Annotated in this window: 223 protein-coding genes, 2 tRNA genes, 2 pseudogenes and 1 riboswitch (1 of these 228 cut by a window edge); of the genes and pseudogenes, 86 read left to right on the top strand and 141 right to left on the bottom strand. The window is 60.2% G+C overall.

All coding sequences use genetic code 11. From position 1 onward, the window contains the following. Window positions 1-26: 26 nt before the first annotated feature. On the top strand, window positions 27-1,526 hold the full coding sequence (locus tag CFBP6623_RS03705) for a methyl-accepting chemotaxis protein (protein ID WP_046798751.1): 1,500 nt from the start codon (window positions 27-29) through the stop codon (window positions 1,524-1,526). A 194-nt stretch (window positions 1,527-1,720) separates the two neighbouring features. Here CFBP6623_RS03705 and smpB read toward each other — a convergent pair whose 3' ends face one another. Both smpB and dapA read right to left on the bottom strand, forming a co-directional pair. Further along, the gene (smpB, locus tag CFBP6623_RS03700; protein ID WP_046798750.1) at window positions 1,721-2,203 is read right to left on the bottom strand and encodes an SsrA-binding protein SmpB; all 483 of its coding nucleotides are present in this window, start codon (window positions 2,201-2,203) and stop codon (window positions 1,721-1,723) included. A gap of 161 nt (window positions 2,204-2,364) precedes the next feature. Continuing rightward, window positions 2,365-3,249, bottom strand: a complete 885-nt coding sequence (gene dapA, locus CFBP6623_RS03695) for a 4-hydroxy-tetrahydrodipicolinate synthase (RefSeq protein WP_046798749.1) — start codon at window positions 3,247-3,249, stop codon at window positions 2,365-2,367. 401 nt (window positions 3,250-3,650) lie between these two features. On the opposite strand from dapA, the gene CFBP6623_RS03690 reads away from it, so the two are divergent. Then, window positions 3,651-5,723: a lytic transglycosylase domain-containing protein gene (locus tag CFBP6623_RS03690; protein ID WP_046798748.1), complete on the top strand. Its 2,073-nt coding sequence runs from the start codon at window positions 3,651-3,653 to the stop codon at window positions 5,721-5,723. A 164-nt stretch (window positions 5,724-5,887) separates the two neighbouring features. Here CFBP6623_RS03690 and CFBP6623_RS03685 read toward each other — a convergent pair whose 3' ends face one another. The 4 genes from CFBP6623_RS03685 to CFBP6623_RS03665 form a co-directional block, all read right to left on the bottom strand. Then, entirely contained in the window at window positions 5,888-6,931 is a 1,044-nt protein-coding gene (locus tag CFBP6623_RS03685) for a porin (RefSeq protein ID WP_080842187.1), read from the bottom strand. 534 nt (window positions 6,932-7,465) lie between these two features. Next, the gene (locus CFBP6623_RS03680) at window positions 7,466-8,518 is read right to left on the bottom strand and encodes a porin (protein ID WP_080842188.1); all 1,053 of its coding nucleotides are present in this window, start codon (window positions 8,516-8,518) and stop codon (window positions 7,466-7,468) included. Between the two features lie 668 nt (window positions 8,519-9,186). Further along, window positions 9,187-9,495 (bottom strand): hypothetical protein, encoded by a 309-nt coding sequence (locus CFBP6623_RS03670; RefSeq protein WP_080842189.1) that lies wholly within the window; start codon window positions 9,493-9,495, stop codon window positions 9,187-9,189. Between the two features lie 358 nt (window positions 9,496-9,853). After that, window positions 9,854-9,944 (bottom strand) — tRNA-Ser (locus CFBP6623_RS03665). A gap of 163 nt (window positions 9,945-10,107) precedes the next feature. Between CFBP6623_RS03665 and CFBP6623_RS03660 the strand changes: the two genes are divergently transcribed. Next, on the top strand, window positions 10,108-10,449 hold the full coding sequence (locus tag CFBP6623_RS03660) for a hypothetical protein (protein WP_080842190.1): 342 nt from the start codon (window positions 10,108-10,110) through the stop codon (window positions 10,447-10,449). Between the two features lie 92 nt (window positions 10,450-10,541). Further along, a complete protein-coding gene (locus tag CFBP6623_RS26680; protein ID WP_162854460.1) occupies window positions 10,542-10,718 on the top strand; it encodes a hypothetical protein in 177 nt (58 codons plus the stop codon). A 3-nt stretch (window positions 10,719-10,721) separates the two neighbouring features. Here the strand turns inward: CFBP6623_RS26680 and CFBP6623_RS03655 are convergent, their stop codons facing one another. Together CFBP6623_RS03655 and CFBP6623_RS03650 are read right to left on the bottom strand one after the other, a co-directional pair. Then, window positions 10,722-11,522 carry an aldolase/citrate lyase family protein gene (locus CFBP6623_RS03655; protein ID WP_080842191.1) on the bottom strand — a complete coding sequence of 267 codons (801 nt, stop codon included), beginning with the start codon at window positions 11,520-11,522 and terminating at the stop codon, window positions 10,722-10,724. Between the two features lie 7 nt (window positions 11,523-11,529). Beyond that, a complete protein-coding gene (locus CFBP6623_RS03650) occupies window positions 11,530-12,747 on the bottom strand; it encodes an NAD(P)/FAD-dependent oxidoreductase (RefSeq protein WP_080842683.1) in 1,218 nt (405 codons plus the stop codon). Window positions 12,748-13,075: 328 nt separating this feature from the next. Here CFBP6623_RS03650 and CFBP6623_RS03645 point away from each other — a divergent pair, with 328 nt between their 5' ends. Then, entirely contained in the window at window positions 13,076-13,423 is a 348-nt protein-coding gene (locus tag CFBP6623_RS03645; protein ID WP_046798708.1) for a hypothetical protein, read from the top strand. A 126-nt stretch (window positions 13,424-13,549) separates the two neighbouring features. Next, window positions 13,550-14,662, top strand: coding sequence for a pyridoxal phosphate-dependent aminotransferase (locus CFBP6623_RS03640; RefSeq protein WP_062653689.1), 1,113 nt, complete (start codon window positions 13,550-13,552; stop codon window positions 14,660-14,662). 392 nt (window positions 14,663-15,054) lie between these two features. Here the strand turns inward: CFBP6623_RS03640 and CFBP6623_RS03635 are convergent, their stop codons facing one another. Next, window positions 15,055-15,321 carry a sel1 repeat family protein gene (locus CFBP6623_RS03635; protein ID WP_046798706.1) on the bottom strand — a complete coding sequence of 89 codons (267 nt, stop codon included), beginning with the start codon at window positions 15,319-15,321 and terminating at the stop codon, window positions 15,055-15,057. 588 nt (window positions 15,322-15,909) lie between these two features. On the opposite strand from CFBP6623_RS03635, the gene CFBP6623_RS03630 reads away from it, so the two are divergent. From CFBP6623_RS03630 to CFBP6623_RS03610, 6 genes are all read left to right on the top strand, one after another. Further along, window positions 15,910-16,248: a DUF2147 domain-containing protein gene (locus tag CFBP6623_RS03630; RefSeq protein WP_046798955.1), complete on the top strand. Its 339-nt coding sequence runs from the start codon at window positions 15,910-15,912 to the stop codon at window positions 16,246-16,248. A gap of 153 nt (window positions 16,249-16,401) precedes the next feature. Continuing rightward, on the top strand, window positions 16,402-16,998 hold the full coding sequence (locus CFBP6623_RS03625; RefSeq protein WP_046798705.1) for an AAA family ATPase: 597 nt from the start codon (window positions 16,402-16,404) through the stop codon (window positions 16,996-16,998). A 159-nt stretch (window positions 16,999-17,157) separates the two neighbouring features. Beyond that, entirely contained in the window at window positions 17,158-17,340 is a 183-nt protein-coding gene (locus CFBP6623_RS26675; RefSeq protein WP_046798704.1) for a hypothetical protein, read from the top strand. Window positions 17,341-17,350: 10 nt separating this feature from the next. Further along, complete coding sequence (locus tag CFBP6623_RS26670; protein WP_167379157.1) at window positions 17,351-17,524, top strand: hypothetical protein; 174 nt, start codon at window positions 17,351-17,353, stop codon at window positions 17,522-17,524. Window positions 17,525-17,627: 103 nt separating this feature from the next. Further along, the gene (gene amn, locus CFBP6623_RS03615; RefSeq protein WP_046798703.1) at window positions 17,628-19,133 is read left to right on the top strand and encodes an AMP nucleosidase; all 1,506 of its coding nucleotides are present in this window, start codon (window positions 17,628-17,630) and stop codon (window positions 19,131-19,133) included. 59 nt (window positions 19,134-19,192) lie between these two features. Beyond that, window positions 19,193-19,402: a type II toxin-antitoxin system VapB family antitoxin gene (locus CFBP6623_RS03610; protein ID WP_046798702.1), complete on the top strand. Its 210-nt coding sequence runs from the start codon at window positions 19,193-19,195 to the stop codon at window positions 19,400-19,402. Window positions 19,403-19,971: 569 nt separating this feature from the next. Here the strand turns inward: CFBP6623_RS03610 and CFBP6623_RS03605 are convergent. The 3 genes from CFBP6623_RS03605 to CFBP6623_RS03595 form a co-directional block, all read right to left on the bottom strand. After that, window positions 19,972-20,442, bottom strand: coding sequence for an OsmC family protein (locus CFBP6623_RS03605; protein WP_046798954.1), 471 nt, complete (start codon window positions 20,440-20,442; stop codon window positions 19,972-19,974). Between the two features lie 62 nt (window positions 20,443-20,504). Beyond that, window positions 20,505-21,878 (bottom strand): aspartate aminotransferase family protein, encoded by a 1,374-nt coding sequence (locus tag CFBP6623_RS03600; RefSeq protein ID WP_046798953.1) that lies wholly within the window; start codon window positions 21,876-21,878, stop codon window positions 20,505-20,507. A 288-nt stretch (window positions 21,879-22,166) separates the two neighbouring features. Continuing rightward, window positions 22,167-23,075 carry a diacylglycerol/lipid kinase family protein gene (locus CFBP6623_RS03595; protein ID WP_046798701.1) on the bottom strand — a complete coding sequence of 303 codons (909 nt, stop codon included), beginning with the start codon at window positions 23,073-23,075 and terminating at the stop codon, window positions 22,167-22,169. A 237-nt stretch (window positions 23,076-23,312) separates the two neighbouring features. On the opposite strand from CFBP6623_RS03595, the gene CFBP6623_RS03590 reads away from it, so the two are divergent. Beyond that, window positions 23,313-24,557: an MFS transporter gene (locus CFBP6623_RS03590; protein WP_046798700.1), complete on the top strand. Its 1,245-nt coding sequence runs from the start codon at window positions 23,313-23,315 to the stop codon at window positions 24,555-24,557. A gap of 248 nt (window positions 24,558-24,805) precedes the next feature. Further along, entirely contained in the window at window positions 24,806-26,179 is a 1,374-nt protein-coding gene (gene mgtE / locus CFBP6623_RS03585) for a magnesium transporter (RefSeq protein WP_046798699.1), read from the top strand. Window positions 26,180-26,247: 68 nt separating this feature from the next. Here the strand turns inward: mgtE and CFBP6623_RS03580 are convergent, their stop codons facing one another. After that, window positions 26,248-27,087: an undecaprenyl-diphosphate phosphatase gene (locus CFBP6623_RS03580; RefSeq protein ID WP_046798698.1), complete on the bottom strand. Its 840-nt coding sequence runs from the start codon at window positions 27,085-27,087 to the stop codon at window positions 26,248-26,250. 120 nt (window positions 27,088-27,207) lie between these two features. Further along, window positions 27,208-27,597 carry a winged helix-turn-helix transcriptional regulator gene (locus tag CFBP6623_RS03575; RefSeq protein WP_046798697.1) on the bottom strand — a complete coding sequence of 130 codons (390 nt, stop codon included), beginning with the start codon at window positions 27,595-27,597 and terminating at the stop codon, window positions 27,208-27,210. Window positions 27,598-27,700: 103 nt separating this feature from the next. Between CFBP6623_RS03575 and CFBP6623_RS03570 the strand changes: the two genes are divergently transcribed. Next, window positions 27,701-28,717 carry a zinc-binding alcohol dehydrogenase family protein gene (locus tag CFBP6623_RS03570; protein WP_080842193.1) on the top strand — a complete coding sequence of 339 codons (1,017 nt, stop codon included), beginning with the start codon at window positions 27,701-27,703 and terminating at the stop codon, window positions 28,715-28,717. 90 nt (window positions 28,718-28,807) lie between these two features. Here CFBP6623_RS03570 and CFBP6623_RS03565 read toward each other — a convergent pair whose 3' ends face one another. Both CFBP6623_RS03565 and CFBP6623_RS03560 read right to left on the bottom strand, forming a co-directional pair. After that, complete coding sequence (locus CFBP6623_RS03565; RefSeq protein ID WP_046798695.1) at window positions 28,808-29,548, bottom strand: pentapeptide repeat-containing protein; 741 nt, start codon at window positions 29,546-29,548, stop codon at window positions 28,808-28,810. A 348-nt stretch (window positions 29,549-29,896) separates the two neighbouring features. Then, entirely contained in the window at window positions 29,897-31,561 is a 1,665-nt protein-coding gene (locus CFBP6623_RS03560; RefSeq protein WP_046798694.1) for an electron transfer flavoprotein-ubiquinone oxidoreductase, read from the bottom strand. Between the two features lie 387 nt (window positions 31,562-31,948). Between CFBP6623_RS03560 and CFBP6623_RS03555 the strand changes: the two genes are divergently transcribed. After that, window positions 31,949-32,560, top strand: coding sequence for a 3'-5' exonuclease (locus CFBP6623_RS03555; protein ID WP_046798693.1), 612 nt, complete (start codon window positions 31,949-31,951; stop codon window positions 32,558-32,560). Window positions 32,561-32,596: 36 nt separating this feature from the next. On the opposite strand, the gene CFBP6623_RS03550 is transcribed toward CFBP6623_RS03555, so the two are convergent. The 3 genes from CFBP6623_RS03550 to CFBP6623_RS03535 all read right to left on the bottom strand — a co-directional run bounded on the left by CFBP6623_RS03550 (window position 32,597) and on the right by CFBP6623_RS03535 (window position 35,309). Next, entirely contained in the window at window positions 32,597-33,172 is a 576-nt protein-coding gene (locus CFBP6623_RS03550; protein WP_046798692.1) for a GNAT family N-acetyltransferase, read from the bottom strand. 270 nt (window positions 33,173-33,442) lie between these two features. Next, window positions 33,443-34,207 (bottom strand): isocitrate lyase/PEP mutase family protein, encoded by a 765-nt coding sequence (locus CFBP6623_RS03540; protein ID WP_046798691.1) that lies wholly within the window; start codon window positions 34,205-34,207, stop codon window positions 33,443-33,445. A 181-nt stretch (window positions 34,208-34,388) separates the two neighbouring features. Further along, entirely contained in the window at window positions 34,389-35,309 is a 921-nt protein-coding gene (locus tag CFBP6623_RS03535) for a cation diffusion facilitator family transporter (protein ID WP_046798690.1), read from the bottom strand. 80 nt (window positions 35,310-35,389) lie between these two features. Here CFBP6623_RS03535 and CFBP6623_RS03530 point away from each other — a divergent pair, with 80 nt between their 5' ends. Then, entirely contained in the window at window positions 35,390-36,178 is a 789-nt protein-coding gene (locus CFBP6623_RS03530; RefSeq protein ID WP_080842194.1) for an SDR family oxidoreductase, read from the top strand. A gap of 20 nt (window positions 36,179-36,198) precedes the next feature. Here CFBP6623_RS03530 and CFBP6623_RS03525 read toward each other — a convergent pair whose 3' ends face one another. After that, window positions 36,199-37,176, bottom strand: coding sequence for a GGDEF domain-containing protein (locus CFBP6623_RS03525; RefSeq protein ID WP_080842195.1), 978 nt, complete (start codon window positions 37,174-37,176; stop codon window positions 36,199-36,201). A gap of 301 nt (window positions 37,177-37,477) precedes the next feature. Between CFBP6623_RS03525 and CFBP6623_RS03520 the strand changes: the two genes are divergently transcribed. The 3 genes from CFBP6623_RS03520 (at window position 37,478) to CFBP6623_RS03505 (ending at window position 40,077) form a co-directional block, all read left to right on the top strand. Then, window positions 37,478-38,776 (top strand): Hsp70 family protein, encoded by a 1,299-nt coding sequence (locus tag CFBP6623_RS03520; protein ID WP_046798952.1) that lies wholly within the window; start codon window positions 37,478-37,480, stop codon window positions 38,774-38,776. A 43-nt stretch (window positions 38,777-38,819) separates the two neighbouring features. After that, a complete protein-coding gene (locus tag CFBP6623_RS03515) occupies window positions 38,820-39,734 on the top strand; it encodes a uracil-DNA glycosylase (protein ID WP_046798687.1) in 915 nt (304 codons plus the stop codon). A 151-nt stretch (window positions 39,735-39,885) separates the two neighbouring features. Continuing rightward, window positions 39,886-40,077, top strand: a complete 192-nt coding sequence (locus CFBP6623_RS03505; RefSeq protein WP_003509784.1) for a hypothetical protein — start codon at window positions 39,886-39,888, stop codon at window positions 40,075-40,077. A gap of 295 nt (window positions 40,078-40,372) precedes the next feature. Here CFBP6623_RS03505 and CFBP6623_RS03500 read toward each other — a convergent pair whose 3' ends face one another. Further along, the gene (locus tag CFBP6623_RS03500; RefSeq protein WP_046798686.1) at window positions 40,373-41,311 is read right to left on the bottom strand and encodes a DMT family transporter; all 939 of its coding nucleotides are present in this window, start codon (window positions 41,309-41,311) and stop codon (window positions 40,373-40,375) included. Between the two features lie 683 nt (window positions 41,312-41,994). On the opposite strand from CFBP6623_RS03500, the gene pepN reads away from it, so the two are divergent. From pepN to CFBP6623_RS03480, 3 genes are all read left to right on the top strand, one after another. After that, entirely contained in the window at window positions 41,995-44,643 is a 2,649-nt protein-coding gene (gene pepN / locus CFBP6623_RS03490; protein WP_046798685.1) for an aminopeptidase N, read from the top strand. 135 nt (window positions 44,644-44,778) lie between these two features. Then, entirely contained in the window at window positions 44,779-45,099 is a 321-nt protein-coding gene (locus tag CFBP6623_RS03485; protein WP_046798684.1) for a carboxymuconolactone decarboxylase family protein, read from the top strand. A gap of 238 nt (window positions 45,100-45,337) precedes the next feature. Then, entirely contained in the window at window positions 45,338-47,674 is a 2,337-nt protein-coding gene (locus CFBP6623_RS03480) for a PAS domain-containing sensor histidine kinase (RefSeq protein ID WP_046798683.1), read from the top strand. 191 nt (window positions 47,675-47,865) lie between these two features. Here CFBP6623_RS03480 and CFBP6623_RS03470 read toward each other — a convergent pair whose 3' ends face one another. Beyond that, window positions 47,866-50,835: a bifunctional [glutamine synthetase] adenylyltransferase/[glutamine synthetase]-adenylyl-L-tyrosine phosphorylase gene (locus CFBP6623_RS03470; protein ID WP_046798682.1), complete on the bottom strand. Its 2,970-nt coding sequence runs from the start codon at window positions 50,833-50,835 to the stop codon at window positions 47,866-47,868. 321 nt (window positions 50,836-51,156) lie between these two features. Here CFBP6623_RS03470 and CFBP6623_RS03465 point away from each other — a divergent pair, with 321 nt between their 5' ends. After that, entirely contained in the window at window positions 51,157-52,020 is an 864-nt protein-coding gene (locus tag CFBP6623_RS03465; RefSeq protein ID WP_046798681.1) for a MipA/OmpV family protein, read from the top strand. 94 nt (window positions 52,021-52,114) lie between these two features. On the opposite strand, the gene CFBP6623_RS03460 is transcribed toward CFBP6623_RS03465, so the two are convergent. The 18 genes from CFBP6623_RS03460 to CFBP6623_RS03375 form a co-directional block, all read right to left on the bottom strand. After that, window positions 52,115-52,540: a thiol-disulfide oxidoreductase DCC family protein gene (locus CFBP6623_RS03460; RefSeq protein WP_046798951.1), complete on the bottom strand. Its 426-nt coding sequence runs from the start codon at window positions 52,538-52,540 to the stop codon at window positions 52,115-52,117. Between the two features lie 226 nt (window positions 52,541-52,766). Beyond that, window positions 52,767-54,176: a sensor histidine kinase gene (locus tag CFBP6623_RS03455; RefSeq protein WP_046798680.1), complete on the bottom strand. Its 1,410-nt coding sequence runs from the start codon at window positions 54,174-54,176 to the stop codon at window positions 52,767-52,769. A 9-nt stretch (window positions 54,177-54,185) separates the two neighbouring features. Continuing rightward, a complete protein-coding gene (locus tag CFBP6623_RS03450; protein ID WP_035218197.1) occupies window positions 54,186-54,944 on the bottom strand; it encodes a response regulator transcription factor in 759 nt (252 codons plus the stop codon). Window positions 54,945-55,214: 270 nt separating this feature from the next. Then, window positions 55,215-56,768, bottom strand: a complete 1,554-nt coding sequence (locus CFBP6623_RS03445; protein WP_046798679.1) for a Do family serine endopeptidase — start codon at window positions 56,766-56,768, stop codon at window positions 55,215-55,217. 155 nt (window positions 56,769-56,923) lie between these two features. Beyond that, window positions 56,924-57,391: a cytochrome c-type biogenesis protein gene (locus CFBP6623_RS03440; RefSeq protein WP_046798678.1), complete on the bottom strand. Its 468-nt coding sequence runs from the start codon at window positions 57,389-57,391 to the stop codon at window positions 56,924-56,926. 125 nt (window positions 57,392-57,516) lie between these two features. Continuing rightward, a complete protein-coding gene (locus CFBP6623_RS03435) occupies window positions 57,517-59,508 on the bottom strand; it encodes a heme lyase CcmF/NrfE family subunit (RefSeq protein ID WP_046798677.1) in 1,992 nt (663 codons plus the stop codon). Beyond that, window positions 59,505-60,017: a cytochrome c maturation protein CcmE gene (gene ccmE, locus CFBP6623_RS03430; RefSeq protein WP_046798676.1), complete on the bottom strand. Its 513-nt coding sequence runs from the start codon at window positions 60,015-60,017 to the stop codon at window positions 59,505-59,507. The genes CFBP6623_RS03435 and ccmE overlap by 4 nt, the downstream gene beginning before the upstream one ends. Further along, entirely contained in the window at window positions 60,014-61,177 is a 1,164-nt protein-coding gene (gene ccmI / locus CFBP6623_RS03425) for a c-type cytochrome biogenesis protein CcmI (RefSeq protein WP_046798675.1), read from the bottom strand. The genes ccmE and ccmI overlap by 4 nt, the downstream gene beginning before the upstream one ends. A 160-nt stretch (window positions 61,178-61,337) precedes the next feature. Continuing rightward, window positions 61,338-61,766: a membrane protein gene (locus CFBP6623_RS03420; protein ID WP_046798949.1), complete on the bottom strand. Its 429-nt coding sequence runs from the start codon at window positions 61,764-61,766 to the stop codon at window positions 61,338-61,340. A gap of 163 nt (window positions 61,767-61,929) precedes the next feature. Further along, a complete protein-coding gene (locus CFBP6623_RS03415; protein WP_046798674.1) occupies window positions 61,930-63,330 on the bottom strand; it encodes a sensor histidine kinase in 1,401 nt (466 codons plus the stop codon). Next, window positions 63,320-63,991 (bottom strand): response regulator transcription factor, encoded by a 672-nt coding sequence (locus CFBP6623_RS03410; RefSeq protein WP_003509815.1) that lies wholly within the window; start codon window positions 63,989-63,991, stop codon window positions 63,320-63,322. The genes CFBP6623_RS03415 and CFBP6623_RS03410 overlap by 11 nt, the downstream gene beginning before the upstream one ends. A 91-nt stretch (window positions 63,992-64,082) precedes the next feature. Then, on the bottom strand, window positions 64,083-64,337 hold the full coding sequence (locus CFBP6623_RS03405; protein ID WP_003497070.1) for a hypothetical protein: 255 nt from the start codon (window positions 64,335-64,337) through the stop codon (window positions 64,083-64,085). 136 nt (window positions 64,338-64,473) lie between these two features. Then, window positions 64,474-64,680: a hypothetical protein gene (locus CFBP6623_RS03400; RefSeq protein ID WP_046798673.1), complete on the bottom strand. Its 207-nt coding sequence runs from the start codon at window positions 64,678-64,680 to the stop codon at window positions 64,474-64,476. Window positions 64,681-64,714: 34 nt separating this feature from the next. Then, on the bottom strand, window positions 64,715-68,515 hold the full coding sequence (locus CFBP6623_RS03395) for a baseplate multidomain protein megatron (RefSeq protein WP_080842198.1): 3,801 nt from the start codon (window positions 68,513-68,515) through the stop codon (window positions 64,715-64,717). Between the two features lie 17 nt (window positions 68,516-68,532). Next, window positions 68,533-68,967: an NlpC/P60 family protein gene (locus tag CFBP6623_RS03390; RefSeq protein ID WP_046798671.1), complete on the bottom strand. Its 435-nt coding sequence runs from the start codon at window positions 68,965-68,967 to the stop codon at window positions 68,533-68,535. After that, on the bottom strand, window positions 68,964-69,848 hold the full coding sequence (locus tag CFBP6623_RS03385) for a DUF2163 domain-containing protein (RefSeq protein WP_046798670.1): 885 nt from the start codon (window positions 69,846-69,848) through the stop codon (window positions 68,964-68,966). The genes CFBP6623_RS03390 and CFBP6623_RS03385 overlap by 4 nt, the downstream gene beginning before the upstream one ends. Then, complete coding sequence (locus CFBP6623_RS03380) at window positions 69,845-70,483, bottom strand: TIGR02217 family protein (protein ID WP_046798669.1); 639 nt, start codon at window positions 70,481-70,483, stop codon at window positions 69,845-69,847. The genes CFBP6623_RS03385 and CFBP6623_RS03380 overlap by 4 nt, the downstream gene beginning before the upstream one ends. A gap of 44 nt (window positions 70,484-70,527) precedes the next feature. Next, window positions 70,528-71,109 carry a phage tail tape measure protein gene (locus CFBP6623_RS03375; protein WP_046798668.1) on the bottom strand — a complete coding sequence of 194 codons (582 nt, stop codon included), beginning with the start codon at window positions 71,107-71,109 and terminating at the stop codon, window positions 70,528-70,530. Between the two features lie 112 nt (window positions 71,110-71,221). Here CFBP6623_RS03375 and CFBP6623_RS03370 point away from each other — a divergent pair, with 112 nt between their 5' ends. Both CFBP6623_RS03370 and CFBP6623_RS03365 read left to right on the top strand, forming a co-directional pair. Continuing rightward, window positions 71,222-71,449: a DUF4160 domain-containing protein gene (locus CFBP6623_RS03370; RefSeq protein WP_046798948.1), complete on the top strand. Its 228-nt coding sequence runs from the start codon at window positions 71,222-71,224 to the stop codon at window positions 71,447-71,449. Continuing rightward, complete coding sequence (locus tag CFBP6623_RS03365; RefSeq protein WP_046798667.1) at window positions 71,442-71,846, top strand: DUF2442 domain-containing protein; 405 nt, start codon at window positions 71,442-71,444, stop codon at window positions 71,844-71,846. Before CFBP6623_RS03370 ends, CFBP6623_RS03365 begins: the two co-directional genes overlap by 8 nt. Before the next feature lie 5 nt (window positions 71,847-71,851). Here CFBP6623_RS03365 and CFBP6623_RS27060 read toward each other — a convergent pair whose 3' ends face one another. From CFBP6623_RS27060 to CFBP6623_RS03350, 3 genes and pseudogenes are all read right to left on the bottom strand, one after another. After that, a complete protein-coding gene (locus CFBP6623_RS27060; protein WP_232370431.1) occupies window positions 71,852-72,010 on the bottom strand; it encodes a rcc01693 family protein in 159 nt (52 codons plus the stop codon). Window positions 72,011-72,062: 52 nt separating this feature from the next. Beyond that, a pseudogene (locus tag CFBP6623_RS03355) lies at window positions 72,063-72,419 on the bottom strand (gene transfer agent family protein); the annotation flags it as partial. Beyond that, the gene (locus tag CFBP6623_RS03350) at window positions 72,419-72,826 is read right to left on the bottom strand and encodes a phage major tail protein, TP901-1 family (protein WP_046798664.1); all 408 of its coding nucleotides are present in this window, start codon (window positions 72,824-72,826) and stop codon (window positions 72,419-72,421) included. The pseudogene CFBP6623_RS03355 and the gene CFBP6623_RS03350, both read right to left, overlap by 1 nt. A 94-nt stretch (window positions 72,827-72,920) precedes the next feature. Here CFBP6623_RS03350 and CFBP6623_RS03345 point away from each other — a divergent pair, with 94 nt between their 5' ends. Further along, window positions 72,921-74,120 carry an MFS transporter gene (locus tag CFBP6623_RS03345; RefSeq protein WP_046798663.1) on the top strand — a complete coding sequence of 400 codons (1,200 nt, stop codon included), beginning with the start codon at window positions 72,921-72,923 and terminating at the stop codon, window positions 74,118-74,120. A 7-nt stretch (window positions 74,121-74,127) separates the two neighbouring features. On the opposite strand, the gene CFBP6623_RS03340 is transcribed toward CFBP6623_RS03345, so the two are convergent. The 12 genes from CFBP6623_RS03340 to CFBP6623_RS27250 all read right to left on the bottom strand — a co-directional run bounded on the left by CFBP6623_RS03340 (window position 74,128) and on the right by CFBP6623_RS27250 (window position 82,987). Continuing rightward, window positions 74,128-74,523: a DUF3168 domain-containing protein gene (locus tag CFBP6623_RS03340; RefSeq protein WP_062653682.1), complete on the bottom strand. Its 396-nt coding sequence runs from the start codon at window positions 74,521-74,523 to the stop codon at window positions 74,128-74,130. Then, window positions 74,520-74,855, bottom strand: a complete 336-nt coding sequence (locus tag CFBP6623_RS03335; RefSeq protein ID WP_046798661.1) for a phage head closure protein — start codon at window positions 74,853-74,855, stop codon at window positions 74,520-74,522. The genes CFBP6623_RS03340 and CFBP6623_RS03335 overlap by 4 nt, the downstream gene beginning before the upstream one ends. 3 nt (window positions 74,856-74,858) lie before the next feature. Next, a complete protein-coding gene (locus CFBP6623_RS03330) occupies window positions 74,859-75,428 on the bottom strand; it encodes a head-tail connector protein (RefSeq protein WP_046798660.1) in 570 nt (189 codons plus the stop codon). 197 nt (window positions 75,429-75,625) lie between these two features. Further along, a complete protein-coding gene (locus CFBP6623_RS03325; RefSeq protein WP_046798659.1) occupies window positions 75,626-76,894 on the bottom strand; it encodes a phage major capsid protein in 1,269 nt (422 codons plus the stop codon). A 36-nt stretch (window positions 76,895-76,930) separates the two neighbouring features. Further along, window positions 76,931-77,503 (bottom strand): HK97 family phage prohead protease, encoded by a 573-nt coding sequence (locus CFBP6623_RS03320; protein WP_046798658.1) that lies wholly within the window; start codon window positions 77,501-77,503, stop codon window positions 76,931-76,933. Between the two features lie 46 nt (window positions 77,504-77,549). Continuing rightward, complete coding sequence (locus CFBP6623_RS03315) at window positions 77,550-77,870, bottom strand: DUF6107 family protein (RefSeq protein ID WP_046798657.1); 321 nt, start codon at window positions 77,868-77,870, stop codon at window positions 77,550-77,552. A 195-nt stretch (window positions 77,871-78,065) separates the two neighbouring features. After that, window positions 78,066-79,232, bottom strand: a complete 1,167-nt coding sequence (locus CFBP6623_RS03310; RefSeq protein WP_080842200.1) for a phage portal protein — start codon at window positions 79,230-79,232, stop codon at window positions 78,066-78,068. A 282-nt stretch (window positions 79,233-79,514) separates the two neighbouring features. Next, complete coding sequence (locus CFBP6623_RS03305) at window positions 79,515-79,823, bottom strand: Dabb family protein (protein ID WP_046798947.1); 309 nt, start codon at window positions 79,821-79,823, stop codon at window positions 79,515-79,517. Between the two features lie 57 nt (window positions 79,824-79,880). After that, window positions 79,881-80,177 carry a hypothetical protein gene (locus tag CFBP6623_RS03300; RefSeq protein ID WP_080842201.1) on the bottom strand — a complete coding sequence of 99 codons (297 nt, stop codon included), beginning with the start codon at window positions 80,175-80,177 and terminating at the stop codon, window positions 79,881-79,883. A gap of 553 nt (window positions 80,178-80,730) precedes the next feature. Then, window positions 80,731-81,990 (bottom strand): DNA-packaging protein, encoded by a 1,260-nt coding sequence (locus CFBP6623_RS03295; RefSeq protein WP_167379158.1) that lies wholly within the window; start codon window positions 81,988-81,990, stop codon window positions 80,731-80,733. Beyond that, a complete protein-coding gene (locus CFBP6623_RS03290) occupies window positions 81,987-82,514 on the bottom strand; it encodes a hypothetical protein (RefSeq protein WP_080842688.1) in 528 nt (175 codons plus the stop codon). Before CFBP6623_RS03290 ends, CFBP6623_RS03295 begins: the two co-directional genes overlap by 4 nt. A gap of 254 nt (window positions 82,515-82,768) precedes the next feature. Next, on the bottom strand, window positions 82,769-82,987 hold the full coding sequence (locus tag CFBP6623_RS27250) for a hypothetical protein (protein WP_137002495.1): 219 nt from the start codon (window positions 82,985-82,987) through the stop codon (window positions 82,769-82,771). Between CFBP6623_RS27250 and CFBP6623_RS03275 the strand changes: the two genes are divergently transcribed. Further along, on the top strand, window positions 82,927-84,564 hold the full coding sequence (locus tag CFBP6623_RS03275; RefSeq protein ID WP_167379160.1) for an alpha/beta hydrolase: 1,638 nt from the start codon (window positions 82,927-82,929) through the stop codon (window positions 84,562-84,564). The genes CFBP6623_RS27250 and CFBP6623_RS03275 overlap by 61 nt on opposite strands. A 28-nt stretch (window positions 84,565-84,592) precedes the next feature. Here the strand turns inward: CFBP6623_RS03275 and CFBP6623_RS03270 are convergent, their stop codons facing one another. Further along, window positions 84,593-85,432, bottom strand: a complete 840-nt coding sequence (locus CFBP6623_RS03270; RefSeq protein WP_080842203.1) for an SDR family oxidoreductase — start codon at window positions 85,430-85,432, stop codon at window positions 84,593-84,595. 143 nt (window positions 85,433-85,575) lie between these two features. Here CFBP6623_RS03270 and CFBP6623_RS03265 point away from each other — a divergent pair, with 143 nt between their 5' ends. After that, on the top strand, window positions 85,576-85,944 hold the full coding sequence (locus CFBP6623_RS03265) for a winged helix-turn-helix transcriptional regulator (RefSeq protein WP_046798651.1): 369 nt from the start codon (window positions 85,576-85,578) through the stop codon (window positions 85,942-85,944). A gap of 232 nt (window positions 85,945-86,176) precedes the next feature. Here the strand turns inward: CFBP6623_RS03265 and CFBP6623_RS03260 are convergent, their stop codons facing one another. Beyond that, window positions 86,177-86,608: an Lrp/AsnC family transcriptional regulator gene (locus tag CFBP6623_RS03260; RefSeq protein ID WP_080842204.1), complete on the bottom strand. Its 432-nt coding sequence runs from the start codon at window positions 86,606-86,608 to the stop codon at window positions 86,177-86,179. A 147-nt stretch (window positions 86,609-86,755) separates the two neighbouring features. Here CFBP6623_RS03260 and CFBP6623_RS03255 point away from each other — a divergent pair, with 147 nt between their 5' ends. Continuing rightward, entirely contained in the window at window positions 86,756-87,856 is a 1,101-nt protein-coding gene (locus CFBP6623_RS03255) for a saccharopine dehydrogenase family protein (RefSeq protein WP_080842205.1), read from the top strand. Between the two features lie 108 nt (window positions 87,857-87,964). Here the strand turns inward: CFBP6623_RS03255 and CFBP6623_RS03250 are convergent, their stop codons facing one another. After that, window positions 87,965-89,425 carry a protein adenylyltransferase SelO gene (locus tag CFBP6623_RS03250; RefSeq protein WP_046798945.1) on the bottom strand — a complete coding sequence of 487 codons (1,461 nt, stop codon included), beginning with the start codon at window positions 89,423-89,425 and terminating at the stop codon, window positions 87,965-87,967. A gap of 187 nt (window positions 89,426-89,612) precedes the next feature. Here CFBP6623_RS03250 and CFBP6623_RS03245 point away from each other — a divergent pair, with 187 nt between their 5' ends. Beyond that, on the top strand, window positions 89,613-91,331 hold the full coding sequence (locus CFBP6623_RS03245; protein WP_046798944.1) for a glycoside hydrolase family 32 protein: 1,719 nt from the start codon (window positions 89,613-89,615) through the stop codon (window positions 91,329-91,331). A gap of 72 nt (window positions 91,332-91,403) precedes the next feature. Beyond that, window positions 91,404-91,577 carry a hypothetical protein gene (locus CFBP6623_RS03240; protein WP_020009686.1) on the top strand — a complete coding sequence of 58 codons (174 nt, stop codon included), beginning with the start codon at window positions 91,404-91,406 and terminating at the stop codon, window positions 91,575-91,577. A gap of 27 nt (window positions 91,578-91,604) precedes the next feature. On the opposite strand, the gene CFBP6623_RS03235 is transcribed toward CFBP6623_RS03240, so the two are convergent. Then, the gene (locus CFBP6623_RS03235) at window positions 91,605-92,993 is read right to left on the bottom strand and encodes an MFS transporter (RefSeq protein ID WP_170979830.1); all 1,389 of its coding nucleotides are present in this window, start codon (window positions 92,991-92,993) and stop codon (window positions 91,605-91,607) included. Between the two features lie 176 nt (window positions 92,994-93,169). On the opposite strand from CFBP6623_RS03235, the gene CFBP6623_RS03230 reads away from it, so the two are divergent. Next, complete coding sequence (locus CFBP6623_RS03230) at window positions 93,170-93,418, top strand: hypothetical protein (protein ID WP_046798648.1); 249 nt, start codon at window positions 93,170-93,172, stop codon at window positions 93,416-93,418. Between the two features lie 17 nt (window positions 93,419-93,435). Here the strand turns inward: CFBP6623_RS03230 and CFBP6623_RS03225 are convergent, their stop codons facing one another. The 8 genes from CFBP6623_RS03225 to CFBP6623_RS03190 all read right to left on the bottom strand — a co-directional run bounded on the left by CFBP6623_RS03225 (window position 93,436) and on the right by CFBP6623_RS03190 (window position 99,608). Further along, window positions 93,436-93,777, bottom strand: a complete 342-nt coding sequence (locus CFBP6623_RS03225; RefSeq protein ID WP_046798647.1) for a hypothetical protein — start codon at window positions 93,775-93,777, stop codon at window positions 93,436-93,438. Further along, window positions 93,767-94,036, bottom strand: coding sequence for a ribbon-helix-helix domain-containing protein (locus CFBP6623_RS03220; protein ID WP_046798646.1), 270 nt, complete (start codon window positions 94,034-94,036; stop codon window positions 93,767-93,769). Before CFBP6623_RS03220 ends, CFBP6623_RS03225 begins: the two co-directional genes overlap by 11 nt. Before the next feature lie 76 nt (window positions 94,037-94,112). Further along, on the bottom strand, window positions 94,113-94,313 hold the full coding sequence (locus tag CFBP6623_RS03215; protein WP_046798645.1) for a heavy-metal-associated domain-containing protein: 201 nt from the start codon (window positions 94,311-94,313) through the stop codon (window positions 94,113-94,115). Window positions 94,314-94,366: 53 nt separating this feature from the next. Beyond that, entirely contained in the window at window positions 94,367-94,789 is a 423-nt protein-coding gene (gene cueR / locus CFBP6623_RS03210) for a Cu(I)-responsive transcriptional regulator (protein WP_046798644.1), read from the bottom strand. Further along, a complete protein-coding gene (locus tag CFBP6623_RS03205; RefSeq protein ID WP_046798643.1) occupies window positions 94,786-97,371 on the bottom strand; it encodes a heavy metal translocating P-type ATPase in 2,586 nt (861 codons plus the stop codon). Before CFBP6623_RS03205 ends, cueR begins: the two co-directional genes overlap by 4 nt. Before the next feature lie 163 nt (window positions 97,372-97,534). Beyond that, window positions 97,535-98,143, bottom strand: coding sequence for a class I SAM-dependent DNA methyltransferase (locus tag CFBP6623_RS03200; RefSeq protein WP_046798642.1), 609 nt, complete (start codon window positions 98,141-98,143; stop codon window positions 97,535-97,537). Between the two features lie 48 nt (window positions 98,144-98,191). Then, window positions 98,192-99,016, bottom strand: a complete 825-nt coding sequence (gene blaOXA, locus CFBP6623_RS03195) for a class D beta-lactamase (RefSeq protein WP_046798641.1) — start codon at window positions 99,014-99,016, stop codon at window positions 98,192-98,194. Between the two features lie 112 nt (window positions 99,017-99,128). Further along, a complete protein-coding gene (locus CFBP6623_RS03190) occupies window positions 99,129-99,608 on the bottom strand; it encodes a YcgN family cysteine cluster protein (protein ID WP_046798640.1) in 480 nt (159 codons plus the stop codon). A 266-nt stretch (window positions 99,609-99,874) separates the two neighbouring features. On the opposite strand from CFBP6623_RS03190, the gene CFBP6623_RS03185 reads away from it, so the two are divergent. Next, a complete protein-coding gene (locus CFBP6623_RS03185; protein ID WP_046798639.1) occupies window positions 99,875-102,067 on the top strand; it encodes a transglycosylase domain-containing protein in 2,193 nt (730 codons plus the stop codon). 256 nt (window positions 102,068-102,323) lie between these two features. On the opposite strand, the gene CFBP6623_RS03180 is transcribed toward CFBP6623_RS03185, so the two are convergent. Continuing rightward, complete coding sequence (locus CFBP6623_RS03180) at window positions 102,324-103,223, bottom strand: LysR family transcriptional regulator ArgP (RefSeq protein ID WP_046798638.1); 900 nt, start codon at window positions 103,221-103,223, stop codon at window positions 102,324-102,326. A 371-nt stretch (window positions 103,224-103,594) separates the two neighbouring features. On the opposite strand from CFBP6623_RS03180, the gene CFBP6623_RS03170 reads away from it, so the two are divergent. The 3 genes from CFBP6623_RS03170 to CFBP6623_RS03160 all read left to right on the top strand — a co-directional run bounded on the left by CFBP6623_RS03170 (window position 103,595) and on the right by CFBP6623_RS03160 (window position 105,443). Continuing rightward, entirely contained in the window at window positions 103,595-104,203 is a 609-nt protein-coding gene (locus tag CFBP6623_RS03170; RefSeq protein WP_046798637.1) for a LysE/ArgO family amino acid transporter, read from the top strand. 111 nt (window positions 104,204-104,314) lie between these two features. Continuing rightward, a complete protein-coding gene (locus CFBP6623_RS03165) occupies window positions 104,315-104,902 on the top strand; it encodes a DUF1214 domain-containing protein (RefSeq protein ID WP_046798636.1) in 588 nt (195 codons plus the stop codon). Continuing rightward, entirely contained in the window at window positions 104,895-105,443 is a 549-nt protein-coding gene (locus CFBP6623_RS03160) for a DUF1254 domain-containing protein (protein WP_046798635.1), read from the top strand. Before CFBP6623_RS03165 ends, CFBP6623_RS03160 begins: the two co-directional genes overlap by 8 nt. Window positions 105,444-105,463: 20 nt before the next feature. Here the strand turns inward: CFBP6623_RS03160 and CFBP6623_RS03155 are convergent, their stop codons facing one another. Further along, entirely contained in the window at window positions 105,464-105,652 is a 189-nt protein-coding gene (locus tag CFBP6623_RS03155) for a hypothetical protein (protein ID WP_046798634.1), read from the bottom strand. Between the two features lie 554 nt (window positions 105,653-106,206). Here CFBP6623_RS03155 and CFBP6623_RS03150 point away from each other — a divergent pair. Continuing rightward, window positions 106,207-107,151 (top strand): DUF2336 domain-containing protein, encoded by a 945-nt coding sequence (locus tag CFBP6623_RS03150; RefSeq protein ID WP_232370432.1) that lies wholly within the window; start codon window positions 106,207-106,209, stop codon window positions 107,149-107,151. 22 nt (window positions 107,152-107,173) lie between these two features. Here the strand turns inward: CFBP6623_RS03150 and CFBP6623_RS03145 are convergent, their stop codons facing one another. From CFBP6623_RS03145 to CFBP6623_RS03135, 3 genes are all read right to left on the bottom strand, one after another. Then, entirely contained in the window at window positions 107,174-107,527 is a 354-nt protein-coding gene (locus CFBP6623_RS03145) for a DUF1491 family protein (RefSeq protein WP_046798632.1), read from the bottom strand. Between the two features lie 282 nt (window positions 107,528-107,809). Then, window positions 107,810-108,724 carry a peptidoglycan-binding domain-containing protein gene (locus tag CFBP6623_RS03140; protein WP_046798942.1) on the bottom strand — a complete coding sequence of 305 codons (915 nt, stop codon included), beginning with the start codon at window positions 108,722-108,724 and terminating at the stop codon, window positions 107,810-107,812. Continuing rightward, window positions 108,696-110,225 (bottom strand): sensor histidine kinase, encoded by a 1,530-nt coding sequence (locus CFBP6623_RS03135; RefSeq protein ID WP_046798631.1) that lies wholly within the window; start codon window positions 110,223-110,225, stop codon window positions 108,696-108,698. The genes CFBP6623_RS03140 and CFBP6623_RS03135 overlap by 29 nt, the downstream gene beginning before the upstream one ends. Before the next feature lie 485 nt (window positions 110,226-110,710). On the opposite strand from CFBP6623_RS03135, the gene CFBP6623_RS03130 reads away from it, so the two are divergent. Both CFBP6623_RS03130 and CFBP6623_RS03125 read left to right on the top strand, forming a co-directional pair. After that, window positions 110,711-111,136, top strand: coding sequence for a DUF5330 domain-containing protein (locus CFBP6623_RS03130; protein ID WP_046798630.1), 426 nt, complete (start codon window positions 110,711-110,713; stop codon window positions 111,134-111,136). Window positions 111,137-111,330: 194 nt separating this feature from the next. Continuing rightward, a complete protein-coding gene (locus CFBP6623_RS03125) occupies window positions 111,331-111,747 on the top strand; it encodes a SufE family protein (RefSeq protein ID WP_046798629.1) in 417 nt (138 codons plus the stop codon). Window positions 111,748-111,750: 3 nt separating this feature from the next. Here CFBP6623_RS03125 and CFBP6623_RS03120 read toward each other — a convergent pair whose 3' ends face one another. The 10 genes from CFBP6623_RS03120 to CFBP6623_RS03075 form a co-directional block, all read right to left on the bottom strand. Further along, window positions 111,751-112,584: a DUF6456 domain-containing protein gene (locus CFBP6623_RS03120; protein WP_062653673.1), complete on the bottom strand. Its 834-nt coding sequence runs from the start codon at window positions 112,582-112,584 to the stop codon at window positions 111,751-111,753. Further along, the gene (locus CFBP6623_RS03115; protein ID WP_046798627.1) at window positions 112,577-112,999 is read right to left on the bottom strand and encodes a helix-turn-helix domain-containing protein; all 423 of its coding nucleotides are present in this window, start codon (window positions 112,997-112,999) and stop codon (window positions 112,577-112,579) included. Before CFBP6623_RS03115 ends, CFBP6623_RS03120 begins: the two co-directional genes overlap by 8 nt. 396 nt (window positions 113,000-113,395) lie before the next feature. Further along, a complete protein-coding gene (gene ros / locus CFBP6623_RS03110) occupies window positions 113,396-113,824 on the bottom strand; it encodes a MucR family transcriptional regulator Ros (RefSeq protein WP_003497181.1) in 429 nt (142 codons plus the stop codon). Window positions 113,825-114,257: 433 nt separating this feature from the next. Beyond that, entirely contained in the window at window positions 114,258-114,590 is a 333-nt protein-coding gene (mnhG, locus tag CFBP6623_RS03105; RefSeq protein ID WP_046798626.1) for a monovalent cation/H(+) antiporter subunit G, read from the bottom strand. Beyond that, window positions 114,587-114,973 (bottom strand): cation:proton antiporter, encoded by a 387-nt coding sequence (locus CFBP6623_RS03100; protein ID WP_046798625.1) that lies wholly within the window; start codon window positions 114,971-114,973, stop codon window positions 114,587-114,589. Before CFBP6623_RS03100 ends, mnhG begins: the two co-directional genes overlap by 4 nt. After that, complete coding sequence (locus tag CFBP6623_RS03095; RefSeq protein WP_046798624.1) at window positions 114,970-115,449, bottom strand: Na+/H+ antiporter subunit E; 480 nt, start codon at window positions 115,447-115,449, stop codon at window positions 114,970-114,972. The genes CFBP6623_RS03100 and CFBP6623_RS03095 overlap by 4 nt, the downstream gene beginning before the upstream one ends. Beyond that, a complete protein-coding gene (locus CFBP6623_RS03090) occupies window positions 115,446-117,020 on the bottom strand; it encodes a Na+/H+ antiporter subunit D (RefSeq protein ID WP_080842208.1) in 1,575 nt (524 codons plus the stop codon). The genes CFBP6623_RS03095 and CFBP6623_RS03090 overlap by 4 nt, the downstream gene beginning before the upstream one ends. Window positions 117,021-117,041: 21 nt before the next feature. Continuing rightward, window positions 117,042-117,419, bottom strand: a complete 378-nt coding sequence (locus CFBP6623_RS03085) for a Na+/H+ antiporter subunit C (protein WP_046798622.1) — start codon at window positions 117,417-117,419, stop codon at window positions 117,042-117,044. After that, on the bottom strand, window positions 117,419-117,838 hold the full coding sequence (locus CFBP6623_RS03080; protein WP_046798621.1) for a Na+/H+ antiporter subunit B: 420 nt from the start codon (window positions 117,836-117,838) through the stop codon (window positions 117,419-117,421). Before CFBP6623_RS03080 ends, CFBP6623_RS03085 begins: the two co-directional genes overlap by 1 nt. Continuing rightward, window positions 117,835-120,207 (bottom strand): putative monovalent cation/H+ antiporter subunit A, encoded by a 2,373-nt coding sequence (locus CFBP6623_RS03075; RefSeq protein ID WP_046798620.1) that lies wholly within the window; start codon window positions 120,205-120,207, stop codon window positions 117,835-117,837. Before CFBP6623_RS03075 ends, CFBP6623_RS03080 begins: the two co-directional genes overlap by 4 nt. A gap of 202 nt (window positions 120,208-120,409) precedes the next feature. Between CFBP6623_RS03075 and msrB the strand changes: the two genes are divergently transcribed. Then, window positions 120,410-120,817, top strand: coding sequence for a peptide-methionine (R)-S-oxide reductase MsrB (gene msrB, locus CFBP6623_RS03070; RefSeq protein ID WP_046798941.1), 408 nt, complete (start codon window positions 120,410-120,412; stop codon window positions 120,815-120,817). 216 nt (window positions 120,818-121,033) lie between these two features. On the opposite strand, the gene CFBP6623_RS03065 is transcribed toward msrB, so the two are convergent. The 5 genes from CFBP6623_RS03065 to CFBP6623_RS03045 all read right to left on the bottom strand — a co-directional run bounded on the left by CFBP6623_RS03065 (window position 121,034) and on the right by CFBP6623_RS03045 (window position 123,748). After that, window positions 121,034-121,531: a GNAT family N-acetyltransferase gene (locus tag CFBP6623_RS03065; RefSeq protein ID WP_046798619.1), complete on the bottom strand. Its 498-nt coding sequence runs from the start codon at window positions 121,529-121,531 to the stop codon at window positions 121,034-121,036. A gap of 122 nt (window positions 121,532-121,653) precedes the next feature. Further along, on the bottom strand, window positions 121,654-122,322 hold the full coding sequence (gene trhA, locus CFBP6623_RS03060) for a PAQR family membrane homeostasis protein TrhA (protein ID WP_046798618.1): 669 nt from the start codon (window positions 122,320-122,322) through the stop codon (window positions 121,654-121,656). A gap of 337 nt (window positions 122,323-122,659) precedes the next feature. Further along, window positions 122,660-122,980 carry a TraR/DksA family transcriptional regulator gene (locus CFBP6623_RS03055; RefSeq protein WP_046798617.1) on the bottom strand — a complete coding sequence of 107 codons (321 nt, stop codon included), beginning with the start codon at window positions 122,978-122,980 and terminating at the stop codon, window positions 122,660-122,662. A gap of 60 nt (window positions 122,981-123,040) precedes the next feature. After that, the gene (locus CFBP6623_RS03050; protein ID WP_046798616.1) at window positions 123,041-123,451 is read right to left on the bottom strand and encodes a universal stress protein; all 411 of its coding nucleotides are present in this window, start codon (window positions 123,449-123,451) and stop codon (window positions 123,041-123,043) included. A gap of 48 nt (window positions 123,452-123,499) precedes the next feature. Beyond that, complete coding sequence (locus tag CFBP6623_RS03045) at window positions 123,500-123,748, bottom strand: hypothetical protein (RefSeq protein WP_080842691.1); 249 nt, start codon at window positions 123,746-123,748, stop codon at window positions 123,500-123,502. Here CFBP6623_RS03045 and CFBP6623_RS03040 point away from each other — a divergent pair. Next, complete coding sequence (locus CFBP6623_RS03040) at window positions 123,731-124,591, top strand: VOC family protein (RefSeq protein WP_080842209.1); 861 nt, start codon at window positions 123,731-123,733, stop codon at window positions 124,589-124,591. The two genes, CFBP6623_RS03045 and CFBP6623_RS03040, sit on opposite strands and share 18 nt — an antisense overlap. Before the next feature lie 87 nt (window positions 124,592-124,678). Next, window positions 124,679-125,863, top strand: a complete 1,185-nt coding sequence (locus CFBP6623_RS03035) for an AI-2E family transporter (RefSeq protein WP_046798614.1) — start codon at window positions 124,679-124,681, stop codon at window positions 125,861-125,863. A gap of 343 nt (window positions 125,864-126,206) precedes the next feature. Here CFBP6623_RS03035 and CFBP6623_RS03030 read toward each other — a convergent pair whose 3' ends face one another. The 4 genes from CFBP6623_RS03030 to CFBP6623_RS03015 form a co-directional block, all read right to left on the bottom strand. Beyond that, window positions 126,207-127,292 (bottom strand): bifunctional transcriptional activator/DNA repair enzyme AdaA, encoded by a 1,086-nt coding sequence (locus tag CFBP6623_RS03030; RefSeq protein WP_046798613.1) that lies wholly within the window; start codon window positions 127,290-127,292, stop codon window positions 126,207-126,209. A gap of 254 nt (window positions 127,293-127,546) precedes the next feature. After that, entirely contained in the window at window positions 127,547-128,272 is a 726-nt protein-coding gene (locus CFBP6623_RS03025; protein WP_046798612.1) for a polysaccharide deacetylase family protein, read from the bottom strand. A 62-nt stretch (window positions 128,273-128,334) separates the two neighbouring features. Next, window positions 128,335-129,243 carry a dihydrodipicolinate synthase family protein gene (locus CFBP6623_RS03020; RefSeq protein WP_046798611.1) on the bottom strand — a complete coding sequence of 303 codons (909 nt, stop codon included), beginning with the start codon at window positions 129,241-129,243 and terminating at the stop codon, window positions 128,335-128,337. 105 nt (window positions 129,244-129,348) lie between these two features. Further along, on the bottom strand, window positions 129,349-129,750 hold the full coding sequence (locus CFBP6623_RS03015) for a DUF930 domain-containing protein (protein WP_046798610.1): 402 nt from the start codon (window positions 129,748-129,750) through the stop codon (window positions 129,349-129,351). A gap of 236 nt (window positions 129,751-129,986) precedes the next feature. On the opposite strand from CFBP6623_RS03015, the gene CFBP6623_RS03010 reads away from it, so the two are divergent. The 5 genes from CFBP6623_RS03010 (at window position 129,987) to CFBP6623_RS02985 (ending at window position 136,547) form a co-directional block, all read left to right on the top strand. Continuing rightward, window positions 129,987-132,086, top strand: a complete 2,100-nt coding sequence (locus CFBP6623_RS03010) for a S9 family peptidase (RefSeq protein ID WP_080842211.1) — start codon at window positions 129,987-129,989, stop codon at window positions 132,084-132,086. Between the two features lie 498 nt (window positions 132,087-132,584). Then, a complete protein-coding gene (locus tag CFBP6623_RS03000; RefSeq protein ID WP_046798608.1) occupies window positions 132,585-133,595 on the top strand; it encodes an ABC transporter substrate-binding protein in 1,011 nt (336 codons plus the stop codon). A 243-nt stretch (window positions 133,596-133,838) separates the two neighbouring features. Then, the gene (locus CFBP6623_RS02995) at window positions 133,839-134,747 is read left to right on the top strand and encodes an ABC transporter permease (protein WP_046798607.1); all 909 of its coding nucleotides are present in this window, start codon (window positions 133,839-133,841) and stop codon (window positions 134,745-134,747) included. Continuing rightward, window positions 134,740-135,876, top strand: a complete 1,137-nt coding sequence (locus tag CFBP6623_RS02990; RefSeq protein WP_046798606.1) for a quaternary amine ABC transporter ATP-binding protein — start codon at window positions 134,740-134,742, stop codon at window positions 135,874-135,876. The genes CFBP6623_RS02995 and CFBP6623_RS02990 overlap by 8 nt, the downstream gene beginning before the upstream one ends. Window positions 135,877-136,259: 383 nt before the next feature. Beyond that, window positions 136,260-136,547 (top strand): hypothetical protein, encoded by a 288-nt coding sequence (locus CFBP6623_RS02985; protein WP_046798605.1) that lies wholly within the window; start codon window positions 136,260-136,262, stop codon window positions 136,545-136,547. A 10-nt stretch (window positions 136,548-136,557) separates the two neighbouring features. Here CFBP6623_RS02985 and dmeF read toward each other — a convergent pair whose 3' ends face one another. Together dmeF and dmeR are read right to left on the bottom strand one after the other, a co-directional pair. Beyond that, complete coding sequence (gene dmeF / locus CFBP6623_RS02980; RefSeq protein ID WP_046798604.1) at window positions 136,558-137,556, bottom strand: CDF family Co(II)/Ni(II) efflux transporter DmeF; 999 nt, start codon at window positions 137,554-137,556, stop codon at window positions 136,558-136,560. Between the two features lie 90 nt (window positions 137,557-137,646). Beyond that, a complete protein-coding gene (gene dmeR, locus CFBP6623_RS02975) occupies window positions 137,647-137,919 on the bottom strand; it encodes a Ni(II)/Co(II)-sensing transcriptional repressor DmeR (RefSeq protein WP_003509296.1) in 273 nt (90 codons plus the stop codon). Between the two features lie 127 nt (window positions 137,920-138,046). Between dmeR and CFBP6623_RS02970 the strand changes: the two genes are divergently transcribed. The 5 genes from CFBP6623_RS02970 to CFBP6623_RS02950 all read left to right on the top strand — a co-directional run bounded on the left by CFBP6623_RS02970 (window position 138,047) and on the right by CFBP6623_RS02950 (window position 141,230). Next, a complete protein-coding gene (locus tag CFBP6623_RS02970; protein ID WP_046798603.1) occupies window positions 138,047-138,400 on the top strand; it encodes a hypothetical protein in 354 nt (117 codons plus the stop codon). 110 nt (window positions 138,401-138,510) lie between these two features. Further along, window positions 138,511-138,924 carry a MerR family transcriptional regulator gene (locus CFBP6623_RS02965; RefSeq protein WP_046798602.1) on the top strand — a complete coding sequence of 138 codons (414 nt, stop codon included), beginning with the start codon at window positions 138,511-138,513 and terminating at the stop codon, window positions 138,922-138,924. 79 nt (window positions 138,925-139,003) lie between these two features. Continuing rightward, window positions 139,004-139,969, top strand: coding sequence for a prolyl aminopeptidase (gene pip, locus CFBP6623_RS02960; protein WP_137002494.1), 966 nt, complete (start codon window positions 139,004-139,006; stop codon window positions 139,967-139,969). Window positions 139,970-140,153: 184 nt separating this feature from the next. Further along, window positions 140,154-140,642: a GNAT family N-acetyltransferase gene (locus tag CFBP6623_RS02955; protein ID WP_003509304.1), complete on the top strand. Its 489-nt coding sequence runs from the start codon at window positions 140,154-140,156 to the stop codon at window positions 140,640-140,642. Between the two features lie 21 nt (window positions 140,643-140,663). Continuing rightward, window positions 140,664-141,230, top strand: a complete 567-nt coding sequence (locus CFBP6623_RS02950; protein WP_062653671.1) for a type 1 glutamine amidotransferase family protein — start codon at window positions 140,664-140,666, stop codon at window positions 141,228-141,230. Between the two features lie 174 nt (window positions 141,231-141,404). Here CFBP6623_RS02950 and CFBP6623_RS02945 read toward each other — a convergent pair whose 3' ends face one another. The 6 genes from CFBP6623_RS02945 to CFBP6623_RS02920 form a co-directional block, all read right to left on the bottom strand. Next, a complete protein-coding gene (locus tag CFBP6623_RS02945) occupies window positions 141,405-141,719 on the bottom strand; it encodes a hypothetical protein (RefSeq protein ID WP_046798599.1) in 315 nt (104 codons plus the stop codon). A gap of 4 nt (window positions 141,720-141,723) precedes the next feature. Further along, window positions 141,724-142,437: a CbtA family protein gene (locus tag CFBP6623_RS02940; RefSeq protein WP_046798598.1), complete on the bottom strand. Its 714-nt coding sequence runs from the start codon at window positions 142,435-142,437 to the stop codon at window positions 141,724-141,726. An 11-nt stretch (window positions 142,438-142,448) separates the two neighbouring features. Beyond that, the gene (locus CFBP6623_RS02935) at window positions 142,449-142,631 is read right to left on the bottom strand and encodes a CbtB domain-containing protein (protein ID WP_046798597.1); all 183 of its coding nucleotides are present in this window, start codon (window positions 142,629-142,631) and stop codon (window positions 142,449-142,451) included. A gap of 160 nt (window positions 142,632-142,791) precedes the next feature. Then, a riboswitch (cobalamin riboswitch) is annotated at window positions 142,792-143,020 on the bottom strand. 91 nt (window positions 143,021-143,111) lie between these two features. Further along, window positions 143,112-144,032, bottom strand: a complete 921-nt coding sequence (locus tag CFBP6623_RS02930) for a cytochrome c (RefSeq protein WP_046798596.1) — start codon at window positions 144,030-144,032, stop codon at window positions 143,112-143,114. A gap of 87 nt (window positions 144,033-144,119) precedes the next feature. Next, the gene (locus CFBP6623_RS02925; protein ID WP_046798595.1) at window positions 144,120-144,554 is read right to left on the bottom strand and encodes a c-type cytochrome; all 435 of its coding nucleotides are present in this window, start codon (window positions 144,552-144,554) and stop codon (window positions 144,120-144,122) included. A 245-nt stretch (window positions 144,555-144,799) separates the two neighbouring features. Further along, window positions 144,800-145,444 carry a LysE family translocator gene (locus CFBP6623_RS02920; RefSeq protein WP_046798594.1) on the bottom strand — a complete coding sequence of 215 codons (645 nt, stop codon included), beginning with the start codon at window positions 145,442-145,444 and terminating at the stop codon, window positions 144,800-144,802. Between the two features lie 132 nt (window positions 145,445-145,576). Here CFBP6623_RS02920 and CFBP6623_RS02915 point away from each other — a divergent pair, with 132 nt between their 5' ends. Continuing rightward, window positions 145,577-146,287, top strand: a complete 711-nt coding sequence (locus CFBP6623_RS02915) for a helix-turn-helix transcriptional regulator (RefSeq protein WP_046798593.1) — start codon at window positions 145,577-145,579, stop codon at window positions 146,285-146,287. On the opposite strand, the gene CFBP6623_RS02910 is transcribed toward CFBP6623_RS02915, so the two are convergent. Both CFBP6623_RS02910 and CFBP6623_RS02905 read right to left on the bottom strand, forming a co-directional pair. Beyond that, window positions 146,276-147,121 carry a metallophosphoesterase gene (locus CFBP6623_RS02910; RefSeq protein ID WP_046798592.1) on the bottom strand — a complete coding sequence of 282 codons (846 nt, stop codon included), beginning with the start codon at window positions 147,119-147,121 and terminating at the stop codon, window positions 146,276-146,278. The two genes, CFBP6623_RS02915 and CFBP6623_RS02910, sit on opposite strands and share 12 nt — an antisense overlap. Before the next feature lie 123 nt (window positions 147,122-147,244). After that, window positions 147,245-147,847: a superoxide dismutase gene (locus tag CFBP6623_RS02905; protein WP_046798591.1), complete on the bottom strand. Its 603-nt coding sequence runs from the start codon at window positions 147,845-147,847 to the stop codon at window positions 147,245-147,247. 220 nt (window positions 147,848-148,067) lie between these two features. Here CFBP6623_RS02905 and CFBP6623_RS02900 point away from each other — a divergent pair, with 220 nt between their 5' ends. Next, on the top strand, window positions 148,068-148,412 hold the full coding sequence (locus tag CFBP6623_RS02900; protein WP_046798590.1) for a hypothetical protein: 345 nt from the start codon (window positions 148,068-148,070) through the stop codon (window positions 148,410-148,412). A gap of 67 nt (window positions 148,413-148,479) precedes the next feature. Here the strand turns inward: CFBP6623_RS02900 and CFBP6623_RS02895 are convergent, their stop codons facing one another. After that, window positions 148,480-149,022 (bottom strand): GNAT family N-acetyltransferase, encoded by a 543-nt coding sequence (locus CFBP6623_RS02895; protein WP_046798940.1) that lies wholly within the window; start codon window positions 149,020-149,022, stop codon window positions 148,480-148,482. A 96-nt stretch (window positions 149,023-149,118) separates the two neighbouring features. On the opposite strand from CFBP6623_RS02895, the gene CFBP6623_RS02890 reads away from it, so the two are divergent. Continuing rightward, complete coding sequence (locus tag CFBP6623_RS02890) at window positions 149,119-150,006, top strand: LysR family transcriptional regulator (protein WP_046798589.1); 888 nt, start codon at window positions 149,119-149,121, stop codon at window positions 150,004-150,006. Window positions 150,007-150,190: 184 nt separating this feature from the next. Here the strand turns inward: CFBP6623_RS02890 and CFBP6623_RS02885 are convergent, their stop codons facing one another. Together CFBP6623_RS02885 and CFBP6623_RS02880 are read right to left on the bottom strand one after the other, a co-directional pair. Continuing rightward, window positions 150,191-152,539: a methyl-accepting chemotaxis protein gene (locus tag CFBP6623_RS02885; RefSeq protein ID WP_046798588.1), complete on the bottom strand. Its 2,349-nt coding sequence runs from the start codon at window positions 152,537-152,539 to the stop codon at window positions 150,191-150,193. 166 nt (window positions 152,540-152,705) lie between these two features. Further along, a complete protein-coding gene (locus tag CFBP6623_RS02880; protein ID WP_046798587.1) occupies window positions 152,706-153,587 on the bottom strand; it encodes a branched-chain amino acid aminotransferase in 882 nt (293 codons plus the stop codon). 330 nt (window positions 153,588-153,917) lie between these two features. On the opposite strand from CFBP6623_RS02880, the gene tam reads away from it, so the two are divergent. Then, window positions 153,918-154,688, top strand: a complete 771-nt coding sequence (gene tam / locus CFBP6623_RS02875; RefSeq protein ID WP_046798586.1) for a trans-aconitate 2-methyltransferase — start codon at window positions 153,918-153,920, stop codon at window positions 154,686-154,688. Between the two features lie 2 nt (window positions 154,689-154,690). Here tam and CFBP6623_RS02870 read toward each other — a convergent pair whose 3' ends face one another. Further along, a complete protein-coding gene (locus tag CFBP6623_RS02870) occupies window positions 154,691-155,059 on the bottom strand; it encodes a VOC family protein (RefSeq protein ID WP_046798585.1) in 369 nt (122 codons plus the stop codon). 48 nt (window positions 155,060-155,107) lie between these two features. Beyond that, window positions 155,108-155,818 (bottom strand): helix-turn-helix transcriptional regulator, encoded by a 711-nt coding sequence (locus CFBP6623_RS02865; RefSeq protein WP_046798584.1) that lies wholly within the window; start codon window positions 155,816-155,818, stop codon window positions 155,108-155,110. A 192-nt stretch (window positions 155,819-156,010) separates the two neighbouring features. Between CFBP6623_RS02865 and CFBP6623_RS02860 the strand changes: the two genes are divergently transcribed. Next, window positions 156,011-156,937: a bestrophin family protein gene (locus CFBP6623_RS02860; protein WP_046798583.1), complete on the top strand. Its 927-nt coding sequence runs from the start codon at window positions 156,011-156,013 to the stop codon at window positions 156,935-156,937. A gap of 110 nt (window positions 156,938-157,047) precedes the next feature. Beyond that, entirely contained in the window at window positions 157,048-157,875 is an 828-nt protein-coding gene (locus CFBP6623_RS02855; protein WP_046798582.1) for an aldo/keto reductase, read from the top strand. A 25-nt stretch (window positions 157,876-157,900) separates the two neighbouring features. Here the strand turns inward: CFBP6623_RS02855 and CFBP6623_RS02850 are convergent, their stop codons facing one another. The 3 genes from CFBP6623_RS02850 to CFBP6623_RS02835 all read right to left on the bottom strand — a co-directional run bounded on the left by CFBP6623_RS02850 (window position 157,901) and on the right by CFBP6623_RS02835 (window position 160,414). Further along, window positions 157,901-158,512: a LysE family translocator gene (locus tag CFBP6623_RS02850; RefSeq protein ID WP_046798581.1), complete on the bottom strand. Its 612-nt coding sequence runs from the start codon at window positions 158,510-158,512 to the stop codon at window positions 157,901-157,903. Window positions 158,513-158,778: 266 nt separating this feature from the next. Then, entirely contained in the window at window positions 158,779-159,585 is an 807-nt protein-coding gene (locus tag CFBP6623_RS02840) for an AraC family transcriptional regulator (protein ID WP_046798579.1), read from the bottom strand. Window positions 159,586-159,655: 70 nt separating this feature from the next. Further along, a complete protein-coding gene (locus CFBP6623_RS02835) occupies window positions 159,656-160,414 on the bottom strand; it encodes an SDR family oxidoreductase (RefSeq protein ID WP_046798578.1) in 759 nt (252 codons plus the stop codon). Window positions 160,415-160,517: 103 nt separating this feature from the next. Between CFBP6623_RS02835 and CFBP6623_RS02830 the strand changes: the two genes are divergently transcribed. Then, a complete protein-coding gene (locus tag CFBP6623_RS02830; protein ID WP_046798577.1) occupies window positions 160,518-160,949 on the top strand; it encodes a winged helix-turn-helix transcriptional regulator in 432 nt (143 codons plus the stop codon). 7 nt (window positions 160,950-160,956) lie between these two features. On the opposite strand, the gene CFBP6623_RS02825 is transcribed toward CFBP6623_RS02830, so the two are convergent. Next, the gene (locus tag CFBP6623_RS02825; RefSeq protein WP_046798576.1) at window positions 160,957-161,355 is read right to left on the bottom strand and encodes a DUF937 domain-containing protein; all 399 of its coding nucleotides are present in this window, start codon (window positions 161,353-161,355) and stop codon (window positions 160,957-160,959) included. A gap of 313 nt (window positions 161,356-161,668) precedes the next feature. On the opposite strand from CFBP6623_RS02825, the gene CFBP6623_RS02820 reads away from it, so the two are divergent. Both CFBP6623_RS02820 and CFBP6623_RS02815 read left to right on the top strand, forming a co-directional pair. Next, window positions 161,669-163,240 (top strand): helicase HerA-like C-terminal domain-containing protein, encoded by a 1,572-nt coding sequence (locus CFBP6623_RS02820; RefSeq protein ID WP_046798575.1) that lies wholly within the window; start codon window positions 161,669-161,671, stop codon window positions 163,238-163,240. A 516-nt stretch (window positions 163,241-163,756) separates the two neighbouring features. Continuing rightward, window positions 163,757-165,271: an ABC-F family ATP-binding cassette domain-containing protein gene (locus CFBP6623_RS02815; protein WP_046798574.1), complete on the top strand. Its 1,515-nt coding sequence runs from the start codon at window positions 163,757-163,759 to the stop codon at window positions 165,269-165,271. Between the two features lie 56 nt (window positions 165,272-165,327). Here the strand turns inward: CFBP6623_RS02815 and CFBP6623_RS02810 are convergent, their stop codons facing one another. The 3 genes from CFBP6623_RS02810 to CFBP6623_RS02800 all read right to left on the bottom strand — a co-directional run bounded on the left by CFBP6623_RS02810 (window position 165,328) and on the right by CFBP6623_RS02800 (window position 167,458). Continuing rightward, window positions 165,328-166,107 carry a VOC family protein gene (locus tag CFBP6623_RS02810; protein WP_046798573.1) on the bottom strand — a complete coding sequence of 260 codons (780 nt, stop codon included), beginning with the start codon at window positions 166,105-166,107 and terminating at the stop codon, window positions 165,328-165,330. 101 nt (window positions 166,108-166,208) lie between these two features. Continuing rightward, entirely contained in the window at window positions 166,209-166,703 is a 495-nt protein-coding gene (locus CFBP6623_RS02805) for a DUF1579 domain-containing protein (RefSeq protein ID WP_046798572.1), read from the bottom strand. Between the two features lie 26 nt (window positions 166,704-166,729). Beyond that, window positions 166,730-167,458, bottom strand: coding sequence for a DUF899 domain-containing protein (locus tag CFBP6623_RS02800; RefSeq protein ID WP_046798571.1), 729 nt, complete (start codon window positions 167,456-167,458; stop codon window positions 166,730-166,732). A gap of 150 nt (window positions 167,459-167,608) precedes the next feature. On the opposite strand from CFBP6623_RS02800, the gene CFBP6623_RS02795 reads away from it, so the two are divergent. Together CFBP6623_RS02795 and CFBP6623_RS02790 are read left to right on the top strand one after the other, a co-directional pair. Further along, complete coding sequence (locus CFBP6623_RS02795) at window positions 167,609-168,055, top strand: MarR family winged helix-turn-helix transcriptional regulator (RefSeq protein WP_046798570.1); 447 nt, start codon at window positions 167,609-167,611, stop codon at window positions 168,053-168,055. A 113-nt stretch (window positions 168,056-168,168) separates the two neighbouring features. Next, window positions 168,169-168,591 carry a YciI family protein gene (locus tag CFBP6623_RS02790; protein ID WP_046798569.1) on the top strand — a complete coding sequence of 141 codons (423 nt, stop codon included), beginning with the start codon at window positions 168,169-168,171 and terminating at the stop codon, window positions 168,589-168,591. Window positions 168,592-168,779: 188 nt separating this feature from the next. On the opposite strand, the gene CFBP6623_RS02785 is transcribed toward CFBP6623_RS02790, so the two are convergent. From CFBP6623_RS02785 to CFBP6623_RS02775, 3 genes are all read right to left on the bottom strand, one after another. Beyond that, complete coding sequence (locus CFBP6623_RS02785) at window positions 168,780-169,541, bottom strand: RES family NAD+ phosphorylase (protein ID WP_046798568.1); 762 nt, start codon at window positions 169,539-169,541, stop codon at window positions 168,780-168,782. Next, window positions 169,501-169,884, bottom strand: a complete 384-nt coding sequence (locus tag CFBP6623_RS02780; RefSeq protein WP_046798939.1) for an MbcA/ParS/Xre antitoxin family protein — start codon at window positions 169,882-169,884, stop codon at window positions 169,501-169,503. The genes CFBP6623_RS02785 and CFBP6623_RS02780 overlap by 41 nt, the downstream gene beginning before the upstream one ends. A 95-nt stretch (window positions 169,885-169,979) precedes the next feature. After that, the gene (locus CFBP6623_RS02775) at window positions 169,980-170,402 is read right to left on the bottom strand and encodes an organic hydroperoxide resistance protein (RefSeq protein ID WP_003511906.1); all 423 of its coding nucleotides are present in this window, start codon (window positions 170,400-170,402) and stop codon (window positions 169,980-169,982) included. Window positions 170,403-170,596: 194 nt separating this feature from the next. On the opposite strand from CFBP6623_RS02775, the gene CFBP6623_RS02770 reads away from it, so the two are divergent. Further along, window positions 170,597-171,055, top strand: coding sequence for a MarR family winged helix-turn-helix transcriptional regulator (locus CFBP6623_RS02770; protein WP_046798567.1), 459 nt, complete (start codon window positions 170,597-170,599; stop codon window positions 171,053-171,055). Between the two features lie 177 nt (window positions 171,056-171,232). Further along, a complete protein-coding gene (locus tag CFBP6623_RS02765) occupies window positions 171,233-172,000 on the top strand; it encodes a hypothetical protein (protein ID WP_137002493.1) in 768 nt (255 codons plus the stop codon). A gap of 48 nt (window positions 172,001-172,048) precedes the next feature. On the opposite strand, the gene CFBP6623_RS02760 is transcribed toward CFBP6623_RS02765, so the two are convergent. From CFBP6623_RS02760 to CFBP6623_RS02750, 3 genes are all read right to left on the bottom strand, one after another. Then, window positions 172,049-173,131 carry a calcium-binding protein gene (locus CFBP6623_RS02760; RefSeq protein ID WP_052817486.1) on the bottom strand — a complete coding sequence of 361 codons (1,083 nt, stop codon included), beginning with the start codon at window positions 173,129-173,131 and terminating at the stop codon, window positions 172,049-172,051. A 269-nt stretch (window positions 173,132-173,400) separates the two neighbouring features. Beyond that, window positions 173,401-174,126: a L,D-transpeptidase gene (locus CFBP6623_RS02755; protein ID WP_003494344.1), complete on the bottom strand. Its 726-nt coding sequence runs from the start codon at window positions 174,124-174,126 to the stop codon at window positions 173,401-173,403. Window positions 174,127-174,281: 155 nt separating this feature from the next. Next, window positions 174,282-175,190, bottom strand: coding sequence for a L,D-transpeptidase (locus tag CFBP6623_RS02750; protein WP_046798565.1), 909 nt, complete (start codon window positions 175,188-175,190; stop codon window positions 174,282-174,284). Window positions 175,191-175,357: 167 nt separating this feature from the next. Here CFBP6623_RS02750 and CFBP6623_RS02745 point away from each other — a divergent pair, with 167 nt between their 5' ends. Continuing rightward, complete coding sequence (locus CFBP6623_RS02745) at window positions 175,358-178,015, top strand: heavy metal translocating P-type ATPase (protein WP_046798564.1); 2,658 nt, start codon at window positions 175,358-175,360, stop codon at window positions 178,013-178,015. Between the two features lie 44 nt (window positions 178,016-178,059). Here the strand turns inward: CFBP6623_RS02745 and CFBP6623_RS02740 are convergent, their stop codons facing one another. From CFBP6623_RS02740 to CFBP6623_RS02730, 3 genes are all read right to left on the bottom strand, one after another. After that, a complete protein-coding gene (locus CFBP6623_RS02740; protein ID WP_046798563.1) occupies window positions 178,060-179,025 on the bottom strand; it encodes an alpha/beta hydrolase family protein in 966 nt (321 codons plus the stop codon). A 128-nt stretch (window positions 179,026-179,153) separates the two neighbouring features. After that, window positions 179,154-180,779: a cisplatin damage response ATP-dependent DNA ligase gene (locus tag CFBP6623_RS02735; protein WP_080842218.1), complete on the bottom strand. Its 1,626-nt coding sequence runs from the start codon at window positions 180,777-180,779 to the stop codon at window positions 179,154-179,156. 1 nt (window position 180,780) lies between these two features. After that, window positions 180,781-181,791: a ligase-associated DNA damage response exonuclease gene (locus CFBP6623_RS02730; RefSeq protein WP_046798937.1), complete on the bottom strand. Its 1,011-nt coding sequence runs from the start codon at window positions 181,789-181,791 to the stop codon at window positions 180,781-180,783. A 238-nt stretch (window positions 181,792-182,029) separates the two neighbouring features. On the opposite strand from CFBP6623_RS02730, the gene CFBP6623_RS02725 reads away from it, so the two are divergent. After that, entirely contained in the window at window positions 182,030-182,230 is a 201-nt protein-coding gene (locus CFBP6623_RS02725) for a type II toxin-antitoxin system RelE/ParE family toxin (RefSeq protein ID WP_232370418.1), read from the top strand. Further along, window positions 182,221-182,520: an addiction module antidote protein gene (locus tag CFBP6623_RS02720; protein ID WP_197283291.1), complete on the top strand. Its 300-nt coding sequence runs from the start codon at window positions 182,221-182,223 to the stop codon at window positions 182,518-182,520. The genes CFBP6623_RS02725 and CFBP6623_RS02720 overlap by 10 nt, the downstream gene beginning before the upstream one ends. Before the next feature lie 31 nt (window positions 182,521-182,551). Here CFBP6623_RS02720 and CFBP6623_RS02715 read toward each other — a convergent pair whose 3' ends face one another. Continuing rightward, entirely contained in the window at window positions 182,552-184,081 is a 1,530-nt protein-coding gene (locus tag CFBP6623_RS02715; RefSeq protein WP_046798560.1) for an MDR family MFS transporter, read from the bottom strand. Between the two features lie 141 nt (window positions 184,082-184,222). Between CFBP6623_RS02715 and CFBP6623_RS02710 the strand changes: the two genes are divergently transcribed. Together CFBP6623_RS02710 and CFBP6623_RS02705 are read left to right on the top strand one after the other, a co-directional pair. Beyond that, window positions 184,223-184,738 (top strand): MarR family winged helix-turn-helix transcriptional regulator, encoded by a 516-nt coding sequence (locus tag CFBP6623_RS02710; protein WP_046798935.1) that lies wholly within the window; start codon window positions 184,223-184,225, stop codon window positions 184,736-184,738. An 82-nt stretch (window positions 184,739-184,820) separates the two neighbouring features. Beyond that, entirely contained in the window at window positions 184,821-185,480 is a 660-nt protein-coding gene (locus tag CFBP6623_RS02705; protein ID WP_046798559.1) for a glutathione S-transferase family protein, read from the top strand. A 137-nt stretch (window positions 185,481-185,617) separates the two neighbouring features. Here CFBP6623_RS02705 and CFBP6623_RS02700 read toward each other — a convergent pair whose 3' ends face one another. Beyond that, window positions 185,618-186,241, bottom strand: coding sequence for a glutathione S-transferase family protein (locus CFBP6623_RS02700; protein WP_046798558.1), 624 nt, complete (start codon window positions 186,239-186,241; stop codon window positions 185,618-185,620). Window positions 186,242-186,395: 154 nt separating this feature from the next. Further along, window positions 186,396-187,394, bottom strand: coding sequence for an asparaginase (locus CFBP6623_RS02695; RefSeq protein WP_046798934.1), 999 nt, complete (start codon window positions 187,392-187,394; stop codon window positions 186,396-186,398). Between the two features lie 73 nt (window positions 187,395-187,467). Between CFBP6623_RS02695 and CFBP6623_RS02690 the strand changes: the two are divergent. Next, window positions 187,468-188,220 (top strand): annotated as a pseudogene (locus CFBP6623_RS02690) (DUF3750 domain-containing protein). 5 nt (window positions 188,221-188,225) lie between these two features. On the opposite strand, the gene CFBP6623_RS02685 reads toward CFBP6623_RS02690, so the two are convergent. After that, window positions 188,226-189,569, bottom strand: coding sequence for a chloride channel protein (locus CFBP6623_RS02685; RefSeq protein WP_046798933.1), 1,344 nt, complete (start codon window positions 189,567-189,569; stop codon window positions 188,226-188,228). A 145-nt stretch (window positions 189,570-189,714) separates the two neighbouring features. On the opposite strand from CFBP6623_RS02685, the gene CFBP6623_RS02680 reads away from it, so the two are divergent. Next, window positions 189,715-189,990 (top strand): YlcI/YnfO family protein, encoded by a 276-nt coding sequence (locus tag CFBP6623_RS02680; protein ID WP_046798556.1) that lies wholly within the window; start codon window positions 189,715-189,717, stop codon window positions 189,988-189,990. Continuing rightward, window positions 189,987-190,286 (top strand): type II toxin-antitoxin system RelE/ParE family toxin, encoded by a 300-nt coding sequence (locus CFBP6623_RS02675; protein ID WP_046798555.1) that lies wholly within the window; start codon window positions 189,987-189,989, stop codon window positions 190,284-190,286. The genes CFBP6623_RS02680 and CFBP6623_RS02675 overlap by 4 nt, the downstream gene beginning before the upstream one ends. Window positions 190,287-190,289: 3 nt before the next feature. Here CFBP6623_RS02675 and betA read toward each other — a convergent pair whose 3' ends face one another. The 3 genes from betA to betI all read right to left on the bottom strand — a co-directional run bounded on the left by betA (window position 190,290) and on the right by betI (window position 194,288). Next, window positions 190,290-191,939, bottom strand: a complete 1,650-nt coding sequence (betA, locus tag CFBP6623_RS02670) for a choline dehydrogenase (RefSeq protein WP_046798554.1) — start codon at window positions 191,937-191,939, stop codon at window positions 190,290-190,292. A gap of 234 nt (window positions 191,940-192,173) precedes the next feature. Next, window positions 192,174-193,655, bottom strand: coding sequence for a betaine-aldehyde dehydrogenase (betB, locus tag CFBP6623_RS02660; protein WP_046798553.1), 1,482 nt, complete (start codon window positions 193,653-193,655; stop codon window positions 192,174-192,176). 12 nt (window positions 193,656-193,667) lie between these two features. Beyond that, window positions 193,668-194,288 carry a transcriptional regulator BetI gene (gene betI, locus CFBP6623_RS02655; RefSeq protein ID WP_046798552.1) on the bottom strand — a complete coding sequence of 207 codons (621 nt, stop codon included), beginning with the start codon at window positions 194,286-194,288 and terminating at the stop codon, window positions 193,668-193,670. 393 nt (window positions 194,289-194,681) lie between these two features. Here betI and CFBP6623_RS02650 point away from each other — a divergent pair, with 393 nt between their 5' ends. From CFBP6623_RS02650 to CFBP6623_RS02635, 3 genes are all read left to right on the top strand, one after another. Beyond that, window positions 194,682-194,918 (top strand): ribbon-helix-helix domain-containing protein, encoded by a 237-nt coding sequence (locus CFBP6623_RS02650; protein WP_046798932.1) that lies wholly within the window; start codon window positions 194,682-194,684, stop codon window positions 194,916-194,918. Between the two features lie 179 nt (window positions 194,919-195,097). Then, a complete protein-coding gene (locus CFBP6623_RS02645; RefSeq protein ID WP_046798551.1) occupies window positions 195,098-196,900 on the top strand; it encodes a GGDEF domain-containing protein in 1,803 nt (600 codons plus the stop codon). A gap of 337 nt (window positions 196,901-197,237) precedes the next feature. After that, window positions 197,238-198,251: an NAD(P)H-quinone oxidoreductase gene (locus tag CFBP6623_RS02635; protein ID WP_046798550.1), complete on the top strand. Its 1,014-nt coding sequence runs from the start codon at window positions 197,238-197,240 to the stop codon at window positions 198,249-198,251. A 490-nt stretch (window positions 198,252-198,741) separates the two neighbouring features. On the opposite strand, the gene CFBP6623_RS02630 is transcribed toward CFBP6623_RS02635, so the two are convergent. The 5 genes from CFBP6623_RS02630 to CFBP6623_RS02605 form a co-directional block, all read right to left on the bottom strand. Then, window positions 198,742-199,782: a sulfate/molybdate ABC transporter ATP-binding protein gene (locus CFBP6623_RS02630; protein ID WP_046798549.1), complete on the bottom strand. Its 1,041-nt coding sequence runs from the start codon at window positions 199,780-199,782 to the stop codon at window positions 198,742-198,744. Window positions 199,783-199,793: 11 nt separating this feature from the next. Next, window positions 199,794-200,666 (bottom strand): sulfate ABC transporter permease subunit CysW, encoded by an 873-nt coding sequence (gene cysW, locus CFBP6623_RS02625; RefSeq protein ID WP_046798548.1) that lies wholly within the window; start codon window positions 200,664-200,666, stop codon window positions 199,794-199,796. After that, window positions 200,659-201,516, bottom strand: coding sequence for a sulfate ABC transporter permease subunit CysT (cysT, locus tag CFBP6623_RS02620; RefSeq protein WP_010971172.1), 858 nt, complete (start codon window positions 201,514-201,516; stop codon window positions 200,659-200,661). The genes cysW and cysT overlap by 8 nt, the downstream gene beginning before the upstream one ends. Window positions 201,517-201,712: 196 nt before the next feature. Then, the gene (locus tag CFBP6623_RS02615; RefSeq protein ID WP_046798547.1) at window positions 201,713-202,738 is read right to left on the bottom strand and encodes a sulfate ABC transporter substrate-binding protein; all 1,026 of its coding nucleotides are present in this window, start codon (window positions 202,736-202,738) and stop codon (window positions 201,713-201,715) included. A gap of 459 nt (window positions 202,739-203,197) precedes the next feature. Next, window positions 203,198-203,638, bottom strand: coding sequence for an RrF2 family transcriptional regulator (locus tag CFBP6623_RS02605; protein ID WP_046798546.1), 441 nt, complete (start codon window positions 203,636-203,638; stop codon window positions 203,198-203,200). A gap of 204 nt (window positions 203,639-203,842) precedes the next feature. Between CFBP6623_RS02605 and CFBP6623_RS02600 the strand changes: the two genes are divergently transcribed. The 4 genes from CFBP6623_RS02600 (at window position 203,843) to CFBP6623_RS02585 (ending at window position 207,801) form a co-directional block, all read left to right on the top strand. Beyond that, window positions 203,843-204,625 carry a phosphoadenylyl-sulfate reductase gene (locus CFBP6623_RS02600; RefSeq protein ID WP_162249026.1) on the top strand — a complete coding sequence of 261 codons (783 nt, stop codon included), beginning with the start codon at window positions 203,843-203,845 and terminating at the stop codon, window positions 204,623-204,625. Between the two features lie 28 nt (window positions 204,626-204,653). After that, window positions 204,654-205,607 carry a sulfate adenylyltransferase subunit CysD gene (gene cysD, locus CFBP6623_RS02595; protein ID WP_046798545.1) on the top strand — a complete coding sequence of 318 codons (954 nt, stop codon included), beginning with the start codon at window positions 204,654-204,656 and terminating at the stop codon, window positions 205,605-205,607. Continuing rightward, window positions 205,607-207,088, top strand: coding sequence for a sulfate adenylyltransferase subunit CysN (gene cysN / locus CFBP6623_RS02590; protein WP_046798544.1), 1,482 nt, complete (start codon window positions 205,607-205,609; stop codon window positions 207,086-207,088). Before cysD ends, cysN begins: the two co-directional genes overlap by 1 nt. A gap of 491 nt (window positions 207,089-207,579) precedes the next feature. Further along, a complete protein-coding gene (locus tag CFBP6623_RS02585) occupies window positions 207,580-207,801 on the top strand; it encodes a hypothetical protein (protein ID WP_080842219.1) in 222 nt (73 codons plus the stop codon). A gap of 319 nt (window positions 207,802-208,120) precedes the next feature. Here CFBP6623_RS02585 and CFBP6623_RS02580 read toward each other — a convergent pair. After that, window positions 208,121-208,197 (bottom strand) — tRNA-Pro (locus CFBP6623_RS02580). 264 nt (window positions 208,198-208,461) lie between these two features. Between CFBP6623_RS02580 and CFBP6623_RS02575 the strand changes: the two genes are divergently transcribed. The 3 genes from CFBP6623_RS02575 to CFBP6623_RS02565 all read left to right on the top strand — a co-directional run bounded on the left by CFBP6623_RS02575 (window position 208,462) and on the right by CFBP6623_RS02565 (window position 211,903). Next, entirely contained in the window at window positions 208,462-208,884 is a 423-nt protein-coding gene (locus CFBP6623_RS02575) for a hypothetical protein (RefSeq protein ID WP_046798543.1), read from the top strand. A 388-nt stretch (window positions 208,885-209,272) separates the two neighbouring features. Continuing rightward, window positions 209,273-211,021, top strand: a complete 1,749-nt coding sequence (gene mqo, locus CFBP6623_RS02570; protein WP_046798541.1) for a malate dehydrogenase (quinone) — start codon at window positions 209,273-209,275, stop codon at window positions 211,019-211,021. A 231-nt stretch (window positions 211,022-211,252) separates the two neighbouring features. Then, window positions 211,253-211,903, top strand: a complete 651-nt coding sequence (locus CFBP6623_RS02565; protein WP_046798540.1) for a hypothetical protein — start codon at window positions 211,253-211,255, stop codon at window positions 211,901-211,903. Window positions 211,904-212,150: 247 nt separating this feature from the next. On the opposite strand, the gene CFBP6623_RS27245 is transcribed toward CFBP6623_RS02565, so the two are convergent. Both CFBP6623_RS27245 and CFBP6623_RS02555 read right to left on the bottom strand, forming a co-directional pair. Beyond that, window positions 212,151-212,441 (bottom strand): HNH endonuclease, encoded by a 291-nt coding sequence (locus CFBP6623_RS27245; RefSeq protein WP_080842220.1) that lies wholly within the window; start codon window positions 212,439-212,441, stop codon window positions 212,151-212,153. A gap of 97 nt (window positions 212,442-212,538) precedes the next feature. Next, the gene (locus CFBP6623_RS02555) at window positions 212,539-212,931 is read right to left on the bottom strand and encodes a hypothetical protein (RefSeq protein WP_137002490.1); all 393 of its coding nucleotides are present in this window, start codon (window positions 212,929-212,931) and stop codon (window positions 212,539-212,541) included. A 449-nt stretch (window positions 212,932-213,380) separates the two neighbouring features. On the opposite strand from CFBP6623_RS02555, the gene CFBP6623_RS02550 reads away from it, so the two are divergent. Both CFBP6623_RS02550 and CFBP6623_RS02545 read left to right on the top strand, forming a co-directional pair. Further along, window positions 213,381-214,247 carry a DUF429 domain-containing protein gene (locus CFBP6623_RS02550; protein WP_080842698.1) on the top strand — a complete coding sequence of 289 codons (867 nt, stop codon included), beginning with the start codon at window positions 213,381-213,383 and terminating at the stop codon, window positions 214,245-214,247. Between the two features lie 98 nt (window positions 214,248-214,345). Continuing rightward, entirely contained in the window at window positions 214,346-215,524 is a 1,179-nt protein-coding gene (locus CFBP6623_RS02545) for a hypothetical protein (protein ID WP_137002489.1), read from the top strand. A gap of 43 nt (window positions 215,525-215,567) precedes the next feature. Here CFBP6623_RS02545 and CFBP6623_RS02540 read toward each other — a convergent pair whose 3' ends face one another. The 4 genes in view from CFBP6623_RS02540 to CFBP6623_RS02525 are tightly spaced (at most 19 nt apart) and all read right to left on the bottom strand, a layout consistent with a single transcriptional unit that may run on beyond the window. After that, complete coding sequence (locus tag CFBP6623_RS02540; protein WP_080842224.1) at window positions 215,568-216,356, bottom strand: ASCH domain-containing protein; 789 nt, start codon at window positions 216,354-216,356, stop codon at window positions 215,568-215,570. Window positions 216,357-216,375: 19 nt separating this feature from the next. Next, window positions 216,376-219,474: a DEAD/DEAH box helicase gene (locus CFBP6623_RS02535; RefSeq protein WP_080842225.1), complete on the bottom strand. Its 3,099-nt coding sequence runs from the start codon at window positions 219,472-219,474 to the stop codon at window positions 216,376-216,378. Window positions 219,475-219,482: 8 nt separating this feature from the next. Continuing rightward, on the bottom strand, window positions 219,483-220,790 hold the full coding sequence (locus CFBP6623_RS02530; RefSeq protein ID WP_080842227.1) for an EH signature domain-containing protein: 1,308 nt from the start codon (window positions 220,788-220,790) through the stop codon (window positions 219,483-219,485). Next, on the bottom strand, window positions 220,787-221,749 hold the 3' portion of the coding sequence (locus CFBP6623_RS02525; protein ID WP_080842228.1) for an OmpA family protein. 36 nt of this gene lie beyond the right edge of the window; 963 of the gene's 999 nt are visible here — the last part of the coding sequence; its start codon lies off the right edge, out of view; it ends in the stop codon at window positions 220,787-220,789. The genes CFBP6623_RS02530 and CFBP6623_RS02525 overlap by 4 nt, the downstream gene beginning before the upstream one ends.

Here is a 221,749-nt window from a genome sequence, read left to right as displayed (position 1 = left end):
TGGGTGTCAAAGCAGGATGACTAGACATGCATGGCCAAGCGAAAACCAATCAACAACTCGATGAACGACTGAATTTTCTGGGGCTTGGGCACGAGCAGCGGCAAAATCTTTCGGACATGAAGGGTGTCATCACCGGTTCTCTCGACGCCTCTCTCGACCGGTTTTATGCGAAGGTTCGCTCGGTGCCGGAAACCGCGAAGTTCTTCTCCAGTGACGCGCATATTCACCATGCCAAGAGCATGCAGCTGAAACATTGGGCGAGGATCGCCTCCGGCACGTTCAACGTGGACTATACCGACGCCGTCACTGCCATTGGCCGCACCCATGCGAGGCTTGGCCTGGAGCCGCGCTGGTATATTGGCGGTTATGCGCTGATGCTTGATGGCATCGTCAAGGCGGTGATCGGTTCCGAATTGAAGGGCCTTTTCATGGAGAAGAAGGCCAGGAAGCTGAAGGATGGGCTGTCCGCAACCATCAAGGCCGCCCTTCTGGACATGGATTATTCGATCTCCGTCTATCTCGACGTGCTGGCCGCCGAGCGGCTGAAGGTGGAGGCTGAGCAGGCGCAGATGAAGAAGGAACAGGAGCACGTTCTCGAACTGCTCAACAATGCGCTGAACAAGCTGGCCAATGGCGACCTCACCTCCAGCATCACCGAAAAGACCGCGCCGCAATTTGAAGGGCTGATCGCCAATTTCAACGCTGCGGTCGGCAATCTCTCCGGCGCCTTTGGGCAGATCGTCGAAGAGGCCAACAAGATTTCCGGCAACACCCGCGAGTTGACCTCTGCGACTGACGACATGGCCCGCAGGACCGAACAGCAGGCCGCCGCCCTCGAGGAAACCGCCGCCGCCGTCGAGGAAATCACCACCATTTCCAAACTCTCGGCGCAGCGCTCCGAAGAGGCCAAGGCCATCGTCGAAAGCTCGGCCGTTGAGGCGGCGCGCTCCCGCGATGTGGTGACGGAGGCCGTCAAGGCGATGGGCGCCATCGAGGAATCGTCGCAGAAGATCACCCAGATCATCTCCGTCATCGACGAGATTTCGTTCCAGACCAATCTTCTGGCGCTGAATGCCGGCGTAGAAGCAGCACGCGCCGGTGAGGCCGGCAAGGGTTTTGCCGTCGTCGCCCAGGAAGTGCGGGAACTGGCGCAACGCTCGGCCACCGCCGCCAAGGAAATCAAGACGCTGATCTCCAAATCTTCCGAGGATGTGATGCAGGGTGTCTCGCTGGTCAACAAGACGGGCGAATCCCTGAATACGATCGGCAACAAGGTGGATCACATTCAGGAACATATCGCCTCGCTGACCAAGGCGGCGCAGGAACAGTCCGTCGGCATTCAGGAAATCAGCGCCGCGATCAACAGCATGGACAATCTGACCCAGAAGAATGCGGCCATGGTGGAAGAAACCAATGCGGCCACGCATAATCTGAGCGATGTCAGCGCCAATCTCGCAGCGCTTGTCAGCAGGTTCAGTGTCTCGGCTTCGAAGGCCTATGTAGAGCGGACTTATCGGGCTGCTTGAGAGGCGCCACGGGCAGCAGCACGCTCCCGTCATCCCGGCCTTGAGCCGGGATCCAGCCAGCCCAAGTCCTTGGGCTGAAAGGATCGTTTCCACGGCGCAGACGCGCCGTGGCTGGATGCCGGATCAAGTCCGGCATGACGGAAGAACAAGTGGCGAAAGGTCGCTACCCTCTAGGCCGCGAAATTTCCTGCCGCTCAGGCGTTGTTACCCTTCAGCAGCCGCGACTTCTGCCGGTTCCAGTCGCGTTCCTTTTCCGTCTCGCGCTTGTCGTGCAGCTTCTTGCCCTTGGCGAGCGCCAGTTCCAGCTTCGCGCGGCCCTTTTCGTTGAAATAGACCTTCAGCGGCACCAGCGTCATGCCATCGCGGTTGATGCCGGCCCGCAGGCGGCTGATCTCGCGTTTGCTCAAAAGCAGCTTGCGGCGGCGGCGCGGCTCGTGGTTGAACCGGTTGGCCTGCAGATATTCCGGCAGGTGGGAATTGATCAGCCAGATTTCATCACCCTCATCCGAAGCATAGGATTCGGCAATATTCGCCTTGCCTTCGCGCAGCGACTTGACCTCGGTGCCGGTCAGCACGAGGCCTGCCTCATAGGTGTCGATGATTTCGTAGTTGAAGCGAGCCTTGCGGTTTTCCGCAACGATCTTGTTCACCACGCGCTGGCTGCCTTTGGGGGCCATGATATTTCAATCCCTTGTTTTTCTTATTGCGCCGCAGCCTGCCGGCCGGAGCGGTTTTCGAGCCTCTATTTAGTATCGTCGTCGCAAAAAGAAAAGGCGCGCGGAACCGCTTCTGTCGCGAAGCGGGCCCATTGCGCGCCTTTAAGGCTTTCAGGCGTCTCTCAGTTCATCAGGCCGGCATGTTTCAACGCCGCGTCAATCGCCGCTTCGGTCGCCGGCTCCAGCGTGCTCATCAAAGGCGAGCGGACCCGGCGGTTGCCGCCACGTGTCTTCGACAGCGCATATTTCGTGCCGCAGACGCCGGGCTCCATGAAGATCGCCTTATGCAGCGGCATCAGGCGGTCCTGATACTCGAGAGCCTTGGCGTAATCACCCGCAAGCATTGCCGCCTGGAATTCCGAACAGAGGCGCGGCGCAACATTGGCAGTGACCGAGATGCAGCCGACACCGCCATGGGCGTTGAAGCCGAGCGCCGTACCATCTTCGCCCGAGAGCTGGATGAAATCCTTGCCGCAGGAAATGCGCTGTTCGGAAACGCGGTCGAGCTTGCCCGTCGCATCCTTGACGCCGACGATGTTCTTGTGCGCCTTGACGAGCGCACCCATGGTTTCCGGCGACATATCCACCACCGAGCGCGGCGGGATATTGTAGATGACGATCGGCAATTTCACCGCTTCGGCAACAGCCGAGAAATGGGCGAACAGGCCCTTCTGCGTCGGCTTGTTGTAATAGGGGGTGACCACCAGCAGTGCATCCGCGCCGGCTTCCTGCGCGTGCAGCGCAAGCTCTATCGCTTCATCGGTATTGTTGGAGCCTGCACCCGCAATGACCGGAACCCGTTTCGCCGCAACCTCGATGCACAGTTCAACGACCCGTTTGTGCTCATCGTGGGAAAGCGTCGGGGATTCCCCCGTCGTACCCACGGGCACAAGGCCCTTGCTGCCTTCGGCGATCTGCCATTCCACATGGGCGGCAAAGGCCTGTTCGTCCACGGCACCATTGTCCGTGAACGGAGTAATGAGGGCGGGAATTGATCCCTTGAACATGCAAAGCTCCTGGCGCCGAGCCGGTTCATGCTTCGGCCGCATTCGATGGTTAAAACCGGCACACATTAGTGCCAGCCCTTGGCGCCGACAAGCGCAAAGGCAGCCTATTTTGTCCGAAATTGTCGGAAGTGTGACAGTCCGGAAACGTCACACCACAGTTAAAAAATCGCGGCGGCGAAATTGCGGGCCGCTCGCGGGCCGGTGAATAAAAGTTGATGGGATTGCGCGGGGGGCGGTTAAGGTTTCATTAATCTCAATCTCCGTAGATTCAATGCAGGACACGGGAGCGGAATACGAGGCCAAGCCTTGAGCGATTTACGCAATCCTGCTGCAATAAAACGACAATACAAGAACGACAGTACAAGAAGGTCGATTGTTTCCGTCTGGCGATGAAGAACGGTATGAAAAAAACAGTTTGGGGATTGATGGCGGCGGGCCTCGCCGCAACCGTTTGGAACGCGCTGGCCGGGCCGCTGCCGGAAGGTGCGGTGCCGCTTCCCTATGTGAAGCCGAATGCGCCGACCGTTCCCGCCTTCATGCCCGCCTCGCCCGAGATCACCGGCGCCATACCGCGCCTCAACCGCCCCGATGATGCAAGCCAGCTGAAGGCCGGCCTCGACGCGCTTTCCAGCCGCGATGCGACGCGGGCGATTGCATTGCGCAACGCCATGCCGACCGGCAGCCTGGACCGACATATTCTCAGCTGGGCAATTGCCGTTTCCGGCCAGAAGGATGTGCCTTCGTCCGAAATTGCCGCCGCCCAGCGCGAGCTTGCCGGCTGGCCGGGTGCCGCCACCCTGCGGGCCAATTCTGAAAAAGCGCTTTATCGCGAAGATCCGCCAGTACCGCAGGTGCTTGCCGCCTTCGGCAGCAGCCGGCCGGAAACCGCCGAGGGCACCGTAGTGCTCGCCAAGGCACTCGCCTCCTCCGGCAAGGTCGTGGACTCCCAGCGCCTCATTCGCCAGCTCTGGGTCAGCGAAGGCATGGATAAGGACATGGAAGACCGGGTGCTTGCCGAGTTTCCCGCCTATCTGACGCCCGCCGATCACAAGGCGCGCATGGATTACCTGATGTATCGCAGCCGCATCGGCCAGGCGAAGCGTTTCGGCGATCTGGGCAAGGCGCAGTCGCTTTATAATGCCTGGGCCGCCGTTCTGCAGCGATCCGCCACCGCGGGTGCCCTGCTGGGCAAGGTTGACGCCAATTGGCGCGGCGATCCCGCTTTCCTCTTCGCGCGCATAGAAAACCTGCGCAACCAGCAAAAATATCCTGAAGCGGCCGCCCTTCTGCGCCAGGCCCCGAAAGAGGCATCCAAACTCGTCAATCCCGGCGAGTGGTGGAATGAGCGGCGTATCATCGCGCGTGGCCTTGCCGATCTCGGCGATTTTGCCGAAGCCTATCGCATCGTCGCCAATCATTCCGCCACCTCGGCCGTGGACATCGCCGATGCGGAGTTCCATGCCGGCTGGTATGCGCTGAGAGCGCTGCGCGATCCGGCGGCGGCTTCACGTCACTTCGACACGTTGTTGCAGACCTCGAACCGGCCGCTTTCCGCCTCGCGCGCCTATTATTGGCTCGGGCGGGCGGCGGAAGTGGGCGGACCGGGCAATGCCCGTGACTTCTTCACCAAGGCTGCCGCCCACCCCGGCACGTTTTATGGCCAGCTGGCCGCCGCACGAATCGGCACCACGACGCTGAACGTTACGTATCCCAGCCCAAGCAACGGTGACCGTGAACGCTTCGCCGGCCGTGAGGCCGTGCGCGCCATCGACCGGCTGGAGGCCGCCGGTTATGCTTGGCGCGCCGACAGTCTTTACCGCTCGCTGGCCGACCAGCTGGACAGCCCCGGCGAACTTGCCATTCTGGCCGCCAGGGCGGAAGGCAACGGCAATCATCAGGTTTCGCTGCAGATCGGCAAGACGGCCTTCAGCCGCGGCATCGATGCGGCAGCGCTCGCCTATCCGCTCGGCGTCATTCCCGCCAGCGCCAATATAGCCGGCTCCGGCAAGGCGCTTGCCTATGCCATCGCCCGGCAGGAGAGCGCCTTTAACCCGGCCGCGGTCTCCGCCGCCAATGCCCGTGGGCTGCTGCAATTGTTGCCGGGAACCGCCAAGGGCGTGGCCGGACGTCACGGCCTGCCCTATACGCAGGCGATGCTGACCAGCGACGCGGGTTACAACGCCACGCTCGGCGCTCACTATCTCGGCGAGCAGATCGACAGCTTCGGCGGTTCCTATATCCTCACCTTCATCGCTTATAATGCCGGTCCAAAACGCGTGCCGGAATGGATTGCCCGCTACGGAGATCCGCGCGGCAAGCCTATCGATGAGGTGGTGGACTGGATCGAGCGCATCCCCTTCCCCGAAACGCGCAATTATGTGCAGCGGGTGATGGAGAATTATCAGGTCTACAAGACCCGGCTTGGGCAACAGGCCGATATTGTCGATGACCTGCGCCATGGCCGTGCGGGGTAAGCCAGGCTCATCGGCAGATATCATTACAGAGCATTCGAGCACCGGCTGGCCCGGTGCTTTTTTATTTCCCGGATAAGAATGACCGGCGCTGCAATGTGAAGCATTCAAACAAAAAACCCCGGCATTTCTGCCGGGGTTTCCATCACTGACAATGTCAGATCAGATTAGAACGTGCGCTGAAGGCGGACGAAACCGGTGACTTCGTCGTCACGGCCATCTTCATCGTAGTAGTTCGCGGTGATCTTCGTAGCAAGACCTTCGGTGATCTTGTAGTCAACCGTCAGACCAGCAGTCCAGGCGTCACGGTCGCCAACGAAGTCGCCGTCAGCAGAGTTGACGTCAAGCTTGCCGAGGTATTCGAAGCCGGGGGTAAGCGTCAGGCGGTCGGTAGCCTTGATCGCGTATTCAACGGCAACGGCCCATTCAGACTTCGCATAGTAAGCGTTGTCACCAGAAGCCCAGATACCAGCAAGACCGAAGGTGCCCGGACCGATATCTGCAAACAGCATGCCGCGGATCGCAACATTTTCTGCGTCGAAGTCGTAGCTGGCGATCAGGTTAGCCGTAACAGCACCGAACTTGGCGCCGATCATGCCGCCGAGACCGACGTTGTTGTCTTCGCCGTACTGGAACTGACCGTACTGGCCTTCGAGTTCGTCAACCGAAATCGCAGCCTGGAAAGAACCTGCGTCGTAGGTGTACTTGATCGAGTTGAACAGGGTGTTGGTCGACAGAATGTCGGTTTCGCCATTCAGATCGTCATCCCACCAGCTGTAGAACTTACCGACCTTCAGGCCGCCGAGCTCGATGAAGGCCTGGTCAACGAAGACGCCAGAACCCTTGTCATTGCTGCCATTGCCGAATGCGCTGCCGCTGTCAGCGTTGCCGCGGAAGCCGATGAAGCCACGCAGAGCGCCGAGTTCGGTGTCGGTGCGGGTGTCAACTTCGAACTGAGCGCGCGTGAACGAATCCCAGTCAGACGTCTGAGACTTGTCACGGCCGAAGTCAGTCTGGAAACGGATGTAACCGCCGAACTTCAGGCAGGTTTCGGTGCCGGGGATGTAGAAGAAGCCGGTGCCGAAAGCGTCGCAGACGCGAACGTATTCCAGGGGCTCGGGCTCGGCAGCGACGATAGCGTCAGCGGCCTGTGCGCCGGATACTGCTGCGAGAGCTGCAGCGGAGCCGATCAGAAGGCTCTTGATGTTCATGGTTGACCTCCAGTCAAACGCTTAATCTTCTAAGCAGCGGGTGGGAAACACAAATCAATGCGTGCCGCTTATGAAGATGATTAGAGCCAAAACCGGGCGGGTGGGCAATCGTAATCATGACGAAAGGAAGACAGTAAGGTATCCTTAGTTTTTCATTGTTGCGAAATAGCTACAATTCTAATGGACGACGCCCCATTCATTAACAATTCGTTAAATTCGTATTTGTTTCATACACTTACGCGGCGCCGCCCAAGCCACTCGAAAGACAAAGCAGCCATTCATCAAGATACACGGCGTATCGGAAGCTTGGCGAATTGCCCAGATTTGGTCAGCGACACCGCAGAATCAGGCCTTTTAATGAACCAGATCGCGCCCTCACCCCGCGCCACTATCCTTTAGCCAGGCAAACAGTACAGGCCAACCAGCAGCCCTCCATGGGGCGACCTGATTCTTCGCCCCGCTCCTCCGCGCGCTCAAAACGAAAAAGCCCGGCTCGAGAGCCGGGCTTTCCATCACTGACAATGTCAGATCAGATTAGAACGAACGCTGAAGGCGAACGAAACCCTTAACCTGGTCGTCACGGTTGTCGATGTCAACGTAGTTAACAGCGATCTTCGTGGAGAGGCCCTGGGTGATTTTGTAGTCGAGCGTCAGACCAGCTGTCCAGCCGTCGTCGTTCGAGAAGTCGTCCCAGGAAACCAGGCCGTAGTTGCCGTAGTACTGGAAGCCGGGGGTGATCGTCAGCTTGTCGGTTGCCTTGATTGCGTATTCAGCAGCAACAGCCCACTCGGAGACGTTGTAGTAAGCGTTTGCGCCAGAAGCCCAAACACCGGCCAGACCGAGCGTACCCGGACCAACGTCAGCCGTTGCGATCAGGCGTACAGAGCCGTTTTCGCGATCGGTGTCGTAGCCGCCGATGAGCTGCAGCGAAGCTGCGCCGAGCTTGGCGCCAACGCCGAGAGCAACACCAACATTGTTGTCGGTTTCGTTAAGCGTGCCACCAAGGGTGTTTGCGACGCTAATGCCTTCAAGTTCGTCAACCGAAACGCCTGCCCAGAAGGAACCAGCGTCGTAGGTGTAACGAATGGAGTTGAACAGAGCGTTGGAAGACAGCTCGTCCGTTTCACCAGAGAGACCATCGTCCCACCAGCTGTAGAACTTACCGACCTTCAGGCCGCCGAGTTCGATGAAGGCCTGATCAACGAAAACCGAAGAACCTTTGTCGGTCGTGCCATTGCCGAAAGCGCTGCCGCTGTCAGCGTTGCCGCGGAAGCCGATGAAGCCACGCAGAGCGCCGAGTTCGGTGTCGGTGCGGGTGTCAACTTCGAACTGGGCGCGCGTGAACGAATCCCAGTCAGACCGACCGGACTTGTCGCGACCGAAGTCGGTCTGGAAACGAACGTAGCCCTGGAACTTCAGGCAGGTTTCGGTGCCGGGGATGTAGAAGAAGCCGGTGCCGAAAGCGTCGCAAACGCGAACGTATTCCAGGGGCTCGGGCTCAGCAGCGACGATAGCGTCAGCGGCCTGTGCGCCGGATACTGCTGCGAGAGCCGCAGCGGAGCCGATCAGAAGGCTCTTGATGTTCATGGTTGACCTCCAGTCAAAGTTTTTAAAAGGGTCTGGGTTCTTTCGCTGAAGGACAGCATTCCCTGCCCCATTCCCGTGTTCTTAGAAGCCAAACGATCCACCGCCTCGCTTCTGGTCGTGAAAATACAAAAGGTTTCGCCGCTTGCAATCGCCAACATCCGATAAATAGCATTTACGTATATGCTTCATTTCGGTTTGTTGCGGAAACAACACACAGCGCCATGCCAGCCAATCGAAGCTTTTACGATGCGTTAAGAATTTCCTTGAAAATCCGTTAGTTAGATCGGTTAACAAGGTGTTTCTAAACTATCGGCCTTTTTGGCGTCGCGTTGCCCTGTCGGGCGGAGATGTGGGAAATTTTTGCTTCGACCTATGCCGTGCCGCGGCACTCCACGGAAGCGCATGTCGGGAAACAGCGGAAAAACCGTTTCGGTCTGGACTGATTCACCGGGCAACGATTCGACGGGCCGGGTATAGCGGCGATCTGGCAAACTGATTTGCCTTCGGCGAATGCTGCATGTCGTGGACATGACAGCCGTACAAACGCCCTTGCCTCCCGGTCGCCCTGTCGCATCCGCCATGAGGCGTTACGCCGCCGCGATCCGGATGAACCGGCGCAAAAGGCAGGCCGGCCTTCCGGCGCTCATTATTGCTTGGATGGCAGTGCCTTAAATGCCGTCCACAACCACATCGAGTGAATGTCGATCGATGCGCTCTTGAAGCGCGACCACGACGGCCTGCAGGAACTCGCGGCGCCGGGGCGCGGCAGCTGTTGCCAGCGTCATCGTCAGTCGCCCACAAATCCTGCTCATGAACCCCACATGGTCAAAGCTGTCAGCGGAGATGTTGACCTCGACCTCCTCCATGTAATGCGACAGGTGCGGCCCCAATTCAAGATTCGCGTCCATCTGGTAGCGGGCGGCCATCTGCTCTGCAAGCGTGCCCATCTGCACGTGCGGGCCGTATTCGTCGATCATCAAATCTCCTTCGTGTGCGTGAGAAACTTAGATAGGTGCTCTTTGTCAAAGAACGAGATGTATCCAGGATCATGCGCGCAAAAGAGCCGATCGAATTTCTGAAATAAGCGTGATCGCATGGGCGGCCTGCCCTCGCCGATAGTGCAGTGCCTGCGAGGCTGCAATGAAGCGTGCGCGATTCGATGATGTAAGCGACGGCCCCGGGGACGCGATTTTTTTCCCAATCACCACCGCCGCATGCAGTTCACGCCTGCCGGCAGGGTTTGCAACCATTCAGGCCGCGAGATGGGGATGAAAACGGAAAAACAAATCAGCAGCCCGATTTGCCCGATAATATCAAAGTCCTGGCTGAGTTTGATGGCGGAGAGGATGGGATTCGAACCCACGATACGCTTTTGACGTATACTCCCTTAGCAGGGGAGCGCCTTCGACCACTCGGCCACCTCTCCGGTGCGGCCTGATTATTGCGTAAAAAAAATGAATGCAAGGCTTTTTCGCCAAGAAGCCGAAAAACCTGTTGGCCGGGCGCCAGTCCGTGAAACTTTGCGGGGTGTGCGGGAACTTCTTCAAAGCCGGCACGTTCTCCGCTTCGGTAACAAAAGAGGTGTTCTAATGGCTCAGACCAAACTGAATGTTGTCGAAGACACGATCGAAAATCAGATTGCCGAGTTGCGCTCGCAAATCGCATCCCTCTCCAAATCCGTTTCCGCCCGCGCGGAAGGCGTGAGCGAGGATGCGTCCGAATTTCTGGATGAAGCGCGTGGCCGGGTTCGCAAGGCGGCGCATAATGTGCGCGCCCAGGGCCAGAATGTGGTGGAAGCGGTCAAGGAAAATCCCGGCACCGCCACGTCGCTGCTGACGATCGTCGGCGCACTCGGTTTTGCGATCGGTTATGCGGTTGGCGCCGGCACCCAGCAGAGCTCGTCGAACAGCGGCCTTTATCGCTGGCGCTGATCGCCGCATGTATTAAAGTCGGGGCAAGGCGGGACGTTTCCGCCTTGCCTTTTTTGCATTGATTTCATGACAACAGGAATGGGGGGCCAGAAATGCTATTCAGCGACGACCTTGAAGAGGCATTGTCGGATTTTGCGAGAGACCACGGCGTGGACCGGGATGAGGCCGTTCAGCGCATCGTCCGCGCCGCCCTCATCAACAGCGGCTACCTTGCCTCCGGCGAAGAGGGCATCCCGCCGGAAAAGCTGAATGCCAGCAACGACGACTGAGACTTAATAACCCGATCTGGATGGCGCCGGCGCTGCCCCGCCCTTGTAGCGGCCGGACAGGTTGCGCAGGGCGTTGGCAAATTCCGTGACATCGGCGCCGACGGCGACGAAGGAAGCCCCGAGTTCGAGGTAACGGCGATTATAGGTTTCGTTGAAGGTCAGAATGCCGGCGGCCTTGCCCGCCGCGACGATCTTGACGATGGCCGCCTCGATCACCGCCTGCACCTCCGGCTCGTCGATCCTGCCGAGATAGCCCATATCGGCGGCGAGATCCGCCGGGCCGATGAAGATGCCGTCCACACCTTCCACCGCAAGAATATTGTCGAGATCGTTGATCGCCGCCCGCGTTTCGGCCTGTACCAGCAGGCAAACGCTGTCCGAAGCGCTGTCGGCATAATCGGTGATCGTGTTGAAGGCAGAGGCACGGGCCACGGCGGCCCCCATGCCGCGAATGCCGCGCGGCGGATAATGCATGGCGCTGACCAGATCTCTGGCCTGATCAGCCGAATCGACCATCGGGACAAGAAGCGTGCGTGCACCTGCATCCAGCAGCTGCTTGATCATCCAGCTTTCGCCGACCGGCACGCGCACCACCGGCTCGGCCGGTGACGTGGCAAGCGCGCGCAGCTGGTCGATGATGCTACGCAGATCGTTCGGCCCGTGCTCACCATCGATCACCAGCCAGTCGAAGCCCGCCGTGCCGGCGATTTCCGCGGCAATGGCCTCGCCCATGTCTAGCCAGAGGCCGATCTGCGGCTTGCCGGCGTGGATGGCGGTTTTGAAACGGTTTTCGGGAGCGGGCATGATGTCCTCAGGAGAGCAGCAATTTCAGATCGGCGGAGGTATCCGCCAGGATGGCGCGATCCGGCTCCGCGCCGGTATCGAGCAGTTTCTTGCCAGCGACATAGGCCTTGGCATCATTGACGGCATCGACCGCCACGAAATGCCCGTCGCGGAAATACCAGACGGACCAGCTGCCCTCACGGGCGCCGGGTCTCAGCACCGTCTCGTCGTAACCGAGATTGAAGCCGGCGATCTGCAGCTTTACCTCATATTGATCCGACCAGAACCAGGGTTTCGCGTCATAGGCGGTTTCGGTGCCTGCCAGCACGGCAGCGGCGGCCTCGGCCTGATCGACGGCATTCTGTACCGATTCGAGACGCACATGCTGGCCGCGCCATGGCAATAACGCGCAGTCGCCCACCGCATGAATGTCCCTGTCCGAACTGCGGGTATAACCGTCCACCACGATGCCATTGCCGACATCAAGGCCCGATTCGCGGGCAAGGCGGTCATTCGGCGTCACGCCGATGCCGACAATCACAAAATCCACATCAAGTGTCGAACCGTCGGAGAGTTCGGCGGCGGCCACCCGGCCATCCATGCCGACAAGGCGCACGAGGCCGGTCTTTTCGCGGATGGAAACGCCATGGGCCTGATGGATGCCACGCATGATATCGGCGGTTTCCTTCGCCGCAACGCGCTGCAGAATGCGGTCGGCCATTTCGATCAGCGTCACTTCAAGGCCGAGCTTGCGGGCAACGGCGGCCGCTTCAAGGCCGATATAACCGCCGCCGATCACCAGCAGCCTGCGGCCCGGTTTCATCTCTTCCATGAGACGGTCGGCGTCGCGCTTGTCGCGAACGGTCAAGACCCCTTCCAGGTCGCCGCCGATGCTGGCGGGCAGCGGGCGGGGCGCGGCCCCGGTCGCCAGCACCAGCTTGTCATAGGCAAGCGTGCTGCCATCCTGCATGCGAACCGTTTTGGCCTTACGGTCGATATCTTCCGCCCAGGTGGACAGCCGGATATCGACATTATTTTCCGCGTACCACTCCTCCGGGCGGAACATCAGCCGGTCAAAACTCATCTCGCCGAGAAGGTATTTTTTGGAGAGCGGCGGCCGCTGGTAGGGATAGACATCTTCAGAGCCGATGATGGTGATGGGACGCTCATCCTTTAGCGCCCGGAGCTTTGCCGCCAGCGCGAAAGCGGCCTGCCCCGCCCCGACGATTACCAGCCTTCCCGTCACGTTCCACTCCCAGACACGAATCGCGATCGGCCAACCCTGCCATGATCGCGAAGCCATATTGCCGGATCAGGCGTAACGCCAAGTACGGCCCGCGTCAACAGCGCAGCCACGCCAGCCCGGTGCAAGCATGACACATTATCAGCACAGGCTGCGACACGCCTGCAACCGGACCGAGCCAAGCGCATTCTATCAAGGGAAACATCGGCTTGCGAAACGAAGATTGGCCCATGTCGAGACGGACAACAGACAATTGCGCGGATTTCCTTCATGACCTGGCAAGGAAGCCGCGTTAAAATCAGCATCAGGAGAGGCAATCCGGGAGGTTGTCATGGCTTTGCATATGGATCCCCGTCAGAACGTCCCGCAGGACGAGAAGTACGAGAAATTTCAGATCGACCGGCCCGGCAAGATCACCTTCATCGGGCATCATCTCAGCGCCAAGGACACCATGCGCTGCCTGGTGCGCACCATTTCCCTTTATGGCGCGGAAATCGAAGTCGGTCCGCATCTGGAAATGCCCGCCAATTTCTATCTGGAAATCCTCGGCATCCGCGATGAGATTGGCTGCACGCTGATCCGCCGCGAAGAGGAAAAGGTCACCATCGGTTTCAACATGCTGATCGATGCCGAATTCCTGCACCATGTGCGCCGGCTGAGTTTCGAGACCAGCGCCTGAGCCGGCACGGCGGCGGAAAAAACTGTTCCAAAACAGTCACTGGATAACCCGGCGCGGCTTGCGTCCGGTTTTTTTGCACCTATTGTGAGCCGGGTTTTCAAACACAGCTACCGGAACTTTCAGCCAATGTCCGCTTTCTCACGCCTTACGCCGCTTGCCGTCTCGCTCCCTTCAACCGTTCCTTTCGTTGGCCCGGAAGCCATCGAACGGAACCGCGGCCTGAAGGTGGAAGCGCGGATCGGCGCCAATGAAAGCGGCTTTGGCCCCGCCCCTTCAGTGCTTCTGGCCCTGCGTGACGCTGCGGCAGACACCTGGATGTATAGCGACCCGGAAAATTTCGAATTGAAGGAAGCGCTTGCCATCCATCACGGCGTTGCACGCGGCAATATCGCCATCGGCAGCGGCGTGGACGGATTGCTGGGTGAGATCGCCCGGCTGATTATCGAGCCCGACACGCCTGTTGTCACCTCGTTTGGCGGTTATCCCACCTTCAATTACCATGTGAACGGTTTTGGCGGGAAACTCGTGACCACACCCTATGTGGACGATCACGAAGACCTTGATGGCCTTCTCGATCTCGTCATTCGGGAAAATGCGCCGCTCGTCTATTTCGCCAATCCTGACAATCCGATGGGAAGCTGGTGGGAGGCGAGCGAGGTCGTTGCCTTTGCGCGCGCGCTGCCGGAAACCTGCCTGCTCATTCTGGACGAGGCCTATTGCGAAACCGCGCCCGCCAGTGCCGTGCCGGCCATCGATGCGCTGATCGGCCAGCCGAACATTCTGCGCATGCGCACCTTCTCAAAGGCCTATGGGCTCGCCGGCGCACGTGTCGGTTATGCCATTGGCACGCTCGGCAATGTCGAAGCCTTCGACAAGATCCGCAACCATTTCGGCATGGCGCGCATGTCTGTCGCCGGTGCTTTGGCGGCGCTGAAGGATCAGGCCTATCTGCATGAAGTCGTTGGTAAAATTTCCGACGCCCGTGAGCGTGTTTCCGCGATCGCCCGAAATAACGGCCTTTCGCCCCTGCCCTCGGCCACCAATTTCGTCACCATCGATTGCCACCGCGACGGGGCTTACGCCCGGGCCATCGTCGATGGGCTGATGGAACATGGCGTCTTCATCCGCATGCCGGGTGTGGCCCCGCTCAACCGCTGCATTCGCGTGAGCGTGGGGCCGAATGACAAGCTCGATCTTTTCGAGCAGGCATTGCCGAAGGTCCTCAAGGCGATCGGGTAAGCTCCCAACCCACCCTCATTCCTGTGCTCGTCACAGGAATCCAGTCAGCCCAAGTCCTTGGGCTGGAGGGACTCTTTTCGCCGCGCAGACGCGCGTCGGCTGGATTCCTGTGACAAGCACAGGAATGAGGGTTGGAAAGTGCCGCGCGTTGCACGCATCGATTCAACATCCTCCCGCAAGCCCCTGCCCGCGAATCGTTTTCCGGCGAAGAGACATCGCCAAACATAAGAAAACCGCGCCGGCCTTGTTCCTGCCGGTCGCGGTTTGATGTGTCAGCGCAAAAGCTTTTTTTAAAGCCCTCGCCGCGTTCCCCTTCGGGTTTACTTTCGTTTGCACCGGTCATCGGGACTGGAGGGAACCGGACCGGAAATCTCACTGATAGTCTGGATGGATCAGTGCATCGTCATCCAGTCACGGGCAGCACGCAGCGCTTCGGCCAGTTCCGCCTTGGTCATGTTCCGGGCAAGATCTGCGCGCAAAGAAGCGGCTCTTTCCGATCCGCGGATGGCGGCGATGTTGAGCCATTTGTGGGCCGCGACCAGATCCACCGTGCAGCCCCGGCCGGTCGCATAGACCAGGCCGAGATTGCAAAGGGTGTCGGCGCGGGTTTCGCCACCGGCAACTGCCATTTCGATATCGCGAATTTCAAAGCGTGCCATCGTTTTAATCCCTGTCTTCTGCCTGTTTCATCAATTGCCTTCTTGCCGAGGCTAACCTTCAGAACCGCCGTCTTATGCGGCTTTTTTGTTCTTTGGGCCGGCAGGTTTTCCCTGCGCTTTTGATGAGTTCACTATGCCTCAAGCCTTTCAACGGGCGCTTAAAAGGCATGATTAATGGGCCGCAAACAAACTGCAAACGATTGGTAAAATTGGGTTTTTGTTAAATATCATGAGGTGCGGAAATTAAGGACTTTCAGGCGATTTTTACGAAAAGTTTACATCTGGATTTAAACCCTTCGTTCACCACGATAAAAACATCGATTTTCAAATTCGCCCGTTTCAACTCCCTCGACCGTCGCAAATGCCTCTCCATGGCGGCAAATTTCTGTTTCCTTTTACGTTAACGTAAAATAGTATTCGCCTGCCTGTTATGAGGATGAAACAGGTAGAGGATAGCATGGCCAAAAGGGTGATCGCGTCGCAGGACGTCACACCATCGGCAATGCGGAACAGGGTTTAATGCGCATCCATTTCTTCGTGACCAATCCGGCTCAGAAGGGGTCTGCGCAAATTTCGGGAGGAGTTTTTATGAAGCGCGTAATGATGATTGCCGCTGCCCTCATGATGGGCAGCAACCTTGCTTTTGCCGCAGAAACCATTGAGGGCAACTGGAAGACGGCAAGCGGCGAAACCGCGGTGATCGGCCCCTGCGGCGCAGCCTTTTGTGTGACGCTGAAGACCGGCAAACATGCCGGAAAACAGATCGGCAAGCTTTCCGGCAAGGGAAACAACTACTCCGGCGACATCACCGACCCAGCCAACGACAAGACCTATAGCGGCTCCGGCACCGTTTCCGGCAATTCGCTGAACATGAAGGGCTGCGTGCTGAAGATCTTGTGCAAATCGCAGACCTGGACACGGTTGTAACAGCAGGACGGCGGGCGGGCCTTCGGCTCCCCGCCAGCCAACCCGGCGCGGCATCAGGAAACCTGCCTGTGTAACCGCGAATGGATGTCGCGTGGAACACCTGTGCCCGTTGATGTATCGTGGCCACCCAGCGCACCCCAACGAGAGCCACGCATGCCCCTCCCCCTTTTGACGATCCTGATTGCCGGCACCTCGCATGTGGGCAAAAGTACCCTTGCCGGTCTGTTGAGTGAAAAGCTCGGCTGCGAAGCGATATCGACCGATAGCCTCGCCCGCCACCCCGGCCGGCCTTGGCCGGGCATACCGGCACCGGTGGAGGACTATTACACGCAGCTTTCAGCGGAAACGATCCACTGGTTTCTGAAAGTGCATCACCAGAACATCTGGCCGCTGATCCGCTCGCTGATCGACAACACATCCGGCACCGGCAATCCTGCAATTTTCGAGGGCGCGGCCCTGCGCCCGGAATTTATCTCGCCCCTGCTCGGCGGCACTGTCGCCGGGGTGTTTCTGCATGCCGGGAATGACTTTCTTCTCGAGCGGATGCGTTCTCACGCCCAATACGACGATGCAACGGCCAGCCAGCGGCAGATCATGGACGCCTTCATCGAGCGCTCGCTGCGGGAGAATACCGAGATGCTGGCGTCGGCGCAGCAACATCACCTGCCGGTTGTCGACGTCACGAAACCGCAGGCACTCGAAACCCTCGTGGCCGATCTTGCCGCGCGCGCGGCCACCTCTTCTTCGTGATCAAAAGACGGGAGATCGAGGTCTCCAGCGAGACCATTGCGGCATCAATCTGTCCTGTCACCACCCGTTAACATCCCTGAACACCATATGAACCGGGGTCTCAGGGTCCGTTCAGTCCGAGTATGGCAAAACTCTGTCCATCAACTCCAATAAAGGGGAATGGACATGGCAAAGTTGATCAGCCGGTTGGCAATCTTCGCGTTTCTCATGGCGATCTTCGCCATGTCCTTCGCTTCGCTCGTCGTTAATCCCAACCGCAGTTTTCAGCGGGTGAATGCCGGCGCGGCAATTGCCTGCCAGCACAGCCCGGCGCCCGGCGCCAATTGCCCCGTCGTACTTTGAGGACCGGCCGATGACAAACAGCTTCTCCAACGGCCTGTTTTCCGCTCTGCGGCTGGTGCTGATGGCCTCGATCTTTCTCGGCCCGGTGGCGGGACTTGCGGTTTACAAGGCAGATCCTCGCCCGGCATCCAAGGGCGCCGGTTTCGTGCTCTTGATGAGCCTGCAGCGCGGCACGCTCGGCTGATATCTCGCACACCCTTTATCGATCCGGCCGCATTTTCCGTTTCTTTTCAGTTTCTTCGTATTTCTGTCGCTTGCCTGTCGAAATTGCCCCCTTATAATGGGCCATGACAATAGCAAAACGAACGATTCCGCCCTTCACCTTCATCAGCCCCGAGCCTTTCGCACCGCAGTCCTTTACGGACCCGAAAGAAGCAGTCGAGGCTTTGACCGCGCTTTACGAACGCAATACGGCGTTCCTGATCAACTCCTTCACCGACCTTGCCAAGGGCGCGCCGATTGCCGGCCGTTACCGCGCCTGCTATCCGCAGGTCAGCCTTGAGACTGCAACCTTCGGTCATGTCGACTCGCGCCTCTCCTATGGTCACGTCACCGCGCCCGGCGTCTACACGACGACGATCACCCGGCCAGAGCTTTTCCGCCATTATCTCAAGGAACAGCTGGGGCTTCTGATGAAGAACCACGGCGTTCCCGTCACGGTGTCGGAATCGGCCACGCCCATTCCGTTGCATTTCGCTTTTGGCGAAGGCGCTTATGTCGAGGCGGCTGCCGCTTCCTCGCTGTCCGACGTGCCGCTGCGCGATCTGTTCGATACGCCCGATCTCAACAATACCGACGACCTCATCGCCAATGGCGAATATGACCAGGTGCCGGGCGAACCCGCACCGCTTGCGCCGTTTACCGCGCAGCGCATCGATTATTCGCTGGCGCGCCTCAGCCACTATACGGCGACCAGCGCCAGCCATTTCCAGAACTTCGTGCTGTTCACCAACTACCAGTTCTATATCGACGAATTCGCCGCATGGGCGCGCCAGATGATGAAGAATGGCGGCGAGGGTTACACCGCCTTCGTGGAGCCGGGCAACATCATCACCCCCGCCGGCTCCGACAGGCCGGAAACGGACGCCGTGCTTGGCCGCCTGCCACAGATGCCCGCCTATCACCTGAAGAAAAAGGGCCACGCGGGCATTACGCTGGTCAATATCGGCGTCGGCCCTTCCAACGCCAAGACGATCACCGACCATATCGCCGTGCTGCGCCCGCACGCCTGGCTGATGGTCGGTCATTGCGCCGGCCTGCGTAACAGCCAGCGGCTGGGCGATTATGTTCTGGCGCATGCCTATGTGCGTGAGGACCACGTTCTCGATGACGACCTGCCGGTCTGGGTGCCAATCCCGGCTCTCGCCGAAGTGCAGCTGGCGCTGGAAGGCGCGGTGGCGGAAGTCACCGGATACGAGGGCTTCGAGCTGAAGCGCATCATGCGCACCGGCACCGTCGCCACCATAGACAACCGCAACTGGGAGCTTCGCGACCAGGCCGGTCCGGTCAAGCGCCTGTCGCAATCCCGCGCCATAGCACTCGACATGGAATCGGCCACCATCGCCGCCAACGGCTTCCGTTTCCGCGTGCCCTACGGCACGTTGCTCTGTGTCTCCGACAAGCCGCTGCATGGCGAATTGAAGCTGCCGGGCATGGCGACGGAATTCTATCGCACCCAGGTCGCCCAGCATCTGCAAATCGGCATCCGCGCCGTGCAGAAGCTCGCCGCCATGCCGACGGAAACGCTGCATTCGCGCAAGCTTAGAAGCTTTTACGAGACGGCGTTCCAGTAAGATTGCGCATCTTCGCCCTCAAGGTGCTGATGTTGGTTTCTTCATCTTGAGGCATCGCAATGCGAGTAACGATCGATCTGGATGACGCACTGATCGCAGAGATTATGGAAATTACCGGGCTGTCCGATGCTCAAGAGGCGGTTGAAAAGGCCCTGAGAGAATTTGTCCGGATACACCAGCAGAGACCCGCGCTCGATGAACTGCGGGGCATTGGCTGGCAAGGCGATCTAGATGAAATCCGCGATCGCTCGAGCACCGATGAAGCCTAGCGGATGAAGGCATACGAGAGCCGTCATCCTGCAATGTGACACACCGCTGCCCGGTTTAAATCTTGAGACAGGCTGCGTTGTAATGAAGTTGATCGCGAAGTGTGTGCGTCTTCTTGGCGTTACCCCTGGAACGAGCCCAATGCTGTTCGGTTTGAATTTTCGAGCACCATCTATGACATTGATTTTTAATGCTGTTCAGACGTATTCCATCGTTGGGGCACGAATGAAATATTGGGGCCATCCGATGAATGGCATATCCCGCCAAGCACTCTGACGTCATCCTCGGGCCTGTCCAGAGGATCTGCGACGTCCCGATTTTGTTGGCGTGCTTAGATCCTTGGGACAAGCCCAAGGATGACGCCTTAGCTTTTAGCGCGCTTCATCATTCCATATGGTGACGCCGCGTTTCGTCCATATCCGGCGCGTGGCGTCACGTCCGAAACGCAACTAGAATCACAATTACACGTGTCTTCCGGCACGCTACCGCACGGCGGCGAGCAAGCGCGAGAATGATGGCGAGCGTGAAGGAAGCCTCTTAACAGCTCGCCAGGAACGGCTGCCCGCATCTCCTAAACAGTCTTCACCGTCCCCTCCACGCGGATGGGAAAATTTACCGACCGGGCGATAAAGCACTTCTCGTGTGCATCATGGTGCAGCTCATCCGCTCTGGCCGGATCGCCTTTCGAGATGGTGATGACCGGTTTCAGCACCACTTCGCTGAATTGCCCGGCACCGTCCTTTTCCATCACCAGCGTGCCTTCGGCATTGTCGACATAGTCTTCAACGATGATGCCGTTGACCGAGCAGAAATGCAGGTACCAGAGCTTGTGGCAGGCCGAGAGCGAGGCGACCAGCATGTCTTCCGGGTTCCAGCGGGAGGGATCGCCACGGAAGGCCGGGTCGGAGGAACCGGCAATGTCCGCTTTTCCCGCCGCGGAAATCGTGTAGTCGCGTTCATAATCGCGGTAGCCGGATGTGCCCTTGCCGCGATTGCCGGTCCATTTCACCTGCACGGCGTAATGATGTTCCTGTCCTGCCATTGTCATTTCTCCCTTGGAATCTTTTTTCGCATTTCCTGACGGAAAACCGGTGTTCATTTTTCCTAGAAATGCTCGCGCGTATCGCGCAGGTGATCGAGCCCCTTGCGCAACGTCTCGATGATTTGGTCAACTTCCGACCGGCTGATCGTCAGCGCCGGCGAGGCCAGCATTCGGTCGCCAGTCGCGCGCATCACAAGCCCGTTTACCAGGCAATGGTTGCGCACTTCGGTTCCGATGTCGTCCGGTTTGGCGAAACGTCTGCGGGTCGCCTTGTCGGCGGTTATCTGCAGGCCGCCCATCAGGCCGACATTCACCGCCTCACCCACCAGTTCGTGGTCATCGAGGCTTTTCCAGCCTTGCGAAAAATAGGGGCCGATATCGTCGCGCACCCGCTCCACCAAACCCTCATTTTCGATGATGCGAAGGTTTTCAAGCGCTGCGGCAGCGCAGACGGGATGGCCGGAATAGGTGAAGCCGTGGTTGAAGTCACCGACCTCAGACAACATCACCTCCGCCACACGATCTGAGACGATGACGCCGCCGATCGGCAGATAACCGGATGACAGGCCCTTGGCGACAGGCGCAAAATCCGGCTCGACGCCAAAATGCTGATAGCCGAACCAGGAGCCAAGCCGGCCGAAACCGCAAATCACCTCATCCGAGACCAGAAGGATATTACGCGCCTTGCAGATGCGGGCGATTTCCGGCCAGTAGGTCTCCGGCGGCACGATGACGCCGCCTGCCCCCTGAATGGGTTCAGCCACGAAAGCGGCGACATTCTCTTCGCCAAGCTCGTCGATCTTCGCTTCCAGTTCGCGGGCGACTTTCAGGCCGAATTCCGCGGGTGAGAGATCGCCACCCTCGGCATACCAATAGGGCTGGCCGATATGGGCCACGCCCTCAATCGGCAGGTTCCCCTGCTCATGCATCCATTTCATGCCGCCGAGTGAAGCGCCTGCCACCGTCGAGCCGTGATAGCCGTTGCGCCTTGCGATCACCCTGGTCTTCGCCGGATGGCCGAGCGCCTTCCAGTAAACACGCGCCATGCGGAACCAGGTGTCGGTCGCTTCCGAACCGGAATTGGTGAAGAACACATGGTTCATCTTCGGCCCGGCACGAGAGGCGATCTTCTGCGCCAGAAGCGTGGCCGGCGGCGTGGTTGTACCGAAAAAGGCGTTGTAATAGGGCAACTCGTTCATCTGGCGCTGAACGACATCGGCGATCTCGCGGCGTCCATAACCAATATTCACGCACCAGAGGCCGGCAAAGGCGTCGAGATATTTCCTGCCGGTGCTGTCATAGATGAAAACCCCTTCGGCCCGTTCGATGATGCGGGTGCCGGCGGCATTCAGCTTGCCCATGTCGGAAAAGGGATGAAGGTGATGGGCGGCATCGATGGCGGCGAGGTTCGACATCGGCTTGGAGACTTCATTCATGACAGATCGCACTCCCATAAAGGCAGCGGCGCTCACGCCACCGCGCGCACCGAACATGGCCGGGCGGCTTTGATTTGGCAAGGCTGGTGATTTTCAGGGGGTATTGGGTGAGCGGAGGCTGGCTGTTTCTTCTCCCCGAGGGGGAGAAGGTGGCCCGAAGGGTCGGATGAGGGGGCGACGGCAGTGATAGATCGAGAGCTCGCCCCCTCATCCCGCTGCCGCGGACTTCTCCCCGGCGGGGAGAAGAAACAAGCGGCGCGCTCCCAATCCAAACGCACTCCGTTCGCGCTATGCGAAAAACGCCCGGCCCACCAGCACCTTCAATTCGCCGGCGTGAACCTCCAGCGCCACGTCCCGTTCCATCGGCAGCAATTCGCCGTCGATGACGCAGCGCACATCATGGCGCTTCTTCGGGAAATGCAGTTCAACATCCGTCACGGTCATGGCCGTTACGGCGGCGTTTTCCTTCAACTTGCCACGCAGAATGTCGAAAACGAGCTTTGCGACACCAGAGGGAGGCAGCGGATCGGTGAGGTAAAAACCGAGATGGCCGCCGGAGACATTATCCGCCACCAGCAGCGAGTTCTGGCCGAATTCATTGTTGGAGACGGAAATGGCGGAGACCTTGCGGTGCTGGGTTTCACCATTGACGGTATACTCCACCTCGAAGACGGGCGGATTGAGGATGACGCTGATGGCGGCGCGGATGCTTGCCTTGATCTTGCCGAGACGGGAGGCGAAAGCGAGATTGTTGCGATAGCGCACCATGCGTGAATGCAGACCGGCGGAAAACTGGTGAACGAAAAGCCGGCCATTGGCGCTGGCTATATCCACACTGGCAATCTCGCCATTCGCCAGTGTTTCCAGCGCCAGGCGGATGTCGAGCGGCAGTTTCAGCGAGCGGGCAAACAGGTTCATGGTGCCGGCCGGCACGATGCCAAGTGCTATGCCCTGTTTCCAGGCAATGCCGGCGGCGGCCGAAATGGTGCCATCGCCACCACCGGCAATGATGCCTTCAATATCAGGCTCATCGGCAGCGCGCTCCATTTCCTCGACGATGTCCTTTCCGGACACCAGGCGGCAATCGATCTGGTGCCCGGCCCGGGAAAAGACTTGGCGGGCGTGGTCGCAATAGGCATCCATATCAGTGGTGCGAAAGGTGCCGCCGTCACGATTGAAAATTGCAATGAGCTTCATGTCCAACCCGGTCCCGTAACGTTCGCAGCCGCGCGTAAATGCCTGGCTTCATCTAGAGTTCCGAACACCATCGCGTGAAGATGCTCTTTTACCGAGAATCGCTCTACCGCAACGCATCATTTCATGTTAGGGATCACTTAAGGTCATTTTCATGACCGCGCATCTCCAGTCAGGGCAGACCGCTCCCATACGGTCTTGCCCTTTTTTCTGTGGGGTCCTCCCCCTTCTCAGGTCATCATGAGCCAGTCTAAAATTTCCGAAGCCCATCCCGCAGCGGAGAATGAAACCGTTTACACGGGGGCTCCGGCCGTGGCGCTCTCACCGCTTGCCATCGCGCTGATCGAATTGGCGCTGGCCGCCGGCGGCTTCGGCATCGGCACCGGCGAATTCGCCATCATGGGCCTGTTGCCTGACGTCGCCACGACCTATGGCGTGACGGTGCCACAGGCGGGTTATGTGATCACGGCCTATGCGCTCGGCGTCGTCATCGGTGCGCCGATCATCGCCATCCTTGCCGCGCGCATGACGCGGCGCGCTTTGCTCCTCGGCCTGATGGGGCTTTTTGCAGCCGGCAATATCTTAAGCGCCATCGCACCTGACTTCCTGAGCTTTACCGTGCTGCGCTTCATCACCGGCCTGCCGCATGGGGCCTATTTCGGCGTTGCGGCGCTGGTGGCGGCCTCCATGGCGCCGATCCATAAACGCGCCCGCGCCGTCGGCCGCGTCATGCTCGGCCTCACCATCGCCACGCTGCTCGGCACGCCGCTTGCCACCTTCTTCGGCCAGCTGCTGTCCTGGCGCGCCGCCTTCATGCTGGTTGGCGGCATAGCGCTCCTGACCGTTGCCCTGCTGTGGCTGTTCCAGCCGCGTGACCGGGTGGAGGAAGGCGCAAGCGTCTGGCGCGAACTCGGCGCTTTCCGCCGCGTGCAGGTGTGGCTGACGCTTGCCATCGCGTCCGTCGGTTTCGGTGGCATGTTCTCGGTCTTCAGCTATATCGCCAAGACCACTACCGATGTGGCGATGATGCCGGTTTCCACCGTCTCCATGGTGCTGGCGCTGTTCGGCATCGGCATGAATGTCGGCAATGTGGTCGGTTCGCGGCTGGCCGATATCTCGCTCAACGGCACGATTGGCGGCATGCTCGCCTTCAACGTGCTGGTCATGGTCGTGTTCGGCATGACCGCGCATGATCCGTTCATGCTGTGCCTCTGCGTCTTCCTGATCGGCTGCGGTTTTGCCGCCTGTCCGGCGGTACAGACGCGGCTGATGGATGTGGCGCAGGATGCGCAGACGCTGGCCGCCGCCTCCAACCACTCCGCCTTCAACATCGCCAATGCGCTCGGCGCCTGGCTCGGCGGACTGGTCATCGCCATGGGCTACGGCTATGCCTCGACAGGTTATGTCGGCGCGGTTCTGTCCCTTCTCGGTCTTGGGGTTTTCCTTGTTTCCGTCACCGTCGAGCGGCGCGAAAAGGCAGCCTGAGCCGGCCATATCGCAGCTTACGGAAATTTCACAATCGGCCGCTTGACTCTTTTCGGTTTCAGGCGCAACACGACCTTACGCGCATGTCTTGTGGCACGGCGCGGATTTCAACGGAGCATCATTAGATGTCTAGCGACAGTAGCAGTCGATTGCCTTTGCCGAGACCGGCGAACGTGAACTGATCCGACCGCTGTCGGCTCACCACCGCGTTCGCCGTTATCGGCGAATCGACGGAAAGGTGAGCAATCATGAACTTCCACAACCTCTCCCAGAGGGCCAGCAAGGCCGCACGTCTTCTTCGTAGCGGCAATACCGGCTTCACCACCATTGCCGAACGCGTCGAGCACCTCAACACGCTCGATGTCGGCGATGCCGCAACCGCTCTGCTCGCCATGCCGCAGGCAAAGGCCGTCGCCATTCTCGACCGGCCGGAACTGCATGGCGCAGCAGCCATCATCGCCCATATTCCTGTTGAACAGGCCGCCCGCTTCGTCAACCTGATGTCTGACGACCGCGTGGCCGACGTCATGGCGGAAATGGAAGAAGAGCCGCGGGCAAAGCTGTTTTCCCGGCTGGACCGGACGACGGCGCTCTCCATCAAGCACCTGATGGGTTATCCGCCACGCACGGCCGGCTCGATCATGACCACGGAATTCGTTAGCGTGCCTGATGACTGGACGGTGGAACAGACCCTTTCGCACATCCGCGTCGTCGAGCGGTCGCGTGAAACGGTCTATGCCATCTATGTGCTGGCTCAGGACGGAACGCTTTCCACCGTCGTGACGCTGCGCCGCCTGCTGACCGGCGAAGCCGGCGCCTTAATTCTGTCAGTCGCATCGAAGGAAGGCATCGTCTGCGCCAGCCCATTGATGTCGCAGGAGGATGTCGCCCGGCTGATCCGCAAGCACGACCTTCTGGCGCTGCCCGTCGTCGATGACCGTTCGCATATTCTCGGCATCGTCACCGTCGACGACGTGATCGACACCATGATCGCCGATACAACGGAAGACGCCCACAAGTTCGGCGGTATGGAAGCGCTGGGCAGGCCCTATATGACGATCGGCTTTCCGGACATGATCCGCAAGCGCGCCGGCTGGCTCGCAGCGCTGTTCCTCGGTGAAATGCTGACGGCCAGCGCCATGCAGCATTTCGAGGGTGAGCTGGAGAAGGCGGTGGTGCTGACGCTGTTCATTCCGCTCATCATGTCGTCGGGCGGCAATTCCGGTTCGCAGGCAACCTCGCTCATCATCCGGGCGCTGGCTCTCGGCGAACTCAAGCTTTCCGACTGGTGGCGGGTGCTGCTGCGGGAAATCCCGACGGGCCTGACGCTCGGCTGCATTCTTGGCGCCATCGGCTTCCTGCGTCTGACGGTCTGGCAGCAGGCCGGGTTTTATGACTATGGCGAGCACTGGCTGCTGGTCGGCGCAACGGTCTTTGCAGCGCTTGTCGGCATCGTCACCTTCGGCTCGCTCGCCGGCTCCATGCTGCCCTTCGTGCTGCAGCGCCTGCGGCTCGACCCCGCAAGCGCATCGGCCCCCTTCGTCGCCACGCTGGTGGATGTCAGCGGCCTCGTCATCTACTTCTCGGTGGCGCTGGTGATCTTGAGCGGCACACTGCTTTGAAAGACAAAAGGCCCGCTCGGAAGAGCGGGCCTTTTCATTTTCGGAATGCGCTCGCGCGCAACTGCTCCTCAGCCGCCGGCGCTGATGACGCCCGTTCCGAGCAGCCCAAGCAGGATGAAGCCGATGACCACGCGATACCAGACGAAGGGCATGTAGCTCTTGGTGGAGACCAGCTTGAGGAAGACGACAATCACCGCATAACCGACGATGAAGGCGATCAGGGTGGCAAGTCCCGTCTGGCCCCAGCCGACCGGGTTATCCTCACCGATGCTCTTGAAAAGCTGGTAGAAGCCGGAGCCGAAAACGGCGGGAACGGCGAGCAGGAAGGAATAACGCGCCGCCGCCTCGCGGGTATAGCCGAGCAGCAGGCCGGCGCTGATGGTGCCGCCGGAGCGCGAGACGCCGGGGATGAGCGCCATGGCCTGCGCGAAACCGAAAAGGATACCGTCGCGCCAGATCAGCTGGTTCAGTTTGTAACGCTTCTCACCGATCCTGTCGGCGATGCCGAGAACGATGCCGAAGACGATGAGCATGACGGCGGTGATATAGAGGTTGCGCAGCGAATGCTCGATGGCGTCCTTGAAGAACAGGCCGAGAAACACGATCGGCACCGAACCGACGATGATCAGCCAGCCGAGCCGGGCATCGGCCTTGTCATAGGGGCCGCCGAGGCGAAGGTTCTGCCGCAGCCACGCCGTGGCGATCCGCATGATGTCGGACCAGAAATAGACCAGCACCGCCATTTCCGTGCCGATCTGCGTAATCGCGGTGAAGGCAGCCCCGGGATCCGCGCCTGATGGCAGGAACTCCCCGGCTATCCTCAGATGTGCGCTTGAAGAAATCGGAAGAAATTCCGTAAGTCCTTGCAAAAGACCGAGAAATCCGGCCTCCATCCAACCCATGCTCATGTGCTTTGATGTCCCTGCTGCGAATCACGATGGCAGCATTATGCATTAATCGGGGCAAATGCATGTTGCATTGCACCATCCCGAGCATTGAGAGCGTCACGTGGTTTTACCCGTGATTTTTCAGGCCGCCTTCTCCGCGGCCTGCGGCAGCTGGGTGTATTTCGCGCCGTTCTTGCAGACGACATGGGCATCGCCCCAGACTTTCAGCGCCGAAATCACCGGCTTCATGGTGTCGCCAAGCGGTGTCAGCGCGTAGTCCACGCGTGGCGGCACCACCGGGAAGACAGTGCGCGAAATCAGGCCCGCCTCTTCCAGTTCGCGCAGCTGCTTGGTCAGCATGCGCTGGGTGACGCTTGGGATGTGGCGACGCAGCTCGTTGAAGCGCAACGTGCCCTCGTTGATGAGGTGATAAAGGATCACACCCTTCCATTTTCCATCGAGGAAACTTAAGGCCGATTCCACCGGGCAGCCGGGAAAATTGCCGGTGAGCTTGGCGCGCGGTCGCGACATCACAGTATCCTTTTTGTATGTATCATCACAAAATGTGCATTCTTGCGATTGGTGTTCATATGTATCAAGTAAGAGGCACGCAAACAAGCAAAGGAGACTGTTCATGCGCGCCATCGGTTACAGGACAAGCCAGCCCATCACCGCCAAGGATGCGCTTGTCGATATCGACCTGCCGCAGCCGGAGGCGAAGGGGCACGACATTCTGGTGGAGGTGAAGGCCGTTTCGGTCAACCCCGTTGACACCAAGGTGCGCCGCAACCAGTCGCCGGAAAATGGTGCTACCCGCGTGCTCGGCTTCGACGCTTCGGGCGTGGTGAAGGCCGTTGGTGACAAGGTTTCGCTGTTCAAGCCCGGCGACGAGGTGTTTTACGCCGGCGTTATCAACCGTCCGGGTTCCAACAGCGAATTCCACCTGGTCGATGAACGCATTGTTGGTGCAAAGCCGAAATCGCTGAATTTCGAGGAGGCCGCAGCCCTGCCGCTGACGGCGATCACCGCTTACGAGACACTGTTCGACCGGCTGCGGGTGAAGGACCCGGTTCCGGGCGCGGCCAACGCCGTTCTGGTCATCGGTGGCGCCGGTGGCGTCGGCTCCATCGCCATCCAGCTTCTGAGGGCGCTGACGGACCTTACCGTCATCGCCACCGCCTCGCGGCCGGAAACGATGGCCTGGGCGACGGAACTGGGTGCGCATCACGTTGTCGATCACAGCAAGCCGATCGCGCCGCAGGTGGAGGCGCTTGGTCTTGGCGCGCCGGGCTTCGTCTTCTCCACCACCCATAGCGACATCCATGCCGCCGACAGCGTAGCGGCCATTGCGCCACAGGGCCGTTTCGCGCTGATCGACGATCCCGCCGACGGGTTCGACGTCATGGCCTCCAAACGCAAATGCGTATCGATCCATTGGGAAATGATGTTCGCCCGTGCGGTCTTTGAGACGCCAGACATGATCGAACAGCACAAGTTGCTGAACCATGTTGCGAAACTGGTCGATGCCGGCAAGATCAAGACGACGCTGACGGAAGTCTTCGGCACCATCAATGCCGCCAATCTCATCAAGGCGCATGCGCTGATCGAAAGCAACAAGGCCAAGGGCAAGATCGTGCTTTCAGGCTTCTGACCTACGCGACGGCGCGTCCGCATGTGCGGGCGCGCCAATTCCCCCCTATGCCTATGCCACGCGCGAAAAATCTCGCGTGGCTTTTTCTTGTCAATCCTCGTCCGGATCTTCCGGGCACGGCCATGATGCAGGCGTGGTCAGGCCGCTCGGCAATTTTGTTTTGGCATCGCCGCAGGCAATATCGACCTGCCTTTGCTCCAGCCCCGTCGCCGTGGAAAGATCGAGCCCCTCGATGCGCGTCAGGAGCAGGAAGGCACTGGTGAAATCCACCGGCCCGGCGAGCTTTGCACCGCCAAAGCGGGCGCGCGACAGGTTGGTCAGGGAGAATTTCGAGCCGTTCAGCGTCGCACCCTCGAAATCGGCGCGGCCGAGTTCGGCCTTGGTGAAATCCGTGCCATCGAGCTTGGTTTTTTCGAACTTGGTGCGCTGCATTTCTGCGTTGATAAATTTCGCGTTGGTGGCGTCGGCAGCGCTAAAGTCGCTACGATAGGCTTCCACCTTGGTCAGATTGGCGCCCTGCAGGTTCGCCTCCCCCAGCGCCGTGCGGATGAGCTTCGCCTTCTCGAGATTGGCGCCCTTCATCGAAGAGCCGCGCAGGTCGGTATAGGTGAAGTCCGTGCCGTAAAGCATCGCCGAATCGAGATTGCTGCCGCCCAGCATCAGAAGTCGCTTGTTGCATTCGCGCCAGTCTATGCCGGCCATGGCATCCGTGCGGCAGCTGGCAGCCACCAGCGGGCCGCCGCTGAGCGAAACGGCCACAACCACGCCCGCCGCCAAAGCGGCGCCAAACCTTGTCTTCCGCACGATATTCAGCCTTTGAAAGCCGGACATTCTCTTAACTCCCTGTCGTCGGGCGACGACACCTAGGACCATAGGCACGTTCAAGGCGTTACCGCATCGCTGAACCACAATCCACTGGCCACGCGACCATGCAACACCCCAACATCCTATATGTAAGAAATCGAAGAGCAATCCACAAATAGGCAGGGGGCAAAGAACGCTTTCGCCTTCGTCATGCCGGCCTTGAGCCGGCATCCAGCCACGGCGCGTCTGCGCAGTGAAAAGGCCTTCTCGCCGCGCAGACGCGCGTCGGCTGGATTCCGGCTCAAGGTCGGAATGACGGAAACGGGATAGGCCCGAATACAACGACGGAGGGGAATTCACCCCTTTTAGCCACCATCACATATTGGCGTAAACCGGCCCCTCGCCGCCCTGCGGCGGCACCCAGTTGATGTTCTGGTTGGGATCCTTGATGTCGCAGGTCTTGCAGTGCACGCAGTTCTGGGCGTTGATGACGTAGACCTCTTCGCCGTCCTTCTCCACCCATTCGTAGACACCGGCCGGACAATAACGTGTCGAAGGCCCCGCATAGACGTCGTGCTCGGAGCGCTTCTGCAACTCCATGTCCTTCACCTGAAGATGCACCGGCTGGTCTTCTTCATGGTTGGTGGAGGACAGGAACACCGAGGACAGGCGGTCGAAGGTCAGCACGCCATCGGGTTTCGGATAGGCGATCGGCTTGTGCTTCGAAGCCGGTTCGAGGCTTTGCGCATCCGTCTTGCCATGCTTCAGCGTGCCGAAGACCGAGAAGCCGAACAGCTGGTTCGTCCACATGTCGAGACCGCCAAGGCCGACGCCAACAAGCGTGCCGAATTTCGACCAGAGCGGCTTGACGTTCCTGACCCGCTTCAGGTCCTTGCCGATATCGCCGTCGCGCCATTCGGCCTCGATCTCCGCCACCTCGTCATGGGCGCGGCCGGCCGCAATCGCCGCGGCGATCTTGTCCGCTGCCAGCATGCCCGACAGCACCGCATTATGGCTGCCCTTGATGCGCGGCACGTTGACGAAACCGGCGGAACAGCCGATCAGCGCGCCGCCCGGGAAAGTGAGCTTCGGCACCGACTGGTAACCGCCTTCGGTGATGGCGCGCGCGCCATAGGAGATGCGCTTGCCACCTTCGAATGTATCGCGGATGGCCGGATGCGTCTTGAAGCGCTGGAATTCCTCAAAAGGATAAAGATAGGGGTTCTTGTAATTGAGATGCACCACGAAGCCGACGGCGACGAGATTATCCTCGAGGTGATAAAGGAACGAACCGCCGCCGGTCTTGAAGCCAAGCGGCCAGCCGAAGGAATGTTGTACGAGGCCCTGTTTGTGGTGTTCCGGCTTGACCTGCCACAGTTCCTTGATGCCGATGCCGAATTTCTGCGGCTCGCGATCCTTCGACAGATCATATTTCGCGATCAACTGCTTGGCGAGCGAACCACGCACACCCTCTCCAACAAGCACATATTTGCCGTGCAATTCCATGCCGCGGGTAAAGGCGGGGCCGGGTTCGCCGTTCTTTTCAACGCCCATGTCGCCGGTGGCGACACCGATGACCGCGCCTTCGTCATTGTAAAGCACTTCGGTGGCGGCAAAGCCCGGATAGATCTCGACGCCGAGCCCTTCCGCCTTTTCCGCCAGCCAGCGACAGACCAGCCCGAGCGAGACGATGTAATTGCCGTGATTGTTCATCAGCGGCGGCATCATGAAATTCGGCAGGCGGATGGAGCCGGCCGGGCCTAAGAACATGAACTGGTCGTCCTTGACCTCGGCCTTGAAGGGATGCCCCTCCTCTTCGCGCCAGCCGGGCAGAAGACGGTCGATACCGATCGGATCGACCACCGCACCGGAAAGAATATGCGCGCCGACTTCGGCACCCTTTTCCAGAACGACAACCGAAAGCTCCGGCTCCACCTGCTTCAGCCGGATCGCCGCGCTGAGACCCGCAGGACCCGCGCCAACGATCACAACGTCGAATTCCATCGCTTCGCGTTCGGGCAGTTCCATCGCTTCCGTCATCTCATCCTCTCAGATCGCCGGTCCCGTCCGGCTGTTATTATATCCGCTTTCCACCATCGGCAGGGCATTGCCGGTGTAAGGCAAAAAGCCCGTGTGCAACAAGGAGTTCGCCTCCCCCTGTCTTCGCAAAGCAAGACGCCTTTGTCGAGCTTCTATAGCGGCAAAACATGTCGCACGCCACTCAATTGTCAGACAACCTGACGACTATTTTTTTACTTTTACGTTCACGTAATATGAAGAATAGGGGTGACATGTTTAGGCGTCAAGAGCCATTGCCGTTTGGCCAGCGCCAATTACTCCCGGGCAAGGCGCTGGCGGCCGCCATTGCCATTCTGGTGATCGGGACTACCGTAGCAAGACGAGCGATCCGAGTGGGGGGCACGGCACATGAAAACAGCTATCGTCTTCGACTGTGAATTTCTCTGCATTCAGGGGTCGCAAAGCCGGTTCTGGTGTGCGGCAATCGATCCTGATCCCGTTATCGCCCAGATCGGCGCGGTGAGGATCGGCCTTGAAGCCGATTTCCCTGTTCTGGAGACCTTCAAATCCTATGTCACGCCTGTTGACCGGCATGGCGACAGATATGCGCTCGATCCATATTTTACAAACCTCACCGGAATTACCGAAGAACAGATCGACGAGAAGGGCACAAGCCTTCACAAGGCACTGGCGGATGTGGAGACGTTCTCACAAGGAGCGAAATTGTGGTCCTGGGGGAAAGACGAGCTGAATATGATGGCGATCAGTTGCTATATTGCCGGTATAAGCCCGCCAATTCCCGCATCCCGGTTCGATAACGCCGTCAAGCTGCTGCTTGCCGCCGGAATGCCCGTGGAGGACCTTGCCCGAACACCGAGCAACAGACTTGCGGACTATTATGGTGTCGATCACCCAGTTCTCAAAGGACATGATGCGCTGGATGATGCCCTGTCGGTTACCTACACGCTTCAGTATCTTCTGCGGTCCGGGAAACTTCTGCCCTCGGCGTTTGACCGTTAGGGCCCGATAGCTGATACCAACCCTCGCTCCGGGGCGTTATTCTGGCGAGGCCTGCGACAGGGTTTTCCACTCGTCATTCAAAACGGCATAGATGAACTCGTCACCCCACGTGCCATTGAAGCGGTCATTCTGAATGAGATGTGCTTCCCGGCGCATTTTGAGACGTTCGACGATCCCGATCGAGCCGCGGTTCAGGGTGTCCAGCCGGGCAAAAATCCGGTGAAATCCAAATACGTCGAAACCCAGCCCAATCATCGCCCGCACGGCCTCGGTGGCGTAACCCTTTCCAGAGAAGGACGGATTAAAGATATAACCGACTTCAGCCTGCAGCGCTTTCCGGCTGGCGATTTTCAGAAGTACCTCGCCAATCAGCGCGTCATCATCGCGCCGGATCACCGCAAGCCGCAGCGTATCGCCATCCTCTGTGAACGAACCCGCCACTATCTCGGCGAACTGGGCCGCGAGCGCCGTCTTCCCGGGCGGTGAGGCGTATAGAAATCTGTAGACGTCGCTGCGATTGTGATAGTCGGCATAAGACGGGAAATCCTCATCCCGGAACGTGCGGAGGATCAGACGTGCCGTCTGTAGCGACGAAAAACTTGACTTGTCCATGAATACCTATTGCCGATAACCCCGCCTATGTAGGTTTCGAGTGGACAGATGCAAGCCGGCTCAGGGCGAGTTACGCCCTGCCGGGATCGCGCAAATGTGGTCCGGCCGGCCACAGGATGGTTGTTCCCGTGGCCATTTTCACCTTGCCGGACTGTCCATCTCCGAAGTCGTCAGGACCTGTCCAGCGAAAGGGCAAGGTCGGCGATAAGATCGTCGGGATGTTCGATACCGATTGACAGCCGGATTGTTGAGTCAAGCACGCGCCTCTTTTCAGGCAAAAATACGCGCGCTGCTTTCCAGGTCGCGACTGACCCTTGCGTAGGGAGCGGGTCCGAAGCTGATGCGCCCCACCCCGAGCTTCGCCAATGCGCGAACCTCTTCCATGTCCCCCGATGTCATGACGTTGATCGGCAGCGTCGTCTGCCGGCATATTTTTTCGATCAGCTTTTTATCCTTCAGCCCCGGCACGAAGAAGCCATCCGCGCCTGCTGCGGCATAGGCGGCCTCGCGGGCGAATACTTCGTCCAGCAGGGACGCATGATCCACCCCTTCCGCTGCCTTGAGAAAAACATCCGTTCGCGCATTGATGAAAACCGGAATACCGGCATCGATTGCCGCGCTGCGGACCGCCCGAAGCCGATCCGACTGGTGGCCGATGTCATGCAGACCCTTGCCGTGCACCACCTGATCCTCGAAGTTCAATCCGATGACGCCGAGGGCAAACAGGCGGCCTACATTTTGCCTGACAGCGGCGGGATCATCTGCGTAACCGCCTTCAAAATCCACGGTGAGAGGCAGATCCACACATTTCGTTATGCGCGCGACGACCGACAATGCGTCATCCAGCGGCATTTCCTCGCCATCCGAATAACCCTGTGCCGCAGCGACAGACCAGCTTCCGGTCGCAATAGCCTTCGCCCCGCCACGCGCAACGGCCACCGCACTTCCCGCATCCCAGATGTTATAGAGGACGATGGGATCGCCCGGAATGTGCAAGCTCCGGAATATTTCCGCACGTTCGATTTGACTGTTCATCGCGGTCTCTCCTTTGATCGATATTGCTGAGCTTTCGCTCATCCAATCAGTCGTTACGGGCGCCCGAAGCCGCCGCAACAATCCGGAAAACTGCTAACACCGGCCGCGCGTTGCGACCGCCGATTTTCGGGCGTCGATTTCCTTATTTGCAAACATCGCGTGACAGTCTCAGGCGTCTCGCTCAGATCGCCCATTCCTCATCCGTCGTGAAAACAATCGTCAACCAACGATCCGCCCCCTCACCGCCAAGCGCATCGCCGATCTCGTCGCGGATCGCATCCCATTCCTCAAGCCGTCGGGCCGGCCAGTTCTTCGGCACAATGAAGAAAAGCTCGATCTGTCGGCCACGGCCGACGCGGGCGACATAGGAATAATGCGAGGCGAAGCCGAATTTTTCGACAGTCTCCGTCGCCACCCGATCCACATGCTGCTTGAATTCCAGCGGCGTGACCAGAAGGATATCGGCGAGCGCCTGTTTCACATTGCCGAGCGGCATGGGAATGATGACGAGGCAGACCAGCGCCAGCACGGCCGGATCGATATAGGGAGAGAGCCATGCCTGCGATGTTCCGGTCAGCCCGTAACCGATGGCAAAGGCGACGAACAGCGCCATGCTCAAAAGCGCGCTCATCAGCCAGCTTTTGGCGTCCAGCGCCACGAAGGCGGATTTCAGCCTGCGGTTCTGCCTTTTGACGAACCATGCCATGGCGAGAGAGACGGCGAAGCTGAAGAAGGTGACGATGATGGCATAATCGAACTCGATCGAGCGCCCGCCATCCATCAGGCTGTCGATGGCATTGATCAGCGCATAGATCGCCGCGCCCATCAGAAGCGTGCCATTAAGGCCGAGCACCATCGGCTCCAGATGCCAGAAACCCATGGTGAAACGCTCCACCAGCCGGCCACCCGGCCTTGGTGCCGCGGAGGCCGCGATAAGTCGCGCCACGAGCAACGCCAGCACCGTCATGAAAGCATCGGTAAGCGCATAAACGCCATCAAAAACCACGGCGAAGGAGCCGGAGAACAAACCCGCGCTGACGCCGAACAGTGCCAAAAGGACCGTGACGGCGATGGAGAATTTAAGCAGAGATTGTTCTGTCATGACGTGTATTTGACCTTCAAAAGCGGACGCCACCTTCCTATAAACAGCACAGACACTACTCACAAGACAGGACAAACCCCATGGATTTCGGCATTTCCGGCAAACGCGCCCTCGTTCTCGCCTCTTCTCGCGGCCTTGGGCTGGGCATTGCCACGGCGCTCGCCAAGGAAGGCGCAAACGTTCTTCTCGTCGGCAGAAGCGGCGAAAAACTGGACGCGAATTGCAAGGCCATCAACGCGCTCGGCAAAGGCAAGGCCGACTGGGTGTGGGGTGATCTGGCCGATGACAATTTCGTCGACGCCATGGTCGAGGCCGTCAAGGACAAGCTCGGCGGCATCGATATTCTCGTCAACAATACCGGGGGACCGACACCTGGCCTTGCACAGGAGATGACGACCGAGAAGCTCGACACCTTCTTCCAGTCGATGGTGCTGCGCGTCATCGCGCTTACCAACGCGCTATTGCCGCAGATGAAGGAACAGGGTTTTGGCCGCATCCTGACCGTCGCCTCATCAGGCGTGTTCGAACCCATTGCCAATCTGGCGCTCTCCAACACCCTGCGCGGCGCGCTGGTGGGCTGGAGCAAGACGCTGTCCAGTGAAGTGGCCGGTTTCGGCATCACCTCCAACCTGCTTCTGCCCGGCCGCATCCACACCGACCGCATCGACGAGCTGGATGGCGCCAACGCCAAGCGCCTGGGCAAAAGCGTCGAGGAAATCCGCGAAGCTTCCGTCAAGAGCATTCCGGCCGGTCGCCTCGGCACGGTGGAAGAATTTGCCGCCGCCGGCGCTTTCCTCTGCTCGGTGCCGGCAAGCTATATCACCGGCACGATGCTGCGGGTGGATGGCGGCGCGGCGAAGTCGAACTGACAGCCGCCACGCACAAACCGTCAGGAGACCGCTTCGTAGATCACGAAGCAGTTTCGGCCGGTATTCTTGGCTTCATAAAGGGCCGTGTCGGCGCGGCGCAGAACATCGCTGGCGCTCTCGCCGGGATTGGCAAAGGCGATGCCGGCCGAACAGCTATAACGGAAATCCGGCATATCCCCGAGCGGTGACGCATCAGCCAGCGTCGACAGCAGCCGCTGCATGACGGCCTCGGCGATATGCATCCGCGAACCGCTGAGGACGAGCAGGAACTCTTCTCCGCCGATCCGGCCGACGAGATCGTCGCGCCCGACGCTCGCGGAAAGCCGCGCGGCGAAATCCTTGAGAACCAGATCGCCACAGGCATGTCCGAAACGATCATTCACCGACTTGAAGTGATCGATATCCATGATGATGACGGCAAGCGCCTGCGCCTTGCTGGGACCGAGCATGTGATTAAGGCTATCCATGGCGTAGCGGCGGTTGCCGAGACCGGTTAGTTCGTCGCTCAGCGCCGACTTCAGCGCCCTGTCGCGCTGCTGCCGCAGATCGCGCAACTCGATGCCGAGTTCGGAAACATCGGTGACGACACACAACATCCAGCCGCCCGGCAACGTCGTTTCAGTCGTCAGCATCCAGCGCCCGTCATTCAGGCTGGTCTCGATGGTGCGAAAGGGCAGCTTGCCGCGCCTCGTCCTGGTGGAGCGCAGCCACAGTTCAAAATCGGAGGTTTCGATGGCGGTGCCGGTGGAACTGCTGTAACCGCTGCGCATCAACTCCACCCAACTCGGGAAGTCATCCTGCCCCATGCCCAGCGCCTCGCGGAACACGGTGTTGGCAAAACGCAGCTCGTCACCACCGTCGAAAAGGGCATAGCCCTGCTGCGACGCTTCCATAAGTTCCATGAGATGGCGATTGAAGCTTTCCGCATCACCGCGAACAAGGGGCGGCCGCTCTGACGGTGCTTCTTGACGGGCGGAAAGGGCCAGCTTTCGGGACATCGAGGCTTCCGTTTAAAAACGCAACAGATAAAAAATAAATCTACACTTCAGCACTATATTTCTATCTTATACTCTCTGCATGCAAAAAAATATTTAATAAGGGCAGGAAAGTCCAGCCCCGAATGCGACGGTTGCTTCATACAAATGTCACAATAAACGTGGGAGCAACGCTTGCCATTCCGTCGAGCTTATGCAATCAACCGCCCTCCTCTGACATCGGGACGCCAAAGGCATCCCTTATTTTCACGCCGGGCCACCCAAGGGCCGGGCGAATATTTCTTTCGGCGACAAGGATATGGCGATGACGCAAAAGCGGGCACTTGGCCTCGATTTCGGCACGACCAACACGGTCATGGCTCTTTCCAACGGCGATGGCGACAGCCGTTCCATGCGTTTTACCAGCAACGCCGGCACGGATGACAGCATGCGCACGGCGCTCTCCTTCATGAAGGACGCCGGCCTCGGTGCCGCGGCGCTACATGTGGAAGCGGGCCATGCCGCCATCCGGCAATTCATCGACAATGCGGGCGATTGCCGATTCCTGCAGTCGATCAAGACCTTTGCGGCGTCGCCGCTGTTTCAGGGCACGCTGATCTTCGCCAAGCGCCAGAGCTTCGAGGATCTGATGGAGGTGTTCCTGCGCAAACTGAAAACCTATGCGGGTGATGAATGGCCGGGCGACGTCTCAACCGTCATCGCCGGCCGGCCGGTGCGTTTCGCCGGCAGCAATCCGGACGAGGCGCTGGCGCTTGCCCGTTACAACGAGGCGCTGACGCGCGCCGGTTTTCCGGAAATCCACTATGTCTATGAGCCGGTGGCAGCGGCTTATTATTTCGCCCAGAGCCTGAAAAAGGACGCCAACGTGCTGGTGGCGGATTTCGGCGGCGGCACCACCGACTATTCACTGATCCGTTTCGAGACCCATGCCGGCAAGCTTTCCGCCACCCCCATCGGCCATTCCGGCGTCGGCGTGGCGGGTGACCATTTCGACTTCCGGATGATCGACAATCTGGTCTCGCCTGAGATCGGCAAAGGCAGCAAGTTCAAGAGCTTCGACAAGGTGCTGGATGTGCCCTCGGGTTATTACGTGAATTTCGGCCGCTGGAACCAGCTGTCGATCTTCAAGACCTCGAAGGAATTCACCGCGCTCAAATCGCTGGTGCGTTCGGCGCTGGAACCGGAAAAGCTCGAACTCTTCATCGATCTCGTCGACCATGATGAGGGTTACCCGCTCTATCAGGCGATCTCCGCCACCAAGATGGCGCTTTCTTCGGCGGAAGAAGCGGAATTCAACTTCACGCCGCTCGGCAAGGCCGGGCGCAAGATGGTGAAACGCAGCGACTTCAACGGCTGGATCGCCGACGACCTCGCCAAGATCGAAGGCGCACTGGACGAGGTGCTGGAAAAAACGCAAGTGGCGCCTGATGCCATCGACAAGGTGTTCCTGACCGGCGGCACCTCCTTCGTGCCGGCGGTGCGGGAGCTTTTCACCCGCCGTTTCGATGCCGACCGGATCGAAAGCGGCGGCGAACTGCTATCGATTGCCCATGGTCTGGCCATGATCGGCGAAAGCGGTGACATTCAGCGCTGGACAGCGTGATTTACGGGTTCCCCGGGCGGGGAACATGGGATAATTTCCTACCATGATCGCCGCCCACGACCTTTCCCCGGCCGAACTTGCCGCCCTCCTGCATTTCCATGCGGATGCGGGTGTCGACAGGCTGCTGGAAGACCAGCCGCTCGACCGTTTCGCCGAATTTGCCGCCGCCCGTCCTGCCCGGCCGATGCAGGGACAGGAGACCGGCGCAGCCGCGCGCCAGTCCGGCCAGCAGCCGATGGAACGCGCCGGCGACGCCCCCCATCAACAGCCCCCGCAGCAACAGCCGAAACGCCAGACGCCGGCGCGTGCCACGCCAGCAGCCCCCGCGGTTCAGCAGAATGTTGCCATGCCGGACGAACAGGCCGTGGCGGCAGCGCGTTTTGCGGCCGAAAGCGCAAGGTCGCTCGCCGAGCTGAAAACCGCGCTTGAAGGGTTCAGCGGCTGTAATCTCAAGAACAGCGCGCGCAGCACGATCTTCACCGAAGGCGATCCCTCATCCGCCATCATGGTCATCGGCCCCATGCCGGATGCCGATGACGACCGCGAAGGCCTGCCCTTTGCCGGCAAGACCGGGCTTTTGCTTGACCGTATGCTTTCGGCAATCGGCCTTGAACGCGGCACCATCATGCTCGGCAATGTCGTGCCCTGGCGGCCACCCGGCAACCGCCCGCCGACCCAGGCGGAAATGGATATCTGCCGCCCCTTCATCGAGCGTCAGATCGCGCTGGCGGAGCCGAAACACCTGTTGCTTCTTGGCAACTTCACCGCACGTTTCTTCTTCGGCGGCACGGGAACGATCCATACGCTGCGCGGACAGTGGCGTGATGTCGCAGCCGGACATCTTGTTTTGCCGGCGCTGGCCAGCCTGCATCCGCAGGAACTTTTGAACGCTCCGGCCTCCAAGTCATTGGCATGGCAGGATTTATTGGCGTTTCAGGCCAAGGTTACTCAGGGCTGATTGCCTTATTATTGCTCAGTGTAAACGAATTGTGAAAAAAGCCATGCGCAATTCGCATAACAGCGACGCATTTGGCCAGCTTGCCGAATCCATGCTGCGCTGCGATATACCACAGTGTCTTGGGAGGAATTCGGTTTAAGGAACCAAGGCAATGACCACTCGCTTCCGTCCGGTACATTCCGGCTTTGAAACGCTCCGTCTGGCGGGCCTCGGCCCACGCTCCAGTCAGGGCTACCATCGTTTCGGCGCTGCCGCTAACGAACAGATGACCGCACGCGCTGCCATGCAGCAGGTCCGCGTGACGCGTCCTTCGGCTGTCTTTGCGGATTTCCGCGAGCGCTGAGAGCATTCAGGCCAGTATAAAGCTGGTCCACATATATGATTGCGCGCTGGCGTCTTTCTTCGGGAAGGCGCCTTTTGCTTTTGCGTGTTTTGCTGAGAGAGACGGCGAGGTTATGAACCTCGCCAACTACTCTGACGTCATCCTCGGGCCTGTCCCGAGGATCTGCGACGGATCGATTTTCGTGACGTGTTTAGATCCTTGGGACAAGCCCAAGGATGACGCCGGAAAAATAGGTATCCTTCGTCATCAACTTGAATACATTACAACCAAGTATATGGCGGGAGGAAAACACCCCTCACCCCTGCGGCGTCGAAGCCTTGCGCGCCGCCCGTCTCGCCAGCCCCAATTGATGCTCGCGGAAAATGATGAAGATGCCGGCGAGGATAACGATCGCCGTGCCGATCAGCATGGTGAGCGTGGGGATATCTCCGAACAGGACGTAGGAAACCGCGATCCCGAAGACGATGGAGCTGTATTCGAAGGGTGCGATGACCGAGACTTCGGCATGGCGGTAGCTCTCCGTCAGGAAGATCTGCGCAACGCCGCCGCAGATGCCGCTGGTGATCAACAGCATGGCCTGCGTCATGCTCAGCGCGCTCCAGCCGAAGGGCACGCTGACCAGCGACAGCAGGGTGGCGGTGAGCGAAAAATAGAGCACGATGGTCGGCGTTTTTTCGGTATCGACCAATTGCCGCACCTGGATCATCGCCAGGCCGCCCAGCGCCGCGCCGAACAGCACGGCAATCGCCCCCAGCCCTTCACCGGCGGCAAAGCCGCCTTCCCGCAAAAGCGTCATCTTGGGCCATAAAATCACCAGCACGCCCATCATGCCGACAAACACCGCGCTCCAGCGATAAACGCGCACCTTCTCATGCAGGATGAAGGCGGCGAAAACGACGGCCAGAAGCGGCGACGCATAACCGATGGCGATGAATTCCGGCAGCGGCAGCATGGTCAGCCCGTAAAAACCGCATGCCATGGACAGGATGCCGAGAAAACCGCGCTTGAAATGGCCAAGAAGATTATTGGTGTGCAGCGCGCTTGTCAGCGCATGCAGCCAGGCGAGATAAACGACAATCGGGATGATGGCGAAAGCGGAGCGGAAGAAGGTGATCTGACCGGCCGGCACATCCGGACCGGCGGCCTTGATACAGGTCTGCATGACAAGAAAAAAGCCAACCGAAACCAGCTTCATGCTGATCCCGCGGAAGGGATTGGTCGGTTCGGCGTTCATTGGCAGTTACTCATATCGGCTGCGCAAACACGCCATCTGGGGATTTTTCATGCGGGGAGGACGACGCAGGGGAATTGGATTTGCGCAAGGCTAGAACATTCCTCCAGCCCTTTACATCAAAAAATGTTATTCACCCATGAATTCGGTTGATCTCGTTCTGGATTGCTGAGGGCTTTCGCTTCCGCATGCCGGCCCTGAGCCACGGCTGTCCGGTTTAAACCGAGACAGCAACCCGGAGCGCAAAATACACCTCTTCCGTCATTCCGGCCTTGAGCCGGAATCCAGCCGACGCGCGTCTGCGCGGCGAAAGAGTCATTTCGGCCCAAGGACTTGGGCTGGCTGGATGCCGGATCAAGTCCGGCATGACGGACACAGACAACTTGGCGAAGTACTTCAGCGTTGGTGAGCCGGAATGACAGTGGCGGGAATCAGACCAAAAGCGACATGCGCTAAAATTTGAAGAAAATAAAATATAATTTCAGCAATCGTTCAACATTTGCTGCGATGGTCCATGGGTCCGGCAGCGGGGGGAGGATCGTCTGCATGGCCGGTAAAGCCTTTATGGCGGGACAGAATGTCCTCCGATGCGCACATGAACGTGACGAATACTCCACCTATTTTACATCCCGGCCTTATGACGACATGATGGCGGGAAGACCACGCTAAGTTATTCAGGAACAGTCATGCGAACAGACACGGGCCAGATCGTTCACCTGGCAGATTACCGCCCCACCGATTTCGTTCTGGAGCGGGTGGATCTCACCTTCGAACTCGACCCCAAGAATACCAAGGTCGAAGCCCGTCTGATCTTTCACCGACGCGAAGGCGTCGATCCACAGGCACCGCTGGTTCTCGATGGTGACGAGCTGACGCTTTCGGGCCTGCTGCTCGATCAGGTCGAGATCCCCGCCAGCCAATATGACGCTACGCCCGACAGCCTGACCATCCGTGATCTGCCGGCGGAAACGCCCTTCGAGATCTGCGTCACCAATTACATCAATCCGCAGGTCAATACGCAGCTGATGGGGCTTTATCGCACCAATGGCGTTTATTGCACCCAATGCGAGGCGGAAGGTTTCCGCCGCATCACCTATTTCCCCGACCGTCCCGATGTTCTGGCGCCCTATACGGTGACGATCATCGCCGCAAAGGAAGGCAATCCGCTGCTCCTGTCGAACGGCAATTTCCTCGGCGGCGGCAATTACGATGAAGGCCGGCACTTTGCCGCCTGGTTCGATCCGCACCCGAAACCCAGCTATCTCTTCGCGCTCGTCGCCGGTGATCTCGGCGTGGTGGAAGACACGTTTACCACCGTCTCCGGTCGTGAAGTGGCGCTGAAAATCTATGTCGAGCACGGCAAGGAACCGCGTGCGGCCTACGCCATGGACGCGCTGAAGCGTTCAATGAAATGGGACGAAGAGCGTTTCGGCCGCGAATACGACCTCGATATCTTCATGATCGTCGCCGTATCCGATTTCAACATGGGGGCGATGGAGAACAAGGGTCTCAACGTCTTCAACGACAAATTCGTGCTGGCCGACCCGGAAACCGCATCTGACGCTGATTACGCCAATATCGAGCGCATCATCGCGCATGAATATTTCCACAACTGGACCGGCAACCGCATCACCTGCCGCGACTGGTTCCAGCTGTGCCTGAAGGAGGGCCTGACGGTCTATCGCGATCAGGAATTTTCCGCCGACATGCGCTCGCGCCCGGTCAAGCGCATTGCCGATGTACGCCATCTGAAATCGGAGCAGTTTCCGGAGGATTCCGGTCCGCTGGCACATCCGCCGCGCCCCGATACCTATCGTGAAATCAACAATTTCTACACGACGACCGTTTATGAAAAGGGCGCCGAAGTCACCCGCATGATCGCCACGATCCTCGGTGCTGATGATTTCAAGAAGGGCATGGACCTTTATTTCGAACGCCATGACGGCGAAGCGGCGACGGTTGAGGATTTCGTCAAGAGCTTTGCCGATGCCAGCGGCCGCGATCTTTCGCAGTTTTCGCTGTGGTATACCGAGGCGGGCACGCCGCTGGTCTCCGTCTCCTCCGCTTATGATGCCGGCAAGGCCACTTTCAGTTTGACGCTGGAACAGACCGTGGCGCCGACACCCGGCCAGCCGGTAAAACAGCCACGGCACATTCCGCTGTCGCTGGCGCTGATCCTCGACAATGGTCAGATCGCGGAGCCACAGGCAGTCGTCGGCGGCGAATACCGCGATGGCGTGCTGCACCTGACCGAGCGCAACCAGACCTTCTCCTTCTCCGGCATTTCGTCGCGGCCGGTGCTGTCGATCAATCGCAGCTTCTCGGCGCCGGTCAATCTGCATTTCGAGCAGAATGCCGCCGATCTGGTGCAGATCGCCCGGCACGAGACGGATATGTTTGCCCGTTTTCAGGCGCTGACCGATCTTGCCCTGCCGGCACTGATTGCCGCCACCAAAGCCGTGCAGAATGGCGGCGAGGTGCGCACGGACGCCGAACTCATCGCAACGCTTATTGAAATCGTCGGCGATTCTTCGCTCGAGCCTGCTTTCCGCGCACAGGCGCTGGCGCTGCCCAGCGAAACGGATATTGCCCGTGAACTGGGTGGCAATACCGATCCGGACGCCATTCACAAGGCGCGCAACGCCACCATAAAGGCGATAGCAACGGCCGGGCTTGAAACGCTGCGACAGCTTGCCGACGGTACGGGCGGCAGCGAAGCCTACAGCCCGGATGCCGACAGCGCCGGACGCCGCTCGCTCCGCAATGGCGCGTTGACCTTTCTCGCTTTTGCCGAGGGAACCCCGGAACGCGCCGCGAAAGCCTATGCCGACGCCACCAATATGACCGATCTTGCCCATGCACTCAGCGTGCTGACGCAACGTTTCCCTGACAGCGCCGAGACGAAAGAAGCGCTGGCCGCCTTCGAAACGCGCTTTGCCGACAATGCGCTTGTTCTCGACAAGTGGTTTTCGCTGCAGGCCGCCATTCCCGGCGACGGCGCGCTTGATCGCATCAAGGCACTGATGAAATCGAAACATTTCATCGCCACCAATCCGAACCGAGTGCGTTCGCTGGTCGGCACGCTCGCCTTCGCCAATCCCACCGGCTTCCACCGCGCAGACGGCGCAGCCTATCGGTTCCTGGCGGAGCAGATCATCGCCATCGACAAGCGCAACCCGCAGCTTGCCGCGCGCATTCTCACCTCCATGCGTTCTTGGCGGTCTCTGGAGGCAAGCCGCGCCGAACATGCCCGGGCGGCACTGTCGACGATTGCCGACGCCAAGGGCCTGTCCACGGATGTGAGCGACATTGTCGGGCGTATCCTGAAGGGCTGAACCCGCGCTTCCGCTCCGCCAATATTCCAAACATGCCAAAACGCCGTCTTGATATCCATCAAGGCGGCGTATCGCATTGCGCAACATGATGGTCACAAGGGGCCAAACCGGCCCGGCAGCAGGAAGGAATTGCAGATGACCGACATGTCCAAGGCCAGCGCTTCGTTTCAGCGCTTCATGACTGATGCTCCCGCCCACAGTGCGGCATGGCTTCAGGCCGTGCAGAAACTTGGTGTGGCATCCACGCTTGATGTGAAGACCCAGAGCCTGATCTATATCGGCATTCTGGCCGCCCTGCGCCTTGAAAGCGGCATCGCCTTTCATGTCATGGAAGCGAAGGCGCGTGGCGCAAGCCGTGAGGATATCATCAGCGCGGTGCTAGCTGGTCTGCCTGCTGCCGGAAACGGCGTCGTCAACGCGCTCCACCCTGCTCTCGACGCCTTCGACGGCGTCTGAAACACGCTTCCACCCGCGCTCACCGACAACCGGCATTACACTGCCGGCTCACTGATTTCGCTCATTATTCCCGGGTTTGGCAGAGCGGAAACAAACCGTCCCGAAAAAATACGGAGTCGGTTCAAGGGGTTAAAATTCTTTTAACTTTTGCCTCTGGACAGGGCGAATCGCATTTGATTCACTAGCCATATTCGAGCGGCGGCGCTTCGAATCATGGGGACATCACAAAGGCGGGACAATGACGAACGTGCGGCGGGCGACTGCGGGCGATGAGCGGCCGTATGCCAAATTTTCTGATCTTGCGGCCTGGGGCGAGAAGCTCTCCAGCGACCTGATGGGTTTGATGAATGGCTCCGACCGCCCGGCGCCGCAGGTCGAAACCCTGCTGAAGCGGCTCATCCCCATTCTCATCCTCGCCTTTCTGGTCGTCGTTGCGGCCTCGCGCATGCTCGGCATCGTCGCGGAATATAGCCGCATGGAAGAGGCCGCCCGCCATTCCACGGCGCTTACGGCGCTGACCGCCAAGGCAGCACTTATCAACAACGGCACCGTCTTTCCCGCGCAGGACCGTGCCCGCGCGGAAGCAAGCCTCGTTTCGGCACTGCCATCGGGCAGCCTTGCCGATGGCACCATCGTGCTGCTCTCTGGCAGCAATGGCCGGATTTTTGCAGGCGCCGGCAAGGAGGCGATGCTCTATATCGGTACGTCGCTTCCCGCTTTGCTTCCCGAAATCGCCATCGTGCAGCGTTTTCCCGGCGCACCCGGCACTATCGAGACCAATATAGACGGCCAGCAGCATTATGCGACGATGATCCCCTTCGGCGACGACGGCGCGATGGTCATCGCGGCGCGTTCGCTGCAACCGATACGCTCCTTCTGGCGCAGCGAAATCGCCATGAACGTCACGCTGTTTGCCGGCATTTCCTCGATCCTGCTTGTCGTGCTCTACGCCTATTACATGCAGGTGAAGCGCGCCCGCGATGCCGACGACATCTTCGCTGAATCCAATCTGCGGGTGGAAACGGCGCTGTCGCGCGGCCGCTGCGGATTGTGGGATTTCGATCTTTCCTCGCGCCGCATGTTCTGGTCCGGTTCGCTTTATGAAATTCTTGGGCTTCCGCCAAAGGCCGCACCGCTTTCCTTCTCCGACGCGGCCCGGATGATGCATTCCGAAGACGGCAACCTCTATGAATTGGCCCGCGCCGTCGGTTGCGGCAATCTGCGCCAGATCGACCAGATTTTCCGCATGCGCCACGCCAAGGGCCATTATGTCTGGCTGCGCGCCCGCGCCCAGGTCATTCGCACCAATAACGGCCCGCGCGTCATCGGCATCGCCATGGACGTCACCGAACAGCACCGTCTCGCCCAGCGTTACGCCGAGGCCGACCAGCGCCTTGCCGACGCCATCGAATCGACCTCCGAGGCCTTCGTCCTGTGGGACAAGAATGACCGTCTGGTGATGTGCAACACCCACTACCAGAAAGCCTATGGCCTGCCTGACAGCGTGCTGGTGGCCGGCACCGAAAAAAGCACCGTGCATGCGGCCGCAGCCCGCCCCGTGGTGGAGCGTCGTGTTGCCGATGCCGACCAGTCCGGTCTGTCGCGCACCACGGAAGTGCAGCTGGCCGACGAGCGCTGGCTGCAGATCAACGAGCGCCGCACCCATGATGGCGGCCTCGTCTCCGTCGGCACCGATATCACGCTGCTCAAGCGCCATCAGGAACGGCTGCGCGATTCCGAGCGCCGGCTGATGGCGACCATCGGCGATCTCTCCGCCTCACAGCACAAGCTGGAGCGGCAGAAGACGGAACTTTCCGACGCCAATGCCAATTACCTCGCCGAAAAAGAGCGTGCCCAGGCTGCCAACCGGGCGAAATCCGAATTCCTCGCCAATATGAGCCATGAGCTGCGCACGCCGCTCAACGCCATTCTGGGCTTTTCCGAAATCCTGCAAAACGAGATGTTCGGGCCGGTCGGTTCGCCGAAATATTCCGAATATGCCCGCGACATCCATGATAGCGGCAAGCACCTGCTCAACGTCATCAACGATATTCTCGACATGTCGAAGATCGAGGCAGGCCATATGCGCATCAACCGCGAGACCATCGATCTCGCACCGCTGATCGAGGAAACGCTGCGTCTGACCGCCATTCAGGCCGAACAGAAGAACATCACCGTGCAACAGAAGGTCTGCGCCGGGCTGACGATGCAGGGCGACCGCCGCGCCATGAAGCAGATCATGCTCAACCTGCTGTCAAACGCCGTAAAATTCACCGGCGATGGCGGCCGCATCGCGCTGCGCACCCATGTGCATGAGGCCGCCATGATCCTCACCATCGCCGATACCGGCATTGGCATTCCCACCCAGGCCTTGGAAAAGATCGGTCAGCCCTTTGAACAGGTGCAGAGCCAATATGCCAAGAGCCAGGGCGGCTCAGGCCTCGGGCTCGCCATCTCCCGCTCGCTCGTGAAGCTGCATGGGGGGACGATGAAGATACGGTCCTGTGAGGGCCGCGGCACGGTGGTGACGATCATTATTCCGCATACGGCGGGGCATTGCGGGACGGTGCATTGAGTATTGGCAGTCCGGGCTTACCCCCTCTGCCCTGCCGGGCGTCTCCCCCTCAAGGGGGGAGATCGATATGCGGCACTCTTCAACCCATCTCTGACGTTGCGAATGAGCGAGCGCTGTCTCCCAGCCGATCTCCCTCCTTGAGGGGGAGACGCCCGGCAGGGCAGAGGGGGGTAAAGCCACACCCGCCAACCCTAACCCCCATTCTTCACCGTCCCCACAAAAACCTTCCGCACCGCTTTCGCCAGCCGCTTCACCTCGCCCTCAAGCGTTGCAATATCCGGGCAATCCCCCGCCCGGCACACAAGATCGATCAAACCGGCCGGCGCTTCCTTCGGATTGAAGGCGCCGTCGATGCATAACCGCACGATCTGCGAGATTTCGGTATAAAGCCCGATTGCCGCCATGCAGTCATCGAATGCCTGCGGCTCCATGACGGGCGCGGCCAGCACCTGCAGCGCCTCGGCCGTGTTGCGGCCCGGTTCATGCGGGGCAAGGCCCTTTACGGGGCCGACCAGCGCCAGATATTGGGTGATGAATTCCAGATCAACCAGCCCGCCATTGATAAGCTTGAAGTCCCAGATGTTCTCCGGTGGCTTCTCCTGCTCGATGAGGTTTCGCATCTCCAGCACATCGGCGGAAACCTTGGCCACGTCGCGCTTCTGCGAAAGGATGGAGGCGATGATACGGCGCGCATCTTCCATCAGCGAGGCTTCGCCGCAGATCAGCCGGGCGCGGGAAAGCGCCATATGCTCCCAGGTCCAGGCTTCCTCGCGCTGATATTTCTCGAAAGCGGAAATGCGCGTCGCCACCGGCCCCTTGTTGCCGGAGGGACGCAGCCGCATATCCACCTCGTAAAGCACGCCTTCCGCCGTTGGCGCGGAAAGCGCCGCGATCAGCCTCTGGGTGACGCGGGTGAAATACCGCACCACATCGAGCGGTTTTGCGCCGGTGGATTCATGAGCGGTGTCGTCATAATCATAAAGCAGGATGAGATCGACATCCGAACCGGCGGTGAGTTCGAAGGAGCCGAGTTTGCCCATGCCCATGACGGCGACACGCCCGCCGGGATAAGGCCCATGCGCCGCTTCCATTTCCGCCAGAACGGCATTCAGCGCTGCCTCTATCACCAGATCGGCGAGATGGGTGAAAGCGCGGGCGGCGACCTCACCACGGATCGCGCCGGTCAAAAGCCGAACGCCGATCAGGAACCGCTGTTCGGCGGCGAAGATGCGCAGCCGGTCGAGAATATCCTCGTAATGGCGGGCGTTGGAGAGGAAATTGCCCATGCGGTGGGCGAGATATTCGCGCGTCGGCACGTCGCTCATCAGCGCCGGATCCAGCATACCGTCAAAAACATGCGGGCGGGCGGCGATGATTTCAGCCAGACGCGGGGCCGAAGACATGATCGTTACCAGGAGCGACAGAAGCGCCGGGTTGTTGCCGAGCAGTGAAAACAGCTGGATGCCGGCCGGCAGGCCGGAGAGGAAATTGTCGAAGCGCAGCAGCGCCTCGTCCGCCCGCTTGCTTTCACCGAAGGCGCGCAGCAAATCCGGCGTCAGCTCCGTCAGCCGTTCGCGCGCCTCCACCGATTGCGTCGCCCGGTAGCGGCCATTGTGCCAGGTGCGGATGACGCGGGAAATATCCTCCGGCCGCATGAAGCCCAGCGTAGAGAGCGTCTTTAATGTATCAGGATCGTCCTTCTGGCCGGTGAAGACCAGATTGCCGGCCTCGCCCGACAGTTTCACCTCCTGCTCGAACAGCGCCGAATAACGCCGCTCCACCAGTCGCAGCACCTCTTCCAGCTTTTCCGAAAAAGCCTTGGTATCGGCAAAACCCAGCATGAAGGCGATACGCTTCAATTCCGTTTCAGTGTCCGGCAGCACATGGGTCTGCTCGTCGCGCACCATCTGGATGCGATGCTCGACCTCACGCAGGAACCAGTAGGCCTCCGTCAGGCTGTCACGCGTTTCGGCATCGATCCATTTCGCCTCCGTCAGCGCTGCAAGCGCCTCCTCCGTCGCCCGCACCCGCAGCGGTGGCATACGGCCGCCGGCGATGAGCTGCTGCGTCTGCGCGAAAAATTCGATCTCGCGGATACCGCCGCGCCCGAGCTTGACGTTATGGCCCTTCACCGCAATGGCGCCATGGCCCTTATGCGCGTGGATCTGCCGCTTGATGGAATGGATATCGGCAATCGCCGCATAATCGAGGTACTTGCGGAAGATGAAAGGGGTCAGTTCACGCAGGAAGTTCTCACCCGCCTTGATGTCTCCGGCCACCGGTCGCGCCTTGATATAGGCGGCGCGCTCCCAGTTCTGGCCCCTGCCCTCGTAATAAAGCAGCGCGGCTTCCACCGGGATGGCGAGCGGCGTCGAGCCAGGGTCGGGACGCAGCCTGAGATCGGTGCGGAAAACATATCCGTCAGCCGTGCGCTCCTGCATGATGCGCACGAGACGGCGCATCATGCGGCCGAAATTCTCCGTTGCATCATAAGGGTCGTCCATGATGCCCGCCGAGGGTTCGAAGAACACCACGGCATCAATATCGGAGGAATAGTTGAGTTCGCGCGCGCCGAGCTTGCCCATGCCGAGCACGATGAGGCCGGAACCTTCGCTCGGTGCGGCAATGGTCTTCAGCTTCAGCTTGCCGCTCTCATGGGCGGAAAGCAGCAGGTGATCGATGGCGGCGGAAAGCGATGCATCCGCCATCTCGCTCAGCCAGCGCGTCGTATCGCGGGCGGTGAAGATGCGCGCCAGATCGGCAAGCGCCGCAACGAAGGAAAGCCGCCGCTTGGCAACCCTCAGCCGCGACATCACCTCATTTTCGACGGGTACGCCGCCCTCTTGCCCGGGCTTCCAGCAATCGCGCGCGTCACGGACGAGATCGGTGAGCAACGGCGTCAGCGGCTTCGAAATCGCCAGTGTCAGCAGTCCCTCATCCGCCGCCGCCATGTCGCGCAAATAAGGCGACAGGGTGAAAGCCGCGGCGATAAAATCCTTCAACGGGCTTTCGTCCGCCAGCAGCGCGGCCACCGCCGGTTCAACCTTGCCGATGTCCTTCAGCGTCGAAAGAACGGATTTCAGCTCCGTCTGCGTATAGGGGCGGATCACGCCCGGCAGAACCTCGCTCAGCCGCCTTTCGGCGTTTTGGGGTTTCGTCACTGTCTCTCTCCCTCTTGCCGCTTTCGCATCCGCACTCTTCTGCCTGCAGCATTTTCAGGGACGGGCCGCTCCCCGCAAACCGTCCTGCCGCCGTCCTCTGCCGAAGCGTTCGGACGCATAGACTTGGCGTTGTAACAAATGCGCGGCGCTTTGCGATGAGGAAAACCGTTTTTGGCGATGTTTTACGCGGCCGCGTCGCGGTTTTTCACTCCGAAGCGCAAGTACCCACAACACGTAATGTCTCCGCAATTGTGCCCACGTAGCGTCATCCTCAACGAAACCCGACTCCCCGGTTTTCTAACGCTAGATGCTGCAACGGATATGATGATGAGACAGATTTTTACGGTGAAATGGCAAAAGAACCTGCGTGCGATGGCGTTATGCCTGGCAACGCTGCCCTTGGCGCAGGCCGTCTGCACACCGGTTCTTGCCGCCGATATCGGCAAATCGGACAGGCTGGGCGATCCGCAAGGCAATTTCGACAATGCCCGCTACAGCAATTCCAGCGACTGGAAGATCACGCTCGGCGTCGGTGCGGCTTACGCCCCCAAATATGAGGGCTCCGACAAGTTGGAAGCAGGAGCCGTTCCGCTGGTTTCCGTGCAATATGGCGATACGCTGAGCATCGATTTCAGCGGCGCCACCGTCAATCTCCTGAACCAGAACGGTTTCAGACTGGGTATCAAGGGCGGCTGGGAAGCCGGGCGCAAGGAGAAGGACGACAAGAAGAACCTGCGTGGGCTGGGTGACATCAAGGCCGGCGGTGTGGTCGGCGGCGTCATCGCCTACGGCATGGACCCCTTCGAAATCTACGCCAAGGTGGACAAGACCATCGGCGGCAGCGAAGGCCTGACCGCCACCATCGGCGCCAGCGTCTCACACAAGGTCGACCAGTTCATTCTTGGCGCAGACCTCTCCGCCACCTGGGCGGACGACAACCACATGAAATCCTATTTCGGCGTCACCTCGGCCCAGTCCGCCCGCTCCGGTTTGCGTCGCTATGACGCCAAAGCCGGCTTCAAGCGCATCGACGCCAGCGCCTCGGTCTCCTACATGATGACGGAGAACTGGACGATCACCGGAACCGGCGGCGTCGGCTTCCTCTTGGGCGACGCAAAAGACAGCCCGGTGGTGAAAAAGGACATACAGCCGTTTGCGATGGTGGGCGTGGCTTATACGTTCTAAGTTGGGGCGACCCATCTAAGAGGGTGCGCGACCATATCCGCAACATGGTCGCGCATCGGTCCCTACGTCGAGCGCCCACCTGCCCTCAACGCGGTCAAAGGATCCTGTCCCTGTATTCCGGCGGCGCTACCCAGCATTGCTCACGTTTTCCAAACCAACGATAGCGATTACGTGCGACGAAGCGATAAACGGGATCGCGTAAGAATGCGGGGATGACGCGAACTATCGCAACAAGCCGCCACGGCATGCCAAGCGCCTCATAGATGCTCAGCACCGCGTCGCTGTCCTGCCGCACCCTGTCGCCTTCGACGACCAGCATGCTTGCCGGATTGGTGGGGTCCATGCCGTGACGCCGATAGATTTCCGCACCGACATATCCCTGCATCGACGCCAGCCGGAAGTACCCTGCCTTATCATGCCGCAGCACAAATTGCGCATTCACGGAACACAGCACACATTCAGCATCGAACAGAATGATCGGGCCATGCCGGTCGCCGGCTGCGGGAGTGGTGTCTGCCATCTGTGGCCAAGTCCTTTTGTCGATCGCCATCAGACCGACGAATAAAGTGCAGCAATCATCCCTATCAATATTCTTCCGATCATCTTTCAATTCAATCTCGGGCGACAGCTATTTTTCGACCGGGAAAGAATATCTGCGCAAATTTCGGTGACCCGCCGAACCGTTATCCGCGCTGACACAAGGCAACGTCATCGCTTGCAATGACGAGATCGTCCGACGGCTCAGCCTATGGCTTTGAAACGGGAAACACCATCGAAACGGTCAGTCCCGGACAGGCGGCATTCGACGCATCGGTGTCCGATAGCAGCAGCGAACCGCCATGCAGTTCCATCACGGCCTCCACCAGTGAGAGGCCGAGGCCAGTGCCCGGCTTGGAACGGCTTTCATCCAGCCGTACGAAACGTTTCAGCACCTCGCCGCGCTTGTCGGCGGGAATGCCGGGGCCACTATCGGCGACGGAAAGCACGATTGCTTCTTCCTCTCTCGCCAGACGAACGACAAGCTTTTTGTCGCCTTCGCTTTCGCAGGCATATTTCATGGCGTTGTCGATGAGGTTCGACAGCGCCTGGCCGATCAGTTCGCGGTTGCCCTGCACGGTAAGTCCGGGCTCTATCTGGGTTTCCAGCACAAGGCCGGCATCCTCGGCCACCGGCTCGTAAAGCTCGGCGCTGTCTGCGGCGATTGCCGAGACGTCCACATCGGTCATTTCGGCGGCGATCGAACCGGCCTCGACTCGGGAGATCATCAACAGCGCATTGAAGGTGCGGATGAGCTGATCGGACTCAGCGATGATACCCTCAAGTGCTGAACGCCTTTTGGTCTCGTCATCGTCGTCAAGTGCTGCGGCGGCCTTGTTGCGGAGCCGGGTCAGCGGTGTCTTCAGGTCGTGGGCGATATTGTCGGAGACCTGCCGCAAACCCTCGTTCAGCTTTTCGATGCGCCCGAGCATGGCGTTGAGCGAGCCGGACAGCCGGTCGAACTCATCTCCCGAGCGGCCTTGCGGCAGGCGCTGGGAAAGATCGCCGGCCATGATCTTCTTGGTGGCCGCCGACATGCGATCGATGCGTTTCAACGCATTGCGGCCGATGCCAAACCAGATGAGCAGCGCGCCGCCGCTCATGATCGCCAGCGCCACCATCAGCGCATTGCGCACCAGCGCCCGGAACTTGGTCGGCTCGCCAAGGTCGCGGCCGATCAGGATGCGCAGGCCATTGTCCAGCAGGAATATATTGGCGGTGGCGAGATGCTGCACGCTGTCGCCGCTTTCGGAATAACGCTCATAACGGAAGGGGAAACCTGTCCAGCCTTCCTTGTCGAAGACACCGGGCTGCACGGAGGCAACGTTACCGGCAAGGATTTCACCATTCGGACCGGCAATGACATAAAGGCTCGCGCCCGGCTGACGCGCGCGCCGCTCCATCATCCTGAGCAGCGGGTTGATGCCGCCGCGATTATAGATGCGCTGCACATCCGAGACTTCCTGCAACACCGCATCACGCGTCTGCTGGTTCAGCAGTTTTTCGGAAAGTGCTGTGACATAAAAGACCAGAAAGGCGGCGCAGAGCGCGAATAAAAGGATATAAAGCGCCGAGAGGCGCACCGCGGTCGACCGGAACAATATTCTGAGGCGGGCCATTTTCGCCAATCAGCCCTCGTCCTTCATCATGTAACCGGCACCGCGAATGGTCTTCAGCAGCGGCTTCTCGAAGTCCTTCTCAATCTTCGAGCGCAGGCGGGAGACATGCACGTCGATGACATTGGTCTGCGGATCGAAGTGATAATCCCAGACGTTTTCGAGAAGCATGGTGCGGGTGACGACCTGACCGGCATTCTTCATCAGATATTCCAGCAGGCGGAATTCGCGCGGCTGCAGCAGGATTTCCTTGCCGCCGCGACGGACATCATGCGAAAGGCGGTCGAGTTCTAGATCACCGACCCGGTAGACCATGTCCTGCTCGGGCTTGCCCTTGCGGCGGCCCAGCACCTCGATACGGGCGAGCAATTCGGAAAAGGCGTAGGGTTTCGGCAGATAATCGTCACCGCCGGCGCGCAGGCCGGTGACGCGGTCATCCACCTGCCCCAGCGCGGAGAGGATGAGAACCGGCGTCTCGATGCCGCGGCGGCGCAGCTCGCTGATGACGGAAAGCCCGTCACGGCGCGGCAACATGCGGTCGATCACCATGACGTCGTAGGCGTTCTCGCAACCCATGAACAGGCCGCTCTCGCCGTCGCTGGCGTGATCGGCGACGATCCCGGCTTCGCGGAACGCCTTGGTCATATAGGCCGCAGCCTCTAGGTCGTCTTCAATGACAAGAATCTTCATGTGCGGGACAATAGCGCCCTCGCCCTTTTCCGCACAACCGGAAAGAGATGCGACAGACATTTCCTGAACCTTGTTTTCCATGAGATTTCCTCCGCGATACTGCCTGGACCGGCGTTGCGGGTCCTTTCTTCTCCCCGCCGGGGAGAAGGTGGCCCGAAGGGTCGGATGAGGGGGCAACCTCGCGATCTATCGCTGACGTCGCCCCCTCATCCCGCTGCCGCGACCTTCTCCCCCTCGGGGAGAAGAAACAAGCGGCACGCGCTCGCTCCATATTCTTTGTCCCGCCTTGAGGCGAGACACATTCCCTGGCGATGCCGGGTCCCAAAAGAACCGGCATCGTCATTCAAATCATCAGCCCTGGTCGATATCCAGAGCGATGAAGCGGCTGCCGTCGTCCGTCTGGATCTGGAACAGCGCCTTGGAGCGTCCGTCCTTCTTGGCCTGTTCGAGGATCTTCTCGATATCGGCGGCGGAAGCGACCTGCTGGTTGTTGACGGAGGTGATCTTCTCACCCGTCTTCAGGCCACGGGCGGCGGCGTCGCTGTCCGGATCGACATCGGTGATGGCAAGGCCGTTGCCGTCATCGGCGGGCGAAACCGTCAGGCCGAGGCTGGACAGCACCTTCTCGCTGGAAGACTGGCTGCCCTTGTCGTCGTTCTGGGCAGGCGTTGCCTTGGAGGCATCGTCGCTTGCCAGATCGCCAAGCGTCACGGTTACCGACTGCGATTTACCACCGCGCCAGAGCGAGATTTCAACCTTGGCATTGGGGGCCATGCCACCGATGCGGCGCGACAGGTCGCGGGCATCCTTGACCGGCTCACCATTGACGGCGGTGATGATATCACCCTGCTTGATGCCGGCCTTATCGCCCGGCGAACCGGACTGCGGCGAGACAACGAGCGCACCGCTTGCTTCGGAAAGACCGAGAGATTCGGCGATATCCTTGCTGACGGGCTGGATCTGCACGCCGAGCCAGCCGCGTTCGACCTTGCCGTCCTTCTGCAGGTCGGCAATCACGTCCTTGGCGACCGATGCGGGGATGGCGAAGGCGATGCCGACATTGCCGCCGGAGGGCGAGAAGATCGCGGTATTGATGCCGACGACTTCACCGTTGAGGTTGAAGGCGGGGCCACCCGAGTTACCACGGTTCACGGCAGCGTCGATCTGCAGGTAGTCGTCATAGGGGCCGGAGCCGATATCGCGGCCGCGGGCGGAGATGATGCCCGATGTCACCGTGCCGCCGAGACCGAAGGGGTTGCCGACGGCGACGACCCAGTCACCGACGCGGATCTTGCTGTCATCGGCGAACTTCACATAGGTGAACTTGCGGTTCACATCGACCTTCAGCAGCGCCAGATCGGTGCGCGGATCACGGCCGACGAGCTTGGCATCGAGTTCGGTGCCGTCATTCATCACGACCGTATATGCGGAACCGTCATCGACAACGTGATTGTTGGTGACGACGTAACCGTCTTCGGAGATGAAGAAGCCCGACCCCTGAGCGACCGGGCGCAGCGGGCCTTTGCCGTCACGGTGGCGGTTCGGGCCACGCTCTGAACGGTCCTGATTGGGGCCGCCAAATTCCTTGAAGAAGCGCTTCAGCGGATGATCGTCCGGCAGCTGGTCGAGACCACGGCCGCCGAAATTGAAGGAGAAGTTGCTGGAATCATCGGAAGCGGGCTGCACATTCGACTGGACGCGAACGGAGACGACTGCGGGCGAAACCGCATCAACCACATTGGCAAAGCTCGGAACCTGCGGCGCAGTCACTTCGACGGGTGCTGCAAGCGAATGAGCGATCGGTGCGGCGATGCCGGTCGAAAGCATCAGCGCGGCAAGGCCGCCGACGGTCGTGGCCTTCAGAGCCGTTTTCAGCGAGGAGCGTCCGTTTTGAGAGTGAGACATTGGTACCTTCTTTCTTCATTCAGACTGGAGCCCGTTTGACCGGGGGAGAAGCGGTGGATGATGAAGATATAGGAGGCAACACCTTACGGCGAAGTGTCTGACGAATGAAAAATCCGTAATGTTGAAAAAGAACCGGGGGCCGACATGGAAACCGGTTATTTTTCAATGAGATTACGGATTCTCTCTTCTTCGTCCGCGCTCAGTTTTTGCGGCCTCTCCTGCGTTGCCCGGCGGCGCGAAAAGACGAAAACAGCGAAAATGCCCACAAGTGTAAGACCGACGGGCGCGCCCCACAAAAGCACGGTGCGAAGGCTGAGGCGCGGTTTCAAGAGCACGAACTCGCCATAACGCGACACGACATAATCGATGACGGCCTTGTCGCTATCGCCCTGAACCAGCCTCTCACGCACCAGGACGCGCAGGTCACGCGCAAGCTCGGCGTTGCTGTCATCGATAGACTGGTTCTGGCAGACCATGCAGCGCAGCTGAGACGTCAGGTTGCGGGCGCGCTGTTCCAGCACGGGGTCTTTCAGTACCTCGTCGGGGTTGAAGGCGAAGGCCGGCGAGGCTGCAGCGAAGATGAGGGTGAAAAGAAGCCCGAGCGCCACCACACACTCCCTCATTCCTGTGCCCGTCACAGGAATCCAGCGAGCCCAAGTCCTTGGGCTGGAAGGTCTCTCTCGCCGCGCAGACGTGCGTCGGCTGGATTCCTGTGACAAGCACAGGAATGAGGGTAGCAAGGCCACACTCATTCCGCCGCCTCCGGCATCGCAGCCCGTACAGGCTTCGCCTTGCGATTGGGTGCCCCCACCCTCAAACGCCGGTCGGAGAGCGAGATGAAGCCGCCCACCATCATGAACAGCGTGCCGCCCCAGATGCACAGGATGAAGGGTTTCCACCAGATGCGCACCACCATGCCGCCATCGGCCATGGGGTCGCCCAGCGAGACATAAAGCTGGCTGAGGCCGAAGGTCAGGATGCCGGCTTCCGTCGTCGGCATGCGCCGCGCGGTATAGAGCCGCTTGGACGACCAGACGTCACCCACCTCGACCCCCGCCTTGCGCACGGTGAAATGGCCGCGATCCTCGGTGAAGTTGGGGCCGACGGCGTGGCGGATACCATCAAAGGTGAGGCTGTAACCGCCCGCTTCCGCCACCATGCCCTGTTTCATTTCCAGGACGGTTTCGGTCTCGTAGGTGGTGACGATGACGATGCCAAGCACGGTAATGCCGACGCCCATATGCGCAAGCGCGGTACCGAAGGCAGAGCGCGGCAGGCCCTTTAAACGGCGGAATGCAATGCCGAAGGCCAGTTTGCCGAAATTGGCGCGATACCAGAGATCGGCAAACGCACCGAAAATCAGCCAGAAACCGGCGGCGATGCCGAGTGCCGCCAGCACCGGGCCGCCATTTTCCACGTACCAGAGCGCCAGCCCGGCAAAGGCTGCAATGGCGGCGGCCACATAAAGCCGCTGGAATGCACCGAGAAGATCGCCGCGCTTCCACGCCAGCATCGGCCCGAACGGCGTGACGATCAGGATCGGGATCATCAGCAGGCCGAAGGTGAGGTTGAAGAACGGCGCGCCGACCGAGATTTTTTCACCCGTCAGGGTTTCCAGAATGAGCGGATAGAGCGTGCCGATCAGCACCGTGGCGGTCGAGACCGTGAGAATGAGATTGTTGAGGACGAGTGCCCCTTCGCGCGAGATCGGCGCAAACAGGCCGCCGACCTTCAGCGACGGCGCGCGCCATGCAAAGAGCGCGAAAGCCCCACCGATGAAGATCGTCAAAATACCGAGGATGAAGATGCCGCGACTCGGATCGGTGGCGAAGGCATGCACCGAGGTCAAGACGCCGGAGCGGACGAGGAAGGTGCCCAGCAGCGACAGCGAAAAGGTCATGATCGCCAGAAGCACGGTCCAGATTTTCAGCGCCTCGCGCTTTTCCATGACGAGCGCCGAATGCAAAAGCGCCGTTCCGGCAAGCCAGGGCATGAAGGAAGCGTTTTCCACCGGATCCCAGAACCACCAGCCGCCCCAGCCGAGTTCATAATAGGCCCAGTAGGAACCCATGGAGATGCCGGCGGTCAGGAAGGTCCAGGCGGCAAGCGTCCAAGGCCTTACCCAGCGCGCCCAGGCGGCATCGATGCGGCCTTCCAAAAGCGCCGCAACGGCGAAGGAAAAACAGACGGAAAAGCCGACATAACCGAGGTAAAGCAGCGGCGGATGGATGGCGAGACCGAAATCCTGAAGGATGGGGTTCAGGTCCTGCCCCTCGGCCGGCACCGGCGACAGCCTCAGAAACGGATTGGAGGTGAGCAGGATGAACAGCAGGAAGGCGACGGAAATCCAGGCCTGTACGGCCAGAACATTGGCTTTGAGCGTTTCCGGCAGGTTGCGGCCGAAGGCGGCGACGAGCGCGCTGAAAAACACCAGAATGAGCAGCCAGAGAAGCATGGAGCCTTCATGGTTGCCCCACACGCCGGTCAGCTTGTAAAGCATCGGCATCAGCGAATGGGAGTTTTCCCAGACGTTGCGCACGGAAAAATCCGAGACCGCGTAGGCCCGCGTCAGCGCCGCGAAGGAAAAGCCCACCAGCAGGAACATCATGACGGAGCCAAGCGAGGCGACATCCATCAGCGCCCGGTCGTTGCGGCGCGCACCGATAACCGGCAGCGTCGAGACAATCAGCCCCACACCGAGCGCCAGAACCAGAACATAGTGGCCGATCTCGTTGATCATTTTGTCGCTCCGGTCTTCTCAGCAGAGGCGGCGCCGGCTGATGGCGTTGCGGCGGCGGGGTTCTCGCCATCGCCGCCATGCTGCCACAGGCCCTTGTCCTTCAGACGGTCGGCCACTTCCTTCGGCATGTAGTTCTCGTCGTGCTTGGCCAGCACGCTGTCGGCCACGAAGCCACGCGTCGCGACATCGAACACGCCCTCGGTCACAACGCCCTGCCCTTCGCGGAAAAGATCGGGAAGGATGCCGGTGTAGCTGACGGGCACATTGGCCTCGCCATCCGTCACGGTGAAGCTCACCGTGCGGCCCTCGCCGCGCTTGATCGAACCTTCCGCCACCAGACCACCGAGACGGATGCGGGTGCCGGGATTAACGGGTGTCTTTTCCAGATCGGCAGGCATGTAGAAATAGGCGATGGACTGGCCGAAGGCGAACATGACGAGCAACACGGCTGCAACGATGAAGCTCATGCCGCCGCCGATGATTGCCAGACGTTTCTGTTTGCGGGTCATTGCGTCACTCCCTGCGGCGCGGCATCCTGTTGCCCGGTGGTGCGGATCGGTCCGGCGGAAACGCCCAGTTCCTTCGCCAGCGCCAGAAGCTGCCTGCCCTGCTCACCCTCCGGCGGGAAAGCCTTCAGTCCCGCCCGCAGAGCCTCTCCGGCCTTGGCTTCGTTCTTCAGCACCGAATAGGCGCGCACAAGCCGCACCCATCCTTCAAAATCGGCCGGGTTTTCCTTCAGCTTGGCGTCGAGGCTTGCCACCATGCCCTCGATCATCGCCTGCCTGTCGGTGGCCGTCATGTCATTCGCAGCCGCCATATCCTGCGCGGTCGGACCGGGCGTGGCTGGGGCCGTCTCGCCGCCGGTGCGGGCGATATGTTCGCGAACCAGCGGCAGCCAGGGTGCGCCAGCCGGCGCATCGGCCTCCAGCGCCGCAAAGGCCGCACGTGCCTCGTCCGCCTTGCCCGCCTGTTCCAGCGACAGCGCCAGATAGAAGCGGGCACGCGGATTGCCTGACGTCAGCTTCTCGGCCTCAGCAAAGGCGTCACGTGCTGCCTCGATGACGATGCCGTCATTGCCGGCCACCAGCGTTTCGCCAAGGCCCGTCAGCCGTTCGGCGCTGGGTCCCAGAATACGAAGCGCATTTCGATAGGCAAGCTCGGCATCGCCAAGCCGCAGCGTCTTGAAATAGATCGGGGCCAGAATATCCCAGCCGGCGCCGTCATCCGGGTTCTGCGCCAGATGCCTCTCGGCGCGGGCGACCAGCAGGTTCATGTCATTGCCGGGCTTTTCAAGACGTGCCTCGAGCGGCATGTCCGGCACTTCCGGACTGCCGTTCCAGACGTAAAGACAGAGCCCGAGTGCAGGCAAAAGAACGGTGATGAGGCTTGCCGCGAGATTGTGCCGGCGCGGCCGGTCCTGCTTGCCCTGCTGCTCCTCCGTCTCGGCGGCGGCAAGCAGGCGGCGACCGATTTCGGCGCGGGCATAGTCCGCCTCGGTTTCGCCGATAAGACCAGCCGCACGCTCGCGGTCCAGTTCGGCCAGCTGGTCGCGGTAAACGGCAACCTCACCGTCGCGGCGCGTCTCAGGCGCCTCGGTCTTCCGCATCAGCGGGTACATCAGGACGACGGCGACAGCCGCCGTCAATATCGCAACGACAATCCAGAACATAAGGCTCAATTACTCGAATGCGCGGCACATGGAAACATGAAGCACGGGGATGACGTGAATTTGAGACATCACGCCGCACCGCAAGCCCTGTTTCGGCTGTTCCGCCGTGCCTTTTCTTGTCATCGGCAGAGGTCGGTGACCTTGATTTACGTCAAACTCGTCAGGTCAAAGGCGACCAGCTGCCATCGGCATTGCGGCAGGCCGCGCCGCGCACCTTGGTTTCGCGTCCATCCATGGTGAGGGTGTGCGAATATTGCCGGCAGTTCTGATTGCCCACCTGATAGGGCGCATTGGCAACCACCTGGCCCTTGGCATCATCGCCGTTCCAGGCAACGGGCGTGCCGACAGGCGCCGTTTCCAGCGCCTTGTATTCCGCCTCCAGCGCCTTGGTCTGATCGCCCCTGTCGAGCTGCACGCCGCTTCGCCCGACAATGCCGCCCTCAAGATTGGCAAGGAAAGGCGTCGAAGGCTGCGCCGAGCGACCGAACAGGCCGCCGCCCGCCGGGCGGGTGCCCGTGGTGGTGCAGGCGCTCAGCATCGAAACGCACAGGATCGAGAGAAGTGCCGGGCGTGACACCAGCGAACGCATCGTCACGGAGCGACAGCCATCATACACGTCAACCAAACCCTGTCCTCTTTCCTACCGCATTGCACCTAGAGCGTTTTCGCATTTCCGGACGGAAAACCGGGATCCACTTTTCCTGGAAATGCTCTGATATGGCGCCATTGAATTTCTTGCCTTTTTTCTTGCCTCACGCAAGCTCTTTCGAAAGGCCCGGCAAAATCAGATCGGCTTTCAGCCCGCCGATGGCGCTGCGCGACAGCGAAAAGCGGCCATGGTACTCTGACACCACCTCGGAAACGATCGACAAGCCGAGCCCGGTGCCCGGACGGCTCTCATCAAGCCTGCGGCCGCGCTTCATCGCCTCGCTGATCTGTTCCGGCTCCAGCCCCGGCCCGTCATCCTCAACCGTCAGCTCCACCCATGAACGGCGGCCGATTTCGGCATCGGAGGAAGGGTGCGTGCCGGTGGCAAGCGTGACGACCACTCTGGTCTGCGCAAAACGTGCGGCATTTTCCAGAAGGTTGCCGACGACCTCTTCCAGATCCTGCTGTTCCATGCCGAGTACTGCGCCCGGTTGCTCGAAATTCAGCACGAACTGTTTTTCGGGGTTCAGGCGGCGCATCACACGCACCAGCCGTTCCAGCGCCGGCTCCGCTTCCACGCGAGCAAGGATCGAGCCGCGCTGGGCGGCGATGCGGGCGCGGGAAAGATAGGATTGCACCTGCGCCTGCATGGCGTCGGCCTGCGCGCGCACCAGATCGCCATGCTGCGGCTCCAGCGTGCGGGCCTCGTTCAGAAGAACGGCAATCGGTGTTTTCAGCGAATGCGCGAGATTGCCGACCTGCATGCGGGCACGCTCCACAAGCCGGCGGTTGCTGTCGATCAGCGCATTGACTTCATTGGCCAGCGGCTGGATTTCACGCGGGAATTCACCTTCGAGGCTCTCCGCCTCCCCGCCTCTTATCTTGCCGAGCGCGACGCGGGCCTGATCGAGCGGCCGCAGACTGTAGAGAATGGCAAGGCCGTTGACGACGAGACTGCCGACACCAAAGACGGCCAGCGCCAGATAGAGGCTGTTGGAGAAATCGCGCACATCGTCTTCCACGACATTCAGATTGCCGGAAACGCGGAAACGCGCCGCCCGCCCCTCACCGTCAAGCACCACTTCCGTTTCCGCCACGCGCACCTTGTTGCCGGCCTCGTCGGTAACCGCATAAAAGCGCTCGTATCTGTTGTCGAAGGGTGCGTCGAGAATGCTCGGCACCGGCAGCGTCGACACGCCGAGCGAAGAAGAAACCAGCGGCGCGGTCTGGAAATTGCCGAGTGGCTCGACAACCCAGTACCAGCCGGTATCGGGCTGCGAAAACCGGAGATCGCCGAGCTGCGGGCTGCCGGCCAGCGTATTCTCGTTGGAAATCGTCACGGAGTTGATGACGTTATAAAGCTGCGCCCGCAGAAGGTCGGTGAAGCTGCGCTCCACCCCCTGCCGGTAAAGCGTCGAAATCACGACGGCGATCACCACCAGCGCCAGAGCCGACCAGGCAGACGCGAGCAGCAGAACGCGGGCGGTGAGAGAATTACTTCGCATCTGCCGGCGCTTGCATCCGGTAACCGAGACCACGGATCGTCTCGATCAGATCAACCCCGAGCTTCTTGCGCAAACGTCCGACAAACACCTCGATCGTGTTGGAATCGCGGTCGAAATCCTGATCGTACATATGTTCGACCAGTTCCGTGCGCGAGACAACCTCGCCCATGTGATGCATGAGATAGGACAGCAGGCGGAACTCGTGCGAGGTGAGCTTCAGCGTTGTGCCGTTGACGGTCGCCTTGGAGGATTTGGTGTCCAGCCTGACCGGGCCGCAGACCAGTTCGGAGGAAGCGTGGCCGGCGGCGCGGCGGATGAGCGCGCGCACGCGGGCAAGCACTTCTTCCACATGGAAAGGCTTCGTGACGTAATCGTCGGCGCCGGCATCGATGCCTGCGACCTTGTCGCTCCAGCGATCGCGGGCGGTGAGGATGAGGACCGGCATGGCCTTGCCGGCCGCACGCCATTTTTCAACGACAGTGATACCATCCAGCTGCGGCAGGCCGATATCGAGGACGATGGCGTCATAGGGTTCGGTATCGCCGAGATAATGCCCTTCCTCGCCGTCAAATGCCTGATCGACAACATAACCGGCCTCTTTCAGCGCATCGGTCAGCTGACGATTGAGATTGGCATCATCCTCAACCACGAGAATACGCATTGTCCGCCCTTTCCTGTGTCCCGGCCCGCCTGCGTTCCGGTCATGCTAAGTGTCTCGGTTTGTTTTCCGATATTTCGGCGATGCGGGCAAGCTACATCGGCACGCGCATCGTTACCTTGCGCGGTCGCTCACCATTGCCCTGGACGAGAACGGTGACGACACAGGACTGACCGTCACCGGAAGGATAGACCGAAAGAAGCTGGCCACCGGTTTCGCGCACAACACGGGCGACGGCTGCGCCGCAATCGCTGGCGGCCAGAATGTAGTGGCCCTGCAGATCAGCCTCGGGCGCCGTGAAACCGGAAAGCCCGGCTGCAAGCGTCGCGATGATGAGAGGTGATGCCATTCTACAAACTTCCAAAAACCGGGTGCGTCTCGAACCTTATTGTGACCGAATATGTAGCGCAAAGCGTCTGAATGGCAAATGAATGCTACCCCCGCCGCCAGGAGCTGCGGCGGGGGCTCTGCTGCTGCGGTAATCGTCAGCGGATGGCGCGGGTTGCCGAAAGACGGCCATAAAGTGCGATCAGGCCGCCAATTCCGCCCGCAACCGTTACCAGCCCTTCGGCCAGCTCGCCGTGCAGGCCGGCCGGCAGATCGAGGCCGGCAATGCTGAAAAGCGGCGCAAAAACCGCAATCAGCGCCCCCCAGATCGTGCGTGATTGATACCATGCCTTGGTGCTGTCCATTCTCTCATCCTTTTCGTTGTTTTTCAGGCAGTTGTCAGAGCGGGAGAAAGGCTTGCGCCGCCACTCCCAGAGGCACCGCGCGGCCGAGCTGGCGGACACGCACGGAAATGTGATCCCGCAGGACCGGGAAATCTGTGCGTTCGGCCGCGACAGGGTAGAACCAAAGGGGTTCGGAGACCTCCGCCACTCGTTTGACGGCCTCGCCTTCCAGCACCTCGACACGATATCGCTCGAAAGGCTCGTCCAGCGGGATGTCGCTCGCATCCCAGCCATCGGCCTCCATCCGGCTCCGGCGCTTCCATCGGATCAGCACGCCATCCTTTTTCCGTTCGGCGGAAAGATGCACCGGGCAAAGCGGCATCTGCGCCCGCAATCCGCCCTCGAATGCGAAAGGCCCGGCCGAAGCGCCCGCCTTTCCTGCCGCCTCGACGATCCAGTTCAGCCGCCGCCCACGCTCGCTCGCGGCAAGGCCGAGCGGCTGCACCGCCGCGTCCAGCATCACCGCCGGTGCGCCTGCGGGCGCGCCGGCAGCCAACCCATCTTCCGTGCCCGCCAGCCCGCGCAGGAGGACGGAGAGCCGCCAGCGCTTGGGCGCAATTTCTTCGGCCTTTGCGAAAGCGACGATCTCCCAGACGCCGTTTGCGGCCTTGATTGCGATGCGGTTCTCGCCGTTCAGCACCGACAGTTCGTTTGCCGAGCCGAGCCCACCGAAGGGCAGGTCGATCAGGAAGGTATTCGTCCGGTCGAAACGGCCCGGGGGGCCGGGCAAAAGCGGCATCGCCAGTGCCCCGATCATGGCCGGCTGATCGAGCACGGCGCGTTGCCGATAACCTTCCGTGCCCGAGGATGCGGAAACGACGATTGGCCGCCATGGCCTTGCGAAGGCTGCGATCCGCGCCGAACGCTCCGGCGCGACGCCATCATGGTACGGCAGGTCGAGAAACAGCACTTCCGGGGCAAAACCCTCAGCACCGCTTGCACTGCCGGCGCGCCGCTCATCCACCACGCCGGCAAAAGCCGAAACAGCTGCGGAAAAGGCGCGTGCCTCCACCTGCCGCACCGCGCCATCCTCGATCCGGCTGACCAGAAACCGGCCTGGCGGAGCCTGCGGCAAGGCGTCCTCCAGCAGACGGATGCAATCACCGGGTTCGAGGGTTATATCGGCGGGCGGCAGGGCAAAACGCACGGTGCGCCGCGCCTGACGGTTGTCTCGCAGCACCGCTTCGACGGCGGCTTGCGCCGTTTCCGCCGGCAAGGCGGCGTTGAGGTCGAGCCGCATCACCCGGCTGCCGGCATTGTCGATGCGGCGGGAACGCGCGCTCGCCTGTTCGTAGTCCAGCGTCGGATTGAACGAGGTCAGCACGGCTTCAGCGGCGAAATCGCTGTCATGACCGCGATTTTCCGACCAGAGCGGCTCGTCATCGAGATCGGCAAGCACGGAAATATCTCTGGCGGGCAAAACTGCCGTATTGCGTGAACGGAAGCGCAGGGTGCCGCCGTCCTCCGCCACATCCAGCTGAAACGCCGCCATCAGCGGCTCCAGCAGGTTGCGGGCCGAGGTCACGTCGCCCTGCACGTACCCGGTCATGTCGCCGCTGACGGCGGAGACGTCGAAAGCGGAAAAGCCGTGATCGGTGAGGATGGCGGCGATGGTATCGGCAAGCGTCGCCGTTCCAAGCCGGCCATTCAGCCAGTGGCCGGTGCGCCAGTTGCCGCCATCACTCCACACAGCGCCATTCTGCGGAAAGGCGGGAAAGGGTCGCGCATCCCAGGTCCACAGATAGACCCGGTTTTTATCCACCATCGCCGCATCGCCTTGATCCCAATGGTCGAGATGCGCTTCCAGAAACCGCCGCTGCTGGCTGTCTGCCCGGTTCCGGCGGGAGAAATAGGGAAAGGCGTTTTCCGCCGATTTCGGATCGGGAAAGACATTCGGGCGCGCAGCACTCTTGTCCACCGCCGGGCAGCCGAGTTCGGTGAACCAGATCGGCTTCGAGCCGGGCACCCATGCGGTGGGTGTCGATTTCTCCACACCCCGCACCCGGTCGTAATGGAGGTTTTCCCACCAGTTCCCGATGTCCTTGTAGCGAAAGACCCATGGCTTTTTGCTCAGCCCGTCGGTGATGGGCGTGCGTCGCCGCGCTGCGCGGTCGGCATCGCTGGCATAATACCAGTCGAAACCCTCACCCGCCGTGATGGCGCGGCGGAAGGCGCTGGCATCATCAGCACCGGCCATGCCATCCGGATTGCCGTTTGCGACGTCCTCGTCGCGCCAGTCGGAGAGCGGCATGTAGTTGTCGATGCCGATGGCGTCGATATCATGGCTCGCCCAGAGCGGATCGAGATGGAAAAACACATCACCCGAGCCATCCGCCGGCTGATGGCCGAAATATTCGCTCCAGTCCGCCGCATAGGTCAGCTTTACCGCCGGTCCCATGATGGCGCGTACATCACCCGCCAGCCGCACCAGTTCCTCGACAAAGGGGAAGGCATCGTTCTCATCGCGCAGGCGCGTCAGACCACGCAGCTCGGAGCCGATCAGGAAAGCATCCACCCCGCCCGCCTTGGCTGTCAGGGCCGCATAATGCAGCACCATGCGGTGGTAACCCTCTTCGCGGTGGCAAAACCGCTCAACCTCCCTGCGCGCCGCAGCATTGCGGTCGGGAGAGCCGAGCCTGCCGGGTGCCGGAAAACAGGTGATGCGCCCGCGCCAGCCATAAGCGTCCTGTTCGCCCTTGCCATAGGGATCCGGCAGACCATTGCCGGCGGGCACATCCATCATCACAAAGGGATAAAGGCAAACCTTCAATCCACGAGACTTGAGGTCGGCTATCGCCTGCAGCACGCTTTCATCATCAGGCGTGCCGCCATAGGCCGGGCCGCCGCCATGATGGCTGACCGGATGCGCCTCACCGCGCGGAAGGCCGGCAACCGACCATGGCGCCGTTTCGCCATCGCGGGCCGCCACTTCCACGCCGGGCAGAATGCGGCATTTACCCGCCCGCATATCCGTGCCGAACCAGCTCACCACCAGCGCCACGCTTTGCAGATTGGGGCAAAGCGCCTGCAATTCGTCGATGGCCGCCTGCCAGTCCGTGGCTGCGGTCAAGCCGTTGCGGTTCATGATGCGGCTTTGCCCCATGCCGGTGCGCTCGGAAACCGGCACCGTTGCGTAACCATGTTCGGTTGCCCCAGGAATGACGGTGATGGCGCGGATCGATTTTTCCAGCCGGCCAACCGGCCGCACCACCTCGAACTGTATCAGCGGAATACGATTGCCATAGCCGTCGAGCGGCAGGCGCTCGAACACCACATAGGCCAGCCCGCGAAAGGCCGGGGCGTTGCCGCTCCCCTGTTTTGCCTCGATCAGCGGATCGGGCAATTGCGTTTCGCTGCCGGGATAAAAGCGCATCTCGATGCCGGTAAGATCAACTTCGCGTCCATCGGCCCAGATGCGCCGCACCATGGCCGCCTCGCCTTCGCAAAGGCCAATGGCGAGATTGGCGAAATAACGATAGGTCTCAACCTTCGGGCCGCGATTGCCCTTGCTGCCGCGCCGCTCCACCTCGATGCTTTCTTCAAACCGCGTCGCCCAGATCAGCGTGCCGCCGATCCTCGCCGTGCCGTAAAGCCGGTTGACCGCCGCCCCTTCGTCCGCGCCCGGAATACGCGCCGTCGAAAGCCGTGCGCCCGAGACGGTTCGCCCGCTGGACAGCAATGCGCGGTCGACGGCATTGCCCGCCAGTGCACCCGCTGCCTGGCCAATGATGGCGCCCACGGGGCCGAAAATGCCGCCGAGCGCCGCACCCGCCGCCTGAAAAACTATGGTCGCCATGGTCGCCTCGATACGGTTCAGAGATCGGGAAAACGGAAAGTGCCGGCGATGCGCCGTTTCCAGCCCGGCACCAGCGCGGAACACACCACCGCCGCCTGTTCATAGGCATGGATGAAATGCTGAGGCCCGGCGAGGATGCCGAGATGTTTCGCCGGCGCATCGGCCCGCCAGCGAAACAGCAGCAGGTCGCCCGGCTGCGCCTGTTCCATGCCCGGCAGCGGAAGAAAGTGGCGCTTTGCCGCGCCCATCAGCCGGTCTTCACCGGCGCGCTCGGCCCAATCGGGCGCATAGGGCGGCAGCAATTCCGGCTCCGCGCCGTAAAGTTCACGCCAGATGCCACGGACGAGGCCCAAGCAATCGCAGCCGACACCCTTTAACGAGGCCTGATGCCGGTAGGGCGTGCCGATCCAGCCCTGCGCCACCGCCAGCACTTTTCCTCCGGTGTCATTCATGGAAACAGTGCCGTTCCATCATGGGTCTGGCCGCCGCTCGCGTAAGAATAGGCGAAATCCGCCCCCGGCAGGTGCGGAAAGCCCCTGAAATTCAGATGATTGGCGAATTTTGCCCTGCACGTGCCGAAACTCTTGTCGCAGCCGGCGGTGATGGAAAAGCCGTCTCCCGGCAATGGCATCCGTTCCGGCGAAAGCCAGAAGGACAGAAGCGTACCGCCGTCGCGCCGCGCGTGGACGTCGAGATCAAAACCTTTGCCGGCGAGTGTACCGCTTTTAAACCGCAACTTTCCCCGACTGAAAAAACCGTCAGTGAAAGCGTCAAGCCCGAAGACCAGCAGATTGTCCGCCGCATCCACCGCCGCCACGCTGCCATTGCCGGTAAACCGCGAAAGATCGACGCCGCAGCGCCGGTCACCAAGTGCGGCATCGCAACCCCGCCCATAAACCCGGCCCTGCGGCTGGCCGAGGCGATGGGCAAGGCTGCGCAGTTCGGCGCGAAACGCCCCGCCGGCCCGCGTCACTTCGCCGATTTCGCGGATGGACAGCAGCACATGCTCATCCGGCACCTGCCAGTTGACGAGAAAAAGCTCCACTCTCGCGCCATCGAAACGGCCTGTGGCGAGATCATCTTCCGAAATCGCCTCGCTGGAAAAACCGCCGGCCACCTCGCCGGTGCTCGCGCCCAGCCCGGTTTCGCTGTCGCTGTCGCTCGCCCCGAAACCGCTGGCGGCCAGATAGGCCGTTCCGGCAAAGGAGAGCGTCTCATCGTGGTCGGTAAAGCCGATCACGACGCCATCCTTCAGCGTCACCTTCCAGCAATGGCAGGTGGTGGTGGCATCGCCCAGCAGATGCGTGGCAAGGGCGGGAGGAACGGTCTTCATGGCAGGATTTCCATCAATGGAATGGAGGGAATGCGGCCCGCCTCGAAGGCGGTGAGATTGACGTCGATGCGATCGATCGCAAAGCGCACCGGGACGTCGAATTCGAAACCAGCACGGATCGCCGCACCGGCGGATGGAAGCTTGCCGGCGCGAAACGTCACCGTGCCGGTTACATGATCCACCGACACATCTGATGGCGGGACACGCACGCCCTCGACCGAAACGAAGACAGACCCTTCGACCGGCTTTTCCACCCGCCTGATGAAGGCGCCGCCGGCATCGGCATAGGTTTTCACCAGCTGAAACTGCGCCGTTGCGCCGTCACCGGTGCCGATCCTCTGATCTGTGGCGGCGGGTGTCCCGCCTGGCGGGCAGGATTTGCAATCGACGGGATCACGAAAGCGGAAACCATAAAGCTCACCGCGCCGCGCCTCAAAAAAGGCGAGCACCTCGTAAAGATCGGCCACCGAACGGATGCCGGACCCGGCGTCATAAGCGCGCCGCGCATTCTTCCAGCGCTGGTTGCGGCTCTCCCGGCCATTGGAAAGATTGACGATATCGGTCCGCCGCACCGGCCCACCGCTCACACCGAGCGCCAGCCTCAGCGGAAACCGCACTTCATGAAATGCCGCCATGTCGTTGTTCCACGAATCTTTTTGCTGTGTTGAAAGGTCGATGGTCACAAACCGCGCTGGCCGCGCCCGACGCTCCGCGCCAGCATGGCGGCGATCTGGCCTTCGCTTTTTCTAAAACTCACCGCATCGGTGGCCGTCACGTTGAAGACGATCTGCGCACCGCCACCGCCCGCCGGAGCCGCCACACCCAGCGCGCCGTCCGAGCCACGCTTCAGCGGCAGGATCGCCTCCGCTCCCGCCTCACCCATCAGGCCGAGCCCACCGCCCATCGGAAAAAAGGCAGGGCTGGACACCACGCCGCCATCGGCAAAAGGCGTGATGCTGCGCCCCGGCACCCCGCCATCGGCAAAGGCAAACAAGGAGCCGCCACCGTTCAAAAGCCCGCCAACGGCATTGCCGATCAAATTCTCCAGCGGCTTCAAACCGGCCGAAAGCGCCATGCCGGACAGGCGTTCGCCGAGCCCGCGCAACACATCATCCAGCCCCTTGCCACCCATCGTTGCCGCCTGCAGGGCGCTGGTCAAAGCCGCCCCGAACCGCTCGGAGCGCTTTTCTAGATCGCCCATCACATCCGCAAGCGCCTCAGCCTCCTCGCGGTTCTCCGCAATCGATCCTTCGCCTGCCATCGCGCTTGCCTTTCTGATTCAACTGGGGAATGCATGCTGCTGAAACAGCTTTCAAAAAGCAGCTATTCAGCCAAAGCTCTTTAAAAACCCGGCTTGTTGGGTTATGGTTTTCATGGTCACGGTTCTGCGACAGCATGGCATGCGTTTTGTCATCTATACGGCCGATCACGAGCCGCCGCATGCGCATGTCTACGGAGAGGGTGAAGCCCGCATCGACCTCGTCAGCCTCACCGTTCTCACGCAGGGCGGCATGTCGGACCGGGATGTACGACGTGCCGTTACAGTGATCGAGGAGAACCGGATGCTGTTTATGCAAACCTGGAGACGATATCATGGTTGACGTCAGCGATGCCGAACTTGCCGCCGCCAAGGAGCGCTGGCAGCAGGAACGTGTGGAACGCCCTATTCCGGTCTCCGTGCGTTTCGAAGCGGCATCCGCCCGCGTCATCGTCGATTTTACCAATGGCGCCTGCTTCATGTTTCCGGCCCGGGCACTGGAAGGCCTGCAGGATGCCAACATGCAACAGCTGGCTGAAGTCGAGCTTCTCGGCGAGACCGGCCTGCATTGGGAAAGCCTCGATGTCGATTACACAATCAGTGGACTGATGAACGGCATTTTCGGCAGCCGTATATTCATGGAAGCCCAACGCAAGGGCGGCCAATCCCGCTCGCCGGCGAAGGCAGCGGCCAGCCGTGCCAATGGTGCAAAGGGTGGCCGTCCGCGAAAAATACCTTGATACCGTCACCCGTCCGGAAACAGCCGCATCATCGCCTCCATCGCCTGACGATCGGGGCTGCGGGAGATGGCACGCGCGCCCCCCGTCATCGCGAAGAACTCCCTCGGCGTCAGCCGCCAGAAGGTTTCGGAGGAAAGCCGCAGCAGGCAGAAGCCGGCATGGATGACCGCCTCCCAAGGGAAAGGGCGCGGTCTCGCTTCGCCTGCTGCGGCGCCAAGGGTCCGGCTGTGTTTCTCCTTTCGGGCCGCCGAAGGTGGCGGCCAGAAGATCGGCGACCATCGCGGCATGGCCTGCAATGCCACCCTCGGCGGTCGCCATCGCCACGTCCTCATCGGAAAACGTGTTGCCGGCGCCACGCAGGCCCGCACCGATGACCCGGATCATGTCGGCGGCCTTCATGCGCCCGGTCGCGAAGCGTTCAGCGAGTGCGGTGAGATCATCGGCCTGAAAGGCGGTTTCGAGTTCGGCCAGCGCCCCGAGCGTCAGGCAAAGAATGCGCCTTTCGCCGTCGATCAGCGCCTCGATCTCGCCGCGATGGCGGTTCGCCCGCCCATAACGTAAACCCTGCGGCATCACAGCGCTCCGAATGTGAGAGAACCGGCAGATTCCAGCGCGATCTCGAATTGCACCTCGCCATCATGGCGGCCGGAATATTCAAGCGCGACGATCTGGAACGGTCCGGTTACGGTACCAAAATCGGGGATGACGATCTGCCAGCCCGGAATGGCGCCTGTGAAAAATACACTGCGTACCAGCGCGTCACTCCCTCCGTCCTTGAAGATGCCGGAGGCCGTCAGCGACGCCCGCTGCACGCCGGCGCCGCCCAGAAGCTCTCGCCAGCGCCCGGCGCTTTCGCCATCGGTTATGTCCACGGCCTGCGCGTTGAAGGCCAGCCGCTTTGTTCTCAGTCCTGCCACGGTCACATAGGAACCGGCATTGTTGATCTTCAGCAGCAGGTCCTTGCCCTTCTGCGCCACCATGGGTGTTCTCCTTATAGTTTGGATTGATGTTGCCGGGTCGCAATCGGCCTGATACCAATTATTTCCTCCGCATCTCGCACCCGCGATTTTCATCATGTCCGAAGCCGCCCCCTTCCCGTCCCGCGCGCGCCTTATCGGCGTGCTTGCGGTTGGGCAGATCATCAGCTGGGGCAGCGGGTTCGACATGCTGGCCGTGCTCGGCCCACGGATTGGGCGCGATCTCGCCATCGCCAACGAGGCGGTTTTCGCCGGCCTCACCGTGATGATGACAATCAGCGCGCTCTGCGGCCCGCTTCTGGGAAGAACGCTGGTGCGCCACGGCGCGGCACCCGTGCTCGTGGCGGGTTCATTGCTGTTTGCCGCCGGTTTTGCCGTGCTCGCCTTTGCGGGCGGTGTGGCGAGCTATCTGCTCGGCTGGGCCGTGATCGGTTTTGCCGCCACCTGTGGTTTGACGACGGCGGCCCATGCCGCGGTGGTGGAGCGTGTCGGTGCAGAAAGCGGCCGGTTGCTGACGCTGCTGATGCTGTTTACCGGGCTTTCGGCAGCGGTTTTCCTGCCGGTCACCGCGCTTGCCGACCAGCATCTCGGCTGGCGCGGCACGCTTGTCGCCTATGCCTGTCTACAGCTCCTGGTGCTTCTGCCTCTCTACGTCTTCGTTCTTCCCGGGCGGCCGGCCCGCACGGCCACGGGTTCGCGGGAGGTGGCCGGGGCTTTGCCCCCGCCCGTCGATACACGCCGCGCCTTCGTGCTTCTGGCCGCGATGACAACGATCAGCGCGTTTACGACCTTTGGCCTGTCACCGCTCCTGCCATTGCTGCTGGTGCAGGCGGGGGCAACGCAATCGCTGGCCGTGCAGCTGGCATCAGCGCGCAGCGTGCTTGCGATCACCGCGCGCGGACTGGATTTCCTGCTTGGCAAACACGGCAACCCGTTCGTCACCGCCATGATCGGCTTCTGTCTGCTGCTCCTGTCGCTCATGCTGTTGCTGGCCTTTGCGCCGGCCATGCCGGCTTTCATCGGCTTCATCGTATTCTTCGGTTTTGGCGCAGGCGTACTCACCGTCAGCCGGGCCGTGTTGCCGCTGGCGGTGTTCTCGCCGGAAGAATACGGCCTTCAGGCCGCGCGTATCTCCCTGCCGCAAAACCTTGCCATCGCCTTTGCGCCTGTTATCTTCACGCTGGCGCTGGATCGCGGCGGGGTCTCGGCCATGCTGACCATCGCCTCCGTGCTTATCGGCATTTCCTTTGTGCTGCTGGTCGTACTTTGGAAAACCATGCGCCGGCAGGCTTCCTGAAACGGCGCTATTCCGTTACCGCCCGGAAACGCATGTCCGCGACGAAGTTCCGCGACTTCGGTTCGCGCCGCGAGCGGCAGGAGCGCAGTTGCAGGTTGACCAGCGAGACATTGGCGAGCGGAAGGGCGGCATCATCGAGCAGGGTTTTCACCCTTTCAGCGATTTCGCCCGCCTGTTTACGGCCGGTGGCGTCGCTGCAGATTTCCAGCGACAGGAAATGTTCCTCGGCTTTTTCCGTCGCGGTGGAATAATCCCGGCTTTCAAGTTCGCCGATGACGATGCAGGGCATAAGCGCGCGCGGCAAAAGCCGGTCGACGATGCCGCCCGATGTCAGCGCCATGAGCACCGCATCGCCCGTCAACCTTGCAAAAACCGCCTTCAGAAGTGCGTTTGCGGCGCTCACGGGCTTTCCTCCTCGCAGCGGCAGACGATGAAGCGGCGGGTCTCGTCCGGGTCCATCACCGTGCGGATGCCCAAAATGCGCCGGCCCTTGCGAAAGCGCATGCCAGCCGCGATATCGCTGCGCCAGGCCAGCCAGACACGATAGGTGATCGTCACGCCCTCGGCCGAGGCCCGCTCATGGGACGCCTCCGAAACCGGTTCGATCGCCGCCCAGAGCGAGCGCAGGACATCCCAGCTTTCCAGCGCCCCGCCCTGCCCGTCCGGCGTCTCTATTCGCATTTCCAGCTCCAGCCGCGCCGTCAGCTTGCCGGGATCGAGAAAAACGAGGTTCATGGCTCAAAGCCCCATGCGGCAGAAGGGCGACACCAGCCGCTCGTAACCGGCCGGAACCGCTGCCGGCTGATTTTCCAGGGCGACGGCGCCGCGAAAGGCAAACATCTGGGCCACATGCATCAGCATTGCGCGTTTCAGCGTATCCGGCACATCCGTACCGGCCTCGCCGTAGCCGGCGATGAAATCGATCTCGATACCGTTCATCACCCGTCCGGCGGCCGGCGGGTCGCGCAGCCACAGCCTTGCCGGACGGGCTGCGCCATCCAGCAATTTATCAGCGGCGGTGATATTGATCTCGCGCCCGTCGCTGCCAAAAACCAGAATCGTTTCGATGGTTTGCACCGGTCCCTTGCCAATCAGAATCACACCCGTCTGCGGCCATCGGTCGAGATAAAGCTGCCATGTCTGGCGCAGCAGGCAAAGGCCGGTCACCCGCTCCAGATGCTCGCGGGCAGTGCGGATGAGCGCGGCAAGAAGCACGTCTTCGTCGCCGCTATCGAGGCGCAGATGCGCCTTGACCTCGGAAAGCGTCAACGGCTCCGCCTGCGGCGGATGAATGAGGGCATAGGTCATGGGGTCTCCGGGATGACGCAATTGCGGGCTGGATGAGCGAGCGGGTGCAACAAGTTTCTTCTCCCCATGGGGGAGAAGTCCGCGGCAGCGGGATGAGGGGGCAAGGGTAATGGTATCCGGCAACGTTGCCCCCTCATCCGGCCCTTTGGGCCACCTTCTCCCCCACGGGGAGAAGAAACGAGCGGCACCGTCGAGGGTCAATTCACCCCGAATTTCACCAGCTTGATCGCCTCGAAATTCTGTACGCCGCCGCCCACGCGCTTGGTGGTGTAGAACAGCACATAGGGTTTGGCCGAATAGGGATCGCGCAGGATGCGCACACCGGTACGATCGACGACGAGATAACCGGAGCGGAAATCGCCAAAGGCGATGGCGAAGCTGTTGGCCGCGACATTCGGCATGTCTTCCGCCTCCGTCACCGGAAAGCCCATCAGCGATGCGGGCTGGCCGGCGGCGGCGGGCGGATGCCACAGGTAAGCGCCGGTCGTATCCTTGAAGCGGCGCAGCGTCGATTGCGTCTTGCGGTTCATCAGGAACGCGCCGTTCTGGCGGTGGCCGGCCTTCAGGCCATAGATGGCATCGAGCAGCACATCCATCGGCCCTGCGGAAGCGAAACCGGCCGAAACACCGGTTGCGACATAACCGATATTGCCCCAACTCCAGCTGTCATTGGCAACGGATGTATAGGAGAGAAAACCCTTCGGTTTGTTGACACCGTCCCCGGCAATGAAAGCGGCCGCCTCCTGTTCGGCAAAGGCGATATCCACTTCCGAGGCGATCCACGCCTCGACATCGACAGCCGCGTCATCCAGCAGCCCCTGGGTCGCGGCCGGCATGGCATAAAGTTCCATGGTCGGGAAAGAAAGCTCCGATAACTTGGGTGTCGCCGTTTCAGGACGGGCCGCGGTTTCGGAGACCCAGCCGGTGGCCAGTCCGCCAGCGGCGAAGGGTTTCTTCAGCACGGCCGTGGACACCTGCCGCACGGTGGCGAGCGCCCGGATCGGTGAAATCGCCGTCATGCGCCGGCCAATCTCGCCATCCGTCTCAGTCGGCACCAGAAAGCCGCCATCGGCGCCGCTCGATCCGGCAAAGGCCTTGGCCTCCAGATCGCGCAGCGCGCCCTCCTCGCCCCGGCGAATATAGGCCTCGAAGGCCGCCTTATGCTCTTCGGCATCGTGCGATAGCGCATCCTTCCGTCCGAGAGCGGGCCGCGCCTTCTTGAGCGCCAGATCGTCCATGATCCTCCTGTTATCGTCGAGCGCCCTGTCGATACGGTCGAGCTTGTCGCGGGTCACGATATCCGCACCCATCTTGCGTTCGATGTCATTGAGCCGCTGGTCGTTGGTTTCGCGGAAAGCCTCGAAGGCCTCCATGAACTCGTCGAAGGCCGCCGTCATCGTGTCAGGCACGGCCTTTACCTGCGGCGCAACGGTCATTGCGGCCGGTTTCGTCATCTGGTCTGTCATGTCGCTATCCTTGTTTCGAAAATGCGTGTCGGGAAGTCAGCGTTTGAAGGCGGTGTCGAACAGCGAGCGGGCGGCGCGACGCATGGTGCGCGCCAGTTCGGTCTCGCGGTCACGGAAGAAGCGGGCATGTTTGACGTCGGACACCCGCGCCGACGGCAGCATCGGAAAGGTCACGACCGAGATTTCCCATAGATCGGCTTCCAGGATTCGCCGCACACCGGAGCGTTCGGCCTTGCCCGAGCGAACGGTGCGGAAACCGATCGACAGCCCGTCCAGCGCGCCGGTCTTCATCAACGAATGCACCTCGTAGGAGCGGGCGACGCCGGGGGCCAGAACGCCCTCGACATAAAGCCCGCGCTCGTCCTCGCGGATGGTGCGCCAGGCGCCGATCGGCTCGGCCGGATCGTGCTGGTAGAGCATGCGGATGCCGGCCGCTCCCCGTTCCTCGATGGAGCGGCGGAAAGCGCCGCGCTCGATCACGTCGCGGCCGAGATCTACCTCGCCGAAGACGCTGGCATAACCGGAAAACGTGCCGTCGCCGGCGATGCCGCGCAGTTCCAGACTGGCGAATTTGCGCGTGGCGGGACGTGGCCCGCGATAGGCGTGCATGGGAAACTCCTGCGATGTGAAAATGAAGCCGCCTTGCGGCGCGGATTCAGCTGCGCGGGCGTGTGCCGTAGTGGCTGGCCACGCGCACCATCACGCCCAGCCCCCACCAGGCCATCATGCTGGCGGCGGCGGAGCCCGCCACCATGATTTCCCGGCCGGAAAGCGCGCCGGCAATGTCGAGCTGCTGTACGATCCACAGGCCGATCGGCCCGCCGAAGATCATGCCGCAGGACACCCCGGTAATGAAACGGCTCGCCGCTTCGCGTTTGCTTTTCGGCAGCAGATAGACGAGCGACACGCCGGCACCCGCGACGGCGCCGGTGATGCGGGCGGCCCAGATGCCGGCCTCATTGGCGAATTCAGACATGGGTAATCATTCCGGTTTAGGATGTTGCAATCGGGCGAACGCACCGCGTCGCCCGCAGGCGCTGTTTGCGCGCCTGCGATGGGTGATTTCACGAATCTTCGGAGAAGCTTGGGCGGAACACCTCACAAAAAGAATCCGCCACTTCAGAAAATGGTTCAGCAGAAACAGACGGCTGCGAGATCGCGGTTTCCCCGCTCAGTAACCGACGGCTTCGCGTTTTTCCCCGTCGCTCAGAAACGAGGCCGCACCGATACGGCTCCAGAGCGCATCCCGCTCGCCGGCAAGCCCGGCGATCTTGTCGAGGTCCGGTTCCAGACGCAGCCCCGCGCCGAAGACCGGCGTGAGCCAGCCGCACAGCCTTGCCGCCGTGCGGTTGACGAGCGGCAGTACGGTGAGGCGATAAAAGGCGCGGTTCGCCTCCTGGTAATTGGCATAGGTGTTGTCGCCGGGAATGCCGATCAGCATCGGCGGCACGCCAAGCGCCAGCGCGATATCGCGGGCGGCTCCGTTGCGCGCTTCCAGAAAATCCATGTCACGCGGTGAAAGGCCCATGGCCTTCCAGTCCAGCCCGCCTTCCAGAAGCAGCGGGCGGCCGGCATTCATCGCACCCTGATACCCTTCTTCCAGTTCGCGCTTCAGCCGTTCATATTGCTCGGTGGACAGATTGCCGCCTTCCTTCGGCTGATAGACCAGCGCACCGGAAGGCCGGGCGGAATTGTCCAGCAGGCGCTTGTTCCACTGACTTGCGGCATTGTGCAGATCAAGCGCGGCGCCTGCGGAGGCCAGCGGCGCAAAACCCGCCCGGTCATCCAGCGGATGGAAAAGTTTCAGATGCAGCAGGCCCAGCCCGTCGCGCTCGGCGGCGATGCGCCGCGACGCGCGACCTTCGGCGCGATAATCATAAGCCACCGGCCAGCCATCCGCTCCCTCGACGATACTGACCCGATCCGGCCGCAGCAGATGCAATTCCCGCAAACGCCCGCCGACCGTCAGCGGTTCGACATAGGCGTTTCCCGCCAGCATCAGGTGGCCATAAAGCGCCTCGAAAAAATCCGGCCCGCCCATATGGGCGCCCGGCTTCGTCAGGAGCGCCAGCAACGGATGATCGGCGATTTCCTCGCCGCCATCATAAAGCAGCCAGTTCACCGATGCAGCCGCTTCTGCCACCATGCGGGCGGCCCGGTGCGCCACGGGATTCTTCATGAAGCCTTCGCGGGCAAGCGCGGCATAAGAACGGCCCGACCAGAAGGCCTGTCCGCCCTGCGTCGCCACCGCCATGAAGCCGCCCGCCGTCATTTTGCTTTCGGGCACGGCTCTGCCATCCGCCGGGCGCAGCCACGGCAGGGAAAACGGAAATCGCATGGAATTGTCCTTGTTTTGATGGCGTGCGGCGGCGTGGCCTGCGGCTGCGTGGCCTGCGGCGGCGCCCGTGTGGGGTTTTCACCGACGGGGTAGACCCTGAAATTTCTGACGGCGTCCTGAAAGCTCTTTCGTCATGCTCGGGCCTGTCCCGAGCATCTGCAACGTCTCGATTTTATTGGACCTGATCAGATCCTTGGGACAAGCCCAAGGATGACGTCGCGCGTGAGGCACCCTGTCCGCACAGCGGCAATATCTCGCGCCGACTTCCGCGAAACGGGACGTTTACCGGATCGGCGCCTTCACCGCCGTGTCGCTATTGAAATCAGCAGCGACACGGGTTTCGCGCAGCGGCTTCACCGTGCGGGTCGAAAGATCATAGGCGGGGTCGGCCTTGTAGGCCGCCAGCGCCGCCTCGTTTTCAAACTCGCCGTAAACGATGAAATCGACCGAGTTGCCCCATTGGTCTTTCTTCACGTTCTCGCCGATTTCGAGCGTCAGCGCATGCGGGATCGCGGTGAGGCCGGAAAGCCCCTTGCGCACGGCGTCGCGGTTTTCCTCGGGAACGGTGAAAAAAACGATATGGCGGATCACGGTGTCACCTGTCATGCAGAATTCGAAGGCGGCCTTCTCGGCGCGCATAAGGGGTTATCACCTGACCCGCGCCGGTTCAATCCGCGCCGCGACAAGGGCGCGATGAAATGCGCGTGCGTGGCCAGCCCCAAGCCGCGCCCGGTCGCTGCCATTGATGATGGCGCGTGCGCCCTCCCAGTCCTCCCGCTGCGCGCCGAAGAAATCGGCAAGTCGGCGACCGGTGAAGCTGCCGGCGATCGCCTTGCGGCATCCGGCAAGTATCGTCCTGGTCCCGGCAAGTTGCGCGGCACGCAGGCGGCCACCAAAGATCGAAACCCGCACCGACGCGAAGAATCGCGCCTCGTCATAGGCCATAGCCGGCTCCTGAAAATGATGGGCGATATGACACCCGGTTTTTCCACATGACGGCCGTCAGGACTAAATCGATTTGAAAAAACCTTAATCGATTTTAATCCGCAGGCCGCGGTTTTGGGGTAAAAAATTCCTTGAATTCCGGAACCTTGGCGCGCTAACTCCATTCACCGCGCAATCCAGCAGCGTTAACAATTCAAGGAGGAATGCCACCATGACAGCGACAATCCCCCAGACCGTTTATGACCGTCTTGAAAACGAGTGGCGCCAGATGCGCGAAACCGGCTCGCAGCCGAAACCGGCGCAATCTCCGAAGAAATAAGACTTGTTAGGCGCCCGAATATGGGCGGATACGGCGCTAAAAATTTCTTCTCCCCGACGGGGAGAAGATGGCCCGAAGGGTCAGATGAGGGGGCCAGCTCTCCGCATATCTCTACCGTAGCCCCCTCATCCGGCGCTACGCGCCACCTTCTCCCCCTCGGGGAGAAGAAACAAGCGGTGATCACTCGCGCGAATACCAACCCGCTCTCATTCGCGGGGCTAGAAATCGCCCACCTCACATCCCGCGCACCCTCGGCTCATTCACTACCATCGTCGTCAGCGCCGTTATCGCCCAGACGAGTGCATCCAGCCTGTCGGGCGAACGACCGGATGACAGGCCATCCGGCCCGAAATCCGTCATCTGGTCTTCCAGCTTCTCGAACCGAGCAGCGTGGCGCACCCTGCCCTGCTCATAAAGGGCGGCTACCGGCTCGGCTCGGGTGAATTTTCCTCGGCTGGCCCGCACCAAAGTCAGAGGCAGGTTCGCGTCGACGCTCTGCAGCATCGCACGGACCATTTCTCCACCCTGATTGACCTCGGCCACCACCCGGTCAGCCTCGTGGCGGCGGAAGGCGGCGACAACGGCGCGCGCCCAGCCAGCCGGCGTTTCGCCTTCCACCGAACAATCCGCAAGCACCACCAGTTTGCCTGATATGCCAAGCCCCGTAACGACGATGCCGCAGCAGGAATTTTCACCCGCACCGGCAGGCGGATCGACCGCCACCACGATCCGCGAAAGCGGCTCATGCGCCGCCTCGATAATCGCGTCCAGATCGGTGCGCTTCCACAGCGCGCCTTCGCGCTCGTCGATCAGTTCGCCGCCGATTTCCTGACGTCCCAGCCGTGTGCCGCCGTAACGGTCCTGCATGGCCTGCATGAAACCGGGAGACAGGTTCTGCGCATTCATGGCGGTCGGCATCCGCGCAACCCGGGTGGAAGGATCGGCCAGCAGCGCCTTCAAGAGTGGAATGGGCCGTGGCGTCGTCGTCACCAGTTGCCGCGGTGCATCGCCCAATCGCAGACCGAATTGCAGCATGTCCCAGGTTTCCTGCGGATATTTCCATTTTCCCAACTCATCCGCCCAGGCCATGTGGAATTGCGGGCCGCGCAGGCTTTCGGGGTCTTCCGAGGAAAATACCTGCGCCATCGCACCGTTCGGCCACAGGAGCCTGCGGCGCGACACCTCGAAAGCAGGACGGCGGCGGCGGGCGATACGGCAGATGCCGGAAATGCCGTCGATCATCACCTCGCGGGCGTCACCCAGCGTTTCCGCAACCAGCGCAATGCGTAAATCCGATTGTCTGCCAGCGGAAGCAACGCCGTGCACCCACTCGGCACCGGCTCGCGTCTTGCCGGAACCGCGCCCGCCGATCAAAAGCCATGTCCGCCAGTCGCCCTCCGGCGGCTGCTGCGGCAGGTTGCCGATGAAACGCCAGTCGCGCAAAAAGGCAAAGACCTGCTCCTGCGGGCGGGGATCGGATGAAGGCTGCTTCATGTATCAGCCTCCGCCAATGCGCCGGCGGCGACACCGGCCTCCAGCCTCGCACGGCATTTCTGTTCAGCCAGTTCGTCGATGCGTTTGAGGAGATGCGCCACTGCGGCCTCGTAGTCTTCGGTATCGGTTTCGTCCTCAGCGGCAAGCGCTTCCCTCTCTTCCGCCAGCACCCGTTGCAGGGCGTCGATCCGCTCCAGCGTGCGCACGATCAGCGAAAGCTGGTCCGTCGCGGCCTTCACATCGGCGCGGGCCTGTTTGCCGGGAGCGTCATCCGCAGCCCCCAACAGGGCCGCCTCGCTCTCCTGCCGCAGGGTGCGGTACAGATGAAACTGATCACGCATCTCTTCCGTCATCTCGTTCAGCATCTGCCTTAGCTCGCCGTTACGCGCCGCATCCTCGGCAGCCAGCTTGTCGGCCCGCGACTTTGTCTCAGGCGCGGTATCCGGCATGTCGTCACCGACATAGGCAGGCCGTTCCGGCCACGCGCTGTAAAGCACCGGGTCGCAAGTGTCAGAATTCGTCATGGGATCGGCCTGCCGGATCAATAATAGTGCTTGCGAAGAGGCTACACTGGGCGAATACCACGCCCAACACTTCGACGTCATCCTCGGGCCTGTCCCGAGGATCTGCAACGTCTTGATTTTGTTTACGTGTTTAGATCCTTGGGACAAGCCCAAGGATGACGCCGAATATGCAAAGAGGCTCGTCATCAAACCCGAAGGCAACCCTTCGAACCGGCCTCTGCCGTCAGCCGCAAATCTCCGACCGTAGCCAAACACTACCAAACCACCGTCACGCTGTAAAGGATTATTTTCCTATTTTGATGATTTTTATCCTGCCAACAGGATTTGCACCCTCGCCCGCCGCATATTACACTCCGCGCTAGGCAGTGAGCAGAAGGAACAGGGCAAGTTGGTGAAACAATGGGTTGGGCGGTTGTTTGCGGGTCTTTCGGCAACCGGCATCGTCTTCGGCACGGTCCTGTTCTGCGCTTCACTCACACCGTCGCTTCTGCCGCGCACATGGCTGATGCAGGGGGTTCTCTGCGGGTTTTCCTTTGCCATCGGTTATTTGATCGGTGTCGCCATGCACGCCGTCTGGGCCTATCTGGAATTGCCCGAACCCTCGCGACACAACGCGCGCGGCATTCGTTTTCTTATCGCGCTTGCCGCAGCCATCACGGCCATTGCGTTTTTGTGGCAGGCGAAGGACTGGCAGAATTCCATTCGCGTGCTGATGGAACTCGACCCGCTGCCCAGCGCCCATCCCACCAAGACCGGCGGTATCGCTGTACTGGTCGCCGCCATCCTGATTGGCGCCGGTCGGCTTTTCCAGCTTATCCGCCGGTTCTTTGCCGCGCGCAGCCGTCATTTCCTGCCGCGCCGGCTGGCCAATGTGCTTGGCATCGCTGCCGCCATCGTGCTGTCATGGATGCTGCTCAATGGCCTTATCTTCGATATCGGCCTGAAATTTGCCGATTCCTCGCTGAAACAGGTGGATTCGCTAATCGAGCCTGACGTGCCGCGGCCTTCCGACGCGCTTAAAACCGGCAGCAGCGCTTCGCTGATGACATGGGAATCGCTTGGCCGTCGTGGGCGCGAATTCGTGGCCGGCGGGCCGAAGGCGCAGGAAATCACCGCCTTCACCCATCGTCCGGCCAGCGAACCGCTGAGGGTCTATGCGGGGCTGAATTCGGCCTCTACCCCCGAAGAGCGCGCCGCCCTTGCGCTGGAGGAACTGAAGCGGGTCGGCGGTTTCGAGCGCAAGGTCCTGCTGGTGGTCATTCCCACCGGCACCGGCTGGATCGATCCGGAAGCGCTCGATACGGTCGAATATCTGCATGATGGCAATGTCGCGAGCGTGGCTGTGCAATATTCCTATCTGTCCAGCTGGATAGCGCTTCTGACCGAACCGGATTACGGCGTGGAAACGGCGCGCGCACTGTTCCAGGCGGTCTACGGCTACTGGACGACCTTGCCGAAAGAGACGCGGCCGAAGCTTTACCTGCATGGCTTGAGCCTCGGTTCGCTCAATTCGCAGAAATCCTCCGATCTCTATGATGTGCTCTCCGATCCGTTCCAGGGTGCGCTGTGGAGCGGCCCGCCCTTTTCCAGCCCCACATGGCGCATGGCCACCAATGGCCGGGTTGCGGGCACGCCGGAATGGCTGCCGCGTTTCCGCGACTCCTCCGTCATCCGTTTTGCCAACCAATATACCACCGCCCATATGCCCGATGCGACCTGGGGGCCGATGCGGATCGTCTATCTGCAATATGCGAGCGACCCGATCACCTTCTTCGAAACCGCTTCGCTTTACCGGCGTCCAGAGTGGATGGCACATCACGGGCCGGATGTTTCCACATCCTTCCGCTGGTTCCCGGTGGTGACGCTGCTGCAGCTCGGTCTCGATGTCGCCGCCACCACCGCGCCGATCGGTTACGGCCATGTCTATGCGCCGGAACATTATATCGATGCATGGACAGAGGTGACGGAGCCGCAGGGCTGGAATGCCGAGGAGATCCAGCGGCTGAAAATGTTCTTCAAGGCCCGCCGCGGCTCCACCGATCCGGCGTGAGCGCGACGGGCCGCGTCGTTTGCCGGCATCAGCCCTTCAGCACATCCAAATGGTCGGCAACATAGGTTTCCAGCGAACGCGGTGCGTGGCCGGTCAGGGTCTCGACATCACCGGTCACCACCGCTGTCCAGCCTTCGCGCACGGGATAAAAGATCGAGGCGAGGAAAGAGGCGTAATCCTTCGGTACACCCGCACCGGTGAGGATGCCGATGAAGACCTCGTCCGAAACGGCAGCATAAGAAACCGGCTTGCCGATCGCCTGCGAAATCACCGCGGCGGCCTCGCCGTAACCGAAGGCCTTCGGCCCGGTCAGGTTGAAAGCCTTGCCATTAAAGGCGTCAGAGTTCAGCGCTGCGGCGGCACTGTCGGCGATATCGCGCACGTCGATAAAGCTCGACTTGCCCTCGCCGGCCGGCACGGCAATCTCACCGTGTTCAATGCCGGCCTTCCAGTAGCTGTGGAAATTATCGGCAAACCAGTTGGGGCGCAGGATGACGTATGGCGTACCGGAAGCGATGATCTTCAGTTCGATCTGGCGATAGGGAATGGAATCGTCGGCATCGACGCCAAGGACGCTGAGGAACACGATCTTTACCTTGCGCCGCGCGGCCTCCTCGACAACAGGCGTCAGCGCGTCGATGGCATCCAGACGCCCGCCCGCCAGGATCAGGAACAGCCGATCCACGCCGTCAAATGCATCGGCGTAGGTCGCCCGGTCGGTATAATCGAAGCGCACCCCTTGCGCGCCATCCGCCGCCTTGCCGCTGCGCGAGGCAGCCTTGACGCTTTCGCCCTTTACCACGAGTGCCTTGACCAGCGGCGTGCCAATGGTGCCGGTGGAACCGATTACGAGTATCTTGCCTGTCATCTCAAATATCCTTAGTATCTAATGGAAACCATGTTTCGAAAATACAGGTACTGCGTTTTCGAAATCATGAAAAGAGAGCACTTTTCGGTTATCTGGTTTCCTTTCGGAAACCGGCATGACCTTGAAACAACAGGGTGAAATCGATGGCGAATGTCTATGATGTTTATGAGGACCGCTGCCCGACGCGCATGGTATTGGACAGGATCGCCGACAAATGGGCGCTGTTGATCCTCGACAAGCTGCGGCGGGACCCCGTGCGCTTCAACCTGCTGCGACGCGAGATCAAGGGCATTTCGCAGAAGGTCCTGTCGCAGACGCTGAAGAAGCTCGAGCGTGACGGGCTGATTTCACGGCAGGCCTTTCCGACCGTGCCGGTAACGGTCGAATATTCACTGACGCCGCTGGGGCGGACACTGACCGACACGGTGGCCGCGCTCGCGCATTGGGCGGAAGGCAATATTGATGCGGTGATGGCGGCGCAGCGGGCTTATGATGAGAAGGTTGCGGCTTAGATGGCCTTCGCCCTCGCGTAGCGACAAAAGCGTGGGAGAGACAAGCGCCTTCGCCGCTTCGTTTTGTAGAACATTGCTGCCGTCATACCGGCCTTGAGCCGGTATCCAGCCAGCCCAAGTCCTTGGGCTGAAAAGACTCTATTCGCCGCGCAGACGCGCTGCTGCTGGATGCCGGATCAAGTCCGGTATGACGGAAGTGGGTTTCGCGTACCTTACACTTCCCAAAACATCCCTACCGAGAAATCCGCGTCGACAGAATGATCGACGACAGCGTGCGCTCCACCCCTTCAAGCGCGCCGATGCGATCTATCAACCGGTCGAGATCGAGGATCGAAGGGGCGGCCAGAATGGCAATCAGGTCAAATGTGCCGCTCACCGAATGCAGCGTCGTCACCTCCTTGATGGCGGCAAGCGCCGCCGTCACGCCGGGCAGTGCCTTGGGTGCGATAGTGATCAGCACATGCGCGCGCACCAGCCCGGAAAGATAGCTTTCCGAAAGCCTGAGGCCATAACCGGCAATCACGCCGTCGGCCTCCAGCCGCTCGATGCGGGCCTGCACGGTGGTGCGGGAAAGGCCGAGTTTGCGCGCCAGTTCCGCCACCGGCATGCGGGCATTTTCGGAAAGCAGGGCAAGCAGCGCCCGGTCCCTGTCGGCGATCGTCATAGTGATCAATCCTGTCGTCTAATTGTTCAATAATATACCGCCATCTGCACATAGTGAAGCTGCGAATCGTCAATAAAAGCTGGCATTCTGTCTTTGAGGCGCATTCGTTGCGCAAAGACATGCGAATTTACTGCGGGGAACAAAAACATGAAAAACATTGTCGTCATCGGCGCGGGCAATATCGGCTCAGCCATCGCCTGGATGCTGGCCGCCACGGGCGATTATCGCATCACGGTTGCCGACCGCTCGGCCGACCAGCTGGCCAACGTGCCTGACCATGAGCGGGTCGATACCGAAATCGTCGACATCGCCGATCGCCCGGCGCTGGAAGCACTGCTGAAGGGCAAATTCGCCGTGCTATCCGCCGCTCCCTTTCACCTGACGGCGGGTATTGCGGAGGCAGCCGTCGCCGTCGGCACGCATTATCTCGATCTTACCGAAGACGTGGAATCCACCCGCAAGGTCAAGGCCTTGGCGGAAACGGCTGAGACCGCGCTCATTCCGCAATGCGGCCTCGCGCCCGGCTTCATTTCCATTGTCGCCGCCGATCTCGCCGCCCGTTTCGACAAGCTGGACAGCGTGCGCATGCGTGTCGGCGCGCTGCCGCAATATCCGTCCAACGCGCTCAACTACAACCTCACCTGGAGCACGGACGGGCTGATCAACGAATATATCGAGCCCTGCGAAGCGATCGTCGAAGGCCGCCTCACCGCCGTTCCGGCGCTGGAAGAGCGCGAAGAGTTTTCGCTCGACGGCGTTACCTACGAGGCCTTCAATACCTCGGGCGGCCTCGGCACCTTGTGCGCCACGCTGGAAGGCAAGGTGCGGACGATGAATTACCGCACCATTCGTTACCCCGGCCATGTAGCGATCATGAAGGCGCTTTTGAACGACCTCAACCTGCGCAACCGCCGCGACGTGCTGAAGGACCTGTTCGAAAACGCCCTGCCCGGCACCATGCAGGACGTCGTCATCGTCTTCGTCACCGTCTGCGGCACCCGCAATGGCCGCTTCCTGCAGGAAACCTATGCCAACAAGGTCTATGCCGGCCCGGTTTCCGGCCGGATGATGAGCGCCATCCAGATCACCACCGCCGCCGGCATCTGCACGGTTCTCGACCTGCTGGCCGAAGGCGCCCTGCCGCAGAAGGGTTTCGTGCGGCAGGAAGAAGTGGCGCTGCCGAAATTCCTCGAAAACCGGTTCGGCCGGTATTATGGCTCGCATGAGCCGCTGGCCCGGGTGGGGTGAAGAGCTAATATTTTATAGGGCGCAGCGTTGCTGCTGGGTTTCTTCTCCCCGCCGGGGAGAAGGCGAAGGAGGCGCCCGCTCGCTCCAACGCTGCGGATCGACCTTTACTCACGTCCCGCAAAATGTCCTGAACACCCGCTCATGGCTCATCGGCGGCTGCATGTAGACAAAATTGTCCGGCCGCTCCTCGAAGGGCGTCGCAATTGCCGTCAGCATGGCGTGGAACGGCTCGAAATCATCCTCTTCCACCGCCGCTTCGATCAGTTCCTCGATCCGGTGGTTGCGCGGGATGACGGCCGGATTGACCGATAGCATTGCCCGTGACCTTTCGGCATCGGAAATATCTTCGCGGTCGGCGCGTTTCCGCCAGCGGGCGAGAAATTCATCCGCCCCGGCAATATCGATGAACATGCCGCGAAATGGTTCGGCATCGCCATTCGCCGCATGGGAAAGTCGCCGGAAGGTCAGCGTGTAATCCGCCTCCGATGCCTGCATCAGCGAAAGAAGCGCCTGCACGAGATCGAGATCGCCTTCCTCTTCCAGCGTCAGGCCGAGTTTTTCGCGCATGCCGGCCAGCCAGCGCTTGGGAAAGGCGGCGGCGAAATCGGCCAGCACGGCGTTGGCGCGTTCGGCGGCCTTCTCCACCTGCGGGTCAAGCAGCGGCAACAGGCATTCCGCCAGCCTGGCGATGTTCCATTGGGCGATGCCAGGCTGGTTGTTGAAGGCGTAACGGCCCTGTGCATCAATGGAAGAGAAGACCTTGTTGGGGTGGTATTCATCGAGGAAGGCGCAGGGGCCGAAATCGATCGTCTCGCCAGAAACGGCCATATTGTCGGTGTTCATCACGCCATGGATAAAGCCCACCATCATCCAGCGGGCGATAAGGTCGCATTGCCTTTCAGCGATGCCGTGCAACAAAGCGAGGTAAGGATTATCGGCGGTTTTCGCCTCGGGATAATGGCGATCGATCACGTAGTCGGCGAGGCTCCTGATTGCCTCGTCATCCTCCCGCGCGGCGAAGAACTGGAAGGTGCCGACACGGATATGGCTTGCCGCGACGCGGGTGAAAACGCCGCCCGGCAGCCCCACTTCACGCTGCACCCTTTCGCCGCTGAGAACGGCCGCCAAGGCCCGCGTGGCGGGAATGCCAAGCGCATACATCGCTTCCGAGACGATATATTCACGCAGCACCGGTCCGAGGGCGGCACGCCCGTCTCCCCTGCGTGAAAACGGCGTCGGGCCGGAGCCCTTCAGCTGGATATCCCGCCTTTTGCCATACTCGTCGATCACTTCGCCGAGAAGAATGGCGCGGCCATCACCAAGCTGCGGCACGAAGCCACCGAACTGGTGGCCGGCATAGGCCATGGCCAGCGGCTCGGCCCCCTGCGGCACCACATTGCCGGAAAAGATCGCCGCCAGCCTTTCGTCGTCGAGACCGGAAACATCCAGAAGGAGTTCGTCTGCCAGCCGGCGATTGAAGGCGATGAGGCGCGGCGCCTTCACCGGCGTCGGCAGCACGGCGGCGCTGAACCGTTCCGGCAGGCGGGCATAGGAATTGTCGAATCTGATCACGGGTAAACTCCCTGCTTTTGCCTTTATATGGGGCCGGAAGGCGAAGGATGCGAGCGATAAATGCCACATCCACCCGTCACACCGTGCCTATAGCGCCGCTGATTGTATTTTGCGCAATGAACTTTCCAGCGCCATCATCGTTCCTATGCTTGACCCGCAGAATGCCGAAATGAAAGGAACAGCAATGAGCGTCGTTGAAACCGTGACGGAAGTACCGGAAAGCGCCATCCGCACCATTCACACCGACTTGCCCGTCAACGCCACTTTCCATGTCTGGCTGAAAGCGAAAAAGGCCGCCGAACCCGGCGCCGTCTCCTTCTCCAACCAGAACGGAAAATTCGCTGAAGTTTCAAGCGTCAATACGGAAGAGTTCGGTTTTCGAATCTATCAGGTGTTCGGCGGTGGTCATGTGGAACTGAGTTACGATACGGTGACAACAGCCGTTTCCGTCATCTATTGGTTCACTGCTTCCGATGTGCTCGAAACCGGCATCACCGTCGTTCATACCAAGCCTGACAATGCCGCCCCGGAACTGCCTGATAGTTATCATTTCCGCCCGCCCTTCGGCTGGATGAACGATCCGAATGGCTTTGGACGTTTTGAAGGCCGGCCGCATCTGTTCTATCAGCATTATTCGCATGGGCTGCGCTGGAACACGATGCATTGGGGCCACGCCGTTTCTTCGGACTACCTGCGCTGGCGGCATCTGCCAATCTTCCTCTTCCCGTCGGAGGATCTGACAACCCGCCCGGACAAGCGTGGCGGCGCCTATTCCGGCTCCACCATTCCGCTGGTCGAAGGGTCAGGCATCCGCGTCTTCTTCACCGAACAGGTGCAGGACCGCGTTCCCGAACAGCAGATCCAGCTCACCGCCACCTCCTCCGATCTCATCATGGCCGGGCAGGCAGACGTCATTCTGGCCCACCGCCCGGACGGACAGGGGCTGACGCCGGATTTTCGCGATCCTTACGTATTTCGCGGCCCCGACGGGCTGTGGAAAATGCTGCTCGGCAGCCAGAGTGATGGCGGCGGCGTCATCCTGCTTTACGAGACGCTGGACCCCACGGCCGCATCGGGCTGGACCTATGTCGGCAAGCTGTGGGTGGAAACACGCTACAGGACGACAGCTATCGAATGCCCATGTCTGCTGCCATTGGACGGCCCGGCCAATGCCCGCTCCACCCGCTGGGTGCTGATCTACGGGCTGATGCATTCGGAAGATCCGCAAACCGGCCGCAAGAACCTCACCATGGCCGATGTCGGCTGGTTCGACGGCAAGATCTTCACCAAGGAATCCGGTCAGGAACTGGATTTCGGCACCGATAACTACGCCTTTCAGGCCTTTCTGGATGGCGATAGCATCATCGGCATCGGCTGGCTGGCCAATTGGGCTGATGCCAATCCGGAAATCGATTTTCCCACTTCCATGACGCTGCCGCGCCGGATTCACTACGTCAACGGCGAGCTTCTGACCCCGCCCATCGGCGCTGCGGAAAGCCTGCGCAGCCATATTCTCGACCGCACGCGCCTGGCGACGGGTGAGCGTGTCACCTTCATCAACGGCGCGGTGGAAATTCTGATCGAGCTTGCCTCCCCCGGCGCGCCTTTCGAACTGGTGCTCGAGCATCCGACGGTCACGCTCGGCCTCGTTTCCGATGAAACGGGTCTGTGGATCCGCCATGAAGACGGGCGCGATGGGCCCTCGCCACATTATATCGCCAAGGGCGCACGGGCCTCACGCATCCGCATTTTCCTGGATTACGGCTCCATCGAAGTCTTCGCCAATCGCGGTCGATATGTGGGCACAAAACGCATCGAGGGTTTCGAACCCGTGCGTTCGGCGCTGCTGAAGGCGGCTGCCGGCGCGGTGGTGCACGCGACCAGCTGGGCGCTCAAACCGTGAGGAACCTTTTGGCGGATATGGCGGTTGATAGACCAGCAACAGCCGACCAGCCCGCAAAAAAGGAGAAACGGCATGACCAAAATCCGCGATACCAGCGACCCCATTCTGTTTCCGACCGAGGCCAATGAAAACAAGGCCGAGAAAAAACGCGCCGGCAAGGGCATCATCATCATTATCGGCGCGATCGCGATCATGTCCTTCGTCGTTTATCTGGCGGCGATCACCATCGCCGCCACGCAGTCTTAACGCCTCGCCTTGTCCGGAAACCCGTGCTCAGCCCCGTGCGCTTCGCAGCCCGCGGGCGGTCAGGAGCGCAATGAGCGACACGGCGGCACCCAGCCCGTAAAGATAGACCATCGGCATCGTCACATCCGCATGCTCGATCTGCGCAACGAGATCGGTGGCGGCAGCGACGGTGCCGCTCGCCCCCGCGCCGGCCGCCGCCCCCAGCGTGGAGACCGTGGGAAGCAATGCACCGGTCATCTTGCGCTCTTCTTCCGGCGCTGCCTCCATGGCGGCCTGGCTGATGCCGGCCCATGACATGCCAAAGGCAGACCCGATCAGGATTTGCCCGAGCAGCATTTCACCCCAGTTTCCGCTTGCAAGCCCCAGCCCCAGCAGGGCGCAGCCCGGCACCATCTGGTAGGGGCCATAATGCAGGCAAATTTCTCTCAGGCGGATCGATCGCAGGCTGCCGATCAGCATCGCAACGAAGCTCCAGGCAAGCGGCATCGTCACCACGATGAAGCCGGCGAAGGTCGGCTCATAGTGCCACAGATTGATGGCGACATAAGCGAGATAGACGCTGCCGAGCGCATGGGCATAGGACATCAGGAACAGTACCCAGAAACCGCTGCCCAGCACGGTTTTCAGCCGGAAGGAATCCTTCGGGAACAGGCCGGAAGAAGGACGGATGCCCACCCGCAACGAGGCCCATAACAGCGCCGCACCTGCCAGCAACGAGATCGCCCGCAGGCTCGCATCCTCGAAGGCGGAAGGCGCGGAAAAAGCCAAGGCGCCAACAAGGCACAGAACCAGCGGCAAGAGTGGTTTGCGCGTCGCCGCCACCGGCCGTTCGACTGAGACGGCGACGGTCGTGTAGACCAGCAGAAGCACGATCAGCGGCGCCGACAGCAGGAATGTGGCGCGCCAGGACATGTGCTCGGTGGCAAAACCACCGGTCAGCGGGCCGATGAAGGAGGCGACCGCCCAGATCGCCGCCTCGATGGCAAAGACCTTCGGCAACAGGCCGGAGCGGAAACCGGCGGGAATGAGGCTGTAGCACACCGCCACGATCAACCCGTCGGCCAGCCCCTGCAATCCCCGGCCGACGACGACCCATAAAAAATCCCCGGCGATTGCCGAAAGGACCGAGCCGAAGGAAAAGATCAGGCAGCAGAGAAGCAAAACGGCGCGTGCGCCAAAACGCTCGCGAAACAGCACGGCAGTGACACCGCCGGCCACGGAACCAACGAAGTAGAGACTATAGGCCCAGCTATAATAAGCGGCGCCGCCGATTTCGTTGACGGCGACGGGCAAGGCTGTCACCACCGCGAACTGGTTGAAGGCGTGCAGGCCGATACCGGAGGAAATGACGGTCAGAAGCGAGAGGTTCGCCCCGCTCAGCAATTCGCCCCAGCCGTTTTTCTCCGTCATTTCCATACTCGTCAAAGCCGTATCCTTTCCATTTTTGCGATACGGCGGGCAAACTAGAACCTCAAGCGCCATTGAGGTCAAGACGGCTTTTTCACGCAATTTGGTTTGAAGGAATTGGCGGGCGACAGGAACCCTGCGCGCCCCCGGCCGTTTGCTGAAGAACCGACAGAAAGGATATCGTCATGAACCGCAAGAAAATCATGCCGCTCAACGAAGACGCCATGAACGAGGATCTGCTCGATGTCGACATCGACGCCCTTCCCGCCAAGGGCGAAATTCCACAATCCATCGAACAGGAAATCGAGGAGGAAGAAGCCGAAAGCGAAGATGATCCCTATCAGGAAAGCGACGAGGCCCTTCCCGACGACGCGGAAGAGCGGGTGATCAACCGCAATCCTTCGCGGGAAGGCGGGGCTTTCGACGAGGTTTGATCGGGGCTGCCAGAGCCTTATGCAAGGCGCTGCAGCATATGGCGCTGATGGTCCTGCCCGCCGAAGAAGACGGCAAAAATACGCACGGTCTTTTCGCCCTCATCGACATCGAAATAAAAAACTGCCTGATTTTTCGTTACCCGGCGAAGGCCGGGTAGCAATTCTGGTGTTAGCGTTCCCTGAAACGGCGCTTTGTGAAGAGCGTCCATATCCGCCTCAATCGATCCCACCCGTCGTGCAGCCCGCGTGAATGCGGCCGGCAAAGCATCGCCAAGATCGAGATAGGACTGGACGAGATGGTCGAGAATGAGGCCGAGGTCCTTGTCCGTCTGTGTCGAACGCAGGACCCTAAAGGCCATAGCCGGCCTTTTTGGCCGCGATTATGGCTGCGGTTCTGCCCTTGCCCTCCCCGATCGATACAAAGTCGCCCTGCCTGCGTTCGACAAGCAAGTCGCGAAGCGCGGCGAGCTCCGCGTCCTTCAGTTCGGTTTCCTGCCGAAGCAGTTCCAGCCCGCGCTGTACCACGGCGCTGAGGCTGGCATAACGCCCCTCCTCCACCAGCCTGCGGGCGAAGCTATCCTGCTGATCGGAAATGGATACGGATGCCTTGACGGACATTGCGGCACTCCTTTTGCATGGAGGGTGATGCTACTCGGTAGCACACCCTCCATATTCATTCCAGCACCAATGACTTTCAGCCCACCCGTTCCGGCGAATAACCGGCATCACGGATCGCCGCTTCCGCCGCTGAGGCGTCGCCCGCCACTGTGAGTTTGTGGGTAGCGAGATCGATGCTGACAAACGCATCCGGCAGCACCTCGGTGAGAGCGCCGCGCAACGTCTTTTCGCAATGGCCGCAGGTCATGTCAGGGATGAGGAAGGTGGTTGCACTCATGGTTTTCTCCAGTTGACCGGCACGCCTGTTTGCGTGCCGGGTGTCATTGCAGTTCAGTGGGTTCTGGCGGGCTTGCCGTCGTTCTTTTCGGAACCCGCGAGATCATCGAGGATCGGGCAATCGGGCCGGTGATCGCCGCCGCAGCAATGGGCGAGATGGGACAGCGTCTTCACCATGCTCTTCATCTCGGCGATCTTCTGCTCGAGATCGGCGATATGGACGAGCGCGATCTCCTTCACCGCGGAACTCTCGCGGCTCTTGTCCTGCCAGAGTTTCAGCAACGTCTCGGTTTCTTCCAGCGAGAAGCCCAGCGTGCGCGCCCGCTTGATGAAGCGCAGATTGTGCACGTCCTGCTCGCCATAGACCCGGTAGTTATTACCGGTGCGGGCGGCGGGATTGATGAGGCCGATCTGCTCGTAATAACGGATCATCTTGGCGGAGACGCCCGATGCTTCCGATGCCTGGCCGATATTCACGACGTCACCTCCCGATGGGCCACCTTGGCCCGTTTCAACCGCAGCGCATTGGCAAGAACGAAGACGCTGGAGAGCGCCATGGCGCCCGCGCCGATCATCGGCGACAGCGTGATGCCGAAGGCGGGATAAAGCACGCCCGCCGCAACCGGTATCAGCGCCACGTTGTAACCGAAGGCCCAGAACAGGTTTTCCTTGATGTTGCGCATGGTCGCCCGGCTCATCTCAATGGCGTTGACTGCCCCCAGAAGATCGCCGCCGACCAGCACGACATCGGCGCTTTCGATGGCGACATCCGTACCCGTGCCAACCGCGATGCCGATATCGGCCTCGGCCAGCGCCGGCGCATCGTTGATGCCGTCGCCCACGAAGGCCAGCACCTTGCCGCCGGCACGCATCTCGTGGATCGCCTTCACCTTGCCCTCGGGCAGCACTTCCGCCACCACGCGGGAAATACCGACCTGCCGGGCAATGGCGTTTGCCGTGCGGGCATTGTCGCCCGTCACCATCGCCACTTCGATACCCATGGCCTGCAGCGCCCGGATGGCGGTCACACTCGAGGGCTTCAGCGGATCGGCGACGGCAATCGCAGCCGCCAGCCTGCCGTCGATGGCGGCATAAAGCGGCGTCTTGCCTTCGTCACCCAGCCTTGCGGCGGCGTCAGCGAAGATATCGACCGAATGGCCGAGTTTGGCCATGTAACGATCCGCGCCGACTTCGACCTTACGGCCATTGACGGTGGCGGCGATGCCGTAGCCCGTCACGCTTTCGAAGTTTTCGACAGTCGCAGGTTCGAGTCCTGCAGGGGTCGCAACCTTCTTTTCTTCCGCAGCCCGGACGATGGCTTCGGCAATCGGATGTTCCGAGCGGCCTTCGACGGCGGCGACCAGCGCCAGCACTTCATTATCGGCAAACCCTTCCGCAACCACCAGATCGGTCAGTTCCGGGCGGCCCTTGGTGACAGTGCCGGTCTTGTCGACCACGACGATCTCAGCCGAGCGCAGTTCCTGCAGCGCCTGTCCCTTGCGGAACAATACGCCCAGCTCCGCCGCCCTGCCGGTGCCGACCATGATCGAGGTCGGCGTGGCAAGACCCATGGCGCAGGGGCAGGCAATGATGAGCACCGCGACCGCATTGACCAGCGCGAAAGTATAGGCAGGCTCAGGACCAAAGATCGCCCAGACGATGAAGGTCAGCACCGCAATGGCAATGACAACGGGTACGAACAGCGCGGTGACGCGGTCGACCAGCAGCTGGATCGGCAGCTTGGACCCTTGAGCCTCCTCCACCATGCGGATGATCTGCGACAGCATGGTGTCGGCACCGACCTTGGTCGCCTTGAACTTGAAGGCGCCCGTTTTGTTGATGGTGCCGCCGACGACTGTTGCGCCGACCGTCTTTTCCACCGGCACGGGTTCGCCTGATATCATCGATTCATCGACATAGGACGAGCCTTCGACGACTTCGCCATCCACCGCCAGCCTTTCGCCGGGGCGGATGACGACGATATCGCCCATCACCAGATCGTCAGGGGAAATATCGATGGTCGCACCGTCGCGCTCCACGCGGGCGGTCTTTGCCTGCAGGCTCATCAACTTGCGGATGGCGTCTCCCGTGCGGCCGCTGGCGCGGGCTTCGAGAAGCCGTCCGGTCAGGATCAGCGTAACGATGACGGTGGCCGCTTCATAATAGACGAACTGCGCCTCTGCGGGCAGAAGATCTGGCGCGAAGGTCGCTACCACAGAATAGAGATAGGCCGCCGTGACGCCCAGCGCCACCAGCGAGTTCATTTCCGGCGCGCCACGCAGCAGGGCCGGAAAGCCGGTCTTGAGGAAGCGCAGGCCCGGCCCGAAAATCACCGCCGTCGCCAGCACGAAATAGATGTAATAGAGGTTCTGCGTATCGATGATGCCCATCAGCCAGTGATGCATCGGCTCATAGAGATGGCCGCCCATTTCCAGCACGAAAAGCGGCGCGGTCAGGATGACGGCAATCGTCAGGTCGCGTTTCAGCGCGCCCTCTTCGCCCGCATGCTGCATATGGTCATGGCCGCCACTTTCGCCAGCCGTCGCCATCTGGTCGTGGCCCTGATGATGCCCTTGGTGTTGGCTGTGGCCTTGATGGGCGGAATGATCGTGCGGCTTGCGTGTCGTCAGGGCAAAGCCGGCGAGCTTTGCCGTTTCCACCAGCGCATCCCGCTCACGACGGCCGCCGATGGTTTCCACCGCGACCTTTCCGGCCGCAGCGTCCACCTTCACGTCGACGGTGGTGGCAACGGCGTCCAGAACGGCCTTCAACCGCGCGGCATCCGCGTCATTGCGCAGACCTTCGACGGCAAATTCATGCCGGTCCGGTGCGATATCGTAACCGACCTTCTTGATGGCGGCGCCGAGCGTCTTGGCCGAAAAACCCTCGGCGGGCTCGACAGTGAGCTTCTTTGTCGCGAAGTTCACCGAGCTTGATGCAACGCCCGGCACCTTGGCCGCGGCCGTTTCCACGCGCCGCACGCACGACGCGCAGGTCATGCCTTCCACGGGAATGGAAACCGGCTGATTTGAATGGGCGTGTCTGACTGTCTCGTTCATGGGAAATCCCCTTTCGAGACCCTATGTAGGGCTTCCCATGATGGGAAGGTCAAGGTATGGGCAAGCTTTTTGTTGAACACACAATCGTGAGCACGGGCACCGGCCATAAAAGCAGGGATTTCCGTCGTTTACCTTTGCTGTCGGATCACCGCGGGCTCGCCTTTCAGGCCGCGACGCGTCTGGCGAGATAGACCGTCGCCCCACCGCATTGCGGATCATTGACGATGTGATCGAGAAGCCGGAACCCATGTGCGGCGAGCAGGCTTTCATAATCGTCGCGCGCAAGGCTGGCGTGATAAAGCGGCTTGCCCTGAAACGTGCCGATCGCTTCGCCATGTCCCGGCCCGGCCGTGAACATCAGGACCGCACCGTCATTGGCGTGCCGGCGGAAAATACCGAACATCAGGCGCTGATCTTCAGGCTTCAGGTGGAAAAAACTGTGCCAGGCGATCAAACCGTCAAAACGGCGACCGAGAGCCAACTCACGCATATCTGCGACCACCCACAGATTTTCCGGAAACCGGTTGCGGCAAAGTTCGATCAGCGGCAGCGACGCGTCGATGCCCGTGACGTCATAGCCATTGGAAATGAAATAGCCGGCAATCGGTTCGCCAGAACCGCAGCCGATATCGAGAATGGAACCGCCGCCGGGCAAAAGCGAGGTGAACCTGTCCAGCCAGGGTTTTTCGGCAAGGGACCGGCCGCGCTCCTTGTCGAAATCTGCGCCGTGTTCGGTATAGAGCCCGATGACATCACGGGAGGCGTTCGACATTTCCTGATGTCCTTTCCCGGGTTCAGGGTAACGCGGCCACGCCGTTCTTTACCGATGTACCGCCAGCCGCGGAATATCGCGCAGGAAGGCGTCGCGTACGGCGGGGCCGAGCGGCTCATTGGATGGTTTGTCGGAGACGCGCAGCCTTGCGAAGACGATGTGCTGGCCTTCCCGCTCCGCCCAGCCGACGAACCAGCCGAAGGGGCGGTTGCGATCAGGATTGCCCTTTTCATCACGCATGTAGCCGGTGCCGGTCTTGCCATGCACGGCCCAGCTTTCGGGCGCATCAAAGACGGGTACGATCGCCCGGGTCTTTGCCTGCGCGTCACGGGAAAAAGGCAGGTTACCGGCCAGCAGACGGCGGATGAAGCCGACCTGCTCCACCGGTGAGATGGTCAGCGACGAACCGAGCCAGGAATGGGTGAGGCCGTTATTCTTGCCCGGTTCGCCGGAAACATCGGCATTGCCGTAACCGAGACGCTTTACATAAGCGGCGAATTTTTCCGGGCCGAGGCGGCGGGTGACTTCGCGCGAGTACCACAGCACCGAATCCTGCTCCCATATGGTGGGATCGACCGTCTTGCGGTCCGAAGCGCGGGCCTCCGTGCCCGGTTTCCAGTCCCAGGCGGGCGACTTCTCATCCTGAAGGATGCCGGCATCGTAGCCGATCAGCGCCAGCGGCACCTTGAAGGTGGAGGCCGGGGCGACGCGCTGGTCGCAGGCGCCCTGCTGGTTGATGACGGCCCCCGTCTCGATGGAGGTGACCAGTGTGCATTCAAACGCCTGCGGCTGTTGCTGGGCGGAAGCGGAAAGCGGCAGGAAGCCCGGAAGGGCAAGGCACGAAAGAACGATGGCGGGCAGCCGGTAGCGCATGCGTTTTGATGTCCCTCGTCCGCATTTTGCGGATCATTTGCCTGAATGGTGAGAGCGGTCTAGGTGAATGATGGGGCAGGAATAGGACCAAAACGAAAATTGCCGTCTTCCGTCAAGTCCGTTCCTTTTCGCCTGCCCTCTCACCCACTGTCAGGGGCCAATCGACCACATAATCCTCGAAGTCGTCAACATCCACATCCGCCTCGCTGATGGTTCTGCCGCGTGCCGAAATGCCTGCCTGATGCACCGTGTCCGTGTCGCCGGAGACGAGATAGTGCCACCAGTACAAATCCTTGCCGTCACGCACCAACGCATAGGCGCAGGTGGGCGGCAGCCAGCCGATCTCATGCACCTTCTTCAGGTCAAGCTGGATACAGTCCGGCACGGTGGCGCGGCGGTTTTCATAGTCGGAACATCGACAGCTTTCACCGTCAAGCAGCACACAGCGGACCGAGGTGAACACCACTTCACCGGTGTCCCAGTCTTCCAGCTTGTTCAGACAGCACAGGCCGCAGCCGTCGCACAGGCTTTCCCATTCCTCGCCGGTCATCTCGGTGAGCGATTTGGTTTTCCAGAACGGCGCGTCATTCATCGTTAACATTTCCGTTTCATTTTGATCTCTTGGACGGGAGTGTTTAACCGGTCCCTAATCCTTTATATCGTATCGCCAAGGGCTGGTTTGTACGATATTTTAGCATATTGGCGGCGGTTGAAGGGTCATTGGCCTGCAAGAAGTCACCACGTCAAGCAATTCCGACATAACCATGCCACGCTTTTGCGTCGGGAATGGGTTGAAGCAGGAATTTCGGGCAGGCATATCGACGGGCCGCGTTGCGTTGAACAGGAAAACATCGCCAGGTGCAGGAAGAAAAAGACGATAAAAACGGCCGCAAAAAGCGGCATATCCTGCTCCGGATCGATAGCTTCATCGACTCCGGCCTGTGGACGGCTGCGGCACGGCTGGTGGATTTCTGGGAAGACGTCACCATCGCCTCACGCAAATTGCATGTGCGCGGCTGGAAGAAACTTGTCGTCAACCTGACCTGTGATGCGCTGACCTTCGGAACGGCAGGTGCAGTCGTGCTTCTGGCGCTGGCCATGCCCGCTTTCGAAGAGACCAAGAAGGACTGGCGTTATCGCGGCGATTTCGCCGTCACCTTCCTCGACCGTTACGGCAACACCATTGGCCATCGCGGCATCATCCATGAAGACAGCGTGCCGATCGACCAGATGCCGGATCATTTCATCAAGGCGGTTCTGGCGACCGAAGACCGGCGTTTCTTCGACCATTTCGGCATCGACTTCATCGGCCTTGCCCGCGCCATGAGCGAAAATGCCCGCGCCGGCGGCGTGGTGCAGGGCGGCTCGACGCTGACGCAGCAGCTCGCCAAGAACCTGTTCCTCACCAATGAGCGCTCGCTGGAGCGCAAGATCAAGGAAGCCTTCCTCGCGCTCTGGCTTGAGAGCAACATGTCGAAGAAGGAAATCCTCAGCCTTTATCTCGACCGCGCCTATATGGGCGGCGGCACCTTTGGTGCTGCTGCGGCGGCGCAGTTTTATTTCGGCAAGAACCTGACCGACGTGACGCTTTCGGAATCCGCCATTCTGGCCGGCCTGTTCAAGGCGCCGGCCAAATATGCGCCGCATGTCAACCTGCCGGCGGCCCGCGCCCGCGCCAACACGGTGCTTTCCAACCTGGTTCAGAGCGGGTTGATGACCGAGGGCCAGGTGATCGGCGCGCGGCGCAACCCGGCCACCGTCATCGACCGCGCCGATGTGAAGGCGCCGGATTATTTCCTCGACTGGGCCTTCGACGAGGTGCAGCGGCTGGCTGCCGAAGGCAAGTTCAAGGACCATACCGTCGTCGTGCGCACCACCATCGATACCGGCCTGCAACAGGCGGCCGAACAGGCGATGGAAATGGAGCTGCGCGAATATGGCGAGGGTTACCGCGTCAAGCAGGGCGCGATGGTGATGATTGAGAACGGCGGCGGCGTGCGCGCCATGGTCGGCGGCCGTGACTATGGCGAAAGCCAGTTCAACCGCGCCACCGCAGCCCTTCGCCAGCCGGGCTCCTCCTTCAAGGTCTATACCTACTCGGCCGCCATGGAAAAGGGCATGAAGCCGGAAACGCTGATTTCCGATGCGCCGGTGACCTGGCGCGGCTGGTCGCCGCAGAATTACGGCCGGTCTTATGCCGGCAAGGTGACGTTGCAGATGGCGCTCGCCAAATCCTACAATACCGTGCCTGTGCGGCTCGCCAAGGATGTGCTCGGCACGCAGGTGATCGTTGATACCGCCAAGGCCATGGGCGTGGCCACGCCGCTGCGCAGCGACAAGACCATTCCGCTCGGCACTTCGGAAGTCACCGTTCTTGACCAGGCCACGGCCTATGCCGTGTTCCCGGCCGATGGCATGCAGTCACGCCGCCACGGCATCGAGCAGGTGATGGATTATGAAGGCAATGTTCTCTACGATTTCAGCCATGACGAGCCGCCCGCCAAGCGGGTGCTTTCCGAAGACGCCAATTCCAAGATGAACCAGATGCTGGTGACCATTCCGGTCATGGGCACGGCCCGGCGCGGCGCACTGGACAACGGCATCGTCTCCGGCGGCAAGACCGGCACTTCGCAGGCCTATCGCGACGCCTGGTATGTGGGCTTTACCGGCAACTACACCACGGCCGTCTGGTTCGGCAATGACGAATTCACGCCGATGAACAACATGACCGGCGGCGCGCTTCCGGCCATGACCTACAAGCGGCTGATGGACTATGCCCATCAGGGCATGGAACTGCGCCCCATTCCCGGCATCCAGAACCCGCTGCCGACGGGCGCGCGCCCGCAACCCTCGGCAGAAGTCGCATCCGCATCCGCCAGCACGCCCGCCATGCCGGCACTCACGCGCCCGCGTTCGCTCTCGGCAGAGGCGACACGCGTCATCCGCTCCATCGCCAAGAAGATGAAGGACGCTTCGGCTTTGAGCGTGACGACGCAGAAGGTGGCGGATGCGTCCCTGCGGGAAGGCGCGGAGGATGCGGCGCGGCGGTGAGGTTGCATCGCGTGGAAGACGTTGCCTTCCGAACCTGTGGTTCACCCCCCTCTGCCCTGCCGGGCATCTCCCCCTCAAGGGGGGAGATCGGCAGGAGGCACTACCTCCACTTCATTCTCAAGCCTAGAGATGGGAGAGACCTTGCCGCAGATCGATCTCCCCCCCTTGAGGGGGAGATGCCCGGCAGGGCAGAGGGGGGTGAGCCACTCGCTCAACCGCTACCGTCTCCCTAAACCGCAACCCGGTGTGAAATGCATCACCGCAACAACACCGCCCTCGCCGTCTCCACCACATGCGATGTCAGCGCGCCGAGTCGGTCGGCGGCCAAACGATTGACCTGCCAGTAGAGCGGAATATCCAGCGGCGTACCGGGAACGACTTCCACCAGCCTCCCCGCCGCGAGGTGCTCCCCCACAAGCTGCACTGGATTGAGGCCCCAGCCCATGCCGGCAAGGCTTGCCTTCACGAAACCATCGGTCGAGGGCAGCCAGTGGGTGGGATAGGAGATGTCTTCTCCCAGCGCCTGCCTGATCCAGCTCGCCTGCAACCTGTCCTTCTGGTTGAAGGTCAGCCCAGGCGCGCGGGCGAGGGCGGCCGGGGTGACGCCATCGGCGAAATGGCGGGCCATGAAATCCGGGCTGGCGGTAGCGTGATATCTGAGCACACCGAGTGGTGTGACGCGGCAGCCCTGCACGGGCTTGGCATGGGCGGTGACGGCGGCAAGCACCCTGCCCCCGCGCAACCATTCCACCGTGTGATCCTGATCGTCCACCGCGATATTGACGAGATAATCGCTGCCGCCGGTGAATTTCGAAACCGCCTCCAGAAACCAGGTGCCGAGGCTATCGGCATTGGTGGCGATGTTGAGCGTCACGCGCTCCTGCACCGATCCCGCTTCCGCCAATGCCGGAAGCTGGCGGAACAATTCGCTTTCCAGCATACCGACATGATCCATATGCCGGCAGAGCCATTCGCCCTTTTCCGTCGCCACGCAAGGGTTGCCGCGCACGATCAGCACCACGCCCAGCCGCTCCTCCAGCTGTTTGATACGTTGCGAGACGGCCGAAGGCGTAACGCACAGCACCTGCGCCGCCTTTTCGAAACTGCCGGTCTGGGCCACGAGCGCCACGGCCCGCATGGAGGGATAGTCGAGCACTACGGCACCTCATGCAGGGTTTGGAGGTGACGTGGGGGCCTTGGAAGCCATAGGCAACGGCCTCTCCTTCCCTCATTCCTGTGCTTGTCACAGGAATCCAGTCGAGGCACGCCTGTGCGTCGGAAGAGTCTTTTCAGCCCAAGGACTTGGGCTGGCTGGATTCCTGTGACAAGCACAGGAATGAGGGTTGAGAGATGGCAACGTTGTGGAAAATCGAGAGGTTGAAGAGAGAAGTGCGACATTAGACCAGCTTATCTGGATTGAATTTATTTAACTGGATTAAACCATTCCACCCAAATATCCAAGCACTCGGTCCGGAAGCAACGCCTTCGGCCACTCCACAATGGAAAGAGGCAGGGGCCGCGACACGCATGGACATTCAAATCTTCTTCACTGGCCTGACGATGGGCCTCAGCCTCATCGTTGCCATCGGCGCGCAGAATGCTTTCGTTCTGAAACAGGGGCTGGCGCGCTCGCATGTGTTTGCGGTCTGCGCCACCTGCGCCATTGCCGATGCGCTGCTGATCACCGTCGGCGTCTTCGGGTTTCAGCGGATCAGCGCCGTCATGCCCGCGCTCGATCCCATCATGCGTTATGCCGGGGCCGCCTTCCTCATCTGGTATGGCGCCAAAAGCCTGCATTCGGCGCTGCGATCATCCGAAGCGCTGTCGGCGGCCGAGCGGCAGGAGGCGAGCCTGTGGCAGACGCTGGCCATTTGTCTGGCGCTCACCTTCCTCAATCCGCATGTCTATCTCGATACAGTCGTGCTGCTCGGCACCATCTCGACGCAATTTCCCGGCTTTGAAAAGACCTTTGCGGCGGGTGCGGCCACCGGCTCGGTGCTGTTCTTCTTTTCGCTGGGTTATGGCGCCCGCTGGCTGCGGCCGATCTTCGAGAAACCCTCCGCCTGGCGCATTCTCGAAGGCGTCATTGCGGTTACCATGTGGGCCATCGCCTTCAAGCTGGTCATGGGTGCGTGAGAACCGGAATTCGCCATCCCGCTCATTTTCACAAAGACTAAACAAAGGGCACCATTTTCCAAACGGGGAATCAGTGATAGTCCTCGACCTGTTCAAAAACGGGAAAACAGCGTGTTCCGAGTTCCATTCCTTGTCGGCATTGCCCTTCTGATCGCCTTTGGCGGCGGTATTGCCGTAACACTCGCGGCGCTTGAGGCGACATCCGGTTTCGGATCGATCCGCATCGGTTCCTGGGATGCGTTTCCCGAAGCGCAGACGATCGAGGCTGACCCTTATGCCAAATCGCACCGCGCCGATGCCGGCAGGCTGCTTTACGGCACGACCGAGGGGCTGGCCTTTACCGCCTCCGTCGACAGCGATGGCCAGCGGCTCAGCGGCGAATGCCGTTACCGGCTGGCCGGCGCGGTGCCGCCTTCACGGTTCTGGACGCTTTATACCGCCGATCAGCAAGGCAATGTGCTGGCCGAAGATGCCGGGCGGCCCTTCGCTCTGAATTCCCGCACACTCCTGCGCAGCGCCGATGGCGGCATCGACGTCACCATCGCCCCCGACGCCCAGACCTATAACTGGCTGGCGGTGCCGCAGGGCCAGACATTCAAGCTGGTCATGACGCTGCTCGACACGCCGGTTGCCGGCAGTTCCGGCCTGATCGACATCGCCATGCCGCAGATCCGCAAGCTGGGGTGTGGCAATGCTTAGGGTTCTGCTCGCCATCCTCACCGGCCTTGTCGCCGCCGCCGTGCTGCACGTCATCATTCTTCTGGCGATACCGCATTTCAGCAATCGCGATGCCTATACCCGCGCGGTCGCGGAAGGAAAGCCGCATCTGTTTCATCTGCTCGAAGAGACGACGGAGAAAAAGACGTTTGCCAGCGGCGATCCCTTCATGCGGGTCGCGGTCTGCACGTTCAATATTGAGGAAAAGCCCGTCCGGCTCACCGCCGTTGGCGTTGTGCCCTTCTGGTCGGTCGCGGTTTACGACAAGGCCTCGAACGAGGTGTTCAGCATGAATGACCGCACGTCTGCCGGCGGGGTGATGGATATTCTGGTCGCCGATGCGGTGCAGATCGCCGCCATCCGCAAGGCGCAGCCGCCATCGCTGTCACAGGCCATTCTGGCGGAATCGGATCAGACGGAAGGATATGTGGTGTTGCGGACCCTGGTGCCGCAGCCAAGTTTCGGAGAAGAGGCAGAACGTTTCCTGAACGAAGCGAAATGCCAGCCGACGCCGTGGAAATAACGCCGGTCTTTCAGATATAATCAGGATTTCAAGGCAGTTTCCGGTACGGATTTGCCCTTGCGCACGACCTTGCCCGCGGGCTCGGTTTCGCGCTTTTCATAACGCACGCCGGTAAACAGCACCACCTTCGCGGGGCCGATTACCCTGGCCGCAATGCCGGCGGGACGCAGGCTTCGTCGGGCGTCACCAATTGGAATAATCTCTGCCATGCTTCTCTCCTCTTCGGGAGTCAATGTTGCCCATGGGAACCGCGCAAGCCTCGTCTTGCGTCGGGAATTTCATCACCATCACATTGCGCATAATCCAGCCCACAGGCTGGTTTTCGCATGTCCCTAAAACCGCAGAAGGCTTTAGCGCGGGACTATGCGGACATTCAGGCATTTCGCCGCCATTTTGGCTTTTATTCCGAACGTCAGAATAACATGGAATCCTAATACTGCCCATGAAATTACAAACAGACAGAGGTTAATGATCCGTTAACCCTAATCGCTGGACGGCAATTTATCGCCGACCGGGCTGTACCCGTTGAAAACAATGGCGATGCGGCAAAGTTCCATGACATTTTTTCCGTCATGAAGGTTTTAAAATTTCCTTGTTGATAGAGGCAGAATATCTCTTGCCACCCCCCATAGTTAACAGGACGTCAACGGATTTGCTCTAATTTGAGCCGATATTGTGTTTGCGTTTGTTGGGTAGTGCGTTGACCGACCGGTTTCGAGAACTTGAGAGGCCAAGAGCCGTGAGGAAGAAAGATGTGGTGCTTATGGCCACGGTGACGAATTTCGAGAATGTTTCCCATCCGTCAAAAACGGACCTTCGGCAGTTTGCCGAACTTTTCATGCCGCTTTTCAACGCCTCTACCGAAGAAGCCAAGCGGGAAGCGATTGCCGCCCTGTCGCAGCATCCGAGCGTGCCTTCGGCCGTCGCCTTCTTCATCGCCTGCCAGCCGATTTCGCTTGCGGCCCCCTTCCTTATCGCGTCGAGGTGCCTCACTGACGAAACGCTGATCACCATTGCGCGCACGCAGGGTGCCGCGCATGCCCGCGCCATCGTGCGCCGCGAAGACCTCTCCCCCACCGTCATCGATGCGCTGGTTGGCCTGCGCCATGCCGAAGATCTGAAGCGGCCGGATGAGCCGACGACTGCCGCCGAACCGCAGATCGTGGCAGAAGCCGTCGAGCCGCAGGTGGCGGACGTGGCCATTCCTGAGACGACGACGAAAATTGATGCCGTATCCGCACTTGAAGAAGAAATGCGTCAGCGGATCAAGCAGATGGCGCATCATCTCAACCGCCCCGAAGGTGACGTGCTTGGTCTGCGCCGCCTGAGCGAGGTGCAGGAAGCGCTGCTCGTACGTTTCGCCCGTGAGCGTAACGCCCGGCAGTTTGCGGTGGCGCTGGCGGATTCGCTGTCATCCAGCTACTGGCTGTCGGAACGTATCATGCTCGATATTTCCGGCGCGCAGCTTGCGACCACGCTCACCGGGCTTGGCATGGAGTTTTCCGAAGCCGCTTTCGTCTTGCAGTGCTTTTATCCGCACCTTGCCGCCGCAGAAGGTGACATGAGCCGCGCCGAAGCACTGCTCGACCGTCTCGACATCGTCGAGTCCGAAGAGCGGGTGGAAAGCTGGCGCAGGGCGGACAGCTATACCCATGGCCGCGAGCGGCCGAGCCGTATTACCGTCGTTCCCCGCAAAACCGGGACGTGAGGGATAAACGGCCTTTGGCCGTCTAAGCCTGCGGCTGGTCCACCAGTGTCAGCAGAGTGCCAATCTCATCCGTCTCGATCTCCACGATCCACAGATCGCTGTCGAAGCGCCGTTCCTTTTCTAGCAGGGCGGCACTTTCCTCACCCTCCGCACCGGCAAGACGCGTTTCGAAACGGCGTTCGGCGCGGATTTCCTCGTCATCGGCAAAACTTTGCGGCGCCGGTCCATAGAGATTTTCACGGCCATCGCGCAGGCGCTGGCGGATGAAGATCGCACCCGCCTCCTCCGCACCCTTCTTTTCGACAGCGGCAAATCCACCGGCGGCGAAAACGCGGCGGATGAGAGCGGAGACGAAGATTTCGGATTTGAGGCGCATTGGCGGTGCTTTCGATGGAAACAGTGAGACGTGCTCTCGATGTTGGATTTGGCAAAGGCGCGTGGGGCTTTACCCCCCTCTGCCCTGCCGGGCATCTCCCCCTCAAGGGGGGAGATCGATCTGCGGCAAGATCTCGCCCATCTCAACGTCTGCGAATGAAGCGGTGGTAGCGCCGCTTGCCGATCTCCCCCCTTGAGGGGGAGATGTCCGGCAGGACAGAGGGGGGTAAGCTCCACGCACCTCCGGCCCGCAGTCAACGGACAACCTCTTGAAGCTTAAACCTCAAATCGCGCCGATCGACTTCAGTTTCTTCAGCACCACTTCGCTCGGTTCACCGGTTTCCGGCAGGCGATAGTGTTTTTCGAAAGCACGGATGGCGTTGCGGGTCTGCTGGCCGGCCACACCGTCCACCTTCACGTCGGCATAGGCGATATTGATCAGCCCCTGCTGGATCTTGGCGATCAGCGCGCTGCTGGCCGGTTTTGCGCCAGCAGTCGCGCTGTTGAGGGAGGCTGGTTCGGCCTTGACCTGCGGCTTTTCCGCCTTGCGGATGGCGGCGGCGACCGGGTCGATTTCCACTCCGCCGCCGGTGTTGGCGTCGGATGGCCGGTCCTTTGGAATTGCCGCAACCGTGGCGCCGTCGATCCGGAGGGCTGCCAGCACCCGGGTCGTCGGTTCGCCGGTCTGTTCCATGCCGAGCGTTTCTTCGAAGAACATGATGGCGGCGGCGGTCTTCGGCCCCATGCGGCCATCCGCGTCGCCTTCGTAGAGCCCGCGTTTCTTGAGTTCACCCTGAATATCGGCAACGATCTGCTGCGGCTTCTGGCTTTCGGCTGGCGGCAGTGCCGCAGTCTCGGCGGCGGGTGGCTGCGTCGCTTCCGTCTCTGCCGGCCGCTCTATGCGAAAGGTGGTGACGTTGCCGTGGGTGCCGAGCGGCTCTGCCGGGCGATAACCGGCGATCCCGTTCGGGTTTTCCGCATCGCGCGTGCGCAGGAAGGGAGACGGGTGAATGCCCGGCTGATACCAGAGCGCGTTGGCCGCGACAAAGCCGAAGACGACCGCGAAGGCACCGCAGCCGCCAACCAGTTTCGGATGGCGCAGGACTTCGCGCCCGATGGCCGCAACCACCAAGGAAACAAACCCGGCGCCAATCTGGGCCGTTGTTTTCTTAGGCGATTTTCGCTTTCGCGGGGCCATCGTCACCATCCTTCTTCATAATCGCAGCCATTTCGCCGAGTTGCCGGATGCGCGGCGGAAATTCCACCATGCGTTCAGTTTCGGCGTCTTCGCCACCCGCCATGCCGGAACCATCGGCAGGCAACATGATTGTTACGACCGTCCCCTCGCCGGGCTGGCTGGCGATGACGAAGGTGCCGCCATGCAGTGCCACCAGCCCCTTGACCAGGGACAGCCCAAGACCCGTGCCCTCATAGCGACGGGTATATTCGTTCTGAACCTGCATGAAGGGCTGGCCCAGCAGGTCAATCTTGTCGGAAGCGATGCCGATGCCGGTATCGCTGACCGTGAGTTTCAGCATCTTGCCTTCACGCGCGGCGTCGATTGACACAACACCACCCGCATCGGTGAATTTTATGGCATTGCCGGCCAGATTGATGAGAACCTGGCGGATGGCGCGCTGGTCGGCCGAGATTTCGCCGATGCCACGCTGGATGCGGCTCGTCAAAGTCAGGCCCTTTTCCTTCGCCTGCAGGCCAAGCATCGCCTCGCAGGACGAGATGGTTTCGGCAATCGGGAAGCTTTCCATCAGCAGCTCGTAGCGGCCGGCTTCCAGCTTGCTCATATCAAGCATGGTATTGACGACCGACAGGAGATGCGCGCCGGACTGGCGGATCAAGCCGACATATTCGCGCTGACGATCATTTTCCAGCCGGCCGAAATATTCACCGGCCAGAATATCGGAAAAACCGAGGACGGCGTTGAGCGGCGTGCGCAACTCGTGGCTGACGGCGGCAAGGAAACGCGACTTGGCGTCATTGGCCGATTCCGCCTCTGCCGCCTTGCGGGCGACATCGCGGCGCAGCAGTTCGACCTCGGTGACATCGGAAAGCTGGGCAACGACGCGGCGAAGTCGGCCGGCCGTGCTGCGGATCGCCGTCATCTCGATACGGGCATGCATGAACTGCGCCGGGCGCGATTTCGCGCCGGTCTCAAACCGAAGCTCGGCGCTGGCCTTGTCCTCGCCCTGCCGCAAAAGGTCGAAGGCCTGCATCAGCTCGATACGGTCCGAAACATAAACATACTCGGCAAAGACGTGGTCTTTGCAGGCCTGAAGCTCGAGCGGAAATTTCTCACGGTCACGACCGGAGACGCGTTCGACAAGGCCGTTTTCATTGATGGTGAGCACGAGGCCCGGCACCTGCGACGCTGCAACAAGGTCGTCATCAGCCGCAGGGGCGGAGGAGGATGCCGAACCATGCAGCGGCCGGGAAAAAGCAATCGACACAGCGGCAGCGGACAGGAACAGCGCCAGCACCAGCGCTGCGCCGATGGGCAGCGCGATGGCGGGGCTGAAGACGAGGCTGAAGAGGGCGGGTACAACCAGAAGGCCGACGGCGCCGAAGGCAATCAGCCGACGCAGGCGCGCAATGGTTCCGGCGCGCCTTTCAGCGTCCTCTTCCATGCGCGCAAGCCATCTGCCCGCGGCATGGTCGACCAGTGCGACCGCTTTTTCTCTCATATTACGCAATACCAAACCTAAATCCCTGAGGCGGATCTTATGGTCCCGACAATAGAAGGCGGCGGCTTAAGGAATGGATAAAAAGAATGGCCTCAAACGGCCTTCAAATGCGCCGCAGTCCCAATACGGGGCATTTATTCGAAGCTTTGCCAATCATGGTTAATGACGGGTAAGCGACGGATTTCGCTTCATTTTTGCCATCGTGTTAACCTTTGTGGCAAAGCGTGCCGCCGCTTTGCCCCGGAACGCGCGGCCTCTGTCGCAATTATGCTTAACATGGACTGTTAAAATGCGAATGAATTGAGGGCAGACGTCCCGATGCGAGGAGAATAGATACAATTTGAATTAAATTGCGCCGCTTTTTGCAATTGGCTGTTCGCCGGTCGCCTGTAGCTTCTCCCCAAGCCCGAAAAACGGGACAAAGGCCAATGACCCGAAACCGGGCGGGGCTTCAAAACAAAGATCATCTGGCAGGGTGTCTGACAATGTGGTTTCTGATCAAAGGAACATTCTGGTTTTCGCTGGTGCTGGTGGCGCTGTCCTATTTCGGTAGCTACAACGACCCCACCAAGGAACCTTCGGCATTCGATCTTCCCAGCGCCGTTTCGGCCGCCGGTGAGGCCTATCGTTATGTTAGCGCCATCTGCATTGAAAAGCCTGATGTCTGCGTCAAGGGCGCCGAAACCTTCCACGCGCTCGGTGAGCGGGCAAAGGAAGGCGCCAAGGTTGCCTATGAACTGCTCGACGCGCAGCTTGCCGCCGGTGACAAGACCGCTCCCGCCGCCGAAGTGGCTGTCGAAACCGAGAAACTGGCCGAAGCGCCTGCTATCAGCGTCGAATTTCCCGGAAATACCGACATGCTGAAGACCGGCACGGTCATTCCCCTGCCGCAGAAGCGCCCTGCCCCCTGATTATTTCCCGGTCGCGCACCGCCGCGCCGCCCCTTCTCTGCAGCCGGATATGCCCGTCTGCGTGACTGCCTGCCAAACTTGCCCACGGAAACCTGTTTTCCGTGGGCTTTTTCATGGCCTGCACGGTTCAAAACCGGTCGCACTTGCCCTATATCGTAGCAAAGACATGCAATAATGGACGATACGGCGCGCAAATGGCCTCTCTCGAAACGATCCTTGATGACTTCGCCTTCCTCGACGACTGGGAGGATCGCTATCGCTATGTCATCGAACTCGGCAAAGCGCTGCCCGATCTGCCGGAGGACAAACGCACGCCTGAGAACAAGGTGCAGGGTTGCGCCAGCCAGGTCTGGCTCGTCAGCCATAGCGACGGTGCGGAAGACCCTCTCATGACCTTCGAGGGCGATTCCGACGCGCATATCGTGCGCGGCCTCGTTGCCATCGTCCTTGCCGTCTATTCCGGTAAAAAGGCCTCCGAAATCGCCGGCCTCGATGCCATCGAGGTGTTCGACAAGATCGGGCTGGTGGAGCATCTGTCGTCGCAGCGTGCCAATGGTCTGCGCTCCATGGTCAAGCGCATTCGTGAAGAAGCAAGGCTGCTCGCCGCCTGACCATTACCGTGTCAGCGTCATTGCCGCCATCGGCGGACGATAATCCTCTTCGCCCCAATGGTGGCTTGTCCGGCTGGCGCGGCTGGGCGGCGGTGCGTAGTGTCTCGCGAGCGACAGAAGTGCCGCCCTGAGCAGGAGTTTTGCGGAACGCGCCGGCCATTGCCGCTCCCGCTCCACCACCTCCAGCCCCTTTTCAAAACAGCAGACATCGATGGCGACGCCCGAAAGCTCTGGCCCCACGGCATCTGCGGCGCGGGCAAACCGGATCCGTGCGGCCATCGCCGCCTCGGTGAGATCAAGTGTGCCGCCCGCCTCCCCCTTTGTTCGGTTCGCTATTCGCGGCTCCCAAGTTGCCGTCACCTTCGGGCTGAGATGGCCGCGATGGAAATCAGCCGAGAGGCGTTCGCCCGCCTGCAAGGCTTCCGTTGGAAAAAAAGCCGTACCATCCCGCTCCTTCAGGCGGGAGAAGGCCATGAGGGGCGACGTGTTGAGGTCCTGCCGGGCCGGTTGTCTGTCGCCATCGACATCAACGACAACGCTCTGCAAATCCCGATGCTGCTCCTGAAAAATTTCGTCCCGGTCCTTCGCCATCGCGCGCTTGAGATAAGAGGCGAGCGGCGGCGCAGCAGACACCCTGTCTTCCCGCCTCTCGACCAGCCCGGAGGAGAGCGCAAGCTGCATCAGGGCCGCCGGCAACCGCAGTGCCGAACGCCCCTCCCGCGTTCGGTGCAGGAGGATATCGCTCCCGTCTTCGCGGATTTCAGCCGGGCCGGCTGCGATGCAACGCAGAAGCCGCAGCAGGGCCGGATCGACCGGAGTGCCTGTTGCCTCACTCATCCCGCACTCCTTTCATCACATTGAAAATGCTGCCGGCCAACCGTTCCAGCGCAGCGACGAATTCGTCAAAGGCCGGCTCGTCACGGCGGTCCTCGATAACCTGGCAGGCATGGCCGACCGTGGTTCTGTCCCTGCCGAAACAGGGGCCGATATCCGACATGGGAATGCCAAGCTGCACATGGCACACATACATGGCGATCTGGCGGACATGGCATTCGCTGCGCCGCCTGTCGCGGCGTGCGCCCAGCCGCTCACCGGTCAACTGCACCATTTCAGTGGTCAGCTGCCGGATCAGCCGGCAGATGCGGGCAACCTCATCCCGCCCGGCGGCAGGTGGAAAACGGCGAAAATGACGATCGGCGACCGGCACACATGGCCGCGCTGGAACAGGCAGGGGCAATATATCCGACGGCATATGCAACTCCTCTACGAATAGGAATTAATTCATACACCTGAGAATGACTGTGGGGAAGCGTGAATTTGCCGGGAGAGAATATACGCTTGATATGGTTTTACTTTTGCAGAAATGCCGCGGGCGATAAAGGATTTTTTTCCTCACACAAGATTCGACGCGGCAATAAAAAAGCCGGTCGACGGACCGGCTGGACATTCATGTGGCGGGAAAGACAGCTTCAAAGGAAACATGTGAAGCGGGCGGGCTCCGCTTGCCGCCTTCTCCCCGCCGGGGAGAAGGTGCGGCAGCGGGTAGGTTGAGGGGAGCCACGTCGGCGATATGCTGAGAGCTTGCCCCCTCTCATCTGACCCTTCTGGCCATCTTCTCCCCGGCGGGGAGAAGAACAGGCAGATCCGATTAGCGGCTGGCCTTGCGGCGCTGACCGAGACCCATTTCCTTGGCGAGCCGCGAACGGGCTTCGGCATAAGCGGGTGCAACCATCGGGTAGTCGACCGGCAGATCCCATTTTTCGCGGTATTCTTCCGGCGTCATGCTGTGGTGTGTCGTGAGATGGCGCTTCAGCGACTTGAACGAGCCGCCGCATTCCAAACAGACGATATGATCGTCCTGAACAGACTTGCGAACCGAGACAGCAGGCTTCTGCTTTTCGACATTGACCGCCACCGATGCCGGTGCCGAGGTGCCGCTGAGTGCCGTGTGAACATCCGAAATAAGGCCGGGAAGGTCTGTTACCGGAACGACGTGGTTGCTAACATAGGCAGCCACAATATCCGCCGTCAGTTCGACCAGCAGATCCTGGGCGTTACCGTATGCAGTTTCCGTCATTTAAGTATCTCCTGTTTATTTATCCCCGGAAGCGGACGAACGCCGCTTCGAGCGATGTGAAGTTACCCGGTGCCCCACCTTCGCCCTGTTGAAACCAACGTGAAATCTACCCCTAGATTTCAAGCGAAAACCGGAAACGTATTGATCCGAGATTCAACTTATGGCCCGCGACATGGGCAGCAATGGTCTTATGGACCATAGATTAGACATTAATAAAATGTCTATGCCGACTATGAAGAGGCTAGATGCAAATCGCGATTAGCAACTTTACACTTAATTTGGATAACAGCAAAACAGCAAAAGTCAAATTGCTATTGTGAATTTTTCAGTTCAAAACAGTCTAATGGCAATACAAAAAATTACGGGTAATAAAATACTATGCCAAGTAGCAATTGAAAATGAACACCCCCTATTATTAGGGGGATTTTCAACTTCAAATTTTCTTGAGGTCATCAACTACCGATTTAACATGAAGCGGATAACCTGCCTTGTGAGCGGCCATAGCCAGAAGATGTGCAGAGACCGGTGCAGTCAGAATGAAGAAAAAGAAGCCGGCAAGCGCCCGTGCCAGCGTCGACAAGTCCATCGAATGAATGCCCACGGCCAGAAGCAGAAGCCCGGACCCCACCGTTCCCGCCTTGGAAGCCGCATGCATGCGGGTATAGACATCGGGCAGGCGATTGAGGCCGATTGCGGCGATCAGTGAAAAGGCGGCTCCCGAGACCGTCAGTGCCGCAACGAGGATAGCCACCAGCCAGCCGGTCATTTTCCGCCCTTTCGCTTTTTGCCAAGATTTTGATTTTGCGATTTTTTTTCAATGGATTCCGACGCTCTTTCGCCATCCAGAACCGCCTTCGACTTCCGTCCGCCATCTGCGCCGCGCGCCAGCACGAACCGGGCAAAGGCCACCGTTGCCAGAAAACCGACAAGCCCGAGCGCAATCGCGATATCGACATAAAGAGTGAAGCCGGTGCGGATGGCGATGACCGCGATGAAGCCGATGGCGATGCCGACCAGCATGTCCAGTGCGACGATCCGGTCCGGCAGGGTCGGCCCGATGACAACACGATATACTGTCAGCAAAAAGGCTGCCGAGAGTACAACCGAGGCAAGTATAGTTGCAAATGAAACTATTTGTTCCGGCGTCATTTCTGAAACGCCTCCATGATCTTTTTTTCAAAGCCGTTGCGGATGTCGTTCCTTGCGGCTTCGATATCGCTGCAATCGATTGCGTGGACGTAGAGCGTTTTCCTGTCCTCGGATACATCGACCGACAGCGTGCCGGGGGTGAGCGTGATGAGATTGGCGAGCAGCGTGATCTGGAAGTCCGTCGTCACCGTCAGCGGATAGGCGAAGATGCCGGGCTGCACGTCGAGTTTCGGCCGCGTCACCAGCACCGCCACTTTCCAGGCGGACAGCGCCAGTTCCTTGAAGAACAGCAGCACGAGCGACAGTATTCGCGTCAGCCGCAGCCAGTGATTGTTGCCTCTGGGTATCTGATGGCGGATAAGCCCGAGCGCCAGTGCCGAAACGATGACGCCGAAAACGATATTCGCCGGCGTGACGCTGCCGGTTATGGCAAGCCAGATGGCGAGGAACATCGACAGGACGATATAGAGGCTCATGGTTTGCCTCCCTCGGGAAAGACCGACTGGATATAGGCCTGAGGATCACCGAGCCCCGCAGCAGCCTGCTGGCTGAGACTGAGCAGGCTTTCCGGGAACAGGCCGAAAAATACCACCAGCAAGGTCAGTCCGAGCAGCGGCACGACGGAGGGCACCGCCAGAGAGGACTGTGCCTGCAATGGCGGCTGGCCTGCCAACGTTGCCGGGCGCCAGAAACACAGCAGGAAAATCCGTCCGAAGGCGATGGTGGCGATGAAGCCGGAGACGAGAATGGCGGCGGCGAGCCACCAGGCGCCGATATCGATCGCCGATTTGACCAGCACCGCCTTCGGCCAGAAGCCGGAAAACGGCGGCAGGCCGGAGCCGGCGAAAAACAGCGCCAGCGCCAGCGCCGAAAACCATGGAGCCTGCCGGTAAAGACCGCTGAGCGCCGTCAGGCTGAAGCCGCCACCGAGACGGGCGGCATGGCCGGCGGCAAGATAAAGCGCCGTCATCAGCACCATGGAATGCAGCGCGTAAAAGATCGCGCCTGACACGCCCGACGGCGTGCCGATGGCGATGCCGGCCATCATGTAACCGATGCCTGAAATGACGATGTAACCGAGCATGCGGCGGATATCGTTCTGGGCGAGTGCGCCCATCGCGCCCAGAACCATGGTCAGCGCTGCGGAAACGGCGATGACGATGCTGAGCTCCTCCCTCTCGACCGGAAACAGCATGACCATGACGCGCAGCAGCGAATAGATGCCGACCTTGGTGAGCAACCCGCCGAACAGCGCCGACACGACGATGCGTGGCGTGTGATAGGAAGCGGGCAGCCAGAAATTCACCGGAAAGGCGGCGGCCTTCATGGCAAAGGCGAGCGCGAAGAGGCTGGCGAGCGTCATCAGCGGCGCGGTTCCGCGCAACCCGTTCGCCTTCAGCGCGATATCGGCCATGTTGAGCGTGCCGAAGATGGCATAGAGATAACCGACCGTGATCAGGAACAGCGTGGTGCCGATGAGGTTCAGGATGGCATATTTCAGCGCCCCGTCGATCTGCTCGCGCGTTGAGCCGAGCACGATCAGGCCGAAGGACGAGATCAACAGCACCTCGAACCAGACATAGAGGTTAAACAGATCACCCGTCAGGAAAGCGCCGGTGACACCGGCCATCAGCAGCATCAGGAACGGATAAAACCCGTATCGCCTGCCGCTTGAGTCGATATCGCTGCCGGCATGAATGGCACCGGCGAGCGCGACGATGGCAGCCGCGAGCGACAGCAGCGTGCCGGTGAGATCGGCGGTAAATGCGATCCCGAAAGGCGGCAGCCAGCGGCCCATGACCATGGTGAACGGACCCTGCGTCGCGACCTTCCACAAAAGCGCTGCATCGAGAAGCACGAGCAGGAAGAGCGCGGCGACGGCAACGGCCGCGTGGTGGCGAATGGCGTGGCGCATCATCATCAGCACCGCGCCGGTGCCGATGCAGAGCGCGACCGGCAGGATGATCAGCCAGTCGGACAGCGGCAAGGGTGCCATGACGAGTGCTGCGGAAAGATCGGTAACTGCGGAAGGGGTGGAGGAAGCCATGTCTGTCTCAGCCTCGCCCGCTCAATAACCGAGCGGCGGCATAGGCTCGCCGGCCGGTTCTGCGGTGCGCATTTCGTCCGTATCGTCGGTCTGCAATTCCTGGAAGGCACGCCAGGTCAGCACCAGAAGGAAACAGAAGAAGGAAAAGGAAATCACGATTGCCGTGAGGATCAGCGCCTGCGGCAGCGGATTGGCAGCACCCGCCGGCAGGGCATCCATGCCGGCCGGGATGATCGGCGGCACTTCACGCGTCAGCCGGCCTGCGGTGAACAGCAGCAGGTTGACCGCATTGCCGAGAATGGCGATGCCGAGCAGCACGCGGATGCTGTGTCGCGAAAGCATGAGATAGATCGCCACCGAAAAGAAGATGCCGACGAGAATGGAGAAGACCGCTTCCATCAGTCGCTTTCCCTTTCTTCCAGAGCCAGGGCAATGGAGGTGATGGCGCCGACCACAACGAGATAGACCCCGATATCGAAGGACATGACGGTGGAAAGCGGCACTTCAACGCTAAACAGGCTCGGATAGACCCAAAGCCCGGTCATGAACGGCACGCCGACAGCAATCGAAACGAGGCCGGACAGCATCGCCATCAGCAGACCCGCTCCTGCAATCGCGAGCGGATGAAACACGATGGCGCGCCTGACAGCCGCCACGCCATAAGCGATGCCATAGATCGCCAGCGCCGAAACGGCGATCAGCCCGCCGATGAAACCGCCACCCGGCTCGTTATGGCCGCGCAGCAGCACGAAGATCGAGAAGAGCACCATGAGGCTGGTGATGACCGGGGCGACGGTGCGCAGAATGAGCGTATTCATGCCTGCACTCCCTTCTTCTTCTTCGTGGTCTTTACCGGCCCCTTGACGGACGCAGCCGGGCGGATGCGGATGAGCGCGAGGATGGCGAGACCGGTAATCATCACCACGGCGATTTCGCCCAGCGTATCCGTACCGCGGAAATCGACGATGATGACGTTCACGACATTGGCGCCGTGGGCGATGACCTTGGAATAGGTATTGTAGAAGTCCGTAAGGCGGTTATCGAAGCTCGCTTGCGTCGCCCGCATCAGGAACAGGGCAAAGCCGGTTCCGCAGGCAATGGCGATGGTGCTGTCCAGGAGCTTCTGGCCAAGACCGCGATGGTCCGACGGCGACAGGCGAAGCCGCGTCATCACCAGCGTCAGAATGACCACCGACAGGGTCTCGACCATGAATTGCGTAAACGACAGGTCGGGCGCACCGAACAGCAGGAAAATGACCGCTACCGCAAAGCCCTGAATGCCAAGCGCGATAATGGCGGTGAGCCGGCTCGACGCCGTCAGCACCGCAACAAGCCCCACCACCGCAATGGCGATGAAGGTCAGTTCATGGATCTGAATATCGTGCGGCCAAGAGGGCATCGCCGGAAGTTCGCCGTAAAGAAACAGCGGCACAAGCAGCACGGCGGCGATGACGGCGAAGGTGGCGGTGACGTAAAACTCCAACCGGCCGGGCTGAATGAGCCGTGTGACGTGGAAGGAGATTTTCACCAGCGCTTCGATGAAGACATCAAAACCCCTGTCCGGCCCGGCTCCCAGCGCCTTGAACGTGCGGTCCACCAGGCTGCGAAGGGGGACAAGCTGCGTATAAAGGACGATGCCGAGCGCGATCGTCAGCAGCGACAGGCCGAGCGGCACGCCGATATGGGGAATGAGCGAAATTTCCACCGGGCGCGGCTCACCGGCGATGGCGCTTGCCATGGGGATGGAGATGTAGAAATGCGCGATGCCGGAAAAAAGCGCGATGGTGAGCCCTTTCAGCGCCAGGAGCGCCGGGCCGAGCCAGAGCAGCAGCGGGCCTTCATGCGCGTGTTTCGGGGTTTTCACCGGCTTGCCGAGGAAGGGTTTCAGCCCCACCGCAAAGGCGACCGCGAACATCAGCGCATTGCCGAGAATGGCGATGCCGGTAAACAGCACGGCGCGCGGATTGCCATGCGCCAGCGCGTAATAAATCTCTTCCTTGGCGAGGAAGCCGAAAAATGGCGGCAGGCCAGCCATGGAAATCGCCGCCGCCAGCGCCGCCGCAAAGGTGACAGGCATGGCCTTGCGCAAGCCGCCAAGCTTCGTGACATCGCGCGTACCGGTCTCGTGGTCGATGATGCCGGCGACCATGAACAGCGCGCCCTTGAACAGCGAATGCGCCACGAGATAAAGAACGGCCGCCTCGATGGCATGGTCGGAGCCGAAACCGGTGAGCATCACCAAAAGGCCGAGCGACGACACCGTGGTATAGGCGAGCATCAGCTTCAGATCGGTCTGGCGCACGGCCAGCAGCGCGCCGGTGAGCATCGTCAGCCCGCCGAAGAAGGGCAGCAGGATCTGCCATGCGGCCGTGTCTCCGAGAACCGGGTTGAGGCGCATCAGCAGATAGACGCCGGCCTTCACCATGGTTGCCGAATGCAGATAGGCGGAAACCGGTGTCGGTGCTTCCATGGCGTTGGGCAGCCAGAAATGGAAGGGAAACTGCGCCGATTTGGTGAAGGCGCCACCGAGGACCAGAAGCAGCGCCGCCAGATAAAACGGGCTGTCGCGCAATATATCGCCGCCGCGCACCAGCATAGACAGTTGCGTCATGCCGCTGATGTCCCAGATGAAGATCAGCCCGGCAAGCAGCAGCAGACCGCCGCCGCCCGTCACCACCAGCGCCTGCAGTGCGGCGCGGCGCGAGGCCGGGCGCTCATGATCGAAGCCGATCAGCAGGAAGGAGGTGATGGAGGTCAGCTCCCAGAAGACGAACAGCATCAGCAGGCTGTCGGAAACGACGACGCCCAGCATGGCTCCCATGAACAAGAGCAGGAAGGACAGGAAGCGGCCCTGCTGCGGATGACCTTTCATATAGCCGCCGGCATAAAGCACGATCAGCAGGCCGATGCCGGTGATCAGCAAAGCGAAGGTCAGCGACAGGCCATCGATGAACCAGGAAAAGCTGAGATTGAAGCTCGGCACCCAGGCATAACCGCCGGTAATCACGCCGCCCGCTGCGATTTCGGGCAGCATCAGCGCGAAATGCACAAAGGCCAGACCCGGCGCAAGCGCCAGCACCCAGGCGGCATTGTGCCCAAACCTTTTCACCAGCACCGGTGCGGCAAGTGCTGCCAGAAACGGCAAAAACAGCGACAGGAATGTCAGCGCTGTGACATCTGATGTCATTCACATCTCCCGGGGTGTCCCCCACCCCTGCGCGCCAATGAATGGCGTTCTTTTTCAAATCGATTTTTCCAGTTAAGGCATAGACAAAGCCATCTCAACCCAAATCGACACTTACGGCTCATAACGAACGCGTTATGACGCCCGCCCCTTTCAATCGGAAGCGGCGATGATTATCTGTGGCGAGAACAGAAAGGATCATTCCATGAGCGATCTGACACCCCCCAAAGTGAACAAGAGCGATGCCGACTGGCGTGAACAGCTGACGCCGGAGCAATATCACATTCTGCGCGAGCACGGCACGGAGCGCCCTTTTACCGGTCCCTATTGGAACTCCACCGAAAAAGGCCTCTACCGCTGTGCCGCCTGTGACGAGCCGCTATTCCTCTCCGACACCAAGTTCGATGCCGGCTGCGGCTGGCCGAGCTATTTCGAGCCGATCAAACCGGACGCGGTGACCGAACTGCGCGACGCCAGCCACGGCATGGTGCGCACCGAAATCCGCTGCGCCAATTGCGGCGGCCATCTCGGCCACGTTTTTCCGGACGGCCCGAAGCCGACCGGACTGCGTTACTGTATCAATGGGCATTCGATGGTGTTCGAGCCGGTTTGAGCGAGAGGTAAAACCTCTTAATCGACTGCGTGTCGCAAAACAGTGCCGCGAGTTTCTTCTCCCCGCCGGGGAGAAGGTGGCCCGAAGGGTCGAATGAGGGGGCAACGCCAGCGATAGACCGAGAGCTCGCCCCCTCATCCCGCTGCCGCGGACTTCTCCCCGGCGGGGAGAAGAACAACGCGGCACTCGCCCGATCTACAGGTGGCCTTCAGCTTCTTAGCTCAGCTTCAGCTCCATGCACGTCAAATCCAGCCAGCGGCCGAACTTGGTGCCGACTTCCGAAAACCTTCCGACGACCCTGAAACCGAGGCTTTCGTGCAGGCGGATGGAAGCGGTGTTTTCCGCTTCGATGGCGGCGATCAGCACATGCACGTCATTGCCGGAAGCGTGGTCGATCAGCGCCTGCATCAACCGCTTGCCGATGCCATGGCCGCGGGCTTGCCTGTGCACATAGACCGAATGTTCGCGGGTGTGGCGATAGCCGTCGAAGGCGCGCCAGTCGCCATAGGATGCGTAGCCGGCAACCTTGTTGTCGAGGATGGCGACGATGACCGGAAAGCCCCGCGCCTTGCGCGCAGTGAACCACTCCTTGCGGTTTTCCAGATCGACCAGCACGTCGTTCCAGATCGCCGTCGTGTTCACGACCGCATCATTGTAAATCTCCATGATGCCGGAGAGATCATCCACGGTCGCGTCACGCAGTTCCACGGTCATTATCCTTCGCCCTCGCTCATTGCAGAATACGCGCCGGCATTGTTGCGGTCGCGATCCTCACGAGCCTTAAGCGATGACGCCGCGGCCTGTCCAGTGTCTCCGGCGCGATATGGGGAGGCTATTCAGGACGCCAGAGGAACAAGGCTGAAAGCGGTGACCACGGCGAAATAATGAATGGCGGCGGCGGTGACGACAAAACCGTGCCAGATGGCATTCTGGAAGCGCAGTTTTTCCCAGACATGGAAGATCACGCCAAGCGAATAGATGACGCCGCCGGCGACGATCAGCCAGAGCGTGACGGGAGCGAGATGCGACGACAGGGGCTCGACAACCATGATGCCGCTCCAGCCCATGGCGAGATAAAGACCAATGGCCACCCGGTCGTATCGGCCGGGAAACAGGCATTTAAGGAGGATACCGCAGAGCGCGGTGAGCCAGATCAGCCCCAGCATGGTGGCGATCAGCGGATCGTGAATGCCGCGCATCAGGAAGGGCGTATAGGTGGCGGCGATGAGGATGAAGATCGCCGAATGATCCAGCCGGCGCAGGAACCATTTTACCCGGGAATGGGGCCAGATATTGTAAGTGAAGGACACGGAAAGACAGGCAACCAGACCGAGACCGTAAATCCACGCGGCCGCAATCGCGCTCAGCGTACCCCAGACGGTGGCGTAAAAAATCAGCGCCGTGGCGCCGACCAGCGCAAAAACAATGCCGACGCCATGAACGATGCCATCGGCGACAATCTCGTGAAAATCATATTTGCGCCCGAACCGCCACAAATCACTCATAGTTCATTCCCGTCTGCGTGCTTCCACCAAAGCATGGAGACAATATTAGACAGGAACAAGACAGCAGCCGGTTAACGTCGATCAAATTGCGTTCGAGGCTGTTGCGAAAGGAGAGGTGACGTTTCGCGTGCGCCAGTGAACACCTCTGGAGCGAGCGGTGGCCGCGGGTTCCTTCTCCCCGCCGGGGAGAAGTCTGCGGCAGCGGGATAAGGGGGCGAGGCCAAAGATATTCGGAGAGCTTGCCCCCTCATCCGACCCTTCGGGCCACCTTCTCCCCGGCGGGGAGAAGAAATCTGCCGTGATGTCGTACCAACCAATCCTTCATTGCAACGGCGTTTTACAAAGCCGCAGCGCATTCCTGACAGAACGGCGTGTAAGGCACCGCCTTCAGCCGGTCCTCCGAGATCGTCTTGCCGCATTTGACGCAGGTGCCGAAGGTGCCCCTCGCGATGCGGTCGAGCGCCGCGTCGATGGCGCGCAGCTCGTCCTGCCCAACCTGGCCCATCTCATCCAGCACCTCGTCATTGTTGCGCTCAGTGGCGCGTTCCTCGTCATCGGGATTGCGCGGCTGCTCAAAATCGGCCTCGATCCGGTGCAGACGGCGGTAAAGCTCACGCTGGCGGTCGCGCAGGATTTTCTCGTAACTCTCGACATTCATGGTGTTTTCCTCCAGCCGATGCGGGCGGCCATTCGCCCGCACCCTTGCATCTTAGCCCGGTTACCGGTCCACCAGCACCGAGCATTTGGCGTGGCGCACCACGCGGTCGGCGGTGGCGCCGATGAAATAATTGCTGAAATCCGGCGTATGCGAGGCGATGATGATCAGGTCCGCCTTGTGCTGCTCGGCGGCGGCGATGATCTCACGCGCTGGCGCGCCGCTGCGGATTTCCTGGCTGCCCTTGAAACCGAACTTTGCCTTCAGGTCCGCAAGTTTCGTCTTGGCGTCCTTGATGGCGTTTTCGATAAGATCGACGGGCAGGTCGATCGCCATGTAGCCGGGCAGTTCCTCAACCACGTTGATGAGGACGATCTCGCCATCGGCGTCCAGCAGCGCCTTGGCCTTTTCAAGGATCTTTTCCCCCTTGTCGGTGGCGCTGAGGTCTACCGGTACGATGATCTTCTTGTACATGGCTGTCTCCTTTGGCTTATTCCGCCGTTTCGCGTGTCGTGCTCAAGCTCATATTTCCCTGCCATCGCTTGATCCGCCTTGATCGAAGTCAAGGCTGTGCCGGTCTCGCAACAGGGCATTGTCAACGAATAGTGGACGGTCAATCGCCAGACGGCGATCTTTGCTGAACGACGAAATCCGCCCATATTCACCACAGACAAACGCCGCAAAGCGGCGTCGGCCAATGCCGGTGACCGCCGATCCGCTTTCCGGTGCGTCATATTCAATATGGAGATTATGATGAGTGAAATCAAACAATTCGCCCTGACGCGACCGGCCTATGTCGGCCAGGCTCATCTCGTTGTCCACGACCTGCCGCGCGTTTCGGATTTCTACCAGAAGATCATCGGCCTTTCGGTGCTTGAAAAGACCCCGAGCGGCGAGGTTCTGGGCGTGAATGGCCAGCCGCTCTTGACGCTTTCCACCTCCAACACGGCGGAACGCGCACCGCGCAATGCCGCCGGCCTGTTCCACACCGCCTTCCTGATGCCGAGCCGCGATGATCTGGCGCAATGGCTGGCGCATGCCGCGCATAACAACGTCCAGCTTCAGGGCGCATCCGACCATCTGGTCAGCGAGGCGATCTACCTTGCCGACCCCGAAGGTAACGGCATCGAGGTCTATCGCGACCGTTCACCATCCGAATGGACCTACCAGCCCGACGGCACGGTGGAGATGGCCACCCTCGCCCTCAATCTTCAGGCGCTTTACGACAGCGCACCGAAAACCGCATTCGCAGGTGCGGCGGAGGGAACCGCCATCGGCCATATTCACCTGCAGGTCGGCAATATTCCGCAGGCGGATGAATTTTATCAGGACGTGCTGGGCCTGAACATCATGGCGCGTTATCCGGGCGCGAGCTTCTTCGGCTCCGGGGCCTATCACCACCATGTGGCCGCCAATATCTGGAACAGCCGGGGTGCTGCGGCACGCAAGGACAATATGACGGGGCTTTCCGGTTACTCGCTGAAATTCAACGAGCCTGAAGCACTCGACAAGGCTGTCGCCGCGCTCGACCGGCTGGAAATCACAACGGAGCGGCAAAGCGATGGCATCGTCCTGAAAGACCCTTGGGGCATCGGACTAAAGCTTTCCGCATAAACATAAAAAAGGGGCGGCCAAAAATTTGCGCCGCCTCGGAACCGCCATATTTTTCGAACGTTTGTCCCTTGATTGGGGGACCGTTCAATGAATGAAAATGCCAGACCGGACAAAACCGGCACTTTCGGCCATCACGTGGCCAGCAACGCAGCCGCCCCGGCGACAAGGGCCGATCCGCTGGAAACCCCTGCCTCCGGTTCACGCCGCGACGATGCGCGTAGCCAGCAGCCGCTCGGCCGCGAAGCGCTTGATGTCGTTGTCGCATGGTCGGTGATCGGCATCTTCCTCATCATGCTGATGGCGGTCATCCACGAATTGTCGCTCATCCTCATCCCGGTGGTAATGGCCATCGTGGTCGGCATGATCCTCGGCATCGCCGCCGAAAAACTCGGCTCCTACGGCATTCCCGGCTTCGGCGTCGCGCTCATCCTCTCCTCTCTCGTGGCGGCGGTGATGTTCTTCGTGGTCAATTCACTGACCGAGCCGCTTTCCCTGCTCGCTTCGGAAGGGCCGGCGCTGGTGGAGCGCAGCATCGACCGTTTCCTGCCCTATCTGCAAAGCCTCAGATGGCTGAATATTTCGGCGGCGAGTTTCAGCATGGGATCGATGTCGATGGAATCGCTGATTTCGCGCAGCGGCGAGATCATCTCCGTGCTCGGCGCCAACGTCACCCCGGCGGTCATTCAGGGGCTGATCTTCCTCGCCGCACTGCTGATGTTCCTTTATAGCCGGCTGCGGCTGCGCAAGGCGATCATCATGGCCTTTCCGGCCCGCCACCAGCGGCTACGCACCATCCGCATCATTGGCTCCGTGGAAGAAGTCCTCGGCACCTATTTCGCCACGGCAGCGCTGATCTATGCCGGACTTGGCGTGACGATGGTGGTTATCGCCTATCTTGGCGGGCTGGCCATGCCGCTGCTCTGGGGGCTGTTCGCCTTCCTCTCCAGCTTCGTGCCGTTTCTCGGCATTACCGCCATGACGATTTCGCTGACGGTGGCCGGTATCATCACCCATGACAACATCGTTCTGGCGCTTCTGCCGGCGGCAATATTCTTCACCATTCACCTGTTGATGGAAAACCTCGCCTTTCCGGCTGTCGTGGGCCGCAACATGGAGATCAACCCCTTCCTCGTCTTCGTGATGATCATCTTCTGGACATGGATGTGGGGGGCGGCCGGCGCCATGCTGGCCCTGCCCCTATCGCTGATTGCCATGACGGTGACGCGGGAGTTGTTTCCCTCGCGCCGGGTGGTGCCGAAATTGCCGGATTGACCGGCGGCTTTCCGGCTGGAAATGCGACAGAAGAAGGGGATTTAAGGGTTTTCGTGATTGAGAGAAAAGCGAAACCGCTCCAGGTGTTTTCAGGAGGTTGTCCGTTGACGGCGGGCGCGTGGGTTTACCCCCTCTGCCCTACCGGGCATCTCCCCCACAAGGGGGGAGATCGGCAAGACGCTCTCTCGCCACTTCATCCTCGACCGTTGTGATCGTCGAAACCTAGCCGCAGATCGATCTCCCCCCTTGTGGGGGAGATGCCCGGCAGGGCAGAGGGGGGTAAAGCCCCACGCACCCCGCTCAACTAAATGAACAACCTCCCGAAACCCAACAGCCAGGCCGCTCAGGAAGCGAGCGGCATTCGCTGCCCCTGCGCCTGCGCCATACGGCGCTCGTGCTCGATCAGCCATTTCTTGCGCCATAGACCGCCACCATATCCGGTCAGGCTGCCATCCGCCCCCAGCACCCGGTGGCAGGGAACGACGATGGCGATCTGGTTGGCGCCATTGGCGCGGGCCACGGCGCGCACGGCGGAAGGTCTTTCCATGGTGTTTGCGAGCGAGGAATAGCTGACGATCTCACCCACCGGAATTTGCCGCAAGTTCTGCCAGACATCGCGCTCGAAGGGCGTGCCGTGGCCGGCAAGCCGGGTTTCGAAGGCCGCTGAGCTGCCGGCGAAATAGGCGGCAAGTTCCGCCGCGATCTGGCCGATCACCGCGGTGCGGCCAAGCACCATATCCGCGCCGGTGCGGGCCTTCAGCCGCTTCAGCTCGGCTGGAAGGGCCGGCCGGTCGGCGAATTCGAGCAGATGCAGGGCATGATCGTCGGCAACGACCAGCATCGGGCCGATCGGCGTATCGATCCAGTCACCTTTCAAAAACCCCTTGCCCTTCATGGCGACGGGCGACGTGCCGAAGAACTGGTTGATCGCCGAGCGAAAGCCGCTGCCGGATTCGTAACCCGCATCGATCTGCGCGCCGATCACCGCCTCACCCGAGGCAAGGCTCGTCGCCGCATCCCCCAGCCGGCGCAGCCGGGCGATTTCCAGAAAACTCATGCCGAAACGACGCTTGAAGGTGCGGCGCACGGTGGAAGGGTCGTGTCCCAACGCCACCACATCCTCCTCTCGCCAGCGCCGCGCCGGTTCGTTTTCCAGCGCCGTCAGAAGCGAGGTGACGGTCTCGTCGGCGGTGCCGTAGGCGAGCATCGGCTTGCAGCGCTTGCAGGGGCGGAAACCCGCCTCCAGGCATTCGGCGATGGTCTCGCGGAACCGGCAATTCTCGATCTTCGGCTTTCGCGCCGTGCAGGTGAAGCGGCAGAAAATCTTGGTCGAGGTCACGCAGACATAGGCCACGCCTTCATAGGCGGGATCCTTGTTCACAAGGGCGGAATACAGGGTTTCGGTGTCGGGGCGTTTGAACAGCATCATGGGAGGATGCTAGCGCAAATTTTTCCGGCGCGCCGCCGAAAAACGGGCATGGATGTAGAGGATGTTATCGGCTTGTGTCCGCGCCGTTTCACGGCCAAGCCGGTGCGACATATTTCTTCTCCCCGCCAGGGAGAAGGTGGCGCGCAGCGCCGGATGAGGGGCAAGGGCAGAGATATGCGGAGAGGTTGCCCCCTCACCTGCCCTTCGGGCATCTTCTCCCGGCGGGGAGAAGAAACGGGCGGCGACCTTGCGGATCAATTCCCCGGCGGTGCGAAGGACGGGTCGTCGAGACGCGTGAAAATCACGCCGCGCGCCTTCAGCGCCAGAAGGCCTTTCACCACGCCTTCGCCCGCTTCATGGGTGGGCTGGTTGATGTGGGAGATGATGACATCGCCGTCTTTTGCCGAGGCGATGTGTTTTGCCGTCGCGCCCGCGCCCAGCAGCGAGCCGCCATCGCCATTGACGGAATAACCGGCCACCCGCATGCCGAGCCGGTTGATGGTGGCCATGGAGGAATTGGTATATTTCGCCGTCGCACCGCGGAACCATTGCGGCTGGAGGCCGGTGGCGGCGACGATGGCCTGACGGCCGCCCTCCACTTCCTGCTCGACCGCCATTTCAGAACCTGCGGCGGCGATGCCATAGATGGAAACGGGCTTGTCCACCGCCGGCACATGGTTTTCGCCGTGGTTTTCGATCTCGAAGAGGTCCGGATGCGCCATGAGCACGGCGAGCGCCTCGCCATTGTGTTTCAGCCAGCGGGCGGTGACGAAGATCGTCGCGGGGATGCGCTCGCGTACCAGCGTATCGAGGATGCGGTGATCGGTCTTGCCCATGCAGGCATCAAGCGTCATCGCCACCCGCACCTTGCCGTCATGCTGCGGCGTCATCTTCAGCGTCGGCTCGACCAGCCCGGTGCCCGCGAGCGCGGCCGACGCGGCAGAGGCAAACAAGACAGCAAGGAGGAAGCGACGCATCATTTTCGTTTTCCGCAGTGTAATAACGTATAATCCCGTGGCAATCCGCCCGTAAAGCGCCCGAATTATGGCGCGGTTTCCAGCGCGGACAGGGCTTCAAGCGCCTCTTCCACCCGCTGGCGTTCCGCGCTGGTGAGCGGCAGGATCGGCCGGGGCGGTTCGCACGCCGTCAGTTGCAGGATGTTGGCGGCGGCGTACACCACGCGGATGCTGCCGAATTCCTTGAACAGCGCCCAGAGCGTCTGGAAGGCCGCATCGAGCCTTTTTGCCTCCTCCGCATTGCCGGCCTGAGCCGCCCGCATCAATTGCAGGGCTGGAACTGGCAGCAGCCCGGCAACGACGCTGTACCAGGTATCGCCACCGGCAAGTGTCGCCTCGGCGCAGCCCCAGTCACCGCTGTAACCAATGGCGAAATTATCCGACAGCTTCGGCCTCAGCCGCGCGAGTTCACCCGCATAATCGGAATCGGCCGGTAGCGGCATCTTGATGGCGCGGATATTCGGGATGTAGGCAAGCCGCACCAGAAGCTCGTCGCTGAAGGTAAAGCGCGTTGTCGTCGGGTTGTTGTAGATGGCAAGCGGCAGCGCCGTTGCGCCCGCCACGGCGGCGAAATGATGATAGGCCTCTTCCTGCGTCAGCGGCGTGTAGGAGACGGGTGCGAGCAGCAGCGCATCGGCACCGGCCGCTTCCGCATCCTTCGCCAGCGCCACGGCCTCATCGGTGCGCAAGGCACCGACACCGGCCATCAATATGCGCTTGCGCTTGAGGATGGCGGCTGCCGCCTCGATGGCGCGGCGTCTCTCTTCCCGCGTAAGATACATATAGATGCCGGTGCTGCCGAGGATGCCGATGGAATCGACCGCCGCCGCATCCAGCCGCTCGATGAGGGCGGAGAAGGCCTGCGTGTCCACCCGCCCGGCCTCATCGGCCGGCGTGATCGGAAAAGCCGAAAGTCCCTTGAATCGTATCGCCATGCCCGTCTCCCTCGCTTTGATCAGGCGGCAGGGTTACAGAGCCGGTGGCGGAGCGGCAAGAAAAGTGGCGGCTAAACGCCTGCCGACAACCGAAAAAATCCTTGCTTAGTCATAAAGATACAACTTCTTCCACTGCTCCTCGGGAATCCTGTCGCCAACGCGGTAATCAAAGGACTGGATGCTGAGGCTGTCGCTCTTCAGCTGGCATTTGTATTTGAGCTTGTACCATTCGCCGGAACTTCTGAAGACCGCACCCGGCGCCTTGATGGAGTTCTTGCCGACTTCCGGATCGCCGAAAGTATAGGCGATGACCTTGTCCGGCCGCATGCCCTTCTGCTCCGTCGCTATCCTTTCCATCGCCTCGATATCGCAGCGCTGCTCCAGACGCTCTTCAGGAGCAAGCGCATTCAGCTGCCGCATGACGCTGGCGTCGATTGCAAAAGCGGGGGTAAAGGCCTGCAAGCTGAGGAAAAAGGCAGAAAGGGCAGCGGGAAGAAGCTTTCGCATGGGGTCCTGTCAGTTTTTTCGTTTGTTCTTGTCGATAGACGGCGGGCCGGAGACCGGCGCGCATCATCGCTGATTTGCCGGATATTGCCAAAATGTGATCGAAAGCTGACCAAATTGTGCCCAAGCCGCATTACGCCTGTGGAGATTTGAAACTTGATCGGCCGCGAGGGTCACTCTACATCTTGGTGCCACACCTTGGTATTGCCCATGGATTTTTATAGGAAAGCGAGTTTCCATTGCCGATTTTCAAGAACCTGCCCGCCGCACCGACCGCCGAAAAAAGGCCCGTTCAGGACACGCATCACGGCATTACCCGCACCGACGATTACGCATGGTTCCGGGCCGATAACTGGCAGGCCATGTTCAAGGACCCGACCCTGCTCGACCCGTCGATCCGCGCCCATCTGGAGGCGGAAAACGCCTATATGGAAACGGCCATGGGCGACACCAAGGCGCTTCAGGAAAAGCTGTTTACGGAAATGAAGGGCCGCATCAAGCAGGACGATTCCTCCGTGCCGGTCAATGACGGGCCTTACGCCTATGGCACGCTGTTCGTGACCGGCGGCGAGCAGCCGCATTATTTCCGCACCCCGCGCGGCGGCGGTGAAAAACATGTGCTGCTTGATGGCGACAAGGAGGCCGAAGGCAAGGATTATTTCCGTCTTGCCGGCCTCGACCAGTCCTCCGATCACAGTCACGGCATCTGGGGTTATGACGACAAGGGTTCGGAATATTTCACCCTGCGCATCCGTAACCTCGAAACCGGCGAAGACCTTGCCGACGTCGTGGAAAATACCGGCGGTGGCGGCGCGTGGGCACCCGATGGCAAGAGCTTCTTCTACACGCTGCAGGATGAAAACCATCGCCCCTCCAAGGTCTTCCACCATATCATCGGCGAGCCGCAATCGGCCGACCGGCTGGTTTATGAGGAAAAGGATCCCGGTTTCTTCATGGGCGTTGGCGCGTCGGTTCTCGACGATTTCATCTTCATCGACATTCACGACCATGAGACCAGCGAATATCGCATCCTTTCCACGGGGGACCTGACCGCCGAGCCTGCTATCGTAGCGGAGCGCGAAGAGGGCATCGAATATTCGATGTGCGAAGGCGGCGACGTCTTCTTCATCCTCACCAATGATGGCGACGCCAAGGATTTCCGCATCGTGGAAGCGCCGGTGACCGCGCCCGGCAAGGAAAACTGGAAAGAAGTCGTGCCGCATGAGCCGGGCCGTCTCATTCTTTCCGTCGATGCCTATGCCCGCCACCTGATCTGGCTTGAACGCCGCGACGGCCTGCCGCGCATCGTCATCCGCGATCGCCGCACCGGCGAGGAACATTCCATCGCCTTTGCCGAGGAAGCCTATTCCCTCGGCCTGCATGGCGCGGCGGAGTATGACACGGATGTCATCCGCTTCTCCTATTCGTCGATGACGACGCCGAGCCAGCTGTTCGATTACGATATGGTGACGCGCGAGCGCACGCTTCTGAAGACGCAGGAAGTACCTTCCGGCCACAATCCGGACGATTACATCACCCGCCGCATCATGGCGCCCGCCCATGATGGCGAGCTGGTGCCGGTCTCCCTGCTCTACCGCAAGGATGTAGCGCTTAACGGTTCGGCCCCGTGCCTGCTTTATGGCTACGGCGCTTACGGCATCAGCATTCCCGCTTCCTTCTCCACCACGACGCTGTCGCTCGCCGACCGTGGTTTCATCTATGCCATCGCCCATATCCGCGGCGGCAAGGACAAGGGTTTCGAATGGTATGAAACCGGCAAGATGGAGGACAAGCAGAACACCTTCAAGGACTTCATCGCCGCTGCCGACCATCTGGTTCAGGAAGGTTTCACCTCCTATGAGGGCATCATCGCCGAAGGCGGCTCGGCCGGCGGCATGCTGATGGGGGCTGTCGCCAACATGGCGCCGGAAAAATTCGCCGGCATCATCGCCGCCGTTCCCTTCGTGGACGTGCTGACCACCATGCTGGATGACACGCTGCCGCTCACTCCGCCGGAATGGCCGGAATGGGGCAATCCGCTGGAATCGGCAGAGGAATATCAATGGATCGCCGCCTACAGCCCCTACGACAATGTCGGTGCGAAACCCTATCCGCCGATCCTTGCGCTTTCAGGCCTTACCGACCCGCGCGTGACCTATTGGGAACCGACCAAATGGGTGGCGAAGCTGCGCGAAAAGACGACGGGGGAAGCCCCGATCCTGCTCAAGACCAACATGGCGGCCGGCCATGGCGGCAAATCCGGCCGTTTCCAGCGGCTGGAAGAAATCGCCTTCGAATATGCCTTCGCGCTGAAGGTGGCGGGCAAGGACGCGGCATGACACGCTAACTGCCGAACGGGCGACGGACTAAACCGTCGCCCGACATTATCCCGAACGAAAATACCTGCAAAAAACCTCTTTTTGAATATTTTTTCCACAAAATCTCGACTGTGCCTTTTCTACAAATGCCACTTTCGTCACTAGTGAATTTTTATTTTCTGTTACTGTAACTAACAATATATCTGACATAAAAGCAAATAACTCTCATGTATTACCCGACATGAGAAAATGTTCCGAAAATCGAATGCATGGCTGCAATGCGCCTTTTCGCGTTGCAATATCACTTTTTGGCCGTATTATGCCGGTCGTTGACATATTCATGCGCCTTTTCGCCGCACCTCTTGCGGCATTCCCGCAGCACGTCTTGCGGATATTCTTTATGCCGGATTTTTTCGGCTTTTTCACGCGCCATGTCAGTTCGCCCTTGGCAATCCGGGCTTTGCAGTGCTCCCGCTTTGCCAATTGAAAACACTGCATCAGACTTGGGGGTCTTACACCATGAAGAAACTCCTAGCCTCGACCATTCTCGTAACGGGCTTTATCATCGCTGCCGGTGCAGCAAATTCCGCCAATGCCGCCGAAGAGTGCGGCAGCATCACCATCGCCGAAATGAACTGGGCATCCGCCGGTGTCGCGGCTTACGTCGACAAGTTCATCATGGAAAACGGCTATGACTGCACGGTCAACGTCGTCAGCGGCGATACCATGCCGACCTTCGCCTCCATGAACGAAAAGGGCCAGCCGGACATGGCGCCCGAATTGTGGGTGAACGCCGTGCGCGAACCGCTCGACGCCGCCGTCAAGGACGGCCGCATGGTCGAAGCGTCCAAAATTCTTTCCGAAGGCGGTATCGAAGGCTGGTGGATCCCGAAATTCATCGCCGACGCACACCCAGATATCAAGACCGTCGAGGATGCGCTGAAACATCCCGAACTCTTCCCCGCTCCGGAGGATGCCAGCAAGGGCGCCGTACATAATTGCCCCTCCGGCTGGAACTGCCAGGTGACCACCACCAATCTTTACAAGGCGCGCGAAGGCGACAAAAAGGGCTTCACACTGGTCGATACCGGCTCTGCCGCCGGCCTCGACGGCTCCATCGCCAATGCGTTTGAAAAGAAGCAGGGCTGGCTCGGTTATTACTGGTCGCCCACCGCCATTCTCGGCAAATACGAGATGGTGAAGCTGGATGACGGCGTCGAACTCGACCGCGCCCATTTTGACGAGTGCACGGCCAAGGTCGATTGCGCCGATCCCAAGGTCAACGCCTATCCGGTGGCCGATGTCTTTACCGTCATCACTAAGGATTTCGAAGGCAAGGCCGGGGTGACGATGGATTATCTCAAGGCCCGCAACTGGGACAACAAGATGGTCGCCGAAATCCTCGCCTGGATGGATGAGAACCAGGGCACCAACGAGGATGGCGCGGAATATTTCCTCGAGAACCATGAGGAAACCTGGACAAAGTGGGTTCCGGCCGAGGTGGCGGAGAAGATCAAGGCTTCGATGTGATCGTTTTGGGTGGGGTTGGCGCAAGCCGCTTACCCCCCTCTGCCCTGCCGGGCATCTCCCCCTCAAGGGGGGAGATCGGCAGGGCGCGATTTCGCCACTTCATCCGCAACCATCGAGATGGGCGAGACCTTGCCGCAGATCGATCTCCCCCCTTGAGGGGGAGATGTCCGGCAGGACAGAGGGGGGTGCCCCGCGCTCCAGCCTTAACCGCCCATCCCAAACCCCAAAGGGAAAACAACAATAATGGCCCTCTGCAATTACCTGCCGGACCTGCTCTGCAAGTTCCCGGCCATCGACAACTCCACGATGCGTGTGGTACGCAAGACCATCGATGATGGTTTTCGCGACATCGTGCGCAATTACGGCGATGCGATCGATGTGATCGTGCATCCGTTGCAGCTGTTCCTCAATTCCTCGGAGCGGCTGTTCATCCAGACGCCGTGGATCATCACGATGCTGGTCATTCTGGCCATCGTGCATCTGGCCGGGCGCAGCCTGAAGATCACCGGCGGCACCGCCATCTCCCTGCTGATGATCGGCGCGGTCGGCCTGTGGCGCGATGCCATGACGACACTGTCCATCGTCGCCATCGCCACCCTGATCGCCATCGTCATCGGCCTGCCGCTCGGCATCCTGATGGGACGTTCCGAACGCCTGCAACGCCTCATCAATCCCGTGCTCGACGTGATGCAGACCCTGCCCAGCTTCGTTTATCTCATCCCCGTGGTGGTGATTTTCGGCATCGGCAAGGTACCGGGCCTGATCGCAGTGGTGATCTATGCCATTCCGCCCGTTATCCGCCTGACCAGCCTCGGCATCCGCCTGGTGGACCGCGAGGTGCTGGAAGCGGCGGACGCCTTCGGTTCTTCCAACCGCCAGAAGCTGTTCAACGTGCAGCTGCCGCTGGCGCTGCCCACCATCATGACCGGCATCAACCAGACCATCATGATGGCGCTCGCCATGGTCGTCGTCGCCTCCATGGTCGGTGTCGGCGGGCTTGGCAAGAACGTGCTGCAGGCCATCAACAACCAGTTCTTCACGGTGGGCTTCCTGAACGGTTTCGCTCTGGTCGCCATCGCCATCATGTTCGACCGGGCAAGCCAGGCTTTTGGCAAGCGCCTGCAGAAATACCGCGAGGTCTCCCATGGCTAAAAGCATCGAAATCAAGAATCTTTACAAGATCTTCGGCAAGCATCCCGAGAAATACCTCGAAGCGGTGCGAGCAGGCATGGACAAGGTGGAGCTGAATGACAAACACAGCCACGTCCTTGGCCTCAACAACATCAACATCACCATGCCGGGCGGCAAGATCACCGTCGTCATGGGCCTTTCCGGCTCCGGCAAGTCGACGCTGATCCGCCACATCAACCGGCTGATCGACCCGACGGCGGGCGAGGTTCTCTATGACGGCGAGGATATCTGCGGCATGAGCGCCTCGGCGCTGCGGCAGTTCCGTCGTCACAAGACGGCGATGGTGTTCCAGAAATTCGGCCTTTTGCCGCATCGCACCGTGCTGGAAAACAGCGTCTACGGGCTCGACATCCAGGGCGTGCCGCGCAGCAAGAGCGAGGAAAAGGGCCGTTACTGGCTGGAGCGCGTCGGCCTTGCCGGTTACGAGGATTATTATCCGAACCAGCTTTCCGGCGGCATGCAGCAGCGTGTGGGCCTTGCCCGGGCGCTTGCCAATGACGCCGATATTCTTTTGATGGACGAGGCCTATTCGGCGCTCGATCCGCTGATCCGTGTTGATATGCAGACCATGCTGCTCGATCTGCAGCAGGAGCTGAAAAAGACCGTGGTGTTCATTACCCACGATCTGGACGAGGCTTTGCGGCTCGGCGACCACATCGCTATTCTCAAGGACGGCGAAGTGGTGCAGCAGGGCGACGGGCAGAGCATCATCCTCTCTCCTGCCGATGGCTACGTCACCGACTTCGTGCGCGATGTCAATCGTGGCCGCGTATTGCAGGCCACCACGGTCATGGAGCCGCTGGACAGCAAACCGGAAGGCATGTCGGTGCCTGAGAACGCGACGCTGGAAACCATTGCCCGCGATATGTCGGAGGCCAACGAGACTCAGGCGCATGTGGTTGATGAGGATGGCAAGCCGGTCGGTTCGATCGGTCTCGACACGCTGGTGGCGGCGATGGTGACCCCGGCTGCGCAGGAACCGGACACCACGGTTGAGGCGGTGACGCCCGCGCCGCAGAAGGCCGAGACGGTGGAGGAGCCTGCGAAGGTGCGGGAGGCGGTTTTGCCGGTGGAGAAGGAAACGGCATAGTTCGATAAGTTTTGAGGTTCACTCCTCACACCGAACTGGTCATCCCTCACCCCTCACCCCTCACCCCGCACTCCGCGTCATCCTCGCCCTTGAGGCGAGTATCCACGGCCGGACGCTATGGAGCTTAAAAATGGATCCTCGCCTCAAGGGCGAGGATGACGTGGAGGGTGGGGCGAGGAGGCCTGTAGTAGCGTCGGCATCGCTTCATCTTATTCGTCTCCGTTGCGCGCCATCAGGGAGTATCACTTCCTCTTCCCCGCCTAAACGAAGCACCACTTCACCGCCTGTCAAGCCGGGACAGTCGCTGCAACGCAACAAGCGCAAGTTTCAGACAAGTCGCCGCCGTTAACCCTTCGTTAACTTTTGAACGCGGAATCACCGACATGCAGATCGAAAGCAATATCGGCGGATACAATTATCAGGGACGTATCCGCGAGATCGAAAAAACCGGCAGCGCGCAGAGCACACCGGAGGAGCAGGCCGTCAAACGCGGCCCCGGCAACCCCACCGTTTCCAGCACCATTCTTTCGCATTCGCTGGCCAACGTGTTGTGGGCCGTGGGCAATGGCAGCGCGCCGGCCTATCAGGATACGCCCGCAGTGGCTTCCGCCGAGGACAAGGCGGAAGCACAGGCCGAGTGGGTGCGCAGCGCCTATTCCGAATACGAATAGGCGATTCTTCTCAGGCCCTTGCCGGGCTGACCTCCACCGTCACATGCGAGAGTTCATGTATGGCGGCAAGTTTCTGCTTGTAGAAAGCCGGCGCTTGCGGCGCCTGCGACTGGATCGCCACGATGGCGGCATGGTGCCCCGGCCCCACCTGCCAGACATGCAGGTCGGTGATGCGATCCTCTTCCGTCTCGACGCTTTCACGGATTTCCTGCGGCAGGTCTTCCGCATGCGGCATGGCATCGAGCAGGGTTGTCGCCGTCGAGCGCACCAAGCCCCATGACCAGCGGGCGATAACCAGACCGCCAACGATACCCATTGCCGGATCAAGGAAAGACCAGCCGTTCCATTTGCCGAGAAGCAGGGCGACGATGGCGAGTACCGAGGTCAGCGCATCCGCCAGCACATGCAGATAGGCGGCGCGCAGATTATTGTCCCTGCCGCCCTTTGCTGCGCCATGGTCTCCATGATGCGCGTGCGAACCGTGATCGTGGTTGCCGTGGCCGTGATGGGCATGTGAGCCGTGACCATGGCCGTGGTCATGCCCGTGATCGTCCTTCAATAGCACGGCACTGACGAGATTGACGGCAAGGCCGATGACGGCGACGATGATCGCCTGGTTGAAGTCGATTTCGACCGGATTGACGAGGCGCATCGCACTTTCGACGGCGATGAGCAGCGCCACCACCGCCAGCACGATGGCGCTGGCAAAACCCGCGAGATCGCCGAACTTGCCGGTGCCGAAGGTGAAGCGCGGGTTGCGCGCCTCGCGCCGGGCATAAAGATAGGCCAGCGCCGAAATCAGCATCGCGCCCGCATGGGTGGACATGTGCCATCCGTCAGCCGTCAGCGCCATGGAGCCGAACCAGTTGCCGGCGACGATTTCGGCCACCATCATCACGGTGGTCAACGCGATGACCATCCACACGCGCTTTTCATTGCGCTCATGGTTCTGGCCTAGAAAAACATGGTCGTGGCCGGTCGCGGCAGGGAATTCGGATGTCGTCGTCATGTCGCTAATCCTGTTCGATCTTCAAGGTGTTTTTTCCACGCATGTCTTCTCCCCCAAAATCGCGGACACTTTTTTTGGGGGGGGGACGCGCTAGCGGATGTAGGTCTTCAGCACCTGAGCCAGCTCTTCCGCCGCCCGCGCCCGCTCGTCTTCATTTTCGGCATGCACCACATGTTCGTGCAGATGCTCCTGCATCACCTCCCCCGTCAGGCCGGATAGCGCACCACGCACCGAAGCCAGCAATTGCAGCACCTCGCCGCAGGGCTTGGCATCATCAAGCGCACGCTCCACCGCCTCCATCTGGCCCTTGAGGCGACGGATGCGGGCGAGCAGCTTCTCCTTGTTGCGGATCGTATGGGACATAAGCACCTCATATAGTATAGGGGGGTATACTATATTGTGTTGGTTTTTCGTTCAAGTCCTGCGTGACGCAATCCTCGCGAATGTTTCGGCCCCTAAAAATACCCCATCAGAACTTGGGGACTCAGTCATGACGACTATCGCAGCAACCACCACCAGCTATTATGCATCTCCGGTCCGGACCGTTGAGCCGACGAAAAACAGGGAAACCCACTCCACCACCGAAGCCCTGCTGGAGTTGACCCGCGCCGCACACCGCGCCATCTCGAGCGCCGAGAGCGTTGCCACGGCGGTCGCACCGGCTGCCGCCAGCGTATCGGCCGGTCTTGCCGCCGCATTGTGGAATCTCGATAGCGGTGCCTCCGATGCGGCCAAGCCGGCCGTTGAAATGGCGACCGCCGCCCAGCCTGAAGCCGCCGCCAATATCGAGAACGAAGTTCTGAAGGCATTGGCTGAAGCGCTGGGCGTGAACGAAGCGGCCTGACCCCATTGAACAGCAGGCAAAAAAGCCATATCTCTAGAGACTAGAGCATCGGATGATGAGCGGCGGGACCATTCCCGCCAATCGACTGCGTCCGCGATATGGAGAAAGCCATGCTGTCCATCGGTGAATTGTCGAAACGCACCGGCGTCAAGGTGCCGACGATCCGTTATTACGAGCAGATGGGCCTCATCCGTGAGGCGGATCGTTCGGATGGCAACCAGCGCCGTTATGAAAAATCCGATCTCGAAAGGCTGGCCTTCATCCGCCATGCGCGCGATCTTGGGCTGAACATCGATGCCATCCGCGAGCTGATCGCGCTCAGCCAGCACCGGCAGATGCCCTGTGAGGGAGCGGATCGCATCGCCGCCGAACATCTGGCCGATGTGCGCGAAAAAATTGCCAAGCTCAGGAAACTGGAACACGAGCTGGAACGCATCGTCGCCCATTGCGACGGCCATTCCATCGAGGATTGCTACGTCATCCGTGCACTTTCCGACCACGGCATGTGCGGCGGCGAACACTAGGCCCAAGCCGGAACAGGGCTGACATTCCACTGTCATCTGCGCCCTGTATGCGCTCTCCTGCTTGAGGAAGGGATGCCGGATGGCCGAAATATTTTCCGAAACCACCCCGTTCGACACTGTTTTCCTCGACGTTTCCGAAGGCCACAGGCTGCATGTGACGATTGCCGGCAATCCGGCGGGACGGCCGGCGATCCTGCTGCATGGCGGCCCCGGTTCCGGGCTTTCGGCGACTGCCAGACGCTACTTCGATCCCGCCCTTTACCGCATCATCCAGTTCGACCAGCGCGGCTGCGGCAAAAGCACGCCGAATGCTAGCGAGAGCCTTGCGCACAACAGCACACATCACCTGATCGACGATATGGAGGCCATCCGCTTCGCGCTTTCGGTGGATGACTGGCTGGTTTATGGCAGCTCCTGGGGCGCCACGCTCGCGCTGGCCTATGCCCAGCGCCACCCAAATCGGGTGCGCGCGATGGTGCTGGCCGGCGTCACCACCACGCGGCAAAAGGAGATCGACTGGCTTTACAAGGGGCTGGCGATGTTTCTGCCGCAACAGTGGCAGCGTTTCATCGCGGCTATCCCGGATCACATGGCGAAGGAAGATCCCGTCGGCGCGTATCTCCAGCTTTTGAACGATCCTGACCCGGCCATCCGCCGCATGGCAGCACTTGAGTGGCATGTGTGGGAGGCGGGCTCGATCAGCGCGGAGGCAAGCTCGGCCTTTCCGGAAAAATGGCGCGACGCCGATTATATTCTGACCCGCGCCCGCCTCTGCGCCCATTACTTCCACCATGCGGCATGGCTGGAGGACGGCGTGCTTCTCCGCAATGCCGGCCTGCTTTCCGGCATTCCCTGCGTGCTCATCCAGGGCATGCGCGACCTGCAGGGACCGCCCGTCACCGCTTGCGAACTTGCCGCCGCATGGCCGGGAAGCGAGCTGATGGCCATAGGTGCAGCCGGGCATTCCACCGGGGATGCGGGGATGCGGGGATGGAAGATGCGATTGTTTCAGCAATCGCACGATTTGCAAATTGAAGCCGCTTGACAGATTACGGATTCGGGCGCATTGCAATGACATGATCAACGAACGCGCACCCATCTCCTGCTCGTACTTTTGGGCCTACCTTTAAGGGCGGCTCGACAGATCATATTGTCAACAAGCCGCCGTCAGGCGGCTTTGTTGTTTTCAAACGTCCTGACGGCACCGATAAGACCAAAGGACCGAAAAAATGACCGAAGATAGCTCCCTTACACTGGAAAGACCGCCCGTCGTCATCATTCGCGGCGCGCGCAAGACGGATTTGCCCGAGCTTAACGAGATGATCACGCTGCTTGCCTCCTACCATGGTGATGCGGCGGCAATCACGCCCGCCAAGCTTGAGCGCGACCTGTTCGGCCCCCTGCCCTGGGTGCATGGTCTCGTTGCCGAAGCCGATGGCGCGCTGATCGGCTACGCACTGCTTCTGCCGCTCTACAGGGCGCAGGAAGGCCGGCGCGGGCTTGAGCTGCACCATCTCTTCGTGCGCGACGGTCATCGCGGCCACGGCACCGGCCAGCATCTGGTTTCCCGCGCCCGTGATATCGCCAAGCGGCTGGGTTGCGACTATCTGTCCGTCAGCGCCACGACCGGCAATGTGGCGGCGCATCGTTTCTACGAAAACATGGATTTCGCGCCGCGTCCGGTTACCGGCATGCGCTACATGCAGTCCATCGCCTGATCAAAACCGACGGAGACGGCCATGACACGGATCGCCATTGCGCTGGCACAGGATTTTGCGGACTGGGAACCGGCGCTGCTTGCGGCGGCGGCACGCAGCTATCTCGGCGTCGAGATCGTTCATGCCAGCCCGGACGGGCAGCCGGTAACATCGATGGGCGGGCTGAATGTGACGCCCGAAACCTCCTATGCTGCGCTTGATCCTGACAGCATCGATGCGCTCGTCATTCCCGGCGGTCTCAGCTGGGAGAAGGGCACGGCCGCCGATCTTGGCGGGCTGGTGCATCGCTTTCGCGAAAAGGACCGGCTGGTTGCCGGTATCTGTGCGGCGGCAAGCGCGCTGGCGGGCACGGGTATCCTGAACGAGGTCGCCCATACCGGCAATTCGCTCGCCTCACACAAGGCCTATCCGGCCTATAATGGCGATGGTCTTTATCGCGACCAGCCGAAGGCGGTGAGCGATGGCGGCATCATCACGGCAGCCGGCAGCGCGCCGGTGAGTTTTGCGGTGGAAATTCTGAAAAACCTCGGCCTCTTTGGTCCGGAAGCCGAGGCGGAACTTCAGGTTTTTGCAGCGGAGCATCGGTAAGGCGCAGCCGTCTTGATGCCGTACAATCTCTCCACTTCCCCGTCATTCCGGCCTTGAGCCGGAATCCAGCCGACCCGCGTCTGCGCGACGAGAAGAGTCTTTTCAGCCCAGGGACCTGGGCTGGCTGGATACCGGCTCAAGGCCGGCATGACGGAAGTGGGAACATCAGGCCAGTCAGTGCCGATCAAGCACCCGGCAGACACGCGCCGCAAACTCCGGCCCCTCGCCGGCAATCGCACGGCGGATATCGCGGCTGTTCAAATGCAGGCTGCGGCCGGCGGGCAAGTTTGATCGTTTGATCTTGGCGATTGCCGCAGCGGCAAAGGCAGCTTCGTGGTCATAAAAATAGGCAAGCGCCGCATCACGATCAGGACTTGCGCCCAAAACTGCCTTGAAGGCAAGGCGGTGCACGGCGCAGAAAGCGCCGTGACCGGGAACGGCAAAACGCAGCGCATCGAGTTCGTCACTCCACTCCGCTGCGTCCTGCATGGATTTACGCCGACTGGAAGCGTTTCAGGAAAAACGCGCTCAATGTACCAAGCAGCGCCCAGAAAACGAAGCTGGTGATGGTGGCGGCAACGATGAACTGCCGTTCCAGCGGCAGCGGCGCCAGCGCATGTTCACCTTCCGGCGGCAGCGGCGCGCCCACCACATGCGGCGCGACGATCAACACCAGAGCCATAACGATGGCCCAGGGCTCGCGGCGGAACGCAATCAGTGCAATGCCGCCCGCGGTTGCGGCAACCGTCGAGAGCCACCAGATCTGCCGTGCCTCAAGTGCTGCGGCCGGGCTTCCCGGCAATTCCGGCGGCAGGCCGATCATCGGTGCGAGCATCACGGCGGCAAAACCGGCAACGCCCCACAGAAGGCCTTCGCGCCAGCCGGCATCGGTGCCGCGCAGCGAGATGAGACCGGTCAGAACAAGCGCGTAACCGATGGCCGTCAGCACATTGGCAGCAACAGTATAGGCGGTGCGCTCGAAACCATCGGCTGGAGCCCATGCCTCGTCATTATGCTCATGGGCGGGAACAGCAGCGCCGGGTGCTGCCGCATCATGGCTGTGGGCCGCTTCGCCGCCGGCGCTTTCAAAGGTTTCGGCCTGAAGGATGAGCGGCGTGGTGCCGAAAGCCTGCATGGCCGAGACGGCCAAACCGCCGACGACGCCGACCAGAACGGCGGTAAAAACGATATTGCGAAAAAATGACATGCCGTTTCCCCTCAATGGCAGGGGAAGGCATTGGCATGACGCGTGTCATGCGCGGCATTGTGAACAGCTTCCACATGCGAAAAGCCGACAAAACCGACGACGAACAGGCCCAGCACGATCGCCGTCAGCGATTGCGCGAAGCTGCCCGTTTTTGCTGAAACGGCTGCATTGGCCGTATTCTGCTGGATAGACATGGTGACCCCTCTCCCGGCGCGACCCCGCGCCATAAGAAGCGGCCGAATGGCCAAAGCCACAAGACCGCATATGATACACTTCACCACGGGGATACGAGACTGACACAGGGATATCGAACCGACGACCCTGACATTCCGCTCTTCCGGACACCCCGCCGGCATGGACATTTCCGCGATGGCAGGTCTCCTGGCTTACGGGTCAAAACCTGAAACACCTTCCCGGCATCGCCCTCGCCTTGAATAGGGGCGAGATGGCTTGCCAGTGGCATTTCGTTTCAGGCTCTCCGCTCACAGTTGCGGGGGCAGCCACGAATGAGGATCGGCTCCCTATCGTGTTCCCTTTTCACCTTCCGGAACGCCCGGAAGGAACCATCACGGTCATGTTATCCGCCGGGTAAGTGCGGGAGTCAATGGCGGCGAGATGTTCATACGGCCGGTAACGCACCTCATTCAATGTCATCCGTCGGGCGAAGTATCGCCTTACCGAGACGGGATCGCCTTAAGGTAGGCGGCAATGGCATTGCGGTCTTCGGCGGTCAGACGCGCCATGTTCTGCTGCACCTTGACCATGGAGCCGCCGACGCTGTCGAATTCCGGGGTGAAGCCGGTTTCCAGATAACCGGCAATATCGGCCGTCGTCCAGGCGCCGATGCTCTGAGAGCCGGGCGTGATATCGGGGATACGGCCCTCACCTTCCGGGTTGGGGCCGCCGGCCAGCCATTTGTCTTTCAGGAAACCGCCGAGAGCGTCGCGCGGGGTATGGCATTCGCCGCAATGGCCCGGCCCTTCCACCAGATATTGGCCGCGCAGCAATTCGGCATTGGCATTGGCAAGCTCGACGCGCGGCGGGGCGGAGGTGTCGAAATACAGGAACTTCCAGCCGCCGAGCGCCATGCGCAGGTTGAAGGGAAACGGCAGATCGTGATCCGGCGCGTCATTCTGGCTGGCCGGCAGGGTTTTCAGATAACCGAACAGGTCGTTGACATCCTTCTGCGTCATGCGCGCATAGGAAGCGTAAGGGAAGGACGGGTAAAGATGTTCGCCGTTCTTTCCCACCCCGCGCGTCATGGCATCGCCGAATTCCGCCAGCGTCCAGCTGCCGATGCCGTGCTGCGGATCAGAGGAAATATTGGGCACATGGAAGGTGCCGAAGGGGCTTTTCAGCGGCTGCCCGCCGGCGAGCGTCCGCAACGCGTCACCCGTGGCATCCGGTGCGGCATGACAGCTTGCACAGCCACCCGCCCAGAACAGCGTTTCGCCATTGGCCAGATCCGGCTCGCCAAGGCTGACCCAATGGCTGGGCGCCTGACGCTGCGGCGCGGTGACCCAGGCGAAAATGCCATAGCCGGCAATGGCCGCGATCACGGCCCCACCCACAAGCTTCGTCCAAATGGAAGACATACCCCTCTCCCCATTCCCACCCGAGTTGATCAGGTGTCTTTCAACGTGAAAAAACGCCGCCGGGAAGCGGCGTTTTGAAATTCGTGATTATTTCTTCAAACGATAGGTCTGGTGGCAGGTGCCGCAATCGGCGCCGAGCGTCTGCATGGCGGTGGTGACGCCCGCCTGATCGGTGGGGAGATTGGCAAGAACCGTATCGGCATCAGCACCGAGCTTGGCCGCCTTGGCCTTGAAGTCCTCGAAATTTTCCCAGATGGCCGGAGCCGCCGCGCTTCCAGTCTCGGTGCCGGCGGGGAACTGTTCGGGGAAAGCCTTGGCATTGGTGCTGATGGTCGTGACGGCAGCCTTGACGGCTTCGGCATCGAAGGGCTTCTGGCCCTTGGAGATGGCAGCGAGCGCACCCATGGAACCGCCAATCTGCTTCATCATGCCTTCGCGTTTTTCGACTTCGCCGGCAGCATAGACCGCTCCGGCGCAAAGACAGCCGAAAAGCATGGCCGCCGCGATGGTTTTCAGTTTCATACACTCTCTCCTTGATTCCGGCAGGTGCCGGACGCTTGATGGAACGGCGCGAGGATGCCCTTTCCGCATGGCGAAAAGAAGTCACATTGCGGTGAATTCCGCCGTGAAAACAGAAGTCTAGAGTATCAGGCCGAAAAGTATCTGACGGTTGTCCCACAAGGCCCCGTGACAAAACAACGGGCCTTGGCAGAGCATTCGTTGGTGTGCGGGGAATGGCCTCCCTGGAGCGGCAGTATCTGTTCGTCTTATTCGCCGAGGCTCCACGACAGGGCTTCCCAAAATGTCAGCAGCGCTGCGGCAACCAGCATGAAACCGGCAGCGCGACCGATGAAGATCGTGGCGCCGGGGGAAGACACCAGCCATTGCCGGCTTTTATCCGCCGTCAGCGCCAGCGCGCCATAAACGGTAAACTGCGTTACCGCCACCATCACGCCCATCACCAGCCCCTGCATCCAGATCGGACCATAGGCAGGGTTGAGAAATTGCGGGTAGACCGCCATCATGAACAGATAGGCTTTCGGGTTGGAAAGGCAGGTCAGCACCGCCCGCCAGAACGCTTTTTTCACTGAGGCGCTCGCCTGCGCCTCATCGCCATTCACGACGATTGCGCTGCGCATCAGGCCGATGCCGATCCAGACCATATAGGCAGCGCCGGCAATGAGAAGCGGCAGGAACAGCGACGGCATCCAGGTGGCGAGCAGGCCAACGCCGGCCGCGCCATAAAGCGAATGCACGATGCCGCCGGCGCTCATGCCGCTTGCGGCCGAAAGGCCGGTTTTCTTGCCGCCCGTCAGCGCACTTGCCAGCACGAACAGCATGTCCATGCCCGGCAGGATGATGATGCCGAACAGGAGCAGAAAGAAAAGCCAGAGATTTTCGGCGTAACTCATGTCAGTATCTCCCCAGACGGTTCGCGGCACATTTAGGAATATGCATGTTTCTCAATGTGTTTTGCCGTTTATAGGAAAAGCCAACTGACAGCATTGTGTCAGTTGTCTTGAAAAAACGCCGGGAAAATGTCAATGCGCAAGGCGTCGAGACTGTTCGAGATCATCCAGATCCTGCGACTGGCGCGCCGGCCAGTCACGGCACAGACAATCGCCGACAAGCTGGAAGTGACGGCGCGTTCGGTCTATCGCGACATAGCCGCCCTTCAGACCATGCGGGTGCCCATCGAAGGCGAGCGCGGCGTCGGTTATATTCTGCGACCCGGCTTCAGCCTGCCGCCGCTGATGTTTTCCATCGAAGAGACCGAGGCAATCGTGCTGGCGCTCGCCATGGTTGGCCGCTCCAGTGATACCGAATTGCGGCAGGCAGCGAAAAAGGCCAGTGACAAGATTGCCGCTTCCCTGCCCGAACCCCTGTCCAAAACCCTGTCGGCCAATGCCCTGCATGCCTGGGGCAGCATCGCACCCGCGCCTGTCGGCATCGATCTTGCGACGGTCAGGCGTGCGGTGCGCGATGAAGAACGGCTGGAAATCAGCTATCGCGATGAAACCGGCACAGAGACCCGGCGGCAGATCCGGCCCATTGCCGTGATCTATTATTCGGAGACGGTGAATATCGTCGGCTGGTGCGAGTTACGGCAGGCGATCCGCAACTTCCGCTCGGACCGGGTCTTGACCTGCGAAAGCACCGGCAGCTTTTTCAAGCTGGAAGGTGAAAAGCTGCGGCAATTGTGGATGAGCGGCTGGCAGAGCAACCAGCCGGGCATTCCATCCTCACAGCCGTAAGAGGCGATCCTCCTCGCGGCCAAAACCGCGAATGACGATCCGATCTTCGAAAACATCGGCGATGGCGAAAGTGTTCTGGTCGGGCGTATCCACCATGCCCTTGAAATTGACGAAGTGGGTGTTGCCCAGCACACCGTAATTGCCTTCGTGATTATGGCCATTGAACCATGCGACGGCTGAAGAATGGGCGCTGAGAAGATCGACAATGCGGGGCGCGTCCCACATGTTGTGAGCGTTTTCCGGATAAAGCGGATAGTGGCACAGCACGACCACTTTTTCGCCGGCCGCGTCCGATTTTTGCAGGACGTTTCGCAACCATTCGAATTGCTCGTCGCTGAGCGAGGCGTTCCAGTCCTGTGCATTGATCGCGCCCGCTTGCTGCAGGTGCTTCAGCCGCTCCTGCGCAAGTGCACGACGCGGATCGCCGAGCGGCGGGGCGAAGAGACTGACCTCGTTGCCATCGAGCACGGCGAAGCGGACATTGCCGATGGCGAAGTCATGCCAGGGCGCCGGCATGCCAAGGCGGGCATGGATGGCGGTCAGATGCTCCGGCGCGACTGAAAAATCATGATTACCCGGCAACAGGACCGAGGGATGGCGAAGCCCGTCATAAACGCTGAGGATGGCATCGAAATTGTCGAAACCGCGGTCGATGATGTCGCCAAGCGTCACCACAAAGGCGAGGTCCTCTTCGTTGAAGACGGCGATCGCCTCGGAGAGCTTTTTCGGGCTTTCGGCATAATAGCGGCCCATGTCCGGACGGGGATCGGCATTGGCATATTGGGGATCGGCGACGATGCCGAAGGAGAAGAGAGGCTTGCTTTTTTCACTCATGATGCGCCGCGATAAACCCGGCTGATGACAGGCTTGTGACAAGCGGCCGGAACGGCACGCGCGCCCCAAAAGCAGAACACCCGGCACAAAGGCCGGGTGTTCAAAAATTCCGTTCGCCAAGCCTTACTTGGCAGCGGCTTCGTAACGCTCCAGGACGTAGTCCCAGTTGATGAGGTTGTCAACGAAGGCTTCGAGGTACTTCGGGCGCAGGTTGCGGTAGTCGATGTAGTAGGAATGTTCCCAGACGTCGACGCCGAGGATGGGATCAGCGCCATGAACCAGCGGGTTTTCGCCGTTCGGGGTCTTGGAGATTTCGAGCTTGCCGTTCTTGACGGAGAGCCATGCCCAGCCGGAGCCGAACTGGGTGGTGCCGGCAGCAATGAAATCAGCCTTGAACTTGTCGTAGCCGCCGAGATCGGAAGCAATCGCCTGTTCCAGCTTGCCCGGCAGCTTGTTGCCGCCGCCGCCCTTCTTCATCCACTTCCAGAAATGGACGTGGTTGTAGTGCTGGGCAGCATTGTTGAAGAGGCCGGCATTGGTGCCAAAGGACTTCTTCACGACTTCCTCGAGCGACAGGTCGGAAAGACCGGCTTCGGCAGCCAGCTTGTTACCGTTGTCGACATATGCCTTGTGGTGCTTGTCGTGATGGAACTCGAGCGTCTCGCGCGACATGTAAGGTGCAAGCGCGTCGTAGTCGTAGGGGAGTTCGGGAAGTTCGAAGGCCATGGTTTTTACTCCTTTTTGCAGCGGGTTACCGCTCCTAGAAACCGTGTGAGCGGACCATAGGAGCGAACCTCTGTTTGGGCAACCTGCGAAATATCAAAATGTTCCGACAAAAGAGAAAATTCGTCTCTAGCCAGCCGCCACCACATTTGTTTCACAACCCTGGCGTACCGTTTTGCACCCTATCGGTTCGCTTTTACCGAAAATGCAGGAAGGAAATTCCATGACGCGCTTCATCACCCGAAACATTCTCTTCTTCGCAGCCTTCGCATCCCTGGCACTCCCCGCCGCCGCATCATCGGATGATGCGTGGAAGGAATTCGTGGCGGATGTGCAGACCGCCTGCCTTGCGGACGCCAGGGACATGATCGAGGATGCCAAGGCAGTGGTTGATCCCGTCGGCAGCGAGAATTACGGCCTTGCCATCCTTACCGGCAAGGCGAAAGGCGCGGATGCGACGGTCAGCCATATCTGCGTTTACGACAAGAAGACCAAGGCCGTGGAACTGGGCAGCGAGCTGGCCGGCGATACGCTGAAGGTCGAAATCCCCGGCTCCACCAAGCCTTAATTCTTCCAGCGAGAGCGGGATTTCAGGCGAAAACCGCTCACGGTTTTCGCCATTCCTCCCTGACGACTCAGAAACGCGGCGTGGTGTCACCCTCGCCCAGCGCACGCTGCATCAGCACCGTATCCAGCCATTGGCCGTGTTTCCAGCCAATGGATTTGAAGGTGCCGACATGCTCGAAACCGGCGGCACGGTGCACGCCGATCGAGGCGGCATTGGCCGAATCGCCGATGACCGCGATCATCTGCCGGAAGCCGCGTGCGGTCGCCTCCGCAATCAGCGCATCGAGCAGCTTGCGGCCGATGCCCATGCCTTTCATGGCCGGATCGACGTAAACGGAATTCTCGACCGCCGCGCCATAGGCCGGGCGGGCGCGATAGGCGCCGGCATAGGCATATCCGGCTACCTTTCCGCCGACATCGGCGACGAGATAGGGATAGTTACCCTCCACCAGAAGGCGACGGCGCTCGGCCATCGTCTCCACCGTTGGCGGATCGATCTCGAAGCTGGCGCGGCCATGAAGCACGGCGTCCCGGTAAATTTCGGTAATGGCTGGAATATCCGTCTCTTCACAGGGGCGGATGGTAGGGCTGGAAACGGTGGGAAGGGTCATTCTCTTGTCCTGCGGATCATTCACGCCATCATTTTGCATTGCGGCGCATCCAAAATAAAGATTATCTATCTTATACAAACGATAAGGTTTTCTTTGATGATGGACCTCGATCTGCGGCAGGTGCGCAGTTTCATGGATGTGGCTGATCTCGGCAGTTTTTCCGCCGCCGCCGACAAGGCTGGGCTGACGCAGCCGGCCATCAGCCTGCATATAAGGCTGCTCGAAAAGCAGCTTGGCGTGCGGCTGATCGAAAGGGTCGGCAGACGCGCGCAGCCGACAGCGGCGGGCCGGGATTTTCTCATCCATGCAAGGCGGATTGCGGAAGAAGTGGCGCATGCCATCGATACCGTCGCGCCGCATCGCAGCGGGGTGACGGGACGCCTGCGCATCGGCACGGGCGCCACCGCCTGCATCTACCTGCTGCCGCCGGTGCTGGGCCGCATCCGGCAGGCGATGCCAGGCATCGAAATCATCGTGCAGACCGGCAATACCCACGATATCTTGCGGCTTCTGGAAGCCAATACGATCGATGCGGCCGTGGTGGCCCTGCCCGCCAGCGGACGCAGCCTCGATATCCGCGATATTCATCTCGACGAACTGGTCGCGGTTTTCCCGCATGGCGCCGTCGCTGATGCAACGGCACTCACCGCCGAAACACTTTCGACGCGACCACTGCTGCTTTACGAGGGCGGCAATACGCGCAGGCTGGTGGATCAGTGGTTTTCGACGAGCGGCCGCACCGTGCAGCCGGCCATGGAACTGGGCAGCGTCGAGGCGATCAAGAAACTGGCGGGCGCGGGCCTTGGCCTTGCCATCGTGCCGCGCATGGCGATGGAGCACGAAGGGGCGGCGTCCGGGCTTGAATGGCGCTCTCTCGTCCCGCCGCTCGAAAGGCGGATCGCGCTGGCGATGAGACGCGACAAACATATGACCGCGCCGCTGCGGGCGCTTGCCGCTGCGCTGCCGGACCTCCGGAAACGATGAAGCCCGCACCTGTTGCGGATGCGGGCTCGGGCAGTTGAGGAGGACACTTTTCTTCCGTCATGCCGAACTTGATCCGGCATCCAGCCACGGCGCGTCTGCGCCGTGAAAGGACTCTCTCGCGATCAAAGACTTGATGACGGCGGGTGGATGCCAGTTCCTCGCCATATCCAACGCTGGATCGCCTTCAGAACTCCGCCCAGTCATCACCCCTCACGGCCAGCGCCGCATTGCCGCGTGCGGCAACCGGGCGGGCCTTCAGAGCAGGATGGGCCGGAGTGCGGGTGGGGCTTGCGCCGCGCCGCATCTGCCTTGCCGTCTCATGCAAGGCGGAGGCCTGCTGGCCGAGCTGGAATTGTGAAAGCAGCGCCTGGAGATTGGCGCATTCCTGCGCCAGCCCCGCGCCAGCCGCGTTCATTTCCTCAACCATGGCGGCATTCTGCTGCGTGGCCTGATCCATGTGGTTGACGGCGGTATTCACCTCGGAAAGACCGGCCGACTGTTCCTGCGCCGCCGTGGCGATGGCGTCCATATGGGTGTTGACGGACAGCACCAGCTGTTCGATCTCGGAAAGCCCGACGCCGGTATCGGCCACCAGCCTGACGCCTTCGCCCACGGCGATGGCGGAGGTGTTGATCAGCTGCTTGATTTCCTTGGCAGCATTGGCAGAACGCTGCGCCAGTTCGCGCACTTCCTGCGCCACGACGGCAAAGCCCTTGCCGGCATCACCTGCCCGCGCCGCCTCAACGCCGGCATTCAGCGCCAGAAGGTTGGTCTGGAAGGCGATTTCATCGATGACGCCGATGATCTGGCCGATCTGGCGCGAGGAATGCTCGATGCGTTCCATGGCGGAGACGGCATCGCGCACCACCTTGCCGGAAAGATCAGCCTTGGTGCGCGCATCGCGCACCGTGTCGCGTGCATCGCTCGCCCGCTTGGAGGTGGCGGTGACATTGGCGGTAATTTCCTCGAGCGCGGCGGCGGTCTCTTCCAGAGACGCGGCCTGCTGCTCGGTGCGGCGGGACAGATCGTCGGAGGCGGACGAAACCTCATGCGCGCCACCGTTCACCGTCTGGACGGAGTGGCCGACGCTTGCCAGCGCCTCGCGCAGCTGGTGGACGGAGCTGTTGAAATCATGCCGCAGCGCCTCGAATTGCGGCGCGAACGGCGTGGCGATCTCGCAGACCATATCACCGGAGGCAAGCCGGCGAAGGCCGCCGGCCAGCGAGCCGGTCGCCTGATTGAGCCGTTCCTCGGCCTCGGCTTCGGCGCGCTGCTGCAATTCGACGCGGTCGCGCTCGGCCTTGTCGCGATTGGCGTCCGCCTGCATCTCCAGCTCGCGGTTGCGAATGGCCGCTTCGCGGAAGATTTCCACCGCGCGGGCCATCTCGCCGATTTCGTCGCTGCGTCTGGAGCCGGATACATCGACGGTCAGGTTGCCGGTGGACAATTCCATCATCGCTTTGGTCAACCGGCTGATCGGGCGGGTGACGCGGCCGATGATGACGGCAAGGCAGAGAATGCAGACCCCAAGCGTGAGGATGAAAGCCGCGAGATAGATCATCGCGCCGATGAAGGCCTGCTGCTTGGCCTTTTCAGCGCTTGCATTGAGAACCTCCATCGCTTCGGAGGCGATTTTCGCGACCGTATCGAGGCTGGCCGTGACCGTATTGCGCCATGTATCGATGGTGAAGGACGGCGTGCGGCCGTTATTCAGATCATCGACAAGCTTGGCGCGCTGCGCGACGAAATCGCCCTTGAAATAGGTCCGGTCGGCAGTGGCGTAGATATCCTTCAGGGCTTGCGGCGTTGATTCATGCGCGACGAGTTCGCCGGTGGCTTTCCACGCAAACGCCGCGCCGGCATCGAAATTGCCGAGCTGCTGGATCTCCTGCGGGGTAAGCGGCCGCTGCTGGGCGACGACCGCATTGATGACGACGGTGGCGCTGCCGCCGAGAGCGCGCGCCGACCAGCCATAGGATCTGAGCTGTATGAGACCGGTCAGGCTCTGGTCCAGCGAGCGAACCTCTCCCTCCACCGCGGTCGATCCCGTCTCAAGTGCGGTCAGGAAATCCTGCCCGAGCGCCAGCACGGTCTTGTCCAGCCCGTTTTCGCGACGGTCGAGCGGCAGGGTAACGTTGGCGTCGACCTTTTTGCGCAATTCCTGAAATTGCGTGTAGATATCCTTTACGCGGGCAAGCGGCGCCTGAAGGCCAGCCTGATCAAGTGCGGCAGACTGTTCGAGGAAGGCGCTCATCGCCGCATCCACCTTCTGGCGCGATGCCTGCACGCTGGCGATGGTATTGGCGGTCTTCGCCGGATCGACGGTCAGCGCCGAGGCACTGTTGCCGCGTTCGCTGCGGAAATTCAGCAGGGCGTTAAACAGCAGCCTGTCGAGCGAAACGAGCTGCGCGACGTCCGAAAACGTGCGGGCGCGATGAACGGATTGCCACATGGCGTTGCCGACAAAACCCGCAAGTGCGATGCCGACAACGAGAAAAAAACCCACAAGTATATTGCGTATGCTGAAAAACATTGGTGGCCCCCATAGCCTAAATCGATAATGCCGCAGACTACAGGGTGGTTTTCTAAAATTGGATTAAATTGCCCCTTAATTTTCAGGGTAAATATCGCAAGGCAAAATAAAAGCCGCGACGGTTATGGACCCATCGCGGCTTCTGAAAACAGGACTTGCTGAAGGCTCAGACGTCGGTGCCGAGACGCGCCCAGTCCATGTAAAGATCGAGCGCCTTGCGCGCCACGGGTCCGGCCTGCAATTCCCGGTCATCGAGCTTCACGACCGGCGATACTTTCGAATAATTGCCCGAGCAGAAGATTTCATCGGCCTCGCGGAAATCCTCGACCGACAAGGTCGCCTCGCGCACATCGAAACCGGCCTGGCGCAGCAGGCCGATCACCCGCGAACGGGTGATGCCGGCAAGAAAAGTGCGGTTCGGAACCGGGGTGAGGACGACGCCGTCCTTGACCATGAAGATGTTGGCGGAGGCCGACTCGGCAACATTGCCGTTCATGTCGCGCATGAGGGCGTTGTCGAAGCCGCGCGAACGGGCTTCCAGAATGGCGCGGCCGCTATTGGGGTAAAGGCTGCCGGCCTTAGCGTCTGTCATCGCGGTTTCCGGCGAAGGACGGCGCAGCGGCGAGACGGTGAGCGTCAGCGGCTTGCCGGCATCCATCGGCGCTTCGAAAAGGCAGAGCGCAAAACGGGTGGAACTGGCATCCGGCGCCACGACGCTGCCGGGCATGCCGTGTTCGGCCCAATACATCGGCTTGATATAGATCGCCATCTCGCCGTCGAATTTCTTGACGCCTTCCAGCGCCAGGGTCTCGATCTCTTCCGCCGTCATGGTCGGCTTCATGCCCATATTGACGGCCGAGCGGTTGACGCGCTGGCAATGCAGATCGAGATCGGGCGCCACGCCATCGAACCAGCGCGCGCCGTCAAACACCGTGGAGGCCAACCACATGGCATGCGAGGTCGGGCCGATGAGCGGCGGATTGCCAGGCAGCCATTGACCGTCAACATAGGTCCAGGTGGTTGATCGGGGTGCGGTATCGACGCTCATGATGGTCTCCTGTCTCAAGCGTTTCGGTAAAAACGCTCCGTCTTTTTGTCTTGCAGCAATTCCCGGCGCAAAACGCTTTGCACTTTATTGGAAATGCTCTGGAAATCGGCCGGAGTGAATGCCTCTCGCCTGATGAGGTCAAGTTTTAATTGCCGCGATTTCAGATTTTGATGGAAAATAACAAAGCGACACCCCGGGAAAGATGTTTTATGAGGCGAAACAAAAGGTTGGTGAATAGGTTCATCACAATAATTCATGCATCGGATGATGGCGGCGCTATTTCGCCCGTGCGATGCTCACGGTCTTACAGCTCTCTTGCAGGAGGAAATCATGGCATGGTCCGCCCAGCAATATCTCAAATTCGAAGATGAGCGGACACGTCCCGCCCGGGACCTTCTGGCGCAGGTGCCGCTGGAGCGGGTGCTGAACGGCTATGATCTCGGCTGCGGGCCGGGCAATTCCACCGAGCTTCTGACCGACCGTTATGGCGTCAATGTCATCACCGGCATCGACAGCGACGACGACATGCTGGAAAAGGCCGCGGACCGGCTGCCGAATACACGTTTCGGCAAGGCCGATCTTGCCCAGTGGAAGCCGGCGCAGAAGGCGGACCTGCTTTACGCCAATGCGGTTTTCCAGTGGGTGCCGGATCATCTCACCGTTCTCTCGCAATTGATGGACCAGCTGGAAAGCGGCGGGGTTCTGGCCGTGCAGATGCCCGACAATCTGCAGGAGCCGACGCATCGCGCCATGGAGGAGACCGGGGCCAACGGCTCCTGGAAAGACACATTTGCCGATGGCAGGCTGCGGCGCAAACCCCTGCCCGCGCCATCCGACTATTTCAACGCACTGGCGCCGAAAGCCGCCCGTGTGGATGTGTGGCACACCATCTACAATCACCCGATGAAGGATGCGGAAAGCATCGTCGAATGGGTCAAGGGCACCGGGCTTCGCCCCTATCTCACCGCCGCCGGCGAGGAAAACCACGAAGCCTTCCTCGCCGACTACACGCGGCGCATCGAGGCGGCCTATCCGCCGATGGCGGACGGCCGCCTGCTTCTGCGCTTTCCACGGCTGTTTGTGGTTGCGGTGAAGAAGTAACGTTAGCCCGCGAAGGCATAGACCCTGAGACGGTGGTTGTCGGGGTCGGTGGCCGTAAAGGTATAGCCGAATTCCATTTTTGCGGGCTGCTGCAGCATGGCGACGCCTCTTGCCTGCCAGCCGGCGAAAGTCTCATCCACCTGAGCGTCGTTTTCGACACGGAAGGCAAGCTCGCCGCCACCGCCCGTCGCCGCTACCTTCGGCTCCACCGTGTGACGCGACCAGAGGCCGAGCTTCATGCCGTTCTGAAGCACGAAAAGCGAGAATGTGGGCGAGGATTCGACCGGCTCCGTACCCAGCAGGGTCTTGTAAAACTGCGTGCTGGCCGGCGGGTTATCGACATAGAGGATGGTGAAATCGGGGTGGGTCATGGTCGTTCTCCTGTGTTGCGGATGAACGATGTCTAGACCCGCCTGCTGTCAGTTTTTGTCAGTATGATCCCGCCGCCGCCGCTGTTTTTCGCGGTCGCGCCATTCTTTCAGCAAAGCCTGCCGGCGGCGGGGATAACGGCTGTCCATCGGTCGGAAAGTTTCGATGCGATCGGCCCGGAAACTGCGGAAATCCTGCCGCGTCTCACACCATGCCAGCACCACCCGCACCAGATCGAAAAAAGCGAGTGCGAAAGGCCAGATCACCCGCTCCGTCAACTCTCCCTTTTCGTCACGATAGGTTATCACGACCTTGCTCTCCTTGCGGATCGTATCGCGAATTTCGGCGAGATCGATGCGGATGGTTGCCACGGCTTGCCCGGGGCCGATGAGCAGCGTGGAATTGTCGAGTTCTTCGCGCAGGGCATCGGGAAGCACGGCGGCGATCTTGACGAGCGCAGCACGCGCGGCTTCGGCCAGCCCTGCATCGGCACGACCCGCCACCCAGCGCGAACCCAGCACCAGCGCCTCGATTTCCTGCCCGGAAAACATCAGCGGCGGCAAAAGGAAGCCGGGGCGCAGCACATAACCCACGCCGGCCTCGCCCTCGATATCCGCGCCCTGCGCCTGAAGCGTCGCTATATCGCGGTAGAGCGTGCGCAGGCTGACGCCGGTCTGCGTGGCAAGGGCCGCACCGCTGACCGGCATGCGGTGGGAACGCAGGATCTGCAACAGATCAAGCAGCCGTTCTGAGCGTGACATGCGACATTTCCTTCCATCCGCCAATCCGGATCGTGCCGCCGACATTTCGCCGACGCGACCCGAGGGGTAACTCCGCCCGCTGCCGGGCGCAACCGCGCAAAAAGGAGTGGACAAGCCCGACGTGCCATCATGTAAATATGTGCGGGGATTTTCGCGTTCCCGCCACCATCACAGGCATTTTGAGTCTCCACCATGATCGTTCGTCCAAAACCGAACCTGCTGCAACTTTTCACCATCCTGCGCGGCTCCATCGTCGTCCGCATCTTTCCGCAGGTGCTTGCCGTTTTCCTGCTGTCGACGCTGGTTGTCTGGGCGCATAAGGTCCGGCCGGATCTGGTGCAGGCGCTGAACGGCGCGCCATTTTCGCTGCTCGGTATTGCGCTTTCGGTGTTCCTCGGCTTTCGCGCCAATGCCTGTTACGACCGCTGGTGGGAGGCCCGCAAGCAATGGGGCGCGCTGATGACCGTGGCGCGCACGCTGGCACGCCAGAGCACCATGCTCGAAAGCCGGCAGGATGTCGCCGATCCCGTTGCCCGCCGGCGGATCATCGATCTCGCAATCGCCTTCTGCCATGCGCTGGTCTCGCATCTGCGCCCCGGTGACGCAACCGCCACCGCAGCCCGCCTCATTCCCGATGACATTTCGCAGACCTATGCCCGCAGCCGCAACAAGCCGGACATGCTGTTGCGCGAAATATCCGGCGCCTTCGTTTCCGCCAATGCGAAGGGGCAGATCAGCGATATACAGTTGCAGATGCTGGATGCCACCGTGCAGCAGATGGCGGCCGCACAGGCCGCGTGCGAGCGTATTCGCCATACGCCTGTTCCCTTCGGTTATTCGCTGCTGCTTCACCGCACCGCGCATCTCTTCTGCCTGCTTTTGCCGTTCGGTTTCACGGATCTGCTCGGCTGGGCCACGCCTTTCACCAGCACGCTCATCGCTTATACGTTTTTCGGTCTCGATGCGCTGTCCGACGAGCTGGAAGACCCCTTCGGCTCCGGCTTCAATGCGCTGCCGATCAATGCGCTTGCCACCACCATCGAAATCAATCTGCGCGAGGCGATGGGCGAGACCGATCTGCCGGCCGACCCGCGCCCGGTGGATTACGTGCTGATGTGATATCGTCCCGCCGGGTTGAAACCGATTGCGCGGACACCAGTTAATGAAAGACGGCTTCCCCGCCCGGCATCCCGCGCCGGCCATGTTTTCAGCAAACAGGAGAGACATCCATGTATGACGTCAGCGCGAATGGCGCGAATATTCCCGCCCTCGGTTTCGGCACCTTCCGCATTCCGGAAGACGATATCAGGCGCATTCTGCCGGAGGCGCTGAAACTCGGCTTCCGCCATGTCGATACCGCGCAGATTTACAAGAACGAGGGGGCCGTCGGTGAGGTCATCGCGCAATCGGGCATTTCCCGGCATGATATCTTCCTGACCACCAAGGTCTGGGTGGACCGTTACCGTCACGACGATTTTCTCGCCTCCGTCGATGAAAGCCTTGCGAAACTGAAGACCGACCATGTCGATCTGCTGCTGCTGCACTGGCCGAAAAGCGATGTGCCGCTTGCCGAACGCATGGGCGCGCTGAACGCGGTGCGCAAGGCCGGCAAGGCGCGCAATATCGGCATTTCCAACTTCAACGTGGCGCTGACCGACGAGGCGGTAAAACTGTCGGACACACCGCTTGCCACCAACCAGATCGAATATCACCCCTATCTCGACCAGACGAAGGTGATTTCGGCGGCGCGCAAACACGGGATGTCGGTGACGGCCTATTATCTGATGGCCGACGGCCGGGTGCCGAACGATCCCGTGCTGCAGGATATCGGCGCGAAGCACGGCAAGACCGCCGCGCAGGTGACCCTGCGCTGGGCGGTGCAGCAGCCGGATATCGTGGCGCTTTCCAAGACGGCGACGGAAAGCCGCCTCAAGGAGAATTTCGATGTTTTCGATTTTGCGCTGTCGGAAGAGGAAATGCAGGCCATCCACGCGCTTGCAAAGCCGAATGGCCGCATCGTCAGCCCCGGCCACCTCGCGCCCGATTGGGACGACTGAGGCAACGGGGCCATCCGGTCCCGTCTTATCGCTCGGTCAGGGCCAGCTTCGCACCCAGCGCCACGAAAGCAGCCGCGAAGCTGCGCCGCAGCCAGGCGAGAACCGCAGGGCGTGACACCACCTGCCGCCGGACCGAGGCGGCAAAGCAGCCGTAAAGCGCAAAGACCAGAAACGTCATGGCCATGAAGATCAACCCGAGATCGACCATGCGCCATGTCGGCAAAGCCTCATCCGGCGCGATGAATTGCGGCAGGAAGGCGAAAAAGAAGATCGACAGTTTCGGGTTCAGCAGATTGATGAGGATCGCCTCGCCGATGACGCGGGCGGCTTTCTGAGGCTCCCTCGTATCGTCGATCTTCAGCGCACCGTCTTCCCGCAGCGTGTTCCACGCCATGTAGAGAAGATAGGCGACCCCCAGATATTTGACGATACCGAAGGCCAGCGCACTGGTGTGCAGTATGGCGGCAAGGCCGGTGATGGCGGCGAGCAGATGTGGCACGATGCCAAGCGTGCAGCCGAAGGCCGCGACAACGCTCGCCCTCGCCCCCTGCGAAAGACCGGCGGCCAGCGTGTAGACCACGCCGGTTCCGGGAGACGCGGCGACGATGAAAGATGTGATGAGGAATTCGGGTGTCATGGTGCGGGTGTGTCCTGTGGGTGGAGGACAGGAGCATGATGGTGCGTGGGGTGCGCGTCTTGGATGAAATTGCAGCACAGACGCTCGAAGGCTCGCGCCGAAGTGGCGAGTCACAGTACCGGCCAGCCCACTCCATCCTCATTCCTGTGCTTGTCACAGGAATCCAGTCGACGCGCGTCTGCGCGGCGGGAGGACTCTTTTCAGCCCAAGTCCTTGGGCTGGCTGGATTCCTGTGACAAGCACAGGAATGAGGGCGGAGAAAGCATCTACGAAAGCGCCGCCCGATAAACCGCCGGCGTCACCCCGAATTGCCGCACGAAGAACCGGTTCAGATGGCTCTGATCGGCAAAACCGGCGATGAAGGCCGCCTCGGCGGGCGGGGTGCCGCTGGCCAGCGCATGGCGTGCCACATGCACGCGACGCTGGAGAAGATAGCTGTGCGGGGTCAGGCCCGTCGCCCTGGCGAAAGCCCGCAGGAAGCGGAACTGGCTCATGCCTGCCTCGCTCGCCAGATCGGCAAGGCGGAACGACCGGGAGGGCTCGTCATCGATGCTGCTTTTCGCCCGCCTTATATTCTCGGATGCGGCGATTTCGTCGGGCTTCGCCGGCGTCTCCATCGCAGCCGCCAGAAGCATCAGCAAGGTCTCATCACTATCAAGGGTTTCGCCCGGTCGTTCCTTCGTAGTGACGGCGGAAAAGACAGCGTTGAACCGCTCCGCCAAAGGCCTTGCATCAACGGGATAGGCGAATTCGAAAGAACCTCGATCCTTCTCGCCGATATCGGCAATGGCGTCACGAACGATATTGATATCGAGATAGAGCATCCGCCAGGCGCGACCGCCCTCCCCGAGCGGAATGCCATCATGCACCTCGCCCGGATTGACGGTGATGAGTTGGCCGGCGCCCGCTTCCACCATGCCACGACCGGAAAGCGATTTCTGCGCGCCGCGCTCGATGAGACCGATGCCGAACTGGTCGTGCATATGGCGTGGAAAGGAGCGATCGCTATCCGCCACCACGGCGGCAACACCGGGCATGCTGGTTTTCGGCATCAGGAATTGGCCTTGGGCCATGAAAGCGCGCGCTCCGCGGATAAGAGCGCGACGCTATCACAGGATGCCCCGATGCGACAGACGCTGCCGTTTACGGATGCATATGGTTGATCATGGCGAAGACCTGATCGAAATTACCGTTCTGCGCGGCGAAACGCAGCGGCTTGCAGCGATCCACCACAACTTCCTTCTCATCCGGGCGATTTTCAAGAATATCCATCACCTCGGAAATGAAGGCGTCGAGCGGCATGGCCCTTTCATCACTCGCCTGCCCCTCGCCCATTAGTGTCGTCTGCACATAGGGCGGCACGATTTCGATGACCTTCACCGGCGTCTCCTTCAGCTGCTCGCGCAGCGCAACCGAATAGGCATGGATGGCCGATTTGGTGGCGCTGTAGGTGGGGGTCAGCACCATGGGCACGAAGGCCAAACCGGAGGACACCGTCAGCACCGTTGCGGCGGGTTGCTTGAGGAAATGCGGCAAAAGCGCCGCCGTGAGGCGAATGGGCGCGAGAAGATTGGTGGCAATGGTTTCTTCGGCCGTGTCGAGATAATCCGGTGCTGCGGCGATGTCTTCCGGCCGCATGATGCCGGCATTGTTGATGACGGCGTTGAGAGCCGGATGGGCCTTCACCAGCGCCTCGGCGAAAGCGCGGATGCCTGCGGCGTCGGTTGCGTCCATCACCATCGAGGCCATGCCGGGATTGGCGGCCGTCACCTCGTTGAGCACGGCCTGGCGGCGGCCGGAAATGATGACCCGGTTGCCGGCCTGGTGAAACGCTTCCGCCAGCGCCCGGCCGATGCCGGAACCGCCGCCGGTGATGAGAATGGTGTTGCCGGTGATTTTCATTGCAGCATCCTTTGCTTGTTGGCTGAAAGGAAGTTAGCTATGATACTCTCCAATCGAAAGTAGGCACCCAAAAGATTTATACTTACCCAAAGGAGAGTGTAAGATGAAACGGCACGCCGCCGATCCGACCATTGAGAGCCGGCGCAAGGTTCCGCCACCCACGGAAACCGATCCGGTCATCGAGGCGCTGGTTCAGGACATTATCGCCAAGGTGGCGGACAAATGGACGATGCTCATTCTGGAAGTGCTGGAAGAGCACGGCACGCTGCGTTTCACACAGATTGGCAAACATGTGGGCAGCATCAGCCAGAAGATGCTGACAAAAACGCTGAGACAGATGGAAAGCGACGGGCTGGTGCGCCGCACCGTGCATCCCGTCATTCCGCCGCATGTGGATTATGATCTCACCCATCTCGGCCGCACGCTCGGCAGCGCTTTTTGCGGCGTTTGGATCTGGGCGGAAACGCACCATGCGGACATAGAAGAGGCGCGGCGGCGGTTCAAAGAACAGCCGCCGCGCCCCGCAATGGATTAATATCGCCTTACGCGAACTGGCTAAGGCCCGGAACCGAGGCAATCACCTGGTCAACGGTCTCATCGCCCGCGTGCTGACGGGCAACGGCGATGGTTTCCTTGGCCAGCGTGGAAATCTCGCTCATGCCGATACCCTGGCTCATCAACTGCTGGCCAAGACCCATGATGCCGCCGCCGCCGATCGCGCTCATCAGTCCGCCCAGCAGACCGCCGCCGCCATTACCGGTGCCCTCACCGTTATATTGCGCCACGAGATCACTGGCGCCCGGAATGGCTTCGATCATCTTGGCGATCGGGCCGTCGGCCGCCTCGCGCTGGAGAAAACCGAGAATCATGCCGACGGCCTTTTCAGCCAATTGAGGGTCGATACCCGCCTTTGCGGCGATCTGATCAACGATTTCGTTCATTCTTGCCTCCTGTTGAAAAACGACGCCAACATCGAATAACTGACGTTAACGTCAACGTAAAACAATCTCATGCCGCATTCAAGCGGCCACGGATAGGTGCGGCAACTTTCATCAAGCGCTTTTTATTCATCGCCATCAAGCAGTTGTTGCGCCTTGAAACTGTCCTTATAAGATCATCACAACCAAACTATGAAAAGGCCGCGTTTACCATCAGCGGTCAAGGCACGCTCGTTACGCTTTTAATTCGGACATGACTTTTGTGAAATCCATGGTGATTTAAGGGTCATGCATCAGCCGCAGGAGAAATTGGTCGATGTTGCAGGACGGACAGCTCTATATCGGGACCAGCCGCAATCCGGATGACAGCCTGAACAAGGGCGAATATCTGGAACTGAAATTCGGCAACCGCCATGGTCTCATCACCGGCGCGACGGGAACGGGCAAGACCGTGACGTTGCAGGTTCTCGCCGAAGGCTATTCGAAGGCCGGCGTTCCGGTGTTCTGCGCCGATATCAAGGGCGACCTTTCCGGCATCGCGGCCGAGGGCGAGGCGAAAGACTGGGTGCAGAAACGCGCCGAGCAGATTGGCTTTACGGATTTCTCCTATGGAAAATCGCCTGTCATCTTCTGGGATCTCTACGGCGAAAAAGGCCATCGCGTGCGCGCCACCATCGCCGAAATGGGACCGCTGCTGCTTGCCCGACTGATGGACGCATCGGAAGCGCAGGAAGGCGTGCTCAACATCGCCTTCAAGATCGCCGATCAGGGCGGGCTGCCGCTGCTCGATCTGAAAGACCTGCAATCGCTGCTGAATTATATGGGCGAAAACGCGTCGGCGCTTTCCAACCAGTTCGGCCTGATTTCCAAGGCCTCGGTCGGCTCACTGCAACGCGGGCTGCTGGTTCTCGAACAGCAGGGCGCCGCAAATTTCTTCGGCGAGCCGGCATTGAAGATTGCCGACATCATGCGCGTCGGCGCGGATGGCCGCGGCACGGTTTCGGTTCTTGCGGCTGACCGGCTGATGATGAACCCGCGCCTTTACGCCACCTTCCTGCTCTGGATGCTTTCGGAACTGTTTGAGGAACTGCCTGAGGTGGGCGACCCGGAAAAGCCGCGTCTGGTGTTCTTCTTCGACGAGGCACATCTGCTGTTCAACGATGCGCCGAAGGTGCTGGTCGAGCGCGTGGAACAGGTGGTGCGCCTTATCCGCTCCAAGGGCGTGGGTGTCTATTTCGTGACGCAGAACCCGCTCGACGTGCCGGAAACCGTTCTTGCCCAGCTCGGCAACCGTGTGCAGCATGCGCTTCGCGCCTATACGCCGCGCGAGCAGAAGGCCGTGCGCACCGCCGCCGACACCTTCCGCCAGAACCCGGCCTTCAACACCGCCGACACCATCACCACGCTTGGCACGGGTGAGGCGTTGATTTCCACCCTGCATGACAAGGGCGCGCCTTCCATCGTGGAACGCACCCTCGTGCGTCCGCCCTCGGGCCGCGTCGGGCCGCTCACCGATGCGGAACGCAAGTCGCTGATCGATCTCAGCCCCTTCGCCGGCCAATATGACAAGGATATCGACCGGGAATCCGCCTTCGAAATCCTCGCTGCCCGCGCCCAGAAGGCGGCGGAAGCCGAAGCCGCCAAGCGCGCGGAAGAGGAAAATGCCGCCAACCAGTCCGACAACGCTTCCGGACGCTGGCGCCTGCCGGGCTTCGGCGACGAGGAGCCCGCACCGGCCTCGACCGGCTCGCGCAATGGCGGCACCCGCAAGACCGGCTACCAGCGCGAAACGGTGATCGAAGCGGCGATGAAAAGTGCCGCCCGTTCTGTTGCGACATCCGTAGGGCGGGCGATCGTGCGCGGGATTTTGGGTAGTTTGAAGCGGTAAATATGTATTGAAGCACCTATGCAGGTCGAGCGTGCGCCACTTGTTTCTTCTCCCCGCCGGGGAGAAGTCCGCGGCAGCGGAATGAGGGGACAGGGTAGAGATATTCGGCAAGGTTGCCCCCCTCATCCGACCCTTCGGGCCACCTTCTCCCCGGCGGGAAGAAGAAACGGTGCCGCACCGTAGCGCCATCCTATAACGGCCGCACCTGCGCAAAACCCATTGCCTCCCGCCACCACCGCTGCTAATCATCAAGCGGTTCAACCCGTATCAAGAAAGGAGGCTTCGCATGGATATTTCCTGCTTCTGGCGTTACCGCCAGATCCGCCACCTTTCTGCCCTGCAGATGCGTTTGCAGGGCTGACCGGAACTTCCAAGACTCTGGTTTGCCCAAAAGGCCGCGCGGAACGCAGCTCGTCTGCCATTGCGCATGTTTTCATGACGGATCATCTCGACTGAACAACCCTGCCCGCATGTGGCGCCAGCTTCGTTGATGATCCGTTTCGCCAGAGATGCACCATGACCCTTATCACACTTCGAAACCTCGGAATCATTCTGGGCAAGCCGCTTTTTTCCGGTCTCAGCCTCACCATCCATGCGGGAGACCGCATCGGCATTGTCGCGGCGAATGGCTGCGGCAAATCCACCCTGCTCAATTGCCTTGCTGACGAACTGGAAGCCAGCAGCGGCGATATCACCCGGTTGCGCGGGTTGACGCAATCCATCGTCCACCAGCATCTGCCCCCGGCCCTTCTCACGCGGACAATGCGGGATGCGGTGTTATCCGCCCTGCCAGCGGATGTAATCGACAGCGACAGCTGGCGCGCCGACATCATCCTCGATGAGATGGCTGTGCCGGAAAGCTATCGCCATCACTCCCTGCAACAGCTGAGCGGTGGCTGGCAGCGGCTTGCCATGCTGGCGCGGGCATGGATCACCGAGCCGGACTTATTGCTGCTCGATGAGCCGACCAACCATCTCGACCTTGAAAAAATCAAGGTGCTGGAGGGTTTTCTGCAACAATTGCCCCGCGATACGGCGGTGGTCATTGTCAGCCATGACCGCGCCTTTCTCGACAATGTCACCAAAGCCACGCTGTTCCTGCGGCCGGAAAATTCCTCGCTCTTCCGGTTGCCCTATGGGCATGCGCGAAGGGCGCTCGAAGAGGAGGATGCCGCCGATGGACGGCGTTTCGAGCGCGACATGAAGACCGTGCAACAATTGCGCCGGCAGGCGGCGAAGCTCAACAATATCGGCATCAATTCGGGCAGCGATCTTCTGACCATCAAGACCAAGCAATTGCGGGAGCGCGCCGAAAAGCTGGAGGAAAAAGCGCGGCCCGCCCATCAGGATCGATCTGCCGGAAAGATCCAGCTTGCCAATCGCGGCACACACGCCAAGGTACTGGTGACGCTGGAGGATATTCCCGTCTCGACACCGGATGGCACCTTGCTGTTCCGCACCGGCCGGCAATTCATCCGCCAGGGCGACCGCATCGTCATTCTCGGCCACAACGGCGTCGGCAAGACGCGGCTGATCTCGCTTCTGAAGGCGGCAATAAGGGCTGACGAGCAGGTGGCGGAGGGCATCAAGGCCACCCCCTCGTTGGTGGCGGGATATGTCGACCAGTCGCTCGCCGAAATCGATGATGCCAGCACGCCGCTGACGCTCATCACACACCGCTTCGACATAGGCGACCAGCGCGCGCACGGTTTGCTCGCCGGTGCAGGCATCGACATGGAAATGCAGAAACGTCGCATCGCGACGCTTTCCGGCGGACAGAAGGCGCGGCTTGCCATGCTGGCGCTGCGCCTGACCGAGCCGAATCTCTACCTGCTGGACGAGCCGACCAACCACCTCGACATTGAGGGGCAGGAAGCGCTGGAGACGGAAATTACCGGCCGTCAGGCGAGTTGCGTGCTCGTCTCGCACGACCGGAGTTTCGTGCGGGCGGTCGGAACCCGCTTCTGGCTGATCGACAAACGCCGGCTGGTGGAAGTCGAAGATGCGGAAGCGTTTTTCGCTTCGGCATGACTGTTCTCAAAACGAAGGCCCCTCCCGCCAATCCAGTGGCGGGAGGGGCATGATTTTTACTTCTTCTGCGACACGAGCGAGAAGAAGGCGCCCTGCGGGTCCTGGCAATTGACAATCCAGCTTTCGCCGGGAACCTCCATCGGACCGTTGACGACCTTGCCGCCGCCGGCGCTGACGCGGGTGATGGCGGCATCAATGCCTTCGACATTGAAGTAATAACCCCAGTAGCAGTCGGGCGCCTGCGGCATACGTTTCATCATGCCGCCGATGGCCTTGCCGTTATGGGCGAAGATGCGATACGGCCCCATTTCGCCCATGTCGAAATCATGGTCCTTGGTCCAGCCGAACACCTCGCCATAAAAGGCGGTCGCTCCATCCACATCGCCCGTCATCAGCTCATGCCAGCCGACATGGCCGGGCAGGTTTTGCGCGTCTTCGGGAAAACCGCCGCTTTCCATTGGCAGTGGCGTCATGATGCACAGAACCGCACCATAGGGGTCCGCCACCACAGCAAACCGGCCGATTTCAGGAATATCCTGCGGCTGGCGCATGACGGAACCGCCCTTTTCCTCGAAAAGCTTAGCCGAGGCATCAACATCGTCAACGTCGACATAAGCGGTCCAGTTCGGCGGAATGCCCTGACCCTTAAGTTCCTCGGTCAGTTCCATGACACCGCCCATACCTTTGCCATTGGCTTCCAGCACCAGATAGGGCATTTCCGGCGAACCGAAATCCTTTGTCTGCCAGCCAACGACATGGCCATAAAAGCGGGCGGCCGCTTCCATGTCAGGCGTCATCAGTTCAACCCAGATGAATTTTCCATGTGTATCGGACATCTTCGTCTCCTCAGGAGGTTTGGGCGTCTATATTTGATTGGGTGATCCCGCCCGCCGCGGGGCGCGGCGGCGCCGGTCTGTGCGGCTCGTTCCGGCAGGGCTTACCCCTTGCGGCGGAATTCCGATGTCATGAAGGTCTTGAATGTGCCATCCGGCTGGCGGACGCTGCCAGAAAAGCTGCGGTGATTGTCGTCATGCAGCACCAGCACATCACGATAGGTATCGATGCGGCCGGAACCGTCAAAGGCGGGGCCTTCGGCTTCCAGTGTCAGGGTCTTGCCGTCCTCTTCCAGCCAGCCCCTGTAGACCCAGAGATAGGTCATCATTGACCCTATCCAGCTTCCGACGAAATTGCCCTTGGCCGGGTCGAAACCGACCGTGATCACGGCTGTCATCTCGTCACCGTCGGGCATCTTGCCTGTGCCCTCGCCGACGATCCACAGCCCTCCGATGGAGCGGACCGTCTCGGTGAATCGCTGCGACGGGTCGTCGGCGTCATAATTCTCATGGCCGGAACTAGCGGTCATGACCCAGTCACCAACGATTCTCGACAGGAATTCATGTTCCTTCTGCGGCTTGGCGCTTTGCATTTCCATTATTGTCTCCTCCTCGTCCGTCCGTTTCAGTGGCAGCAGGCTGCAGCTTTCGGTGCGTCCTCATATTGATCGTGCCGGCGCACCCAATCCATTACGCCGTCTTCATTACGGCCTTTTGGCACCAGATCGAGCAGCATCAGCGTACCGAGCGCCTGCTCCATGCCGCGGGCATAGGCCGAGTAAGTGTGATAAATCTTGCCATCTTCGCCTTTGGCGAAAATGCTGACGCCGTGCAGATCCTTCAGGTCGCCCATCGGTTCGATTTCACGGTAATTATAGGTGATGGCTCCACCCTTGATATCCTCATCACGGAAGGAAGCCTGATAATCATAGTTGAAATCGCTGTCCGCTGCGGAAACCCACGGGAACTTCCAGCCCATGCGGTGTCTATAGGCTTCGATCTTTTCAAGCGGCGCGCGGGAGACCGCGACGAAACCCGCATCGCCATGTTTCAGATGGATCATCGCGCCATCGACATGGTCGGCGAAAAAGGAACAGCCGGTGCAGCCCTCCTCCCAGTCAGGCGCCAGCATGAAGTGATAAACGATGAGCTGGCTGCAATCGCCGAACAGTTCCTTCAGCGATTTCGGGCCGGAAGGCGCATCGAAAATATAGTCCTTCGTCACCTCTTCCCAGGGTAATGCGCGCCGCGCCTCGTTCAGCCGGTCACGGGCGCGGGTCAGTTCCTTTTCCTTCACCAGCAGATCGCGGCGGGCCGCAAGCCACTCTTCATTCGAAACAACAGGATGAGACATGATCTTTCCTCCTTGGATCCGTCTTTCACCACGGCGCCACTCCGCTCCACCGGAGGACACCGCCTATTTCTGCATTGAAAGTCAGTTAAACCATCAGCGGAGCATCAAGTTCCGCTTGACTAATTAGGTTGATATCAACATATTTATCGCATGTCAAACGCCAGCGTGATTCCTTTTTCGACAACTCTTTTCGTGCGGGACGCCTGTCTTTGCCTGCACGCCCAGCGCGCTGCACGGGCCTTGGCGCGGCTGTTCGACAATGCGCTGAAGCCTGTTGGCATCAATAATGGCCAGTTTTCCCTGCTGATGTCGCTGAACCGGCCGGAGCCGCCGCCGATGGGACCGGTCGCCCATCTTCTGGCGATGGACCGGACGACGCTGACGGCGGCATTGAAGCCGCTGGAACGGCGCGGGCTGGTCAGCATCGAACAGGACCCGAAAGACAGGCGCGGCAAGCGGCTGCGGCTGACGGCGGATGGCATGGCCGTGCTTGCGGCGGCCTTTCCCATCTGGGAACAGACTCATGCGGAAATCGAAGCGAAAATCGGCAGTGGCGACCCCGACCGGCTGCGTCGCGATCTTATCGATCTCGGCTGACAGCACGACGGCATGACGCCACTTTTATCGGCCAGAATGTCATAGGGCCGTCGTGCTGGAAAACGAAACTACGGACGAAACTACCCCGAAAACGCAATCCAGGAGGAAAAATCATGCGTGCAATCGTTTTTGTAAAAGCCACCAAGAGCAGCGAAGATGGCGTCATGCCCACGACTGAACTCATGGCGGCAATGGGAAAATTCAACGAGGAACTGGTCAATGCCGGCATCATGCAGTCCGGCGACGGGCTGCACCCCTCCTCCAAGGGCAAGAGGGTTGTTTTTGATGGCGACAGCCGAACTGTCGTTGATGGCCCCTTCCCGCACACCAACGAGCTGGTTGCCGGTTTCTGGCTGTGGACTGTGAAGGACATGGATGAGGCGGTGGCATGGGTGAAACGCTGCCCCAACCCGATGCTGGAGCGCAGCGAAATTGAAATCCGTCCGCTGTTCGAAATGGAAGACTTTGGCGATGTCGTAACGCCGGAAATCGCAGCGCATGTGGAAGAGCTGCGCGCCCGTGTGGGCAAGCAGTAGCGGGGCTCAGGCTTACGGCCGGGCCTGAACAGGCCGAGCGGATGCCGCTTGTTTCTTCTCCCCGCCGGGGAGAAGTCCGCGGCAGCGGAATGAGGGGGCGAGCTCTCCGTAAATCTCTACCGTTGCCCCCTCATCCGACCCTTCGGGCCACCTTCTCCCCGGCGGGGAGAAGAAAACGGAGCGCCACCTCACCCCAGGAAGCCGGCCAGACGCGGGTCATTGACAAAATCCGAAACAGAAAAGCCCGTCCGGCGCATCGGGAATTCGCACAGGGCCTGCACTCCGGTTTTAGACAGGTGAATGCGCCAGCTCATCCGCTCTACCGGCGTTTTGGCCGCAAAGGCCTTTGGCGACAAAATTGCGATGTTGAGGCCACCTGCGGGATCACGCACCGAGCGGTAGAGTATCGCCTCAACCTTTGCTTCACGCGCCTGCTCCGCCAAGGCCTGACACGGCTCGTAATTCGTAAGATCGGTCCACAGCGCTTCGTTACGGCTCAGCTCCGGTTTCGTCAGGTCAAGTGCGGCATCGGTGGCGACACGGGCGGCGAAGGCGGAATATTCGGCAGGATTGGCGGGCAGCGGCGTGCCCGGCGATTCGGCATAAAACAGCAGCCGGTAAAAGGCCATTTCAGCAAGCGCCGTCTCCACCCTGGCGGCGGCGTAATAAACGCCTTCGGTGAAACCTGCCCTGCGAAAACGCGAACCATAGGGATAGGCGGCGCCATAACGGAAAGGCGTGGCGAGAAGATAATCGAGACCGGCGCATTCGGGCGGAAACGGCCGCTTGCTCGTCTCGAGAATATCTTCCAGCAGCGATTGCTCCTCCACCGTATCCACCAGCTTCATGGTGGAAACCTGATGCTGCGCTTCCACCAGCCGCCAGTATTTTCCCGATGCGGCGCGTTTTTCAGACAGGAGCGCGTCGGGCGTCCAGATAGGAGAGGACATCGATCAATCCGGTAATGGTGGTCAGCTTTTCGGCAGGTACGGCGTTCAGCGCCGTATTGTGATTACGCAGCCAGTTTTTCGCAACGGTCTCGTCACCGCCGGCAATCGCGTCCAGCGAGCGGAAAACCCGGACCAGCAGCACCGCCAGTTCGAAGGACTTGGCGCCCGGCTCCAGCAGGAAATCCAGCCTCTTCATGCGCGACACGGTGGGGGCGGAAACGCCGAGAATATCCGCCGTGCGGGCGGCATTCAGGCCCAGCCGCTCGGCAGCGGCGATAACGGCCTTGGTGACGACCCTGCCCTGCGCTGCAGGATCCATGGCAGTCTTGGCGTGAATATTCATGGCGCACATCCTTTCCTCAGAAAGAATATAGCATATTTATTTCCACGAACAAGAAGGCCGGGATAAACCCGGCCCACTTTTTGATAGCTGCAATATCAGGCCACAGAAACCGGCACTTCCGTGGAAGTGCGCATGGCGTGGCTATAAGGGCAAACAATATGGGCGGCGGCGACCAGTTCTTCTGCCTTTTCGCGCTCCAGGCCGGGAATGTTGACCTTCAGCGACACTTCAATGCCGAAGCCGGTGCCGTCTTCGCGCGGGCCGATGCCGACAGTTGCCGTCACAGTGGTGTCTTCCGGGATCTTTACCTTCTGCTTGCCGGCAACCGCCTTCAGCGCGCCGAGGAAGCAGGCCGAATAACCGGCGGCGAAAAGCTGCTCCGGGTTGGTGCCGCGGGCACCGTCACCGCCCAGTTCCTTCGGAACGGTCAGCGTTACGTCGAGAACGCCGTCTTCCGACTTGGCGTTACCTGCACGGCCACCGGTGGCGGATGCTTTGGTCGTGTAGAGAATAGGCATGGCATTTACTCCCTTCGGGTTGGTGTTGAGTGGTTTATAGCGAACAATTAAATTGTGCGCAATATAATTTTGCACATTGAATAAAATTTTGTTTTTTGCGATAGTTTTCACGAAATTTCGCCGCACATCCATGTGGCAGGAACCGAAAGCGGGGGCCGATTGTTCCCTCCCCGGTTTTATTTTGGAGCAGGACTATGGGCGCAGAGGGCAACGACACGAAGATGGAAAGCCTGTTGAGGCTGGACCAGCAGATATGCTTTGCCCTTTATGGCGCAGCGCACGCTTTCACACGCGCCTATAAACCGCTGCTCGACCCTATCGGACTGACCTATCCGCAATATCTGGTCATGATGGCGCTCTGGGAAAAGCAGACCTCCACCGTCAAGGCGCTGGGCGAAATGCTGGGGCTGGATTCCGGCACGCTGTCACCGCTGCTGAAAAGGCTCGAACATGCAGGGCTGATAACCCGCAAACGCGGCACGGTGGACGAGCGGCAGGTGCTGGTGGCCTTAACGCCAAAGGGCGCCGACCTCAAAAAGGAGGGCGTGAAGATCATGGCCGCAATCGGCGGCGCCACCGGCTGCGAGCTGGAGGAACTGGCGCAGTTGCGGGACCGGGTTAACGCGTTGAAGGATGGTCTTTCGAAGTCCTAACGCCCCTTGAAATCCAGGGGGTGTTGAAGTATTTATTTACCAATTCCCGATAAAGTTGCATTTATATTTTATGCAGCTAAAATGACTTTTAGCTGCGTTTCCAGCCTCGGAAGCCGGTGAAGGACTTTTGCGGCAGATTTCAAAAGGCATGCGATGACTTTGATCTCTGCGAATTCAATGGCGCTGACCATTCTTAAACAAACTTTTTCGGCCCCAAAAATATCAGGCAACGACGCCGCGACCACGATCCTCGGAATGGTAGCCGGAAGCCAGCAAAAAACTGCGCAAGCCATCGAAACGATTTCGACGCTCGCTTCGCAGGCTACCAAAGCAAAGCTGGAAACCGTCGCAAAAAAAGAAACCGTCTCCGCCGCCATTCCGCAGGCGACGATGAGCGCTATGAACGCCGCAGCCACGAATATGATGTCGTCCTACTATGTCAATCCGATTGAGCGGACAGTGGAGAATGCGGAATTCCTCGTAACCGACCTGATCACAAGAGCTGCGAGGGCCAGTCCCCGCTATGTACCTGAAATTATTGTGCTGCCGCGTGACGAATATAATGCGCAGTATGCTGAATGGGGCGCAAAACGCATCGCGAATGGTGAAGACGAAGCTCTGGTTAAAAAGCAAGTCGAATATTTCACCAGCGACAAGAGTTATAACGGACAAGTTGAAATTGCAGAGCTTAATAACTCCCTTAACGGAATTTATTGCGAGGTGTCACGTCACGATATGTATTACAGCGAGAAAGCTTTAAAAGAATTTTTCGGCTCCGCCATAACTCTTAAATTTGGGGAAAACGGCCAAGTGTCCGTAACACCAGGCATTCTATATTATAATAATGGACAGAAAATGATCGCGTATAAAGAAAACGGTGAACTGGAAATATTTGACACAAATGGAAATATGACGAAAAAATATACGAAACCCGAACTGGTTTAGTACGATCAGTAAAAGGCTCCGCCGCAATTGCGACGGAGCCCGCCTTGATCATGCATAAGCGCCAAATTCGAACATTGAACTGTTGAGTGACGCTGCGGGGACGCCCTCAACGATAATCTCCAAACCTTCTACGCTTATATTCGCATATCCATTTGCTTGATCGACAATTGTAAAATCAGAAAAATCGTCCGCGATTTCGGTAGTGAAGCGCAGGCGATCTATTCCCACTTCAAAATCTTTAATTGTGTCCTGTACACCTTTGACCGCAAAGTAGAATGTATCTTCGCCAAGGTCTCCCCAAAGAAGATTTGTTCCTTCTCCACCTTCGATTATATCGTTTCCTATCCCCCCGTTGAGAAGATCGTTTCCTACCCCACCGTGCAACTGGTCATTTCCCACATCGCCAGACAACTGGTCGGAACCTTCTCCACCAATGAGCTTGTCGTCACCGGTTCCGCCGAAAAGCTTATCGGTGCCCTCTCCACCGCTAAGCTGGTCGTTTCCGGGTCCGCCATAAAGATTGTCATCGCCCGCGTCACCGGACAGATTGTCGTTACCGCCCTGACCATCCAGATAGTCATTGCCGGTGCCGCCGAACAGCCAGTCATTGCCAGCGGCATTCAATTGCGCCGGCCAGGGATTTACCGCGGTCGTATCACCGTACAACGTGTCGTCTCCGGCGTTGCCAAAGAGCAGATCGTCACCGCCGTCGCCTTCGATCCTTTCCCCAAGCTGACTACCGACGAATATATTACTGTTCTCGCGGCCATAGATCGTCACGCCGGGCGACATGTATGTGACGCTCGAAAAATCTGCCATTCCAGCGAAATAGACTGGTTTTACCGGCCAGGAGGTGGCGCCGTTAAACTCGATACGTTCCACGCTGTCCAAGCCATTGTGGTCGATCATCACGGCAGTCCAGGAGTAGTAATACTTCGGAGCGACGTAAATGGTGTCTACACCCGCGCCACCGATAAACTTCTCCCATCCGTTTCGAACACCACCCAGAGTGCCGGTCTCGCTGCCGCCAAGCTGAAATACGTCGTTTCGCGCCACGCCATAGCGATCACCGTAAAAGATTTCGTAAGGACTTGTACCTACCTGCCAACTATTTGAGAGATAAAGAGTCATGCCATTCACTCCTCGATTAACGACAGAGATATTAGGATGATTTAAAATATGGGAAATTCATTTCCGTAAAAACAATGAATAACCCGCGCTTATTATAATAAAAAATCAATATGAGTCACGATATTTTTAAATATACTATGGAATTGAATGTTAATATTAAAAACAATATTGATATATTAGAAATAAATAATGGCCACAACACGCTTCGTGTTGCAGCCATTACTCGTCAATTCACTTACCGGACACCTTCTTAATGCGTCCGGTTAGACCTACTGCCAAACCACCACACGCGCCTTCTGCGGCACGCGGTCATAGAGGTCGATGACGTCCTGGTTCATCAGGCGCACGCAGCCGGAAGAGACGGCCTTGCCGATGGAGTTCCATTCCGGCGAACCGTGCAGGCGGTAAAGCGTGTCCTTGCCGTTCTGGAAGATATAGAGCGCGCGGGCGCCGAGCGGGTTCTTCAGGCCCGGCGGCATGCCGCCATTCTTGGACGAATATTTGACCAGTTCCGGCTGGCGGGCGACCATTTCGTCCGGCGGGGTCCATTTCGGCCATTTCTGACGCCACTGGATGACGCCTTCACCCGACCAGGCGAAACCGTCGCGGCCGATGCCGACGCCGTAACGCATGGCGCTGCCGCCCTGCTCCACAACGTAGAGGAAGCGCGAGCGCGTATCCACGACGACGGTGCCGGGGCGCTCGCCGGTCGGGTCGACGACCCGCTGGCGATAATAACGCCGGTCGATTTTCTGATAGGGGACAGCGGGAATGACGTAACCGCCATCTTCAACCGAGCCGTACATGACGGCCAGTTCCGCATCGCTGACGCCGGGCGAGAACATCTGGCGGAAATCGCTGCCGATGGCGCTCGCCTGCTGGCGGATGGCGTCTCCCGTGCCGGATGAGGCGCAGCCCGCCAGAAGCGAAGCGGAGGAGATGCCGAGAAGGGAAAGAAAGGTGCGTCTGGAAAGATCTGTGTCGGTGCTTGTCATAAGGCCGGTTTGTCCCACATTTCGAACGGCTATATCGCCGTTGTACGTCATTTGTTCCGTATCATGCGTATTGCGAAAATAGTTAACCGACCGCTAAAAGCCAGTCACAAGGCGCCGGAGGATTGGACCCCGCATCTCTTTCTTTTAGAACGTGGTCAGATAACCACAATCTGCGCCCCTTTGGGCACACGCTCGTAAAGGTCGATGACATCCTGGTTGAGCATGCGCACGCAGCCGGAGGACGTCGCCTTGCCGACGGACTGCCAGTCCGGTGTGCCGTGCACGCGGTAAAGCGTGTCCTTGCCGTCCTTGAAAATATAAAGCGCACGCGCACCGAGCGGATTGTTGAGACCCGGCGTCATGCCGCCATTGGCCGCCGAGATGGAGGTGAGCTCCGGCTGGCGCTTGACCATTTCGTCCGGCGGCGTCCAGCGCGGCCATTTCGCCTTCCACTGAATCTTGCCGCGGCCCGACCATGCGTAACCATCGCGCCCGAGACCGACGCCGTAACGGATCGCCTTGCCGCCCGGCTGCACCAGATAGAGGAAATGCTGTTTGGTATCGACGATGATGGTGCCGGGCGCTTCCGCCGTCTGATAGCTGACTTCCTGCCGCAGATAACGCGGGTCGATGCGCCCATAAGGAATGGCGGGCAGTGAACGGTCCTCGTCGCGGATCGGGCCATACATGACCCGATGCAGCGGATTGGAAACCGGCAGGCCATAGGTCACCATGCGATCAGGCGCGAGCGGTGCGGCCTGCCCCTGCACCTGCGGCGCGCTCAGGCCCTGCCCACGCACCGGCGGGCCGTATTCCTGATGGAAGCGGGTTCTGAACAGATCCGGCGGGCGCGTCGAAAGCTGGCCCGGCTGCGGCGGCAATTCCGGCTGACGGTTTGAGCTGACGGAATTGAAGTTGAAGACCGGCGCCGTTTCCCGCACGAAGACATCCGGATCCATCCGGGTCGTATCCGTCACAAAAAGGCAGCCGCTCAGCAGCGGCAGAGCCGCAAGACCCGCAAGAGAGGCCGCCCGGCGGCAGTGTTTCATAAAGAGTGCTGTCATCTGAACCGCTTCATGGAATCCAATATGCCGCCATGATGAACCGCGCGGCTGGCGCGAAGCTGGTGTGAACTTTTCAAAAAAAATCGGGAAATTGCATTTTTGCCCTTGAACCTCTAGTTGCTAGAGGTGCCAGATTGGCTGTCGACTGGAATTCAGGAGCGAAAACCATGAATATTTCGACACGCGGCAATCTGAACGGGGAATCAGGAGACCTGACCTTCACGGTCGGCGGCATGGATTGCGGCAGCTGTGCGGCGAAGATCGAAACCGCGCTTTCCCGCCTGCCCGGCGTTGCCGACGTCAAGGTGTCCGTTGCACGCGAAAGGTTGAACCTGTCGCTGGCGGAAGACAAAACATCGGTCGCAAAAATCGAGGATACGCTGCGCAAGCTCGGTTTTAAGCCCGCTTTGCTGCCGCAGGAGAAGGCTCCGCGCGAAAAGATCGCAGCGGAACCTCACGACCATGACCACGACCATTCATCGTGCGGAGGTCACCACCCTGCGGAAGCCGCCCCCAGCGTTGAGCAGAACAACGCCCTGACATTTTCGGTGGGTGGCATGGATTGCGGCAGCTGCGCCGCGAAGATCGAAACCGCACTTGGCCGCCTGCCCGGTGTTGCCGACGTCAAGGTATCGGTTGCGCGGGAAAGGTTGAACCTTTCGCTTGCCGAGAACACAACCCCGACCGCAAAAATCGAGGATACGCTGCGCAAGCTCGGTTTCAAACCCGCCTTGCTGGCGCAAGACAAATCGGCGCGAGGCAAGGTGGAAGATGACGGGCACGACCACGGGTCCTGCAACGGTGATCATGATCATTCAGGCCACGATCACTCGGGCCATGACCATTCCGGGCACGATCATGCGGACCATGACCACGCCGGGCATTCGCATGAAAAGGCGCAGCCCGCGGCAGTGACCTCAAGCGCAGAGGTCGGACACGCCCATGGCGCTGATGAAAAGGGTGCATGGTGGCGTACGGCCAAGGCCCGAAACACCTTCACCGGCACCATTCTGGTCGCGGTCGCCTATGCGGCGGAACTCACCTTTCCGGCCTGGGGTGGTTACGCCTTCATCATCGCCACGCTGGTGACGCTGTTCCCGATTGCGCGCAATGCCTTCAACGCCGCCCGTTTCGGCGCGGTCTTCACCATCGAGATGCTGATGACCATTGCCGCCATCGGCGCGATCTTCATCGGCGAGGCGGAAGAAGCGGCGATCGTCGTGCTGCTCTTTTCGATCGGCGAGCTGCTGGAAGGCTTTGCCGCCGCTCGCGCCCGTTCCGGCATCAAGGCCCTTGGCTCCCTGCTGCCGAAAACAGCGCTGGTCGAGGAAAACGGTACGCTCCGTCAGATGCCTGCCGATCAGGTCCGCATCGGCCAGGTGGTCGTGGCCCGTCCCGGTGACCGCATCGCCGCCGATGGCGTGGTGATGGAGGGCGAATCGAGTGTCGACGAATCGCCGATGACCGGCGAGAGCATCCCGGTCGCCAAGGAAAAAGGCGCCCGCGTTTTTGCAGGTTCGATCAACCATGACGGCTCGCTGCGCATCCGCGTTGACCGCGCGCCGGAAGACAACACCATTGCCCGCATCATCACGCTTGTCGAGGAAGCGCAGGACGCGCGCGCGCCTACCGAGCGCTTCATCCAGAATTTCTCGCGTTATTACATGCCGCTGATCGTGGCGATCTCCGTGCTCACCATCATCGTGCCGCCGCTTGCCGGTCTCGGTGACTGGGATACCTGGATTTACCGCGGTCTCGCCTTGCTGCTGATCGGTTGCCCCTGTGCGCTGGTCATCTCCGTTCCCGCCGCCATCGCCTCCAGCCTTTCGGCTGCGGCACGCCATGGCATGCTGGTGAAGGGCGGCGCCGTCATCGAAATGCTGGCGCGCACCGAAACCGTCGCCTTCGACAAAACGGGCACGCTGACGCTCGGCGAACCTGTGGTGACCGACGTGGTGGCGCTTGACGGCAACGAGGCCGGACTGATTGCCGAAGCCGCAACCATCGAGCATGAATCGAGCCATCCGCTTGCCAGAGCCATCGTCAACCATGCTGAAAAGGCCGGCGTGAAGCCCCTGCCCGGCTCCAACATCAAGGCGATTTCCGGTCGCGGCATGCAGGGCAATGTCGGTGGAAAAGACCTGTTCATCGGCGCGCCGCGCTTTGCAACCGAAGTCGGCACCCTCTCGAAGGAACTGGCCGACCGCATCACCGCGCTTGAGAGCGAAGGCAAGACGGTGGCCGTGGTCATGGCCGGCGGTGCGGCAAGCGGCCTCTTCGCCATGCGCGACGAACCGCGCAAGGATGCGGCTGAAGGCATCAAGACGCTGAAGGAGATGGGCATTTCCTCGCTGATGCTGTCGGGCGACAATGCCCGCACGGCGCGTGCCATCGGCAACAAGCTGGGTCTTGAAGCACGCGGCGAACTCCTGCCGCAGAACAAGGTCGAGGAAATCCGCAAGCTTGCCGCAAAGAAGACCGTGGTGATGGTGGGTGACGGCATCAACGATGCACCGGCGCTTGCCGCCGCCAGCGTCGGCGTGGCCATCGGCTCCGGCACTGACGTGGCGATGGAAGCGGCCGATGCGGCTCTGATGCGCAACAATGTCGGCGATGCCGCCCGCCTCATCGGCCTGTCACGCGCCACCATGAGCAACATCCGCCAAAACGTGGCGATCTCGCTCGGCCTCAAGGCGGTGTTTCTGGTCACGACCGTCACCGGTCTGTCCGGCCTGTGGCTGGCGGTGTTTGCCGACACCGGCGCGACGGTGCTGGTGACTGCCAACGCCATGCGGCTGCTTGGTTACTTCAAGAAAAGCGCCTGATTTCGCAGGAGGGTCGAAAGCTGCAGGAGCGGTTTTCGGCCCTTTTATGCGAACTGATTAAAAAAACGGATGCTTTCCGCAACCGCGCCCGGGACCACGCCATTGTGGGTGCCGGGCAGCAGTTTTTTATCAACCTTGAACCCTGACATCAGGGCACGATCCACAAAAAGCTGGTGATCGGCGTCGAAAGGCCGCTCCTCATCGCCGCGCAGCAACAGGGCCGGACATTTGAGGCTGGGGCCGAAACAGACAGAGGAGCGCATGATGAATTCGCGCTCGTCGGTTTCGTCGAAACAGATCTCGTCCGAATAACGGTTGAAATAACGCCATGAATTAACGCCCGCCGACATGGGTGCGGCCGCACGGAATTTGCGGCTCATGGCGGCGAGCAATGTCAGCGTACCGCCATTGGAATGGCCGGCAATGAAGAAGCGCTTTTTATCGATGCCGGGCAGGTTTTCCAGATAGGTTGCCGCCGCCAACGCATCCGCCGTTTCATTGTAAAAGCCGGAATAATTGCCACTCTGGCCGTTCTCGCCCCGGAAAGACGGTAGAAGCACGACAAAACCAGCCTCCCAATAGGGCTTCATCAGCGCCCAGTGGCCGTCTCCCGTGGCATTGCCGCCATGGAGGAAAAGCACTGCCGGCTTTGGTGTCCTGGAGGGCTGATAGTGGGAAAGCCAGGCAACAAGCTCGATGGAACCATCAGGCCCGCCGGGATAGGTGACGCGTTCCGCGCCGGGCGGTGTGCCAAGCGCCGAGGATTTTTCCGGCGCGGCCATCTTGCGCAGCAGGTGGGTGTGAAAATGTTGGCGGGCCTCCGCGTAATCCTGTCTTTCGAGCGGCAAAACCTCGGGGGCGACGATGCCGGCTTTCGCACCCTGCGGCAGAAGCGTTGCCACAGACAGGCCCATGGCGCCGGCAAGCAGGCCGCGCCGTGTCAGGCCCTGGCATATCACGCCGCTCTCTTCCTGTCCGAAGGCTGAGGAAAGAAAGCGTTTATCGGCCATGGGTGCACTCTGAGTACGGGGATGGAGATATTAGCAGTTCAGCACTGCGGCGGGAGACTGTCCAATCACGGATTCGCGAATGACAACAATGTATTCGCAGCATTCATGGCAATTTCTGGACGGCCACCCTACCCTTCCGCGCCATCGATCATCGCCACCAGCGTCGAAAGCCGATCCGCCTCGGCCGGCAGCTTGTCGGCCCTCAGCCGCGCAATGCGCGGAAACCGCATGGCGACGCCGGATTTGTGGCGGGTGGAGCGGTTGATGCCCTCGAAGGCCACCTCCAGCACGAAACCGAAATCCGGCGTGGCCCGCACCGCCCGCACCGGGCCGAAACGCTCGACGGTATTGTCGCGCACGAACTTGTCCAGCACTTCGAGTTCCGCGTCGGTGAAGCCGAAATAGGCCTTGCCCACGGGAACGAGTTGTTCGCCATCCTCGCCTTCCGCCCATACACCAAAGGTGAAATCGGAATAATAGCTCGATCTTTTGCCGTGGCCGCGCTGCGCATACATCATGACCGCGTCGATATTGTAAGGGTCACGTTTCCACTTGAACCATGGCCCCTTGGCGCGGCCTGCCTGATAAGCGCTGTCGCGGCGCTTGATCATCACACCCTCAATCACCGGATCAGGCGGCGCGGCGCGCAGCCTGTCGAGCTCGGTCCAGCTGGAAAAGCCAATCAGTGGCGATAGATCGAAGCGGTCATGCGGGGCATGCTCGATGATGTCAGACAGCCGGCCGCGACGCTCCAGATAGCTCTGCGCGCGGATATCTCTCTCGCCATCGAACAGCAGATCGTAGGCGCGGATGAAGGCGGGGCAGTCGTCCAGCATCTTTGCCGTCACCGTCTTGCGGTTCAGGCGCTGCTGCAAATCCGAGAAGGTGCGGGTGAGATTGTTGGAGCGCGCGGTGCCGCCAATCAGCAATTCACCATCCATCACGCCTTCGAAATCAAGCGCATCGAGTACATCCGGGAATGCCCCGGAAATATCGTCGCCGGAGCGGGAGTAAAGCTTTCGCGTCTCCCCGGCGCGGGAGAGCTGCACGCGAATGCCGTCCCATTTCCATTCGGCGGCATAATCGGCCGGGTCTAAGCCATCGAGATCGCCATCGGCCACCGGTGTGGCCAGCATCACAGAATGGAAAATGGCCGGTGTGGCCAGCACCGGCCGGTCCGACTTGCCCTCCAGCCACGCAAAAAGCGAAGTGTAGGGCGGCGTCAGACCGTGCCAGAGGGTTTCGATTTCGGTGATGTCTTTTCCCGCAAAATCCGCCAGCGCCTGCCGCGCCAGCCGCGCCGAAACGCCGATGCGCAGGCTGCCAGTGGCGAGTTTGAGGAAAGCGAAACGTGAAGAGGTATCGAGCCGGTCGAGCAGATCGCGCACTGCGCCGCGCACCTCGGTGCGCCCCAGCGAATTCATCAATGTGACGACTTCGCCGAGTCGCGGATCCTGCGCCTCGGAATCGTCAGAACCGCCGATATTACCCCAGACCAGCGAGATGGTTTCGGCCAGATCGCCGACATAATCGTAGGAGTAGCGAAACAGCACCTCGTCCATGCGCTCCAGCACAAGTTCCCGCAACAGGGCCGGTTTGACGCTTTTGAGGTCCAGCGTGCCGGCAATCGCCGCCAGCCCGTAACCCCGGTCGGGATCGGGCGTATCGCGGAAATAATCGGTGAGAAGCTTCAGCTTGCCGTTGCGCGAGGGGGTGAGGACAAGGCGGTCGAGAAGCGTGGCGAAGGCTTTCATCTCAATCCCCCTCGTCTTCGTAACCGACCAGATGCAGCGGCTTGGCGGCGATGCCCTGCAATTCGCACCAGCGCACCAGTGCCTCTTCGCGGCCATGGGTGACCCAGACGGCTTGCGGGCCGATTTCCTTGATGGTTTCCAGGAGTTCCGGCCAATCGCAATGGTCTGATATGACCAGCGGCAATTCCACTCCGCCCTGCTTTGCCCGTTGCCGCACCATCATCCAGCCGGATGCGAAGGCGATCAGCGGCTCGTTGAAGCGCCGCGCCCAGCGTTCCTGAAAGGCGGAGGGCGGGCCGACGACGATCGCGCCCTTGAAAGCGGCGGGGTTACTTTTTTCCAGCGTCGCGGGCCTGAGATCGCCGAGATCAATGCCCTGCGAGACATAATAATCGCAGAGCCTCGCCAGCGCGCCGTGGATGTAGACCGGCTCGGCATAACCATTGTCGCGCAATAGCCGGATAACGCGTTGCGCCTTGCCGAGCGAATAGGCGCCGACCAGATGGGTGCGTTCGGGAAATTGTTTGATGGAGGTGAGCAGCTTTGCCGTTTCCACACGTGGCAGCGGATGGTGAAACACCGGCAGACCGAAGGTGGCCTCGGTGATGAAGACATCGCAAGGCACCGTCTCGAACGGCGCACAGGTGGGATCGATGCCGCGCTTGTAATCACCGGACGCGACGATGCGCATGCTGTTCATCTCCACGGAGATTTGCGCCGAGCCCAGCACATGGCCAGCCGGGTGGAACCCGACAGTGACGCCGTTCACCGCCACCGTTTCACCGAATGCCACTGCCTGCTCGCTGCCGCAGAAATCCTCGCCGTAACGGATACGCATGATATCGAGCGTCTGCCGCGTGGCCAGCACCGCGCCATGGCCGGCACGGGCGTGATCGGAATGGCCGTGGGTGATGAGCGCCCGCGCCACGGGGCGCACGGGATCGATATAGAAATCGCCCGCCGGGCAATAAAGGCCTTTGGGCGTGGAGTTCAGGAGCTGTTCCGGCTTCATATTCATTGAGATAGGGCCGCCCGCGCGAATGTAAAGTGCTGCGAGCATAACGCGGAACGGGCGTTAAATTTCCCGCAGGGGTGTTTTTGTTTTGCCGTCACCTCCCTGTCATTGCGGCTTTGAGCCGGGGCTGTATCGAGTTGCGAGCGCAGTTCGCACGCAACACCAGCGTAAGGCCGGCTTAGAGGACGACCATGAGATTTGAGCTTGTGAAAATGTATCCATTCGGATACATTCCATGATAAACAGTTTCGAGAAATCGGCAGAGTTCGACGAATGGCTGAAGACTTTGAAAGATCGCACCGGAAAGGTGCGGATTCTTCATCGCCTCACGGCAGCCGCGCATGGGAATTTCGGCGATTGTGCGCCGGTGGGTGCAGGCGTTTCAGAAATGCGTATCCACTATGGTCCGGGTTATCGGGTCTGGGGATGGCAATGACGGAATTTAGCAAATTTGATGTGTCGGACTATCTGGATAGCGATGAAGCCATGATCGAATATCTGGCAGTGGCGATGGAAGACGAAAACCCCGATGTGTTCATTGCCGCCCTTGGCGCAGTCGCAAGAGCTCGCGGAATGTCGCATGTCGCGGATGTGTCGGGTCTCGGGCGGGAAAGTCTCTATAAAGCGCTTAAACCCGGTTCGAAGCTCCGCTACGAGACCGTGCAGAAAGTCCTGCATGCGCTGGGCTTCCGGCTGGCCGTCGAAAAATCATTGGACGCCGCGTAAGGCCGGCGTTTACGCGGCGGCCTTCACCATCCTACTCCCCCGCCGCTTCCGCCCGCTTCGCCTCAACCGCGGCCGGCAGGCGCACCGGTTTCAGCATCAGCGCTGCCGCAAGGCCGATGGCAGCGGTTGCGGCGGCCGCGAAGAACAGCGGCGTAAAGGCGTCCGAATAAAGCGAGGCGACGGCGGCCTGTGAGGCGGCGGGCAGTTCGGCGAGCATTTTCGGCGTCAGTTCCTCTATTCTGCCGACGCCGGGGATATTGACCGCCACGCCCTTGAGGCTGGAGGTGACGATCGCGCCATAGACCGAGATGGCGATGGCAGCACCACCCATGCGGGTCAGCGTCACCGCGCCGCTCGCCGCACCGATATCCGCCTTGGGCGCGGAATTCTGCACACCGATGATCGGCGCCTGCTGGCCGAGGCCAACGGCGAAACCCTGCACCAGCATCAGTGCCGCAATCAGCGCCAGCGGCGTGCCCGCATGCATTTGCGTGAACAGCAGCATGGCGACGAGATTGATGGTGAGCCCCGCCACCGAGAAGGGCTTGTAGACACCGGTGATCGAAATCAACCGTCCTGCCGAAAGCGAGCCCATGACGATGCCGCCGGTGACCGCGATGAAGAACAGGCCGGCATGGGAAGGGGAAAGCCCGGTCGTGGTCTGCAGGAACAGGGCGTAATAATTGACCATGCCGATGCCGATGCCGCCGCTTGTCAGCGAGACGATCATAAGCAACGGAAAGGTGCTGTCCTTGAAGAGCCTCAGCGGCACCACGGGCTCCGGCGCGCGGCGCTCCACCTGTACCCACAGGAAAGCGGCGATGACGGCGAAGGCGATGATGCCGAGGCTCGGGCCTGCGATCAACGAGCCGAACAGTTCGCTGCTGTCAGCCCAGAAGACGACGCTGGCAATGGTGGCCGCCAGCAGAACCGCACCGAGATAATCGATCTTCGGCTGGCGCGCCGGGCGGCGGTAAGGCAGCATCAGCGCCAGACCGGCGATGACGATGATGCCGAGCGGCAGGTTGATGAGGAAGATCGACCGCCAGCCGAACAGGTCACTCATCGTGCCGCCGAGGATCGGGCCGACACTGCCTGACGCCATGATGGTGAGGCTGGAATAGCTCTGGTAGCGGGCGCGTTCACGCGGCTCGAACAGATCCGCATTGACGGAAAAGATCGACACCATAATGCCGCCGCCGCCAAGCCCCTGCAACACACGGGCAGCAATCAGGCTATCCATCGACCAGGCCAGACCGCAGGCGAGCGAGCCCAGCGTGAAGATGACCACCGCCGCGATCATCACATATTTGCGCCCGAACAGATCGCCGAGCTTGCCATAAACAGGCATGACCGCGCTGGTTGCCAGAAGATAGGCGGAGCCGATCCAGCCGAAACGTTCCAGCGCGCCGAATTCGCCGACGATGGTGGGCAGCGCTGTCGATACGATCTGATTGTCGAGGGTGGCCATGAACATAGCCAGCATCAGAAATAGGAAAACGATGAGCCTGCGCCGATGATCCGACACAAGCGGCGCCACGGGGGCTGCGGACATATCCATGAAAAATCTCGTTGAGTTCCGGCATATTTGCTGCGACAATTTGTGTGCTATCAGCATATATATGTCAATGGCAAGTTTTTGACATCCATGCTATTCGCGCTAAATGTGATCGCGAACGCGCAAGAAGAGGAACGGCTGAGAGTGGCGACTGAGGAAAACTGGAACGAAGATTTGCCCGAGGACATCAAGCGGATCGGCAATACGATGACGCGCATGCGCATCATGATCGGCCGCCGCATCATCGGCCGCATGGCGCTTGCCAAGCTCGCTCCGGGTCTCGAACTCTCGCATATCGACGTTCTGGATATTCTGCGCCGCTCCGAAGGTGATGTCACCGTGGGCGCGATTGCCGAGGGCATGCGCATCGATCCCTCACGCGGCAGCCGCGTTGTGGCGGATATGGTGGGGCGCGGCTTGTTGAAGCGTGGCGTCTCGCAGGAAGACGGCCGCCGCAGCATCGTCGAAATCACGCCGCTCGGCACCAGCCTGCTGCAGGAAATGCGCCGCACCAAGATGAGCGTCATCGAGGATGTGATGGACGGTTGGCCGGCGGAGGATGTGGAGACTTTCGCCCGCCTGTTCGAGCGGTTCATCGACCGTTTCGAATATCGGCTATCGCCGGATACGGACTTGCTGACGGATCAGAAAAAATCATAGTTGCCCCTGATATCTGCAACTTCACTTTAAAGCGGCGAGACCGTAACGTGCCGCCATCGAACAGGTTCAAGGGGTAATTTCGATGTTGACGATTTACGGTGTCTACCGGTCCCGCGCCACGCGCACGCTGTGGCTGGCAGGCGAACTCGGCATAGAATTCAAGCACGTGCCCGTGATACAGGCCCGCCGCCTTGCCGATCCGCTCGCTGCGGATGCGCCGCTCAACACGCTGTCGCCCGCGTTTCTGGCCGTCAACCCGATGGGCACCATTCCCTGCATCGAGGATGACGGCATGGTGCTTTACGAATCCATGGCCATCAATCTTTACCTTGCCCGCAAATATGGCGGGCCGCTCGCCCCGGTCGATCTGAAGGAAGATGCGGCGATGCTGCAATGGTCTTTCTTTGCCGCAACCGAAATCGAGACCAATTCGCTGAAAATTTCCTCCGCCATCGCCGAAGGCCTGTCGGAAAGCGATAGCGGCAAAGCAGTAATCGATGTTGCCGCCCGCCTGCTGAAACGCCCGTTCCGGGTGCTGGAGCAGCATCTTTCCCGCCATGACTATCTGGTTGGCGATCGTTTCACCGTCGCCGATCTCAATGCGGCGGAAATCGTCCGTTATGCGCAGGGCCACCAGCCGCTGTTTGATGCCCATCCGGCGGTGAAAGCCTGGCTCACCCGCTGCCAGGCGCGCACGGCGTTCAAGACGATGTGGGATACGCGCGCGGCTGAGGCGGCTTGACACGAGCTTTGGGCGCGGACTGGAGACGTCCCTCCGTACTCAACGTCATCCCCGGACTTGTCCCGAGGATCCAACCACGTCAAATAAAATCAATACGTTGCAGATCCTCGGGACAAGCCCGAGGATGACGACAGTAACTATTGACCCCTCTCGCTCGCCAGCGCCCGCTGTACCGCCGGGCGGTCGTTCATGCGGCGGAAGTGGTCGTGCACTTTCGGGAACCGGGCAATATCCACGCCGTCGCTTTCCAGCCAGCCGGACATGACGAAAAGATAGGGATCGGCCACCGAATAGGCCGTGCCCAGAACCCACGGGCCGTGCAATAGGCCGTGCTCGATCAGCTCGAAGCACTCACCCATGGTCTGCGGCACCTTCGCCTTCATATCCGCCAGCGAACTATCGTCGTTCGCCCAGCGGCTGCCGCGCCGGCCATGGGCGTGCGCGACATGTACGGTGGAGGAAATGAAGGCGTTGAAGGACTGCATGACGGCAAATTCAAAGGGATCGTCAAGCGGTGCGAGCTTCTTCTCCGGGGCCATCTGGGCGATGAAGGCGAGGATGGCCGGGGTCTCGGTCAGCACCCCGCTTGCGGTGGCGAGCGCCGGCACGCGGCCTTTCGGATTGATCTTCAGAAATGTCTCGGAGCGCTGTTCGCCCTCGGCGAAATTGACGCGGTGGGCCGTATAGGGCAGGCCGGATTCCTCAAGCACGATATGGCTGGCGCGCGAGCAGGAGCCGGGGGAAAAAAACAGGGTGAACATGGATATGCGACCTCCAGTGCAATGAAGGCGTCCACCCTCGTGCGGACGCCGCGCCTTACGGTCGGCCAGAGACGGCCATCACGCGCAGGGCAAGCCATCATCGTGCCGGCAACCGGCGGCGTCAAAGGTTTTATCGCGTTTTTGACGCCGGATTTTACAGCCCGACGACTCTGACATCACCGACATGGATGCCGTTCCAATTGCGCATCTGCCGGTTGGCCATGCCTGTCAGAGCCTGCTGCTCGGCGCTGCCCTCATCGAAATAGCGGGCGAGCAATGCCGAGACCATGGCTTCGGCCGCGCGTGTGGTGCCGTCTTCGCATTTCACCGCCATGGCAATACCCTTTTCCGGCAGGGCCGCCACGAAGACACCTTCAGCGCCGGTTTTGGCGAAAATCCTGCCCGGTGCGATCTGCATCAGCTTCGTGCAGGCGCGGCCGGTGCCTGCCACAAAAAAGGGTTCCGCCATGCAGGCCTCGATGAGACGACGCGAGGCTTTGGCGCGGCCCGCTTCCAGCCCCGTGCCCGTCGCCATCCTGGCGAAACCATGCGCCAGCCCCGTGAGCGGCACCGCATAGGTGGGGATGGAGCAACCATCGACGCCGCAATTGTCATGGCCGAGCGTCGCCCCCGTCAGGCTGGCCATGGTGGCGCGGATTTCCTGCTGCAACGGGTGATCATAACCGACATAGCCCTTGGGGTCAGTGCCCGTGTGGCAGCAGGCGCAGATGAAGCCGGAATGTTTGCCGGAGCAATTATTGTGCAGCGCCGTCGGTTTTTCCAGCGTGCGCGCCTGATGGATGATGGTTTTCTGGTCGGATGACCAGTGCGCGCCGCATTCCAGCGTCTCCACATCCCGCCCCGCTCTGGCCAGCATGGAAGCGGCAAGCGCTGCGTGCTCATCTTCACCGGAGTGGGAGGAACAGGCAAGCGCCAGTTCGCGATTGCCGAAACCATAGGCATCCGCCGCGCCGCTTTCCACCAGCGGCAGCGCCTGCATGGCCTTGCAGGCGGAACGCGGGAAGATGCCGCGCTCGACGTCACCTGCGGAAAACACAACGCCGCCATCACCATCCACCACCACGGCGAGGCCCTGATGGCGGCTTTCGACGAGGTTTCCCCTGGTGACTTCGACGGTAACGGAATTGTTCATGTTCGCAGCCTCAAAAAGTTCTGATTTTATGTCGTTGATACCGCAATTGATTTTTCGATGCACGGGGCTACCAGTGAAATTTGCAAAACGTCTGCTGCTGGCGATTGCCATTATCTATCTGCTTCCCGCTCTGGCATCGGCCGGCTTGTGGGCGATGCGGGATCATCCGCAGGGCTGACGCGATGCCCGCTGGTCTTCCTCCGGCACCCTTCCGCTAGCCGGAGCCGACAAGCAGGCTGCGATTTACGTGTTTTCCGCCATGACCGGCGGCTTCAAGGGCTCCGTCGCCAGCCATGCCTGGATTGTGCTCAAAAAGCCGGGTGCGACGGCCTATGATCGCTACGACAAGGTGGGTTGGGGAACGCCCATCCGCCGCAATGGCTATGCGGCGGATGCCTATTGGTATTCCAACACGCCGCGCGAGGTGGTGGCCATTCACGGCGCGGCGGCGGAAAAGCTGATCCCAAAGATCGAGCAGGCAATTGCCGATTATCCCTATGGCAAGCCGGGCGGCTATCGCATCTATCCCGGTCCCAACTCCAACACCTTCGTCGCGCATGTGCTGCGCAGCGTACCGGAACTCGGCGTAGTCCTGCCGCCTGACGCGGTGGGACGTGATTACTTGCCGAACGGCGCGTTTTATCATGTCGCCGACGACTGGAAGGATGCGAGCGTTTCGCTGGGCGGATTGTTCGGTATTTCGGCGGGAACGCGCAGCGGTTTCGAGATCAATTTTCTCGGTCTGGTCGCGGGTATCGATTTCAGCCGCCCGGGCGTTAAAATACCCGGCCTTGGGTATTTCGGGGTGGCCGGCGCACGCGTCTGACGCCATCAGGCATCGGTGGCGTGACTTGCCCTTTTTGCGCGGATGGCCTGGGCGATGAAAACGCGCGACAGGCCGTGATAGAGCGGCTCCCGGGAGAACAGGCGGGAGGTCAGATATCCCAGCATCGATGCGACCATGATGGGGATGACGCCTTCATGATTGCCGGTCATTTCGAGGATGATGACAAAAGCCGTCATCGGCGCCTGCACCACGCCGGCGAAATATCCTGCCATGCCGACGATCGCGCCGAGGCCGATGCTGGTGCCGAGCAGAGCGGCCATGGTGCTGCCGAAACCGGCACCCACGGACAGGGAGGGCGCGAAGATGCCGCCGGGAATACCCGACATCATCGCAAGAAAGGTCGCCGCCAGCTTTTCGATGAAGAAGAAGGTCGGAGCGGCTTGCCCCTCAATCGCCGCACGGGCCTGTTCGTAGCCGGTTCCAAAGGTCGCGCCACCCGTTGCAATACCGATGACGGCCGAAGCGAGGCCACAGGCGGCAGCAACCGCCAGCATTCGTTTTAACGGCACGGACTGCGCGAAACGCCGGATGCGGGCGGACAGTCGCAGCGCCCCGGCGCTGAAGAGCGCGCCGAAAGCGCCGCCGCCAATGCCACAGATCAGCACCAGAAGCCAGTCTGCTGTCGTTTTCGCCAGAACGGAACTCGTACCGAAATATGTGTAGCTGCCGACCAGCGCCAGCGAAGCAAGGCCGGACAGGATGACGGCGGTGAGAACAAGACCATTGGCGCGGGATTCGTAGGTTTTACTCATTTCCTCGATGGCAAAGACGATGCCTGCCAGCGGCGTATTGAAGGCGGCCGCGATGCCCGCCGCCGATCCGGCGAGGATGAGACCCTTCGCCTGCGCCATACCGCCCCAGCGGGCAGCCTGCAGCATGATCGAGGCACCCACCTGAACGGTCGGCCCCTCACGCCCGATCGAGGCGCCGGACAAAAGACCCGCCACCGTCAGCACCACCTTGCCGAAAGCGAGCTTCAGCGACAGAAGCCGCGAACGATCCGCATCGTCACGCAGATGCCGCGCGGCGATCGCCTGCGGAATACCGCTGCCACCGGCATTGGGGAAAACCGTCAATGCCAGCCAGGCGCAGAGCGTGAAACCGAGTGGTGTTATGATGAGCGGCAACAGGAACGCCCACGGCCCCGAAGAAGTGGCCGCGAAGAAAAGATGCTGGGCGCGATCCGCCGCCCATGCAAAACCGACGCTGATGACGCCCACCGCAAGCGCGCCGATCCAGAAAACCGCCCGCGGTTTCCAAGCCCGCCACGACCCCCAGACAACACGGGAACGGCGGAGCATCTTCAGCTTCTTGTAATCGACGGGCATGGCGGTCCAGATCGGTGATTTTGCATTCTTCAGGCGGGACGCCCGTTTATCGACCTCTCGGGCAGGGATTGCAAGTTTCGCATTTGACATAGCGTCATAACCGGCTCATTCTAAGCATCGCAATTGCAACGCATGGAGGTGCAACATGAAAACGGCGACATTGCCCTCGCTTCGGGTAACTGCGGATTTTCGCGAGGCGGCGGAAAGCGTGCTGAAGGACGGCGAAACGCTCTCTTCCTTCGTTGAGGATTCCGTGCGCAGGGAAGTGGAAATCCGCAAATCGCAGGCGGATTTTATTGCACGCGGGCTGGCCGCGCGTGAAGAATCGAAGAAAACGGGTGTTTATCACAGAGCGGAAGATGTGCTTGCCGAACTGAAAATTATGCTTGACGCAAAGCTCACTGAAGACGACGACAAGTGACATATCAGGTTTTTCTCGCCGACAGAGCACGCGACAACATAACGCGTCTATATGCTCATCTCCTTCGCCAGGACAAACATGCGGCGAAGCGAGCTTACAGGGCAATCGAAAAGGGGATCGCCGCACTTGCGGACTTTCCAATGAGTTGCAGAAAAGTTGATGCGGAAAGCCCGTTTCTGCGGGAATTTCTCATCCCGTTTGGGTCTTCGGGTTATGTCATTCTCTTTGAAATAGAGAATGCCGAGAAAGTAACAATCCTCGCGATCCGCCACCAGCGCGAGGATGACTACCACTGATCCTCACCGGTCGCTGACGGCCGCGCGCGGGTTCGTCCAAGGTTCCTGATTGGAACGCGGCAGCGGGGTCTTGCCGAGAATATGATCGGCCGCCTTTTCACCGGTCATGATCGACGGGCCGTTCAGGTTGCCATAGGTCACATGCGGGAAGATCGAGCTGTCGGCAACCCTCAATCCCTCAACGCCGATCACCCGGCATTCGGGATCGACCACGGCCATCGGGTCGTCCCTGTCGCCCATCCGGCAGGTGCCGCAGGGGTGATATGCGCTTTCCAGATGTTCCCGCAAAAAGGCGTCGATCTCATCGTCGCTCGCCACTTTTTCACCCGGCTGGATTTCCGGTCCGCGAAAATCGTCAAAGGCTTTCTGGCTGAAGATTTCACGCGTCAGGCGCACGCAATGGCGGAACTTCTCCCAGTCTTCCGGGTGGCTCATATAATTGAAACGAATGACGGGGTCGTCCTTCGGATCGGCGGAGCGGAGCGTGACGTTGCCGCGTGATTTTGACAGGTTGTAACCGACATGCACTTGAAAACCATGACTTTTCGCCGCCGCCTTGCCGTCATAGGAAATGGCGACGGGCAGGAAATGATACTGGATATCAGGCTGTTTCAGGCCTGGTGCGGAGCGCAGGAAGGCGCAGGCCTCGAACTGGTTGGAGGCACCAAGCCCGCCTTTCGACAGCAGCCATTGCGCACCGGCCACTCCCTGCCAGAACCATGGCAGCCAGGAATATAGCGAGACGGGCTTGGTGGAGACCTGCTGGAAATAGAACTCCATATGGTCCTGGAGGTTTGCGCCGACACCCGGACGATCCGCCTTCACCTCGATGCCCATCTCAGCCAGATGCGCGGCGGGGCCGATGCCCGAAAGCATCAGCAGTTTCGGCGAATTGAAGGAGGAGGCGGAAATGATGACTTCGCGATTGGCCTTGATGGTTTCGACCACGCCCTTGCGCTCGATCTCGACACCCACGGCCCGGCCGTTCTCGATGACGATCTTGCGGGCGAAACCGCTAACCAGTGTGACATTGCCGCGCTTCAGCGCCGGCCGCAGATAGGCGTTGGCGGCGGACCAGCGACGGCCGTTGTGGATGGTCTGCTCCATAAGGCCGAAACCTTCCTGCTTCGAGCCGTTATAGTCGTCCGTCAGTTCGAAGCCCGCCTGTGCGCCGGCCTGAATGAAGGCATGGAACAGAGGATTATTCACCGGCCCGCGCTGCACATGCAGCGGCCCATCCGTGCCACGCCATCCCTCCTCGCCGCCATGGCTGTGTTCCATGCGCTTGAAATAGGGCAGCACATCCGCATAGGCCCAGCCATGCGCGCCAAGCTCTTCCCAGCGGTTGAAATCCTCCGCATGGCCGCGCACATAAACGAGGCCGTTGATGGAAGACGAACCGCCGATGACTTTTCCACGCGGCGCCGTAATTCTGCGGTTGTCGAGGTTCGGCTCGGGCTCGGAGAGATAACCCCAATTATAGCGCTTCATGCTCATCGGCCACGCCAATGCGGCCGGCATCTGGATGAAGGGGCCGAAATCCGATCCACCGGCCTCGATGACAATCACCGAATAACGGCCGTCTTCCGACAGGCGATAGGCGATGGCGGAACCTGCGGAGCCGGAGCCGACGATGATGTAATCTGCTTGCATGATCTGCTCTCTCCGATGAGCGTTGGTTCCGATTGATTGACTGTCAGTGGGTGAGGCTTACCCCCTCTGCCCTGCCGGGCATCTCCCCCTCAAGGGGGGAGATCGGCAGGAGGCGCTACCGCCACCTCATTCGCAAACATTGAGATGGGCGAAACCTCGCCGCAGATCGATCTCCCCCCTTGAGGGGGAGATGCCCGGCAGGGCAGAGGGGGGTGACCCACCCGCCGAGCCTTATTAATAAGGCGCGTCCACCTTCCCCGTGCTCACATAAACCGTCTTCAACTCGCTATAATGCTCCAGCGCCGCCGCCGAATTCTCCCGCCCGAAGCCGGATTGTTTGGAGCCGCCAAACGGGATTTCCACCGGGCAGAGATTGTACGTATTGATCCACAGCGTACCGGCCTCCAGCCCATCCACCACACGGTGGGCGCGGGCAAGGTCGGCGGTAAAGACGCCGCCGGCCAGCCCGAATTCCGTGGCGTTGGCGCGGGCGAGAACCTCGTCCTCATCGTCGAAATCCAGGACACACATGACCGGGCCGAAGATTTCCTCGCGGGCAATGGTCATGTTGTCGGTCACATCGGCGAACACGGTCGGCTGCACGTAAGCGCCCTCACCCGCAACATTGTTGGGAATGCCGCCGCCGGTGACGAGTGTTGCGCCTTCCGCCTTGCCCTTTTCGATATAGGCGAGAACCTTCTCCTGCTGGGCTTTGGAGACCAGCGGGCCGAGATGGGTGGCATAGTCGAGCGGATCGCCGAGGATCATCGCCTCGGTGCGGCGCTTCAGGTTTTCGAGGAAGCGCTCCTTGGCCTTTTTCTGCACGAAGACGCGTGTACCGTTGGAGCAGACCTGCCCGGAGGAATAAAAATTCCCGAGCATCGCACCGCCGACCGCGCTTTCGATATCGGCGTCGTCGAAGACGATCAGCGGCGACTTGCCGCCAAGTTCCATCGTCACATGCTTCAGATGCCCGGCAGCGGCGGCGGCCACCTTGCGGCCGGTCGGCACCGAGCCGGTGAGCGAGACCTTGGCGACATCGGGGTGATTGACCAATAGCGGGCCAGTATCGCGATCACCCTGAATGACGTTGAACAGGCCCTTGGGCAGTCCCGCCTCGATGAGGATTTCGGCAATCTTCAAGGCGCCGAGCGGGGTGTTTTCCGAGGGTTTGAAGACCATGGCGTTGCCGGCGACAAGCGCGGGCGCTGCCTTCCAGCAGGCGATCTGCTGCGGATAGTTCCAGGCGCCGATACCGACACAGACGCCGAGCGGCACGCGTTTGGTATAGGCGAAATCGCCACCAAGCGGGATGTAATCGCCGTTCAGCGCAGAAGGTGCGATGCCGCCGAAAAATTCGAAGGCATCCGCGCCTGATGTCGGGTCGGCGACGATGGTTTCCTGAATGGGCTTGCCGGTATCCAGCGTCTCGAGCGTCGAAAGCGCGTCGTTGCGTTCACGCATGATATCGGCGGCGCGCTTGAGGATACGGCCACGGGCCATGGGGCTCATCGCCGCCCATTCCTTCTGGGCGCGTTTGGCCGAGGCGATGGCGCGTTCGACAATCGCCGGGGTTGCCGCATGCAGCCTTGCGATAACCTCGCCGGTGGCCGGAAAGACGCTTTCGAAAAGGGTGCCGGTATTGTCTTCGACATAGTCGCCGTCGATGAAATGCGAGGCTTTGGGCTGCGCCTTAAGCGGCGTCGCAATGGTCATGTCGAAGTCTCCTTAAAGAACGCGGATGGACGGCCTAGGGCGCTGTCCATCGGGATAGGGTTTGAGCTGCATGTCGAAATAATCCTCGACAAGCGCCGGCGCGGAAGCGAGGCCGAGCGGGGCTGAATGCAGGCTGTGTCTGATATAAAGCCCGTCGATGAGGGCCGCCGCCCCCTCCGCAATGCGTGCGGCATCATCGGGCGGGCAGAGCCGGTTGAGGCTTGCCATGAGGTTGGAGCGCAGGCGGCGGGAATAAATCACCAGCAGCCGCCGGGTTTCCTCCGAACGCTGCGCCTCGACATAAAAGGCAAGCCATGCCGCCACCGTTTCCGGCGTGAACTGATCGCTCTGGAAGGAGACATGCACGATGGCGCTCAGCCTTTCACGCGGGCCGGAAGCGCGGGTCAGCGCGGCGACGGCATCGCGCCTGAGGTCGCGCAGCAGGCTGCGGATGGTTTCGAGAAGAAGCTGCTGCTTGCTGCCGAAATAATGATGCGCAAGGGCCGCCGACACGCCCGCCTCCCGGGCGATGTCAGACATCGTCACATTCAGCGAACCATGGTGGCCGATGGTGCGCAGCGCCGCATCAACAAGCGCCTTGCGGCGCAGAGGCTCCATTCCGATCTTGGGCATAATCGTCTCCTTGACGGATGGCAAATTATTCTTGATTGATCAATCAATCAATAAAAAACGCGCCATTTTATGTCGCGGATTTGCGATGGATCATATTTTCCATCGCCCTGTTCCGATAATCTCATCAATGCCGAGCAGCGTTATGAACCCGCCGCTGCTGCGCGGCTCGCATCCGCTCACTTCCCCTCCTCACAGGGGAAAAACTAAACCGTGATATACTGCGAATTGGGAATGAAACGCGTTTCGTGCTAATATGAGAAGTGATACAAATTTCGCTGGAAGCGGCGCCAGACGAAAAACGATAAAAACGCCCGCCATAGACCACGACGGTACCCTGTCCGCAAATTGGACATCAAAGGTTCGATCGCAGTGTTTAAAGAAGGGAGTGATATCATGCCAATGGTAACAGTATCGATTTCCCCGGAACAGGCAGCAAGAATGCGCGAGGCCGTGAATTGCGGCGCTTACGCATCCGGCAGCGAGGTCGTCAGGGCCGCGCTGCGGCTATGGGCGGCCTCTGCACAGCACAACACGGAAACAAGCCCTGCCGCCCCTGTCGAAGCGGACCGGGAACGCATGAATGTTGCGGAACTCTACGCCGCTCACACCGGGCACGCACGCCGGGCCTGATGCTTGCCCGACAACCCCGCATATTGAGGGGGCTGTGATAAAACGTTCATCAAAGCTTCACAGTCGTGAAAGCTTTTGTTGACCTGTCATCTGCAATTGTTCGCCGTAAAAGAAGCGGCCCCTTTTTGGCGCATTTTCGCGCCATGCAATCAAGGAGCCGGCCAATTGCGGAGAACGAAATGCAGGCCGTCACGATGGAGAATGATGTCATAAGGCGATTTGCCTCCGGGCACATGTTTCCCATGGCGAAGCTTGTACTTGAAACCGCGTTTCAGCCGATTGTCGAGGCGACGACGGGCACGATTTTCGGTTATGAATCGCTGATGCGCGGCCATGACCGGCTCGGTTTTTCCAATCCGCTGGCGCTTCTCGACCAGGCTGCTGCCGACGGCGAACTGAAGGCTTTCGAGCAGATGCTGGCAAGCCGCGCGCTGGCAAAGTTCTCCACCCTTCCCGACTTTTCCTCCACCACGCTGTTCCTCAATCTCGATGTGCGGCTGATCCCGCATGGCGACGCCATTCTCGACAAGCTCGTCGGCCATCTGGCGCGGGCAGGCATTCCGGCCTCCTCCATCTGCTTTGAGCTTTCCGAACGTTTCGACAATACCAGCGTGCCGGAATTCACGGCGCTGATTGCCCGTATGCGCAAGGAAGGCTTCAAGCTGGCGATCGATGATTTCGGCGCCGGTCACGGCGAGATGAAGCTTTTGTGCGACTATCCGCTGGACTACCTGAAGATCGACCGGCACTTCATCAGTGGCGTCGATCATCTTCCGCGCAAACAGCACCTCGTCCGCAACATCGTCAACATCGCCCATGTTCTCGGTGTGCGGGTGATTGCGGAAGGCATCGAAACGGAAGCGGAGTTTCTGACCTGCCGCGAATATGGCGTCGATCTGGTGCAGGGCTGGCTGATCGCCAAGCCGACCGTCTTCACCAGCGAGCTTCCAGAGAGCTTTCCGCACCTCAACCGCATGGGCGTGGCGCGGCGCAGCAGCCAGTCGCTGGACGAAATATTGATCCGCCGGGAAATTGAGCGTCTTCCCACCGTCTATGAGCATGACAGCGTCGATAATGTCTTCGAACTGTTTCGCAGAAACCCGCAGCAGGCATTTTTTCCGGTTCTCAACGCCAATGGCGAACCGCGCGGCGTCATCAACGAATATCACCTCAAGGAATATATCTACCGGCCTTTCGGTCGCGACCTGCTCAAGAACAAGATCTATGAGCGCACCATCTCCCATTTCGTCGATCCCGCGCCGATCGTCGGTCTTGATGCGGATGCCGACCAGTTGATGAACATGTTCGCCAGCATGGGCGGCAGCGCCTGCATCATCCTGACCGAGAACATGCGTTACGCCGGCATCGTCTCGGCGGCCTCGCTCATCAAGGTCATCAATGAAAAACAGCTGAAGATGGCGCAGGACCAGAACCCGCTGACCGCGCTGCCCGGTAACCGCGCCATTGGCGGCTTCATTGCCGACAGCTGCGGCGACGGCGACGAGACGCGGTTCTTCTGCTATTGCGACTTCGACAATTTCAAACCCTTCAACGACAAATACGGCTTCAACGCCGGCGACCACGCCATTACCCTGTTTTCAGCGCTGATGCGCCGCTACTTTTTTGCCGGCGACTGCTTTCTCGGCCATATTGGCGGCGACGATTTCTTCATCGGCGTGCGGGACTGGACGGTGGAGGAACTGACGGAAATCCTCGAACGCCTGCTCAGCGATTTTCATGACGACGTGGCGGAACTCTATTCGCCGGAGGACCGGCAGGCAGGCCGCATGGTCGGCCTCGACCGGCGCGGCAATGAGCGGGATTTCGCCCTGCTGCGCTGCTCGATCGGTGTGCTCACCCTGCCGAAAGGGCTGATCATCGCCAATCCCGAACGCATTGGCAGCGAAATCGCCGGGGTCAAGACAGCCGCGAAGGAAAACGAAAGCGGCCTCGTCATCCGGGTGTTCGGCGAGACGAATTGAGAAATAAACACTGGGCTTGGGATGCGTTCGTCTCTGCATGCGCCGCTCACCCCCCTCTGTCCTGCCGGACATCTCCCCCTCAAGGGGGGAGATCGGCAAGAAGCGCTAAAGCCACGTCATTCTCTGAAATCGAGACGGCCGAAACCTCACGGCATGTCGATCTCCCCCCTTGAGGGGGAGATGTCCGGCAGGACAGAGGGGGGTGAGCGGCATACTCCAAGCCCGTGTCGTCCAAAAACGTGCAGCGCGCCGCAGCGTCAAAGAGCCGCCTTCCCTAAAGGACGCATCCGGCCTACATCTTAAGGTAACGCCAATGCTCAGGGAGTTGCCCTCGCCCATGTCCGACCCCACGACCCTGCCCGAAACAATGCGCTTCATCGACCTTCCTTCCCATGGCGGCCCGGAGGTCATGCGGCTTTCGCAGATGGCTTTGCCGAAACCCGCCAAAGGCGAGATTCTGGTCAAGGTCGAGGCTATGGGCGTCAACCGTCCCGATGTCGCGCAGAGACAGGGCATATATCCGCCGCCCAAGGATGCAAGCCCGATCCTCGGCCTGGAGATTGCCGGAGAAGTCGTTGCTCTCGGCGAAGGTGTCACCGAATTCAAGCCGGGCGATAAAATCTGCGCGCTCGCCAATGGCGGCGGTTACGCAGAATATTGCACAGTGCCGGCCAGTCAGTCCCTGCCCTTCCCCAAGGGTTATGATGCCGTCAAAGCCGCAGCGCTGCCGGAAACCTTCTTCACTGTCTGGGCCAATCTCTTCCAGATGGCGGGCCTCACCGAAGGCGAAAGCGTGCTGATCCACGGCGGCACCAGCGGCATCGGCACGACGGCCATCCAGCTCGCCAAAGCCTTTGGTGCGGAGGTCTATGCCACGGCCGGCTCAGCGGAAAAATGCGACGCCTGCGTCAAGCTCGGCGCCAAACGGGCGATCAATTACCGCGAAGAGGATTTCGCTGCCGTCATCAAGGCTGAGACCGGCGGCAAGGGCGTGGATGTGGTTCTCGACATGATCGGCGCGGCCTATTTCGAAAAGAACATCGCCGCACTCGCCAGGGACGGCTGCCTCTCCATCATCGCCTTTCTGGGTGGCACGACGGCCGATAAAGTCGATCTGCGACCCATCATGGTCAAACGTCTCACCGTCACCGGCTCCACCATGCGGCCCCGCACCGCCGAAGAAAAACGAGCGATCCGCGACGACCTCATCGAGCTGGTCTGGCCGCTCATCGAAACCGGTAAGGTCGCACCGGTGATCAACCGGGTCTTTGCGCTGGATGAGGTCGTGGAAGCGCACCGGCTGATGGAAAGCAGCAATCATATCGGGAAGATCGTGATGCGGGTGTCGTGACGGAACCTCTTGCATTACTCACGAATCGTACTACCTTCTAGTTATGTTCAACGTATCGGAAGGAGGTGATCCAATGTCTAGTGAGATTTCGGTCTCTGGTGCAGGCAATGGAAAGGGTGTGTTTTCGACGGGGCAACCCTCGGCGTAAACCTCTTGCCTTCGGAACGTTGAGAAACAGTCCCGGGTCTGTAAACAGGACCAAACTCATGGAAGGGTCGCTTCGGCGGCCCTTTTCCGTTTCCGGGTTATTTGCCTTTGATGACGACGCGCGTGCGGATGCCCCTGCGGCAGGTTCGGTGCCCTACGTTGCCCTGAAACTTCTCTCCCCTCATGCCGGCCTTGATCCGGCATCCAGCAGACGCGAGTCTGCGCGGCGAGAAGGAGGCCTTTCAGCCCAAGGACTTGGGCTGGCTGGATATCGGCTCGAGGCCGGTATGACGGAGAACTGGGAGAGCGGCGGATCATCGACCGTCAATTACGGTCACGTCCCCTACTTCTTCCCGAACACCTTCCATCGCGTCGGGCGGAAGCGCAGTTCCGCACCAACGGCCACGGCGGCGTTGAGCGGGACTTCGATTTCGAGGTGATAGGGCTCGTGGCCGTTATTGGCGATGTCGATTTCGGCGATACGGGTGCCCGCGAGGCGGCGACAGGTGGTGACCTTGCCGTAAAGCGCGTCCTTCTCCTGCGTCAGCACCACATCTTCAGGTCGGAAGAACAGCTCGCCCTCGCCCGTGCCGCTCTCATCGATGCCGATGCTTTCACCCTGAAACAGCACATGGCCGTCGCGGATCGTTACCGGCAGGCTGGAGGATTCGCCGATGAAGGAGAAAACGAAGGGGGAGTTGGGCGTGTCGTAGACATCGTCTGCCGTGCCGACCTGTTCGATCTTGCCCTGGCTCATGACGACGACGCGGTCGGCCAGTTCCAGCGCCTCTTCCTGATCGTGGGTGACGAAAACAGTGGTGTGGCCGGTACGGTCGTGAAATTCACGCAGCCAGCGGCGCAGCTCCTTGCGCACCTTGGCGTCGAGCGCGCCGAAGGGTTCATCGAGAAGCAGCACCTTCGGCTCGATGGCGACGGCGCGGGCGAGCGCCACGCGCTGGCGCTGGCCGCCGGAAAGCTGGGTTGGATAGCGCTTTTCAAGACCGGAGAGATGCACCATGTCGAGAAGCTCGGACACCCGCCTGCGGATTTCCGCCTTTGGCGGGCGCTTGGCGGAGGGGCGCACCTTCAGGCCGAAGGCGATGTTCTCGGCCACCGTCATATGGCGGAACAGGGCGTAATGCTGGAACACGAAACCGACATTGCGCTCCTGCACCGTGCGGTGCGAGGCGTCCTCATCGCCGAAGAAGATACGGCCCTGCGTCGGCTGTTCGAGGCCGGCGATCAGACGCAGGAGCGTCGTCTTGCCGGAACCGGAAGGACCGAGCAGCGCGATCAGCTCGCCTGAGCGTATGTCGAGCGACACGTCGTTCAGCGCCGGAAACCGATCGAACTGCTTGGTGATGCCGGAAACTTTTACTTCCATAAAAATGCCTTTCAGTGCTTGCCGGCTGCGTTGCCCGCGCCAAAGCGTATTTCGAGAATGGTTTTGAGAACGAGCGTCACGAGCGCCAGACCGGCCAGCAGCGTCGCCACCGCAAAGGCAGCGCCGATATTGTACTCATTATAGAGTATCTCTACATGCAGCGGCATGGTGTTGGTCTCGCCGCGAATATGGCCTGATACGACAGAGACGGCGCCGAACTCGCCCATGGCGCGGGCGTTGCAGAGCAGCACGCCGTAAAGCAGGCCCCATTTGATATTGGGCAGCGTGACATACCAGAAGGTCTGCCAGCCGGACGCGCCGAGCGAAATCGCCGCCTCCTCGTCGCCATTGCCCTGATCCTGCATCAGCGGGATCAGTTCACGTGCGACGAAGGGAAAGGTGACGAAGATGGTGGCCAGCACGATGCCGGGCACCGCGAAGAGGATTTCGATGCCGTAACTCTTCAGCCATGGCCCGAGCACGCTGTGGGCGGAGAACAGGATGACATAGACCAGACCGGAAATAACCGGCGAGATCGAAAACGGCAGGTCGATGAGCGTAATCAGGAACGCTTTGCCCTTGAACTCGAATTTGGCGATCGCCCAGGCGGCGGCAACCCCGAAGACCACATTGAGCGGCACCGAGATGGCGGCGACAAGCAGCGTCAGGCGGATGGCGGAGAACGCATCCGGCTCCACAATCGCTTCCCAGAAGGCATCCGCGCCCTTGCGGAAGGCTTCGAAGAAGACTGAGACGAGCGGCAACACGAGGAAGGCCGCGAGGAACAGGAAGGCAACGGCGATCAGCGCCAGGCGAGCGGGAAGGCTTTCGCTGGCGGGATCGCGGAACGGCCGGGGGGACGTGCGGGAAGCGGCCTCAGACATAACCGTACCTCTTGCGGCTCCAGGCCTGAATGAGATTGATGAGGAACAGCATGGCAAACGAGATGATCAGCATGATGGTGGCGATGCCGGTCGCGGCCGCATAATTGAACTCCTCCAGCCTGATGACGATGAGGAGCGGTGCAATTTCCGAGACATATGGAATGTTGCCGGCGATGAAGATGACCGAGCCATATTCGCCGACGCCGCGCGCGAAGGCGAGCGCGAAACCCGTGAGGATGGCGGGCGTGAGGCTCGGCAGCAGCACTCTTGTGATGGTCTGGAAACGGTTGGCGCCGAGCGTGGCCGCCACCTCCTCCACCTGCCGGTCGATCTCTTCCATGACCGGCTGCACCGTGCGAACCACGAAAGGCAGGCCGATGAAGATCAACGCAATGACGATGCCGGTGGGCGTAAACGCGATCTTGATGCCAAAGGGCTCGAACAGCGAGCCGACCCAGCCGCGATTGGCGTAAAGCGTGGTGAGCGCGATACCGGCAACCGCCGTTGGCAGGGCAAAGGGCAGATCGACGATGGCATCGACAAAACGGCGGCCGGGAAACCGGTAACGTGTCAGCACCCAGGCGACGATGACGCCGAAAACGGCGTTGACCAGAGCGGCGATGAAGGCCGTGCCGAAGCTGACGCGCAGCGCATTCAGCGTTCGGCTATCCGTGGCAATCGCAATGAAATCTGCAAAACCAAGTTTCGCCGTGGACCAGACAAGGCCGCCGAGCGGAATAAGAATGATGAGAAACAGATAGGTGACGGTGTAACCAAACGTCAGGCCGAAGCCGGGTATGACGCTCGACTGCCGCCATTTCCACCTGTTTCCGGATGTATTATTGCTCATCAAGGCTCCGGATAATCTTTGTTTTTGTACATTTCCAGGACAGGAAACCGGGGTCCACTTTTCCTGGAAATGCCCTCTGGGAGCCGGCGTTCCCCGGCGTTTATTATAAAGTATCGACCGGCACGGCGTCCGGTCGATCAGGTTCTTATTGTCTTGTCCCTGCGGACGGGTGATCGCGTTTCACCCCATCATCCGCTTACTTTGCGGGCTTGTAAATCTGGTCGAAGATGCCGCCATCACCGAAATGTTCCGGCTGCGCCTTGGCCCAACCACCGAAGATCGGGTCGTCGATGGTGACGAGCTTGATATCGGGCAGCTGCTTCAGCAGATCCTTGGAGACCACGGCGGGGTTGGACGGGCGGTAGAAGTGCTTGGCCGCAATATTCTGGCCCTCGTCGGAATAGAGATATTGCAGATAGGCTTCCGCCGCCTTGCGGGTGCCCTTGGCGTCGACATTGGCGTCAACCACGGCGACCGGCGGTTCAGCAAGGATCGAGATCGGCGGCACGACGATATCGAAGGCGTCCGCGCCGAATTCCTGGCCGGCGAGATAGGCCTCGTTTTCCCAGGCCAGCAGCACGTCGCCAATCTGGCGCTGCGCGAAGGTGACCGTGGAGCCGCGGGCGCCGGTATCGAGAACCGGGGCGCGCTTGTAGAGATCGCCGACATAGGCCTTGATCTTGTCCTGGTCGCCCTTGAACTCTTCATTGGCCCAGGCCCAGGCGGCAAGGTAGTTCCAGCGGGCGCCGCCCGAAGTCTTGGGGTTCGGCGTAACGATCTGGATATCACCCTTCACCAGATCGCCCCAATTATGGATGCCCTTGGGATTACCCTTGCGCACCAGGAAAACGATTGTCGAAGTGTAGGGCGAGGAGTTGTGTGGCAGGCGGGTGCGCCAGTCCTTGTTGATCTTGCCGGAATTCTGGACGATGGCATCGATATCGCTCTGCAGCGCCAGCGTCACCACATCCGCTTCCAGACCGTCGATGACCGAGCGCGCCTGCTTGCCGGAGCCGCCATGCGACTGCTGGATCGTGACGTCCTCACCGGTATCGGCCTTCCACTTCTTGGCGAAGGCTTCGTTGAAATCCTTGTAGAGCTCACGGGTCGGATCATAGGACACGTTGAGCAGCTTGGTCTGCGCGGCGGCCGAGCCAGCGCCGCCAAGTGCCAGTGAAAGGCTAAGCGCGACAACGCTCAAACCGGACAGAAGCTTGGACATCGGTATTCCCTCCTGATTGCGATGGCTTAACTCTACCGGTTGAGTAGAGTTGGTCAATGAGGCCGAATACGATCGAAAAAGTGTTTCCCAAGAGCGTTTCCCCGGGCAACAAATACAGCGCAGCATAAGCGAAAGGCGCAACAAGCGTCGTGTAAAACTTTGCTGAATGCAAAACCGTTTCACTTTTTTGGCGATTTTTTGCCGCGATGGCGAAAAATATTATGGGGTTTTAGACGATTTTTTCGTTTTGAAGGAACGAGGCAAGGGGACCATTACAATCTCCTCATCCGTCATTCCGGCCCTGAGCCGGAATCCAGCCAGCCCAAGTCCTTGGGCTGAAGGAGTCGTTTCGCCGCGCAGACGCGCGTCGGCTGGATTCCGGCTCAGGGCCGGAATGACGGACGGGTTGAGGACCCTCGTTGCAAACTCTCGACAGCGAAACGTGAAAAAAGACGAGTGTCAGGCCGTCAAAAGCTCGGGCACTTCGACACCGGCCACCGCATCGGCGATGGTGGTGTTGAAAAGGATGTTGCGCGTCGCATCGGCCACGCGGGCAAAGACGTGGCGTATCTCGCACTGCTTTTCGCCGTCGCAATCCTCACAGCGGCGATAGGCGGTCTGCGAGAGGCAGGGCAAGGGGGCAAGCGGCCCGTCGATGAGGCGCAGTACCTCGCCGAAGGTGATATCCGAGGCCGGGCGCGCCAGCAGATAACCGCCCTGCTTGCCGCGCCGGCTTTCGACCAGGCGTTCCTTCTTCATTTCGAGAAGGATCTGTTCGAGGAACTTTTTGGGGATGGCCTGTTCGCGGGCAATGTCGGAAATCTGCACAGGACAGGCACCGTCGGCCTTAGCCAGCGAAAGGAGCGCCCTCAGCGCATATTTTGCCTTCTGCGAAATCATCGTAAAACCAGTAGACCACAAGCCCGGAAACCCGGCAATTCCGGCTTAGCGCAGAAGTTGTCACAATTCAAATCCAAGCTGCGAAGAAGGTGAACGGGTATCTTTTGCTCATACCCCGCACGCCTGAGGCATTTTTGCTCTCAAGTGCAGCGCACAAGCACTGTCATTTCTGTTCGCGGATAAGGATTTCAACAATAATCGGCCATGGAAATCCCGGACGTGACAATGACGATCAATTCAGCAAATGCCTTAGCCGATACCGCTTCCCTCGACGCCACGCTTGCCGAGCTCGATCTGGCGGGTCGGCTTTCGTTTATCGCCGGCCTCGGCGGGCGGGCGGTTTTCACCACCAGCCTCGGCATCGAGGATCAGGTCATCACCGCCGCCATCGGCACGCATCGCCTGCCGATCGATGTCGTAACGTTGGAGACGGGTCGGCTGTTCAAGGAAACCGTCGATCTCATCGATGAAACCGAAGAGCGCTTCGGCATTGAAATCCGTCGCTTCCGGCCCGAACAGGACGATATCGACGCCTATGCCGAAAAATACGGCCTGAACGGTTTTTATGAGAGTGTCGAAGCCCGTCACGCCTGCTGTCATGTCAGAAAGCTGATCCCGCTCGGCAAGGCGCTTGATGGTGCTGCCTTCTGGATCACCGGCCTTCGTCGCGGCCAGTCGGGCAATCGCGCCACGACGCCTTTCGCCGAATTCGACGCCGAGCGTAATCTCATCAAGATCAATCCTTTGGCTGACTGGGATATCGACCTTATCCGCGCGCATGTGCTCAAGGAAAACATCCCCGTCAACCCGTTGCATCAGCGCGGTTACCCCTCCATCGGCTGCGAGCCGTGTACGCGCGCCATCAAGCCCGGCGAGCCTGAGCGCGCCGGACGATGGTGGTGGGAAAACGACGAGAAGCGCGAATGCGGTCTTCACGTCGCCGGTGCGGAGCAAACATCCGCCGTTTCCGCCATCCCGCAACGATAATCATTCAGTACATCTCCCGGAGTTCACAATGTCCAACGCAGTCCACGAGACGGACAGCAAGAATACTGTCGCATCCAAGCCGCCGCTCGATCCCCATCTGAAGGCGCTTGAAAACGAAGCTATTCATATTTTCCGCGAAGTCGCCGCCGAATTCGATAACCCTGTGATGCTTTATTCCATCGGCAAGGATTCATCCGTGCTGCTGCACCTGGCGCGCAAGGCCTTCTTCCCCGGGCGCATTCCCTTCCCGCTGTTGCACGTCAATACCGGCTGGAAGTTCAAGGAAATGATCGAGTTCCGCGACAATATCGTCAGGGAATATGATCTCGACCTCATTTCCTACACCAACCCGCGCGGTGCGAGTGAAAACGTCACGCCCTTCTCCCATGGATCGGCGCTTTACACCGACATCATGAAGACCGAAGCGCTGCGTCAGGCGCTGGATGCCGGCCAGTTCGATGCGGCCTTCGGCGGCGCGCGTCGTGACGAGGAAGCGAGCCGCGCCAAGGAGCGCATCTATTCCTTCCGCACGCCCGACCATAAATGGGACCCGCGCAACCAGCGCCCGGAACTGTGGAACATCTATAACGGCATGGTCCGCAAGGGCGAAAGCGTGCGTGCCTTCCCGCTTTCCAACTGGACCGAAGTTGACATCTGGCGTTACATCGAAGCGGAAAACATTCCGCTGGTGCCGCTCTATTACGCCGCCGAGCGCCCCTATATCGAGCGTGACGGCATGATGATCCTTGCCGAGGACGAGCGTCTGGAACTGTTGCCCGGCGAAGAAATCCAGCACGGCTCGATCCGCTTCCGCACGCTCGGCTGCTTCCCGCTGACCGGCGCGATCCGTTCCGAGGCGACGACGCTTCAGGAGGTCATCGCCGAACTGGAAATCGCCACCGTTTCCGAACGGCAGGGCCGCGCGATTGACCGCGACCAGTCCGGCTCGATGGAGAAGAAGAAGCGCGAGGGGTATTTCTGATGAGTGCAGCCATCGCCAACACCCCCTCTTCCGCCACCATTCTGCCCTTTGCCGAACATTCGAAGGCAACGCGCGATACACGCCCGCTTCGTCTCATCACCTGCGGCAGCGTGGATGACGGCAAATCCACCCTGATCGGCCGTCTCCTCTGGGATACGAAAGCCGTCAAGGAAGATCAGGCCGCCACGCTGCACCGCGACAGCGGCAAGCAGAACGATCTCGGCCTGCCCGATTTCGCGCTGCTGCTCGACGGTTTGCAGGCGGAACGCGAACAGGGCATCACCATCGATGTCGCCTATCGTTATTTCGCCACCGACCGGCGCGCCTTCATCGTCGCCGACACCCCCGGCCACGAGCAATATACCCGCAACATGGCGACCGGCGCTTCCACGGCCGATCTCGCCGTGCTTCTGGTGGATGCCCGCACCGGCATTCTGGAACAGACCCGCCGCCACGCCACCATTGCGGCGCTGATGGGCATCCGCCAATTCGTGCTGGCGATCAACAAGATCGACCTGACGAATTACGACAAGGCCGGTTTCGAGCTGATCGCCCATGAGTTCCGCGAATTCGCGTCCAATCTCGGCATCAAGCAGATCACCGCCATTCCGATGTCGGCGCTCAAGGGCGAAAACGTCGTGCTATCAGGCAAGGCCGCCATGCCCTGGTATGAAGGACCGACGCTGGTCGAAACGCTGGAACTGGCAACGGTTCGCTCGGCGCAATCGGGCGGCTTCCGTTTCCCCGTGCAGCGTGTGTCTCGTCCCGGCGAAAGTTTTCGCGGTTATCAGGGCACAGTTGCCGGCGGTTCGGTGAAGCCCGGCGACAGCGTCGTCGTCCTGCCTTCCGGCATGGTCGCCAATGTCAAGCAGATCGTCACTTTCGATCTGGTGCGCAACGCCGCTGTGGCCGGTGACGCCATCACGCTCGTGCTCGACCGTCAGGTGGATGTGTCGCGCGGCGACATGATCGTCTCCATCGAGGCGCAGCCACAGACGGGGCTTGCCTTCGACGCGCAGATCGTGGCTTTGCAGCCCGGTGGCATCGAGGCCGGAAAGCGCTATTGGCTGAAAAGCGGCAGCCGCCGCCAGCGTGTCAGCGTGCAGCCGATCAGCCAGTTGAACCTCAAGGAAGGCGAATGGCAGGCGCATGAGACGTCGCTTTCCATGAACGCCATCGGCAAGGTGCGGCTCTCCTTTGATGAGACGGCGATTTTCGATGCCTATGAACAAAACCGGGCGACCGGCTCCTTCATCCTGATCGACCCCGACACCAACAACACGGTTGCGGGCGGCATGATCACCAGCAAGCGCAGCGTTGGCGCGGCGGAAGAAAAGGGTGACCGGGTCATTCTGTCCCTGCCCGCCGATCTTGCGGAAAAGCTGCTGGCGAGCGAGTTGCTGGCCAGACATCGCGACGAGATCGACATCCGCCGCACCGACGTGGCGACCGCCTCAAGGCTGATCACCGATCTGGACTGAGAAAGTTTGCGATACAAACAAAAAGGCGACCGCAAAACGGTCGCCTTTTTTCGTTGCGGGCCATTGGTGTGAGGCGCCGCTTAAAACACGAACATATAAAGCAGAATGATCACGACGACCGGAACGCCCATAGCCCACAGTGCAATACCCTTCAGCATATTATCCTCCATCGTTGTTGTGAATGGATAACGGCTGAAGCGCGGTTGCGTTCCCTGTGGCTGAGCCGACATTGGCTTCATGCAGTTGATAACGGCAATGCATCAGGTTTGCGAAGGCGGGAAAAACCGAGAAGATGGCTCGCCATTGCACCCCGCCACATTGGCGCTGAAGCCTGCGCCGTCACCCATCGCGCAACCACGACCTGTTCGCTGTTCGCAGGGAAACCCGTGGAACCGCGTTCAGGCCCGGTTAATGGCCGACACGTCACTCTCTCAACAATGGAACTACGTACTCCAGCGCACGTTGGGGTCCGTCATTGGGAGATTGAGATCATGAAAATTTTGACTGCAGCGATCTGTCTTGTTTCGGTCGGCATCCTAAGCGGCTGTGTTGACGATCGGGGATACCGTAGCGGCGGATACTATACGACAGGCGTATACTACCGCTCCTATGACCGCGATCGCCACTACCGCGACTATGATCGCCGCGACTGGCGCGACCGGAGGGATTGGCGTGATCGTCGCGACTGGCGTGGTGACCACCGCTACCGCTGATAATGATCGACTGGACCTACATCAGGCCGATTATTTCTGGAACTGGTGATGGGATGGTTTGACGGACGTCCGGCGCGCGGGGCCGTTGTTTGCTTTTCTCATTCTCGCGCTGACGAGAATGAGAAATTCACTGCTCTTACAGTCGCTAATGTGGAGACTATGGACGGCACAACTGGGTGTCGAGCCCGCACAGTCGGCGACTGCATTCGAACCGGCCAGGGTTTTAAACGGTCCGGCTTTGATACGAGACTTTATATTCAGGGATTTTCAGGAAATATCGGGATCAGTTGCAAGCCATCGTGAATGTAAGGCTTTCAGCTGGTCGGAGTGAGAGGATTCGAACCTCCGACCCCCACGTCCCGAACGTGGTGCGCTACCAGACTGCGCTACACTCCGTGACCAGCGGCGCTTCTATAGACCAGCCTCCAGCATTCGACAAGCGGCATATTGCATTTTTTATGACAAGTTTTCTCCCTGCAGCGAGGCAGCCTCGCCAACCGCTTGCGGCAAAGGGCGCAGGGCTGAAAAACGTTACAAAAAAGCAATTGTGGCAGGAAATTTTCGTCAAGCCGCATACCTCCCCTGCCCGCCGCCGCCAAATCTGCTAGGGGAACGGAATGACCGGCGGGATGCCGGACACGGCACAAAGGACATTTCACCATGCTATTTCGCAGCATAACGCTCGCAGGGCTCGCCATTGCGCTCTCCGCCTGCACGACATCGGAAGGCTCCTCCGTCCCTTCCTTCACCCAGAAGAGCCCCGTTGAAACACGGTGGGTCGGTCAGTCGGCAGGCATTTTCTTCGCAAAATTCGGCCCACCGCTGAGCGACACGGAATCCGGCAGCTCCACCGTCTATAACTGGCGCGGCGGTTACAAGAAGGCCACCATTCCGGCCAGGTTCGAAGAAGGCAAGGACGGCAAGAAGGGTCGCCAGATTTCGCCCGCCCGCACCGCCTCGCTCTCCTGCACGGTGCAGCTGGTCGTTTCCAGCAATTATACGATCACCTCGGTGCGCACGGTCTCCGACCGCCCCGGCGTCAACGGCCCCAGCTACTGCGCGGAATTCCTCGCCGCGAACTAAGATTCGCCCCGGAAACCGGACGAACGAGGCCCGCCCGAAACGGCGGGCCTTTTCACTTTTTCGGGATTATTGTCATTTTCCTGAAAAAACTCTCGCCTAAAATCACAAGGCCCGTTCCATTGCGCCATGCAAGCACGGGATTGTGGGCCGTTGCGCAATATTCGGCCCACAGAGCACTTTCAACCGTTTGAAAGCCCTGCCTGATCTTCGCATTCATAAAACTGACAATCCGCAAGACCGGAAAAAGCGCTCTTGCGGCCATATATCCCGACAAGCCAGCTGCAAAAACGCTTGAACTGGAGTGAAAGAGTCCGGGTTGTGCCGCTTTGCGCTTTGCTATAACGGGGCGGACGGGAGGAGTGTTTTTAACACAAAACAAGAATCAGGTATGGCCGTGACTCCCATCGATCAAGACAAATCCCAGCTCACTGATCTTTCCCAGGACACCTCCCTTTCCCAAGCATTTCCCCCCGGCGCGCTTCCAATGAACCGCCGTCAGGTTCTGGGTGGCGCGCTTGCCGGGATTGCCGCAGCGGCGCTGCCCTCCTCTCCACTTCTCGCCAGCACGACCGCCAAGAAGGTCGACGTGCTTTTGATCGGCGGCGGCATCATGAGCGCGACGCTCGGTGTATGGCTGCGCGAACTCGAGCCAACCTGGTCGATGCAGATGCTGGAGCGGCTGGATGGCGTGGCGCTTGAAAGCTCCAACGGCTGGAACAATGCCGGCACCGGACATTCCGCGCTGGCGGAACTCAACTACACGCCGGAAGACGACAACGGCAACATCAAGATCGCCCAGGCGATCAACATCAACGAATCCTTCCAGATTTCCCGGCAGTTCTGGGCTTGGCAGGTGAAGAACGGTGTTTTGAAGAACCCGCGCTCCTTCATCAACCACACGCCGCATATGAGCTTCGTCTGGGGTGATGAAAACGTCGCCTATCTGGAAAAGCGCTATCAGGCGCTCAAAACCAGCCCGCTTTTCGCCGGCATGGAATATTCCAGCGACCCCGAGCAGATCAAAAAATGGGTGCCGCTGATGATGGAAGGCCGCGATCCTTCCCAAAAGATCGGCGCGACCTGGTCGCCGCTCGGCACCGACATGGAATTCGGCGAAATCACCCGGCAATTCGTGTCGCATCTGCAGGGCGACCAGAATTTCGACCTTCAGGTCAACAGCGAGGTTTCCGACATTCAGCGCAATGCCGATGGCAGCTGGCGCGTGACCTATACCAACACCAAGACCGATGCCGAACAGGTGGTGGATGCGAAATTCGTGTTCATCGGCGCCGGCGGCGGCGCGCTGCATCTGTTGCAGATGTCCGGCATCCCGGAAGCGGACGATTATGCCGGCTTCCCGGTGGGCGGTTCGTTCCTCATCAACGAGAACCCTGACGTGACGATGCAGCATCTGGCCAAGGCCTATGGCAAGGCCTCGGTCGGCTCCCCGCCGATGTCGGTTCCGCATCTCGATACGCGTGTGCTGGGCGGCAAGCGCGTCATCCTGTTTGGACCTTTCGCCACCTTCTCCACCAAGTTCCTGAAGGAAGGCTCCTATTTCGATCTCGTCTCCTCCGTCACAACAAGCAATGCCTGGCCGATGGTACGGGTGGGCATCGATGAATATCCGCTGGTGGAATATCTCGCCGGCCAGCTGATGATGTCGGATGACGACCGTTTTGCTGCGCTGAAGGAATATTTCCCCAATGCCAAGCAAGGCGAATGGCGCCTGTGGCAGGCCGGCCAGCGCGTGCAGATCATCAAGCGCGACGAAGAAAAGGGCGGCGTGCTGCGGCTCGGCACCGAAGTCGTCGCCGCACAGGACGGCAGCATCGCCGGCCTGCTCGGCGCTTCGCCGGGTGCTTCCACGGCCGCGCCGATCATGCTCAGCGTTTTGGAAAAGGTCTTCAAGGACAAGGTGGCGACGCCGGAATGGCAGGCCAAGATCCGCCAGATCGTGCCGAGCTACGGCACCAAGCTCAATGACGACCCGGAAAAGGTACAGCAGGAATGGGCCTACACCGCCGAACACCTGCAACTGCCGACCCCGCCGCAGATCGACCTTGAGGCGCTGAAGGGTGCCGGTGCGGCACCTGCGGGTGCACCGGTGAAGAAGGTGCCGGATATCGCGCTTTAAGGCTTGGCTGCGATTTTTGAGTTTGGACGCCGCGTGTCTCTGGATGCGCGGCGTTTTTATTGGAGATGACTTCTGCGCCCGCACCGTCATCTTCTATCGCCGTCCAAAATACTGAACCTGTTTATAAGTGATTGTCATCAGGCAACCGCACCAGAATCACACCTTCAGCTTATCTGATTTGACTATCTGTAGATTTATCTGTACAGATAGATATATATCTGGAGGAAACATATGTCACTAAAAATGACGGCGACCGGCGTGCAAAAGCTGGCAGAGGGCATATGGCGGCTAGATATGCCGCCTCATCAGGTGAGGTTGCTGGGCAATCCCCCTAGCGCTATGGGCGAGCGCAGCATTTTGTTACTTCGCGAAGGAAAGTACGAACCCGCAGCAGGCACATTAGAGTTCGATATCGGCGACGCCTCTGCATTGAATGTGGGGACGCAGCAGGAGACTATCGTTCTGTTATCGACCGCCGAAGTTTCTTTAGTACGCCGCGAAATCGAGAAGCCTATGGATGGATACTCGATATCAATGCCTACAGGCGATCGCGAGTTTCTGCAGTTGGTCCAAAGCAAGTTGCCCGATCCAATGCAGAGAGCTGCCGCGCAATTGCTCGAAGGCGTTCGGAAACGCTATCCAGGAGAACTGAAGCGTGGTCAATCCCGTAACTTCAGCGAAACCCCGGATAACTTCTGGTACGTTATTGTGCAGCCCCGTGCGGAGGAACTATCTGTTACCGTTCGCGGCACAGTTGACCACTTTTCTCGTGTATCGAAGTTGGAGATCAAAGATGATCGAGGAAATACACGTTTTAAGGTGCGTGGCCCTAACGACGTCGAAGCTGCGCTTGAGCTAATTTTCCACGCTCGGCGTCGATAGTTCCGAGGCGAAGCCGGTTGCCCGCGAAATGAGAGTTTTGGCTGGGGCGCCAGGATTCCCAGCTAAGGAAATTGCCCTTTTTCAAGTCTTTGAGAAGGTTAACAAATCCTGATCACCTAATATGCTTGTACGACACTCTTGTACGACATTCCGGAGCGGCAGTCCGGGCGAATATGGAAGGGTGCGGAAATTATTTCCGCGTAGACTCGATTGTCGCCCTTCGCATTCCTTCTGAGACACACTCAATCTACGTCGCCCGGCTAGCCGTGTAAAATAGCGCATACAGATGATGTGGCAGCCACTTCCCTCGCGTGAGGCGTTTGCGAACGTGGGCGATATGATCGGAGGATGACAAGGGTTCCCTTCTTCGATGTCGAGCTCGATTGCAAAACTGGCAGGCGGCGACAATGTTTGCCTGACCATTATTTCCCCCTTGGTGGCGCGCAACAAGGTGCTCCGCTGTGCAGCGAAAGCGTTGCGCCTCCTTTCGCGACACTCCGTACCGCCGGACGAACAATTGGGGATCGCGTTCCCACATCGGCAGCCCGCAATAGTAACAAAGCCACCCTTGGCGGGAAGCGGCCCTGGTTCTTGCATTCGTCAGTGCTATTGCCGTCAACAGGTGTCCCTCACCTCTATTCTAAATCCGAAGCGCTATTGCCGAAAAGATCGTCTTGAGAATCGTCGAACTGGCCGCGAGGATCGCTGCGCGCGTGAGGAAGTAGGTCGTAGCTCGCAAGGTTGGCCATATCCAAAAAATACCGGCTCTTGCGTTTCGGCGCTCCACGAAGCCAACCTGCGAGTTCAGACTGGGACTGCCGCAGCCAAGGGGGGAAGGCTTCAGGGCTATCGTATTCGCCGTTGATCAAGCCAAGCAAAGCACTTAGGTAGATGGAACGTCCAACGCCGGGAAACTCGTAGACCTCGACGCCGCGGTTCCCGCGTAGTCTTTGCTCCAAGAGTTTGTGTCCTAGACCCAAGATCAGGTTATCTTCGGGATAACGCTCATCGGGGAGAAACCAGTTCACAATCTCTCGTCTACGCTCAATGTCAGCTGAGCCATGGAACGCACCGAGCCCCATATTGCAAATGGTGCAACAAGGAACCAGCTTACACTGGCCAAATTGGTTCCGTATCTCTCGTTTGGTGACGAGCCCACCTTTGGCGAAGCGGTGAAGAACATAGACAGGCGGCTGGTGGTCAACTCTGCCGTCGCTTGGCATGCCGCAATAAATGCACTGGTCCCCGGTAACGGGCACATAAACACTTGAAAACCGCTTCTCAGCAACACGCCGACTGTACTTTAGCACGCCCCTGGCCCAATCTCTTCAGGAAATGCAATACACCAACCTGAATAGGTTCCCTTCAGTTCGGGATAAATTACAGCACATCAATCAGAATCGGCGAATATTTGTTTGGAATGATTAACAATCATCTATCAGTATATTCGCAGCATCCAGGCCCCATAAGAGGAATGATGAGCCAAGAATGGGATGCAGCGACCGGCGGCGCTCGTGCAGCTGTCATCGGCATAGACGCTGCGTGGACTTTGACACAACCGAGTGGCGTCGCGCTCGCCGTCCTAATTGGCGATGAATGGCAGCTTCGAGCAGTAGCTCCGTCGTATCAACGCTTTCAGGCTTTGGCTGATGAAAGTCTTGTTTGCGAACCCAAGCCTCTCGGAAGAACACCGGATGTCAGGGCACTTCTCCAAGCTGGGAGGAAATTGGCTGCAGCGCCGATCGACATCGTCGCCATAGACATGCCCCTGTCAAATTCTCCGATTGTCGGCCGGCGCCGGTCGGATGATGCGGTATCACGAGCCTATGGTGGTCGGAAATGTAGCACGCACTCACCGAGTGACATTCGCCCGGGCATCATCAGCGACACATTGCGCGCGCAGGCCGAAGGTGAGGGCTACGCCTTGGCCACAGAGGCAATTTTTCCACGAGCTCTGATTGAGGTTTATCCTCACCCCGCCTTGGTTGAGCTCGCTTGTGCCGTAGAGCGGTTGCCCTACAAGGCGCAGAAGGTTCGGAAATATTGGCCGAGCATCAATGCCCAACAACGGCGAGAAAATCTTCTCTTTCAATGGTACGAAATTGTTAGTCTGCTCGAAGCCAACATCTCCGGTGTTGGGCGAATGTTGCCGCCGATCGAGCCGAAGGCGAGTGCGGTGGAGCTAAAGGCCTTTGAAGACATGCTGGATGCAATCGTCTGCTGTTGGGTTGCCATCTGCGCGCTTCAGGGACGCGCGATCCCATTTGGAGACGACACGTCCGCGATCTGGATACCGACACCACTTGCCTCGACGACAAACGCAACCCCGGCCTTGGGGAAATAATTTCCGCATGCCGCGTCCTATCTGGACACGCTGCTACCTGTGCGCCATCTTTGGTTACATTGCAAATCTATCATCTAACGGAAGGTGGAAAGACGAGCGTGACGGGCCACAATCACTATAGCGATTGCACCTGCGGCTGGTGTGTGAATTTCGGTCGGTCAAGAGCGGCGCTCGCGGACTACACGCAGAGCTTTCGCGAGCGCGATGCGCGCCTTCTTCTGAAGCAGCGGGGAGCTAATTCGGTTTCCGGATGCTACGTAAACCCCAACGCGCGTTGCCCTTGCTGCAATGCACCAGTTTTCTTCTACGCGAACGCCGCGGGGAGCCGCGTCTATTTCGATGATCTCGGCCCCCCTTGGCCAAAACACCCATGCACAGATAACCCCCGCGCATCGGTCTCGTTGGCCACCGGACCAGTAAACCGGCCAACGCGCCGCAACAAAGGGGAAGTAAAGGAATTACTCAGCGCGTCCAGTGCCGCGGGCCTCTCCAAGTTCCGGACGTTCGGCCGGCGGTACGAAGGCGAGTGGACACTTGTTGTCGTTCTAGCGGTCGACCGACGGGGCCACGAAAATAAAGTTGAGGGCGAGTTCCTGGACTCCGAGACGAATGAAACATTCAGGTTCACCTGCCACTCGGAAATGCCGCTGTTCGAGGTCGGCGAGTTTATCAGTGTCAATGGCGATCGAATCTCGTTTGTCGAGCGCGCGACTTTGCTGCCTGTGGTGTTCACCGCTGGCACATGGGTTACTCCTGCGCCGGCACGGTCAGTGGTAGAGCGGCCCGCGACCATACCGCGCCCAGTCTCCCAGCCAGCTAATAGGTCGAACCAACCGCAACTGATCCGGAAGAAACAAAAGCCGAACAGCGCTAACGGTTCGAAGTATGACATGACCAAGGCGGAGATGGTGCATTTCAATAACAAGAAGGTCGAACTTGCTGATTTATTCGGCAAGCTGGAGCCAGTCGTAAGGACGTACGCCAAAGAAGGGACGAGAAAGCCGAGAGATGTGGCCGTTCGCCTCAACGCACAAGGCTACAAGACAGCGTCAGGCTCAAAATGGACGCCCCGTCTCGTCTATTTCTTGTTGGGCCTAATGTTCAATGACAAGCCGGCAGCACCCACAGACAACGAACCGCATGGCAAGACCCGGCAACCTGGGAAACCGAGGCCAGATGCCACTCCAATGGCAGCGTCAGGAGAGATGTCTGTTGATGAAATCGCGAGCCGTCTTTCCCGCATTGGAAGGGTTGTGAGAAGCGAATCTGCCGAGTGAACGCCGAGACCATTACCACAATCAAACACAGCCTTCGGCTGATTCACCTTCGGATGCGAACCCTGTACTGATAGGGCGCGCCTTCTTCGACCAGTACATGATCCCCGGGCCTAGCAGCGTTATGGCGGAAGAACGATCCTATCCAGCCCCTCGCTCGGAAAAACTTCTTCGATCCATCCAGATCGGTGACAACCAACGGACCGCCATCCCACACGATCGATATCTCACGAGAGGCCCTCTCTGATTTGTTCGAACCACCCACGGCCCCCTTTGGAAATCGATCAAAAAATTCACGTAGATAAATGTGATTGTGATCGATGTTGCCTTGGGTAAGAACGCTTTCGCCGATTTGACGCCACACAGGGTCCGGGGGCGTGCCATTTGCTTCCAGGTTCATCACCGGCGCCGGCTCCGGGAGCGGGTCAGCTAGCGCTGCAATCTGATCCCTAATGGCCAAGCTTACGCTTTCGCTTAACGCGACCCAGGTCACGGCACCGTTCGGATGCTTGTAACTCACTGGCGAGGGAAGCCTCACAACATCAGCCAGAAACCAGGGCCTCTTCCATTTGGCAACCGCACCCGAACGGATCATCTCTTCTGGAATACGGTGGTGTTCAAAAGCCTCGATCATTTCCTGCGGGCTCATAGGACCGCCGGCGCCGGCCAATCGTGCGACGCCATAGACGCTCCCCATCCCTTTCCAGATCAAGCCAAACCATCCGCGGTGGCTTGTACCGGTGGAGCGCATCTCCCAATCTTTCTGGCCACTCAAGATCAAACTGATCCAAGGCGCGTCGATGACCAGCCCTTTGCTCACCCAAATGTCATTCATGAAAATCTGCCATTCTGTATCAATGGATGGGGTAGGAACCGTCAGCTTCTCGCGGCGGCAACTCCAGCTCGTCGCGAGCAAACATGGCCGCCATGGTCTTGCCAAGAGGGTCAGCCTCCATGCCTAACCGCTCGGACGCCATGCCCTTCTGAAGGCCAGCAACGTCGTCATCGACGTCCCCCATGGGCCAAAGCGCCGAACTGGCGAGGCGACGCTTGCGCATCATCAAGCTCTGGAGGAGGCAGTCAAAAGACTGCTCCCGATAGCCTTCGTGAATGGCCATGGGCAAATGCACTGTAACAGGCCGCGTCTGGCCAATCCGGTGTACGCGATCGTTGCACTGTTCCTCAACTGCCGGATTCCACCATCGAGATAAGTGGATGACGTGGGTCGCCGCCGTTAGCGTCAGCCCGGTGCCCGCTGCCTTTGGACCGAGAACCAGCAGGTCAAACCCCTGGTCGTCATCCAGATGGCGCTGGAACCGGTTCACAATTGCCTGACGTTGAGGAATGGGAGTGTCACCGTTGATGAGATCGACGCGCGGCAGACCTAGTTCACTGCGAACCAACTCGATGAAGCGATACTGCATCTGCCGGTGCTCGATGAAGACAAGGGCACGTTCGCCATTCGCTTTGATGCGATTCAGGATATCCATGGCAGCCTGTAGCCGCGCAGACGATACGACGAACTCATCATTACTTGCTTTGATTTCCAGCGCCGGGTGGACGGAAACGCTGCGAATGTGATGAAGCATTTTGAGCTGCGCGCCCATGCCGCCTCGCGCAAGCTTCAGTCGGGCATCGTCATATGCCAAGGCCTGAACATCCGGCATCAGGCGGGGGTGAATACGACGGGATTTGGCGGGCAGATCGGTTGCGACCGTTTCCTTCAGGCGGCGGACAGCAAGCGGCGGCGTGCCGCCACGGGGCAGAAAAACCCTGCCGTGCAGCTCGGCCATGTTGTCTTCCTCTGGCTTCGCATAGCGTTGACGGAAATCTTTGAGGCTGTCGAGCGATCCCGGTGCCAGCTGGTCCATGATTGCCCAGAGGTCAACAGTCGCATTCTCGATGGGTGTACCGGTGAGGCCAATTCGAAAATCAGCATTGATCGAACGGGCAGCAACTGCACGGAGGCTGACAGGGTTTTTCAAGGCCTGGATTTCGTCAAAGACAACGGCGGAAAAGGGTATGCGAGCCAGCGAATGCTGATAGTTCGTCAGCGTCGTATAAGTGGTGAGAAGCCAGTAGCGATGCGCCCGCCCCTCTGCCACGGCTTCATGCAGCGCGCCCAAGTCAAGCTTGGCCTCCCCATCGTCCGTGTCCTTTCCCTTCGCTCCCGTCAGCTTGCGTCCACCGATACTCGACCCATAGAGGCGGATCAGATGACCCAGCCCAGGCTCGTGCATGTGTCGGGCGACTTCCTGCTCCCAATTTTCGAGAAGGGATGTTGGCGCAACAACGAGAACAGGCCCCCGGCTCTGGGCTTGAGGACGAGCGATCACTTCCTTGAGCCAGGCCAGGAAAGAGATGGTTTGGAGAGTTTTGCCGAGGCCCTGCTCGTCGGCATTGAGGACGCCCGGCAATCCGGCCCGCCACGCGCCAACCTGCCAGATGAAACTCTCCTTCTGATGCCCTTTCAACGGCGTTCGAATGCCCTCGGGTAGGGTGTCCGGCAACTCGGACATGCGCGGCCTGAGCTTAGCGAGCCATTTGAGATCGTCGTAGTTCACTTCGGTATCGAGAACGAATGGGCCCACCTTTTCTGGTTTTGCCTCATCCTCGCCACCGTCGTCAGCGTCTCCCGACACCATCCGCTCGTCGATGAGCTGCAGCATTTCCGGTCGAGCGGGGACCTCCAAATCCTCGAAATCGACGGTCGGCCTTCCAGCCTCAATTGCTTCCTGGACGCGCTCGCGCAGGGTCTGCAGCTCGGCAGTATCCTGCCTGTCGAGGATATCGATCAGGCGCGCGCTGAAGTCCTCCGGCAGCCAGCTTGTCCCGCTATCCTCGAACTCGCCGAGACCCGGCTTTTCATACTTGACGACGCCAGTAACCCGTTCGGAAAATTCTCGGGTTTCAACAAGTACGGGACCAACCGCTGCCTCTATGGCTTCCTGCTCGGCCTGGGGCGACAAACCATCCAATTGCCCGGAAGAACGGAGCTGCGCCTCCATTGCTTCCGTTACTCGTGGCAAGGGATTACGGATGAAGGCGCGCCGCTCCTCGGGTGCTGCCTTCTGCATTTCAGCCATCACGGCAAGGGCCGGTGACGCTGACTGTTCTACCACCACATAACGACCAGGAGATAATCGATAGGCGGGCAGCGCCCCTCTTCCTCTTACCAATGTCTGAAATCGCTGCAGGTCTAGTCCCTGTACCTCGCTCATGGACTCGGAAACCTCGGCGGCTTCAGAAGCGCTACCATGCACCTCCAAGGTATCACCAGAGAACGGCACCACGTCGAAGTCCGTCTCCCCCTTTGGCGAGAGTGAGAAGCGGTCGACGAGACGCACCTCCAGACCGCTCAGAAAATCTGTCATCGAGATACGCGACGCCTCGTCCGAGGCTCCGCTGACAGCACCAGGATCAAGTGCCTTGCGGAAACGTCCTAGCGCCTCCCAATCGGCGGCGTCGTTTCCATCCGGCCGGTAGGCGTCGGCGATGGCGATGGCGTCCATCATCCACATAGGAATTCGTCGCAAACCGTTTGCGGTTTCCAGAATGGCTCCAGTTCGACGTGGCATTTGCCGTTGGCCATTGCGCGACCATTCGTACCTAAGACGGAAACCTGACGAACCGACAATTCCCTCCGCATCGGTCTTCAGCGTCATCTCTACCAAAGGCGGCAGACCGAGTACTGCGCCCGTTTCACCGGTGACGGACGCAGCGATGCGATGGGACAGGACGATGCGATCAGAATCGATCGAAAGCTGTTCGCCGAGCGTGTCCGCTGCCGCCCGTAGATCGGCAATAGCAAAGGCCAGTGAACGTTCGTCGGGACTCAGGTTCTGAAGATCAGATTTGACACTACGGCGCACCAACCGGTGCAGTAGACCCGCGCGCTCGTTCTTTGCGGACAGAGTGATTGTATCTGGAGAGAAAGAAGCTTCCAAGTTCATTTTTTCACCTAGATGTGTTCCAAGACCCAACTCTGCCAATCGCCGTTGTGCGATTTCGCATTGGAGCCGGGTATGAACCTGATGGCTTCACAGTCATATCGCCACTGGTAGAGCGCAGGCGCACGCTGGTTGGACTCGTCGAAAATGTGGACCTTATAGCTGTGAGAGCCCTCAACGACGATCTTCCTGCCGATCTTCAGTATAAGCAGTGATGTATTCGCGCGACCGTAGCCTGCCGTTTGAACGCCAAATCTCAACGTCCCCTTACCTCCCGCCCCGCGTCGCCTTGCCTCTTTCGCGGCGGAATCGCTGAAAGCAACCCAGGCTGCATCGATACGGCCACGATCATGCAGGCCGAGCCAAAATCTCCTGCGAGGCTCCCACATGTGGCTGTCTTCCACCTCAGAGACGACATCAAGGAAGAACCGGATATTCTCGCCCGTCAGCCAGCGCAGGATAACCGCCATCCTGTCTTCCGGTACTGCTGACCAAACGCCGCCACGCTGGACACGAGGATCACCGTAAATGCCGATGATGTTCTCTGTCAGGTAGCGTAGGTCATCGGGCTTCGGAGAATGCTTGACCCAGTGTCCAAGCAGAGCCGAGATCGCTTCGCCGGCGCCGGTCGTCTTCGCCTCCCTGCCCTCCGGCTTCAGCCACTCGATCAGCCGCTCCATCTCCACACGCTGATCGAGATGCGGCTCGATCTGCTTCACATAGGCCAGGTGGACGGCATTCATCAGACCAGGTGCGTGAGGGCTGCGAATACCAAGCTTCTGCAGGCCGATCCACAGATGGTCCATCAGCACCATCTGTCGCGCGACGGCATCGGCCACTGCATCGGGCGAGAGCATCTCGGGGATGGCATCGAGCATCATACGCCAGCGAGCTCCGAGACGCCTTGTCGCTGCCGACAATGCACCGGCCAATTGCCACGTATGTTCCGCGTTGGCATCAAAGCTGTCCATGTAGATGGAGAACATTCCGCCGAGAAACCCCGCCCGTGTCGAGGCGCGGGTCTCGCCGTAATAAAAATCTCGCATCTCCGCCAAATCAGGTCTAGTGCGACGATCCTCGTCGAACAACGCCCTGCCAGCGCTTGTAATCAGCGAGAGCTTCGTGTCCTCCCAGCTATTATTCTCCAGTTTGTCCCGAACAATGGCCACGAGTTTTTCACGGTCTTTCTCGGGGGGATTGGCGACGACGTCCGGCCAACGGGATAGAATTCGCTCTGTTCTGGATGCAAGTGAGTTCAAAGCCGGCAAGGCGGGCCTGACGAACTGACGGGTCTGGGAGAGGCTCTTGCTGAGGGTCAATTCGCGATACCCCCGGAGCTGTCTTGACTCAACGCCTGACGAATGCGGTCGATTTCCGCCGACTGGCTAGGCGTGTACATGATGATTCGCAGGTCGACGCGGCGGTTCGTATCTCGTCCCTCCTTCGTCGAGTTGTCCTTAACCGGACGCATTTGGCCGTATCCGGCGACGGACAACACGGGTTGATGTCGGAAGTTCAGAAAATCGACTAGCTCACCGGATTTGCCGAGAATTGTAGAAAAAGTGCTGTTTGCGCGATTAGTGGACAGGGCCAGGTTGGCCGTAAAATCCCCGGTTGAGTCGGTATGTCCTTCAATCTGCAAAGCTTCAATAATCGCATTGCCTGGATTACATTCGGCCGTCCACTTCGAACGCGGGCCAATCGTATAGCAGGGCAAAATCTGCGATAGCCTCGTTGCGACAGTTTCCACGATTGCCCTCCGGTCGGGGCGCAACGTGGATGATCCGGTTGCAAATAGGCCGTCGCCCTGAAAGCGCAAAGCGTCGGTTTCTTCACTGATAACCACCTCGAGATCAGGAAAATCAATCTTCAGCTGATCGCGTAGAGTTTCGAGAATTCGTCGTCTCTCGATCGCCGACGTGGCCAGGTAGGCTTCCAGTGGGTCAACTTTCCGAAGCTTTTCAAGCGCCTCTCTTAGCTCTTTGATCTCGGCCTGCAGCTTCGCGATCTCAGCCTGTAACCGCTCGATCTCCACCTGCTTCCTGTTAATCTCCTCCTTGAGGTTAGCGATCGTCTTCTCATGAACAGCGACGATTGCCTGCAGTCGGACTATCTCCTGTTGCGCGACATTCCTTTCTTTAATGACCTCCTCATGTATGGGCCTGGGTACGGTGTCCTTTTCGCTATATTGCTGGGCGAAGTAAGCTAGCAAAAGGATGATGATGAAGAGGAAGCTGACAGTCATGTCCGTCATGGACACAAATGCGCTCTCCTCCTC

This window comes from Agrobacterium tumefaciens, assembly GCF_005221385.1.
Classification (GTDB): Bacteria; Pseudomonadota; Alphaproteobacteria; order Rhizobiales; family Rhizobiaceae; genus Agrobacterium; species Agrobacterium tomkonis.
This window is presented reverse-complemented; position numbering and strand designations above follow the sequence as displayed.

Coding starts and splice junctions, on each gene's coding strand:
- CFBP6623_RS03705 (WP_046798751.1), top strand. CDS start 27: ATGCATGGCCAAGCGAAAACCAATCAACAACTCGATGAACGACTGAAT.
- smpB (WP_046798750.1), bottom strand. CDS start 2,203: ATGGCCCCCAAAGGCAGCCAGCGCGTGGTGAACAAGATCGTTGCGGAA.
- dapA (WP_046798749.1), bottom strand. CDS start 3,249: ATGTTCAAGGGATCAATTCCCGCCCTCATTACTCCGTTCACGGACAAT.
- CFBP6623_RS03690 (WP_046798748.1), top strand. CDS start 3,651: ATGAAAAAAACAGTTTGGGGATTGATGGCGGCGGGCCTCGCCGCAACC.
- CFBP6623_RS03685 (WP_080842187.1), bottom strand. CDS start 6,931: ATGAACATCAAGAGCCTTCTGATCGGCTCCGCTGCAGCTCTCGCAGCA.
- CFBP6623_RS03680 (WP_080842188.1), bottom strand. CDS start 8,518: ATGAACATCAAGAGCCTTCTGATCGGCTCCGCTGCGGCTCTCGCAGCA.
- CFBP6623_RS03670 (WP_080842189.1), bottom strand. CDS start 9,495: ATGATCGACGAATACGGCCCGCACGTGCAGATGGGCACGCTTGCAGAG.
- CFBP6623_RS03660 (WP_080842190.1), top strand. CDS start 10,108: ATGGCTCAGACCAAACTGAATGTTGTCGAAGACACGATCGAAAATCAG.
- CFBP6623_RS26680 (WP_162854460.1), top strand. CDS start 10,542: ATGCTATTCAGCGACGACCTTGAAGAGGCATTGTCGGATTTTGCGAGA.
- CFBP6623_RS03655 (WP_080842191.1), bottom strand. CDS start 11,522: ATGCCCGCTCCCGAAAACCGTTTCAAAACCGCCATCCACGCCGGCAAG.
- CFBP6623_RS03645 (WP_046798708.1), top strand. CDS start 13,076: ATGGCTTTGCATATGGATCCCCGTCAGAACGTCCCGCAGGACGAGAAG.
- CFBP6623_RS03640 (WP_062653689.1), top strand. CDS start 13,550: ATGTCCGCTTTCTCACGCCTTACGCCGCTTGCCGTCTCGCTCCCTTCA.
- CFBP6623_RS03635 (WP_046798706.1), bottom strand. CDS start 15,321: ATGGCACGCTTTGAAATTCGCGATATCGAAATGGCAGTTGCCGGTGGC.
- CFBP6623_RS03630 (WP_046798955.1), top strand. CDS start 15,910: ATGAAGCGCGTAATGATGATTGCCGCTGCCCTCATGATGGGCAGCAAC.
- CFBP6623_RS03625 (WP_046798705.1), top strand. CDS start 16,402: ATGCCCCTCCCCCTTTTGACGATCCTGATTGCCGGCACCTCGCATGTG.
- CFBP6623_RS26675 (WP_046798704.1), top strand. CDS start 17,158: ATGGACATGGCAAAGTTGATCAGCCGGTTGGCAATCTTCGCGTTTCTC.
- CFBP6623_RS26670 (WP_167379157.1), top strand. CDS start 17,351: ATGACAAACAGCTTCTCCAACGGCCTGTTTTCCGCTCTGCGGCTGGTG.
- amn (WP_046798703.1), top strand. CDS start 17,628: ATGACAATAGCAAAACGAACGATTCCGCCCTTCACCTTCATCAGCCCC.
- CFBP6623_RS03610 (WP_046798702.1), top strand. CDS start 19,193: ATGCGAGTAACGATCGATCTGGATGACGCACTGATCGCAGAGATTATG.
- CFBP6623_RS03605 (WP_046798954.1), bottom strand. CDS start 20,442: ATGGCAGGACAGGAACATCATTACGCCGTGCAGGTGAAATGGACCGGC.
- CFBP6623_RS03600 (WP_046798953.1), bottom strand. CDS start 21,878: ATGAATGAAGTCTCCAAGCCGATGTCGAACCTCGCCGCCATCGATGCC.
- CFBP6623_RS03595 (WP_046798701.1), bottom strand. CDS start 23,075: ATGAAGCTCATTGCAATTTTCAATCGTGACGGCGGCACCTTTCGCACC.
- CFBP6623_RS03590 (WP_046798700.1), top strand. CDS start 23,313: ATGAGCCAGTCTAAAATTTCCGAAGCCCATCCCGCAGCGGAGAATGAA.
- mgtE (WP_046798699.1), top strand. CDS start 24,806: ATGAACTTCCACAACCTCTCCCAGAGGGCCAGCAAGGCCGCACGTCTT.
- CFBP6623_RS03580 (WP_046798698.1), bottom strand. CDS start 27,087: ATGAGCATGGGTTGGATGGAGGCCGGATTTCTCGGTCTTTTGCAAGGA.
- CFBP6623_RS03575 (WP_046798697.1), bottom strand. CDS start 27,597: ATGTCGCGACCGCGCGCCAAGCTCACCGGCAATTTTCCCGGCTGCCCG.
- CFBP6623_RS03570 (WP_080842193.1), top strand. CDS start 27,701: ATGCGCGCCATCGGTTACAGGACAAGCCAGCCCATCACCGCCAAGGAT.
- CFBP6623_RS03565 (WP_046798695.1), bottom strand. CDS start 29,548: ATGTCCGGCTTTCAAAGGCTGAATATCGTGCGGAAGACAAGGTTTGGC.
- CFBP6623_RS03560 (WP_046798694.1), bottom strand. CDS start 31,561: ATGACGGAAGCGATGGAACTGCCCGAACGCGAAGCGATGGAATTCGAC.
- CFBP6623_RS03555 (WP_046798693.1), top strand. CDS start 31,949: ATGAAAACAGCTATCGTCTTCGACTGTGAATTTCTCTGCATTCAGGGG.
- CFBP6623_RS03550 (WP_046798692.1), bottom strand. CDS start 33,172: ATGGACAAGTCAAGTTTTTCGTCGCTACAGACGGCACGTCTGATCCTC.
- CFBP6623_RS03540 (WP_046798691.1), bottom strand. CDS start 34,207: ATGAACAGTCAAATCGAACGTGCGGAAATATTCCGGAGCTTGCACATT.
- CFBP6623_RS03535 (WP_046798690.1), bottom strand. CDS start 35,309: ATGACAGAACAATCTCTGCTTAAATTCTCCATCGCCGTCACGGTCCTT.
- CFBP6623_RS03530 (WP_080842194.1), top strand. CDS start 35,390: ATGGATTTCGGCATTTCCGGCAAACGCGCCCTCGTTCTCGCCTCTTCT.
- CFBP6623_RS03525 (WP_080842195.1), bottom strand. CDS start 37,176: ATGTCCCGAAAGCTGGCCCTTTCCGCCCGTCAAGAAGCACCGTCAGAG.
- CFBP6623_RS03520 (WP_046798952.1), top strand. CDS start 37,478: ATGACGCAAAAGCGGGCACTTGGCCTCGATTTCGGCACGACCAACACG.
- CFBP6623_RS03515 (WP_046798687.1), top strand. CDS start 38,820: ATGATCGCCGCCCACGACCTTTCCCCGGCCGAACTTGCCGCCCTCCTG.
- CFBP6623_RS03505 (WP_003509784.1), top strand. CDS start 39,886: ATGACCACTCGCTTCCGTCCGGTACATTCCGGCTTTGAAACGCTCCGT.
- CFBP6623_RS03500 (WP_046798686.1), bottom strand. CDS start 41,311: ATGAACGCCGAACCGACCAATCCCTTCCGCGGGATCAGCATGAAGCTG.
- pepN (WP_046798685.1), top strand. CDS start 41,995: ATGCGAACAGACACGGGCCAGATCGTTCACCTGGCAGATTACCGCCCC.
- CFBP6623_RS03485 (WP_046798684.1), top strand. CDS start 44,779: ATGACCGACATGTCCAAGGCCAGCGCTTCGTTTCAGCGCTTCATGACT.
- CFBP6623_RS03480 (WP_046798683.1), top strand. CDS start 45,338: ATGACGAACGTGCGGCGGGCGACTGCGGGCGATGAGCGGCCGTATGCC.
- CFBP6623_RS03465 (WP_046798681.1), top strand. CDS start 51,157: ATGATGATGAGACAGATTTTTACGGTGAAATGGCAAAAGAACCTGCGT.
- CFBP6623_RS03460 (WP_046798951.1), bottom strand. CDS start 52,540: ATGGCAGACACCACTCCCGCAGCCGGCGACCGGCATGGCCCGATCATT.
- CFBP6623_RS03455 (WP_046798680.1), bottom strand. CDS start 54,176: ATGGCCCGCCTCAGAATATTGTTCCGGTCGACCGCGGTGCGCCTCTCG.
- CFBP6623_RS03450 (WP_035218197.1), bottom strand. CDS start 54,944: ATGGAAAACAAGGTTCAGGAAATGTCTGTCGCATCTCTTTCCGGTTGT.
- CFBP6623_RS03445 (WP_046798679.1), bottom strand. CDS start 56,768: ATGTCTCACTCTCAAAACGGACGCTCCTCGCTGAAAACGGCTCTGAAG.
- CFBP6623_RS03440 (WP_046798678.1), bottom strand. CDS start 57,391: ATGAGGGAGTGTGTGGTGGCGCTCGGGCTTCTTTTCACCCTCATCTTC.
- CFBP6623_RS03435 (WP_046798677.1), bottom strand. CDS start 59,508: ATGATCAACGAGATCGGCCACTATGTTCTGGTTCTGGCGCTCGGTGTG.
- ccmE (WP_046798676.1), bottom strand. CDS start 60,017: ATGACCCGCAAACAGAAACGTCTGGCAATCATCGGCGGCGGCATGAGC.
- ccmI (WP_046798675.1), bottom strand. CDS start 61,177: ATGTTCTGGATTGTCGTTGCGATATTGACGGCGGCTGTCGCCGTCGTC.
- CFBP6623_RS03420 (WP_046798949.1), bottom strand. CDS start 61,766: ATGCGTTCGCTGGTGTCACGCCCGGCACTTCTCTCGATCCTGTGCGTT.
- CFBP6623_RS03415 (WP_046798674.1), bottom strand. CDS start 63,330: ATGCGAAGTAATTCTCTCACCGCCCGCGTTCTGCTGCTCGCGTCTGCC.
- CFBP6623_RS03410 (WP_003509815.1), bottom strand. CDS start 63,991: ATGCGTATTCTCGTGGTTGAGGATGATGCCAATCTCAATCGTCAGCTG.
- CFBP6623_RS03405 (WP_003497070.1), bottom strand. CDS start 64,337: ATGGCATCACCTCTCATCATCGCGACGCTTGCAGCCGGGCTTTCCGGT.
- CFBP6623_RS03400 (WP_046798673.1), bottom strand. CDS start 64,680: ATGGACAGCACCAAGGCATGGTATCAATCACGCACGATCTGGGGGGCG.
- CFBP6623_RS03395 (WP_080842198.1), bottom strand. CDS start 68,515: ATGGCGACCATAGTTTTTCAGGCGGCGGGTGCGGCGCTCGGCGGCATT.
- CFBP6623_RS03390 (WP_046798671.1), bottom strand. CDS start 68,967: ATGAATGACACCGGAGGAAAAGTGCTGGCGGTGGCGCAGGGCTGGATC.
- CFBP6623_RS03385 (WP_046798670.1), bottom strand. CDS start 69,848: ATGAAGACCGTTCCTCCCGCCCTTGCCACGCATCTGCTGGGCGATGCC.
- CFBP6623_RS03380 (WP_046798669.1), bottom strand. CDS start 70,483: ATGGCGGCATTTCATGAAGTGCGGTTTCCGCTGAGGCTGGCGCTCGGT.
- CFBP6623_RS03375 (WP_046798668.1), bottom strand. CDS start 71,109: ATGGCAGGCGAAGGATCGATTGCGGAGAACCGCGAGGAGGCTGAGGCG.
- CFBP6623_RS03370 (WP_046798948.1), top strand. CDS start 71,222: ATGGTCACGGTTCTGCGACAGCATGGCATGCGTTTTGTCATCTATACG.
- CFBP6623_RS03365 (WP_046798667.1), top strand. CDS start 71,442: ATGGTTGACGTCAGCGATGCCGAACTTGCCGCCGCCAAGGAGCGCTGG.
- CFBP6623_RS03350 (WP_046798664.1), bottom strand. CDS start 72,826: ATGGTGGCGCAGAAGGGCAAGGACCTGCTGCTGAAGATCAACAATGCC.
- CFBP6623_RS03345 (WP_046798663.1), top strand. CDS start 72,921: ATGTCCGAAGCCGCCCCCTTCCCGTCCCGCGCGCGCCTTATCGGCGTG.
- CFBP6623_RS03335 (WP_046798661.1), bottom strand. CDS start 74,855: ATGAACCTCGTTTTTCTCGATCCCGGCAAGCTGACGGCGCGGCTGGAG.
- CFBP6623_RS03330 (WP_046798660.1), bottom strand. CDS start 75,428: ATGACCTATGCCCTCATTCATCCGCCGCAGGCGGAGCCGTTGACGCTT.
- CFBP6623_RS03325 (WP_046798659.1), bottom strand. CDS start 76,894: ATGACAGACCAGATGACGAAACCGGCCGCAATGACCGTTGCGCCGCAG.
- CFBP6623_RS03320 (WP_046798658.1), bottom strand. CDS start 77,503: ATGCACGCCTATCGCGGGCCACGTCCCGCCACGCGCAAATTCGCCAGT.
- CFBP6623_RS03315 (WP_046798657.1), bottom strand. CDS start 77,870: ATGTCTGAATTCGCCAATGAGGCCGGCATCTGGGCCGCCCGCATCACC.
- CFBP6623_RS03310 (WP_080842200.1), bottom strand. CDS start 79,232: ATGCGATTTCCGTTTTCCCTGCCGTGGCTGCGCCCGGCGGATGGCAGA.
- CFBP6623_RS03300 (WP_080842201.1), bottom strand. CDS start 80,177: ATGGCCTATGACGAGGCGCGATTCTTCGCGTCGGTGCGGGTTTCGATC.
- CFBP6623_RS03295 (WP_167379158.1), bottom strand. CDS start 81,990: ATGAAGCAGCCTTCATCCGATCCCCGCCCGCAGGAGCAGGTCTTTGCC.
- CFBP6623_RS03290 (WP_080842688.1), bottom strand. CDS start 82,514: ATGACGAATTCTGACACTTGCGACCCGGTGCTTTACAGCGCGTGGCCG.
- CFBP6623_RS03270 (WP_080842203.1), bottom strand. CDS start 85,432: ATGACAGGCAAGATACTCGTAATCGGTTCCACCGGCACCATTGGCACG.
- CFBP6623_RS03265 (WP_046798651.1), top strand. CDS start 85,576: ATGGCGAATGTCTATGATGTTTATGAGGACCGCTGCCCGACGCGCATG.
- CFBP6623_RS03260 (WP_080842204.1), bottom strand. CDS start 86,608: ATGACGATCGCCGACAGGGACCGGGCGCTGCTTGCCCTGCTTTCCGAA.
- CFBP6623_RS03255 (WP_080842205.1), top strand. CDS start 86,756: ATGAAAAACATTGTCGTCATCGGCGCGGGCAATATCGGCTCAGCCATC.
- CFBP6623_RS03245 (WP_046798944.1), top strand. CDS start 89,613: ATGAGCGTCGTTGAAACCGTGACGGAAGTACCGGAAAGCGCCATCCGC.
- CFBP6623_RS03240 (WP_020009686.1), top strand. CDS start 91,404: ATGACCAAAATCCGCGATACCAGCGACCCCATTCTGTTTCCGACCGAG.
- CFBP6623_RS03235 (WP_170979830.1), bottom strand. CDS start 92,993: ATGGAAATGACGGAGAAAAACGGCTGGGGCGAATTGCTGAGCGGGGCG.
- CFBP6623_RS03230 (WP_046798648.1), top strand. CDS start 93,170: ATGAACCGCAAGAAAATCATGCCGCTCAACGAAGACGCCATGAACGAG.
- CFBP6623_RS03225 (WP_046798647.1), bottom strand. CDS start 93,777: ATGGCCTTTAGGGTCCTGCGTTCGACACAGACGGACAAGGACCTCGGC.
- CFBP6623_RS03220 (WP_046798646.1), bottom strand. CDS start 94,036: ATGTCCGTCAAGGCATCCGTATCCATTTCCGATCAGCAGGATAGCTTC.
- CFBP6623_RS03215 (WP_046798645.1), bottom strand. CDS start 94,313: ATGAGTGCAACCACCTTCCTCATCCCTGACATGACCTGCGGCCATTGC.
- CFBP6623_RS03205 (WP_046798643.1), bottom strand. CDS start 97,371: ATGAACGAGACAGTCAGACACGCCCATTCAAATCAGCCGGTTTCCATT.
- CFBP6623_RS03200 (WP_046798642.1), bottom strand. CDS start 98,143: ATGTCGAACGCCTCCCGTGATGTCATCGGGCTCTATACCGAACACGGC.
- blaOXA (WP_046798641.1), bottom strand. CDS start 99,016: ATGCGCTACCGGCTGCCCGCCATCGTTCTTTCGTGCCTTGCCCTTCCG.
- CFBP6623_RS03190 (WP_046798640.1), bottom strand. CDS start 99,608: ATGAATGACGCGCCGTTCTGGAAAACCAAATCGCTCACCGAGATGACC.
- CFBP6623_RS03170 (WP_046798637.1), top strand. CDS start 103,595: ATGGACATTCAAATCTTCTTCACTGGCCTGACGATGGGCCTCAGCCTC.
- CFBP6623_RS03160 (WP_046798635.1), top strand. CDS start 104,895: ATGCTTAGGGTTCTGCTCGCCATCCTCACCGGCCTTGTCGCCGCCGCC.
- CFBP6623_RS03155 (WP_046798634.1), bottom strand. CDS start 105,652: ATGGCAGAGATTATTCCAATTGGTGACGCCCGACGAAGCCTGCGTCCC.
- CFBP6623_RS03150 (WP_232370432.1), top strand. CDS start 106,207: ATGGCCACGGTGACGAATTTCGAGAATGTTTCCCATCCGTCAAAAACG.
- CFBP6623_RS03145 (WP_046798632.1), bottom strand. CDS start 107,527: ATGCGCCTCAAATCCGAAATCTTCGTCTCCGCTCTCATCCGCCGCGTT.
- CFBP6623_RS03140 (WP_046798942.1), bottom strand. CDS start 108,724: ATGGCCCCGCGAAAGCGAAAATCGCCTAAGAAAACAACGGCCCAGATT.
- CFBP6623_RS03135 (WP_046798631.1), bottom strand. CDS start 110,225: ATGAGAGAAAAAGCGGTCGCACTGGTCGACCATGCCGCGGGCAGATGG.
- CFBP6623_RS03130 (WP_046798630.1), top strand. CDS start 110,711: ATGTGGTTTCTGATCAAAGGAACATTCTGGTTTTCGCTGGTGCTGGTG.
- CFBP6623_RS03125 (WP_046798629.1), top strand. CDS start 111,331: ATGGCCTCTCTCGAAACGATCCTTGATGACTTCGCCTTCCTCGACGAC.
- CFBP6623_RS03120 (WP_062653673.1), bottom strand. CDS start 112,584: ATGAGTGAGGCAACAGGCACTCCGGTCGATCCGGCCCTGCTGCGGCTT.
- CFBP6623_RS03115 (WP_046798627.1), bottom strand. CDS start 112,999: ATGCCGTCGGATATATTGCCCCTGCCTGTTCCAGCGCGGCCATGTGTG.
- ros (WP_003497181.1), bottom strand. CDS start 113,824: ATGACGGAAACTGCATACGGTAACGCCCAGGATCTGCTGGTCGAACTG.
- mnhG (WP_046798626.1), bottom strand. CDS start 114,590: ATGACCGGCTGGCTGGTGGCTATCCTCGTTGCGGCACTGACGGTCTCG.
- CFBP6623_RS03100 (WP_046798625.1), bottom strand. CDS start 114,973: ATGACGCCGGAACAAATAGTTTCATTTGCAACTATACTTGCCTCGGTT.
- CFBP6623_RS03095 (WP_046798624.1), bottom strand. CDS start 115,449: ATGAGCCTCTATATCGTCCTGTCGATGTTCCTCGCCATCTGGCTTGCC.
- CFBP6623_RS03090 (WP_080842208.1), bottom strand. CDS start 117,020: ATGGCTTCCTCCACCCCTTCCGCAGTTACCGATCTTTCCGCAGCACTC.
- CFBP6623_RS03085 (WP_046798622.1), bottom strand. CDS start 117,419: ATGGAAGCGGTCTTCTCCATTCTCGTCGGCATCTTCTTTTCGGTGGCG.
- CFBP6623_RS03080 (WP_046798621.1), bottom strand. CDS start 117,838: ATGAATACGCTCATTCTGCGCACCGTCGCCCCGGTCATCACCAGCCTC.
- CFBP6623_RS03075 (WP_046798620.1), bottom strand. CDS start 120,207: ATGACATCAGATGTCACAGCGCTGACATTCCTGTCGCTGTTTTTGCCG.
- msrB (WP_046798941.1), top strand. CDS start 120,410: ATGAGCGATCTGACACCCCCCAAAGTGAACAAGAGCGATGCCGACTGG.
- CFBP6623_RS03065 (WP_046798619.1), bottom strand. CDS start 121,531: ATGACCGTGGAACTGCGTGACGCGACCGTGGATGATCTCTCCGGCATC.
- trhA (WP_046798618.1), bottom strand. CDS start 122,322: ATGAGTGATTTGTGGCGGTTCGGGCGCAAATATGATTTTCACGAGATT.
- CFBP6623_RS03055 (WP_046798617.1), bottom strand. CDS start 122,980: ATGAATGTCGAGAGTTACGAGAAAATCCTGCGCGACCGCCAGCGTGAG.
- CFBP6623_RS03050 (WP_046798616.1), bottom strand. CDS start 123,451: ATGTACAAGAAGATCATCGTACCGGTAGACCTCAGCGCCACCGACAAG.
- CFBP6623_RS03040 (WP_080842209.1), top strand. CDS start 123,731: ATGAGTGAAATCAAACAATTCGCCCTGACGCGACCGGCCTATGTCGGC.
- CFBP6623_RS03035 (WP_046798614.1), top strand. CDS start 124,679: ATGAATGAAAATGCCAGACCGGACAAAACCGGCACTTTCGGCCATCAC.
- CFBP6623_RS03030 (WP_046798613.1), bottom strand. CDS start 127,292: ATGATGCTGTTCAAACGCCCCGACACCGAAACCCTGTATTCCGCCCTT.
- CFBP6623_RS03025 (WP_046798612.1), bottom strand. CDS start 128,272: ATGATGCGTCGCTTCCTCCTTGCTGTCTTGTTTGCCTCTGCCGCGTCG.
- CFBP6623_RS03020 (WP_046798611.1), bottom strand. CDS start 129,243: ATGGCGATACGATTCAAGGGACTTTCGGCTTTTCCGATCACGCCGGCC.
- CFBP6623_RS03015 (WP_046798610.1), bottom strand. CDS start 129,750: ATGCGAAAGCTTCTTCCCGCTGCCCTTTCTGCCTTTTTCCTCAGCTTG.
- CFBP6623_RS03000 (WP_046798608.1), top strand. CDS start 132,585: ATGAAGAAACTCCTAGCCTCGACCATTCTCGTAACGGGCTTTATCATC.
- CFBP6623_RS02995 (WP_046798607.1), top strand. CDS start 133,839: ATGGCCCTCTGCAATTACCTGCCGGACCTGCTCTGCAAGTTCCCGGCC.
- CFBP6623_RS02990 (WP_046798606.1), top strand. CDS start 134,740: ATGGCTAAAAGCATCGAAATCAAGAATCTTTACAAGATCTTCGGCAAG.
- CFBP6623_RS02985 (WP_046798605.1), top strand. CDS start 136,260: ATGCAGATCGAAAGCAATATCGGCGGATACAATTATCAGGGACGTATC.
- dmeF (WP_046798604.1), bottom strand. CDS start 137,556: ATGACGACGACATCCGAATTCCCTGCCGCGACCGGCCACGACCATGTT.
- dmeR (WP_003509296.1), bottom strand. CDS start 137,919: ATGTCCCATACGATCCGCAACAAGGAGAAGCTGCTCGCCCGCATCCGT.
- CFBP6623_RS02970 (WP_046798603.1), top strand. CDS start 138,047: ATGACGACTATCGCAGCAACCACCACCAGCTATTATGCATCTCCGGTC.
- CFBP6623_RS02965 (WP_046798602.1), top strand. CDS start 138,511: ATGCTGTCCATCGGTGAATTGTCGAAACGCACCGGCGTCAAGGTGCCG.
- pip (WP_137002494.1), top strand. CDS start 139,004: ATGGCCGAAATATTTTCCGAAACCACCCCGTTCGACACTGTTTTCCTC.
- CFBP6623_RS02955 (WP_003509304.1), top strand. CDS start 140,154: ATGACCGAAGATAGCTCCCTTACACTGGAAAGACCGCCCGTCGTCATC.
- CFBP6623_RS02950 (WP_062653671.1), top strand. CDS start 140,664: ATGACACGGATCGCCATTGCGCTGGCACAGGATTTTGCGGACTGGGAA.
- CFBP6623_RS02945 (WP_046798599.1), bottom strand. CDS start 141,719: ATGCAGGACGCAGCGGAGTGGAGTGACGAACTCGATGCGCTGCGTTTT.
- CFBP6623_RS02940 (WP_046798598.1), bottom strand. CDS start 142,437: ATGTCATTTTTTCGCAATATCGTTTTTACCGCCGTTCTGGTCGGCGTC.
- CFBP6623_RS02935 (WP_046798597.1), bottom strand. CDS start 142,631: ATGTCTATCCAGCAGAATACGGCCAATGCAGCCGTTTCAGCAAAAACG.
- CFBP6623_RS02930 (WP_046798596.1), bottom strand. CDS start 144,032: ATGTCTTCCATTTGGACGAAGCTTGTGGGTGGGGCCGTGATCGCGGCC.
- CFBP6623_RS02925 (WP_046798595.1), bottom strand. CDS start 144,554: ATGAAACTGAAAACCATCGCGGCGGCCATGCTTTTCGGCTGTCTTTGC.
- CFBP6623_RS02920 (WP_046798594.1), bottom strand. CDS start 145,444: ATGAGTTACGCCGAAAATCTCTGGCTTTTCTTTCTGCTCCTGTTCGGC.
- CFBP6623_RS02915 (WP_046798593.1), top strand. CDS start 145,577: ATGCGCAAGGCGTCGAGACTGTTCGAGATCATCCAGATCCTGCGACTG.
- CFBP6623_RS02910 (WP_046798592.1), bottom strand. CDS start 147,121: ATGAGTGAAAAAAGCAAGCCTCTCTTCTCCTTCGGCATCGTCGCCGAT.
- CFBP6623_RS02905 (WP_046798591.1), bottom strand. CDS start 147,847: ATGGCCTTCGAACTTCCCGAACTCCCCTACGACTACGACGCGCTTGCA.
- CFBP6623_RS02900 (WP_046798590.1), top strand. CDS start 148,068: ATGACGCGCTTCATCACCCGAAACATTCTCTTCTTCGCAGCCTTCGCA.
- CFBP6623_RS02895 (WP_046798940.1), bottom strand. CDS start 149,022: ATGACCCTTCCCACCGTTTCCAGCCCTACCATCCGCCCCTGTGAAGAG.
- CFBP6623_RS02890 (WP_046798589.1), top strand. CDS start 149,119: ATGATGGACCTCGATCTGCGGCAGGTGCGCAGTTTCATGGATGTGGCT.
- CFBP6623_RS02885 (WP_046798588.1), bottom strand. CDS start 152,539: ATGTTTTTCAGCATACGCAATATACTTGTGGGTTTTTTTCTCGTTGTC.
- CFBP6623_RS02880 (WP_046798587.1), bottom strand. CDS start 153,587: ATGAGCGTCGATACCGCACCCCGATCAACCACCTGGACCTATGTTGAC.
- tam (WP_046798586.1), top strand. CDS start 153,918: ATGGCATGGTCCGCCCAGCAATATCTCAAATTCGAAGATGAGCGGACA.
- CFBP6623_RS02870 (WP_046798585.1), bottom strand. CDS start 155,059: ATGACCCACCCCGATTTCACCATCCTCTATGTCGATAACCCGCCGGCC.
- CFBP6623_RS02865 (WP_046798584.1), bottom strand. CDS start 155,818: ATGTCACGCTCAGAACGGCTGCTTGATCTGTTGCAGATCCTGCGTTCC.
- CFBP6623_RS02860 (WP_046798583.1), top strand. CDS start 156,011: ATGATCGTTCGTCCAAAACCGAACCTGCTGCAACTTTTCACCATCCTG.
- CFBP6623_RS02855 (WP_046798582.1), top strand. CDS start 157,048: ATGTATGACGTCAGCGCGAATGGCGCGAATATTCCCGCCCTCGGTTTC.
- CFBP6623_RS02850 (WP_046798581.1), bottom strand. CDS start 158,512: ATGACACCCGAATTCCTCATCACATCTTTCATCGTCGCCGCGTCTCCC.
- CFBP6623_RS02840 (WP_046798579.1), bottom strand. CDS start 159,585: ATGGCCCAAGGCCAATTCCTGATGCCGAAAACCAGCATGCCCGGTGTT.
- CFBP6623_RS02835 (WP_046798578.1), bottom strand. CDS start 160,414: ATGAAAATCACCGGCAACACCATTCTCATCACCGGCGGCGGTTCCGGC.
- CFBP6623_RS02830 (WP_046798577.1), top strand. CDS start 160,518: ATGAAACGGCACGCCGCCGATCCGACCATTGAGAGCCGGCGCAAGGTT.
- CFBP6623_RS02825 (WP_046798576.1), bottom strand. CDS start 161,355: ATGAACGAAATCGTTGATCAGATCGCCGCAAAGGCGGGTATCGACCCT.
- CFBP6623_RS02820 (WP_046798575.1), top strand. CDS start 161,669: ATGTTGCAGGACGGACAGCTCTATATCGGGACCAGCCGCAATCCGGAT.
- CFBP6623_RS02815 (WP_046798574.1), top strand. CDS start 163,757: ATGACCCTTATCACACTTCGAAACCTCGGAATCATTCTGGGCAAGCCG.
- CFBP6623_RS02810 (WP_046798573.1), bottom strand. CDS start 166,107: ATGTCCGATACACATGGAAAATTCATCTGGGTTGAACTGATGACGCCT.
- CFBP6623_RS02805 (WP_046798572.1), bottom strand. CDS start 166,703: ATGGAAATGCAAAGCGCCAAGCCGCAGAAGGAACATGAATTCCTGTCG.
- CFBP6623_RS02800 (WP_046798571.1), bottom strand. CDS start 167,458: ATGTCTCATCCTGTTGTTTCGAATGAAGAGTGGCTTGCGGCCCGCCGC.
- CFBP6623_RS02795 (WP_046798570.1), top strand. CDS start 167,609: ATGTCAAACGCCAGCGTGATTCCTTTTTCGACAACTCTTTTCGTGCGG.
- CFBP6623_RS02790 (WP_046798569.1), top strand. CDS start 168,169: ATGCGTGCAATCGTTTTTGTAAAAGCCACCAAGAGCAGCGAAGATGGC.
- CFBP6623_RS02785 (WP_046798568.1), bottom strand. CDS start 169,541: ATGTCCTCTCCTATCTGGACGCCCGACGCGCTCCTGTCTGAAAAACGC.
- CFBP6623_RS02780 (WP_046798939.1), bottom strand. CDS start 169,884: ATGAATATTCACGCCAAGACTGCCATGGATCCTGCAGCGCAGGGCAGG.
- CFBP6623_RS02775 (WP_003511906.1), bottom strand. CDS start 170,402: ATGCCTATTCTCTACACGACCAAAGCATCCGCCACCGGTGGCCGTGCA.
- CFBP6623_RS02770 (WP_046798567.1), top strand. CDS start 170,597: ATGGGCGCAGAGGGCAACGACACGAAGATGGAAAGCCTGTTGAGGCTG.
- CFBP6623_RS02765 (WP_137002493.1), top strand. CDS start 171,233: ATGGCGCTGACCATTCTTAAACAAACTTTTTCGGCCCCAAAAATATCA.
- CFBP6623_RS02760 (WP_052817486.1), bottom strand. CDS start 173,131: ATGACTCTTTATCTCTCAAATAGTTGGCAGGTAGGTACAAGTCCTTAC.
- CFBP6623_RS02755 (WP_003494344.1), bottom strand. CDS start 174,126: ATGACAAGCACCGACACAGATCTTTCCAGACGCACCTTTCTTTCCCTT.
- CFBP6623_RS02750 (WP_046798565.1), bottom strand. CDS start 175,190: ATGACAGCACTCTTTATGAAACACTGCCGCCGGGCGGCCTCTCTTGCG.
- CFBP6623_RS02745 (WP_046798564.1), top strand. CDS start 175,358: ATGAATATTTCGACACGCGGCAATCTGAACGGGGAATCAGGAGACCTG.
- CFBP6623_RS02740 (WP_046798563.1), bottom strand. CDS start 179,025: ATGGCCGATAAACGCTTTCTTTCCTCAGCCTTCGGACAGGAAGAGAGC.
- CFBP6623_RS02735 (WP_080842218.1), bottom strand. CDS start 180,779: ATGAAAGCCTTCGCCACGCTTCTCGACCGCCTTGTCCTCACCCCCTCG.
- CFBP6623_RS02730 (WP_046798937.1), bottom strand. CDS start 181,791: ATGAAGCCGGAACAGCTCCTGAACTCCACGCCCAAAGGCCTTTATTGC.
- CFBP6623_RS02725 (WP_232370418.1), top strand. CDS start 182,030: ATGATAAACAGTTTCGAGAAATCGGCAGAGTTCGACGAATGGCTGAAG.
- CFBP6623_RS02720 (WP_197283291.1), top strand. CDS start 182,221: ATGGCAATGACGGAATTTAGCAAATTTGATGTGTCGGACTATCTGGAT.
- CFBP6623_RS02715 (WP_046798560.1), bottom strand. CDS start 184,081: ATGGATATGTCCGCAGCCCCCGTGGCGCCGCTTGTGTCGGATCATCGG.
- CFBP6623_RS02705 (WP_046798559.1), top strand. CDS start 184,821: ATGTTGACGATTTACGGTGTCTACCGGTCCCGCGCCACGCGCACGCTG.
- CFBP6623_RS02700 (WP_046798558.1), bottom strand. CDS start 186,241: ATGTTCACCCTGTTTTTTTCCCCCGGCTCCTGCTCGCGCGCCAGCCAT.
- CFBP6623_RS02695 (WP_046798934.1), bottom strand. CDS start 187,394: ATGAACAATTCCGTTACCGTCGAAGTCACCAGGGGAAACCTCGTCGAA.
- CFBP6623_RS02685 (WP_046798933.1), bottom strand. CDS start 189,569: ATGCCCGTCGATTACAAGAAGCTGAAGATGCTCCGCCGTTCCCGTGTT.
- CFBP6623_RS02680 (WP_046798556.1), top strand. CDS start 189,715: ATGAAAACGGCGACATTGCCCTCGCTTCGGGTAACTGCGGATTTTCGC.
- betA (WP_046798554.1), bottom strand. CDS start 191,939: ATGCAAGCAGATTACATCATCGTCGGCTCCGGCTCCGCAGGTTCCGCC.
- betB (WP_046798553.1), bottom strand. CDS start 193,655: ATGACCATTGCGACGCCGCTTAAGGCGCAGCCCAAAGCCTCGCATTTC.
- betI (WP_046798552.1), bottom strand. CDS start 194,288: ATGCCCAAGATCGGAATGGAGCCTCTGCGCCGCAAGGCGCTTGTTGAT.
- CFBP6623_RS02650 (WP_046798932.1), top strand. CDS start 194,682: ATGCCAATGGTAACAGTATCGATTTCCCCGGAACAGGCAGCAAGAATG.
- CFBP6623_RS02645 (WP_046798551.1), top strand. CDS start 195,098: ATGCAGGCCGTCACGATGGAGAATGATGTCATAAGGCGATTTGCCTCC.
- CFBP6623_RS02635 (WP_046798550.1), top strand. CDS start 197,238: ATGTCCGACCCCACGACCCTGCCCGAAACAATGCGCTTCATCGACCTT.
- CFBP6623_RS02630 (WP_046798549.1), bottom strand. CDS start 199,782: ATGGAAGTAAAAGTTTCCGGCATCACCAAGCAGTTCGATCGGTTTCCG.
- cysW (WP_046798548.1), bottom strand. CDS start 200,666: ATGTCTGAGGCCGCTTCCCGCACGTCCCCCCGGCCGTTCCGCGATCCC.
- cysT (WP_010971172.1), bottom strand. CDS start 201,516: ATGAGCAATAATACATCCGGAAACAGGTGGAAATGGCGGCAGTCGAGC.
- CFBP6623_RS02615 (WP_046798547.1), bottom strand. CDS start 202,738: ATGTCCAAGCTTCTGTCCGGTTTGAGCGTTGTCGCGCTTAGCCTTTCA.
- CFBP6623_RS02605 (WP_046798546.1), bottom strand. CDS start 203,638: ATGATTTCGCAGAAGGCAAAATATGCGCTGAGGGCGCTCCTTTCGCTG.
- CFBP6623_RS02600 (WP_162249026.1), top strand. CDS start 203,843: ATGGAAATCCCGGACGTGACAATGACGATCAATTCAGCAAATGCCTTA.
- cysD (WP_046798545.1), top strand. CDS start 204,654: ATGTCCAACGCAGTCCACGAGACGGACAGCAAGAATACTGTCGCATCC.
- cysN (WP_046798544.1), top strand. CDS start 205,607: ATGAGTGCAGCCATCGCCAACACCCCCTCTTCCGCCACCATTCTGCCC.
- CFBP6623_RS02585 (WP_080842219.1), top strand. CDS start 207,580: ATGAAAATTTTGACTGCAGCGATCTGTCTTGTTTCGGTCGGCATCCTA.
- CFBP6623_RS02575 (WP_046798543.1), top strand. CDS start 208,462: ATGCTATTTCGCAGCATAACGCTCGCAGGGCTCGCCATTGCGCTCTCC.
- mqo (WP_046798541.1), top strand. CDS start 209,273: ATGGCCGTGACTCCCATCGATCAAGACAAATCCCAGCTCACTGATCTT.
- CFBP6623_RS02565 (WP_046798540.1), top strand. CDS start 211,253: ATGTCACTAAAAATGACGGCGACCGGCGTGCAAAAGCTGGCAGAGGGC.
- CFBP6623_RS27245 (WP_080842220.1), bottom strand. CDS start 212,441: ATGTGGGAACGCGATCCCCAATTGTTCGTCCGGCGGTACGGAGTGTCG.
- CFBP6623_RS02550 (WP_080842698.1), top strand. CDS start 213,381: ATGAGCCAAGAATGGGATGCAGCGACCGGCGGCGCTCGTGCAGCTGTC.
- CFBP6623_RS02540 (WP_080842224.1), bottom strand. CDS start 216,356: ATGAATGACATTTGGGTGAGCAAAGGGCTGGTCATCGACGCGCCTTGG.
- CFBP6623_RS02535 (WP_080842225.1), bottom strand. CDS start 219,474: ATGAACTTGGAAGCTTCTTTCTCTCCAGATACAATCACTCTGTCCGCA.